Source organism: Gilvibacter sp. CC01 (genome assembly GCF_055755295.1).
The window spans coordinates 2130249-2356130 of the sequence record NZ_CM146909.1; the positions used below are offsets into that span (position 1 = coordinate 2130249).

The window sequence follows — 225882 nt, forward strand, 5'->3', positions numbered from 1 at the left end:
CGCAGTTCCAGCGCTGGGCTCGAGATAGGTTGTCAGAATCTTCATTAGGGTTGATTTTCCGGCTCCGTTGGGGCCTAAAAAACCAATGATCTCTCCTTTGGCTACTTTAAAGGATACACCGTCAAGTGCTTTTTGCGCACCGTAATTCTTGGTCAGATCTGAAACAGCTATAGACATTAATTTCTTTTGTGTAAAGCTAGGAATTATAAAAATCTCAAAAAAATTTTGCAGCATCCATCGCAATGGCTACTTTAGCACTTCAATAACTAAGAATGAACAACTTTAGTACTTTTTACAACTATTGGTTTTTTTATTTCCGAAAGGAGATCGGGAAGCCTATGTAGTTTACTAAAGTGAAACACATATAAATCCCGAGCTAGTCTCGGGATTTTTTTTTGATATGAACGAAGAGACAAAAATTGCACCACCGCATCCGATTAGTCGCCCAGATAGCAAGATCGCTATTCAAGGTGTGTTGGGTTCCAATCATCATTTGGCAGCCACACAGTGGGCAGGGCCCAATGCCAGCGTGGTAGAGTGTACCACCTTTGACGAGCTTATTGCGCGTTTGGTGGCCGATGAGGTAGATTTCGGAATCATGGCCGTAGAGAATTCCACTGCTGGTTCTATTCTGCCAAACTACGCCTTGATCGATAAGAACGACCTTCATGTTTGCGGAGAACATTATCTGAACATTAGTCATAATCTATTGGCACTACCAGGGCAACGAATTGCAGACATCAAGGAGGTGCATTCTCATTATATGGCACTACTGCAATGCAAGGATTATTTTAGTCAACATCCACATATCAAATTGGTAGAAGCTTCAGATACGGCCTTAGCTGCCAAGGAGATTTCAGAGACCAACTGCCAAGGAATAGCTGCATTGGCGCCCACTTTATCGGCCTCGCTTTATGGGCTAGAGGTGTTAGCTGCAGATGTGCAATCTATAGCTAAGAATGCAACGCGTTTTGTACTGGTTAGTAAAACGCGAGTGGAAGAACCGGGAGTGGAGATCAACAAGGCCTCTTTAAAGTTCGAATTAGATCACAAGCGCGGAAGTTTAGCGACTGCTTTAAACGTTATGAGCGATTGCAATTTGAGTCTTACTAAGATCCAATCTTTACCCATCATAGAAACGCCATGGCGCTATTCATTTTTTGTCGATGTGGTCTTTGACGAACCGGCTGACTTTCAAAAAGCTGTTGCCATGTTGGAAATAATGGCCAAACATTTTAAGGTTATCGGTACCTATAACGACAAGAAGATTAGCTTATGATCACTGCAAGTCGTTTGTCACAAACTCAAGAATACTACTTCTCTAGAAAACTTAGAGAAGTCCGCGAGCGTGTCGCTGCCGGAAGGCCGGTGATCAACCTCGGGATCGGCTCTCCGGATTTACCTCCAGCGCCAGAAGTCACTGCGGCCCTGCAAGATGCTCTTGCACACCCTAATGCGCATCAGTATCAATCTTACCAAGGGATCCCAGAATTGCGCGAAGCCATAGCCAGCTTTTACAAAGATCATTACAGGGTAAGCTTGAATCCGCAGACGGAGGTCTTACCCTTAATGGGATCAAAAGAAGGTATCATGCATATCTCAATGGCCTTTTTGAATCCAGGTGATGAGGTATTGATTCCTAATCCTGGATACCTTACCTATGCTGCAGTAGCACGTTTGGTAGAGGCAAACATTAGATCTTACGACTTAAGTGCGGCAGACCATTGGTTGCCCAATCTCAAAGCGCTAGCAAATACAGATCTGTCTAAAGTAAAGATCATGTGGGTGAACTACCCGAATATGCCCACAGGGGCAACTGCAACACGAGCATTCTTTTCCGAATTGGTCGCTTTTGCTAAGGAGCACGAAATTCTGCTTGTGAATGATAATCCTTATAGTTTTATCCTCAATGATACACCCATTTCACTTTTAGAAGTTCCGGGTGCAGCAGAAGTAGCCTTGGAACTCAATTCGTTGAGCAAGACCTTTAATATGGCCGGTTGGCGTATAGGGATGCTCTGTGGAAATGCAGATTTTATCCAGGCAGTACTTAAGGTAAAGAGCAATATGGATAGTGGGATGTTCTACGGCTTGCAAAAGGGAGCTATAGCGGCCTTGGGGATGGACAAGAGCTGGTTCGATCAGCTTAACGGAACCTACGCCAGACGCCGTGAATTGGCATGGAAGATCGCAACGGCCTTGGGCGGAGAGTTTAGTGATAGTCAGCAAGGTCTTTTTGTTTGGGTTGCCTTACCAAAAGGTACAGATGCAGAGGCCCTGGCAGACCGACTCTTAGATGAGGCCGATCTGTTTCTTACTCCAGGAACCGTATTTGGTTCTGGAGGAGCGGGTTATTTGCGGATCTCACTTTGTGTTTCACTCACAGACTTAGAAGCTGCTCACAGACGTATCACTGAAAAGAAAATAAGCGTATGAATCGGGTAGTGATAATAGGATTGGGACTTATTGGAGGTTCCTTGGCGATAGATCTAAGGCGCTTGTATCCTAAAGTATTATTGCTGGGAATGGATAACAACGCAGAACATTTAGAGCAAGCGCAGGATCTGGGCTTAGTCGACTCCGCAGCAACCCAAAACGACTTGGCCAAAGCAGATCTAGTGGTTTTGGCGATCCCTGTACATGCTACGGCAAGTACTTTGAGTACTGTGTTGGATCAGGTAGGAGATCAGACCTTGGTGATCGATATGGGTTCTACCAAAGCAGTGATCTGTGAAGCGGTAGCTAAGCATCCCAAAAGAAGAAATTATCTGGCTATGCACCCAATTGCGGGTACGGAATACTCTGGTCCTAGAGCCGCTATATCTGGCTTGTTCGACGGAAAAACAAATATAATTTGCGAGGTAGAAAAGACCAGTTTGACCTTACAAGAGAAGGGCCAAGAATTGTGTCGCCAGCTCGGTATGCGTATTCGTTATATGGACCCCAAAGCCCACGATAAACACTTGGCTTATGTATCACATTTGTCTCATGTAAGTTCATTTATGTTGGGCAAAACGGTTATGGATATAGAACAAAATCAGCGCGATATTTTTGACCTAGCTGGCAGTGGTTTTGAATCTACGGTACGTCTGGCGAAGAGTAGCCCCAATATGTGGGCACCCATTTTTTCGGTAAACCGCGAACATCTATTGGACAGCCTGAATGCTTATATAGCCAATTTGGAAGCTTTTAAGCAGTTGATAGAAAACAATGACGAGCCAGCCATGCATGAAGAAATGACAGCAATAAATAGCATCAAACATATATTAAACGGAATCAAGAAGAATTAGAAGACTATGGAAAATAAAAAAGAACTTAGGAATTGGTTAGACGCCTTTGGGCTAGACCATCCTTTAGTAATCGCGGGACCGTGTAGTGCAGAGACAGAGGACCAAGTACTCAAGATAGCCCACGAACTCAAAGACAGTGATGTGAGCGTGCTTCGAGCTGGGATCTGGAAGCCTAGAACCCGTCCGGGGAATTTTGAAGGAGTTGGCGCTTTGGGTCTTAAATGGCTTCAGAAGGCCAAAGAAGAAACAGGCTTGTTGACCACCACAGAAGTAGCGAATGCCAATCATGTGGATCTGGCCTTAAAACACGATGTAGATATACTTTGGATCGGTGCCAGAACCACAGTGTCTCCTTTCATTGTTCAAGAAATTGCAGACGCTTTAAAAGGGACAGACAAGACTGTACTTATCAAGAACCCTGTAAATCCAGATCTTTCGTTATGGTTAGGGGCTGTGGAGCGTTTTCATACTGCGGATATTGCAAATCTCGGGGTGATCCACCGCGGATTCTCAACCTACGAGAAAACCCGCTACCGCAACAACCCAGAATGGCAGATAGCTATTGATCTGCAGAACCGTTTTCCGGATCTACCGCTAATTTTAGACCCTTCGCACATTGCTGGGCGAAGAGACATCATTTTTGACCTGTGTCAAATGGCCTTAGATCTCAATTACGATGGGCTTATGGTAGAAACGCATTACGATCCGGACAACGCTTGGAGTGATGCCATACAACAGATTACACCAGACCGCTTGAAAGAGATCATGGTGGAGCTTACCATCAGAAAAGAAGAAGGACAAGAGCAGGAGTTTAAGAACAAACTCAACACCTTGCGTACGCAGATCGATGTGATTGACCACCAGCTAATAGAGACCTTAGGCAAACGTATGAAAGTTGCAGACGACATTGGTCAGCTTAAAAAGTCTAACAACGTGGCGGTACTACAAACCAAGCGTTGGAACGAGATCTTAGGTAAAATGATCTTAGAAGGCGAGCAACATCAACTCAGTGAAGAGTTTATTCTACGTGTTTTCAAGGCAATTCACCAGGAGTCTATCAATCACCAAGAGAAGATTTACAAGCAATAAAGAAAGCCCGCTAATGGCGGGCTCAATTTTATTCTTGTTTTAGGCGCTTAAAGATATATCGGGTTATAAAAATTCCCTGTCCGTCTTTGTCGCCCGAATCGCTTTCTACGGCGCTGGCAACAAAGGCGAGATCCCAGCCATCTGCTAGCATGGCGTTGATTTTTGATTCTATGACCGCATCATTGGCTGCTATGTTCTGGAATCTAATTCCTCCTAAATTGTAAAAGTTTAGAAGTTTGGTTTCTTCGAAATCCTTTACGCGGATATCACTGCGTTTGGATTTGTTCCTGCTATTGTCGTCTTCCGTTTGATTAGAGGTAAATTCCTCATAATTTCTTTCGACATTGGCAGAAATAAGTCGTGATCGACCCAGACCGTTGGGAACAATGGATTCTACACTAGTAATAACTTTTACTTCGTATTGTTGTGCCTGAATATCAGCACCAATAAAGATCAATGTAATGATTAGGAATAGTTTCTTCATATTGTAGATTTAATGTGTTGGTTAAAAGTATTACATATTCTGACAAACTCCCTATTTTTGTTGGGCAGATGAAAGGAACCGTCTATAAATCAACCGGCAGCTGGTACACCGTCAAAGATGAAACGGGACAATTTCACGAATGCCGTATTAAGGGCAAGTTTCGTATCAAAGGCATAAAAAGTACCAATCCAGTTGCGGTTGGTGATAAGGTGGAGTTCGAACTAGAAACCAACGGTGACGAAACGGTTGGGGTTATCAAGAAGATAGCAGACCGCGAGAACTACATCATTAGAAAGTCTGTGAATCTGTCCAAGCAGACACACATTATAGCCAGTAATATCGATCAGGTCTTTCTGCTGATCACTCACGACAATCCCCCGACCTTTACCATTTTTATCGATCGATTTTTGGTAACTGCGGAGGCTTACAGTATTCCTGCAATACTGGTGTTCAATAAAATGGATACTTACGATATTGAGAAGAAAGCCGAGCAGCTCTACCTTATGGATCTCTATCGAGACATTGGATATACTTGTTTGGCTACCAGTGCTAAAACAGGAAAGGGTGTGGACGAGGTAAAAGCGCTGATGGAAGGCAAAACATCAATGTTTGCGGGCCATAGTGGTGTTGGGAAATCTACCTTGGTCAACGCAGTTTCACCTAGTTTGAATTTGGCCACAGCAGCCATCTCAGACCAGCATAAACAAGGCCAGCATACTACGACCTTTGCGCAGATGTTCGATTTGGATTTCGATGCCCGTATCATCGATACCCCAGGAATCAAAGGATTCGGGATCGTAGATATGGATAAGGATGAGATTAGCGATTATTTCCCAGAGTTCTTTGCGTTGAAATCCGAATGTAAATTCAACAATTGTCTGCATTTGGAGGAGCCCAAATGCGCGGTCAAAGAAGCCCTAGAGAACGACGAGATCTCTTGGTCGCGATACAAGAGTTATGTGACCTTGCTAGACGAAGAACAGGATCAATCCTACAGAAAAGACGAATTTCAGCAGTCATGAGAGCAGTGATTCAACGCGTGAGCGAAGCTTCGGTAACCGTGGCTGGGGAAAAGATCTCTGCAATAGGTAAGGGCTTACTTATCCTTTTGGGTATAGAGGCTGCGGATGGGCAAGAAGATATTGATTGGCTTGCGGGCAAAATTGCTCGTTTACGGATCTTTGGCGACGACAGTGGAGCTATGAACCTCTCCTTACAAGATACGGGAGGAGCTGCCATAGTAGTCAGTCAGTTCACCTTACACGGAGCCACAAAAAAAGGAAATAGACCCTCTTTTATCAAAGCCGCGCATCCGAGTATAGCTGAGCCACTTTATGAGAATTTTATTGCTAAATTTGAGGAAGTACTGGGTAAAAAAGTGGGCCGTGGAAGCTTTGGAGCTATGATGGATGTTCAACTTATCAATGACGGTCCGGTTACCTTGATCATCGACACCAAAAACAAAGAATAATCCTAATTAAATAACGCTATATGTTTCAAAGAGTATCCCAAGCAGGATGGATCCTTGCATTATTTTTTATCTGCAGTATCTCCTTTGCCCAAGATTACGAATTCAAAAAAGTCTCTAAAGAAGAGTTGAGTATGAGTGTCTACGCTCAAGACACCACCGCAGATGCCGTTTATTTGCATAAATCTCGGAACACATATTACGAAGACGATGAGGTAAAGGGATGGGTTTTGTATACTGATGTACACGAACGCATCAAGATCTTGACCAAAGACGGTTTGGATTATGCCACCAGAAAGATCAACCTGTATCAAAAGGGAAAGCTCAAAGAGCGTATCGAAAGCATAAAGGCTTATACCTATAATTTAGAAGATGGTAAGATAAAGTCAGAGAAGCTGAGCAAATCTGGAATTTTTGAAAATATGGAGAACGAAAATCGCATGGAGGTAAATTTGACGATGCCAGCGGTTAAGGTAGGTTCGGTTCTAGAGATATCGTATCGTGTAGTATCTCCTTATTTTACTATTATCGACGATGTGGTTATACAAGAAGATATTCCAACGGCTCATCATTACACCAAGATCCAGATCTTGGAGTATTTTCAATTTAGCCGACTCATCAAAGGTAATTTTAATGCACAGCCCAAAGATTATACAGACACTCGTAGAATCGACTTCACCTATGAGCAAGGAGGCGGGTTAACCTCTACAACAAAAGATGGCGCGGCCATATTTAAAGAATTTATTTCAGAATACGAATACATGCATGTTCCGGCTTTGAAAGAGGAACCTTATGTTGATAATATTGACAATTATCGTTTTATGGTGGTCTATGAGCTCAGCAGTACCAAAAGTCAATCTGGAGTGGTCAAAGAGTATTCAAAGACTTGGGAGGACGTGGTGAAGACTATCTACAAATACGATGGTTTTGGAAAACAACTCGAGCGAACAAGTTTCTTTAAAGATGATCTGGCTTCAGTGCTAGAAGGTTCAAGCGGATATTTGGATCGTATGAATCGCATCTTTAATCATGTGAAATCCCATATGAATTGGAACAAGCGCTATGGGATGACTGCAGCCTCTGGAATTGCTCGAGCGTATAAGGATCAAACAGGAAACACTGGCGATATAAATCTGCTCCTTGTAGCCATGCTTAAAGAAGCAGGGCTCAATGCAGATCCTGTATTGGTGAGTACTCGTAGTCACGGGATTCCGGCTTACCCAACGCTCGATGGGTTCAACTATGTCATTGCCGCAGTAGAGATTGACGGCCAGCGCTATTTGCTAGACGCTACAGAAAAAATGACAGCGCCTAATGTCTTGCCAAGTCGTGTTCTGAATTGGAATGGAACCATGGTGATGGAAAATGGCCTTTCTATGAAGGTGGACCTCTATCCCAATACCATCAGTCAGGTGAGTACCATGCTCACGGTGAACTTGGACGACTTTGGAGATATAAACGGAAATGTCCGTTCTAATCTAACACTTTTAGAGGCTCTAGATCAGCGCCGCAGCTACGAGAATGAAAGCATATCAAAGATCGAAGAAGAACTTATGGACAATTACAACCTGGATCTGGTAAGTGAGCTCGAACTTAAGAACCTAAAGGATCCTTCTAAGCCAGTTAGTATGAGTTACGACTTTGAAAAGGAAGGTGCGGTAGAGATCATAGACGGCGATATCTATTTGAATCCGATGTTCTTTTTGGGGATGTATGAGAACCCCTTTAAGCTAGACGAGCGGAATTATCCCATCAATTTTGTGCATCCGTATCTGCACAGAAAGATCATCAATATCAATTTGCCAGAGGGCTATACGGTGACCAATGTACCAGAGGCGCTGAATATTTCTTTACCCGACGGATTGGGAGCTTATACTTTTAACATTGCGCAAGCAGATGGTAAATTGAACCTGGTCTGCTCCATGACCATGAAACAGGCCGTAGTACCTGCTTTGTACTACGAAACCTTGAAAGAATTTTACAGCCAACGTGTGGCTAAGGAAAGTGAAAAAGTAGTCATCAGTAAATCGTAGTTATGAATTTGGCACATGCTCAAAAGGCAGTGGACGACTGGATCAAGGATCACGGCGTTCGATATTTCAACGAATTGACCAATATGGCTCAACTTACGGAGGAAGTCGGTGAAGTTGCTCGTATCATTGCTCGCCGTTATGGCGAGCAGAGTGAAAAGCCTTCCGACAAAGACAACGACCTGGGCGAAGAACTCGCCGATGTAGTTTTTGTAGTGCTGTGTCTGGCCAATCAGACGGGGATAGACTTGCAAGCCGCTTTCGACAAGAAAATGGACCTTAAGACCAAACGCGATCACGACAGGCATCAACAAAATCCAAAACTAAAATAAGATGATAAAACGCATATTGTCTGACGCTAAATTCTGGAAATCCGTGGCCTCTTTAGGCTCCGCTTTTATTGTGGTCTTTGTGGTCTTGTTCTGGGGAGTGAACGGATTCAAAATGTCTTTTTGGGACGAGCGCGATCCGGTAGAGTTTGTAGGGGTGTGTATTGCCAGTGGACTGGTCTATGGCTTTTTTGTGACCTACGGAAAATTTTGGGCCAAATACAAACGCGACCAACAATGAATCTATTTCTCAGTGTTCCGGCCTTGAAGTCCGGAGAACTAAAGATCACAGGATCTAAAAGTGAATCCAATCGCTTGTTGATTCTAAAAGCGCTATATCCAGCCTTAGAGATTGCCAACCTATCTAACAGTGATGACACCAAAGTACTAGAAGCGGCTTTAAGCAGCGATTCAGACCTCATAGATATTCATCATGCAGGTACTTCCATGCGCTTTTTAACCACTTATCTGGCTATGAAGCCAGGTTTTGAAGGCGTGCTAACTGGCAGTGAGCGCATGCAACAACGACCTATAGGGGTTTTGGTGGATGCCTTACGACAACTCGGCGCAAACATTCAATACGAAAAAGAAGAAGGCTATCCGCCTTTGCGGATCAAAGGGGTTGCGCCTAAAAATAATACGGTGCGCATAGCAGCGAATATATCGAGTCAGTATCTGTCTTCCTTGTTGCTAACAGGATCTAGTTTCAAAGATGGAATTCGCTTGCAGCTAGACGGAAAACTTACGTCTATCCCATATTTAAAAATGACCTTGACGCTCTTAGAGGCCTTAGGAGCAAAGACCGAACTTAGTGAGTCTGAGGTTCGAGTTAGCCCGATAGGCCAGTTGGCAACCACCTCATTCACTGTGGAATCTGACTGGAGTTCTGCCTCTTATTTTTACAGTCTGATGGCTTTAGGTACAGCAGATCATATTAAACTCCGTAGCTACAAAGCCACAAGCTTACAAGGAGACTCCGCTCTGGTCCAATTGTTCATCCCATTGGGAGTGAGTTCGGAGTTTAATGCCGAGGAGGTGAGTCTTGTCCTAAGTAAGAAAGCAGTGGAATTACCTGAAATTTACAGTGCTGATTTAGTAGATACTCCGGATTTGGCACAAACCATAGCAGTTTGTTGTTTTGGTCTAGGGATCGGTTGTGAGCTCTCTGGATTACACACCTTAAAGATCAAAGAGACAGACCGTTTGCTTGCCTTAAAGAATGAATTGGAAAAATTTGGAGCCCAGGTTAATATCACCGATGATCATCTGAGTTTAAGCCCTTCTAATCAGATAAAGCGCAAGGTGCGTGTGGCGACCTATCAAGACCATCGCATGGCCATGGCCTTTGCGCCACTAGCGCTTAAAACAGAACTCGTTATTGAGGAGGCAGAAGTGGTTTCTAAGTCTTACCCTGAATTCTGGGACGACCTAAAGACCCTAGGTTTTTCTATTGAAAACAAAAGATAAACAGCCATTTACTTGACAACCCCTATGCCGAGGTTGTATATTTGCAACCTTTGTAATCTAAAAACCCGCTGAAGGCCTATGAAGCTCTCTAATTTTAACTTTGATCTTCCTAACGAATTACTCGCAGAATATCCTTCTGCCAACCGAGACGAATCGCGTCTAATGGTATTAGACAGAGAGAAACAGACCATTGAACATCGCATGTTCAAAGACCTTATTGAGTATTTCAATGAAGACGATGTTTTGGTGTTGAACAACACCAAAGTTTTCCCTGCTCGTTTATTTGGAAACAAAGAAAAGACAGGAGCGCGTATTGAGGTTTTCTTGCTTAGAGAACTCAATGCAGAGACGCGTTTGTGGGATGTATTGGTAGATCCTGCGCGAAAGATCCGAATTGGAAACAAGCTCTACTTCGGAGAAGACGAAAGTTTGGTTGCCGAGGTGATAGACAATACCACTTCTCGCGGGCGTACTTTGAGATTCTTATACGATGGGTCTTATGAGGAGTTCCGCATGAAGCTCAACGAATTAGGACAAACACCACTTCCGAAATACATCAAAAGAGATGTAGAGCCAGAAGATGAAGAGCGTTACCAAACAATTTACGCTAAGAACGAAGGTGCCGTTGCAGCTCCAACAGCTGGACTTCACTTTTCAAAGCACTTGATGAAACGTTTGGAGATCAAAGGTGTTAACTTCAGCGAAGTTACCTTGCATGTAGGTTTGGGTACTTTCTCTCCTGTAGAGGTAGAAGATTTGAGCAAGCACAAAATGGATTCCGAAGAGATCATTATCTCTCCAGAAGCCGCCAACATCATCAATACAGGCTTGGCCAATAAGAAACGCATTTGTGCTGTAGGTACTACTGCTATGAGAACCCTAGAGAGTTCAGTGTCTTCTAACCACACGCTAAACCCGTATGCAGGGTGGACCAATAAGTTCATTTTTCCACCTTACGATTTCAGTATTGCTAACGCAATGATCACCAATTTGCATACACCAAAATCTACGCTATTGATGATGGTTTCTGCTTTTGCTGGACACGATTTTATTAAAGAGGCTTATGCAGAAGCGGTAAAGGAAAAATACAGATTCTATTCTTACGGAGATGCTATGTTGATCTTGTAAGGGCTTTTTTATGCCATAAAGCAGGAATTTCCCAAGGGTCGATTCCAAAAAAAGATGTACATTTAGAGCTTATAACCTATTATGCGTCAGGGAAACTGCACGCAACTGACTAAAAATGCTTACATGAAAAAAATTACTTTGCTATTAGGGCTTTTAGCTCTAGGGTTTACATCTCAGGCCCAGGTGACCAATGAAGGGGAACCGCGCAGTTGGACAATGAGTGCGCGCTCGGCTGTTTCTCCAGTGGAAATGGAGGCTATCGATTTTGAAACTGTTTATGCGGAAGATGCTGCCTACAGAAAGGGAGATGGTCCTTACCGTTTTGGGATCGAGTTGGATGTAGACCTTGGATTAGACAATGCCGGTGTATGGGATGAACTTCCTAACGGTGATGGTGTTTGGAGAGTCAACATCGTTTCTGAAGGTGCTAAGACCATGAACTTCATTTTTGACAAATACGATTTACCAGCAGGAGCTAAGGTATATCTCTATAACGATGCCCGTACTGCCTTGCTTGGAGCTTACACGGACAACCTGAACAACGAAGAGAAAATGCTCGGAACTTGGATGGTTGACGGTGAGAATATTTGGATCGAATATTTTGAACCAAAAGCTGTTCGCGGTCAAGGTTCTCTAAATATCAGCAAAGTGGTACACGGTTACCGCTCTGTTCAGCAATTTACCGATGAGGTGGTTACTGCTAAAGGTCTTAACGACTCCGGATCTTGTAACCATGATGTAGATTGTACTGTAGGCGCTGATTGGGATCCACTAAAAGAAGACCTAAAAAGATCTGTTGCACTCTTTATCATTGGTGGTGGAGTATGTAGTGGAGCTTTGATCAACAATACAGCTAACGACAGAGAGCCTTATTTCTTGACAGCAAATCACTGTAATGGAGGTACTCCGGCAACTTGGTCGTTCCGCTTTAACTGGAGAAGTCCTTCTCCATCTTGTGGAACAACAACTCCAAGTACCAGTGGATCTTTTAACACTACCAGTGGTGCGGAGCGTTTGGCTATCAATTCAGAGTCCGATGTAATGCTAGTGCGTTTACTCGGTTCCTTGCCAGATTCTTGGAACCTGGTATGGGCTGGTTGGAACCGCAGTGCTACTGCAGTGCCAAATTACACCGTAGGTATTCACCACCCTTCTGGAGACATTATGAAAGTATGTCGTGATGACGAATCGCCTTTTAAAAGTGCCATTAGCTTTAACGGGAACCCATCTACAGAGATGTGGGTGATCAGTGGTTCTGGATTCGGCGGTGGTGACGGTTGGGATATTGGAGTTACCGAAGGAGGTTCTTCAGGGTCTCCATTATTTGATCAGAACGGTTTGATCGTAGGACAATTGGCCGGAGGATCTGCTGCTTGTGCAGGGACCAACGACAACGGTGGTTTCGATGTTTATGGACGTTTTGACAAGTCTTGGGACTTTGGTTCTTCACCAACCAACAGTTTAAAGCCTTGGTTAGATCCGGACGGAGACGCTGGCGATACGCTTGAGACACTTTCTACTAACGACTTCCAGTTCGAGACTAATCTGTCTATCTTCCCGAACCCAGCAAATTCATTACTGAATGTGGTTCACTTTGGAAGCAGTAGCTTGGATTACGAGCTTTACACCATCTTAGGACAAGTTGTGAAGCGCGGAAGCTTTTCGGCTGTGAATAATGAACTGAATGTTTCAGATCTGCAAAACGGTGTCTATTTCTTAAAGATCGTAGACGATGAGAACGCAGCGAGCCTAACTAAAAAGATCATTGTGCGTCACTAGGCTGACCAAAACGATATCTAAAACCCTTTCTCTTAGCAGAAAGGGTTTTTTTATGGCTAATTGTGGTAGTTTTGCAACATGGAAATCAAACGGCAAGACATACGCGCCTTGACCAAAGAGCAATTGCGAGATTTTTTTGTCGCTCAAGGCGACAAGGCCTTTCGTGGCAACCAGGTCTATGAATGGCTCTGGACCAAGGGTGCGCATGATTTTGAAGCCATGACCAATTTGTCTAAGCCAACGCGTGCCTTGTTGGAACAGCACTTTGTGATCAATCATATTGCGGTAGATCAAATTCAAAAAAGCGAAGATGGCACCTTAAAGAACGCCGTCGCCTTGCACGATGGTCTTATAGTAGAATCCGTTTTGATTCCCACCGAAACCCGAACTACTGCCTGCGTTTCTTCTCAAGTGGGTTGTAGTTTAGATTGTGCCTTTTGTGCCACTGCTCAGCTTAAGCGTATGCGTAATCTGAACCCGGATGAGATCTACGATCAAGTAATGGCGATCCACAAGGAAAGTCAGCTGTATTACAACAGGCCACTATCTAATATTGTTTTTATGGGGATGGGTGAGCCACTAATGAACTACAATAATGTGCTCGCAGCCATAGAAAAGATAACCAGTGCAGAGGGGCTGGGTATGTCTCCTAAACGCATAGTGGTCTCTACCTCCGGAGTACCTAAAATGATCAAAAAACTGGCAGACGATGGGGTGAAATTCAACCTGGCTGTTTCCTTGCACAGCGCAATACAAGAAACACGGGAGCAGATCATGCCCTTTGCCAAGCGATTTACGCTAGATGACCTGCGAGAGGCCCTCGAATACTGGTATGCGAAGACTAAACGACGTATCACCTACGAATATGTAGTTTGGAAAGACATCAACGACTCTGATGAGGCCATTGACGCCTTGGTCAAATACTGCCAATATGTGCCCTGTAAGGTCAATATTATCGAATACAATCCTATTGGAGACGATAAGTTCCAACAAGCAGAGGATGCAGTATTAGATCGTTACATTCAAAAACTAGAAGCCAAGCGCATACCTGTTACCGTGAGACGCAGCCGCGGAAAGGACATAGACGCCGCTTGCGGGCAACTGGCAAACAAGCATTAGTAAGCCCCGCTTTTCTCGTATCTTTGTAGGGTGAAGACGGTTAGTCAAATCAAATTGCCCATAGAGCTGGAAATGGAACTCTTTGAGAAGAAGTTCTCGAACTCCATGCAGTCCAAGGTTGCGCTGTTCAATCGGATTACGCATTATGTGGTGAATCGAAAGGGCAAGCAGATGCGACCCATGTTCGTTTTCCTCATCGCTAAGATGATCCAAGGCGATGATCCCTTGAGCGATAGGGTCTATCGCGGAGCAAGTGTAATTGAGCTTATCCATACCGCTACCTTAGTTCATGACGACGTGGTAGACGATTCCAACAAGAGGCGTGGTTTTTTCTCTATAAATGCACTTTGGAAAAATAAGATCGCGGTTTTAGTGGGTGATTTCATGTTGTCTAAAGGGATGTTGATGTGTATAGACAATGAAGATTTTGACTTGCTTAAGATCATCTCCAAGGCCGTGCGCGAAATGGCAGAAGGAGAACTCCTTCAGATCGACAAGGCGCGTAAATTGGATATCACCGAAGATGTCTATTACGAGATCATTCGCAAAAAGACCGCTACACTTATTGCGGCTTGCTGCGCTATGGGTGCCCAGTCGGTACGGGCTTCTAAAGAAGAAGTTCAACTGATGGAGAAATTTGGTGAGCTTATCGGGATGGCCTTCCAGATCAAGGATGATCTTTTTGATTACGGAGAGGCCAAGATCGGGAAACCGACCGGTATAGACATTAAAGAACAGAAAATGACCCTGCCGCTCATATATGCACTCAACCATGCTCCTTTAGAAAAAAAGCGCTGGCTCATCAATTCTGTCAAGAATCACAATACCGATAAAAAACGCGTTCGCGAAGTTATTGCCTATGTAAAAGAGGTCGGTGGTTTGGACTATGCCATAAAAAAAATGAAGGACTATCAAGAACAGGCTATGGAGATGATAAAGCCTTATCCAGACTCGCCTTACAAGGATTCATTGGTGCTTATGGTGGACTATGTGATCGACAGAAAAAAATAATTTTTAGACCTCAGGCAACCTTTGGTCAACTTATTGCGTCTTTATAGCGAAACCCAACAAGGTCTGCTTTAGTGAAAGTGATCACTTTACATAAGAATCTAGAACGACTTTTAGAGAAAGCCAAAGCGAACAATCGCAAGGCTCAGCAACAAATGTACGAGATGTTTGCGCCTAAGATGCTCAGTGTCTGCCGCCAATACATAAGCGACATTTCTCTGGCAGAAGAGGTCATGATAGGTGGTTTTTTTAAAGCTTTTACTGCTTTAGATTCTTATAAGGGGACCGGGAGTTTTGAAGGTTGGCTGCGCCGGATCATGGTCAGAGAGTCCATTTCATGGCTTCGTAAAGAACGCAAATTGCACTTTGAACCAGAAGAGGTCATAGATCATACCACCGATCACGCAGTTTATTTGGACAGCCCTTTAGAAGTAGAACACCTGCAGCGCATAATTGACGAGCTGCCGGAAGGATATAAAATGGTCTTTGTGATGTATGCTGTAGAAGGATATAAGCACAGTGAGATCGCCGAAGCCCTCGAGATCAGTGAAAGCACCTCAAAGAGCCAGTTGTTTAAGGCGCGCAAACTATTACAGCACCGACTAAACGCTCAAAATAAGACAAATTATGGCACCCCTTAAATTAGAAGATAACATACGCGATCAGTTCGAAAATCGTGAGATTTCCCCGAGTGCCGAGGCCTGGAAAAAACTGTCAAATCAATTGGATGAGAAGACCAGTAAAAAGAAACGAGGCTTAGGAATTTGGTGGGCCATTGCTGCAGGTATTGCTGGACTTGCCTTAATAGGATCTTTATTTTTTAGCAGTGATCCGAGTCTGCAGCAAAACGAGATCGTCATTGAAGAACCTAAACCTGAAGCACCAAATACGGAATCTGTAATTCCTGTCGTTCCGTTGGAGCAGGAGCAAGATCAGCAGCAAGAGGATATAGTTGCAGTAGAGCAGCAAAATGAAAAATCCGAAGCAATCAACAAGCCTATTGATAAAGCTCCGCAGAAAACCGATGAAAAAACTGCAATAGCTCAAGCTCCGAAGACTCAAATGCCAAAATCCGAAGCGGTGATAATTGTAACTCCTAAAGAAATAGATGACACGGCCATAAGCGCTTCAGATAGTAATGCTACGTCAACTGATTCACAAGATGCAGTGGCTGCAAAGATCGATGAAGTGGTCGGAAAGATAAAAGACATGGAGGCTGCTAATGCTCAGATCACCGAAGCCGAGATAGCAGCGCTATTAGAAGCCGCCCAAAAGGAATTGAAAGCCAAGTCGCTCATCAATATGGAGACTTTAAAAGTAGATGCCAACGCCTTGCTAATGGATGTTGAATACGATCTGGAACGCTCTTTTAGAGATAAGGTCTTTGACGCTTTGGGCGAAGGTTACAACAAGATTCGAACGGCCATGGCCACTCGCAATAATTAATTCATTCATTCATCAATCTGGAAGCTTAGCACTACCCCTGCGGTGGTAGGGGTGGGGTTTGCTTCTACTTAAATTAAAAATCATATGAGAATCATTACTTACAGTACCGCTGTTGTTATTTGGTTGCTCGCGACCGTCTCGCTATGTGCACAGGAAACAAAGGATGCGCAGGCACAGATCGATTATTTGCAAGGAAAGATAGAAGCGGTGCAAACTGAGGAAAAAGAGGCCTTAAAGGACGAGGTCATTGCAATTAACGAGCGCCTGGAAAATGGCGAGATCACAGAAGAGCAGGCTACAGAACTCAAACAGGCTGCTGCAGAGAAACGCGCTTTAAATATTGAGAATCGCATAGTGATCATTCAAAATCAGATCGATCTGCTAGAGCGCAACGGTTCTTTAAACACCACGGCAACCGATAATTTTGAGTTGGTTGTTTTTTCAAAAGGAAAACTCCTGGATTTCGATTACACGCCTAGAGAGCGTAAGTACGATCGCAGAACCACTAGCGACTTAGTTTTGGCCTTTGGATTGAACAATGCGATCACCGATGGGCAGTCCTTTGGAGATACTGATTTTAAAATTGCTGGTAGCCGCTTTTTTGAATTGGGAGTAGCCTGGAGAACCCGAGTATTTAAAAATACCAATTGGCTGCGTCTTAAATACGGATTCTCATTCCAGTTCAACGGCCTTAAATTAACCGACGATCGCTTCTTTGAAGACACGGGTAGTGAGACTGTAGTGCGTGAATTTGGCGCTAATCTGGACAAATCAAAACTCAGAAATGACTACTTAGTGTTTCCGGTTCACTTTGAATTCGGCCCTTCTAGAAAGATCGAGAAAGAAGATTATTTCCGCTATTCAACCCGCAACAAATTAAAGGTTGGTTTGGGAGGCTACGCCGGATTCCGTTTGCGCACGGTTCAGAAATTGCGTTTTGACGGTCCGGATGGGAATGAGGTAGAGCAAAAACAGACCGGAAATTTCAATACGAACAACTTTGCCTATGGCCTGAGTGGTTATATCGGTTGGACTGGGATGGCCTTGTATGTGAAGTACGATCTGAACCCAATATTTAAAGACAATCCGGTGGAGCAGCGCAACATCTCACTCGGCTTGCGATTTGACGTAGATTAACTGCGTTCTCATTTAAAAAGAAAGAGGCACCTTAGGGTGCCTTTTTTAGTGAAGTTAGTGGCTATTTTGCTATTTTTATCCTCTTAGACCTGAGTATTGATCTCCAAAAGTACCATAGACAAAGTTTTTGAAACCGCTCGCTTAGAAGAAGTGATTGGCGACTTTGTACAACTCAAGAAATCGGGTTCAAATTTTAAGGGCTTGAGTCCCTTTACTGACGAACGTACTCCGAGTTTTATGGTCTCTCCTGTAAAGCAGATCTGGAAAGACTTTTCCAGTGGGAAAGGTGGTAATGTTGTGGCCTTTTTAATGGAGCATGAACATTTCTCCTATCCGGAGGCGATAAAGTATCTGGCTAAAAAGTACGGCATTGAGGTGGAGGAGACCCAGCAGACCGACGAGCAAAAACAAATGGCCAGCGAACGCGAAAGCTTGTACTTGGTCAGTGAATTCGCTAAAGACTATTTCCATAAGACCTTGCTCCACAGCGAAGAGGGTAAGGCCATAGGCTTGACCTATTTTAAAGAACGCGGCTTTACAGATAAGACCATCAAGGACTTCGCTTTGGGTTATAATCCGAACAGTTGGGATGCTTTTACCTCAGAAGCCTTAGGAAAGGGATACAAACTCGACTATCTCGACAAAACGGGGCTGACCATTGTGCGCGAAGACAAACAATTCGATCGCTTTAAAGGGCGTGTGATGTTTCCTATTCACAGCATGAGTGGTCGTGTCTTGGGTTTCGGTGGTCGAATTTTGACCAACGACAAAAAGGCTGCTAAGTATGTTAATTCTCCCGAGAGTGAGATCTATCAGAAAAGCAAGATCCTTTACGGCTTGTATCAGGCCAAGCAAACCATAGCGAAAGAAGATCGCTGTTATTTGGTAGAAGGTTATACCGATGTGATCCAAATGCATCAAACGGGAGTGACCAATGTTGTGGCATCTTCTGGTACTGCTTTGACTCCAGATCAGATTCGACTAATTAGAAGATTAACGCCTAACATCACGGTCTTGTTTGATGGCGATGCTGCTGGATTGCGCGCGTCATTGCGTGGGATAGACCTCATTTTGGAACAGGGAATGAACGTTCGCGTTTGTACATTCCCGGAAGGGGAAGACCCGGACAGTTTTGCCAAAGCGCACTCCCAACAAGAGGTAGTTAACTTCTTAGAGGCGGAGAGTCAGGATTTCATCAACTTCAAAGCTTCGCTTTTGGCAGAAGAATCGGCCAATGATCCCGTAAAGAAGGCCAGTACTATCAGAGAAATGGTGCAGAGCATTGCCAAGATCCCTGATGTTATTCAACGCGAGGTATATCTGCAAGAATGCTCACGTATTATGCAGATGAGCGAAGAGGTGTTGTTTAACGCCTTGGCACAACTTCTCAGTAAAGAGCAGGCTGCACAGAAAAAGGCTGCCAAAAAGCCAGAACAGCCTCCTTTTGAGGTGATAGCTAACCAACAGCTACCCACGCAAAAAATAGATCCCTTGTACGAATACGAGCGGAAGATCTTAGAGATTCTGCTTTTGTATGGCAAAGAAGAGGCTGAATTTGAGGATTTGATCATGGAAATGGACGAGCAAGGTGAGATGCACCACAAACCAGAAATGCACACGGCCAAGGTTTTTGAAAAGGTGTATTTGGACCTACAAGAAGATGAGATCGAATTGGCAAATCCAGATTTCAGGTCACTGTATTATGCCTTGGTAGAACACTTGCATCAGGGAGGAGAACAAAAAATTGATAGTTTGATCCACAGTTTGGAACCTGCGCCTGCAGCCCTAGCAACAAGCATTCTAATGGACGATGAGCGCTATCAATTAGGAAACTGGGAGCGCAAGGAGATCTATGTGAAAGACAAGTCGTATACCATAGGGCAGTACGTCAGCCAGACAATTTTGAACCTAAGACGTCTATTGATCTCGCAAAAAATAGAGGAGCTCGCCAATCAGGTGAAAGAGGCCGAGGCTGTAGCAAGAAAAGAGCCCCTAGAAACCATTATAGATTACCAGGGGCTTAAAAAGGTATTGAGCAACAAGCTTGGTCGCGTACTCTAATATTATCTGAATTGGAACATTCGTGACTGGTGAATGAGATCCGCCAGATTGTCCACTTTCAATTTCTTAAGTAAGCGTGTTTTGTAAGTACTCACGGTTTTTTCGTTGATGTCTAAGGCATTAGCAATGTCTTTATTGCGCTTACCGCTAGACAGCAGATTGAGCACTTCGATCTCGCGAGAAGATAGTTTTTTATAACGGCTGATCGCACTGGATTCGCCAACGTTACGAGACGTGAAAGTCGATGTTAACTCTTCGTTCAAGAATATTCCTCCTTTTGCTACTAATTCAAGCGCATCTATAAATACTTTGGTCGATGCGGTTTTGGGAACGTAGCCTGCCGCTCCGGATTTGATAGAACGCAAGGCGTATATCTCCTCAGGATTGGTTGAATAGATCAGCACACGTACATCTGGGAACTCAGCCTTGATAGTTCGAAGCGCGGTTATACCGTTTACTTGTGGAATGTCAATTTCCATGACAAGTACATCGGGTTTTTCTTCGCGCAAGGCCTTATAAAGTTCTGTTCCATTGTGGACTTTGTCAACGATCTCGAGTGTTTCGTGCCCCTGAAGCAGACATTCAATACCCTTGCGTACTACGGGGTGGTGATCCGCTATTAATACTTTGGTCATAATTGTGAGGTTATGTTACTGTGAACATAAAGTTCCCAGTTTGTTTTTGTGTAGTAGAAATACTACAAGTTCAAAAATAGCAAAAAGGTATAGTGACGGAATTAAATTTCGTTTAACGTACAGAATTTTCGATAAAGCACGGACTTAGCGTAAATCCTGAGGGATTTCGCATACTGGAATGGGTTGCATCTTGTGCTGATTGATACGGTTTAACCGTAAATAGATACGATATACTTCTGCTTTTCGACCCTCAAAATCGCTAGGTTCTTTGCCTTGATCTTGCATGGCCATGGCCCATTCTAATTCATCATAAGATGCTCCGATCTGATCTTCGTCTGTGCGGCTATCTCCGAACAATCCATCGGTTGGAGCGGCTTTCATAATTGCCCGAGGAACTCCAATATGTGCTCCTACCGCATAGACTTCGCTTTTCATCAAATCGGCTATTGGACTGAGGTCCACACCTCCATCTCCGTATTTGGTGTAAAACCCAACTCCGAAGTCTTCTACCTTGTTGCCTGTGCCAGCTACCAAATAGCGTTTCAATCCCGCAAAATAATAAAGGGTTGTCATGCGCAGGCGCGCTCTGGTATTGGCTAGTGAAAGGTCTAATAAAGTGTCGTCTTCTACAGGCGGTGTTTGATCCTTGAAACCTTCAAATACCGGTGTTAAATCAACCCGGTGTGACGAAACATTATCAAATCGCTCTTTGAGCTGTGCAATGTGCTCTTCTGCTCGTGTTACCTGTGAAGCAGCTTGATGGATAGGCATCTCTAAACAAAGCGTAGGATAACCGGTCATGGCGCAGAGTGTAGAAGTAACTCCAGAATCTATTCCACCGCTTACCCCTACCACAAAGCCATCCAGCCCTGCATTTTCTATATAGGTCTTAAGCCATGAAACGATGTGTTCTGTTACTTTATCTACTTGCATTTTTCACTTTCTTTTAGGTTGATTTAACGTACCTTTGCTTAGCAAAATTAAGGATTTTAAAATTTATTTTTTGCCCTCGCGTTATACGAATATGAATCAAGTACTAAGTCTTAAGAAACTGCTGCCAATTCTTGTTTTGACGGCTAGTTTTAGTTTGATTTTTTCTTGTGCGAATAATCCGGAAGTCAAACCAGAGGTTTTGGCTGTTGCTGTCGATACAGATATCGTTAGATTCGATCTGGAATTTGACAAGGCTTCAGAAGCAGAGATCCCACAGCTTAAGGCTAAGTATCCGCAGTTGTTTCCGCAGCAATACCCAGACAGTTTCTGGATAGCCAAAAAACGAGATACCCTACTGCAGGCCTTGGCAAGAGAGGTTCAAAAAAGTTTTCCAGATTTTAGCGAGCAAGAGGTGCAGCTTCAGTTGTTGTTCCAGCACTTGAAATACTATTTTCCAGATTTTAAGCCACCAAGGGTCTACACGGTGATCTCTGAGGTAGATTACAAGGATCCTGTGCTTTGGGCAGCAGGAGAGATGAGTATTGGTCTGGACAATTACCTAGGGGCTACACATCCTTTTTACGAAGGGATTCCGCTATATATTTCGGCCAATATGGAGCCAAGTCAATTAATAGTTGATGTGGCAAATCTGGCTAGTCGTGCCTATGTGCCGCCCGCGAGAGATAGAAGTTTTTTGGGGCAAATGCTTTATCATGGTAAGTTGCTCTACCTGCAATCGCTGCTATTGCCTTTGGAGTCCGAGGCTGACATACTTGGGTATTCCGAGGCCCAATTCCAGTGGGCGCAAGAGAACGAGATGGACATTTGGCGCTATTTTGTAGAGCGCGAAGTACTTTATGATACAAATCCGAAGTTGTTGAACCAATTTATAAATCCAGCGCCATTTTCTAAATTCTATTTAGAGATAGATAATGAATCTCCGGGCAGAATAGGGCGTTATATGGGCTTGCAAATGGTCAAGGCTTTTATGGATAACACCGGCAGTTCTTTGTCTGAAATGCTAACTACACCTGCAGATCAATTGTATCAGCAGTCCAAATACAAACCAAAAAAATAATGGCAAATAATCATACTTCAGAGATATCGTTTAAAGTCGAATTGGACGAGAATAGAGTTCCGGAAAAATTGCGTTGGAGCGCCGCCGATGGCGGAGTTACCAATCAGGAATCCAAGGCGGCCTTGATCTCTGTTTGGGATCCCAAGGGGAAAGAAGCCTTACGCATAGATCTTTGGACCAAGGATATGCCAGTAGAGGAGATGAAGGTGTTCTTTTATCAGACCTTATTGGGAATGGCGGGAACCTACAAACGCGCAACCAACGACGATAAAATGGCCGATACCATGTTGGATTTTGTCGATTACTTCGCCGACAAAACAGGTATCAAGTAATAGCCTCAAATGGAGCGGGCATTGCATTTTGTATACAATGCAAATTCGGGTAAGCTCAATGCCCTAAAAGACAGTTTGCACAAATGGTTATCGCCAGAGACCTATAACTGTGATCTCTGTAGTTTAACGCATAACAGTTTTCAAGAAGTGGGGGCCTGGAAGACATTCAGGCAAGAAGCGAGATTGCCCATGTATTTTTATCACAAAGATGAATTTGAAAAGGCGTTTCGTTCCAAATGGCTTCCTAAATATGAGTTCCCAATTATCTTAATGGAAATCGAGCAGTCTTTAGAGGTTTTTATGACTGCGGAGGAATTAAAGGCTCTGGCCGATGCTCCTGCCCTGATAGCGAGCGTAACTGAGAAGTTGCAAGCTTACAATTGAGATTGCTGCTCAATCTCATTGTTTATAGTATCAATATAATCGAGTAACTCTTCGGCCCCTGTTCGTTTTGCACTAGAGGTAATAAAGTAGGGGGGAAGGCTTTCCCAGGTTTCCAATAAGCGCTGCAGATAAGTGTCGATATTTCGTTTTAAAGCGTTGGTTTTGAGTTTGTCTGCCTTAGTAAAGATTATTCCAAAAGGCAAAGCGTTCTCACCCAGCCATTGCATAAACTCCAAGTCAATGGGTTGTGGCTCGTGGCGACAGTCTACCAAAACAAAGCCCATGACCAATTGTTTGCGACGCTCAAAATATTGCGTAATGAACTTCTGAAAGGTCTTCTTGTCGGATTTAGAAACTCGGGCGTAGCCATAGCCAGGCAAATCGACCAGATGCCAATTCTCGTTGATCAAAAAATGATTGATGAGCTGCGTTTTACCTGGTCTTCCAGAGGTTTTGGCCAAACTTTTTCGATTGGTGAGCATGTTGATCAGCGATGACTTACCCACATTAGATCTGCCAATAAAGGCGTATTCTGGCAAATTGCTCTTAGGGCATTTGGCAACATCGCTGTTGCTCATTACAAAGGTTGCGGATTTGATATCCATTGGGCTAGATTATAGCTGTCGCTCTTGGAGCCAAGCGTGTAAGATTTCGTTGAATCGATCTGGATGTTCCATCATGGCGGCATGGCCGCATTTGTCGATCCAATAGAGGTCTGAGTCGGGGAGGAGTTCGTGGAATTCCTCTGCCACATTGGGCGGAGTCACATTGTCGTTTTTGCCCCAAATGATACAAGTTGGGTTAGGCATGTTGGGTAGGTCTTTCGCCATATTATGTCTGATGGCGCTTTTGGCGATAGCCAAGGTGCGGATCAGCTTGTTCCTGTCATTCACCGTGGCGTAGACTTCGTCTACGATCTCTTTGGTGGCTACCTTTGGGTCATAGAAGACATTCTCAGCCTTTTGCTTGATGTATTCATAATCTCCCCGCTTGGGATAGCTTTCTCCCATGGCGCTTTCATAAAGCCCAGAACTACCAGTGATTACAAGCGCCTTAATCTTTTCAGGGTACAATTTGGTACACAAAAGACCTATATGCCCTCCTAATGAATTCCCCAATAGGATAACCTGCTCGTTCCCAATGTGGTCTATAAAATCAGATACGTAAACCGCCAAGGTTTTAACATTGGTTTTAAGCAGCGGCATGGTGTAAATCGGGAGTTCCGGAATCAAGATCTTATAACCGTGTTCCGGGAAGTGCTCAGTTACTGCATCAAAGTTTGACAGACCGCCCATCAATCCGTGAAGTATGATAATAGGAGTACCTTCCCCTTTCTCGAGGTAGCTGAATTTGCCTGCTTTCTTTAATTGGTGGGCCATTCGGTTGCTGCTAGTTGACTGTCGCAAATATAGGTAATTATCGGCGAATACTTCCTTGGGTTTGTCGGGCTAAAATACAAATGTTTACGGGGGTTACAAAGCCTGTTAGCAGGTCACAATAAACATCAAAAATAAGGAGTTCAAATTATTAAAAATCAAAGGTTTATGGAGGTTTCTGCACTAGTGTGGTAAAACTTATCAACAATGTGGTAAAATGTGGTAAATTGTGGTAAAATATTGATATATTTGACCAACTAAACAAATTTTTCCGGGAAATTCCGTGCTCAATCTCATTGGAACATACGATTGTAAAGCAGACGTGAAAGGTCGCGTTATGGTGCCTGCTGGTTTGAAGAAGCAACTGTCTCCTTCGTTGGCCGATGGGTTCGTGATTAAACGCGCTGTCTTTCAGCCGTGTTTGGAGCTCTATCCAATGCGTGAGTGGAATAATCTAATGGATAAGATGAGTGGACTCAATCGTTTCAACAGAAAGAACAACGATTTTATTCGCCGTTTTACCGCAGGTGTTCGCACCGTAGAGTTGGATAGTACCGGACGATTGTTGATCCCGAAAGACCTGATGCAATTTGCAGGTCTGTCAAAAGAAATTGTAATTGCTTCGGCCATCACAATAGTTGAGATCTGGGACAAAGCCAAGTATGAAACCGCAATAGCGGATGCAGCGAATGACTTTGCCGATCTGGCCGAAGAGGTAATGGGCGATACAGCGCATGATGTTGATGGATTATCATAAACCCGTTTTACTAGAAGAGACTGTAGCAGGGCTTGACATTAAGCCGGCGGGAATTTATGTCGATGTAACTTTTGGAGGCGGTGGCCATTCGCGGGAGATTCTCAGCCGCCTGGATGAAAATGGCCGTTTGTTAGCTTTTGACCAAGATCCAGACGCTCAGGCCAACATAATAGACGATCCTCGTTTTACCCTTATTCCAGAAAATTTTAGATACCTCAAACGCTTTTTGCGTTTTCACGGGCATAAGCAGGTCGATGGCATCCTTGCAGATTTTGGTGTTTCTTCTCATCAGTTCGATCAAGCGGAGCGTGGATTTTCTACGCGATTCAATGCCGAGCTAGACATGCGAATGAATCAAAAAGAAGGCCTTTCTGCCAAAGATATAGTCAACCAGGCAACAGAGGCCGAGCTTACTCAGATATTGCGCAAGTACGGGGAATTGCGTGCGGCAGCCGGAATGGCGCGTTTGATCGTTGAGTATCGCACAAAAAAAGAGATTGTTGACACCCATACCCTAAAGGAGGTCATCAAACGATTTATTCCGCGCAACAAGGAGCACAAGGTTATGGCTCAGGTTTTTCAGGCTTTGCGCATTGCTGTCAATGACGAGCTAGCGGCTTTGGAGGAATTCTTGTTGCAGACTCAAGAAGTACTTAAACCCGGCGGTAGACTTTCGGTAATCTCTTATCATTCTCTAGAAGATCGCCTGGTGAAACGCTTTATGCGAAACGGGATGTTTGAGGGAGAGCCTGAGAAAGATGTTTTTGGTCGTTCGGATGTTCCTTTTAAGCCCATTGGGAAATTCATTGTTCCTACTGCGGAGGAAATCGAAATAAATAATAGAGCGCGTTCTGCCAAGCTCAGAATTGCAGAAAAACTTTAAGTATGAAAGATAATATCTATCACATACTTAAAGGTAAATTCTTAGTGAGTGAGGACGCCATGAAAAACTGGAAATTCATCATTTTCCTATCGTTCTTGGCTTTGATCATGATTGCGAGTTCTCACAGTGCAGACAAGAAAGTACATCGTATTGCTCAGCTTAACAACCAAGTGAAAGAACTCAAGAGTGAATATGTCGATGTGCGAATGAAGCTGGCCCAAGCCAGAATGGAGAGTCGTGTTTTGGCAGCCTTGAAGTCTCGGGGATTGGCTCCCTCAGAAACTCCTCCGACAAAAATTCAAATTAGCAGCAATGGCCGTTAACGAAAAACACATACTGAGTCGTTTGTACTTCGTTGCCGGGGCCTTGTTTGTATTTGCCCTGTTGATCACCATGCAATTGGTTAAGATCCAATTTGTAGAGGGTGATCAATATCGTGAGTTGGCTCAAGAAAATACCCTTAAGAACTTTGTGATCCCTGCCAATCGCGGTAACGTTTATGCCGACGACGGCAGCTTGCTCGCAACTTCGGTGCCTAAATACGAGATTCGTTTTGATGCAGTGACCGTGTCTAATGCGGTTTTTGAGGAGAATTTGGTGCCGCTGTCCAAAGAACTGGCCAAAATGTTGGGTAAAACCCCAGCTTACTATCAAGATCGATTGCGCAAAGCGCGTCAAAATAAGAACAGATACCTATTGATAGCACGCAATTTGGGTTATTCCGACTATGTGAAGATCAAAGGGTTTCCGATGTTCGAAAAAGGTCCATTCAAAGGTGGGATCATCGTAGATCAAAGCACTCAAAGAGAACATCCATTAGGTGAGGTAGGTCGCAGAACCATTGGTTATGAGCGCACGGACGAGAACGGTTTTATAACCAGAATTGGGCTAGAAGGCGCATACGGATCCTTTTTAAGAGGTAAGGAGGGGCGTCGCATGAAGCAGAAGATCGCCAAAGGACAATGGAAGCCTTTGAGCGATGACAACGAGATAGAGCCTCAAGATGGCTTTGACGTAGTGACCACCATCAACGTGAATATACAAGATATAGCGCATCACGCCTTGTTACGTCAGTTAGAATACTACGAAGCCGAGCACGGTTGTGTGATCGTGATGGATGTAAAGACAGGGGCAATAAAAGCTGTGTCTAACCTTGGGCGAACCTCAGACGGAAAATATTACGAAGCCTATAACTATGCTGTAGGCGAGGCGCACGAGCCAGGGTCTACTTTCAAAGTAATGGCTTTTGCAGCAGCCCTAGAAGATCAAGTGATCGATACCTCTACGGTTGTAGAGACCGGCCGAGGTGCTTATACTTTTTACGGCAGACGTATTCGCGATTCAAAAACGGGAGGATACGGAACTATTTCTGCGGCTCGGGCTTTGGAGGTGTCTTCTAACATCGGTTTGGCCAGACTTATCGATGAGAACTACAAGGATGATCCAGAAAGATTCATTAAGATCTTAGAAGGCTGGAATTTGGACAAGCCTATTGGTATTAGCATCCTAGGAGAAGGGAGTCCGGATATGCCTAAGCCCGGAAATTCCAAATGGAGCAGAAACGCCTTGCCTTCTATGGCTTATGGCTATGGTCTTACCTTGACGCCGCTTCAGACCTTGACCTTTTACAACGCCATTGCAAACGATGGGGTAATGGTAAAGCCCTATTTCATCTCCGAAGTACGCACCTGGAATCGGGCTATTGAAACCTTTGAGCCAGAAGTTATCAACCCGGCCATTTGCTCCAAAGCTACTATTTCGAAAGTACAGGCAGTTCTGGAGAATGTTGTTAAACGAGGAACCGGCGACGGTCTTTACAGCGAGTACTTCTCTATGGCAGGAAAAACAGGGACTGCCCAAACCGAATACTGGGAATCTGATTGGGAAGAGAACAAACGTTATATCTCTTCTTTTGCAGGTTACTTTCCGGCAGATGATCCGAAGTATTCTTGCATAGTGATCATTCATAAACCGAGCACTAAAAAGGGGTACTACGGAGCCGATGTTTCTGGACCGGTTTTTAAGCGCATTGCTCAGAAGATCTATACAGACGTTCCTGTAATGGATGAGGTGAAAATACTGGATGAACCCAGCCAACAAGTAGCCGGAGATTTCGAAAAATATTATGCCATGGCCCAAAAAGCGGCCAAACAAGTGCCCAACGTAAAGGGTATGGCGGGCATGGATGCAGTGGCATTATTGGAGAATATGGGCTTGGAAGTAATACTGGTCGGCAATGGAAATGTAATTCAGCAATCCATAGATAGTGGTACGAGCATCAGAGAAGGACAAAAAATAACCCTGACATTATCATGATCAAACTCAAGGATTTACTTTATAAGGTTTCTCTCGATTCAGTAGTCGGGGGGACAGATGTGGTGGTGAATACTGTCGCCTTTGATTCGCGTAAGATCGGTTTGAACGATATGTTTGTAGCCATTCGCGGAACCCAGGTAGATGGTCATGATTATATTACCAAAGCAACACATGCGGGAGCAATTGCCATAGTCTGTGAGCAGCTGCCTACGGATGTGGTCAACGGTGTCACTTACGTGGTTGTTGCGGATGCCAATGCCGCTTTGGCCCAGATCGCGGCCAACTATTACAATGAACCATCCGCAGAACTACAACTCATTGGAGTAACGGGTACCAATGGTAAAACAACGGTAGCCAGTTTGCTATATGACCTGTATCGCAAGGCGGGATATAAAGTAGGCTTGCTTTCTACGGTAGTGGTCAAAGTGGATCAGCAAGATTTTCCGGCGACTCATACCACTCCCGACCCCTTAGCGATCAATGGATATTTGCGTCAAATGGTCGATGCCGGAGTAGACTATTGCTTTATGGAAGTAAGCAGTCACGGCATCCATCAGAAACGAACCGAAGGCTTGCAATTCAAAGGTGGGATCTTTACAAACCTCACTCACGATCATCTGGATTATCACAAGAGCTTCAAGGAATATCGCGATGTGAAGAAGGCCTTTTTTGATCAGTTACCCAAAGACGCTTTCGCCTTGACCAATGTGGACGACAAGAACGGCCGCTACATGTTACAGAACTGTATCGCCAAAAAATACAGTTACGCCTTAAAATCCATTGCAGATTATAAAGCACAACTCTTGGAGCATCAATTTAGTGGCATGTTGCTCAAAATTAATAATGCAGAGCTATGGGTGAAACTCATTGGAGAGTTCAATGCGTATAACCTCTTGGCTATTTATGCTGTCGCGGATTTGTTGGGGATGGATTCCATGGAAAACCTGCAGTACATAAGCGAGTTGGAGAGCGTTTCTGGTCGATTCCAGTATTTCACCAATCAGCAGCAAGTGACGGCCATAGTTGATTACGCGCACACGCCAGATGCCTTAAAGAATGTCTTGGAAACCATTAATGCTATCAGAACCGGAAATGAGCAGCTCATTACCGTAGTAGGCTGTGGTGGCGATAGAGATGCAGACAAGCGGCCCAAAATGGGAATGATCGCTGCAGCCATGAGCACCACCGTCATCTTTACCAGTGATAACCCAAGAAGTGAAGATCCGGACGCCATTATCGAAGCCATGGAAAAAGGCGTAGAGCCACAGCATTTTAAGCGAACCCTATCGATAACAGATAGAAAACAAGCTATAAAGACAGCCACTAAAATGGCCAACGCTAACGACATCATACTCATTGCCGGAAAGGGTCATGAGGCCTATCAAGAGATCAAAGGCGAACGCTTTGATTTTGACGATTATAAGATCATCCATCAACTACTAACTAACTAAGCTCGGAGCGCTATGCTGTATTATTTGTTCGAATATTTAGAAAACACATACAACCTTCCGGGTGCAGGCCTTTTTCAGTACCTCTCCTTTAGGTCGGCCCTTTCTGTGATCACTTCGCTGATCATCGCGACCGTGTTCGGAAAGCGGATCATAAACCTGTTGCGCAAAAAGCAGATCGGGGAGACCGTTCGCGACCTTGGTCTGGCAGGGCAAAACGAAAAAGCAGGTACTCCAACTATGGGTGGAGTGATCATCATTTTGGCTACCCTGGTTCCTGTATTGCTGTTTACCAAATTGGAGAACATCTATGTGATCCTACTGATAGTGACCACGCTTTGGATGGGAACAATTGGTTTTATAGACGATTATATCAAGACCTTTAAAAAAGACAAAACCGGCCTGCCGGGTAAGTTTAAGGTCTTTGGGCAAGTGATCTTAGGGATTGCTGTTGGATGTACACTTTACTTTCATGATAATGTGACCATAAAGGAAAAGATCGCAGTCGAGACAGAGAATCAGACTACTCTGATCCGCTCGGTAGGTGAGGAGATCAAATCTACCAAGACCACTATTCCTTTTGTGCCCAATAACGAGTTTGAATATTCCGATCTGCTTACTTGGATGGGAGACGGTTACGCTAAATACACTTGGCTATTGTTCATTCCTATTGTCATTTTGATCATTACGGCTGTTTCAAACGGCGCCAACCTTACCGACGGAGTAGATGGTCTGGCAGCGGGAACCTCGGCTATCATAGTGCTAACACTGGGAATCTTTGCTTGGATCTCTGGTAACATCATTTTCTCAGATTATCTGAACATCATGTATATCCCTAGAACAGGGGAGATCGCGGTGTTTATCAGTGCCTTTGTGGGTGCGTTAATTGGATTCCTCTGGTACAATGCCTTTCCGGCCCAGGTGTTTATGGGCGACACGGGCAGTCTTACCATTGGAGGGATCATAGCGGTGATAGCAATCACCATCAGAAAAGAATGGTTAATACCAATTCTCTGTGGGATCTTCCTGATAGAGAACCTATCGGTGATCATGCAGGTGAGTTGGTTCAAGTATACCAAAAAGAAATTTGGCGAAGGCCGAAGGATCTTTAGAATGTCACCCTTACACCATCATTATCAGGTAAAGGGCATGCACGAAAGTAAAATAGTGACTCGCTTTTGGATTGTCGGGATATTCCTAGCAATACTGGCGATAGTGACCTTAAAGATCCGCTAATGAAACTGGTAGTGCTGGGAGCCGGAGAAAGCGGCATAGGTGCTGCCTTGCTTGGAAAGGCAAAGGGTTGGACGGTTTTTGTGTCCGATTTTGGACAAATAAATCTGTCGACCCAAAACGTTCTTACACAAAATGAAATCGAATGGGAGATGGGCGGTCATAACGATGCGCGTCTTCTCGAAGCCGATCTGGTTGTTAAAAGTCCGGGCATACCTGAAAAGGCAGCTCCGATACAATTGCTCAGAAAACAAGGCATTTCTGTCATCTCAGAAATTGAGTTTGCGAGTCGCTATACGGACCGAACTGTAGTGGCTATAACGGGAAGCAATGGCAAGACAACCACCACATCTTTGACGCATTTTCTGCTTAAAGAAGGAGGCTTGAATGTAGCGATGGGTGGCAATATAGGAAACAGCTTTGCTGGTCTGCTCTTAGATCAGCCAGCAAGCCATTATGTATTGGAGGTGAGTAGTTTTCAACTGGACGATATAGAGCAGTTTAAACCTCATATAGCGGTGATAACCAATATAACTCCAGATCATTTGGATCGCTACGGATACAGCTTTGAGGCTTATCGCGATGCAAAGTTCAAGATCAGTCAAAACCAGACGGAAGCTGACTATCTGATCTATGACGGAGACGATCCTAACATAGCCGCCGGAATGAAAGACCATGCCATTCGAGCAAAAAAACTGCCTTTTTCATTGGAGCGACCCCTTAAAGAAGGAGCTTATATAGACGACAAAAACATAATAATTACAATAGCAAATAACCAAATCAATATGCCAATAGCCTCATTAGGATTACAGGGACAACACAATTTAAAGAATGCTATGGCCGCGGCCACAGTGGCAACTTTGTTGGATATCCGCAAGGAGACCATCAGACAGTCCCTGACTCATTTTCAAGGTGTGGAACACCGATTGGAAAGTGTGCTTAAAATCAATAATGTTAAGTACATCAACGATTCCAAAGCCACTAACGTTAACGCGACCTACTATGCTTTAGAGAGTATGGAAACCCCGACCGTTTGGATAGTGGGAGGAGTGGATAAAGGAAACGACTACAGCGAGCTTTTGCCGCTGATCAACGAAAAAGTAAAAGCAGTGATCTGCTTGGGAATTGACAATTCTAAGCTTATAGACAGCTTTGGGAATGTTGTAGATCTTTTGGTAGAAACTGCTAGCATGCAAGATGCTGTTAATGTGGCTTATCATATAGCAGAACGCGGAGATACTGTGCTTTTGTCTCCCGCATGTGCCAGTTTTGACCTGTTTAAAAATTACGAAGACCGAGGACGTCAGTTCAAAGAAGCTGTTCGCTCGCTATAACAAAGTATGAGCGTATTTACCAACATAAAAGGTGATAGAGCCATTTGGGCAGTAGCTGCTCTCTTGGCCCTGTTCTCGTTTTTGCCTGTGTATAGCGCCAGTAGTAACCTGGCCTATCTGTATGGGGATGGGAATACCTTTAAATATTTGGTGAAGCACTTTGCCCATTTAATGCTGGGCTTCGCGATACTTTATGGGGTGCATCGTATTCCATACCGCTATTTTAGGGGCTTGTCTATTATCGCCTTACCGGTGGTATTTTTGCTATTGATAATTACCCTGGCGGAAGGTACTACCATAGAAGGCGCCAATGCGAGTCGTTGGATACGCATACCTTTTGTAGGGGTGACCTTCCAAACCTCTACCTTGGCAGCGGTGGTATTGCTTACCTATGTAGCGCGCTATCTTTCAAAAATCAAGGATGAAAAGATCAGTTTTAAGGCATCTATAGTTCCGCTATGGTTGCCCGTTTTTGTTGTGTTATTGCTGATCTTACCAGCGAATTTCTCAACAACGGCCATTATTTTTGCAATGGTCGTGCTCTTGGTGTTTCTAGGCGGATATCCGTTGCAGTATTTGGGTATCATCTTAATTGCCGGGGCCTTATTTCTCTCACTTTTTATTATGTCTGCCAAGGCTTTTCCAGACCTGTTCCCAAACAGGGTAGATACTTGGATTAGTCGTATCGATAATTTTCTAGATGACACTCCCGACAAAGAGGCCGACTATCAGATCGAGAAGTCCAAAATGGGCATCGCTACAGGAGGCTTATTTGGTGTTGGAGCCGGTCATGGGGTGCAAAAGAATTTCTTGCCGCAATCTTCTTCGGATTTCATTTATGCCGTGATTGTAGAAGAGTGGGGTCTTGTTGGTGGACTGACCATAATGCTATTGTATATGCTCTTGCTCTTCCGCCTGGTAATAGTCGCTTACAAAGCAGATTCCATATTTGGGAAATTGTTGGTTGTTGGAGTCGGCTTACCTATAGTTTTTCAGGCCTTGACCAATATGGCTGTGGCTGTCGAGCTCTTTCCGGTAACAGGTCAAACCTTGCCACTTATCAGTAGTGGAGGTACCTCTATTTGGATGACCTGCCTCGCTTTGGGAATGATCTTGAGCGTGAGCGCAAAAAGAGAAGAGATCCGTCAGCATAATTCAGAATCAGATACCGATAATCCTTTAGATATACTCAGTGAAGCCATATAAATTCATCATATCAGGAGGAGGAACCGGAGGTCATATCTATCCGGCTATAGCCATTGCCAATGCGTTAAAAGAGAAGTATCCAAATGCGGAATTCTTGTTTGTTGGCGCCAAAGATCGCATGGAGATGCAAAAAGTGCCCAAAGCCGGCTATAAGATCGTGGGCTTGTCCATCCAGGGATTACAACGCAAAGTATCCTTGCAGAATTTGAAAGTGCCCTTTAAACTCTTGGCGAGTTTGAGACGCTCCGCAGCCATCATAAAATCCTTTAAGCCCGATGTAGCCATAGGAACAGGAGGCTATGCCAGTGCACCTTTGCTTCGTGTGGCGAGTAATAAAGGTGTTCCTTGTCTCATTCAGGAGCAAAACTCACATGCAGGGATCACCAACAAATGGATCGCTCCAAAGGCCAAGACCATCTGTGTTGCCTATGCGGGTATGGAAAAGTATTTCCCCAAAGAGAAACTTGTGTTTACGGGTAACCCGGTACGTCAAGATCTTATCGATCTAAAAGTCGACAAGGCCACGGCTTTAAAACACTTTGGACTAGAGCCGGACAAACCTGTACTTCTGGTTTTAGGTGGCAGTTTGGGGGCGCGTAAGATCAACAATTTGATCCATGCGCATTTACCCTTGTTCAACACTGAGGATGTTCAGGTGATCTGGCAGTGCGGAAGCTTGTATTACGAAGAGTTTAAAACCAATAATAGCGCGAAAGTAATTGTCAAGGATTTTATCTACGCTATGGACATGGCCTATGCTGCTGCGGATATGATTGTTTCGCGAGCTGGAGCCCTGTCAGTGTCCGAACTTTGTTTGGTGGGCAAGCCGGTGATCTTTATTCCATCACCTAATGTGGCAGAAGATCATCAGAACAAGAACGCTGCGGCTATAGCTGCAGAAGAGGCTTGTATTTACCTGCAAGAGAGTGAGGCAGATTTGCACTTTGCCGATGCCTTTAAGGGTTTGCTTAGCGATGCAAACAAACAGCGGACCTTGAGTGAGAATATTAAGAAACTAGCCAAACCTCATGCTACGGATGCTATTGTGGCCGAGGTTGCCAAACTCCTGTTAGAAAAGCAATTATGAGCGGAGTTTTTAAAGACATAGCACGTGTGTATTTCATCGGTATCGGTGGTATTGGAATGAGCGCCTTGGCGCGTTATTTTAAGGCTCGTGGTTTTGCTGTGGCTGGCTATGACAAAACACAAACAACATTAACCGATGCTCTGGTCGAGCTCGGAATCAACATAACCTTCAGCGACCAACTCGATGCCATTCCAGACGGTTTTGAACTAACCGATACTCTGGTGGTTTATACCCCGGCCATCCCCCAACAGCACGAACAACTTCAATTCTTTAGTACTGGAGTGCATCAAATCCACAAACGTGCTGTGGTCTTGGGAATGATCACTAGAGCGAGTAAATCCCTTGCCGTTGCCGGAACGCACGGCAAGACTACAACTTCGGCTATTCTCGGTCATTTACTGGCCAGCTGCAATGTGCCGGTCACTGCATTCTTGGGTGGTATAGCAGAGAATTACGACTCCAACTACATTGCAATAGGCGATGAGTTTACAGTGGTAGAGGCCGATGAGTTCGATCGTTCCTTTTTGCAATTGCGACCAGATGTGGCGTGTGTGACTGCTATGGATGCCGATCATTTAGACATCTACGGTTCGGAAGAAGAATTCGAAAAGACCTTTAAGGAATTCGCTGCCTTAGTGCCGGATCCTAAACTTGTATTACATCCTAAAAAGCTCCCACTCTCTGGAACCACTGTGGGGATAGAAGATGGAGCTGACTATGAGGCTAAAAATATCCGCGTTGAGGACGGGGCTTATACCTTCGACTTAAAAACGCCTCGTGGTGAATTGAAATCGCTCCGTTTTTCATTGCCGGGGCATCACAATTTGCTCAATGCGATTACCGCTTTGGGTATGGCAATTTCAATAGGAACCCCAACCGATTGCCTGCCCAAAGCGTTATTTGAATTCAAGGGTGTTAGACGCAGATTTTCATTCGCCTACCGAAGCGAGAACAAAGTCTTGATAGACGATTATGCGCATCATCCCACAGAGATCAATGCGGTCTTTCAAGCGGTGAGTGAATTCTATCCGAATCAAAAGAAATTAGTGGTTTTTCAACCACATTTGTATAGCCGTACTCGAGATTTTCTACCGGAGTTTGCTCTGAGTTTGGCGCAGTTTGATCAAGTACTGCTTTTAGATATTTACCCGGCGAGGGAGTTGCCAATTCCTGGAGTGAATTCTGCGGTTTTGTTGGAGGCTATCGCTAACGAAAAAAAGCAGCTTGTAAGCAAAATTGACCTTCCGGACTTGATTCAAAAAAGCGACTGCGAAGTAATCTTGATCCTCGGGGCTGGAGATATCGGTGTTGAAGTAAAAAACATAACAGAGCACTTGCATGCGAACTAGATTAGTGAACATAGGGCGAATGATCTTTGTAATCGTACTGATAGCAGTAGTTTACGCGTTTTCTAATAAACGAAATTCCAATAGAAAACTACAGGCCGTGGCTGTTAGTTTTGAAGACAGAAGTAGCGCACTGATAACCGAGGCTATGGTTAATAAATTGTTAATACAAAAAGCAGACAGCATCGCAGCTGTAGATAAAGATATAATAGATTTGAATGCATTAGAAGGTCGATTAAATAGCCATCCTATGATCCGAAATGCCGATGTTTTTCTCTCTTTGGATGGTGTACTTGGAGCACGCGTTACACAAAGAAGGCCCATAGCCCGAGTGGCGTCCAATCCGTCTTATTACATTGACGAAGAAGGTACCAAAATGCCCCTATCCCGAGTTCATTCCTTACGAGTGCCTTTGGTGAGCGGTGTTTCTGAGGATAATTTAAAACCTGTTACCCATGTGTTGAACGAGATCCTTGCGGATCCTTTCATGGTGCAACATGTTGTTGCTATTGAGCAGCAACGCGACTCGACCCTGATCATGCGTGTGCGAACCTATGATTTTAAGATTTTACTGGGTAAACCGGTGAATATCAAACGGAAGTTTCAAAATTTTAAAGCGTTTTATCAGAAAACAATCAAAGATAAAACCTTGGGCAATTATCAACTGGTCAACCTCATGATGGATCACCAGGTGGTCGCCACAAAAAAGTAGTTTATGGAACAGCAAACCATTGCAGTAGGATTAGATATTGGAACCACTAAGATCGTGGCCATGATCGGGCGTACCAATGAATATGGAAAGATGGAGATCCTTGGGATAGGAAAGTCCAAGAGTTTGGGTGTACACCGCGGAGTGGTGAACAACATAACCCAAACCATTCAATCCATTCAACAAGCCGTTCAAGACGCCGAGAGTTCTTCAGGTATGAAGATTTCTGATGTGGTGGTGGGAATAGCCGGGCAGCACATCCGAAGCTTACAACACAGCGATTATATAACCCGTCCCAATAGTGATGAGGTTATAGGCGAAGATGATATAGACACGCTTTGCAATCAGGTACACAAGCTTGTTATGCTTCCGGGAGAGGAGATCATTCACGTGTTACCACAAGATTTCAAAGTTGATGGTCAGGCAGAGATCAAAGAACCTATAGGAATGTATGGTGGGCGTCTAGAGGCAAACTTCCACGTTGTGGTAGGGCAGGTTTCTTCCATAAGAAATATTGGTCGTTGCGTAAAAAGTGCAGGGCTTTCACTTGGTGGAATAACCCTAGAGCCACTGGCATCTGCCAATGCCGTGCTCAGCATGGAAGAGAAAGAAGCCGGAGTTGCCTTGATCGATATAGGAGGTGGAACTACAGACCTCGCCATCTTTAAAGACGGTATCATTCGTCATACGGCGGTGATCCCTTTTGGAGGTAATGTGATCACCGAAGACATAAAAGAAGGCTGCTCTATCATAGAAAAGCAGGCCGAGTTACTTAAGATTCGATTTGGATCGGCTTGGCCAGGAGAGAACAAGGATAACGAGATTGTTTCTATTCCTGGATTGCGAGGTCGTGAGCCCAAGGAGATCACTTTGAAGAACCTCTCAAAGATCATTCACGCTCGTGTGGTAGAGATCATAGAGCAGGTGTATTTAGAGATCAAGAACTACGGCCACGAAGAGCAGAAAAAGAAATTGATTGCAGGTATTGTACTTACTGGCGGAGGATCGCAACTCAAGCACCTAAAGCAGTTGGTAGAATACATTACCGGTATGGATACGCGTATCGGATATCCGAACGAACATCTGGCAGGAGACAGCGACAGTGAAACAACGAGTCCGCTTTATGCCACTGCTGTTGGTCTGGTGCTTAACAGCCTGGAATCACAAAACAGACACGAAGGGGTAAAAGTTGTGGCGGCAGAGGCCGAAGCAAACCAGGAACCTCAAGAAGATATAGACGAACCACAGAACGACCAGGTCCCCAAGGAGCGCAAGCGCTTTTTTGACAAGTGGGCTGAGAAGTTCAAAGATTTTTTAGACAACGCTGAATAGCAGTAATCTCACAAAAAACTAAGTATGAGCAGTACAAACGAATTCGACAACATCGCGTTTGATTTACCCAAGAATCAATCGAACGTCATTAAGGTGATTGGTGTTGGCGGTGGTGGTAGCAATGCCATCAATCACATGTTCCAACAGGGCATCAAAGGTGTAGACTTTGTGATCTGTAATACCGACGGTCAGGCCTTGGAGAACAGCCCGGTGCCGATCAAGATCCAACTTGGACTCACTCTTACAGAAGGCCTTGGTGCAGGTGCCAATCCTATCATTGGAGAGCAAAGCGCCATGGAAAGCATGCAAGAAATCCAAGCCATGCTGTCTACCAATACCAAGATGGTCTTTATTACCGCTGGTATGGGAGGTGGAACTGGAACAGGGGCGGCTCCTATTATCGCTAAAATGGCCAAGGAGATGGATATTCTTACCGTGGGTATCGTGACCATTCCTTTTCAGTTCGAAGGGAAAATGAGAAACGATCAGGCCCAGATCGGGGTGGAGAATCTACGTAAAAACGTGGACTCTCTCATTGTGATCAACAACAACAAATTGCGCGAGGTTTATGGGAACCTCGGATTTAAAGCCGGTTTTTCTAAGGCCGATGAGGTCTTAGCCACAGCTGCTCGTGGAATAGCCGAAGTAATAACCCACCACTACACTCAGAACATTGACTTGCGCGATGCCAAGACCGTTCTGGCTAACAGTGGTACTGCTATAATGGGAAGCTCTCAGGCCTCCGGAGCTAACAGAGCGCACGAAGCCATTACCAAAGCCTTGGACTCTCCATTGCTTAACGATAATAAGATCACTGGAGCTAAGAATGTGCTCTTGCTTATTGTTTCTGGGCAAGAGGAGATTACCATTGATGAGATCGGTGAGATCAGTGATTATATTCAGACCGAGGCGGGTTATTCGGCCAACATCATAATGGGGGTTGGAGAAGATCAAAGCCTAGACGGTGCTATTGCCATTACTGTGATCGCGACCGGTTTCAATGCCGAGCAACAAAATGAAATTGTAAATACTGAGACCAAGCGCATTGTTCACACGCTAGAAGAGGAGCAAGCCGCACAACAGGTTTTAGAAGATCATACCGATACCATGACTAGCGGTCCGTTGCTGAGCGAAGTGGTAGCAAAAGAGCCAGAAGCGGAGCCTATCATTAAACACAGCTTGTTTGAAGAAGAGGAAACTCCCGAATTGCCTTTTGAGGGTTATATAGAAACCACTGCTTTGTTGAAAGAAATATCAGTGGCTTACGAGGAGGTGGATATTCACCATATCGCTGAGTTTGAGCAGGTAGTGATCAACGCTATGGAGGTGCACGATTTTGAGATCGTTGAAGCCACTACCGAGGTAGTTACCCCAGAGGTGGAAGAAGACAGCCCTGCAGAAGAGCAGATGCTAATGTTTGATCTGCCTTTGTCTGAGGATGCAGAAGAGGAGCTTACCCCTGCGGCTGAGCTAGCAGATGTTCCTGTACTTAAAAAGCCTGTAGAGGAGATAGAGGTGAACGAAGCCATAGAAGTGGTTCCTGTTACGGAGTTCACTCAAGAAGGAGTGAAGCGTTATAGCCTAGACGATTATCAAGAGATGGAAACTGCTTTGACCGCAGCCAAGGCCGAGCCTGAAGTATTGGACGAGGAATTGGTGATGGAGAAGAAGGTCGTGGAGACAGCTCCAGAAGAAACTGCCGAAGCCGAAGAAGATGGCGACCCAATTAACAGTCCTATTTCTAAGCTTTTAAAGGATCGTACCGAGGAACGCAAGCGCAAACTCAAAGAATTCAACTACAAATTTAGAAACAGCGCTTCTAAGATCGACGATATCGAAAAGCAACCTGCCTATAAGCGTATGGGCATAGAATTGGAAGATGCAGATACTTCTGAGTCTGATATTTCACGAACCACCGTGAACTTGGACGACGATGACATATCGCTTAGAAATAACAACTCTTTTCTGCACGACAACGTAGATTAAAGACTTTTTTGTTTAGTGTTACATTTCCCGTTAAGCCCGACAGTGGTACGTCACTTTCGGGTTTATTTTTTTATCTTCGCACTCTAGTTTAAAGCCCATAAACAATGAGTTTACAATCCAAAGTAATGGATGCCATGAAAGTGGCTATGAAAGCAAAAGACAGCCAGGCTTTAGAGTCGTTAAGAGCGGTAAAATCGGCGATTCTTTTGGCGCAAACTGAATCTGGTGCCAAGGCAGAATTGACAGAGGCAGAAGAGCTTAAATTGCTTCAGAAGTTGGTAAAACAGCGCAAAGACAGTGCCGCTATCTTTACCGAGCAAGGAAGAGACGATCTTGCTGCACCTGAATTGGCTCAGGCAGAGATCATCTCGCAATTCTTGCCAGAACAAATGTCCGAAGAAGAGATAGGGAAGGTAGTAGACCAGATCATTGCTCAAACCGGAGCTTCTAGTATGAAAGACATGGGTAAGGTCATGGGAATGGCTAACGGCAAACTTGCTGGTAAAGCAGATGGAGGCACCATTGCCAAATTGGTCAAAGCCAAATTGTCATAAGAATAGGCCGCGTAGTTCAACTGGATAGAATATCAGATTTCGGCTCTGAGGGTTGAGGGTTCGAATCCTTCCGCGGTCACGAATGAATCAAAAAAAGGTTCATATTTAAGCGAGTTCCAAAAAAGGAGCTCGCTTCTTTTTTTGTATGAAGCGTAAAATATGTTTTTTTGATTCTCAACGCGGAGCGTTGAAGGAACTTTGCGAAGCAAAGAATCCTCGTTTACCGCGGAGCGTTGGAGGCTGCTTGCGAAGCAAGCAATCTATTGGCTCCAGACGGAGTCTGGCGCCAGCGGCGTTACCCCAGCGAGTAATCCTTTTTTATTAGTTTTATGATCTCCCCTAATATCATAATGCTTAATGAAAATCAAAATTCTACTAATTTTTCTTTTTGCTTGCGCGATTTGTTCTGGACAGACTTCAGACATGGAGTTGCCTGTGTATAATGGGGAATTTAGATCAGTATCTACACCTTATTATCCAATCTATATTCTAAAATCGGAAGAAATAATCCTTTTTAACGATACAATTTCACCCGCTGATTTGTCTAAAGCACTGTACAAAGGCATACCTAAATATGGCAGTTATTTTATGATTCCAAAAGCTCAGGTTCATTTGATTGTTGATAAGGATGTTGCTTATGAGACGGTGGATATGGTAAAGTCGCAGATTGCATCAACTGCCGCCTCCAGACTTTATTTTTATTATAGAGCTTCGGACGAGAAAAGGATAAGTTCTAGGGTAAAAGCAATTCGACATCCTAATCATTCCTCTTTTTTTAAACTTAATATCCCGGATCATATGTTAACACGATCTGATCTGCTTAAGAGAGATAGTATTAAAAATACAATTGCAAATGAACTGCCTGTTCCACCAAGACCTTATCTTCTAAATACAATAAGAACAGTAGAGCAGGCAATTTATTCTGTGCAACAGAATGCAATCGATGAGGTATTAAATGCCAAGACTTGTATCTCTCTTACGCTAAAATCAGATGGTCTTTACCTGGGGGCTGGAAACAGAATGGCATTGCTTGAAGCTGAGGCAATATTTGATCTATTTTCGAAATATGATCTTGTTCTTCTCAAATTTGATAGAGACCTTCTTTATCAAGATTACTTTAATTATTTAATTGCATTAGAAGCAATTCAAGATCGATTAAAGAAAGTCGAAATAATAGAATTGTCTAAAGAAATTACGGAAATTCATATGGACGTTGGTATTCGATTACCTTGTGATGATTAGAAAATTCCCCCGCGCCAGCCCCTGCTGCGCGGCAAGCTATGCAGGGGGAACGATTGAAGCGAAAATCCCACAGCGAATATAATGAGCGAGGAATTGCAGCGGAAAGCGCGGTGCAGTAGTGAGCGCAGCGCTACTACTGTAGGCGCTCGTAAACCTAATCAATACAATTAGTAAGCTTCTTTTTTTCGCTGTTGTTGTACATGATAAAGCATGTCTGTGATTCCGGTTCGACCCTTAGCACAACTTACCAAAGCATTCGCCTTTTTGCCTATGGTGTTTAAAGCTGATTCAAGGGGATATCCTAGCTTGTTCAACTTGTAAATGGCAGCGTTGAGTGTTGTTTTGTTATTGTGGGTCAAACAGACTTCATTAGTCTCAGGATTAACCGACACCTCTAATACTCCATGAATGCGCTCCAGTCGTTTACTAATAGTGTTTACACAACCGGAACATCTCAAATTTTGAACTTTAATGGTTGTTTTCATAACACTAAGATTAATTTGTTCAAACTTAGCGAGAACGGTACTTTCTTAAAATGATATTGGTCAGTTATGAGATGTTTATTTATGGGGGATAATTGGCAAGATGAAAGAAAGTGTTTAATTTAGGAGAAAAGAAAATTCATGAATAGAATATTGGGCATAGGCTCGCGGATCGCTCACCCGGATTATGGCAAAGGAGTAGTCACCAATGTAACTGCTAAAATGTATTGGGTCACTTTTATGGATTCTGGCCTCGAGACCATTGGGGTTGATGCTGATTTTGAGGTAATAGAAGCGGTAGACGACGAGGTGGACACTGTGAGTTTCTATGAAATTGAAAAAAGCCTAAGAGAGATTCTACAGAAGTGGAGTGATGTCACAGAGATAGTACCTCTTGGAGACAAATGGAATGGCGGAACCATAACCTTGCAACCTTCGGACCCTAATTTGGCAGCTAAAGAGATACCTGTTAAGACCTTCTTTAACAAGATCGTGATGCTGCGCGATAGGCTGCGTGTCTTGGAACAGAAGATCAATTCCAACAAGAAACTGGACGAGGAAGAAAAGATTGACATTCAGCAATACATTACGCGCTGTTATGGAAGTCTGACTACCTTCAATGTTCTGTTTAAAAATAAAAGCCAACAGTTTGTTGGTGAATCATCTAAGCGATAACTAACACAATTAATATGGAACAAATTCAAGAAATTCATGAGCCACAGGCTAAACCGCAAATGGTTGCAGATCTGACTCAGGAAGAACAAGTAGCCTTTTACAAAAAGACCTATGGGCATGTAGCAGGGGCTGTTTTGTTATTCATTGCTGTGGAGGCGATCTTTTTTCAGATCCCGGCAGTAGTGAATTTTGCCTTTTCGCTGGCCGAGGGCTGGACCTGGCTTTTGCTTTTAGGAGGCTTTATGTTTGCTACTTCTAAGGCAGAGTCTATGGCAATGGGCACCACAGATCGCAATACGCAGTATGCAGCGCTGTTCTTGTACGTAGTTGCCGAGGCTTTTATTTTTATTCCGCTTATAGGTATAGCACTCTACGTTGCTGGCGATGGCGCCGGAGAATTGCTGAATCAGGCTGCTATTATCACACTGTCGCTCTTTTCTGGGCTGACGGCTGCTGTGCTGCTTACTAAGAAAGACTTCTCTTATCTAAAGACAGGTCTCACTATAGGATTTTTTATCGCTATGGGTCTTATTATTGCGGGTACCTTGTTCGGTTTTGATCTAGGGCTTTGGTTTAGCGTTGGAATGATAGTTTTGGCTGCGGGCTCTATCTTGTATCAAACCTCTCAAATGGTTCACAAGTACAGACAAGAGCAGTATGTGGCAGCTTCACTAGGTCTATTCGGAGCCTTGATGTTGTTGTTCTGGTATGTGTTGAGCATACTATCTAGCGACTAATGGAGGCTTAAAAGATATATTTTCAAAGCAGGTTCTATACGGGCCTGCTTTTTTGTATATGTTTATCCTACTGATTGATTTAAAGTAATTTATATATCTTACGAGGCCCAAAGAATCTCCATGATACTGCAACAACCAGATGAAAATATCGCTTGGCTTGCGCCCTATGCTTACGGCATAGTTGCGTTGGGATTCCTATTGTTTCTCTTTCGTGTCTTTGAGAATTTCTATGCCGAGCATTTTGGGAGACCACTGGTGCGACAGTATTTCTCTTATCGAAAATTACCTCGAAATCAGCTGCGCATACTTGAAACGGAATTTCCCTTTTACAGAAAGCTCAATAGAAAGCACCGCCGGCAGTTTCAACATCGTGTAGCGAGCTTTATTAAGGACAAAGAGTTTATCCCTCGAGAAGATTTAGAGCTTACAGATAGAATGAAAGTCTTGATCGCTGCTGTCGGATGCATGCTTAGTTTTGGCAGAAAGAACTATACCTATAGTCTGGTCCATTTTATTCTGATCTATCCGGAAGAGTTCTTTAGCAATATCAATCAGACCTATCACAAAGGAGAGTTGAATCCTGGTGGTCGGGCTTTGGTTTTATCTTGGAAAGACTTTGAGGCTGGACTAGAGGATGGGCATGATAATATAAATTTAGGTATACACGAGTTTATGCACGCCATGCAGCTGGAGGCCAAAAGGGGAGGAGATACCGATTCCGCTCGTTTTCAAGTCCAATTTCAAAAGATACTAAAGCGCCTAACCCATCAAGAGGTGAAAGACCGATTGGACGAGACACGGTACTTTAGAGAATACGCCTTTACCAATGAGTACGAGTTCATGGCTGTGCTCTCAGAGTACTTTATGGAGTCTCCTGGCACCTTTAAGGCAAACTTTCCGGAACTCTATGACCACACCCGGATGTTGCTCAATTTTAAATTTTTAGGGTACTAATAAGAAACTTGAGCGGTAGTCGCTTTTAGGTTGCTAATAGTCGTTGCTGGATCTTCTGAACGGAACACAAAACTTCCTGCAACTAGAACGTCTGCGCCAGCCTCAACTAAAGCTGCCGCATTGTTGTCTTTAACGCCTCCGTCTATTTCTATAAGGGTTTTGGCACCTTTCTCTGCTATCAGTGCACGCAGTTCGCGCACCTTAGCGTAGGTGTTCTCTATAAAAGACTGTCCGCCAAAACCTGGGTTCACGCTCATTAGGCAAACCAGGTCAAGGTCTGCAATTATGTCCGACAATAAAGAAACAGGAGTGTGTGGGTTCATAGCAACACCGGCTTGCATGCCGGCAGCTTTGATAGCTTGTACGGTTCTGTGTAAATGCGTACAGGCCTCGTAATGTACTGTAAGCACATTGGCTCCAAGATCTGCAAAGGTTTGAATATAACGGTCAGGATCTATGATCATCAAATGGACATCTAAGGTCTTTTCGGCTTCTTGAGCAATTGCCTTTATTACAGGCATGCCAAAGGAGATATTCGGAACAAAAACACCGTCCATAACGTCTAAATGGAACCAATCGGCTTCACTTTTGTTTACCATATGGACATCGCGGTGAAGGTTTCCAAAATCCGCAGCGAGAATAGAAGGTGCAATAAGGGTGCTCATCGATGATTTATTTTGTGCAAAAATAATCAATAAATGAAGGGTCTAACCACTTCTGCTCGTTTTTTCACAGCTCCATCAAAATTATCTTCAATGAATCGCAGGTATTTCTGAAGACTAAAAATTTGATCGGAATTATCTACGATAGAAAAACCTGTTTGATAGTTTTCAAACATTCGTTCGCTTGTGGATTGATTTAGGATCTCAATGATATGGTGGTGTCGCTGATCACGCTTAATGGTCTCGTAAAGCGGCAATAGGTTTTGAGGCGGGCCCTCCATGACCTGCATGAAATTTCCATGCGAAAACAACAATACACCCGTGATAACAAGGCCGAGGTTCTTTTCAACGATACCGTCAAAAACCTCGTTCACATTGTCATTGGTAATTGTTGAAATCGCCGTACTCACATAACAGACTGTGTGTATAGGCGTTTTCATCGTGGGGGTGATTTTCTTAAAGATAGCGAATTTCCTCGAAAATTGCAATAGAAAAAGAGCACTTATTATAGATTCTCACCTATTTAAGTAGCTGTTAAACAGAAAGCTAATGCTTGTTAGTGTTTTGTTTAAGCTTTGCTTTGTGAAGCTATATTAATTATTAATCCCCTCGGGTTCTTTGCTTTTCAGAATACTGTCAATGACCTTTTTGTCTTTGGTGCTGATTTGCTTTCCTGTTTTGGAGTCGTAATAATAGTAAGTGGGCGTCGGAGTGGCTCCTTCGGTAAAATCTGGTGATTCGCCTGTTGGTTGTTTGTCTTTGGCTAGAATTTCTTCTTTGCTGGTGGCAACGCCTGTAGGGTTTTCGTTATTCTCAATGTCTTCGCGTAACTCGGTGTTTTCTTCAGAGCTTGGGCTGCTTTGCTGTTCTAATTTGTCTGCCGGTATTATTACCTCCTGGGAAACAGATGCGGGATTCGATTCAGCTTCTGGCTGAGATCCGAAATTACTGAACAATAGCAAGGCGAGTAGTCCGAGAACACCAGCAGAGCTCCACAACCAGAAGACATACTTATTGCGTTTCTTGCGCTTCAGGCTTTGAGCAACAGTATTCCAACTTGGAACATCAGTAGTCTTATGCACGCCCTCCATACGAGCTTTGATTATTTTTTCTATTGGATCTTGGGTATTCATAAGCTAAATGTTAGGCCGGTTTAGTCATTAGTTTGTTGGCTAAGCTTTTTTTTAAAAGCACTTTCGCCCGATGGAGGTTAGATTTGGAGGTGCCGATACTAATGTTGAGCTTTTCGGCTATTTCCTGATGGCTGTGATCGTCTAATACATATAAACTAAAGACCAGTCGGTATTGATCCGGAAGCTGTTGTATAGCCTCTAATAATTGATCTAGATCACAATCTTGAGCCCATTTTGGTTCGTCTTCTGCCACCGAGAACCACGAAGGATCTTCGGTAAGCTGTTCGTTCTTTTTGTTGCGGTATTTCTTTACCGCCTGATTTATGGCGATGCGTTGCATCCAACCGGCAAAGGAACCTTCTCCTTTGTATTTTTTAATGGTTTCGAACACAATTACGAAAGCATCGTGAACATTGTCTTGGGCTTCTTCTACATTGCGACAGTACTTTAACGAAGTGGTGTATAGCGCATCTCTGTACTCGAGAAATAATTTTTCCTGAGCACGAGCGTCGCCTTTTTTACAGCCACTAATAAGATCGGTCAATGCAGTAGGCATTTACTTGGTTCTTTGCTGTAATGTACAGAATTATCGCAAAGGTTGCGTGAAGGCAGGGTCAAAAAGCAAAACCCCCGCCAGTGGCAGGGGTTTCATTCATCAATCAAAAAACGAACAGTTAGTTTAACTGTTTGTTACTGTACACTGAGTTAGTCGTATTAACCCAGATAAGTTTTCAATATTTTGCTTCGCGAGGTATGTTTTAGCCTGCGAATAGCTTTTTCTTTGATCTGACGTACACGCTCTCGTGTTAGGTCAAAGGTCTCGCCGATTTCTTCTAGCGTCATAGGATGCTGATCTCCCAAGCCAAAGTACAAACGAATAACGTCTGCCTCACGAGGGGTCAGGGTTTCTAATGCGCGCTCAATTTCAGTGCGCAATGACTCGTGTAACAAAGAACGGTCAGGGTTTGGAGATTCTCCAGAACGAAGTACATCGTACAGGTTTGAATCTTCACCCTCTACCAAAGGAGCATCCATGGATACGTGACGCCCGGAGTTCTTCATAGACTCCTTTACGTCATTGATGGTCATGTCTAGCTCTTTGGCGATCTCCTCTGCACTTGGCGGACGCTCATGCGCTTGCTCCAAGAAAGCAAAGGTTTTGTTGATCTTATTGATCGAACCGATTTTGTTCAGTGGTAAACGTACAATACGAGACTGCTCTGCTAGCGCTTGCAGAATCGATTGACGGATCCACCATACGGCATATGAAATAAACTTAAAACCACGAGTCTCATCAAAACGTTGTGCGGCTTTGATCAATCCTAAGTTTCCTTCGTTGATCAAATCCGGTAATGTTAGTCCCTGGTTTTGATATTGCTTTGCTACCGATACCACGAAACGCAGGTTAGCTTTTGTTAGCTTTTCTAAAGCACGCTGATCGCCTGCTTTGATTCGCTGTGCCAACTCTACTTCTTCATCGGCGGTGATAAGGTCGACTTTTCCAATTTCTTGTAGGTACTTGTCTAAGGAAGCGGTCTCCCTGTTGGTGACCTGCTTGGTAATTTTGAGTTGTCTCATCTAATAAATCCTCTCTTCTAAACTCACGTGCTTAATTGCACGCTGTACCTAGTTATACGTAAAGATACCCAAAAATGTTACAAATGGTTTACGAATTTTTAATAATTCTTTATCCGATGTTGAAAACCAGTTACTTAGCTAATCGGTCCACTATTTTACTGCGGATAAGATTTACTAGAATTTAAAGTGCAAGCCGCTAAATATCCCGAAGAAATAAGGTCTAAAATTGTTCACCGAGGTGTTTTCAGGCGAGTTCATCTGAATCTTGAGCATAGGGTCTAAATTCAGCTGAAAATGCTTAGAAATATCGTATTTAAGCCCTAGCCCCAGATTGAGAGTATATCCTAAGTTGGTTAGGTTGCTGGATTTACCCACCGCAACACTCTGTCCTAAGTCGTTTACGGCAAATATGCGGTTGTCGTCTAAGACTATTAAACTGGCTCCTCCAATGAAGTTGGCCCCAAATCTGTTGTTGATAAAGGAGTATTGATACTCCACAGGGATCTCCAAATAGGAAATGTCCTGATCTATGGTCACAACGTCGTTGGAATTAAAAAACTCAGTCGCATTCGGATTCAGCGGAATTCCTCCTTGCTGAATTTCGGCTCCAGGATCTATTCCCGTTAGTTGGTAAATGTTCACCACATTGTCAATGATATTTACCTGAAAATTCTGGGTGTTGTAACCTAGATTTACACGATTTATTCCAAATCGAAGCGCCGAGTTGCGGTTCATTTGATTCTTGATCTGCAAGCCGTAACTCAAATTGGTTTCTCCTTCTCTCGGATTGTTCTCCAAACGCGCATCTAACATAGAACCTTTAGTCAGCGAGCCATAAGTAGTAGGTGCCACCACAGCACCGACAGACCAACGCCAATTGGTCATTTCTTCTAGGTTTATTGCCCGCTCAAAGGCACGGAATTCCTTAGATTTTTTAATCTTTTTCTTAGGTTCCTCCAATTGAACTATAGGTAGCTCCGATGCTTGCTCACCGGTCTTGATCTCATTTTGGTTCGCATAGAAAGAAGCGTCTACGCCTGTAGGTTTCGTAGTATTCTTTGGCCATGCGTAATATCCTCTTGCCGGATAAACACTTTTTGCAGTCTGTTCACTTTGCGCTTGAGTTGCAGTATTAGTAGTTGCCGTTGCAGTGTTGGTCTCCCTTTGCACATTAAGCCCGGTCGCTGCGGATGCTTTGCGCGCTGTTGGATTCATAGCATTGGCATTGCCACTAAGGGGTGCGACATTTGTTTTAGTCGGATTCTCCTTAGAAACATTTGCTTTTAGAGGAGAATCAGTTGTATTGTCATTACTGCGGTTTTGAACTCCCGAAGCCACAGTACTTTGCGTGTCTGTATTTTCAGTATTCTTAATTTGGGTAGTTGTCCTGCTATTTTTGGTATTGCCCTTGTTAACATTTTTGTTGGCGGTAACGGCTGCTTTTTCCTTGTTGCTAATACTGTTTTGTTGTGCCGCGGATTCTACAGCAGTGTCCTCTGCCTTTGTTTCAGTCGTTTCAGCCACCGATTCCGCATCCTGAGCAGCTACAGGAATACTTTGCTTATTGTCGTTATTGTTCGGACTAGTGGTGGTCACTGAAGTGTCACTTGTTTCTGTATTTTTTTGAGTTACTTCTGAGTTTTCCGGAAGAGTAGTATCAGAGGAATTGGTGAATTTCCAAATTCCAAAGGTGGTAATCCCTACGATCAGTACAGCAAGGCCAGACTTGAGCCAAAACGGCATCCCCTTGGGTTGGGTGCCTTCCGCCTCGAGTTGACTGGCAATTTGTTCCCATAGCGCCGCACTATCTGACGGACCTTGGTTCAGGCCTTCCAGACGCTGCTTAAATGCTGCTCCTATGTCTTGTTTCTTATCCATGTTTAAGATTCTTAGTCACGGTTCGGTCTGCCCTGAGGGCAAGCACCTTTTCCTTTAAAATCAACTTGGCGCGATGTAAATTCGATTTTGATGTTCCTACGGAGATTCCCAATTGGTCTGCTATTTCGTTATGGGAATACCCGTCCAGTTCGTAGAGGTTAAAAATCAGGCGATACCTACTCGGTAGCTCTTGCACCAAACCCAGAAGGGTCTTTAAGGGCAAATGCATAGCCTGCTCATCAATCGCTGTATCTTCTTCAGCCATACGCTGTTCGTCTACAGAGACCGTGTAGAGGTCTTTCTTGTAGCGGTCAATGGCGGCATTGATCACAATGCGCTTCATCCAGCCTTCAAAGCTTCCTTTGTCGGCGTACCGCTTAATGTTTTGGAAAATTCTAATGAAACTGTCTTGGAGATGATCTTCCGCTTCCGCGTGGCTCTTGCAATACTTCAAACACAAAGTGAAAAGCACGTCTTTATAACGCAGGAACAATTCACTTTGTGCTTGTCTGTTTTGCTGTTTACATAACTTTATGAGCTCATGAAGTTCCAAGTATAGGTTTCATTTTACAGGTTTATGGCCTGCCTATTGCTTAGTGAATTTATAGGTAGTGTCCTCCGGAGCAACACAGTCAGACTGCAAGTCGTTTCCGAAAGTCAAGAAGAATACCGTATCGTCACTCAAGTCATAGGTAGATGGATCTCCTAGTGGTGGTCCGAAGTAATCTGCACCAGAACCACAAGCACAGTTGCTTTCTTGCAATGGAACAATGATGTTTCCACAAACAAGGGTATATCTAAAATCGTTCGGAGTAGTACAGTAATCCGGGTAGTTCGATGTCAAGAAGAATCGCTCGGTACTGAAATCTCCAACAGATACTGTTACTATAGATCCGTCATCGAAGGTCGGTCCATCAACATAAGGAGTGATCTCTTCTATCAAATACTCGCCAACCATATACGTCTCTTCAACAGGGCAAATCACTGTTGGAGCGTATTGGAAAGGAGAATTGAAGAATCCACCAGTAATGATACCTCCGGCATTGTTTACAGAGAATACACGACCATCGGTTAGATTAAGTGCAAGACGTACATTGAAAACATCTCCTCCAAAGAGATCTCCTTCTGTAACTCCTAGAGCTCCTAGCATTTCGTCAAGAGAAACACTAACAATCCCACGAGGTAAGCCAAAAGGCCCTGGACTAAAAGCTGCGCGATCTACCGTAGCGATCTGAACTTCTGCCGCAGAAGAATCTCCGTTATCGGGGGAATTGTCTGTAAGGGCTACAAACACGTCAACGGATTGTAGCAAGTCTCCATTTTGATTGTCCTGAGCTTCTACTTCAACTTCGAACTTAGCGCCTTCCACACCGATGGGGAGTTCACCAGAGATCACGTTTATTGTTCTCAGTACGGCTCCGCTGTCTACGCCTTCCAATACCTGGTCAATGGTATTGTTGGAATCCTTTTCACAGGAAACCACGAATAATGCAACTACAGCTGAGCAAAAAAGTGCGTAAAATTTTTTCATTTTTTGTGGTGTTGTTTAGTTAATAGACTTGCTTTTTTCTAAAGGTTGCGTTAAAAATAACTTTTATTTGCCGAATAATAAAAAAAGCCGCTAAACTAGCGGCTTTTCTTAGGTTTATTAGATCAGAAATCTGTCTTAGTTGCGGTCTTTACGATCGCGACGATTGTCTCTATTTCTGTTATCACGACCTCCGCCTTTGCGGTCATCGCGTTCTCTAGGCTTGCGCTCTACATAACCTTCTGGTTTAGGCAATAAGGCTTTACGAGAAACTTTCTCTTTACGTGTACGCTTATCGATTCCGAAGTATTTCACGTCGAATACGTCTCCCATGTTCACAACATCGGTTACGTTCTCTGTGCGTTCCCAAGCCAATTCAGAAACGTGAAGCAATACTTCGTTGCCTGGAGCTTCTAGGTATTCAACAACGGCTCCGAAGTCTAAGATCTTGATCACTTTAACTTCGTAAACGCTACCTACTTCCGGTTGGAAGGTTATCGCGGCGATCTTTGCCAATACCGCATCGATTCCGGCCTGATCGGTTCCAAGGATCTCTACAATTCCTTCTTCGGTCACAGGATCTTCGTTGATGACAATAGTGGTTCCTGTTTCTTTCTGAAGTTCTTGGATCACTTTTCCACCAGGTCCAATTAGAGCTCCGATGAACTCGTTTGGAATGATCTCTGTTACCATCTTCGGGGCGTGTGGCTTCACGCTTTCGTTTGGTTGTGCGATGGTGTCTGTCAATTTGCTCAAAATGTGCAAACGTCCGTCGCGAGCTTGTTTCAAGGCGTTCACCAAGATCTCATAGCTAAGCCCTTTGATCTTGATATCCATTTGACAAGCGGTAATACCATCCGCAGTTCCCGTTACTTTGAAGTCCATATCACCTAAGTGATCCTCGTCACCAAGAATGTCACTCAAAACGGCATATTTATCACCTTCGGAGATCAATCCCATAGCAATACCAGAAACTGGCTTTTTCATAGCAACACCGGCATCCATTAAGGCCATAGTACCACTACAAACTGTCGCCATAGAAGAAGAACCGTTAGATTCCAATACTTCAGACACTACGCGTACCGTGTATGGGAAATCGTCTGGGATCATTCCTTTAAGGGCGCGTTGCGCCAAGTTTCCGTGTCCAACCTCACGGCGAGAAGTTCCGCGGATAGGGCGGGCTTCTCCAGTTGAGAAAGGAGGGAAGTTATAGTGGAGGTAGAAACGCTCTTCACCTTCGTAAGAAGGCATGTCAATAATGTTTGCATCTCTGGATGTTCCCAAGGTCACAGTTGCTAGGGCTTGAGTTTCCCCACGAGTAAAGATCGCAGAACCGTGGGTAGAAGGTAGGTAGTCTACCTCACACCAGATCGGACGAACCTCGTCGGTCTTACGTCCGTCCAAACGCAAACCTTCGTTCAAGGTAAGATCGCGAATGGCTTTCTTCTGCGCTTTAGCCACATATTTGTGGATCAATTTGCCAAGTTCTTCTTGTTCTTCTTCTGAGAAGGACGCGAAAACTTCTTCTTTGATATCACTAAACGCTTGCCCACGCTCGTGCTTGGCAGAACCTGCCTTGGCGATAGCGTAAGTCTTGTCGTAAACCATATCATGGATCTTTTGCGCTAGCGCTTCGTCCTCGTCTTCTGGTTCGTACTCGCGTACTTCTTTCTTTCCAACGGCTTCTGCCAAACGCAACTGGGCAGCACACTGAACTTTAATAGCTTCGTGAGCAGCTTTGATCGCATCTGCCATTTCCTCTTCAGAGATCTCATCCATCTCACCTTCTACCATCATCACAGAATCTGCAGAAGCTCCAACCATCATATCGATGTCAGATTCTGCCAACTGTGCGCGGGTAGGGTTGATGATGAACTTACCGTCTACACGAGCTACACGAACTTCAGAGATCGCGCATTCAAACGGGAAGTCAGAAAGCTGGATAGCCGCAGATGCGGCCAATCCGGCCATCGCATCTGGCATCACTTCGTCGTCGTGAGACATTAGTTGGATCATTACTTGAGTTTCTGCGTGGTAATCCTTTGGAAAAAGTGGACGCAATACGCGGTCTACCAAACGCATGGTAAGTACCTCGCCGTCACTTGGACGTGCTTCGCGCTTAAAGAATCCACCTGGATAACGACCGGCTGCCGCAAATTTCTCGCGGTAGTCTACCGTTAAAGGCAAAAAGTCAACATCTGCTGCGTGGTAGTTAGAAACTACGGTACACAGCATCATACATTTACCGGATTGCACCACAACGCTACCGTGCGCTTGCTTGGCGAGTTTTCCGGTTTCGATAGAGATCTCTCTACCGTCTCCAAGGTCAATGACCTCTTTATAAGTCTTTGGTATCATAAAAATGATTTGGTGCTCTTTTTACAAGAGCGGGTTAACAATGGTTTGTTGTTGTGTAGTGAAGTGGAACCATCGTCGACCTAATGAAAAGCGTCTAAGCAGCTTTTTCTATTTTGAAGTGATTTTTAGCTTTTCTACCTAAAGTTAAACTCACTTCTATCCTTTCAAATATAAGAAAGGTAATTAAAAGTAAAGAGGGGCTCCAAAAGCCCCTCCAAAAGTATACGTATTATTTACGTAGTCCTAGTTCTTTAACGATAGCACGGTATCTCATAATGTCTTTCTTCATTAGGTAGTCTAATAGAGAACGACGCTTACCTACTAGTTTCACCAAAGATCTTTCGGTGTTGTAGTCTTTGTGGTTTTTTTTGAGGTGCTCTGTCAAGTGGGTGATGCGGTAAGTGAATAGCGCGATCTGCCCTTCTGCAGAACCGGTGTCTTGTGCAGACTTCCCGTGTTTTTTAAAGATGTCTTCTTTTACTTTTGGTGTTAAATACATGCCAACATTTATTTAAATAATTTTTATGTACGTCTGTGCCCTTACGACAACAGGGCGCAAAGATAGCGCTATTTATTGATTTGTGCTGATTCCGAGGGGGTTTAATTTTTTTTGAGGTGGATTTTAAACCTTCTTTAACATTTGAGGTCATAAGAACACAAACTCAAAAAAAATAGAAAAAATGAAAACCAAATTTCACCCTTTGCGGTTACTTAGTGTACTGGCTGTAGGAGCCCTGACCTTGACCAGCTGTTCTAGTGATGATTCAGAAGTTACTAGCGAGCAAGAAGAAGTCAACGCGCAGATCAGCGTGGAGACGATCAACCAGGTAGACGAGATTGACCTTGTTGATGAAGAACTTACCAATATTACCTTAGATATCATCGCCTCCGCAGAAGCCGACGCGAACGGCTTTGCCGCCAAGGTATCTGATTTTTTGCCCCCTTGCGTTACTGTAACCACTGTGGTTACTGATACCAGCGTTGAACGTACTGTAGATTTTGGAGACGGTTGTGAACTTCCTACTGGGAATACGCTGTCTGGAAGTTATACAATCTCTCACAGCGTAGATACGGATGCCCCATCTCGTACTTTTCAAGTGCAAACCAGCGATGACTTTTTCTTTAATGATATCAGCGTGAATGGTTCAAAAACTATTGTACGCAGTATCAATGATGCCGGAAACCCCAATGCCAATAAAACGGTGAGTCTTGATGTGGTTTGGCCCGATGGTGAAAGCATGAGTTACAGTGCAAACAAGAATCGTGAGTGGATCGAGGGTGCAGGTACTGGTTTCTGGGCAGACAATGTTTTCCTTCTGAGCGGAACCGTGAACTTCACCAACCGTTTGGGCGTTTCTTACAGCAAGGAAACTATAGAGCCTTTACGTAGAGAGTGGGCCTGTAGATTCATTGTAAGCGGTGTTCTAGAGCTCAGCCGAGAAGATGCTACCGTAAGTCTTGATTTTGGAGACGGTTCTTGCGATCCTTTTGGGACTTTGACCTTACCTTCTGGGGAGGAGCAAGTGATTAGGTTGAGAAGATTTTTAGCAAACTAAGTTGCTAATTAGTTTTCAGTAGTAGTCTACTGATTGGTTTTAGGTGAAAAGAGCGCTGTTAGGCGCTCTTTTCTATTTACGGTCATCGAGTGATTTGCAGAAAGCAAATTGTATCGAGATGACAATGAGAAGTTAGCTTTCCGCTTCGCGGGTACCTCACTCAAATGTCTACCAGACATTTGATTTTGCAATGCAAAATATCGTGAGCTAAAGTTTTAGGTTTATGACGTCGCCCGATTGGGCGGCGTTCTTGTATTATTTTTTTATGCCCTTTTTCCCATTGCCGCAAAAAGGGCCAAAAAGGTCTAGCGACGCTCACTCGTCTCTAAAATCTACGCCACCCGCAGCCACAGCTGTGCGGAGTTCGCACTCGGCTTTGCCTCCTTGCTGTTCCACACAGCTATCATCCAACTACTGCTGGCTTGATTTTAACGAGACTCGCGAGGGGTCGCGTTTTTCGAATTGATCTTTGCTCATTAAAGACGCTTCGCAGAAGGAGCGGATTTTATTTTAGCTGGCTCGATTTTTTACGAGACTCGTGAGGAGTCGTGTTTTGAGTTTTAAAATAAATTACTATATTTGGTGATAATTACTATAAATAGTAAATAAGTAAAATGAAATTAATGAGAGAAATTAAAAGGGAACTCAAGGAGCGAATGATGTTTCAAAGTGAGTTGGCAGAAAAAATGAAGGGCAATACTAAGACTAGAATTAAAGATTTATCCGAAATCTTGTCAGGAAAGAGAAAGCCTAGCACTCAATTACTGGAAGAAATAGCGGAAGCATTCGGTTGTGAATGGAAGCTAGTAGAGAAAAAAGTAGTAATGAAAGATTTTTTGATTTTTGATATGCACACTCCAGATGGAGTTGGGACATATAATGTTGTAAGTTATGAAGATGGTGTTCCAGATGGTGGGCCTAATTGGTATCATCGGAATTTAGATCATATCCGAAAAAAGCTTACCGAAAAGGGTATGAAGCTAATTGAAAATGGTATATATCAGGATCCTTTAATAGTTGAGGTTTGGAGAGGAGAAGAACAGCATCAGTTGTCCGTATTATAAAGTAAGATTTTATTTATTATCTGATTAAAATGATAGAAGTGGGATATTTATAATAAAAAAGTACGAGATTCATCTCGTACTTTTTCAAGTTTGTCAAAAGGAATTCAATTCCAATCTTCATCTTTATATTTAAATGCTTTCATAATTGTATTAGGTTTAGGATCAACTTCAAGATTATACGAATATACTACATTATATTTTTATTCAGGCTTTTGAACTATATCCTTTTCAGGCTTTTGAACTATATCCTTTAAACTTTTAAAACCAAAACTTATGCCAAAACCTTGATTTGGTAGAATTAATCCCTCAATATATTCTCGGGTTAATGAATTAGCGTTGTCTATATGTAGTTGTTTAAACTCACCTGTTACACCTACATTAAAAAACTGAAGATGCATATTATCTGGAAATGAGACATGAAACTTCATTGATTTCGTAATTGCACTGGTACGAAAGAGTTTATTATTATCTTCAAAAATATTGTACTCACGAACATCTTTCATTTCAACGCTGAATCTATCATGACAAGTAATAGGAATTTTATAACTAAATACAGTTCTGAAAGGTGTCTCTTCTTTTGTACTGTGTTCTTTTTCGACTTTCTCTAGAATGTTTTCCTCTTTATTATCTTTAGTTATATTAAAATATTCTCTCTTGTTTTTGTGCTGAACACTTGATCCTGGGTCAGGCTTATCTAATGCATATCCCCCTATTAGAATTGCTTCTTTATGACCTGTTTCCATAATTACATCATAACTAATTGTTTGACTAAATTTCATTAAGCCCGATTTATTCAATTCTTTAATAGTTAAGGAAACCACATAATTGTCATAATAGTAGTTTTTCTTTTTTGGAAAGTATTCGTCAAGAATTAAGTTGTTTAGTCTTTTACTAATATCTGGGAATCGTTTCTTGTAAATTGCTCTTGAGACTTTTCTCCAAAGTTTTTCTTTGTCCGAGCGTTTTTCAATAAATTTTGAACCTAGAATTACGTCCTCAATTTCACTTTTGAAAATACCTGTGAATTGTATCGATTTTAATACAGCTGCGAATACTCCTGAGGAAGCGACAGTAAATCCAAGCTTTTCAAGAAAGTCATTAACTTCTATTTTAAAGAAGTCTAGTTTCGCTATCAGTAATAATAACGCCGAAAAAAGTAATAATAGCCAAACCATATGCTTGAATACCCAGAGCTGGAGTTTTTTGCGCCAATTATTCTCATTATTTTTTGGTTTGTCTTTTTCTATTTTTTCAGTTTCACTCATGTTGAATGCTTTTTTCATCGAATTTTAAATACAAACTCCCCACCCTCAAGCATAATTACTCAAGGTGTGGGGAGTTTTCATAAAGCTACAAAATTATAACCATAAACCCCCGCCGCTGCGCATCACTACCGAGTGCTGTTCGGTGCGAGACCGTGCAATAGCGGCAGAGCCGCGCACGGCTCAGAAAGCACGAGGGGTTTTATGAAATAAAAAGTGATTCCGCAGTGGCTAGACCTTTTGGTCACTTTTACGGCAATGGTAAAAGTGACATTAAGAAAAGTAAGACGCGGTCATGTTAATGACATCTCGATACATCCCGCCAAAGGCGGGACACTCGATGTCCGTATAGTGTAAATAAAAAAGGCACCCATCGGGTGCCTTTCTCTTAAGCTGTCTTTTCTCTCAGAGGACGATTCAGAATCAAATCCAAATAGAGATTAATATTGCGCTTTAGGTCTTTCCTATGTGAAATGAAATCTAAGAAACCGTGTTCCAATAAGAATTCCGACGATTGGAATCCTTCTGGTAGGTCTTTCCCGGTAGTGTCTCTTACCACACGTGGTCCAGCGAAACCAATTAAGGCTCCAGGCTCAGAAATGTTGATGTCACCCAACATGGCAAAAGATGCCGTTGTTCCTCCCGTAGTTGGGTCAGTACATAAAGAGATATATGGAATCTTTGCTTCTGCCAATTGCGCCAATTTTGCAGAGGTCTTGGCCAATTGCATTAGCGACAGGGCGGCTTCCATCATACGGGCCCCACCAGATTTTGAGATCATCAAGAACGGAATGTTGTTCTTAAGGCTGTAATCTGCTGCACGAGCTATTTTCTCACCCACAACGGATCCCATTGAACCTCCAATAAAACGGAAATCCATACAAGCGATCACCAAATCAGCGCCCATAGACTTTCCAACCGCCGTACGTACAGCGTCTTTAAGTCCGGTCTTCTCTTGCGCGTCTTTTAAACGATCGGTGTATTTCTTTGTGTCCTCGAAGTTTAAAGGGTCCTTGGCAACCAGATTCTTATCTAATTCCTTGAACTTGTTGTCGTCAAAAAGGATATCGAAATATTCTTTAGAACCAATGCGAACGTGATATCCGTCTTCTGGGCTCACGTAAAAGTTCTTTTCTAACTCTTCTGCATCAACGATTTTTCCAGTCGGCGATTTATACCAAAGCCCTTTAGGGACATCTTTCTTGAGTTCGGTTGGGGTTTGGATCCCCTTCTTTGTTCTTTTAAACCAAGCCATGTCTTAAAGGGTATTTACGTTGTTTAGGTCTTCGAAAGCTTTCTCCAAACGCTTGCGGAAAGTCACTTCGCCTTCGCGCAACCATTTACGTGGATCATAGTACTTTTTATTCGGTACATCAGCTCCATCTGGGTTTCCGATCTGGGTTCTCAAATAATCGATATTTCCAGTCATGTAATCGCGGATACCTTCTGTAAAGGCAAACTGCAGGTCGGTGTCGATGTTCATTTTTACTACTCCGTAGCCGATAGCCTCGCGGATCTCCTCTAAAGTAGAACCACTTCCGCCATGGAATACAAAATCAACAGGGTTGTGTCCTGTTCCAAATTTGGCTTGAACATACTCCTGAGAGTTCTTCAAGATCTTTGGGGTTAGTTTTACATTTCCAGGTTTATAAACCCCGTGTACGTTTCCAAAAGCAGCAGCAACAGTAAACTGATCACTCACTTTCATGAGTTCCTCATAAGCGTAAGCTACTTCTTCTGGCTGGGTGTATAGTTTAGAGGCATCAACATCTGAGTTGTCCACGCCGTCTTCCTCTCCACCGGTGATTCCCAATTCGATCTCTAGGGTCATACCCATTTTGGTCATGCGCTCAAGATATCTTTTAGAGATCTCAATGTTTTCTTCAATAGGCTCCTCAGAAAGATCCAGCATATGGCTGCTGTACAAAGGAGTTCCGAATTGCTTGTAGTGCGCCTCACTGGCATCTAAAAGGCCGTCTACCCAAGGCAATAGTTTTTTGGCGCAGTGGTCTGTGTGTAAGATCACTGTGGCTCCGTAAGCCTTGGCCATTTCATGTATGTGTCGCGCTCCAGCGATTCCACCGGCGATCGCCGATTTTTGATTTTCGTTGGAAAGGCCTTTTCCGGCATTGAATTGTGCCCCTCCGTTGGAGAACTGAATGATAACCGGAGCGTTAAGTGCAACGGCTGTTTCCAGTACAGTATTGATAGAGTTTGTGCCTACCACATTTACCGCTGGCATGGCAAAACCTTTTTCTTTCGCTAGTTTGTGAATTTCCTGAACTTCTCTCCCGGTGGCTACGCCCGGTTTTATCGAATGACTCATAAAGACGTTTTTCAGTATAGGTTAGGGTAGCAAAAATAACAAAAAATATACGGTATGGGCTTGGTGGCCCAAAGAATCAACGCGAACGTTTTAGCTGACGGAATTAGAACGGATAATTCACCCCAATATTAAAGACAGCATTGGCGAAGTTGTACTCCTTAAACCAACGGTCTCCGAGGTCACGCGCAGGATTGTGTGTTTTAAAGCCCGTGTCGAAACGCAATACAAAAAATCCGAAGTCATAACGAATTCCAAAACCACTAGCAACAGCCAATTCACCAAGATCGCTCAAACCTGAGAACCTAAAGGCCTCGTCTTGTTGGGAGTCTAGAACATTCCAAATGTTTCCTGCATCTACAAACAAAGCTCCTTTTAAGGCTCCCAATAAGGTAAAACGATACTCGGCATTGAAGGCGAGTTTAAAGTTGGCTTCGTTGAAATCTAGTCGGCTGCCGCTGCTTCCTGGACCGAGGTCAAAGGGACGCCATCCGCGGTTGTCGTTAGCACCTCCAGCAAAGTAGGAGCGAATAAATGGTATGCTGTTGCTATTGCCATATGGGATGGCGATACCACCAAAACCGTGAACCGCAAGCACAGCATTCTGGTTGATCTCCCAGTGGCGGATAAAATCTATCTCTCCCTTTACATATTGAGAGAATTCCACGCCCAGGGCTTTGCGGTTTCCGTCTTCTGCAACTTCGGTATTGGCCAGGTCGGTGATCAGCGAAAGGAAGTTTCCTGCAGATTCTAATTTCCATCGCCAACGGCTAAAGCTCAGATCGTAAGTGTCTTCGCGCGAATCGCGGATCCAACTTACACTGGAACTGAAGATTAGATTGTCTTCTGACAAACGATCTCTACGCTCATCCACGCTGGCTAGTTCCTCTAAATTATCTCTGGTAAATTCGAGACTGTCTGGGTTATCTCCTAAAGCATCATTGATAAACTGATTGATCTCTTCTGGAATGCCCAAATTAGGGTTCTCCGGATCGGCATAGACATAACCGCTGCTCTGTGCGATATCGTTCACTATTTCGAAAGAGCTGCGGTATACATTAAAGAAATTACTCGTGTTTAGATTGCGCACATATTGAATGTCTGCCAAACTGAGGTTCCAGGTCTTGGTAGGACTGGGTTCCCACTGATAATTAAAGGCCAGATTCAAGTTTTGTCGGTCTAGCCCAATATTGTTCTGAAATCCTACCCCTGTACTAATACGTGTCTTTGGAGACATGAATTTAGGAATGATCTTATCTGTATTCAGCGGGAAGAGAATTCGCGGAAACTGCAAGGCTGCGTTTCCACCTACATCAGAGATGTTGAAAAATCGCTGGTCTGCATCCGCAGCATCCTGAGATGAACCCAAACTGCCTCGTGCTGAGAGCTCAAGGGTTTCTGCTCCTTTAAATACGTTTCGAATGGAGAAGGTGGTCCTAAAAGCCACCCCAAATTCTTGAACGGTGGAGGTGGAGGCGTCAAAGTTGACGTCTAAATTGTATTTCTTAAGCGGGGAGAGGAGGATGTTGGCAATTAGTCCGTTGCCCTCTGGATCGTCTGGGTCCGGACTGTATTCTATGGTAGGGTAGCGGAACACATTCAAATCGCTGATCTGGTTGTAGGTCAACGAACGGTCAATATCGCGAAAAACCTTGCCAGGAGTAATGGAAATTGCATCGGTAATCGCCTTGGGTTTGTAGTCAAGGCCATCAAAACTGTAAAGTTCGAATCCTTTGTAATTAATGCTGTCTGCAAACTGCTCAGCTCGTCGTGAATAGCGATAATCAGTAACAACTCGCACCTTGTTAACGTCGTAAGACTTAAATGGTTCGGTATAGGTACTATCTGGAGTTGTGATAGTTCTGTCTGGAATGATATAGGTGATTAGTGCCTTGTGATCGGTGTTTACGGTATCTCCTTCAAAGGTTACGTATTCCGTGTCGAAATCGTAAAGCCCAGAGTTGCGAAATTGCAGGGTCAGTCGGTCTATTTCGTTCTCAAAGTTCTCGGCATTGTATTGCTCGCCTTCTTTGATGAAACTCTGATTCTTGGTTTGTTGAAATAACGAGTCCACCACTGGAGAACTTATCTGAGTCTTGATAGAATCAACTATATAAGGTTTATGGCGCAGCACTTTATAGTTCACTTTGGCGCGTTGGGTACTGTCTCCATCTATGGTGTAACTGGCCTCGGTGTTGAACCAGCCGCGTCTGCGGTAGTAGCGTTCCAAGCGCTTTCGAGATTTTTCTAGTTTTGCCTCATCTATGATCACCGGCGCTTCACCTATCTTTTTGATCCAATTGTTGATGCCGACATAAGATTGCTCTAGTTCGTAGAGCTGTTTTTCAGAAAGTCTCTTGGCCAAGCGCTCCTCGCGTTTAGGTTTCTTCGCTAACCACTCCTGAAATGTACTGTCTGGGTCCTTTTTGGCAAAATTGTAAATGTGCAGACTAAACGGTATACCTAAAACTCGAGTGTTGGGTCGCTGCGAGAGTTGCGCGTAGATATTCTGGTTTTTAATTGGCTCTCCATCTAGACTTATCTGGTTCTCTACCAGCAGGTATTTGTTGTCAGGAACCCGCTTTACCGCATTACAAGAATACAGCAGTAGTGCCGTAACAAATATTAATACTATTTTTGAGTGAAGTTGCTTCAAGCGCCCAATAGATTACTTCAAAAATAAACTATTTCCGATACAGTCCGCCTTTATTTAGCAAACTGTGAAAATAGTCGGTTTTTTATAGGTTGGATAGCTGATTGGAGCGGTATTATTTGCAGATATATGCTGAGCAAGAACACCCTCAAATACCTAACGTCATTACGTCAGAAAAAGTACCGAGACCGAGAAGAGGTCTTTATAGCAGAAGGTCCCAAACTCATTGGCGATCTTTTGGATGCAGGCTTGGAGTTACAGCAACTTTACACTACAGATGCTGCTCTTTTTCAGGATCAAGCTGCGGAGTTCATCTCCGCAGTAGAACTCAAAAAGATCAGCAATCAGAAAACGCCCAACGCTGCCTTTGCAGTTTTTGAGAAAAAAGAGCCTGTTCCATTACAAGAAAATGGACTTATTTTGGCCTTGGACGGTGTTCAAGATCCAGGAAATTTAGGGACAATAATCAGACTTTCAGATTGGTTTGGGGTGCGTCATATTGTTTGTACACACACCACTGCGGACTGTTATAATCCGAAAGTTGTGCAAGCCTCTATGGGAAGCCTGGCTCGCGTACAATTGCATTATCTGGAAGACCTACCGGCTTGGTTAGCACAGACCGATCTACCTGTTTATGGCGGTTTTATGCAAGGAGAGCATGTTTACAAAAGCGCCTTACCAACTGATGCGGTTTTAGTTATGGGCAACGAGGGACAGGGGATTTCCCAAAAGGCCGAAGCTGTTATAGATGTGAGGCTCAGTATTCCAAATTTCGGAACGGGTCAAGAAAGTCTCAATGTAGCGACAGCAACTGCTATACTGCTCAGCGAGTTCAAGCGATCTATTGAAATGTAAAATTGATAAAGATACCGCGGGTGCCCATGGAGCTTATGTTGCCTGTCCAAGGGCTATTTGGGTCATTGTCTGGAATTAGCTCGTTGTTCATGGCAAAGACTCCACGGATAGAAGGAGTGAACTTGAAATAGAACAGGTAGAAATCGATCCCAAATCCGACCTCCCAGAATTGTGCAGTGCTTTCCATTCTGAATTCACCTCCGGAGTTGTCCTGCGGATTATCACTATTGCTCGATAAGTTCCAAGCAGAAGAAACTCCGCCTACAATAAAGGGCTTAAAGTTGTTAAGTCGTTTTGTAGAAACCTTGAGCAGTAAAGGCACGTGAATGTAAGTAGACTTTACCTCGCGCAAAATGTCGCGTTCTTCTACAAAACCGGGAAAACGAATGTCGCGTTGGGTAAAGTAGAGTCCTGGCTCCAAACGCAGGTTCATGTGCTCGTTTAGGCGCATATCTCCAATAAGACCTACGTTGAATCCGCCAACACGATCGATCACGATATCCTCTGCTTGAGGTCCTTCGTATTCGATCTTAAAGTCGTATTGATTAAACCCTAAAAAGTATCCCCAGGTTAAAAATCGTTTGTCAAAGGTCTCTAAATTGGCCAGGCGTTCTTTGCTAAAAAGCTGTGCTTGTGCACTATGCGTCAAAAAAATAAAGGCCAATATGAGGATCAGTTTTCTGCTCATGCTTTGGTTGCGGTGTAAATAGTGGCTACACCAAAAGTTTGCGGTTTATTTTCAGTCTCTTTAAACCCGATTTTTGCAAAAATATTGTTGAGACGTTCTCCATAAGGGAAAGCCGCTGCGCTCTCTGACAGATATCCGTATGCGACTTTATCTTTGGAGAATAGCTTTCCAATGAGCGGCAAGATACCTTTTGAGTAGAATTTATAGCCTTGTTTGTAAGGAAATTTTTCTGGAACTGAAGTTTCCAGAACTACGAATAAGCCGCCAGGTTTTAAAACTCTCAAAATCTCGGCTAAGCCTTTTTCTAGATTTTCAAAATTGCGGATCCCAAAAGAGACCGTAATAGCATCAAAGTGATTGTCTGGGTAGGGCATGGCTTCAGAATCTGCCTTGACAAACTCCAAACGATCGGCAAAGGAAGCAGCAGCCGTTTTTTTACGCGCTACACTGAGCATGCCGTCTGATATGTCTAGGCCAGTTACTTTGGCCTTATCCATACGCTGAGCGAAAGCTATGGCCAGATCGCCAGTTCCGGTCGCTATATCCAAAACCGTTTTAGGTTTGTGGTCCACAACCAGATTCACAACTTTTTTGCGCCATTTCTGGTCTATCCCCAAAGAGATCACGCGATTTAAGCCGTCGTAGCGGTTAGAGATATTGTCAAACATCTGCTCCACTTGGGCTTTTTTGCTGAGCTCCGAATCCTTATAGGGGTTAACCGACTTGGCCATGCAATTAATTTGGGGGCAAAAATACACAAAAATGACCCAATCGCCTTGTCGCAAAGCTGTTAATCTTAAGTGCAAATCCACAGATTTTCTGTAAATTTGCCCCGTACGCTTTTCGTAGACTATGAAGATTATAGTAGCCGGTGCCGGCGAGGTTGGCTTCCATTTAGCCAAACTGCTTTCCTTTGAATCACAAGACATTACTTTGATCGATACAGACCGTACCAGTTTGCAGTATGCAGATACGCATTTGGACATCCGTGTGGTCAAAGGGGATGCAACCTCTATTTCGGTGCTTAAAGATGCCGATGTTGCCAATACCGAATTGGTGATCGGTGTAACCTCCAGCGAAACCACAAATATCACAGTTTGTGTTCTGGCCAAGCAATTGGGTGCCAAGCGCACCATTGCAAGAATCTCCAATTCTGAATTCATTGAGAATAAGGATGAGATCGGTTTTACCAGTTTAGGTATAGACGAGTTGATCTCGCCGGAATCATTAGCCGCAAATGAAATCGGTTTGCTGCTCAATCAAAGTGGGTTTAACGATACTTATGAATTTGACGATGGCGCTTTGACCATGGTGGGCTTGATTCTGTCTCGAACCTCTTCTATTGTGGGTAAGAGTGTGCGCGATCTGGCTGAGGTGAGCCAGCAGTATAGTTATGTGCCTATTGCCATCCAGCGCAGCGGAACCCAATACACCATTATCCCAAGAGGAGATACCCAATTCAGAGAAGGCGATCAGGTATATTTTGTCACCGTTAAAGAAGGTCTGGAAAGTATCTACACCATGGCTGGCAAGGTCAAGGAAGATCTTAAGAACGTTATGATCTTAGGTGGTAGTAATATTGGCTACAAGACTGCTAGAGATCTCTGCGCGAGTAAGTTTAAAGTGAAACTCATTGAGTCCGATAAGGACAAAGCCTTTGAAATTGCAGACGATGTTCCAAGTTGTTTGGTTATCAATGGCGACGGACGCAATGTTGAACTTTTGGAAGAAGAAGCGATCTCTGATATGGATGCCTTTGTGTCGGTAACAGGAAATTCAGAGACCAATATTATGAGTTGTTTGGTGGCCAAGTCCCGCGGGGTAAAGAAAACCATTGCACTGGTAGAGAACATGGATTACTTCCAACTCTCACAGTCCATAGGAATCAACACCCTGATCAACAAAAAGCTCTTAGCGGCCAATACCATTTTTAGATACATAAGAAAAGGGGAGGTTGTAGCGATCACTAAGCTCAACAATATGAACGTGGAGCTTTTGGAATTCATAGTGCACCCAGACAGTGCGGTGTGTAATAAAGTGATCCGCGAGTTGGACTTCCCAAGATCTGCTGTGATCGGCGGAATAATTCGCGATGGCGAAGGGATCATTGCCCTTGGCGATTTTGAGATCAAAGAAGGAGATCGCGTGGTGGTGTCTTGTTTGCCACAGGCCTTGGAGAAGGTAGAAAAGCTCTTCGTCTAATGATATCTTCCCTGTCTAAACTCAATTTTAAGCTCATTTTTCACTTAATGGGGCTATTGCTATTGTGCAATGGTGGCTTTATGTGGATCTCGGCTTTAGTTAGTTTTGGTTATGGCGATGGGGCCACAGAAGGCATACTCCTTGCCGGGCTTATCACAAATTTGTTGGGTGGCATGTTTATGTATGCCACGGCTAAGCATCGTAAGGAGCTCCAAAAGCGGGAGGGATATTTAATAGTGACCTTCGGCTGGCTTTTTATGTCCATTACCGGGAGTTTACCCTATGTACTCACAGATGCTATTCCTGTTTTTAGCAACGCTTTCTTTGAGACCATTAGTGGCTACACCACAACAGGAGCAACCATTTTAGAAGACATTGAGGTGATGCCAGAAGGCATTTTGCTCTGGCGCAGTATCACCCACTGGATAGGAGGTATGGGTATCATTGTGCTGGCCATTGCCATTTTACCGCTTTTAGGTATTGGAGGAATGCAGCTCTTTGCTGCGGAGGCTCCAGGACCTGGGGGAGACAAATTGCATCCGCGGATAACCGATACAGCCAAACGCCTTTGGCTTATTTACGTTGGATACACCTTGGCCGAGACTATCTTGTTGTCTGTTGCTGGGATGTCGGTGTTTGACGCGGTAAACCACTCGCTTAGTACCTTGAGTACAGGAGGATTTTCTACAAAAAATGCCAGTGTTGCTTATTGGAATGACACTCCACTGATACAGTATATTATCATAGTCTTTATGTTCTTGGCGGGTACCAACTTTGTTTTGAGCTACTTTGCTTTTAAGCGTAAATTCAGTAGGATTTTTGAGGACGATGAGTTCAAGTTTTATTTGATAGGGATCGCATCGCTAACTATAATTGCCGCTTTGATCATTTATTTTCAATCGGATATTACCTTGAGTACTGTTGCGCATCCTCAGGTGTTAGGAGAAGGAGAGTACGCTTTCAGACATGCTTTGTTTCAGGTGTTGGCGGTAGTGACCACCACTGGTTTTGTCACCGCAGATTTTACCACCTGGACTCCTTTTTTGACCCTCTTTTTCTTCGGACTCATGTTCTTGGGCGGAAGCAGCGGATCTACCTCTGGAGGTATTAAAATTGTACGCCATATCATCATGATCAAAAATGGAATCATGGAATTTAGACGTACCCTACACCCAAGCGCGATCTTGCCGGTGCGATACAATCAGAAAGCCGTGCAGCAGCCTATTGTTTTCAACATTTTGGCCTTTTTCATTTTATACATGCTTTCCTTTATCATTGGAACATTGGTGTTCTCTTGGTTGGGCTTAGATTTTAAAACAGCCTTGGGTGGGGCCGCTTCGACCTTAGGAAACGTAGGGCCTGCATTGGGTGATCTCGGTCCGGTAGAAAATTATGCTTCACTGCCTACGGCAGCGAAATGGTGGGCGTCTTTCCTAATGCTCATTGGGCGTTTGGAACTCTTTACGGTACTCATTTTATTTACGCCGTTCTTTTGGAAGAACCGATAACGGTCATCGAGTGGCGCCACGAAGTGGCGTTGTATCGAGATGACATTTAAAAAAAGTGCTACAACTTCCAGCGCGGCATGCCGTTTACCTTCGCCAAATGTCCACAGGACATTTGGTCTTTTCAAGACTTCACTTCGGCAATCTCGCTCAAACATCCACTGGATGTTTGGTTTTTTCAAAACATCGCTCGGTACTGGAAAAATCGTTAGAACACAGTCCCTGAGTGTTTTGCTGAAGGCAAAATGTATCGAAGGCCCATTTATCAGACCAGTAAGGATCTCGCATCGCGCTAATACCGCTAGCTCTCTGAGAAATCCAGCCTTATTTCGATTGTTTTTAGAGTTAACCCTCTTAGGAATTTCGCTGACTTGATTGTTCTAATAGTAAGAAAAATTATTACTATGAAAACCTATTTATTGTTATTCCTCGCTCCTTATTTTATGGCTATAATCTGCTCAGAAGAAGATCCGCCAGTGGTCTTTACTGACATGATTATTCAAAATGAATCGAGTGCTACTTTAGTTTTTGTGACTGTCGAATCCAATGAAATTGATATAGTCACCGGTGCGCAACAGTACATCTTTGGAGGCCAAGACCCTGCTGAGGCAGTTGTTCCTTCGTCCATAGAAACTATTGATTCCATTGTTCTATACACACGGGATCTGGAAGGTAATCTCATAGAAGCATACCGACAAGAGCCCATTGATGACAGTTTTTGGACTTTCAACGATGTAGGCGAATTTGATAAGCAGTACATTTTAATCCTGCGCGATGAGGATCTGAATTGATCCCGTATATCGAAATTACTTGTACTTTTGGTGGCAATAGGAACTTTAAGCCAAGATCGCTATATGTCAGACCAAATGAAACCTTGTCCGCGCTGTAAATCTCCTTATGGATATAGGTTGCGCGATGCGCTATATGCATGTCCGGAATGTAGTTTTGAATGGGATGCTGCTCAGGAAACTTCTAATGAGGAATCACAAACTCTAGATGCCAATGGGAATCTGCTGCAAGATGGTGATACCGTGATCGTCATTAAGGATCTCCCTGTCAAAGGCGCTCCTAAACCGGTTAAAAAAGGCACCAAGGTGAAGAACATTCGCTTGGTTCAGGGAGATCACGATATCGCTTGTAAAATTGACGGTTTTGGAGCGATGGGGCTTAAATCTGAGTTTGTCAAGAAAGCCTAAAGACTTCTAAATCGTTTATGAGTTGTTCAGTCTGTTTTAAGGTCGTAATTTTAAGGCTTAATTGAGGTCAACAGAACTACAAGGCTTCTTCAATAAAATATGAGCAAACAACGCATATCTGAGTATCTCTCCGCAGTAATACAAAACATGCCTGAGGATTGGTTGCAATTAACCACGCACCGTTTGGACATTTATAACGAAAGCCAGGCCAAAGTTGAGTTTTTAGAGGCTTTTGATGCCCTTTATCAAAGAGGAGATCTCACTACCGATAAACTGGCCGACTTACCCACGGCCTACGATTATATTAGACTTGGGCATCCGCTATCTTCGGTTTTGGAATGGGCAATAGCAAGGCTGCATTCGCTGATGTCATCACAGGTTATTAGTTTTTCTTCGGAGGTAGCACCAATTATGGCGGTCCTTAGAACAAATCTACTCTTGGGTAAACAGACCCGTATTCTGTACACTGAGAATTTACCCCGCTGTTTTAATGCGGAAAAGTTAACTGCTGTTTATGGGTTTAATTTTGAGCTACAAAAAGTAGAAGTCAATACAGAACTAAGTCCTTATACTGGTAGCACTATCTATGTAAGTGCTTCTCAGGGACTTTTTGACTTGAATTTGGACAAGTCAGTTGACTTTGTTGTGAATATAGATGCGCAACTTGGAAGTATCGTTGTTGTAAATCAGCAGCAATATGAGCAGTACGTTTCAGATATTCAACATTTTCGAAGAAGAGAAACCATTGCGATGACTCCTGCGGATAGTTTAACAGCCCTTAAGGAGTTAATTGGTGTTTCCGTTAATCGAAATGAGTATGCAGGTAGTGAACATAGATCCAAAGTTCTAGCAACTATCAAAGAGATAACGGGAGCTAAAACAGAAGCCTTGGTGGCTTCAAGCGGCTTATCAATGCAGTATGCAATTATGATGGGCCTTATTGACGATGCGCTTAAAACGCATCCAGACAAACAGATCAAAGTGCTGATTCCGCCCAACTGCTACGGAGGAACAAACGACCAAGCCAGGCGAGTGGCAGCTACTTTAGATCGCGTTGAAATTGTGGATCTCCCAGTCGATGCCGGAAACGATATGGTAGGTAGTATCGATTCTCTTTTGGCATATATGGCAGAATTGGATGCTGTGCCCTACATTATTGCCGAGATCCCTACTAATCCTCGCGTTGAGGTGCCAGATCTGGAAGCCCTAAGAAAATCCTTGTCGAAAGCTCGTTTCACACCAGAGGGTAAGCAGGCCGTGGCGCCAGTATTTATTTTAGACCAGACCTTTTGTCCTAACTATCCGTTTTTAGGAGCAGAAGATGTACTCGCTGAGGTAAAAGCAATTGCCTATGTGAGTGGTTCAAAGTTTCCAAGTGGTGGGCGTTGCACGGCAGGTTATGCTGTCGCCAACGATAAAGCTGCTGCTTTAATGGAGCCCATAGGGCGTCACTTAGAATTATGTGACAATAAGGCGACAGGACTTCAGTATGAGATCTTGGCAGAACAAATGCCTTCTATGCTCGATCGCATCAGTGGAGCTTATAAAAATACCCGTGCCTTTGTAGATCATATTGAGAAGGTGCTGCCTGAGGCTAAGATCAATTTTGTCTCTCAGGAATTGGCCGCTCAAGGATTTACTCCCTCGGTGTTCTCTTTGGATCTGCCAACCCAAGGCGAGACCGAAGCCGAGCGCGAAGCTTATAAAAGAGCCTTGAATCTAAAGCTGATCGATCTAATGATCAGTAAGATCCCAAAGCAGAGCAAATACTGTGTGAGTTACGGGCAATTAAAAGGTTGTTATTGGACCATTCCTGCCACCTCTACCCAGGGTACTACCAAAGAAGGCGATAAGGATTATATTGTTCGGGTCGCTGTTGCTCCGGAGTTTGATTTACAGAGGCATAAAGAGGTTTTTACTCTTTTTGTTGATGGATTAGCCTAGACGGACATCGAGTGATTTCCGCGAAGCGGAAATAGTATCGAGATGTCATTTTTGTTGGTTGGCCGCTTCGCGGGTGCCTCACTCAGAAGTCCACTGGACTTCTGATTTTGTTAGACAAAATATCGTTCACCAACTTTTCCCATTGCCGCATTGGTGAAAGACAGATGTCCAGTGAACATCTGTCTTGAAGCACCACCAAAAGGTCTAGCCCCTTCCAAGTCTGTTTTGCCGCTCGTTCGTGTGTGAATGATACGAACTCGCGCCAAACCCCTCGCAAAATCTGAGCCGCGGCCCGCTCTGCGGTCATTTCGCGGACTCGAACCGATCTTTGCTCGGTACAGACGCTTCGCTGAGAAGGGGCGGGTTTTAAATTTGTCCTTAATCATAATTAACTATTGAATGACTTGCCATATCGCCGCAAAGCGGCGAAAAATGGGACTTCCGCGTGAGCCCGTAGTAAAACCAGCTAGCAGATAATTGACATCTCGATACAAATTTTGATGATCAAAATTCACTTGATGTCCGGTACAGAACTAATTATTCTAATACATAGAATTTAAGCAACGGCTTCTTTAATTCGCCTTAAGGCCTCGCGGATATCTTGCTCCGAAGCTGCATAAGAAATACGAATACAGTTAGGGTCTCCAAAGGCCACACCAGTTACGGTAGCTACATTGGCTTCTTCTAATAAGAAGAGAGAGAAGTCCGTAGCGTTCTCAATGGTCTTTCCGTTCAAGGTCTTGCCAAAGTAAGCCGAAACGTCTGGGAATAAATAAAAAGCACCTTCTGGTTCGTTAGCCTTGAAGCCAGGAATATCATTGACCAATTCCAAGACCAATTGGCGCCGCTCTTTAAAGGCATCTATCATGTATTGGATCTTGTCTGGGTTGTTGACTAAGGCTTCTATAGTTGCACGTTGTGCAATACAGTTAGCGCCACTGGTGACCTGTCCTTGCATTTTGTTACAAGCACGGGCGATCCATTCTGGAGCACCGATATAACCAATACGCCAGCCAGTCATAGAGAAGGCTTTAGACACGCCGTTCACAACTACAGTGCGGTCGTACATATCTTCAAAACTAGCCATAGAGGTGTGCTGGCCAACAAAATTGATATGCTCGTAAATTTCGTCGCTAACTACAATGATGTCTGGATATTTTGCCAGTACATCTGCTAGCGCGCGGAGCTCTTCTTTGGAATAAACAGAGCCACTTGGGTTACAAGGGCTGCTGTAGATCATCATTCGTGTTTTTGGAGTGATCGCAGCTTCTAAAGCTTCTGGAGTTACTTTAAAATCTGTTTCTATTGTCGATGGAATAACCACAGGAACACCACCAGCCAATTTGCTGATGTCACTATAGGAAACCCAATACGGTGCAGGCAATAAGACTTCATCTCCGGGATTGAGTAATACCATGGCCAAATTAGAAAGCGATTGTTTCGCTCCCGTAGATACTACGATCTGTGCCGGATTGTAATGTAAACCGTTGTCTCGCTCGAACTTGGTAATAATGGCTTGCTTAAGCTCGCCGTAGCCATCTACTGGGGTATAGGAATGGTAGTCGTCCTTCACTGCTTGGATCGCAGCTTCTTTGACAAACTCGGGAACCGTAAAATCGGGTTCTCCTAAACTCAATCCAATAATATCTTTTCCAGCTTCTCTGAGTTCACGGGCCTTTGCCGCCATGGCCAAGGTGGCAGAGGTTGCCATTTGGTTTACTCTGTCCGATAGTCTTTGTTGCATATTAAACCGAATATGATGGTTTCATGCCCATTTCTTTTAAATGTCTAAAGTGAGCAATAAGCGCTTTACGCGTTGTTTTATATTCAAAATAAGGCAGGTTGAATTCCTGAGCCGTTTGCTTTACGATCTTCGCAATATCGTTGTAATGGATATGACTGATGTTCGGGAAGATATGATGTTCTACCTGATGGTTCAAACCTCCGGAGAACCAATTGATGATTCTGTTCTTGGTGCCAAAGTTCACTGTAGTGAACAATTGGTGAATAGCCCAAGTGTTCTTCATGTTTCCGGTCTCATCTGGTAATGGCATGTCAGTATCTTCAACTATATGCGCCAATTGGAATATGATACTCAAAATGAGTCCGGCAACATAGTGCATGATAAAGAAACCGAGAAGGATCTTCCACCAAGCAATATCCATAAAGATGATCGGCAATACGATCCAGATAGATACGTAGATCACTTTGGTGATAACCAGATTACTCCATTGTTTGAATTTTCCTGGGAATTTTCCGTAGGATAGTCCGCGAGCTAAGTAGCGCTTGGTCTGCATAAAATCCGCAGTAAGCATCCAGTTAAAAGTTAGAAGTCCGTAGAGGAAAACACTGTAGTAATGCTGAAATCTGTGGTGCTTGTGCCACTTGGCATGCTTGGAGAAGCGCAAGATGCGTCCGGCTTCCATATCTTCGTCATGCCCGTGAATATTGGTGTAGGTGTGGTGCAAGACATTGTGCTGTACCTGCCAGTTGTATACGTTTCCTGCCAAAATGTAAATGCTGCTTCCCAACAATTTGTTGACCCACTTCTTAGAAGAATAAGATCCGTGGTTAGCATCGTGCATTACATTCATACCAACCCCGGCCATGCCGATCCCCATCAGGATGGTAAATAACAATTGTGCCCAGGTGGGGAAATCCAGGGTAAGTAGTAAAAAGTATGGAGTCAGATACAGCGAGAACATGATGACAGTTTTAAGGTGTAGTTTCCAATTACCTGTACGTGCTATGTTGTTCTCTTTGAAATAGGCGTTTACACGCTTGTTAAGGGTTCTAAAGAATTTCGCTGAATCTACTCTGGAGAAGGTTACTTGATTCGTATTCAAAACTAATCGCGTTTTTCTGTTTTGTAGTAATATAACAAGTCGTAAAGATAAAAATTGTATCGTTTGCTGCGACCCTAAATGCTACAGAAATTGTAGAAAATGTAAATTTGCGCAGTAATTTCTATTATGACAGATTATAGCCTTCATTTTCCTATGCTTTCTGAGCAACAACTCAAGCAGTTAAACGCGCTGCAATCTCTTTATGAGCACTGGAACGCACAGATCAATGTGGTGTCGCGAAAAGATATCGATGAACTGCCTTTGCGTCATGTGTTGCACAGTTTGGCTATAGCAAAGGTCCAAGCCTTTAAGCCAGGGTCACGTATATTGGATGTAGGCACTGGCGGAGGATTCCCTGGAATTCCGCTCGCCATACTTTTTCCGGAGGTCGAATTCACCTTGGTAGACAGTATTCAAAAGAAGATCAAAGTGGTCAATGAGGTAGCAAAAGCCCTCGAGCTCGGAAATGTAACCGCCAAAGCCATGCGTGCAGAGCAGGTAGAAGGGCAATTCGATTTTATTGTAAGTCGCGCAGTTACGCGAATGGAACGTTTTGTTCCTTGGGTAAAGAACAAGGTGAAAAAACAATCCCACCACGAACTGCCCAATGGGATTTTATATCTAAAAGGCGGTGATCTTGCCGAAGAGCTCGCTCCCTATCCCAAAGCGACTATCCATTCAATTGCAGATTTCTATAAAGATCCTTTCTTTGAAACCAAAGCAGTTGTGCATCTACCGCTAAAAAATTAATCTGGGCTTACAATGTTAAACCGAAAATGAGATGAAATTGTTACATACGATGCTCTTTTTGCAAATCATAGCAGCGCTACGATTAATAAAAGGAAAGAAGTATGGGGCAATTTCAAACATTTTTTAGGTAATAGTGGAAGCCAAGATTAATGTTACAATATAAGCCATAAAAAAAGCCGCTTGGATAGCGGCTTTTCTTTTGTTATTTGTCTAGAATTACCCTAAGAAAGGATAACGGTAATCTGTTGGAGAAACAAAGGTCTCCTTTACCATGCGTGGAGAGATCCAGCGGTAGAGGTTGAGTTTGCTTCCTGCCTTGTCATTGGTTCCACTTCCGCGAGCACCTCCAAAGGGTTGCTGTCCTACAACAGCTCCTGTTGGTTTGTCGTTGATGTAGAAATTACCTGCGGCATTCTCCAAGATCTTGACTGCTTGATCTAATGCATAGCGATCTTCTGAGAACACGGCGCCAGTCAAGGCGTATTCTCCAGTTTCATCAACCAAGTCCAGGGTTTCTTCCCAGGCATCATCCTCATAAACAAAGATGGTCACTACCGGCCCGAACAGCTCCGTACACATGGTGGTGTATTTTGGGTTCGAGGTTACAATGACCGTTGGCTCAATAAAGTATCCTTTGGATTTGTTGTAGTTTCCTCCCACTATGATCTCCGCGTCTGTGTCTGCCTTTGCGGCGTCGATATAAGAAGCTAGTTTATTAAAAGAACCTTCGTGAATCACGGCCGTGATGAAGTTACTCATGTCTTCTGGAGATCCGATCTTAAATGACTTCACATCGGCGATCACTTCTTCTTTTACCGCTGGCCATAAGCTCTGCGGAATGTAGCAACGGCTGGCTGCACTACATTTCTGTCCTTGGAATTCAAAAGCACCACGACTTATCGCCGTGCTCACTTGTTTTGAATTGGCAGATTTGTGCGCTACAATAAAGTCTTTTCCTCCTGTCTCTCCCACTATACGTGGATAGGTCTTGTACTTAAAGATGTTCTCTCCGATCTGCTTCCACAGGCTTTTGAACACATGGGTAGATCCTGTAAAGTGCAAACCGCTAAAATCAGGGCTTTCCAATACGGTGTTGGTTATCATTACCGGGTCTCCGTAAACCACGTTGATAACGCCGTCAGGAACTCCAGCTTCTCTAAATACATCAATGATAACCTTTGCAGAGAAGATCTGGCTGTCAGAAGGCTTCCAAAGCACTACGTTCCCCATCAGCGCTGCGCTGGCAGGCAAGTTTCCGGCAATGGCCGTAAAGTTGAACGGTGTAATAGCGTAGATGAATCCTTCTAGCGGACGGTATTCCAAACGGTTCCAAGCTCCAGAAGTAGATTCGGGTTGCTCCGCATAGATCTCTGTCATAAATTGCACATTGAAACGCAAGAAGTCGATCAGTTCGCAAGCAGCATCGATCTCTGCCTGATAAATGGTCTTGGACTGTGCCAACATGGTGGCGGCGTTGATCTTGGCGCGGTAAGGTCCTGCAATAAGCTCCGCAGCTCGTAAAAAGATACCTGCACGTTGCTCCCAAGGCATTTGTGACCAAGCTTTACGGGCCTCTAGAGCACCATCAATAGCCGATTGTACATTGGCTTGAGTAGCTTTGTGGTAAGTCCCTAAGCTGTGTTGGTGTTCGTGCGGAGGAGACATGGTTGCCGTGTCACCTGTACGCACTTCCTGGCCATTGATGTACATAGGCACATCGATATTGGCATTGTATAATTCTTTATAAGCTGCAAGAACGGCTTTGCGTTCTGGTGAGCCGGGAGCGTAGTCCTTAACCGGTTCGTTAACGGCTACCGGTACTTCGTAGAATCCTTTTCCCATAATAGATCGATTACTGAATTTTTGATTTCTGCAAATTTACAAAATTCTGCCCCCTTTTCTGTGGGAAAGTCCGGGCGATTCTATTGCATAAAAATGCTAACTTAACCGCACAAAAGTACAGCTGCTGATATTATGTGTACCCTTACATTTGTTCCGCGTTCTGCTTCGGATTTTTGCCTAGTCTCCAACAGAGATGAGTCTCCTAAACGCGAGACCTTATTACCAGCTATATACAGTTTAGATGGCGTGCCTTGTGTTTACCCCAAAGATGCCCTAGCCGGCGGATCGTGGATAGGTCTTACTGCCTTGAAAAGGACTGTTTGTTTGCTCAACGGAGGTTTTGAAAGACATCCTATGGGAACTTACGGGCGCAGCCGCGGTTTATTGGTTTTAGATTTATTAAAAGCAGCCAACGCAAAAGAACTAATACAGTCCGAAGATCTAGTAGGTGTGGAGCCTTTTACCTTAGTGGTGGTAGATTGGGCCGACGAACTTTCCTTGTTAGAATGCGTCTGGGACGGCACTCAAAAACATATATCAGACTTACCCATAGCCCCTCGTATTTGGACCTCACGGCAGTTGTATACTGCGGAGGTAGCCGCAAAGCGTGAAGCTTGGTTTGCCGAATTTCTAAAAGGAAACCCTGCCGATCTGAGATCGCAATTGTATTTTCATCATACGGCCGGAGATGGAGATCCGCAGAACGATATTGTAATGAATCGAGGTTTTGTTCGAACTAAAAGCATGAGTAGCGTTGCCAAAATGGGAGCAAAGATCCAGTTCCGCTACCAGGAACTGCCAGAAGGCGCTATTACCCATCACTATTTATAGTATGAGCGAGTACAGACAAGACGGTAAACTTATAGTTATGGCCTTTCCGGACACCTTTGTCCGGATGAGCAGCGAATTGTTGTGCCGTTTTTTACCCTTGGTAGGTCTGGGAACGCGTTCCCACATCAAAGCCGGGCATGCGGCCCTGGTCTTAATAGAGAATGCCACCGGAAGAGCCCAATATTACGACTTTGGGCGCTATGTCACACCAGAAGGACACGGGCGCGTGCGCGGGGCCAATACCGATGCCGAATTGGAGATTCCGTTTTTGGCCCAGTTGGACCAGAACGCCAATTTAAAGAATGCTGAAGAACTGTTGCTATGGCTGGAAGCTCATCCGCAGAAAACCCACGGAGAAGGCCGTTTGTTGGCCTCCGTTTGCGATAAGATCGACTATAATAAAGCAAAGGCTTATATAGATCAATTGCAAGGGAGAGGCAGCATTCCTTATGGTGCCTTTGTTAAAGCGGGGAGTAATTGCTCCCGATTTGTGACAGAGACCTTATTGGCCTCGACGCAGGACCCGAAGATCATTAAACGCTTGAATCGCAATAAGAAATTCACGCCGAGTACTGTAGGTAATGTGGAGCAAGCTGCTACCGAATCCGCAGTATACCAAATACACCAAGGTAATATTGAGAAGTTCAACGGAACGGCCTTTAAAGAGAACCTAAAGAATTACTTCGATAAGAAACACAATGGCTCCGCAGTAATTGAACCGCTAGAGGCGCCGCACGAAAAAGCGCAACTGCTCACCGGGACGGGCAGTAGTGCTTGGTTCGATCTGCAAGAAGGCCCCTTACGCAAGCAATTTGTTATAAACCGCTATAACGAAATGAAGGTTCAAGATTTTTCTGGAGTCTTTACGGCTAATGCCGATCTGGATCTTAACTCCGCTTACCGATTCCACTACGATTCCCATTGTGAAAAGTGTACAGTAATTCAGAGCGATCGCCAGATTTCCTTAGCGGTACACAGCCGACTCAGCTTTTAATTTACAGCAAAGGGAGCACTTAGTTCAAAGCGCGGAATAGTAACCTGAAAAGAACGGGCGTTTGAAAAATTGACCATTTCGTAACTGCCTTGCATGGCGCCAATTGGGCCGGCCAATAAGCAGCCAGAACTGTAGGTATGTGTTTGCCCAGGTTGAATTATGGGTTTTTCGCCAATGACTCCTTCTCCATAAACCGTTTCCGGATGGTTGAGTGCGTCAAAAATGAACCATTTGCGGTGGGTGAGCTGCACCACATCTTTACTGTGGTTGCTTATGCTGACCTGGTAGGTAAACGCGAACTGCATCTTGTAATTGCGGATGTAAGCCCCTTCGTACTTGGAGCGTACCGCAACTTTAATGCCTTGTGTTATTTGTTCTACCATGGTCTTTTTAATAGGTCGCGAAGCTAATGGCAAAGGCCACAAAAGCTCCGAACGATGCTAAAATAAAGAATACCCAGTTCAGAATCAGAAATTTAACAATAGTTTTAATTCTGCCTTGCTTGTAGAAGTTACGCATGGCCTTGTAGAGATAAAACAAGAATAACAAAGTGGCAATTCCTGCTGCCAGACCAGAGTCGTATCCTGGTTTAAAGGCTTCTACAATTAGATCTACCAGCATTACTGCTCCGTAAAGCACAAAGAACATGGTCTGGGTGTGGAATAGAAAGACCATATGATCCGTATAGGTGTATTTTCTGCGGATGTAGATCAGCCAAACAAACAAAGCGAAGATCGGGATGAAGAAAAAGATCACAAAGGGCAATTGCGTAAAGAAATACTCAATGATCTTTCCGGGTTCTTTGCCCATGGTCTCCGCGTCAATAGCTTTGCGATATACCCAGCGGTGGTAGGAGTTGTCATTGTGTTTTAAACTGTCAAGGCCCACTCTGGGGTTGTTGATCCCTGTCTCTTGATTAAAGTCTGCATAGAGTTTCCCGCGCTCATACATGGCATTGAAAAAAGACAAAGTATCGTAGCCTTGCTCTGTTCTGTAGCGGTCTTTATAGGTCTTCTTGGATTTAACACTGTCTCGTTTGAACTTGCGTCGTTTAAGTAGTGAGTCCAGAGAAAGGTTTCGGTTGTCTTTGTCTTTGATTATAGAATCGAGCTCGGCTAAATTGGCCACAGGAACACCATCTACAGTTACTTTACCAATGCCTTTCTCTAATTGTTTTTCGATCAGCTCATCATTGTCAAAATTGATCTCGTCAAAATTGGCGATCAATCCCAAAAGGATAAAAAACAAAATGGAGATGCTCAAGTAAAAGCGAAACGGGTTCACATACTTCATCCGTTTGCCATTGATAAACTCCCTTGACATTACTCCGGGCTTGAACAGCAAGGTTTTTATAGAGGTACGAAACCGGGAATCGTAATTGATGATACTAGAAAAAAGCTCTTCAAAGAAATCGCCTACACTTAATTTTTTGGTGCTGTTCATCTGAGCGCAATACGAACAATACACATCGGTGAGTTGTAATGGATGCCCACAGTTCAGACATTCTGTTGCTCTGTATTTTTTGTTTTTGCGGCCTGTGTAATTGGTGGGTTTGGCGTACTGGTCTAGCAGTTCATCGGCCTCCGTTTCAAAATCCAAACGATCGTCTTCCGATTCGGGCTCGCGAACGGCAGGTAATTTATCTGTCTCGTTAGACGTGTTAGTTTGATCGTCCTTGTTCAGATCGTCCTTTGGATTCTCGTCAGATGGCTGCATACTGTAAATATAAGGAGTTAACGGAATTTTGAAACCCCTAACCAAAAGGAAAAATAAGGACTAAGCTTCTGTGGCTATTTTTAAAGCGTCTTCGTGTTTGCTCACAAAGGCTTCCATAGTAGCAAAGAAGTCTAAGATCTGCTGCTCTTGGTTACCCGCGTTTATGGTGACCAAGCGAACAAAGGTCTCGTTGGCAAAACTACCAAACCCCACCATAAGTTCGCCTTCTTCGTACAAGGCTGTACAAAGCGTTTTAGCAGGAATGTCCTTGTAATTGAAGCAAACAGAAATAGACGGTAGGTCGCTGTAGAGGGTGTAATCCTTATGGTCTCTGATATAGTTAACCGCAGTCTCGGCCAAGGCAAACTGCCTGTTCACCATGGCTTCGAGTCCTTTGGTGCCAATGGCCTTCCAAAGTGACCAGAATTTTAAGGCGTCGTTCCTACGTCCACATTGCAAGGAAGTCTTTCCTAAATTAAAGTCGTCCCCGTCTGTTTGGTACAGATATTCCGCTTCGTTAGAAAGGCTGTCTGCCAAATGTTTTTTGTGTCTGGTAACTATAATGGAGCAGGTAAGGGGAGTACCCATCATTTTATGGGCGTTTAGGTTAAAGGAATCCGCCTTGTCCAAACCATCCACTAAATGCTTGTATTTGTTGCTGAATATAACAGATCCGCAGTAAGCACCGTCAATATGTAACCACAAATCGTGCGCCTGAGCAATAGTTGTCAAAGGAGCAATTGGGTCAAATACTCCAAGCACCGTAGTTCCTGCCGTACCGTTGATAAAGAAAGGTTCTAATCCGGCAGCTTTGTCGCTAAGTATTTGTGCCGAGAGGGCCTGTGGGTCCATTTTTCCTGTAGCGTCTGTGGGGATGTTTCTCACATAGTCGCGACCAATCCCTAAAAAGGCTGCGTTTTTGGCTATGGAATAGTGTGATGCTGCGGAGGTATAAGCAACCAAGGGCTTTCTATTGCCTTTAAAGCGAGCCTTAGGATCTTTTTTGTCTCGTGCCATCAACATGGCTATCAAATTACTCATAGAGCCTCCAGAAGCTGTAGTGCCATCCGCAGTACTCGGATAACCGATCAGCGATACGATCTCTTTTATGATCGCCTTCTCAACACCTACCTGTGGGCCTGCCACTTTATAGGTATACATAGAATTGTTGAGCATCACGGCCAAGAGATCGCCCAATGTAGCTTTGGGTGTTCGCCCTCCAAAGAGTTGATTGAAGAATTTTGAGGTCGCCGTACGTGGCGTGCTGAGCACGACCTCCGTAAGGAGTTTTTCAAATTCTATTTCAGACAAGCCTTCTGGAGATAACTGCAGGTTCAGGGTATTCCACAACTCAGCTGCAGGTATAGGTTTTACAACGCCTTCGCGTTTTTCTTCTGACAATAAACGATCTGCAATTCTTCTGAATAGATCCAGTTCTTGCTGCATAAGGAGGCTTAATTATTGGTAATATTATTGGAGTTGCCCTTGCCGTAACCTACAATTCTGTCGAAACGTCCACCGGGTTCGCGATAGTACACCAGTACGGTATAGTCGTTCTCGGTTTCCCAGAAATTTCCACCAACAGTCCCTTCGTCTATATTGCCTTGGCGGTCTAAGAGGACGTATTTGTAGTTGTAAAAGCCTTGTTTGAACTTGCGAACACCTTTGTAGACATTGTCAGCTGGGTCATAGCGCATACGGGTAGTTGCGTCCAGATTGAAGTTGTTGAAGTTTCCGTATATGTGGATCTCCTTGCCGTCTAGGTCGTCAAAGTATTGCAGCCTGAAATGCATCCATATATATTCGGCCTCAAAGCCAACGCTCTGTTGTGCATTTAGTGTGCGCACCACAAAATTCCCGTTGATGTCTGGGTTAAAGGTATATGGCTGATCGGCTCTACTGGGGTTGGTAAACAAGAAGTGATTGTACAGATCGGTGACCTCAATGCGACTCACACCTACATTCGCACCGCGAAGGTCCTTGCTGTCAAAGTTCAAGTATTCATTGCCACCCCAAAACCCGGCTTCGATATCGTAGCGGTAAATAAGTTCTTGGCCAATAGTGTATTGTGGCTTCAGATCAGTTATGGCAGTTTTTAAATTGTAATTCTGTATAATCAAGGTATTGACAGTCTGCTTCGGATTGGCAATGAACTCGGCTCCAGGCTTTACAGTGAACTGCACCACCTGCTTGGTGTTGATAAAGTTGAAGTCACGAGCGCGTTTTATGTCTACAGCAACACCAACACCTTGCTCTACGATCATGAATTTTCTAGAGAATATAAGTTCTCCAGTGTCTTTGTAAATACTGATGATATAGTTGCCACTCTTGGTGAGTCTGCGTGTTTCTTGATTCGGAATGGTAAGTCTGTAATGCGCATATAACTGCAGCGAATTCAATGAATTGTCGTAGGTGCGAATACGCACATCGTCATAGCCTTCCATGAATTCGCCTTTGGCCAAGTTAGATTCCTTCCAATCGAAATCGTGATGGGTAATGCGGTAATAATAGTCCTCTTCGTCTGCATTGAGATCGTCAAAGGTCAGAAAAATGGGCTCGCCCATACGAATAATGGGCAGCTGACTTTGATTGCCTCCGGAGTTAAAAATGATCGTGCGAATATTTTCCGGCGGCGGCATCTCGTTGATCTGAGCCTGAAAAACAGAAGAGGTAAAAACTAGGGTGATAAGTAGGACGAGGTGCTTCATCAGTATGCTTTAACGGTCTAAATATAAACAATTTTTATGCCTTATTTTTTGCTGCGGAATTTCCACATTTTCTGTCTTTTTTGTATTAAATTTGCAAACCGAAAGAGAGACACAACGACTTTAGTCATCATACCAAAAATCCTATGTCAAAAGACATTCGAATCAAAAAAGGTCTGAACATTAGATTAAAAGGAGCTGCAAGCCCTGAAATTTCAGGAGCTCCCAGATCTAGAACTTTCAATATAAGACCTGCCGACTTCCATCTCATTACACCTAAAATGGTAATTAAGGAAGGGGCGAAAATCAAAGCTGGAGACGATATTTTCTACAACAAAGCCAACGAATCCATGCGTTTCGTGTCGCCTGTTAGTGGAACTTTAAAAGAAATTCGTCGCGGCGCAAAACGAGTTATCACAGACATCATCATCGAAGCTGACAAAGAAGACAGCTACCGCGATTTTGGCAAGACAGATCTGTCTAATGCAGAAGCGGTTAAAGCGCGTCTTTTAGAAGCAGGTTGCTGGCCATTCATTAAGCAGCGTCCGTACGATGTGATCGCGAATCCAGAGGTTGCTCCTAAGGCGATCTTTGTTTCTGCCTACAATACGGCACCAATGGGAGCAGATTACGATCTGATCCTTGCCGGGAAGCAAGAGCAGATCCAAGCGGCTATCGATGGTTTAAAGACCTTAACGGCAGGACCGATCCACGTTGGTGTGCCTAAGAATGGGAACTCGATATTTAACAATATCAACGGGATTACTACACACAATGTTAGCGGACCGCACCCAGCTGGGAACGTAGGAACGCTTATTGGTCGTGTTGATCCTGTCAACAAAGGAGAGACTGTTTGGACTATCCACGCCGAAGATCTTGTTATCATCGGTGAGCTTTTGGCAACAGGAAATTACAAGGCGGAACGTATCGTTGCCTTGGCCGGATCTTCTGTAAAGACTCCGAAGTACTATAAAACTAAAATAGGAGCAGAGGTTTCGACCTTTGTTTACGATTCTGGTCTTAACGAAGAGAACGTACGCGTAATCTCTGGAGATGTGCTCAGCGGAAATCAAATTTCTCCAGAAGGACACTTAGGGTACTACCACTCGGTGGTTTCGGTGATCCCAGAAGGAGATGATTACGAATTCTTTGGTTGGAACAAGCCGATCTTTAACAAGATCTCTACCACCAGAGCTTTGACCTTCTCTTGGTTGAATCCGAAGAAAGAATACGAATTGACCACCAATACCAACGGAGAACATCGCGCTTTTGTAGTGACCGGTGCCTACGAAGAGGTATTCCCACTAGATATCTATCCACTACAGTTGCTCAAGTCTTGTATGGTGCAAGACTTAGATGCCATGGAAGCTATGGGAATGTACGAAGTAGCGCCAGAAGACTTTGCGGTGACCGAATTTATTTGTGTAAGTAAGCAGCCGCATCAGAAGATTATTCGCCAGGGGCTGGATCTAATGTATAAGGAAATTGGTTAAGCTATGGGATTGAAACAAAATTTACATAAGCTCAAAGAAAAGTATCGCGGCACAAAGATGGCTCCGGCTTTCAACGCCCTGCATACTTTCTTGTATACGCCCAACGAGGTTACCCACGGAGGAACCCACGTAAAGGCGGCAGACGATTTAAAAAGAACGATGAACATCGTAATTCTGGCTTTGGTGCCTTGTTTGATCTTCGGGATCTTCAACGCCGGATACCAGCATTACGCGGCCATTGATATGGCCAAAGGACTAACCGTAGAGCCTTCGTGGTTTGGTAACTTCTTCACTTGGGACAACTTCTGGCTCGGTGCCGGTAAGGTGATTCCACTAGTAGTAGTATCCTACGGAGTAGGTCTTATTGTTGAGTTCATCTTTGCTGTTATTAAAGGACACGAGGTAGAAGAAGGTTACCTAGTAACCGGAATGCTTGTGCCACTTATCGTTCCTATTGATATTCCACTTTGGATGCTCGCTGTTGCTGTTGTGTTTGGAGTAGTTATCGGGAAAGAGGTATTTGGAGGAACCGGGATGAACATCCTAAACCCTGCCTTGACCATCCGTGCCTTTTTGTTCTTTGCTTATCCTACTTGGATGAGTGGTGACAAGGTATGGGTGCACGGAGCTGTAGAGCGCGCTGGTACTGCGGATGCGATCTCTGGAGAGACTATCTTAGGTAGCTATGCGCAGAATCAAGATGTTATTTACAGTATCTCTGATATGTTCTGGGGATTTATTCCTGGTTCTGTTGGAGAGACCTCTAAAGTATTGATCTTACTAGGAGCGTTCATCCTGATCTTTACTAAGATCGGAAGCTGGAGAATCATCGTGAGTACTTTGATCGGTGCTTTGGTAATGGGCTTGATCTTTAACGGCGTGGTAAGCGCTGGTTGGATCGATGAGACAAGTACTTTCTACGGCTTGATGAGCGTAGATTTCTGGCAACACTTATTTATAGGTAGTATTCTCTTTGGAGCGGTTTATATGGCTACGGATCCTGTATCTGCAGCGCAAACCAATAAAGGTAAATGGATCTACGGATTCCTGATCGGATTCATCTCTATCATGATCCGAGTGTTCAATCCTGCTTATCCAGAAGGAGTATTCTTAGCGATTCTATTGATGAATGTATTCGCACCAACCATTGACCACTATGTGGTTCAGGCCAATGTGAAAAGACGTCAGAAACGTTTAAAACTTAAAGCGGCATAACCATGGCTATAAACACAGAAAAAAACAGTTATACAGTAATCTTCGCTGTCGTGATGGTAGTGGTGGTTGGTTTGTTGTTGTCTGGAGTTAGTCAGCTACTTAAACCAAATATCGACGCCAACAAACGCGCGGAGAAACAAAAGAACATTCTATACGCCATGGGCGTGAACGAGAACGAAGGCGCCAATGATGTGGTCTTTGTCTCTGACGAAGTATTGCAAGAAAAGTTCGATGCCTACATCACCGAGCAATTTTATATTCAAGGTGGTGAAAAGGTTATGGATGCTGAGGCTTATCTGATCGACATCAAAAAAGAGAAGAAAAAAGCAGAAGACCCAGGCTACCAACAGAAGCTACCTATTTTTAAAGGTAACAAGGACGGGAAAGACATTTATGTAATGCCTGTTCGCGGTAAGGGACTTTGGGACGCCATCTGGGGATTTGTTGCTGTAGATGAGACCATGACTATCCAAGGGGTATTCTTTGATCACAAAGGAGAAACTCCGGGTCTAGGAGCAGAGATCAAGCAACGTTACTTTATGGACGATTTTGAAGGCGAAAGCTTTTTAGATGACGGCGAGTTCGAAGCTATCGCTGTTGCCAAAGGAAACAACGATCCTAAGAACGAAGATAAAACAGACAACGAGGTAGATGCCCTTGCGGGTGCAACCATTACCGGAGACGGTTTGGCGACCATGCTGCGCAAAGACGTGCAGAAGTATGTACCTTTCTTTAAATCACTAAAAAACTAAGCGCACTATGGGACTTTTATCTAGAAAAGATGCCAACCTGATCTTAGATCCATTAGCGGACAACAACCCGATCACCATACAAGTATTGGGAATCTGTTCTGCCTTGGCGATCACCGCGAAGCTTGTACCCTCTGTGGTAATGGCTGTATCGGTAATCTTTGTATTGGGTGTGGGTAACGTAATTATCTCTTTGATGCGAAACATAATTCCATCAAAGATTCGAATCATCGTGCAGCTTATCGTAGTGGCTACCTTGGTAATTATTGTAGACCAAGTGCTTAAGGCATTCTCTTACGAACTCAGTAAAGAGCTGTCTGTATTCATTGGACTGATCATCACCAACTGTATCATCATGGGTCGTTTTGAGGCTTTTGCCTTAGGGAACGGACCATGGAAGTCTTTTTTAGACGGAATTGGTAACGCCCTCGGGTACGGATTGATCTTGGTGATCGTAGGTTTTTTCAGAGAGCTTTTCGGATCTGGAACTTTGTTCGGGATCGAGATCTTTGGAAATCCTGTAGAAAAGAGTGGCTTGTACTCATACGGATATGAGAACAACGGGTTCATGGTATTGCCTCCTATGGCACTTATCGTGGTGGGGATCATCATCTGGGTACAACGTAGCCGAAACAAAGATCTAATCGAAGAAAACTAGGCCTTAAAGAACAGATATTATGGAACACATTGAATTATTTTTTAAGTCCATCTTTGTAGAGAACATGGTGTTCGCCTATTTCTTGGGTATGTGCTCGTATTTGGCGGTATCTAAGAAAGTGTCTACTGCTGTGGGCCTTGGAGCTGCGGTGATCTTTGTATTGACCGTAACGGTACCGATCAACTGGTTGCTAGACACCTACATCTTGCAAGAGGGTGCCTTGAGCTGGTTGGGTGAAGAGTACGCTACTTACGACTTGAGCTTTTTGAGTTTTATTCTCTTTATCGCCACCATTGCGACCATGGTACAATTGGTGGAGATCGTGGTTGAGAAATTCTCTCCATCATTATACAACTCCCTAGGGATCTTTTTGCCGCTTATCGCGGTGAACTGTGCGATCCTTGGAGGATCACTATTCATGCAGTCTCGTGAGATCGCATCTTTTGGGCTTGCATTGAACTACGGATTCAGCTCAGGAATCGGATGGTTCCTCGCTATTGTAGCCATCGCTGCAATCCGTGAGAAGATCCGTTACTCGAACGTACCGGCGCCACTTCGCGGTTTGGGAATCACTTTTATCATTACCGGACTTATGGCGATTGGTTTTATGAGCTTCGGAGGAATGTTACCAGAAGGTGATGATGCTCCTGCTACCGAGCAGACCGATACGGCTGCCGGAGACGAATTGGAAAAAGAAAAATCAGAACAAACTACCGAAGCTACTGCTGCTTTGGAAGTAATGAACCCTTAATATGTTTATACTAGAAGTAAGTTTAGGAGTAATAGGGGCCACGATCGTTGCCTTCTTAGTGCTGATCTTGTTATTGGTTGCCCTATTGTTGTTCACTAAAGAAAAACTATCGCCATCTGGTCCTGTTACCATTACGATCAATGGTGAGAAAGAAATTGAAGTTCCTTCAGGAAGCACCTTGTTGAGCACCCTGGGAAACTCCAAGATCTTTTTACCTTCTGCTTGTGGAGGTGGTGGAACCTGTATCCAATGTGAATGCCACGTTTTAGAAGGTGGTGGAGAGGCATTGCCTACAGAAACCCCACACTTTACTCGAAAAGAGCTAAAGGCCGGAGCGCGTTTGGCTTGTCAGGTGAAGGTAAAACAAGACATGAATATCACCATCCCAGAAGAGGTGTTTGGTATCAAGAAGTGGGAAGCCACTGTAGTGCGTAATTATAACGTAGCCTCTTTCATTAAAGAATTTGTAGTAGAGATCCCAGAGGATATGAACTACAAGGCTGGAGGATACATTCAGATTGAGATCCCACCTTGTGAGATCAAGTATAGCGATTTTGACATCACGGCTCACCCAGAGGAGCATGAGACTCCAGACAAATTCCAATTGGAATGGGACAAGTTTGGACTGTGGCCATTGGTGATGAAAAACACAGAAACTGTAGAGCGGGCTTACTCCATGGCCTCTTACCCTGCAGAAGGGCGTGAGATCATGCTTAATGTACGTATTGCAACTCCACCATGGGATCGCGCTAAGAACCAATGGATGAACGTAAACCCAGGTGTGGCATCTTCATACATATTCGCTCAGAAACCTGGAGACAAAGTAACCATTTCAGGACCTTACGGAGAATTCTTTATTAACCACAGTGAAGCAGAAATGCTTTACGTAGGTGGGGGAGCAGGAATGGCGCCAATGCGTTCGCATTTGTATCACTTGTTCAAGACCTTAAAGACAGGACGTAAAGTTACCTATTGGTACGGTGGGCGTTCTAAGCGTGAATTGTTCTACTTGGAGCACTTTAACGAGCTAGAGCGTGAGTTCCCGAACTTTAAGTTCTATTTGGCACTTTCAGAGCCACTTGAAGAAGACAACTGGAAGGTTAAAGAGAGCTTGGATGCTCCGGGAGATGGTTTTGTAGGTTTTGTTCACCAATGTGTAATCGATAACTATTTAAATCATCACGAAGCTCCAGAAGATATTGAATTGTATTTCTGTGGACCGCCACTTATGAACAAGGCAGTACAGAAAATGGGAGAAGATTTTGGAATCCCAGATGAGAATATTCGCTTTGACGACTTCGGTGGATAATAAGAATAAGCACAAAAAACCCTCGGCGACAACCGAGGGTTTTTTTAAACGTTCAATTCAAAATCCAAACCAGGAGCCTCGCCTGTATAGTACCTGCTGCGTACATTTTGCACTGTTCGCATCATAGGATTAAGCGGCTGCAGTATTCGCAAGGCAGTGAGTCCTGATTCTTCCAACTTAAGTTCAATATCTTTATACAAGAAGATCTGCGTGGCAATAGACAGTTGTTGGTGTTTTCTGTGTGTGTCCTTCGGTATTTCTATATCTACTGCGTCAAATTCGGCTTCTGGCCCTTGTGCGTTGATCTTTTCGTATTGTTGCATCACTGTCTGGCGGTCTAATGTAAAAAGCGTGCCGAGATCTGTGTAGAAGTCTGGTTCCGCTTCTGGATTCAATGATAATTTATGCTGATGCTGTTTATCTTGATTCACGGCGTAGAGTTTTAAAGCGATCTTTTCTGGGATCAGAACAGTGTGCTCCGACAGTTGCGGCAAGAGGTTGTAGCAAATGGCTACCTGATGTTCTTGCGCCAATCCTGCTTGCATGGTTTCGCTCAGCAAGAAATCAACGCCTTCTGGATCGGTAATTTGGTAGGTAGTAGCATCTGTAACAGCGAATTCCCGAACATAGGCCTCTGCCTCGAAATGCTTTAAAACTTGTTTTAAATGTGCAGCGCTTTCCGGATTAATCTCCAGCAGATCCAATTGTAGTTCTTCTGGACTGAATCGCGTAATGAGCGGTAATACTAAGGTAGCAAATGGGCCTGTTCCCGCGTAGATCAAACGAACGGGTCGATCCAACGTATCATTTAGCTCTTTGACAGCTTGATATACGGCACTACTGTACGCTCTAGTTCGCATAATGTCTTCTACACAGCGAATGGCCCATTCTGTGCCAACGGCACGGCCAGCATCTGTATATATATCGTTGCGGTGCTGTTCTTCTTCGAGCTTTATTGCCGTTATCTCCAACAAAAGGGATTTATAGGTTTGACACCCGTTGAAAAGCTCCTGATAATGAAGCTCTGGGTTGTAAAGGCTGTCGGCAATCTCACCGAGGATCTTTAAGGAATTCTTCATAAGGCGAAGGTAAGACATCCCGTTAAAATTGAAAACGGGTATTTATACCCTTACTCATGCAAAGTGACTCCACTAGTTTTATTAAAGAAGCATAAAACAGCTTCATTAACGGGAAATCACTTAAATCATATTATTATGGATCCATTTATAGGAGAAATCATTATGTTCGGGGGAAATTTTGCCCCCAGAGGTTGGGCTCTTTGTGAGGGACAACTATTATCGATCAGTCAAAATACCGCCTTGTTCTCGATCTTGGGAACCACTTACGGAGGTGATGGTAGAACTACCTTTGGCTTGCCAGATCTAAGAGGTCGTGCTCCTATCGGAGCCGGAAACGGCCCAGGACTCACCCCTCGTCCTTTAGGACAAAAGACAGGTGCAGAAACTACGCTTTTACAAGCGTCTAACTTGCCGCCCCACAACCATACAGCTTCTTTAAATGTTAGTGGCTCAGACGCTACCCAATCCGCAGCAACCGCAAATGTAACCATTGCTACTCCGGGAACTTTGTCGGGGAGAACCTTCACGGCAACCCAAGGATTTAATGGTGCGAGTCCAGATGTAACGCTAAATGCCAGTTCCGTGCAAACAGGAAATACCGGTGGTGGTCAGCCAGCCAACAATATGCAGCCTGTACAGGTTGTAAACTACATTATTGCGCTACAGGGAGTTTATCCTTCTAGAAATTAATAATGTAGGCTTTCATTTGACGAAAGAGTTGTTCCTCACGGGGCAACTCTTTTTTTATTCAAGACCGATTTATTTTATTAACCTTAAGCAATCACTAACCGCAATTATGAAACCAGACAATTCAAGACGCAAATTCTTGCGCAACTCAGCAGTAGCTACTGTTGGTTTTTCATTAATTGGAACAGCAACACTAGCCAACGTCAACCCAGGTTCAAATTTTCCAGGATATTCAAGTTACTCCAACGAGAAAACCGATTTCAGATCCGGATTGAAACTAGACAAGCACCTTGAGATTAAAGGCCAGATATTGGATGCAAATTCCTTAATGCCGGTGGCCAATGCCAAAGTAGAGGTTTGGTTCAAAGATGCGAATTCGAGTTGGAAACTAAAACGAGGATATTTCCATACTGACTCCAATGGCGATTACAGCTTTAAAAGTGATTGGCCAGGTGGAAAAAAGGGCGAGTTGCCCCGATTCTATTTCCGTATCTCTAAAGACGGACGCGAGAATTACGGTTTGCTCTGTGTGAATCAGAAGCAAGCCTTCGCGCATTCGAGTCACTGGGAAAAACACCAAGCTCTTGGTGCCCAAACACTTCCTACCGTTAAGAACCAACTCACCAACAACACGATAAACTTAAATTTTTCACTTTAACTAAAACCAATACAAATTATGGAACCATTTCTTGGACAAATCATGAGTGTGGGCTTCAACTTCGCGCCTGTAGTTTGGGCTCGATGCGACGGCCAACTCTTAGCCATCGGGTCTAACACAGCACTTTTCTCACTCTTAGGAACCATGTACGGCGGAGACGGTAGAACTACTTTCGCACTTCCGGATCTGAGAGGGCGTATCAATTTGCACAATGGTAATGGACCGGGCCTTTCCAACTATGTGATGGGTCAGAAAATTGGAACAGAGACGAATGTTCTTAACGTAACTCAACTGCCATCGCATTCACATACTGCGAGTTTTAATGCAAGTGCTGCAGATGCCAATGCGAGTTCGCCATTTACTGGAGCATCTTTAGCTACTCCAGGGCAACAATCTGGACGTTCTTTTGTGCCTTCTTTAGGTTTCAATTCGGCAACACCAGATCAGCCATTGAATGGATTGACAGTAGGTAATACAGGGTCAAATCTTCCTGTAAATAACATTCAGCCATTAACGGTAACCAATTGGATCATTGCCCTGCAGGGAATCTTTCCATCACGTTCTTAATAATAAGCTGTAAAACTTAATCGATCTGTAGTTTCCAAGTTGGAGTGCCTGCGGTCGAATAACAGAACTTAAAGTGTTTGTTTTCTTTCCCTATTAGTGAACGAATGCAATACGAATTGCTAATCAATGATTTTGCCTTGGGCAAAATACGTTCTTTGTAAACTTGTATTTCGGCAAAAACCGCGGCGTCTGGTGTTTCAGTGAGATCTGCTGGAATTTGAATCCATTCAGATTCGAATTCAAACGGCTGCTCAGAGCTAACATCTTTCGCAATGCTAAAAAGTTTCGTTCGCTGTGTTGTTTCATAAGAGGGACCTAAAGTCTGAAGCTCTTTATAGAGGTCAAAGTAAGGTTCCTTTCCGTAAAATGTCAACTCCCCATACACGTCAATGGTTTGAGGTATAAACAAACCAGTAGCCTTTAATTGGGGTAAGAGGTTTTGCATGACCCTGACTTGAGGCTCTCTTGTAAGGCCTTTGTCCATCGTTTCCGATACCATTATATCAAAATGCTCCTTTGGAGCTTTGTAAGTTATTGCATCCGCAGTAATATAGTCTGTGATATAATCTTGTAATTGTAGTGCTTCCACTAGACTTTTGCCGCCGGATACAACGGATCTCAGAATGCAAGTGCAAATGTGACGGCTAATCCATATCCTTCTGCTATTGACGCGGATGTATTTGTAGCCGATAATAGCACTGTAGTAGGAACACTTTATTTTTGGAACCACATTAATGGACCAAGTGCTGCTTACGATGGTTACCGCGAGTCCAATTACGATATGGGAGATATTTCTATGTATGTTGCTACTGTTGGAGGTACAGCTGCTGCCAATGGCGGAACTGCTCCAACGCAGTATATCGCTTCTGGACAGGGATTCGGATTCAAGGCTTTGGCCGCAGGAACCGTAACCTATGAGAACGATCAACGTGTGGTTGGTAACAATACAGATTACAAGTCATTTGACGCTTCTAAAGTGCGTCTGTGGTTAAACGTTAAGAACGAGACCTATAAATTGGGTAGCCAGATGTTGGTGGCCTTTATGGAAGGAGCTACTGCAGGTTTTGAGCCGCAGTTTGACGCTAAGCGTTTGGGTACTCCTGTTTCTCTATTCTCTACCTTGGCCACTGGCGAGCAATTGACAATTCAAGCTCGCGAGGCATTTGATATGGGAGCAGAGATCCAAGTAGGATTCCGTTCTCAAATAGAAGAGAACCAATTGTTCACCATTTCGTTGAATGATATTGAATTGGGAACTTTGCCTACAGAACTGAACGTATACCTAGAAGATAAGGTAACAGGAACCATTACCAACCTAAGCACGGCTAACTATAGCTTTGCTGCTGAGGCTGGAATGGACGAAGATCGTTTCGTAGTGTTCTTTGAAGAGAAAGTGCTCAACACCAATGACAATCAGTTGACCAACTTGAGTGTGGTACCTAACCCAACTACAGGCCTTGTGCGTGTAGTAGCTCCTTCGGCAACGATAGAAGCGGTTGAGGTGCGCGATATTCGCGGTAGACTGATCACAAACAAGACCTTTAGTACAACCGATAGTGTGGATCTGGATCTTACAGGTTTGGATACGGCTATCTACTTTGTGAAAGTATACACCACAGAAGGTACTATCGTAAAGCGAGTTATTAAGCAATAATTAGAATTGCCTCTAAATAGAATAAACCGGTACTAAAGTGCCGGTTTTTTTTTATGTCTGAAATTGAGTTGGTATGCGATTGGGTTGGAAGTTTGAATTGCTGAATCCGCAGGAAAAATGGTTATTTTTATAAGCGCGAATCAAAGCATCTTAGAAGCCTAAATGATAAGCAAAATGACACCACTCTCAGCACAGGAATTACATAATCTAGCCATGAATATTGTGGGCAAAGATCTGGAAGAACAAGGCTATGAATTCCTCGGGGTGAATTCAAAGCTCAAAAAAGATCCGCAGTTTGTGGCCTTAAAGAACAAAGACCTTCACTTTGTTATTGTGCGGGCCATTGCTTATCCGCAAGATGCAAAGGCTTACGATCCTGTCTTTATGCAAACCATAAAACAACATGCCGATAAATTCAACGCCAAGACCTACTACGCCGGAGTGGGACTTGGTCACGGATCAGACTATGCAAAACCTCCGGTAAAAGATGAATCATATACTATGGTCTACCATGGACTTCAAGAAATTATTTAAAACTGGTATTGTTGGACTCCTACTGCTCTCGGCGGTGGGGTGTCAAGAAACAGATCCGCAGCTACACACCCTACAGGGCGGAGCTTTCGGAACCACCTTTTCTATCAAGTATTTTCACAGCGATAAATTAGATCTTAGCGTTGGTGTAGACTCGGTGATCAATGCGGTGAATCAATCCATGAGCACCTACTGGAAAGACAGTGATATCACGCGGATCAACAAGGGTGATTCTACTCAGATCACTGATGCCATGTTCCAGGACGTTTATAAGCTCGCTCAACGTATCCACCAAGAATCCGAAGGTTATTTTGATCCGACAATAGGAGTGCTGCGCAATGCCTACGGATTTGGTGATGAGAAACCACTGGCTCGAATAGACAGTATTACTTTGGATTCATTAATGACTTATGTCGGGTTCAATAAGGTTAAACTCAACCCAGACGGAACCATTACCAAGGCGCATCCACAGATCTATTTTGATTTCAACGCTATTGCAAAGGGATACGGCATAGATAGGATAGCTAACTACATAAAGGGCCAAGGATTGACTGATTTTTTGGTCGAGCTTGGCGGTGAGGTATATGCCTCTGGCACCAATATAGAAAGGAATTCTCCGTGGATCACCGGTATAGAAGCTGTAGACTCCAATTTAGAAGTACGAGGCTTGCAAGCTAAGGTCAGTTTACAAGATTTGGCCATGGCGGCCTCTGGGAACTACCGAAAATTTAGAGTGGACCCTAACAGTGGGAAACGCTATGTTCATACTTTGAATCCGCTTACTGGCTCCGCAGAGACCAGCGATGTTACCAGTGCGACCGTGGTTGCGAAAACCTGCGCAGAAGCAGATGCCTATGCCACTACATTTATGGCCTTAGGTTTAGCGAAATCTAAAGAATTATTGAACCGTTTAAGTGGGGTAGAGGCCTATCTGACCTATGCGATTGGAGATTCCACTGCAGTCTATTATTCTCCGGGATTTAAACCTTTGCTCAGAGATTAAGCTGACGGTTTTTTGCAATAGGGGATAAGCTCTCCCCATGCCAATCTATAGGTGTCTGACATTTCTTTGCCTATGGTCTGGGTATAATCCACAGCAGTTACTTCAAAGCCTGCCTGCCGCAACTTATCAAAGTAATCACGACCATAGACGCGAACATGATCGTATTGCCCAAATATTCGGGTGCGTTCTTCTTTATCGGTTATACTTGGATCTTCAAAGGTGGACTCTCTATTGAGATCCTGTGGGATCTGAAATACTCCCCAACCACCTGGACGCAAGACGCGAAATAACTCCTGCATGGCCTGAGTGTCATCTTTAATGTGTTCTAGTACATGATTGCACAAGATCACATCAAAACTAGAATCCTCAAAAGGTAAATTACAGATATCGGCTTTTACATCGGCTACAGGAGAATTGAGATCCGTAGTAACATAATCTAAATGGGTCATCTTTTTAAAACGCTTGTAAAAGGCCTGTTCTGGAGCAAAATGTAAGAGCTTTTGCGGCTTAGTGAACAAGTCAGTCTCTTGTTTTAAAAACAACCAAAGTAAACGGTGTCTTTCTAATGACAAAGTGCTTGGAGACAGCACATTCTCTCGAGTTTTGGCATAACCGTAAGCTAAGAAGCTGCGAAAACCTCTACCATCTATAGGGTCGATATAGCGTTGCCCCCGCATGAAAAAGGCCAAAATAGGTCTTACCACATAACTCAATCGAATCAGCAGTGGTCTGGGCAAAAGGTTTAAAAAGAATTTAAAGATCGCCTTCATGGGTTATAACACCAGGGCCTCGGCTCTAAACGGTTCTTCTTCGTCACTTGTTATGCCAAGGGCCTTGTAAATATAACCAAAGGTAGATAGCAATTCAGGTTTTCCATTGACCAGGGCTACGTTGTGCTCAAAGTGCGCACTGGGTTTTCGGTCACGCGTGAGAATGGTCCAACCGTCTTTGAGTTGCTCAATGCGGTGTGTGCCTAAATTGATCATAGGTTCAATGGCCACCGTCATACCCTCGATAAACTTCTTGCCACGTCCTCTACGGCCGTAGTTAGGCATTTCTGGGTCTTCATGCATGGTTCGGCCTAAACCGTGCCCTACGAGTTCTCTAACTACACCATAGCCGTGTTGTTCACAATGCTGTTGGATGGCGTAGCCTACATCGCCCGTACGATTACCCTTTTTAAATTGTGCAATACCTAGGTAGAGTGATTCTTTGGTCACCTTTAAGAGCTGTTCAACCTCCGGAGCAATTTCGCCTACAGCAAAGGTATAAGCATGATCTCCGTAGAATCCATTTTTTATAGCCCCACAATCGATAGAGATGATATCTCCCTCCTCATAAGGAGTGTCATTGGGAATTCCATGAACTACCTGAGCGTTTGGGCTCATGCATAAGGTGTTGGGGAAGTCATATAAGCCTAAGAAACCTGGAATGGCTCCATGATCGCGAATAAAGGTCTCGGCCAGTTTGTCCAAATGCAGACTTGTTACTCCGGGTTTGACCTCGCTGGCCAGCATCCCTAAGGTTTTAGATACGATCAAAGCGCTTTCGCGCATGAGTTCAATTTCTTCGGCAGTCTTTGGAATGATCATATTATCGTTTTAAAAAGGGGAATAATGATTTGGATTTTTTGGTTTGCTGCGGAGGTTCACCTATAAGTTCTTGATAGATCAGGCCCCAATCCCACATACCGCCAATGTTCCGATCGTCTATAAAGATATCTGCATTGATCTTGCGTGACACATCGTCTGTAGCCTCTTCTTCTGGAAAGCTTTGGTTTACCGCATTGAATTCTACGCCATGCTCCTTGCAAAAGACCACCGCCTCGTCTAGGCTTTTCCCATGTCGATAAGTCCACAAGATAAGTCGGAACCCTTTGTCTTGTAGCTTTTTCATGGTATCAAAAGCAAAGAGCATGGGTTTGCCAATTCGCGGATAGGCATTTTCAACTATGGTTCCGTCAAAATCTACAGCTATTTTACGCGTTTCTTCCAATCGCTTAATGTGTTAAGATCTTACCCGTCATTGCCTGTGGTATAGAGACGCCCATAAGTGCTAAGGTCGTCGGTGCTACATCGGCCAGAATACCATTGGCAATACTGGCGGGCTGATTGGTTACCCAATAAAGCGGCACCGGATTGGTAGTATGTGCCGTGTGTGGACTACCGTCCGGATTGATCATGGTCTCACTGTTTCCGTGATCGGCAATGATCAGAATATCATAATCTTCTTTTAAAGCAGCCTCAACAATATCTGCCGCACAGCTATCAACCGTTTCACAGGCTTTCACCGCGGCTTCGAAAACCCCAGTATGTCCTACCATATCCGGGTTGGCGAAATTCAGACAAATGAAATCAGCCGTTTTGTTAGCTATCTCAGGAATGATCTTATCGCGGATCTCAAAAGCGCTCATCTCGGGCTTGAGGTCGTAAGTAGCTACTTTAGGAGAAGGGCATAAGATCCGTTTCTCTCCTTCAAAAGGTGTTTCTCGACCTCCGGAGAAAAAGAAGGTAACGTGTGGATATTTTTCCGTCTCCGCTATACGGATCTGAGTCTTGCCGGCCTTCTCTAAAACCTCGCCCAAGGTGTCGTTCAGATTCTCTTTGTCGTAGATCACCTTTACGCCTTGAAAACTATCGTCGTAATTGGTAAGGGTTACATAGTGCAGCTTTAAAGGCTTCATCTCTTGTTCCGGGAAAGCTTGTTGACTCAAGGCTTGTGTGAGTTGCCGTCCGCGATCTGTTCTGAAGTTAAAGAACAAGACCACATCTCCATCTTTTATGGTCGCTACAGGAGCCCCGTTCTTTGTCATACAGATGGGTTCTATGAATTCATCGGTAATATCGTTGTCATAGCTTTCTTGCATGCTAGCCACTATATCTGTACTCGGACTTCCTTTACCGTGCACTAAAAGATCATATGCCTTTTTGACCCGTTCCCAGCGGGTGTCCCGATCCATGGCGTAATAGCGTCCAATAACGCTGGCCAATTCTCCCGTAGATTCCTTGAGGTGTTTTTTAAGCTGAGTTAAAAAGCCCTTGCCACTTTTAGGGTCTACGTCACGACCATCAGTAAAAGCGTGTACGTATACCTTAGACAGGCCGTGGTCTTCCGCCACGTTCAAAAGTCCTTTTAAATGATTGATATGCGAGTGGACACCTCCGTCAGATACTAAGCCTAACAGATGCACAGCTCTATTTTCGTTCTTAGCGTAGTTGAATGCTTCTTGGAGCACGGGTTCTTGTGCTAGGGTGCCTTCTTTGACCGCCTTGTTGATCTTGGCCAGATCTTGATAAACTATACGTCCTGCACCCAGATTCATATGGCCTACTTCCGAGTTTCCCATTTGGCCTTCTGGTAGGCCTACGTGCATTCCATCTGTGCGTAGCTGGGCATGTGGATAGCTTGTCGCAAGGCTGTCAACAAAAGGAGTATTGGCTTGGGCAATAGCAGAGACCTTAGGGTCTTGGGTCATTCCCCAACCATCTAGAATCATCAATAAAACCTGCTTACTCATGGGCGATGTTTTGCTGCAAAATTACACCAAATCATCGACAATTAACAGGCCTTAATTAACTCCTATGCCTTGTTCTCGGTACTTTTTGATAGAAGCTCGGATTTCGTCCATGCGATTGTCCGGGTCTGGGTGGGTACTTTGAAACTCCGGAACGCGGTTAGGGCCTGCTGCGGCCTTTAATACTTCCATCACTCCGATCATTTCCTGCGGATCGTACCCGGACTGCATCATAAAGAGCACGCCCAAGTCGTCACTTTCGAGCTCGTCATCACGACCGTTGCCCAAAAGCACATTTTGACCTATTCCTGCAACCAGCCCTCCGGCATCTGCGCCGACAGAGGCTCCTTGCGAGACTGTTTGCCAGAATTCTGTTTCTGCTATGCGCTCTGCAGAATGCCTTCCTAATACATGACCGATCTCGTGCCCGAGCACTCCCGCCAATTGGTCTTCATTGTCCAGTTTTGAAAGTAGGGCGTAAGTGATAAAGATCTGTCCTCCAGGTAATGCAAAGGCATTAATGGTCTGATCGTCTGCTAAGAGGTGGAATTCATAACGGTAAGGCGTGTCGTTGGCAATACTGTTGTTTACTAGTTTCATCCCAACGCGATCTACAAAATTCTGTAGGTCTTGATTCGGAAAATCGCCGCCGTGCTGTTGTTTCATTTGAGGCATGGCCTGTAAGCCTATGGCGATCTCTTGGTCGGGTTCCATAGAGATTACCTGCTCTCTTTGGGTGTAGGGGTTGACTTCTGTATTGCTACAGCGTTTAAAATAGGCAAAAGCCACAATGGCCAAGCCAAATAGTATTCTGATCTTCCAATTACCTCTTCGCAACATGACACTTATTTTTTGTAGGCTTCAAAGTACAAAAAATAAGTGCTGGGCTTAGGGCAACAAATCCGGATTTACATCCGAAATGTTGTCTTGTAGGTATTTTTCGATAAACTGCACATTCATATGTTCTGATCCTGGGATTTCGAGGCGTTCTAGCTCCGATTTTATATCCAGTTTCAGGTAAGCTGCTAGATATTTTTGAGAAACAGGTTTATAACTGAAATGCCAAGGTTCATATTTAAAACCTTTGCGTTTTGCATTGTTCGTGTAGACTTCAAAAAAACCAAAGGATTCGGCATGGGCGTCCATCCATTCTTTGAATTTGCAAAACGGACCTTTGCCGTGAAAATGTTGTGGTTCTAGAACGCTTTTGGGTCTTGGGCTGGCCCCACCATCAATGAGGTCTATATCGGTACCCCAATGATGTCTAGATGTACCTGGAATGGTAGAATATTCAATGATCTTTTCCATAGCGGCCAGCGGAGACATGCCCGCCTTGGTGAATCTGTCGTATTTACCAGACCAAATGGCGAGTTGTCTGTCGTAAGATCTAAAGGCAGAGGCGACTTCAATCTGTATGCCGTCTGCTGCTGCTGCAGCGCTCATCTTTTCAAAAGCGCTCCAAGTTTGGTGCTCCAATTGGTAGTCGGTTCCAACCAATTGGTCGTTGGCATAGCCCATCAGGAGTGCTTTGGGAATAAGGTCTTGATCCATAGGAATTCTAAATCCGCTCAGCAAGGGTAAACCGGCAGTTGCTAAAGCAGTCGTTTTTATAAATTCAATACGTTTCATAGGCTTGGCGTTTTAGGCAATAGAGGTTGGCCAATTGACCATCATAGACTATGGGTTTTACAAAATTAAGGCCACATTTTTCTAACACGCGTATCGAACTGGCATTCTCTCGGTCCGCATGAGCATAAATGGCGGCTAGCTCAAAGTCTTCGAAACCCAAGTCGATACAGGCCTTGGCAGTTTCGGTGGCAAATCCTTGGTTCCAACGGTTGCGAAAAAATCGAAAGCCCACTTCTGTGAGCTCCTCTTCTGGGTGATATTTCAATCCGCAGAAACCAATAAAAGAATCATCTTCCTTTAAGCAGACGGCCCAACGGCCATAGCCATACCGTTCATATTGGTCGTATTGGGCAATAAAGTCTGTCGCTTCTGCGACACTCTTAAAAGGAGCGTCACCGGTGTAGCGAATTACTTCAGAATCCAAATTCAATTGATAAAAGGACTCCGCATCACTGAGGAGAAATTCCCGTAAATAGGTTCTTGGAGTTTCGCAGATCACCTTCATAGGGCTAATTTAAACAATTGCTATAAGTAACTTTGAATGGCAGTTTCGGGAGGTAGCTCCTCAGCTAATGCATGTTGCTTGAACAATCTTGCTGAATGTGGCCCTTTAAGTACGATCGATTCACCGCTAACCGCTAGCCAGCTCCCTTCGCGCAAACCTATTACCGGAATAGAATTCTGACTGTGGAATTCTTCAATACGCGTTTGGCGCGTTTCGCCCATATGGGTGCTTCCTGCGATTGGATCCAGGTAATGCGGATTAATGTTACAGGGAATCATTCCTAAGGTTTTAAAAGAAGGCGGATACACGATAGGCATGTCGTTAGTGGTCTGCATATTCACTCCGCAGATATTACTGCCAGCACTGGTTCCCAAATATGGAGTGCCACTAAACAGTTTGGCGCGTAAGGTCGCCATTTGTCCGTTTTGATGTAGCGCCTTGACCAGCACAAAGGTGTTACCACCACCTGTGAAGATAGCCTGTGCATTCTTTATGGCAAACACGGGGTCTCTAAAAGTGTGTAGCCCAACAACCGCAATGTCGAGTTGAGCAAAAAATTTCTCAGCATGTGTCGTATACTCCTCATGTGTAATACCTCCAGGCCGCGCGTAGGGTATAAAGAGTAACTCACGCACTCCAGAAAAGAATGATCTGAGTGTTGGTTTTAAGTATTCTAAATAGCCTTGACCGTGAACTGTCGAGGTGCTGGCGAGAATGAGATTTTGCAACTTTATAACGGATTTAACATAAGAATGCCTCTAATTTAAGGGATATATTAGAGTTTGTGTCGTAAATTAGAGTATGCGAAAATTCTACCTCTCTGTATGCTTTCTTTTTCTGCTAGCGCCAGTGGCTGCTCAACAGATCACCCGAGTCATGGTACAAGGTCAACTCACGGCTCCGCCTGGAGAGGATTTGGAAGGGATTAGCGTGTATAACCGATCTTCACAAAAAGGGACCATCTCTGAAATTGACGGCAGCTTTCAGCTAGAAATGGCGGCTAATGACAGAGTGCTCATTACTGCCTTGCAGTTTCAATCCTTTACCGTGATCATAGACGAAGGGGTTATTGAGAATAAAAGCCTAAAGATCTATTTGAATCCCAATTTGAATCAATTGGAAGAGGTGATCGTAAGGCCTTATGATCTAACTGGGAATGTAGAGGTGGATGTAGGACGCGTCAAGGTCTACGATTTTGACACGGCGCTTAGCTTTGATTATCAGTCCATGGAGTTTGAATACGACTTTAAAGACGATGCTCAAAGCCGCATCCGCAACGTGGTATCGGAAGAGGTTTCCAATCTGAATGTCATGCAATACGGATTCACACCGCTGGGAATCTTGGAGTTTATTGGCAAAGATCGGAAGAAGCGTAGGCAAGCCAAAGAGTTGAGCAGCATTCAATCCGAAGAAATCGTGGCCACAGTGCTGCGACAGCGATACAATGTCTATTTCTTTGAAGACTCCTACAGTATTCCGCAAACGCGTTACGACGACTTCATTTACTTTGTACAAGAGCAAGGAATTCCAGAGGGTTATTTAAAACCGGAGAACGAAATTCGTCTGCTCGGCTTTTTAAAGCAACAAAGTACTTTATACCTTGAGCGCACTGAAGATTAGAATTGCTTTATTTCTCTTGTTTAGTTTGAGTTTTCAGCTTCAGGCGCAGCAAGTCGATCTGAAAGGGCAATTGCTAAACACCGCCGATATAGAAGGGGTTCATGTATTGAATCGGACTAAAGGTATTAACACCATAACCAATGAAGCAGGGAATTTCAATATCCGTGTTAGTCTAAACGATACCCTTTATTTCTCTTCTGTCCGCTATCAACTCAAAGAGCTCATTATAGATCAGCAAATGATCAATTTACAAGCCGTTGCGGTTGTTTTAGAAGACCGTGTCACCGAGCTTGATGAGGTGTTTATAAAACCCAACTTAAGCGGGAATCTGCAACAAGATGCCCGTGATATTGAAGTGGAGACTCCAATTAACTTTAACGATGTGGGCATACCCGGGTTCATTGGGGAGCCTGAGGAAAAGATTGTTCCTATCATAACAGGAATAGGTACAATTACCACCGTAGACTTGGAGGTGCTATACAAGCATATGAGTGGGTATTACAAAAAGCTCCGCATAAAAAGAAAATGGGAGCAGCAGAACGTTGTGGTCTCCGAGATCTTGGCCATGTATTCTGCGGATTTCTTTAAGGAATCTTACCAAGTCCCTACTGATAGGGTCTATGATTTTCTCCTCTTCTGTATAGAGACCACTAGTGTTCAGCGGGACTTCGAAGTGGCGCAATACGGGCTGGTCTTGAATCATTTTAAGGAGCGATCTGTGGTCTACTTAGGTCGTTTGGAGGAATCCGAAGATTAACAAAGAATTTGTAACAAAGGATGTTATCTTTGCGTCCTATGGAGGTGTTTTTGGCGCAGTTCTTGCCCATGAATGCAAAAAGAAAACAATGCGAAGAGTTTCTATTTTTTTATTATTGCTGAGTTTGCCGCTGCTATTGGCAACCTCATCGACGCATAAATTCTATGTGAGCATCACCAAGATCGAATATGTAGCTTCCCAACAGAGTTTACAGATCATTACCAAGATCTTTATTGACGATTTTGAAGATGTACTTCAAGAGCGTTATGATTCAGATCTGATTCTAGACAGTACCAAAGACAGCCAGACCGTAGACGCCTATATAGAAAAGTATTTGCTCAAAAAAATACAGCTCAAGGCCAATGGCGCTGCAGTGACTCCGCAGTACCTCGGAAAAAAGTACGAAGTGGAGACTTTGTCTTGTTATTTAGAAGTAACTGGCATACAAGATCTTAAGAGTTTGGAGGTAACTAATGATCTGCTTTTTGAATTGTTTCCCGAGCAGCAAAATATAGTCCACATTAAAAAAGACGATAATCGTCGCAGTCTGATCTTGCTCAAAGACGAGTCTACGGACATGTTAAAATTTAATTAAACGCCAGAAAAATCAAGCCTTAAAGAGCTATTTTTAAGGCCCTTAAAAAGCAACTAATAATCACAATAATTCAAACAAAACCCGAAACTGATGAAATTCTCTAAGTTGATCGCTTTACTCTCTTTTGCACTGATCGCCGGTACGGCCTTTGGTCAGGAGCAGGAAAGTGAAGCCCGCAAAGGCGGACACATCAATAACAACAAATTCCGACAGATGTATCAGGAGTTCTCTACGCCGAACATGTTCCGTTCTGCTAGTGGTGCTCCAGGACCACAGTACTATCAGCAGCAAGCTGACTACGTGATGGACATCGAATTGGACGATAAGAACGCCAAGCTCTACGGATTTGAAACCATTACTTACACTAACAATTCTCCAGATCCATTGGATTATTTGTGGGTACAGTTAGATCAAAACGTTCGTGCTAAGGATTCCAAGTCGCCGCTTATCGAAGGCGATGGAGTTCCTCCAGCTGAGCAGCCTGGCGGATTCGCTTCTAAATTCATGGATGGCGGATTTGACGGAGGATTCAACATTGAGGCGGTGAAAGATTCTAAAGGAGCCAATCTGCCGTACATCATCCACCAAACGATGATGCGTGTAGAAATGCCTAAAACATTGAACACTGGTGAAAAATTCACCTTCAGCATCAAGTGGTGGTACAATGTAAACAACCACGTGACAGACCGTGCTCGTAGTGGGTATGAGGAGTTCGAAGACGGAAATCGCGCTTATGTAATTGCGCAGTTCTATCCGCGTATGGCCGTTTACAATGATGTAGAAGGATGGCAGAATTCACAGTTCTGGGGCCGCGATGAATTCGCGTTGCCTTTCGGAAACTTTGAAGTGAATCTGACCGTTCCTGCAGACCACATTACCGATGCAACTGGGGTTTTGACCAACCGCAAAGAAGTCTTCACCAAAGAAATGATGAAGCGTTACGAGTTGGCTAAGAAGACTTATGACAAGCCTGTGATCATTGTTTCTCAAGAAGAAGCAGAGGCGAAAGAAAATAGTTTTGCTACCGCAAAAAAGACCTGGAAGTTCAAGGCAGAGATGGTTCGTGACTTCGGATTCGCTACTTCTCGTCGTTTCATTTGGGACATGATGGCTGTTAAGATCGGCAACAAAGATGTAATGGCTGTTTCACTTTATCCAAAAGAGGGAAACCCACTTTGGGAAGAATACTCTACCATGGCCGTTGCCAGTACTTTGAAGAGTTATTCTCGTATGACCTTCGATTATCCTTACCACAAAGCGATCTCGGTTCACGCCCGTAACCAAGGGATGGAGTATCCTATGATCTGTTGGAACTACGGACGTCCAAATCCTGATGGAACGTATAGCGAGCGCACCAAATACGGAATGATCTCTGTGATCATCCACGAGGTAGGACACAACTATTTTCCAATGATCGTGAACAGTGACGAGCGTCAGTGGACTTGGATGGACGAAGGATTGAATACCTTCTTACAATACGTGGCCGAGCAAGACTTTGGCGAGTGGTATCCTGACGCCATTGCACCAAATAAGAGCTATCCATCACGTCGTGGACCTGCAAAGAACATTGTAGATTATATGAGCAGCGACCAAGACTATATTGCGCCAATTATGACCAAAGGTTTGAACACCTATCAATTTGGTGCTAATGCTTACGGAAAGCCAGCAACAGCTTTAAACATTCTTCGTGAGACCGTAATGGGACGCGAGTTGTTCGATTACGCTTTTAAAACTTACGCTAACCGTTGGATGTTCAAGCACCCAACTCCAGAAGACTTCTTCCGAACTATGGAAGACGCCTCTGCCTTTGACTTGGATTGGTTCTGGCGTTCTTGGTTCTACACCACCGACTTTGTCGATATGGGAGTAGGCGAAGTGAAGAAATTCTACGTGACCAACAAGATCAATGCAGAAGTACGCGAAATCATGGAAGCGCGCGGTTTGACAGAGAGCGATCTGCCACCATTAGTGTATTATGTAGCAGAAGACAGCGAAGATTTCGAAGAGTCTATGGTGAACACAACGCTAGAAGATATCCCATCGATCAAAGAATATATGATGGACAATATGACTCCCCAGGAGCGTGCGGCTGTTACTAAGCCAAAATACTTCTACGAAGTGACCTTTGAAAAGCCAGGAGGAATTCCTATGCCGATCATTGTAGAGTACACCTATGCCGATGGTTCTACAAAGCGCGAGACCTATCCGGCAGAGATCTGGAGAAAGAACGATGCTCAAGTAGGCAAGGTAATCGCATCTGAGCAAGAGATCACTAAGATCGTTGTAGATCCTGACGAAGAAACTGCAGATATCGATACGTCGAACAATTCATGGCCTAAGCGCAAAAAGCTTGGCGAGTTCGATCAGTTCAAAGAAGGTATCAAGGACTAAACTTTAAAAAGAGCCCCGAATATTTCGGGGCTTTTTTTTACCCCTGCCCGCAATCTTAGTTATATTTGCAACATGCAAGCATTGTTTATTTTTGGCTTTATCAGTACCCCAGAGATCATGTTCATTCTCTTTGTGGTATTGTTGGTGTTTGGTGCCGATAAGATCCCGACCATTGCCCGAGGTTTAGGGAAAGGGATGCGTCAGATCAAAGATGCCACCAACGAGATCAAAAGTGAGATCACCAAAAGTGCAGAGCAGCAAGGCATAGATACCAGTATCGTTAAAGATGTACAGGACAGCCTTCAGGAAACCAAAAAGAGCATTGAGCAGGTTAGCGGTACTATAGGCCGCGACCCACTTTCCAAATCGCGTTCTGGCGAACTGCCAGGAAACAAGCCGAGTCTGTAATTTTATTTTACTCTTGTAATGGTGAGCCCGTCGCGTATGGGTAAGAGTACCGTTTCTAGCTGCGGATGAGTCGCTAGAGTGCGGTTGTATTCTAGTAAGGCCTTGGTGTCGATATCATCGGGCTCAAGCTGCTGAACTACCTTTCCGCTCCACAAGACATTATCGCTTAGAATGATCCCTCCGGAATTCATCTTGGGCAGTATCAACTCCAAATATTTTGGATAGTTGCGTTTATCTGCATCCATAAAGACCAGATCGTACTTTAAGTCTAAGGTTGGCAATATATCTAAAGCAGCACCCAAATGTTGATGAATGCGATCTCCCGCTCCAGACAGGTCAAAGTATTTGCGTTGCAGGTCGTATAATTCCTCGTTTTGATCCAGGGTGTGGATCTCACCTTCGGGATGTAATCCTTCTAACATGCACAAGGCAGAATAGCCTGTGTAAGTGCCTAACTCCAATATCGTTTTAGGTCGAATGATCTTGGCCAGTAAGCTTAAAACTCTTCCCTGATAGTGTCCGCTTAGCATGCGCGGGTTCAAGACCTTTTGCCAAGTCTCTTTGCTGAGTTTTTGTAAAAGTTCAGGTTCTTCTTGAGAATGCGCTACGGCGTATTGGTCAATGGCTTCTGGTAAGAAATGCATGGACTGAAAAATATAAAATTAACCTCCAAGAATACGTTTTCTAAGGGCCTGCTTTGACGCCTCATCGTCTCCGTGAAGCCACTGCAGTACGTTGTCTTCCCACATAGCATCACATTCTTTTTCGGTGAGTATTTCACGCTGGCGCGCCAAGTCTAAGATCTTTCCAGGGTAAGAGGACTGCGGAGCGCTCTCCATTTCCCCTAGCGGATACGGATCGTCCAGACCTACCAATACTTGCTTAGAGCCTTGGTTCTCTATTAGGAGTTTTAGCCCACCAGTATCGTGAACCAAAGTGTCAAAAAAGATGTTTTTGTGACCTACAGATTTCCGCGGATGCACCTTGCCTTCAAAAAGGTCAGGGCGACCGTCAAAACCTTGAATGCGTCGGCCTAAATTAATTTGTGCCAATTGACCACCGTGGGCAAAACAAACCCGCATATTGGGGTATTTGTCCGCATAGCCATTGAGTGTCAAGAAATGGTAAGCATCTGCACATTGCGCCAACATCCAGATCAGGTGGAAACGCCAAGCGGTATTTTCAAGCAAGATGAATTTTTCTCCATCATACGGATGGATTTCTACTGCTAAATTGTATTTACTAGCTAGTTCAAATATAGGCTCGTTCTCTTCGTCAAAGATACAGCGCCATGTCCCGATGGTATCCATGTAGTGTGTAGGCAGACATAACAGTTGTAAGCCCAATTCTTCTACACAGCGTTCAATTTCCCACAGAGCTCCGCGCACAAAGCCAGGATGCACTACGAAACCGCAAGTGAATTTAGAAGGGTTGTCGTGCTGGATGCGCGCATTAAAATCGTTTTGAAATCGCAAGGCCTGTTTCATCTCTTCCAGACGCAAACCGTTACCGTACAATTGGGACAAGTTCAAGACCACTGCGTGATCAATCTTAAAGCGCTCCATCCAAGCCAATTTCTCATCTAAGAAGAAACTGGAATCGGTAACCGGTCGGCTCCAATTCTTTTGCAGCATGAATTTGCGATCCTTATCGACCCAAAAAATGCCTTTCTCCTTCATAAAATCTGGAATCTCTTCCGGATAAGGGAGTAAATGCGAGTGTCCGTTTATGCGTAATTTTCTCTCCACCCTTCTAAGTTACAAACTTTTGGTTCTTCCGCCGTCTACAGGCAAATTAATCCCGTTTATATAACTGGCAGCTGGGGAGGCCAGAAAAGCCACTGCATTGGCAATTTCTTCTGGTTCTGCAAAACGTCTGCTAGGCACCAGCTGTCGCATAAAGGCTGCTGCCTCTTCTTCGGTCTTTTGAAAACGCTTAGAGGCGCCTTTTACAATATCGGCCAATCGGTCTGTAGCGGTAAAACCAGGAAGTACGTTGTTTACTGTTACTCCGGATGGCCCCAATTCGTTGGCCAAGGTTTTAGCCCAATTAGCTACTGCGCCACGAATGGTGTTGCTTACACCGAGTCCGTCTATGGGTTGTTTTACAGAGGTGGAAATGATGTTGATTATTCTACCGTAACCATCTTTTTGCATTCCCGGCACCAAAGCTTGACTGAGCAACTGATTGCACACCAGATGCTGCGCAAAGGCTTGGGTAAATTCTTCTGGAGCTGCACTGTAAATAGGACCGCCTTTGGGTCCTCCAGTATTATTGATCAAGATGTGATAGTTCCTATCTTCAGGCAGTTCTGCCAAGGCCGCTTTTAAATTCTCCGGATTGCTAAAATCGGCAACCAGAAAGTCGTGTGCTTCTTCTTGGTTATCCAGAGATTGTAAAACTGCCGCGAGCTTTTCTGCGTTACGCGCAACTAAGGTCACTCGTGCTCCTAATGCGGCCAATGCTCGCGCAGAAGCTGCGCCTATTCCTGCAGATGCCCCGCAAACCAGAGCATTCTTATCACTTAAGTCTAAATTCATGTATTGGTTTTGTATTGTATGCAAATGTTTTTGGGTTCGGTAAAAAAGCGCAAAGCTTCAAAACCACCTTCGCGGCCTACACCACTGGCTTTTACACCGCCAAAAGGGGTGCGTAGATCTCGATTGAGCCAGGTGTTTACCCAAACTATTCCAGCCTCTAGGGCCTTAGACACGCGTATACTTCGGTCTATGTTGGTTGTCCAGACCGTAGCCGACAAGCCATAAGGTACATCGTTGGCTAGGGCTAGGGCTTCTTCTTCAGTTTTAAAGGGCATAATGGTCACAACCGGGCCAAAAATTTCTTCTTGCTGCAATCGGCATTGGGTCGTCCCTACTTCTATTACAGTGGGAGCGATATAATAACCATTAGGAGCATCTTCGAGCTGTAACTGTTTCCCTCCGCAGAGCAACTTCCCTTCGGATTCGGCCAAAGCCGTATAGCTTAAAATCTTCTCCATATGCTGCTTTGACACCACAGCTCCTAGGTCAATGCCAGTAGCTAGCGAGGGTCCTACCTTAAGGGCTTCGACCGCGGGAATAAAAGCTTCTTTGAACTTTTCATAAATTTCTTCTTGTACAAAGATGCGACTACCGCAAAGGCAGATCTGTCCTTGGTTGGCAAATGACGACTTTAAGGTTACTTGCAGCATCTTCTCAAAGTCGCAATCGGCAAAAATGATATTGGGATTCTTGCCACCCAATTCCAAAGACAACTTTTTGAACATTGGGGCAGCTGTCCTTGCTATAGCTGCTCCAGTAGTAGTTCCTCCTGTAAACGAAATGGCCTTTATGCCCGGATGCGCTACTATTGCCTGTCCTGCTTCTGGACCTTTTCCGTGAACAATGTTTAAAACGCCTGCCGGCAGCCCCGCTTCATTGCAATATTTTCCGAGTAAGGCTGCCGTGACCGGAGTAATCTCACTCGGTTTGGCAACCACAGTATTTCCTGCGGCCAAAGCAGGAGCGATCTTCCAACTGAAAAGGTAGAGTGGTAAGTTCCAAGGAGAGATACAACCAACCACGCCTAAAGGTTGACGCAAAGTAAAATTGATAGAATCCGAAGCAAGATTCTCATGAGCCTCAGAAGCGAATTGGGTAATGGCGTTGCCAAAGAATCTGAAGTTCGCCGATGCTCTCGGTATGTCTACTTTGGTAGCGAGCGCTAGGGGTTTCCCATTGTCCAAGGCTTCTGCCTTAGCTAGTTTGTCTAGATCTGCTGCGATTAGGTCGGCCAGTTTAATTAAAATACTGCTACGGGTCTCTATCGGGGTTTGTGACCAAGTCGGAAATGCTTTTTTTGCAGCCTGATATGCCTGCTCAACGTCTTTGGCGTTGGATGCAGGAATTTGCTGGGAATGCTCCCCCGTACTGGGAACATAATTGTCTAACCACTGGTCGTCTAGTGGGTCGCAATATTTGCCGTCGATAAAGTTTTGCAGCTTTTCCATACTATAGCGGCTTATACGCCATTGCTTTGATCTCAATTACCAAATTCGGATGCGGCAGCTGGTGTACCGCCACGGTAGTTCGAGCTGGTCCGGATTCTGAATTGAAGTACTCGCCATAAACTTCGTTATAACCAGCAAAGTCATTCATGTTCACCAAAAAACTGGTTACATCGACAACATCTTCCATAGTAGCACCTTCTGTAGCCAGATAATCTTTGATATTTTCTAAGACCGCGCGAGTTTGCTCACGTACATCCAAGTGCATGGTTCCCATTTCGTCTACCTGATGTACACCTGCAAAACTGTTGTCAGGAAGTCGAGAACTGGTTCCACTGATGAATATAAAATCGCCAACGCGTTTTACGTGTGGATAGGCTCCTCTGGGTTTAGCTTTGCCAGATACTAATCTACTCTTCATGCTTTTGTACTTTATAGAAGATCGTCCTCGTGGAGGATTTCTTCTGTGTGATTCTTAACAATTTTTAATTTCTCCTCAAGGGTGAGGTCCTCTGGAAGCAATCCGTCGTCCAACAGATTTAAGATCGCTTTGTCTTGAGCTCGTCCGCGGCGCATGGCCTCGGCATAAGGAATATCCTCGCTAAAGGTTACCAAAGAATATTTAGAAGAATAAGACTCCGGAAAATTACTTTCCAGGGCAGTTTCTACTTTTCTTTTGGCCTGAAACAATGGGTTGGCCGTATGTTCTTTCATTTCATGGAAGTTGTCCACGGCCAGATCGGCAATAGCGTCGGTGTCTTTTTTACGTCGCTGGCTGAATAAGTTAAAGGCCTGGGCCCAGTCGTCCTCGGTCTCGTCTAATATTTTATCAAATTCCACCACGTCCTCAAAGGAGGCGTTCATCCCTTGTCCGTAAAAAGGAACTATGGCATGCGCCGCGTCCCCCATCAATAAAACCCTACCATAGGCATCCCAAGGGGAACATTTTATAGTACCCAAAGGTGCTGTTGGATTCTCAAAGAATTCCTTGGCCAAATTGGGCATCAGTTCCAAGGTGTCTGGAAATTCGTTGGTGAAATATTCCATAACCTTTTCTTCGGAGGTCAGATTGTCGAAACAATAATCACTGTTGCTATAGGGTAAAAATAAAGTAACAGTGAAACTACCATCTAAATTTGGAAGTGCTATCAACATATCTTCGCCTCTAGGCCAGATGTGCAAGGCGCCTTTATCGGTTTTGTAACCGCCATTTGCAGCCGCCGGAATGGTCAATTCTTTATAGCCGTGGGTAAGCCATTGTTGAGAAAAACTAAAGAGAAAGCGTTTGTGGTTGAACATGGCCTTACGCACCACACTACCGGCTCCGTCTGTACCAATTAGTACATCAGCTTGATAACTGCGGACCTCATCTGTCTTGTAGTCTTTAAATACAGCGGAGGCTTTTTCCAAGTCTACGCTGACACATTTTTGATCAAAGATTATCTCCACTCCCTCGTGCGCTTCTGCCGCGTCGAGCAGCAGTGCATTGAGCCCTGGGCGCGAAATGGAGTTGATGTATTCTCCCTCCCGACCACTATAGGGACTCAGAAAAGTATTTCCCTTAGGGTCATGGATCATACGCCCGAACATGGGGATACACAAGGCAGTAACCTCTTTTTCCAAACCGACCAATTTCATGCCCTTCATGCCGCGATTGGAGAAGGCCAGGTTAATCGATCTCCCAGCATCTTGAGTTACTTTCCTCAGATCTGGTCTGCGTTCCATTAGCGTAACGCGATGACCGCGCTGTGCCATCCGTAGGGCCAAAAGGCTTCCACAAAGTCCGGCGCCAACTATGAGTATATGTGAATTTTTCGCTGTCATTAATACAATTTAGCTAAGGCGTTCTTCAATCGATTTATAAATTCGTAGACATCTTCAAAGCGCGTGTAGAGTGCCGCCGGAGCGACTCTGATCACATCTGGCTCGCGCCAATCACTAATAACACCTTGGTCGGTTAGCGCATCGTGTAATTTTCGGTCCGCATTCTTTACTTGTATGCTTAATTGACTGCCTCTTTGCTGCGGATCGCTCGGCGTGATGATCTGAATATTAGGATCGCCCATATCGTTAAGCAAGAATTCTAAAAAGCCGGTAAGTTGCACACTCTTTTGCCTGATCTTATCAAAACCAGCATCCGCAAATACCTGAAGCGAAGCACGGATCGCAGCCATACTCAAAATAGGAGGGTTGCTGAGCTGCCATCCTTCGGCGCCCGGCAAAACATCAAATTCTTGGCGCATATTGAATCGGGATTCCTTGTTGTGACCCCACCAGCCAGCAAAACGTTTGAGTTCCGGATTGTGTCTGTGTCTTTCGTGTACAAAGCATCCGCCTAAACTTCCCGGGCCGCTGTTCAAGTATTTGTAGCTGCACCAGACCGCAAAATCAGCTCCGCATTCGTGTAAATTGGGTTGGATATTGCCCGCTCCGTGAGCGAGATCGAATCCTACCATAGCTCCGTGCTGGTGACCGAGCCTTGTTATTTCTTTTAGTGGAAAGGCCTGACCGCTGTAGTAATTGGTGCTGCCTATCATGATCAAGGCAACTTCGTCTTTGTTGTCGTTGAGCAGTCTTTCCAGGTCTTCCATGCGACAAATGGCCTCACCTTTGGGCGGATACCATAATAGCAAGCCGTCTTTTGGGTCGATCCCATGCATTTCCAATTGACTTTCTACCGCGTATTTGTCAGAAGGGAAGGCGTCACTTTCTATGATGATCTTGTAACGGGTCTTGGTAGGTCTGTAAAAGGAAACCATCATCAAGTGTAGATTCACCGTTAGGGTGTTCATAATGACCACTTCTTCTGGTTTTGCCCCGACTATTGCGGCCATTTGATCGGTTAGAAATTCGTGATAGGGCAGCCACGGTTTTCGTGCATGAGTATGTCCTTCAACACCCAATTTGGCCCAATCGTCAAGCTCTTGTTTAATGTATTGCTCTGTAGATTTGGGCTGAAGCCCTAGGGAGTTTCCGCAGAGATAGATCATTGGATTTCCGTGTGTGTCTGTTGGCAAATGAAACTGAGATCTGAAATCGCGAATCGGATCGTTTTGGTCGCATTGCTGCGCGTATTCCAAAGTGTTTTTGTGCATATCGGTCAGGTAAGTGGCGCCTCAAACAAAAGTAAGCAATTCTGATTGTTTTTTAAGGAGCCCTTAAATACCGAGTAACCAACGGATTCAAGGCTATAGTTTCCCAATTCTTTCTTACATTTAGCCAAAATTATCCCTGTGAAAAAAATTCTACTCGTTTTACTGCTTTGCATGACTACTTTTTGGAGTGCTGACGGGCAAAGTATAGCTAGAGAATGGAATGAGGAAGTACTCAATGCCATTAGAAATGACTTCGCCAGACCTACCGTACATGCCAGAAATTTATGGCATACCTCTGCGGCCATGTACGATGTTTGGGCAGTTTTTCATCCTGAGGCGCAGACCTATTTTCTAGGTCAGACCTTGGGAGATTTCAATATTCCTTTTGACGGTTTCGAGTCTTCTGTTCCTACAGAGGAGGCCTTGGAGGAGGCCTTGAGTTTTGCCGTTTTTAGAATCATGTTGAACAGATTTTCATCTTCTCCGGGCCAAGACAATATCTTCACTAGAATATTTGGACTGATGGAGGCCAAGGGATACGATGTTGCCAACGGCAGTACAGACTATTCCTCTGGAGATCCGGCAGCTTTAGGGAATTATTTAGCCCAGCAGATCATTGAATTTGGCCTGCAAGATGGGTCTAACGAAGCCAATGATTACGCCAACCGCTTTTACCAACCGGTAAACTCGCCTTTGGATACAGACGGTTCTGGTAATCCTGACATGGAGTTTCCCAACCGCTGGCAGCCATTATTTATAGAAGGTTTTATAGACCAGAGCGGTAACGAGATTCCAGAAACTACTCCGGAGTTTTTAAGTCCAGAATGGGGTCAAGTTGCTTCTTTTGCCTTAAAAGATGAGGATCGCACCATTTATAACAGAGACGGATTTGATTACTGGGTATTTCACGACCCAACCGATCCTTCTTATATTCAAGACGGCCTGGGAATGGACGATGCCTACAAATGGGGCTTCACTTTGGTTAGCATATGGCAATCTCATCTAGATCCAACAGATGAGGTCATGATCGATATTTCTCCGGCGAGTATCGGGAACCTCAATGAATTCCCGGAGACCTTTGACGAGTACAAGGCGTTTTATGATCTTTTTAATGGAGGAGACCCGAGTCAGGGCCGTGAGATCAATCCAGTGACCGGCAATCCTTACGAACCTCAAATGGTGCCTCGCGGTGACTACGCTAGGGTTCTGGCCGAGTTCTGGGCAGACGGGCCTGATAGCGAAACACCTCCTGGACACTGGTTCACTATCATGAATTATGTGAATGACAACCCGCTTTTGGAGAAGCGTTTCAAAGGAGAAGGAGAAGAGCTTTCTGATCTGGAATGGGATATCAAGTCTTATTTTATCCTTGGGGGTGCTATGCACGATTCTGCGATCTCTGCTTGGGGTATCAAGGGTTGGTATGATTATACGCGCCCAATGACGGCAATTCGCTATATGGCAGAGCAGGGCCAGAGTACCGATCCGACTTTAGATAATTATCATCCGCACGGAATTCCTTTAGTTCCTGGTTATGTTGAAATAGTTGAGCCTGGCGATCCCTTGCAAGGTGCTTCAGGACAACATTTGGGTAAGATCAAGTTGTTTACTTGGAGAGGTCATGAGTACATCATAGACCCAGAGTTTGATACAGCAGGTGTAGGGTGGATACTGGCAGAAGAATGGTTCCCTTACCAACGTATTAGTTTTATTACCCCGCCTTTTGCGGGTTATGTATCGGGACATTCCACTTTTTCTAGAGCAGCCGCAGAAGTATTGACCATGCTTACCGGATCTGAATATTTTCCAGGTGGGATGGGCGTTTTCGAGATCCCTGCAAATGCTTTTTTGGAGTTTGAGATAGGGCCGACCGTAGACATGCAATTGCAATGGGCCACTTATCGCGACGCCTCAGACCAAACCAGTCTTTCACGTATCTGGGGAGGAATACATCCGCCTATAGACGATATTAGAGGCCGCAAGATCGGTATTGAGGTGGCAACAGATGCTTTTGCTTTGGCAGAGTCCTACTTTCACGGAACAGTGGATTCTGGTTCTCCGGCAGTAGCAGGTGACTTTATTTTTCCGAACCCTACAAGCGACTTCTTGACTGTTCAAGGAGCCACTAATGATGCTACAACAGTAGAGATTTACGATCTACAAGGCAGAAGAATATTGGTCACTCCTACGAACTTCGACGCGAACAACAGAACAACTTTAGACGTTTCTGCGCTTCGCTCGGGAGTTTACTTTGTGGTCTTAGTACGTGGCGAAGACGAAAAGCTAATGGTGCGACGCCTGCTTAAACAATAAGCTTAGTTAACCTTTATTCCGGTAAAATGTATGTTGACAGTCCCTAAACTGTCTTTATGTGTTTTGGCAAGATTCAATGGGCCGTACTTGGCGTAATCTTGCCAAGTGGTACTCATGCTTGCTTGCTCTGTATTGCTTTTTCGAAATACCCACTCTTTAATGGTGAAGTCTTTCCCGTAATAGAAATCATAAGCGTCGCCTGGAGTGTAACCACCCTCGTTTTTATAGGTAATGGTAATCACATCTAAAGTATCTCCAGAGATCGGTGCCACTTGTGCAGTTTGTTCGCTCAGTTCAGAGTAATCTGCATCCCACAATAGTTGGAATGGGGCCAACAGCCAATATTTGTCGTTTATAAAGCCTGCGTCAACTTGCGTTGTGGTGCTGTCTACTTGTTTGTGATTATAGCTAATGGTGTCCTGCGCGGACATCATGGTGACCATACCACTTTTAGGTTCCCAAATCCAGCTGCGATCAAAGTGATTTTCTCCGCGATCTACATTAAAAGTAACGGCCAGTTTTTCAACACTGTCCCAATTTTCATAGCCGTGGGCCATAGCAATCTTTTCTGCTGTAGAAAGCTCTACTACTTCAGCTTGCTGGGTATCTGTATCTTCTTTGGTTTGCTGGCAACTGCTCAATGCTAGGCAAAGACCTAAACTTATAATGATGGTTTTCATAAATGGTCGGTTGGTTGTTGTCTTTTATTAGTGGCTTTCTTCTTTGATCAGCTCTGGAAATTTCTTTTGAAATCTTTTAAGTCTCGGAATAGAGACATTCTGTATATATCGGTTATAGGGATTCAGGCGCTCGTAATCTTGATGGTAATCTTCTGCTACCCAGAATTTTTGAAAAGGTAAGACTTGAGCTGCAACTTTTTGCTCCCCCAATTGCTCGTTGAGTGCTGCGATCTTAGCATCAATGATAGCTTTTTCCTGCTCGTTCTGGTAGAATACGATAGATCGGTATTGACTACCTCTATCGGGTCCCTGTCCATTGATCTGCGTGATGTTTTGAGATCCGAAGTAAACGTCTACTAAGGTTTCAAAACTTACAACTTTAGGGTCGTAGTAAACCTCCACAGCTTCTGCATGTCCTGTGAGTCCGGTATTACTGCTTTCGTAAGTGGGGTTTTCTGTATGACCTCCAGAGTAACCATTGATCACTTCAGAGACGCCTTTTACACTTTCGTAAATGGCTTCAACACACCAAAAACAACCTGAAGCAAAATAGGCCTTATGGAGACCATTTTGTGGCTGTGTTTGTACAGGTAATTGATTTTGCTGCGCTAAGGCTTCGTCTTCTTTATTTTTTTCGTTGGATGATTGACAGGCCACACTTAAGCTGCTTAAAAGTAGACCAAGTACTAAGAGGGATTTGTGATACATAGGTTCTGTTTTTGTAAAGAGTCGGGAATGCGGTTAACTCCTTAAAGTGTCCTTTACAAATTTACGAAAAAAAGCCTCCAGAGAATTCTGAAGGCTTTGTTAATCTTTTTGTTATGAGTAGGTTAGAGTTTGTCGAAAAACTTTGCCATTTTTTCGCGTTCCTCTTCTGCCAATTGCGGATCCACTAAGATACGACCACTGTGTTCATCTGTGATGATCTTTTTACGAGATGCGATCTCCATCTGAACCTGAGGTGGAATAGTGAAGAAAGATCCTCCAGAAGCACCACGCTCAATCGGCACCACGGCAAGCCCATTCTTTGCGTTAGAACGAATACGCTTATAGGCATTCACTAAACGCTCCTCTATTTTTTGTTCAAAGGACTCTGATTCTTTCAACAAAGCCTTTTCTTCCTTTTCGGTTTCGGCTAGAATCTCATCCAATTCGTCACGCTTGTGCTTTAAGTGCTCTTCGCGCTCAGTCAATCGAGCTTTGGTCTCTTCAATAACCTCTTTCTTTTGCTCGATCTGCGCCTTGAATTCTTTGATGTGCTTTTCTGCCAATTGGATCTCTAATTCTTGGAATTCAATCTCCTTGCTCAAAGAGTTGTACTCGCGATTGTTGCGAACATTGTTCTGTTGCTCGCTGTATTTTTTGATCAGGGATTTAGACTCCTCGATGAGGTTTTTCTTGTCCTTGATGGAATCGTCGGTAAGGGCCAGGTCGGCATTTAGTTTTTCCAGACGAGTGTTCATTCCGGCAACTTCGTCTTCAAGGTCCTCTACTTCTAGTGGAAGTTCTCCACGTACGTTTCTGATCTCATCCACGCGGCTGTCAATCAATTGCAGGTCGTAAAGGGCTCTCAGTTTCTCTTCAACAGTAGCTTCTGTCTTCTTGGCCATAATTACAGATAAAAAATTGGATTGGTATTAATCTCCGATAAAAGAACTGCAAAATTAGTAATTTTTTTGCTAAGATATTGTACAATTAAATTTTTTGTGTACTGTTCGCTTTCGTAGTGTCCAATGTCTACCAAAAGCAGCTGCTCTTCTGCGCTAAAGAAGTCGTGATATTTAAAGTCTGCACTAACATAGGCATCTACGCCTGCCGCTTTCGCAGCGCTTATGCCAAAAGCGCCACTGCCTCCAAGAACGGCTATCTTCTCAATTGGTTTGCCCAGTAATTTGCTGTGTCGAATTCCCCCGCAATGCATGCGCTCTTTTAACAAGGCTAAGAATGCTGCTTCAGACAGCGGATTTTCAAAGGAGCCTATCATTCCCATACCCAACTGTTTGTCTGTATTACTAATAGGGATCAGATTGTAGGCAACTTCTTCGTAACTGTGGTTCTTTAACAAGGTTGATACAACACGAGATTCGCAATGCTGGGGTACAAGCACCTCGATGCGGGTTTCTTTTTCGTAATGGCGTTGCCCTTTGCTTCCCAAAGCCGGATTTGCAGCCTCTCCGGGTTTAAAACTACCTTCTCCTTCTAAGGTAAAGGCGCACTCACTATATTGTCCAATGGCTCCGGCGCCGGCTGCAAATAAGGCATCGAGTAGGTCCTTGCTCTCTTTTTGGGGCACATAAGTTATCAGTTTCTTTAAAGTCCCTGCTTTTGGGATAAGTACCGAGGATTTTTGTGCCCCTAGGGTTTCCAATATCTGATGATTCACACCTTCCCAATTATTGTCCAAGGCCGTGTGAATGGCGTAGATGGCAATGTCGTTCTTAATTGCCTTGAGCACCGCTCGCTGTACATAATCGGCTCCAGTGAGCTTTTTTAAGCCTTTAAATATGATAGGATGGAAGCTCACTATAAGATTGCAACCTTTATCTACGGCCTCGTCAACCACAGCTTCTAAACAGTCCAAACTCACCAATATTCCCCTGACTGTGGACGTGTTATTCCCGACCAAGAGTCCGGTATTGTCAAAGTCTTCCGCATAGCTGCGTGGAGCCCATTGTTCCAAAAGGGCGATAACCTCTTTTATTTGCATAAGGTGTATTTTACCGTAAAGATAAAAAAGTATACTTTCGTGTTATGGCCAGTTTACGCAAAATGCTCGCTCCCTTCTCCTTGCTTTACCAAGGGGTTACTGACCTTCGTAACCTGATGTACAACAAAGAGCTGCTAAAATCCGAAGCCTATGAGCTCCCGGTGATCTGTGTGGGTAACCTCACTGTAGGAGGAACTGGGAAATCACCTATGATAGAATACCTCATCCGCCTCTTGAAAGATGACTTTAAGGTTGCAGTGCTAAGCCGAGGCTACAAACGTTCTACCCAGGGTTTTCTTTATGTGGAGCCTACACATACTGCCAGCGAAGTTGGCGATGAACCTTTGCAGTTCAAAACCAAATATCCAAACATAACTGTCGCTGTTTGTGCAGATCGTCGTGAGGGAATCAGCAAGCTCAAACCTAAAGCAGAGGTTATCTTATTGGACGATGCTTTCCAACATCGTAAGGTGAAGGCGGGCTATAATATCTTATTGACCACCTTTGAAAAACCGTTTTTAGATGATATGCTCCTACCAGCCGGAGACCTGAGAGAATCAAGATCCGGAGCAAAAAGGGCAGATGCTATTGTGATCACAAAAATTCCCGGCAATGCGGCCTACGCAGCAGTTCAGGAATTGGAATTCAGGCTGCGAGAATACGCCGGCAAACCCATTTACAAAACTCGGATCGCCTATGCAGATCTAATAAAGAACAATCAAGGTTCAGAGCCTCTAGCTTATTTAAAGGACAAAGCTTTTACCCTGGTGACGGGAATTGCCAATCCGGAGCCATTGATCACCTACCTAACCCAGCAAGGCTGCCGCTTTGAACTACAGCGATATCCAGATCATCACGGGTTCACTAAAGGGCAACTGGAGCTGATAGCGCGAAAGGAATTAGTGATCACTACAGAAAAGGATTATATGCGCTTGCGCGATAAGATCGACAAGAAAGCCTTGTATTACTTACCTATACAAACAGAGTTCATAGAAAAAGAGGGGTATTTTGAATCTGAGATCTTGGATTTTGTTCACGAATATTGGAACAAGATCGTTTAAACCGGCGTTTTGTTCATAAACAGTGTACGGTGAATCTTCTCAAAGAACTCCTCCGTTTTAAATGGCTTTGGAATGATCTCGTTGAACCCGGCTCTATAGAATTCGTCCAAATTCTCGTCTATGGTAACGGCGGTCAAGGCAATAATTGGTAGTTCCTTGTTGAATTCACGGATACGCTGGGTAGCCTCAATACCACTGATACCCGGCATGTGAATGTCCATAAGTACTATGTGATAATTGTTCTTGGTTACCATTTCAATGGCTGTTTCTCCGTTATCTGCCACATCGCACTTCATCTTGTTTTTCTCCAAGATCTTTTTAGTGATCATCTGGTTGATCTTGTTGTCTTCTACCACCAAGACAGTAAGATTCTCTAAAGCCACATAGTCAATATCATAGATGATGTTATGCGGATTCTTATCTTCTTTGAACTGATCGGATATAGCAAATCTTATATCGAAATGGAACTTCGATCCTTTGCCCAATTGACTTTCCAATTGGATCTTGGAATTCATTAGTTGGAGTAGGTTCTTCACAATGGAAAGTCCAAGTCCCGTACCACCGAATTTGCGATTGATCTGCAATGATCCTTGCGAGAAGGTTTCAAAAATGCTCTTCTGTTTCTTCTTAGAAATACCCACACCATTATCTTCCACCTCAAAGTGCAGGTTTACGTGGTTTTCCGTTTCGCTGAGCTTTTGAACCCGTAGCACCACCTGCCCATTTTCTGTAAACTTGACCGAGTTTCCGATAAGGTTTATCAAGATCTGTGAGATCTTAAGTGGATCTCCTAGTAGTTTTGAAGGGATGCTTTCATCAAACTCGAGCAGTAATTTGTTGTTCTTGTCTTCTACGGATTTTTTCAAGGCGACTAACACATCATTCACACGCTTGTTAAGGTTGAATGTGGTTCGTTCTATTTCCACCTTGTTGGCTTCTAATTTGTTCAGATCTAGAATGTTGTTAATCAGCGAAAGCAAATAATCTCCGGAAATTTTCAAAGAGTTCAAATGCTCCTTTTGATGCTCCATCGGATTCTCCTCCAAAAGCAGGTGAGTGAGACCAGTTACAGCATAGAGCGGTGTTCTAAGCTCGTGGGTAATGGTAGACAAGAACTGCGCTTTGGCCAGCGAAGCCTTCTCGGCTTTTTCTTTGGCTAATTGCAATTCGCTGTTCTTCTCTTGGAGCAGATCGTTAGCCTTGGCGTGTAGATTATTGTTCTTGTACAAAGAAAGGGTGAGCAGCGAAAGAATGGTGATCAGTGCAATACTCAAGGTAGAGGTGAAATTGTTCATCTTAATGGAACTGTCCTTACGTTCCAGATTCGCTTCCAATTCGGCAATGATCTCGTCGTATTCGCCTTTGTCCAAGCGGTATTGCTTGTCTGTAGCGAGTAATTCACTACTTATATCGCTTTGCGTATCTCTTCGCTCGTGATAGGTTTGTAAGAGACCGTAAGCTGCTTCAAAATTTCCTTTTTCAACTTGCATTTGGCTATTTACCAAATAACTGTCCGTTAGGATCTGAGCGTAATTGTTTTCACGACTTATGGCAACGGCTGCTTGTAGTGCAACTTCGGCCTGTGCCGCCGATGTACTGTTAGGACTATCTGATAGTTCCAGTAAGGCCTTCGCTTTATTAAGCTGGGCTTGTGCAGTATAATAGTCTAAATCGAGTTCTTGAAAAGTTGTTAAAGAGGCTTCTAAATAGTTTACTGCAGATGTAGGGTTCTTTCGCTCTAAGGCTAAAAGTCCTTTGTTGAGCTGTATCCGCGCCATAGCGCTTTCGTCTTCGCGACTTTCATATATGGTAAAGGCTTTGTCTAGACTGTTTGTGGCCTGCGCGTAATCGCCATCTTTCATAAAGATCTGCGCCTGAACCAGATAGGCCTCGGCTATTTCTGCCGAGCTTTCTTTGTCCTTTAAGAGTTCAATTACTGCGGATACGCGTTCTGAGGCTTTATCGAATTGTCTTACGCTGTAATAGAATTTTGCTAATTCATTGTCACAAGATGCTTCGAGTTCTACATCTTTTACAGCCTCTGCCATATTGTGGGCCGTATTCAGGTCTGTAAGAACCGAGCCTAGGTCTTGGCGTATAATAGCAGCTCTGGCTTGGTTTTGCAGGCGAATTATCTCGTTAATACTATCTTGCCTTGAGGCCATAGGAGTGTCCTGCTCTTGGGCGGGGGAAGAGCATACAATAAGGAGGAACAAAGCCGTTATATATCGGATTAATTGGCTGTTCATGGACAAAATTCGGCTTAAATATAGTTATTTCTTACAAATCAAACCGATTAAGTCCGCTAAACGTTGAGAATATCCACTTTCGTTATCGTACCAACCGATGATCTTAACCATACGCCCTATTACAGAAGTCATCCCAGAATCGAAGACACAGGAATGCTTATTGCCTACAATATCAATAGAAACAATAGGGTCTTCGGTATAATCCAAAATACCCTTTAATTTACCGGCAGCGGCTTTTTTAAAAGCTGTATTGACCTCTTCAATGCTCACTTCGCGTTTTACATTGAACGTAATGTCTGTCATAGAGCCGTTTGGCACTGGTACCCGGATTCCGCATCCACCAATAACATCGGCAAGATCTGGAAATACCTTGGTCAAGGCCTTAGCAGCTCCAGTTGTGGTAGGAACTATAGATAATCCTGCTGCACGGGCTCGTCGCAGGTCACGATGTGGCTGGTCGTGTAGACTCTGATCTGATGTATAAGAATGCACCGTGGTGATATAGGCTTGTTCTACTCCGCAGAGTTGATCTATGATCTGCACCATAGGTGCGGCGTTATTGGTAGTACAAGAGGCGTTGGATATTATTTTTTCGTCTGCGTCCAATTGCTGCTGATTAACCCCGAGGATCACCATAGGGATATCATCTTCGTTCGGAGGGACACTTAAAATAACCTTTTTAGCTCCTGCGCTGAGATGCCCTTCAAGTAAACTGCGGTCCTTAAACTTTCCAGTAGCTTCCAAAACCACATCTACGTCTTGCCAATTGCAGGCTTCTGGAGTCTTAGCATTAGACAGTGGAATTGCTCGCTCACCAACTAAGATATGATCGGGAGTTGCGCTTATCGATTCCTGGAAAACACCGTGAATGCTGTCGTACTTTAAAAGGTGTGCTAAGGTTTTAGAATCTGCAAGATCGTTTATGGCCACCACTTCTATATCGTCATGTTGGTGTACAGTCTTAAAGAACGTACGACCTATACGGCCAAATCCATTAATGGCAACCTTGATCTTCGCCATAACTTAAAGCTTAAGTAAGGTGTTTCTGAGCTTTGTAAGAAGAGCGAACCAAGGCGCCACTTTCTACGTGTCTAAAGCCCATTTCTAAACCAATTTCCTCGTACTTTTTGAACTGTTCAGGAGTAATGAACTCTTTTACAGGAAGATGTTTTTTAGAAGGCTGTAGGTATTGACCAATTGTCACAATGTCTAAGCCAACCCCGCGCAAGTCTTCCATGGTTTGAAGTACCTCTGCTTCGGTTTCTCCCAGACCAAGCATGATCCCGCTTTTGGTTCTGGCAATGCCTTCTTGCTTCAAGTAGCGCAATACTTCTAAACTGCGCTCGTATTTGGCTTGGATTCTCACCTCACGCGTTAAACGTTTTACGGTTTCCATGTTGTGGGAAACAACCTCTGGTTTTACAGCTACTATACGATCGATATGTCTGGTGATTCCTTGAAAGTCCGGAATAAGTGTTTCCAGGGTGGTTTCTGGGTTCATTCTGCGGATGGCCTTCACGGTCTCTGCCCAAATGATGGACCCCATGTCTTTAAGGTCATCGCGGTCTACAGAAGTAATTACAGCGTGTTTTATATTCATCAGCTTTATGGAACGCGCTACCTTTTCAGGTTCGTCCCAAGCCACAGTTTCTGGCCGGCCTGTCTTAACTCCGCAGAAACCACAAGAGCGGGTACAAATATTACCCAAGATCATAAATGTGGCTGTTCCTTCTGTCCAGCATTCGCCCATATTCGGACAGCTACCAGAGGTACATATAGTATGTAGGTCGTATTTTTCTACCAAGCCTCGCAATTCGGTGTATTTCTTCCCTGTAGGAAGCTTTACCCGCAACCACTTGGGTTTGGCTGTTGTTCTTGTTGGTGTTGCTTCTTGAATTTCCATAACCAATTTTACAGTACAAAGTTACGAAGATTGCATTTAAAAGACTAAATCGTGAAAAGATACCAAATGCTAAAACCGATAAGGGTGATCATTCCTATCCAGGCTAGTAGGTATAAGGGTTTAGACGGTTTATGTTCTTCTGGCATATGCTTGCTGGTCACCAGACGCATATTGAGTCCGGCATAAAATGGAGCCGTTAAAAAGGAGAGGATTGTAGCTACTTGGATTAAGACTCCCATAAGACCTTCGACTGTGGTGAGCAAAACAAAGATGGTTGTAGTACCAACTACTAAGATGATCAACCAAATGAGATAGGCCTTGGGCATTTCGCGTTCACGTAGCAGTTCTGTGGTCTGGGCCATAGCTCTGGGCGATGCGTCCAAAGTTGTTAGGGTAGTGCTGAACATAGTGGTTAGGGCGGCAATTCCAATGATATAGCGTGTTCCTTCTCCTAAGTTTACGGTGTACATTTCTATCAATTGATTCGCAAAGGCTCCGCCACTGGAAGAGAATTGCGCTCCACTGCCATACATGACCAAGCCGCCAAGCAGTAAGAAACAAATTGCCAAGATAATGGTGGCGATGTATCCCACGTTGAAATCGAACCGGGATTGCTCCGCAGAAATACCAGCAGTGATCTTTTTCTTCTCTAAGGTCCACATGGAATGCCAGATCGATATGTCGAGTGGGGCAGGCATCCATCCCATAAAGGCGATCAAGAAACCTATGCCTACAGCAGTGTCTGGCATTTGTTGCGCCCAACTGACATCCGCAGTATTCTTAAATGCAAGTGCAACAGCAATTAGAGTACTTATGGTAAGACAAACTATGATGATCTTCATTAGGGTATCCAAAAATCTGTAACGGCCTAAGATCAAGATCAGAAAACAGACACCTGTAATAATGGCGCTCCAAAGCGCAGTGTCTTGACCTCCGAACAAACTGCTGGCAATTCCTGAAGTCACAATGGTAACGGCAGTCTGTATGGTGAACATAGTGGCAAGGGTAATTATAAAGTACGCCACCAATGCCGGTCGGCCCAATTTTTTGTAACCTTCTAAAAGACTTTCTCCTGTTGCCATGGCATAGCGAGGGCCAAACTCAAAGAATGGGTATTTGGCTATGTTGATAAGCAGTAGTGCCCATAAAAGACCGAGGCCAAAATCGGCTCCAGCTCTTGTAGATTGTACCAAATGGGAAACCCCAATGGCGGCTCCTGCAAACAGGAAGCCTGGGCCAAATTTGCGTATGGCTTTTGCCCATTGCATTAGCCTTCTCTTTTGGATTTGATAAGTGCAGCCAAGAGGTTTTTGGCTCGCAGGAGTTTAACCTTTACATTACTCAGAGATTCGTCCATTAGCGCTGCGATCTCATTATAGGATTTCTCTTGGAAATAGCGCAGATTGATCACCTCCTGATAATGCGGTTTGAGCTGTTTGATCATAAGCAACAATTCTGCAAGATTTTGTTCCGTGATCAGTTTGTCTTCTGCCGTTGGCGCACTATCTGGTATTTTTTTAAGTTGTTCGCTGGCTAGGTTTCTGCGGTCTATCTCTGGCTGGCTATTCTTTTTTCTGGACTTGTCAATCTGAAGGTTCTTAGAAATTGTGATAAGCCAAGTGCTAAAAGCGTATTTAGAGTCGTAAGTAGTTAATTTGTCAAAGGCCTTAGAAAAGGTCTGTATGGTATTCTCTTCTGCCTCGTATTCGTCTTTAAGGCGGTTGAGTTGAAAGCCATAAACCTGGTTCCAATAAGTGTTTAGCAAGGTGTTAAAGGCAATTTGGTCTCCTTTAAGTGCTTTTTCTATGGCTTCGGCAATCTTTTGATCGTTTATTTCCAAGTGGGTTTTGGGCTTACCAGATTGGTTATAAATATACTCAATTGCGTAAAGATGAGAAATAATTCTAAGACAGGTGCAGCAGCTATCAACGCTCCGGCCTTTAGTTTCTTTGCAGCTCCCCAATACGATATCCACTGCAATAGGCTGCGCAGACCAAAGAGTAGTAGTGCGAGTTTCCATTGGGTAAGCGCGAGCAGAACCAGTACAAGCCAAAAAGCCAAATTCGCAAGGTAGTAGAGTCCTAAACTCGCCTTAAAAAAGCTGCGATAGTGGTTTGCCGTACTTATATGTCTGCGTTTTTGCCTGAACCAATCGCCAAAACTCCTTTTGGGTTCCGATAGGGTGTAGCACTGCGGATTGATGCAATAAGTGGTGTTTTCGCTAGTGGTAGCCTCATTTACAAAAAGATCGTCGTCTCCAGACTGCAGTTGTATGTGAGAGGCAAAGCCTTTGTGTTTTTCGAATAAGATCTTGGTGTAGCCCAAATTTCGACCCACGCCCATATAGGCTTTGCCAGCGTGGGCGTATGCGAGGTATTGCAAGGCTGTAATAAAGGTTTCATAGCGGATCATGGCATTGAGCAGGCCAGCCCTTTTCTGATGTTTTCCGTAACCCAAGACCAAATGTTTCTCTGAGCTGAAGTATTTGCTGAGTTCACTCAGCCAGGTATTAGAAGCCGGGATGCAGTCTGCATCTGTAAAGATCAGTCTGGTGTGTTTGGCTTTTTTGATCCCTAAAGTCAGGGCGTACTTTTTAGAATTGTGAAAGCGTTCGTTGGCCTTCACATAAACCGGAGAGATCCTAGGGTCTCGGTCTGCAAAACGATCGATCACCGCTGCGGTCTCGTCGGTAGAAGCATCGTCTATGAGCACCAATTCAAAGTCCGGATGGTCTTGTTCTAACCAAATGGGAATGTGCTTCTCTAGATTTTCCGCCTCGTTCTTGGCGCAAACCAATAAACTTACCGGATATACTTTTTGGGTTTGTGGTTTTGGACTTTTACCAAATCCGAAGTAGATAAAAAGAAAATAGTAAAGCAGATTAATAGCCAGAACGCCCAGTGCTATGTAGGCCAATGGCGTCAATATAAATTACTTGGAAGCTTCGTTACAGTTGCCAAATTCGCTCGGCATTTTGCCGCAGAAACCACAGGCCTCGCCTTCTTTGTTCAGCATCGGGTTTTGACTGGCACAGGTTCCGGCAAATTCGCCGTCTTTCTTGGCCCAGATCTTAATGGCTATCCCCGCAAAGGCAACTAACAAAAGTCCTAAAGTGAGTAAAAGTAATTTCATTCTTACAGCTTTTTGGTGTTAAATAAGATGCACGTTTTAATTGCGACCTGATTTACAGTGCAAAAATACAATCTTTTGATATCTTTAAGTCGATGTGGACTGCAAAAAATTACGGAATACTCTTGCTGTTGTGCTCACTGTTTGCAGCTTGTAAACAAGAGGTGAAGCCTGCGCCGGCTGCTGCAGAAGTGGCAGAGTTGCAAGATACGCTGAGTTCACCTGCAATAGCTGAAAAGCTTGCTGTGCATGACGGGCTTCACTTGCGCCTTGCAGAGCGCGTTGATAAGGGTAAGGCCGAATCAACCAATTATAAAGCATTTATTGAGCAGTTGAAATATTCAAATTCGCAACATACCTTGGTAATTCCAAAAGGAGCATTGGATTCTTGCGAGAATTGTCCACCTCTGGAATGGAACGATTATTTGCTCAAACAAGCTTTAGGTACGCCACAACTTATGAAAGAGATCAATGGCTTTCGTCCCCAGTTGGGTGTAAAAAGTGTAAGCGGAAAACAGTGGATCTTTACTCGTGCAACCGATAGTCTGCTAGTCAGGGAACAATCGGGCCAGTTGTATTTATTGTGGCAAACCGACATACGAGCCTTAAACGGACTACTGCATATTCTAAAACCTATAGACAGCCTATCAAATTAACCTCTGCCTGTAAAGCGATATTGAACTTAGCCAACACTTCTTTTTGAATACGTTGGGCTAAATTCCAGATCTCTTGTCCTGTAGCCGTCCCGTGATTGACCAAGACCAAGGCTTGCTTGTCATGTACGCCGGCATCGCCGAAACGCTTTCCTTTAAACCCAGCTTGTTCTATAAGCCATCCCGCCGGAACTTTAACTGCTGTTGAGTCTACTTCGTAAAAAGGGGCGTCAGGATATGCAGCGTGAAAACTGTCGAAAGCTGTTCTAGAGATCAGAGGATTCTTAAAGAAACTTCCGCTATTGCCAATTTTTTCCGGATCGGGCAATTTGCTACTTCTGATATTGATGACCGCCTGGGCGATGCTCTTTAGACTTGGCCGCTCTTCTAGACGCTCCAGTTCCGCAGCTATGGCTCCATAAGAAGTGGAGAGCTTGTGATCTTTAAGACTGAGTTTTAAACAAACCTCAGTAATGATATATTTCCCTTTTAAGGCGTTTTTAAACACAGAATCGCGGTAGCCAAACTCGCAGTCCTTCAGCGAGAATTCTTTTGTTTTTCCGCTGGAGACCTCCATGGCGCTACAGCTCACAAACACATCTTTGAGCTCCACGCCATAGGCTCCAATATTTTGAATAGGAGCAGCGCCTATCTTACCGGGGATCAGCGCTAAATTTTCAATTCCGCCCAAGTCATTCTCTACACAATACATTACGGTTTGGTGCCAATTTTCACCAGCCTGAAACCCTAAGATCACCTCCTTGTCATTACGAGCTATTTCTCGGATCCCTTTGTTGTTGATGTAGAGAACTGTTTTGTCAAGATCGTTGCAGAGCAACATATTGCTTCCGCCGCCAAGGATAAAATAATCTTTTGGGCCATTTTGCGCTAAGAGGTCTTTGAGTTGATCTTCACTGCTTATCTCTATAAAAGCTGCAGCTTGCGCATCAATGCCAAAGGTATTGTATGTTTTTAATGAAATAGGCAATAGTTAATCCTTATAAACGGACAAAGCCGCTTTTAAAATGGCTACAGCGCGTTTGAGTTTATCTTCGTTCAACACATAGGCGATACGCACCTGATTCTTTCCAACTCCTTCAGATGAATAAAATCCTGCTGCAGGAGCAACCATTACTGTCTCGCCATTCAAGTCAAAAGATTCCAGCAGCCATTGGGCAAATTTATCGGAATCTTTTACCGGCAGTTGTGCAATACAATAAAAAGCTCCCTTGGGTTTTCCAACAACTACTCCAGGAATCTCTTGCAATCCTGCAATTAAAATGTCTCGTCTGGAACGGTATTCTGTTTTTACCTCTTCAAAATACGAATTTGGCGTATCTAAGGCAGCTTCGCTTGCTATCTGTGCAAAGGTTGGAGGGCTCAAGCGGGCCTGGGCGAACTTCATGGCCGTTTTCATTACTCCTTTGTTTTTAGAGACCAAACATCCAATACGTGCCCCGCACATACTGTAACGTTTAGAGACAGAATCTACAATAATGGCGTGCTCTTCTAAGCCAGCCTCTTGTAAGATAGAGTAATGCGGCTCATCGCCATAAGTGAATTCTCTGTAAACTTCGTCTGCAACTAAGAAGAGGTCGTGTTTTTTAACCAAGGCAGCTAACTTCTGGATCTCGGCCTTGGAGTACAGATAACCTGTTGGGTTTCCTGGGTTACAGATCAGGATCGCCTTGGTCTTTTCGGTAATGAGTTGTTCAAAGTCTTCTATTGGGGGAAGCGCAAAATTATCTTCTATTTTAGAGATCACCGGAACGATCTCAACCCCAGAGGCTGTTGCAAAACCATTGTAATTGGCGTAAAAAGGCTCTGGAATGATGATCTGGTCGCCTGCATCTGCAATGCATCCCATGGCAAAAAGTAAAGCCTCGCTTCCGCCCGTGGTCACTATGATATCATTTGCACCTACATGAATATCGTGTTTGGCGTAATAAGCTGCTATTTTTTCTCTGTACTGATCAGAACCCTCACTCCTGGAATAGGCCAATACCTCTACCTGATTATTCTTTATGGCGTCTAAGGCGACCTGAGGAGTTTTGATATCGGGTTGCCCGATGTTGAGGTGATGGATGGTTTTACCTTGCTTTATAGCAGCTTCTGCGAACGGAGCCAACTTTCTAATGGGCGATTCCGGCATGGCAAGCCCCTTCTGAGAAATTGCAGGCATAGCGAACTGTTAAATAGTTAAAATTCTACTTCGAAAAGCAAAGATAAAGTAACATTCGCTTAAGTTTTATAACTTATACTAGAAATTCGTTCTCCTTGAAAAAATTGTTGCTTATCTGCTCATTTCTAGCCTCTGGGATACACTTGGGCCAAGGAAATTTTGAGTTGCCCGAAGGGGTTGTCAGTAACAAGATCGAATTTCAGTTCTTGAGCAATTTGGTAATAGTTCCCGTAGAGTTAAACGGAGTCACTTTGGACTTTTTACTAGATACAGGTGTCAATGCTACCATTCTTTTCAGCATAGAGAATAAGGATTCTATTCAACTCAACAATACCCAACCTGTAAAATTGCGAGGCTTGGGCACCGGCAGCTCCATAGAGGCCATAAAATCTTCCAACAATACCTTTAGAATTGGAGATGCTGTAAACAGAAATCAGAGCATCTATATCGTTTTTGATGAAGATCTGAATTTCTCACCGCGACTTGGGGAGGCTGTTCACGGGATCATCGGCTATGATTTTTTTAAGAATTTTGTCGTTGAGACCAACTATGTCCGGGAGCAACTCACTTTTTATGAGCCCGAGTTTTATCAGGCTTCGCAGTGTAAAAAATGCTTTAGGTCGCCGCTGCGTTTTTACAACAATAAGCCTTATGTGGAATTGGAAGCCACTGTGGGTAAAGTTACCGACACCGTTACTGTGCTGTTAGATTCAGGCTCTGGAGATGCACTGTGGTTACTAAAAGATAAAGAACCTTGGCTCAAAGTACCTAAGAAACATTTTAGAGACTTTCTCGGTCTTGGCCTAAACGGCAATATTTTTGGAGATCGCTCGCGGATTCCAGGTGTAAAATTAGGCGATTATTTCCTTCGGGATGTAAACACGGCATTTCCCGATAAAAACGCATTTGGGAATATCAACCTGTTTAAAGCCAGAGACGGTTCTATGGGAGGTGAACTGCTCAAACGTTTTACAACCATTATCAACTATCCGGGTCGGGAGTTGATCTTAAAGAAGAACCGTTATTTCAATCAGCCTTTCTATTACAACATGAGCGGATTGACCTTACAGCATAACGGATATGAGTATGTAAAGGAGAAACTTGCCGGTACCAATAAGTCCAAATACGGTAATGATCCGAACAATGTGAAGAACGAGGTGATCATGTACGAGACGCAATAACTCTACGCGATTAAACTCGTACATAAAATTGAGGTAGCTGAGGTGCGCAAAGGTTCGCCTGCCTATGAGGCGGGAATGCGCTCCGGAGACATACTGACCCATTTGAACGGGGAACCGATTCACCGATTTAGTTTGCAAGAGCTCAACGCCCTATTTCATTCAAAAGAAGGTAAGCTGCTGCGATTTCAAGTGAATCGCAACGGCTATAATCTGCGTATTGCCTTTAAACTAAAACGAGTGCTATAAAAAAACCCCGCCATAGGCAGGGTTTTGAATATAAGAGCATTGCTTCTTAACGTGTCTTTTCCAGTACGCTTTTCTTGCTGTCTGGATCTAGGATGGTACCTTTGATCTTGATCGCCTTAACAGGCTCGTCAGCGTTTGAGTAAACCGTTATGGTCTTACGAATAGGACCAACGCGCTTGGTATCGTATTTTACTTTGATAGTTCCGGTTGCTCCAGGAGCGATAGGTGCGTCTGGTTTTTCAGGAACAGTACATCCGCAGCTAGATTTAACATCAGAGATGATCAGTGGGATGTTCCCAGTATTGGTGAATTCGAATACGCGAACGCCATCAGCGCCTTTGTTGATTTCACCGTAATCAATGGTTTCTTGTGTGAATTCAATTTTAGCAACCTTATCTTGGGCTTGCACAGCATAGCTCATTAAAGTTACTACAGCTAAAAGAATAATCTTTTTCATGTCTTTTAATTTAGATGACCAAAGTAGGCTTTTTGGGTTAGTTTTTCTGCTAAAAGCGCGCTAAGTCTGTGTTAAAATCACATTTTTTCGACCAAATGCACACCTCTAGTCTGTTTCATTTCATTTCCTATTGCTAAAGTAGCCATTATTTTCAGTTGTCCAAAAAACGTCCAAGCGCTTTTAAATCTTTTAGTATATAACTACTTTTGCTCCCTTATACAGTTCAAAAATCAGACCAAAATGGCATTAGCAGCAAAATACAGCGCTAAGGAGGTAGAGCAGAAGTGGTATAACTACTGGATGGAGCAGGGTTATTTTCATTCCGAAGTCAATGAAAAAGAGCCTTATACTATCGTAATTCCACCACCGAACGTGACTGGTGTCCTACACATGGGGCATATGCTCAATAACACCATTCAGGACGTGCTTATTCGCAAGGCGCGTTTAGAAGGTTATAATGCCTGCTGGGTTCCTGGAACCGACCATGCTTCTATTGCTACGGAGGCCAAGGTAGTTGCCAAACTCAAATCCGAAGGGATAGAAAAAAGCAGCTTAACGCGCGACGAATTCCTAAAGCACGCTTGGGATTGGACCCACAAGCATGGCGGTATCATTTTGGAACAATTGAAGCGATTAGGAGCCTCCTGCGATTGGGAGCGCACCAAGTTCACCATGGATGATGATATGTCAGAATCGGTGATCCATGTTTTTGTCGACCTGTATAACAAAGGGCTGATTTATCGCGGTTACCGCATGGTAAACTGGGATCCGCAGGCCAAGACCACCCTATCTGACGAAGAGGTGATCTATCAAGAAAAACAAGGGAAACTATACTATGTTTCATATAAGGTTGCAGGCTCAGAGGACACTTTGACCATTGCAACTACGCGTCCGGAGACCATTTTAGGAGATACGGCGATCTGTATCAATCCGAATGATGAACGTTTTACCCATTTGAAAGGTAAAAAAGCAATAGTGCCTATTTGCAACCGTGAAATCCCAATTATTGAGGATGAATACGTAGATATGGAGTTCGGTACGGGTTGTTTAAAGGTAACACCTGCCCACGATGAGAACGACAAAGTTCTAGGTGACAAGCACGGTTTGGAGCTCATTGATATTTTTAATGACGATGCTACTTTAAATTCCTTCGGATTGCATTACCAGGGGCAGGATCGATTTGCCGTTCGCAAAGCCATCACTAAAGAATTAGAAGAACTTGGCCATTTGGTAAAAACAGAAGACTACACCAATGAAGTTGGAACTTCTGAGCGTACCGGAGCCGTGATAGAACCTAAACTGAGCGATCAATGGTTCTTAAAAATGAAGGACTTAGCAGCTCCTGCTTTAGAAGCAGTGCTTAAAGAAGATGTGGCCTTGGTTCCTGGCAAGTTCATCAATACCTACAAACACTGGATGGAGAATGTTCGCGATTGGAACATTTCGCGTCAGTTGTGGTGGGGGCACCAAATTCCCGCTTACTATTACGGAGCTGGAAAACAGGACTTCGTAGTAGCAAAGACTCAGGAAGAGGCTTTGAAATTGGCGCAAGAGCAAAGCGGCAATGCTGCTTTGACCGCTGCAGATCTGCGTCAGGATGAAGATGCACTAGACACTTGGTTTTCTAGTTGGCTGTGGCCGATCTCTGTTTTCAATGGAATCTTGGAGCCCGAAAATAAAGAAATTGAATATTACTATCCGACCAATGATCTGGTAACTGCGCCAGAGATCCTATTCTTTTGGGTTGCTCGTATGATCATTGCCGGTTATGAATACCGCGATGCTAAGCCATTTAGTAATGTTTACCTAACGGGGATTGTACGCGACAAGCAGCGCAGAAAGATGAGTAAGTCGCTGGGGAATTCTCCGGATCCGATAGAACTCATTGAGAAATACGGAGCCGATGGCGTTCGCGTGGGAATGCTTTTAAGTTCTCCTGCGGGGAACGATCTGATGTTCGATGTGGAGCTTTGCGAGCAAGGAAGCAAATTCGTGAACAAGATCTGGAATGCTTACAGGCTTATCGAAGGTTGGGATGTATCCGAAGATAAAAAACAGACCGAGTCAGAGGCATTGGCCTTAAAATGGTACCGCAACCGCTTTCAGCAAGTGTTGCGCAAAGTAGAGAGTGAGTTTAAACAATACCGCATCTCTACAGCACTAATGGAAACCTACCGTTTGGTATGGGACGATTTCTGTTCTACTATGTTGGAGGCTATCAAACCACCATACGGAGAAGCTGCTTCGGCCCAGACCTATCGCGAAGCAATTACGATCTTTGAAGACAATCTGCGCATTTTGCATCCGTTCACTCCGTTTTTGACCGAGGAACTTTGGCAAGATATTGCCGAGCGTTCTCCAGACGAAGCGCTAATAGTTTCCAGCTGGCCAAAACACGAAGAATTTGATGTGGACTTCATAGCCAATTTTGATTTTGCTATGGAGGTAGTATCTGGTATACGAACCATTAGAAAGAACAATCAGATCGCCTTTAAAGAAACTGTAGATCTGGTCATTGCAGATAATGAGCAGCAAGGGCGTGTTATGGAACCCATTATTCAAAAGCTGGGTAACGTTGCCAATATTTCTCACGGCGAAGCTGTAGACGGCGCTTTGACCTTTAGAGTTAAGGCCAATGAGTACTTTGTTCCTATCAGTGGAGCTGTAGATGTAGAAGCACAGATCGCTAAGCTCACAGAAGAACTCGGCTATACCGAAGGCTTTTTAAAGAGTGTTCAGAAGAAGCTGAGCAACGAGCGCTTTGTGAACAATGCTCCGGAGCAAGTTGTTGCTGTTGAGCGCAAGAAAGAGGCGGACGCTTTGGCCAAGATAGAGACGCTAAAAGCGAGTTTAGCAGCCCTGCAATAATTTATTTTCTATAGAGTAAATAGTGATTTACGGCCTCGATGTATTTCATTTTGGCCTCGTCTGCTGTCATGTTCTTTATCTGAAACAAGGCGTTGGTCTTAAAGGCAGTGATAAGGGGTTTGGAGCCGCTGGGTAATTCTTTGTTCTTTGTGGCAACCTTGTAATAGGCGTATAGACGAAGCAGCAGATCGGCAGGGAAAGGCTGTTCGTGGTCGTTGATGGTCGCCACGGCCTGCTCAAATGCCTTATCTAATTCTTCTGAGTTCATGCGCGTGCAAGCACCGTGATTCCACCTTTTACTTTCTGATTGAGACTGACCTCAATTTTGGCGTCTAAGGGAAGAAATACATCTACCCGGGATCCGAATTTAATGAATCCGCTGTCTGCAGTTTGATCGGCACTTTCGCCTTCTTTGGCGTAGTTGACTATGCGCTTGGCTAGTGCGCCAGCGATCTGTCGGTAAAGAACATCCCCGAACTTTTCGCTTTTTACCACAACTGTAGTGCGCTCGTTCTCTTCGGATGCTTTAGGGTGCCAGGCAACTAAGTATTTACCTGGATGATATTTGCTGTAAACCACCTCGCCGCCAACAGGATAGCGTGTTACATGCACGTTTAGTGGCGACATAAACACAGAAACTTGTCTGCGCTTGCCTTGGAAATATTCGGGTTCTTCAACTTCTTCTATAACCACCACTTTGCCATCTACCGGAGAGAAAACAGCTGTCGGATTTGCTGTAAAATTGCGTTTCGGATTTCTGAAGAATTGTAAAATCAGAATCAGCAAAACCAAAAATCCACCCATAAGTGCATAACGCAACCAAGGTGTGGTCACAAATTGATCCACAGTTAAGACCGAGGCAATGCAGAGTACTAGAGTAGCTAGAATTATGGTATTTCCTTCCTTATGAAACATAACAGTTCAAAATTAAGAATATATACACAAATGGCGCAGCGTAAATAAGACTATCCATGCGGTCGTAGATACCGCCGTGTCCGGGCATGATCACGCCACTGTCTTTTACCCCAGCTTGGCGTTTCATTTTAGATTGTACCAAATCTCCTAAAGTGCCAAAAATCACAACTATAATAGCTAAGATCATCCAGTTAGTGAGCCCGTACACGCCGTAAAATATATGTGCAGCGTAACCTACCGCAAGACCACCTACAGCTCCGCCTAAAAATCCTTCTACGGTCTTTTTTGGAGAGACGCGCTCCATAAGTTTGGTTTTACCTATGGTGCGACCAACCAAATAAGCAAAGGTGTCGTTTGCCCAAAGCATACACAATACGGCTATAACAACTTTATAGTTAAAAACATCGTTGTCTAAGGGTAAGAGCGATAGCGATGCGATCCCCAAGCAGAGATACCCCACAAAGACGAACTTGCGTTGCCAATCGTTGAGCCTTGCCTCGGCCTTAAACAACCAGGGCAATAAGGCTAGATTGGCTAAAATATTGGCCGATACAATTAGCGTAGGGTCTATTACACTCGGAACGACCCAATGCAACAAACCGGCCAGCAACCCCAAGACAGGAATTCCTATCCAGACAGCAAATTTGCTCAATCTACAGAATTCTAGGCTTACAAGAACTCCAAAGACAAAAACGACAATTAAAAAGGCGATTTTGGACCAAAAGAGAGACCCCAAAAGCAGGGAAATGTAAAGCGCTCCTGAAACTGCGCGTATCAAAAGGTCCTTCATACTATAAGTCTTCCAGAAGCAACAAATATAGGTTTTTTGTGGTACTTCCGTAGCTCATGAAATCCTTTTCCTTTTGGGTTTCAAAATCCTGAATGGTGGTAATATTGGACGGGATTTTATTTTTGTTGCGATCTTTGATCTGTCTAAGGCCTTCACCTATATTATCGACCAATTGACTGGTGGTAGAAAAGATGATGAAATTGGTTGGGAGTTCCCCTAATTTCTTCTCTCTAATCTGGTTGGAAGAGATAAGTACGGAACCGTTATTTGCGATAAGTGATTCGCAGCGCGACAAGAAAAACTTGCTGCCGGAGTTGGTTCCGAATTTAAGGTTAAAGCCGTCAAACCGTTCTATTAGTTGCTGATCTATACAGAAGGCTTCCGCTTCATACCAATCGTTCTCCATAAGAATATTATCGAAGGTCTGCATCAGTTCCTCTAAATTTTCACAATACAAGAATTTACCGCCGTTTCTGCGGAAGTTATACGTGAATTTTTCGTCTATAGGAAGCTGTTTCTCCGGATAGTATTTACTATGCTGTTTGTCCAATGATGTATCCTCGGTAGTTTTGGACTTACCGGATTTAGGATTCAACAGTCTTTTGAACAGACTCATAGGTGCGTCTTGATGGGGATTTGAAACGTTTAACCTCAAAGATAAAAAAAAGTTGGAGCCTAAGACCCCAACTTTAAGAATATCTAAATGTTATTTGTGGAACTACCCTTTAGATTCTACGGGAATCGTCTCTGGCTTTGGCCACTGACGCTCTCCAAATATGAGTTCCAAATTGTCTTTAAAGATCACTTCTTTTTCCAAGAGTACATTGGCCAATTCGGTGAGCTTGTCCTTGTGCTTTTTAAGCAGGTCCACAGCGCGTTTGTATTGGGTCTCAATGATGTTAGAGATCTCCTTGTCGATCATCTCTGCTGTCTTTTCAGAATACGGTTTAGAGAAGTTGTAATCGGTTTGCCCTGAACTGTCGTAATAGGTCAGGTTTCCGATCTTGTCGTTCAAACCGTAAATGGTTACCATAGCACGTGCTTGTTTGGTCACTTTTTCCAAGTCACTTAGCGCACCAGTAGATACTTTTCCAAAGATCACTTCTTCTGCCGCACGACCACCCATAGCAGCACACATCTCGTCCAACATTTGTTCCGGACGGACAATTAGGCGTTCCTCTGGCAGATACCAAGCAGCTCCTAAAGATTGTCCTCTAGGAACAATCGTTACCTTAACTAGGGGAGCGGCGTGTTCTAACATCCAACTTACGGTGGCGTGACCGGCTTCGTGAAATGCGATTGCCTTTTTCTCTTCTGGAGTGATGATCTTATTTTTCTTTTCGAGCCCACCAACAATGCGGTCTACAGCATCTAAGAAGTCTTGTTTGCCAACTGCTTTTTTACCTTTACGGGCAGCGATTAGAGCAGCTTCGTTACAAACGTTAGCAATATCAGCTCCAGAGAAACCAGGCGTTTGCTTGGCTAAGAAATCGGTATCTAACTCTTCTAGTTTTTTAATAGGTCTTAGGTGTACCTCGAAGATCTCCTTACGCTCGCGTACATCAGGAAGATCCACATAGATCTGGCGGTCAAAACGACCCGCACGCATCAAGGCCTTGTCCAGTACATCAGCTCGGTTAGTCGCTGCAAGTACAATAACATTGGTGTTGGTTCCAAAACCGTCCATTTCTGTTAACAGCTGGTTTAGGGTATTTTCACGCTCGTCATTGGATCCGGAGAAATTACTCTTACCACGGGCACGACCAATGGCGTCGATCTCATCGATAAAGATGATAGAAGGTGATTTTTCTTTGGCCTGCTTGAACAAGTCTCGCACACGAGAAGCACCAACTCCTACGAACATCTCCACAAAGTCCGAACCAGACAAGGAGAAGAAAGGTACTTTAGCCTCTCCGGCCACTGCTTTTGCCAAAAGGGTCTTACCAGTTCCTGGAGGTCCTACCAAAAGTGCTCCTTTTGGAATTTTACCACCTAAGGAGGTGTATTTTTCAGGATGTTTTAAAAAGTCAACAATTTCTTGGATCTCTTCTTTAGCACCTTCTAAGCCGGCTACATCTTTAAAAGAAGTTTTTACTTCTGTGTTCTGATCAAAGAGTTTCGCTTTAGATTTTCCGATGTTGAAGATCTGTCCGCCAGCTCCTCCTGCTCCTCCTGCAGACATGCGTCGCATGATCAAGATCCAGATCCCAATAATAATAGCGAAAGGCAACAAGCTGATTAATATATCGCTCATTACACTCTCTTCTGTGGTCCGCTTTACTGAGGTAGGGGATTTGCCTGCTTCTTTGAGCTCGTTGTTGATCTCTACGATTCGTTCCTCAAAAAAGGTAGGGTCACCAAACTGAAATTCGTAATCCGCAGTAGTTGCAGAACTCACTCGGAAAGAATTCGTGTCGGTATTCTGGTGTTTGTCTTTGAGCTTGGCATCTGGAGTCAAATAAACTCGGGCTTTGCGCGTATTGGCCACAACGACCAATTCTTGGACATCGCCATCACGCATATAGTCTAAAAATTCCTCCTGCGTGGTTGCAGGTGGTTTAGACCAGCTGTTGCCACCCATGAACTGGATGCTCAATAATATCACTATAACGATCCCATAGATCCAGTATGGACTGAACTTGGGTTTCTTTACTTCATTATTTTTCTTTTCCTCCGCCATTTCGTGCTTTTAATAAGTAGATTCGATCTTGATGGAATGGGCATCGCCCCACAGGCCTTCGATATCGTAAAATTCTCGAATGTGTTTTTGGAAAACATGCACCACTACATGAACGTAGTCTATCAAGACCCACTCGGCATTTTCGGTTCCTTCAACATGCCAGGGCTTTTCGCGTAATTCTTTGCTAACAGATTTCTGAACGGAATTGACAATCGCATTGACCTGCGTATTAGAGGTACCGTTGCAAATAATGAAATAATCGCAGACCGTATTCTCAATTTCTCGCAAGTCCAGGATTTCTATATCCTGTCCTTTAACCTCTTCAATTCCCCGTATTATTTGAGTGATTAATTGATCTGTTCCTACTTCTTTTTTTGACATTAAATCTGTTTATTTTTGCAAAGTTATTACTTTTTTTGTTCCTTAAAGACGTCATCCATTTAAGATTAACAGAATATTTAAGTTCCTCCCTTGAAGCTAATCAAACTTAATGCCACCCTTTCTACCAATGACTATCTGAAAGCGCTTTTAAAATCTGGGCTTCCGGCGGAGCAAACCGTGGTTATGGCCAAAGATCAGACCCAGGGGAAAGGCCAACACGGAAACCGTTGGTATTCCAAAGCGGGTGAAAGCCTTACCATGAGCCTTTACCGACGTTTTGAGCAGCATCCAGAGGTCTTTGCATTTATGCCGCAAATGGTGGTGGCCCTTGCGGTAAAAAAGCAGTTGGATGCGCTGAAGATTCCCGCTGTCAGTATTAAATGGCCCAACGACATTATGTCATACAATAAAAAGCTCGGTGGCATACTTATAGAGAATATCTGGACGGCCGGAAAACCAGCTCATCGTGTTATTGGGATAGGATTGAATGTCAACAATGAACTCCCCCAGGACCTCCCGCGGGCGCACTCGCTCAAACAACTGACTGGGAAAACCTATGAGGTGGAAGAACTCGGGATGCGCATTGCCGGGCAAGTCTATCAATATTTTGATGACTTTCGCTTAGTGGACCAGCAAGATTGGTATAGGCAATACCTTGACGTACTTTACAAAAAAGACAAAGCTGCTACTTTTCGCTGCGGACCCAATCCACCTTTTACGGCCTTGGTCAAAGGAGTAACTCCAGAGGGTGAATTGGAACTACAACTAGCGGACGACTCTTTGCGGCAATTCGCAGTTAAAACAATAAAAATGGAATACTAGATCGTTTGGAGCTGATCTGTCAAAGCTTCTAAGAACGACTTGATTGGGCCTTTGATCATCATGGCCATCATGGCGTTGAATTCTCCTGCAAAGTCCAAAGTAGTTGCAGATTTGCCAGCCTCTAGCTCTTCTATATTAGCGGTAAGTGTGAAAGGCAATTTGTCACTCTTTGCACCTAGAACAACTTGATTTGGAGGGTTGATTTCCTTGAGTTCCAAGGCGATCTCTGGCATGCCTTTAAGAGCAAAAACAAAGGCGTTGTCGGCAATGAGCTCAAATTTTGCAGTATTTTCTGGCATGAGTTGCTCAAAGTTCTTCACATCGCTTAAAAAGTCACAAACTTCTTGAGCTGATTTGTCTAAGGTTACGGTCTTGCTTGTTAAATTCATAGCTTATTGCATCCAGTTGGCGGGATCTTTGCGCCACTGTTGTAAAGTTTCTAATTCGTCTTTGGTGATGTATTTGGATTTTTCGGCCTGATCCAATAAATGCTGATAGTTACTCAAAGTGTGCAGTTGTACTTGAGCCTCTTCAAAATTGCTTGTTGCCGTATCGAATCCGTAAGAAAACAAGGCGAGCATACCTTTTACCTGCGCATTCGCTTCTCGCAGCGCCTGAACGGCGTTCAAACTACTTTTTCCAGTACTGATCAGGTCTTCCACAACCACTACAGATTGATGTTCTTCTAAGATACCTTCGATTTGATTCTGACGGCCGTGCTTTTTAGGCTCTGGACGCACATAAATAAAAGGTAGATTCATATAGTCAGCAACCAACATTCCTATGCCAATTGCTCCAGTTGCAACCCCTGCAATAACATCAGGTTTGCCGTAGAGCTCTTCGATCTGCCCGGCTAAGTGTTCTCTTAAAAAATTGCGAATGTGCGGATAAGACAAGGTGATTCGATTGTCACAGTAGATGGGTGACTTCCAACCAGAAGCCCATGTAAAAGGGTTTTGTGGTTGCAATTTTATTGCATTAATTTGCAACAAAAGTTCAGCGGTTTTTTGAGCCGTTTCCTTTTTCAATATCATTTTGCAAATGTATTATAAAGTTTTTATAAATGAGATTCCGGTGATACTTTCCACGGAGAAATTCATTGGTAAAAAGTACGTCTCTATCCCTATTGAACTTGTGCGTTTTAAAAAATTGATCAAAATGATCGAAAAGGGAGAACTCACGCATGTTAACCTCTACCATGCAGAGGTTGACAAACTCGAGTACTACTTGTGTAAAAAGCTCAAAGTAGTTGAAGCCGGAGGTGGTTTGGTCTACAACGAGAATAAGGAAATTCTCTTTATTTATCGCAATAAGAAATGGGACCTGCCCAAAGGCGGATTGGAGAAAGATGAAACTCCAGAAGACGCTGCAGTTCGAGAAGTACAAGAAGAGACAGGGGCCAAAAAGCTTGAGGTGAAGAGATTCATTCAAAAGACATATCACGTCTTTAAGCGCAATGGGGAGCGCAGGCTCAAGATAACTTATTGGTACGAAATGTACACCTCGTACAACGGCAATCTAAAACCACAAACCAAAGAAGGTATCGAAAAAGCGAAATGGAAGAATTTTGCCCAAACCCAAAAGGCACTTCAAGGCAGCTATGAGAATATCAAGCTGCTATTTCCTAAGGAGTATTTAACCACCCACCCTGTAGATCGGATAGCGTAAATGCGCAGCCTCATAATAGGGTGATTGTTTGTGTATCCAATCCAACTGTGCATACCAATTCTGAGCAAAGTTCGAATCGGCCGACTTTTTGGCTTCGAATTCCGCTTTGATATCGGGGTTCTCATTTAAGAATTCCAAGGCAAGATCTTCCCAGACATAGGGCGAAAAACCTTCTTTTTGTTGCAAGATCGTATCGAAGAAATTCCAATTGAAAAAGGAGTCTACTGCCGTGGGTTCTAAAGTTTCCAGCAAGTAGCGAACAGCTTCTTGTTGCGTAGCGACTTTATAGCTACCTTTAGCTATGAGAACATCAGTTTCTATGGCTTCCACTTGGGTATTGTAATGCGGATAATGCCCTTCATACGGACGATTGTAGGTCTTGTAGTCCGCTATGCGGTAGCTGGTAACGTTTAATACAGTATCCTTATCGAATTGATCCATAATAACACCATTGGCTCTCAAACGATTAACAATAGGCCACCATCCTTTAGGGATTATATAATATTCTGGGATCTTTATAGAATCGGTCGCTTTGAAATAGTTGTAGTAAGTGACTGGTTTTTCAAAAGCTTGATCCCGATCGTACTTAAGACGATTGGCTCCGGTTATTGCACTTGGAAGGTAAGTGCCCTCATAACCTTTAAAATTAAAGGTAGAGGTCTTACTACTGTCTACGGTCCACCCAATTGGATAATCGGAACCTACGGTATAATTCTTCCAAGCATTGCGTTTGACCTGTTTGATCTGCTGTGAATTAGATTCGGCAAATTCCAATACCGATTGCATAAGCGCATAAGTACCCATAACCCGATCTTTATAAGGCTTTAGCATATGGGTCTCTACCATTAGACCAAGAGTGTTGAACAGGCTGGTATAACCTGTAGAATATCTGGGGCCGTCCAGAAATTGTGAAAAGCCCGATTCTGGTGTGCGGTTAAACACATTTACGTAGGGCGTAATATCCCAGCCTTTTGCTTGCAAGGAATCCTCTAGTGCGGGCATCATTTTTTCGTGCAAAAATGCACCAGCTTGGCCGCCCAGTTTGTTGTGTTGGGTAAAAAGATGCGTGAGTGTATACTGGTAATCGGCGCCATTGCTCACGTGGTTGTCTATAAACACATCCGGATCCAACAACTGAAACAACTTGTGAAAGGCCGTAGCGTTGCGGGTGTCGCTTTTAATAAAATCACGATTCAGGTCAAAATTTCTAGAATTACCTCTGAATCCGTATTCTTCCGGACCGTTTTGATTTGTTCGGCTGTGGGAGTTGCGATTAAGTGCACCTCCAATATTGTATACAGGAATTACCGCGACTATAAGGTTTTGAGGCACTTGGATCTTTCCTTGCGCCAAGTCTCTCATAAGCATCATACTGGCATCTATACCGTCACTTTCTCCAGGGTGGATCCCATTGTTGATCAAGACCACGGTTTGTTTGCCGTCCAAGCCTAGCTCTGAATCAAAGCTTCGATTTGGGTTGAAAGTCACTAAATGCAATGGATTACCGCTGTCTGTCCTGTCCATTTCGTATAGGGCTACAGCGGTGTAAGCCTTACTCAAGTCCTTGTAGTAAGAAATAACCGCCGAGTAATCAGGGGTTTGCAGTCCATCCGACTGCTCAAAAAGGGTTGTAAAATCGAATTCGGATTTTACATCAGATTTACACGATAATAACAGTAAAGTAAAGGAGTAGGCGAGGACTCTACACATAGTGCTAAGAAATTTCATGGCTTAAAATTATAAAAGAATAGGATTTTCACTTTGTTCTTTCAACTTTAATGTGCTACATTTACCATACAAAACTAATCTTAAAACAAATTGACATGAAGAAAATTATTCTTTTATTGGCCTGTCTAATGGTAGCAGGCGTGTCGGTTGCACAAACAAACGTAGATATGGCTAACGCTATCCAAATCGGTGCGCTTCCATACACTGATGTTGATGCCAACATACCAAATGGTACTCAAGAAGAAGGTCAAGCAGGATGTAACTTCAACGTTCCTTCGCTTGATTACAAATTTGAAGTAGTAACTGGAGGTACGGTAACTGCAACACTTTCTAACCCTGTTGGTCTTTCTGATCCAGTATTCTATTTCGCGACTACTCTTGACGAGACTGATCCAACTGGTCTAACGGTAACTGATAACCTAGGTGGTATTGGAGCTGGATGCTTTGATAACGATGCTGGTCTTGACGGTACAAGAACTGCTATTTTCAACGACGGAGATATCGTGTTCATGCTAGTAGCTAACGAGGCTATCTCTAACATCGATGTTTCAGGAGATGCTGTACTTGCCACACTATCTACTGCAGACAACAACCTAGAAGGTGTATCTGTTTATCCTAACCCTGTAAAAGACGTGCTTAACGTTACTGTTCCTGTAGGAGCTGAAGTAACTAGCGCTAAGCTTTTCGACGTATTGGGTAGAGACACTGGAGTTGTAATGGTAAATGGAGCCATCAACACTTCTGGTCTTTCTAACGGGATCTATATGTTTACTTTAGAAACTACTGAAGGAAACTACACAACTAAGATCGTTAAGCAATAAGACCTAGTCTATTGCAAAAAAAAACCCTGCCAAACGGCAGGGTTTTTTTATGTCTTTATTTTCTAACGGTGTAAGGTACTAGGTGTTGGTAATTTCCATTGTATTTCATGATCTCTCTCACTATGGAAGAAGAGATGTGGGTTACCTCCGGAGAAGCCATTAAGAAAACGGTTTCTACATCGCCGGCCATAACGCGGTTGGTCTGAGCTATGGGTTGCTCGTAATTGAAGTCCTTAGTGCTTCTCAAACCTCTTAAGATGAATTGTGCCTCAACACTTTTACAGAAGTCTACGGTAAGGGTATTGTACGTGGCAATGCTGATTCGACTTTCTTCTGCAAAGGTCTCTTCTAAAAAGCGTTTGCGCTCTTCTAAGCCAAAGGTGTACTGCTTCGCTGAATTAACTCCAATAGCCAATACGATCTCGTCAAAGAGTTGCAAACCGCGTTCTATGATGTCGCAATGTCCTAAAGTGATCGGATCAAAAGAGCCTGGAAATACTGCCTTTTTCTTCATGTTTACTAAGATACTATTTCTGCGGCAATACGTTGTGTACCAATTGTGCAAAGAGCTCTGCTAGCGGTATGCCTGCCGCCTCCGATTGCTTAGGGATGATACTGGCTTCAGACAAGCCCGGATTGGTGTTGACCTCTAAGAAATAAGGTTCGCCATCTTGAAGAATAAAATCACATCGCACCAAACCACTCATTTCTAAAAGTCCGTAGATTCTAGCGGTCTCTGCCTGAGCTTTTGCCGTTTCCTCCTCGCTTATTCGCGCTGGGGTTATCTCTTGGGATTTCCCCAAATATTTCGCTTCATAATCAAAGAAGTCATTCTCACTAACTATCTCTGTGGGCAATAATACCTGAACATCTCCATCCTGGTCGTAGGCACCTACGCTAACCTCTGTTCCTACCAAGGCAGTTTCTATTAAGATCTGATGATCCTCTTCGAAAGCCTTGTCTATTGCAGGTTGTAATTCTTCCATCTGATAGACCTTAGTCACGCCGTAGCTGCTTCCGGCACGGTTCGGCTTCACAAAACAAGGAAAACCAACGGTCTTGACAATCTCTTCTAAGGCTACCGGAGTTTGTTTGTTAAGGTAATACGATTGGGCACATTTAACTCCAAATTGCTTCAGTACGGCCAAACAATCACGCTTATTAAAGCTCAGTGCGGCTTGATAGAAATTGCAGGAGGTCTGTGGAATACCCAACAATTCAAAATAGGCTTGCATATAGCCGTCTTCTCCAGGTGTACCGTGAATTACATTGAATACAGCATCTGGCACAACTCGTTCGGAATTCACCTCAAAACTAAAATTGCCCTTATCGACCCGGTGCTTTTTATTCTTCCCGTCCAAATAATACCACTGGTTGGGCTCAATATGCACGGCAAAAACCTCAAAACCTGCATCTTGCAAGTGTTTTACCACGGTGGCTCCACTTTCCATAGAAATTGATTGTTCGCTGGAAAAGCCTCCCATAATTACGGCAACTTTAATGGGCGTCATAAGATTGTGCAGATTTTAGCGTTTGTTGTTTAAGTTTCAGCTGTGGCTGAACCAAATCGTTGAGCAGTTGTAATATCTTCTCAAATATATGTATTTTCGTCTTTTAAATTAACTATTCGTTTTAATGAGTTTCGTTAGATTCTTACTGACCAAAACATTCTTAAAACAACTTGGCTTGGCCCTTTTGGTTGCCGTTGGATTTGTCTTTGTATTGCTGTTCTATCTGCGGATGAGCACCAATCACAATCAACAGATACAGGTGCCCGATCTAGCCAAAATGACCTTAGATGAGGCAAATCTTGCACTCACAGAACTGGACTTGCGTTGGGAAGTCTTAGACACTACCAATTACAATCCAGATTATCCAAAACAGTCTGTTATTGAACAACTGCCAAAGGCAGGAAGTATGGTCAAGGAGAAACGAACCATCTATCTTACTGTAAACAGATCAGATTATCGTTCGCTGCCTATACCTAATGTAGTTGGACGAACCAGACGACAGGCCGAACCTACCTTGGTTTCTATGGGCTTTAAGATCGGAAAGGTAACTTACAGACCTTATATCGCTAAAGATGAGGTTTTGCAATTACGCCATAAGGGTGAACTCATTGAACCTGGAGCAATGTTGCAGAAGACTGCAGTTATAGATCTCGTTTTGGGCGATGGCAAAGGTAACCTGCGCATGGGTCGAGAAGCTGATTCTAGCACTGATTCTGATTCCGATGGATAAAGAGGCCTTGGAACAAGAGGAAAACGACGATCTTTACGAACACCATCGATTTGTAGCGGAAAAAGGTCAGCAACCACTTCGCGTGGATAAATTCCTGATGAACTATATCGAAAAAGCGACCCGGAATAAGATCCAAAAGGCGGCTACTGCTGGTAATATATACGTTAATGATGTTCCGGTAAAATCGAATTACAAGGTAAAACCACACGATGTGGTGACTGTGATGTTCGCCCATCCGCCGTATGAATTTCTATTGGTGCCAGAAAACATTCCGCTGGACATAGTTTACGAAGACGATGCCGTATTGGTGGTCAATAAACCGGCAGGAATGGTGGTGCATCCAGGGCACGGAAATTACAGTGGAACCCTTATCAATGCCCTGACCTATCACTTTGAGAATTTACCTAATAATAGCAGCGGTAGACCTGGTTTAGTGCATCGCATTGATAAAGATACCAGTGGTTTGTTAGTGGTTGCTAAAACCGAAGAGGCCATGACTCATTTGGCTTCGCAATTCTTCAATAAGACCACAGAAAGAACCTATACCGCTTTGGTTTGGGGCAATATGGAAGAAGATCAAGGCACTGTGGAAGGTCATATCGGCAGACATCCTAAAAATAGACTTCAAAACACGGTCTTCTTAGGCGAAGAAGCCGAGCTAAAAGGAAAGCCTGCGGTAACTCATTACAAAGTTCAGGAGCGTTTGGGCTATGTTACTTTGGTTTCCTGTACTTTAGAGACTGGTCGTACCCATCAGATCCGTGTACACATGAAACACATTGGTCACACCCTTTTCAACGACGAGCGTTACGGGGGCGAAAAGATCTTAAAAGGAACCACTTTTACCAAGTACAAACAATTTGTGGAGAACTGTTTTAAAGTGCTGCCGAGGCAAGCTTTGCATGCGGCAACGCTAGGCTTTGAGCATCCGGTTAGCGGTGAATTCATGCGTTTTCAAGCAGCCTTACCAGAGGATATGGAGAAGTGTATCGCCAAATGGCGCGACTACGCCAAGCATATGCAGTAGTATTGGTTTAGTCAATAGTGGCATTTACACACTTTAGTTTAGCCTCTTGTTCTCGCTAGGAGAGTTCCGTATTTTTGTAAAGATCTAAAAAAGAAAGCCCTGTGAAAATTGTAATATCACCAGCCAAATCACTCGATCTAGAAACAGCTTTACCAACCAAGAAGCACACACAACCTGCTTTTCAGCCAGAGGCAGAGCGCCTGAACAAATTGCTAAAAAAGAAATCCGCCAAAGGACTTTCAAAACTGATGCACATCTCGGATGCTTTGGCGAGCTTGAATTATGAGCGCAATCAGGAGTGGTCCTTGCCGTTTAATACCGACAACGCTCGGCCAGCCATGTTCACTTTTGCCGGAGACGTATATCGCGGTCTGGATGCTTTTAGTATGGATGAGTCGGCCATTGACTTTGCACAGGACCACTTGCGAATCCTTTCTGGCCTCTACGGACTTTTAAAACCTTTAGATCTAATGCAAGCCTATCGTTTGGAGATGGGGACCAAAATGCCTGTGGGAGTTAAAAAGAACCTTTACGAATTCTGGAAGGACAAGATCACTAAACAGCTCAACGAAGAATTGACAGCAGATGACATTCTAGTCAACTTGGCGAGCAATGAGTACTTTAAAGCCATAGATATCAAGAAGCTCAAGGCTCAGGTGATAACCCCGGTCTTTAAAGAGTTCAAGAACGGTCAATACAAAACCATTGGAACTTTTGCCAAACCTGCTCGTGGTATGATGAGTCGTCACTTGATAGACACTCAAGGAACCACAATAGAAGATATAAAAGCTTTCAATAAAGAAGGTTACGGTTTCTCTGAGGAGCTTTCTACCGAGACAGAATTGGTGTTTACGCGATAGGTCATGTTTGTTCACAAGCACCCTTATCCACCTTACTTTCCAGAGGGTGCTACTAAAATGATAGTAGGTACTTTACCGCCACCTCGATTCAGTACAGGTGATTTAAAACCTGGTGATGTCAACTTCTGTTATGGCAGTATAGACGGGCAGCTTTGGCCTATCTTAGATAAGCTCTTTGGACTCGGGCTTAAATTTGAAACAACTGCAGCCGCTATCGAGCAACGGCAGGTATTTCTAAAAGATCGCGGTATAGCGATTTGCGATATAGTTCACGCTGCCAAACGCGAGAAAATTGACGCTTCAGATCTGGGAATGCAACAAGTGGAACTGCGACCACTTTTGGATTATCTGGAGCAATATTCAGACATAGATACTTTGCTATTTACGGGTGGAAACAGCAAGAATGGTCCGGAATATTTTTTTAGAAGACTCGTAAAACCCAGTGGCATCAAACTTGAAATTATTAGCGACGAGGTTCCAAGGATACACCAATTTAAATGGGCTGGCAGAACTATTCGTACGGTCTCCTTAACAGCGCCTTCTGGGGCAGCTAATCGTGCCGTGGGCAGTTTGGATCTGTACAAACAGCGCAAGGCTCAAAATCCTACATACAATACGCTAGATTTTAGGGTAGATCAGTACAGACCCTTTTTTTAAGCTGGCCGTAATTCTTTTCTCGCTTATTTCTTCTTGGTCTTAAATTAATTAGACTTAAATTTAAGGGAAACAGAGCGATCTATCTAATCGCGCTTATTAATTGCTGCCTATGAAGAACTCCGCCTTAACCATATTTGTTTTTTGTTTATGCGGTCATATTTCTATGTTTGCACAAGTAGAGCACGAACTTTCCTTTACCATCAAGAACTTTGGCGTGAATGTAGAGGGTTCCTTCAGCGAATCTCAGGTGCTGGGAACCCTAGATCTGAACAATCCGCAGCAAACAAAATTAGAAGCAACCTTAGTTGTAGAGACCATAGATACGGGTAATTCAACCAGGGATGAGCACCTTAAAGAAGCGGAGTATTTCGATGCCGAAAACTTTCCCAAAATCCGTTTTCGCTCTACCGATTTGGCTGTTGTTGGCCTAAATAATTATCAGTTGTCTGGGATATTAACTATAAAAGGTTCTTCCGAAGAGGTAACCATACCGCTTGAATTATTGGCAGATGATTCTCAATTCTTAAAAGGAGAATTGTCTATTAACCGTTTAGACTTTGGAGTTGGTGGCAGAAGCCTTATCCTGTCCAAGACGGTAGTGATCAGCCTGCGATTAGAAGTTCCAAAATCGTGAGGACAACCCAAGCTGATGTACTTATAATTGGTGGTGGCTTGGCTGGCCTTTGCGCCGCAATAGACCTAGCTCAGGCAGGACATGAGGTTTTACTCTTTGAGCCTAAAGCATATCCAAGACACAAAGTATGCGGAGAATATATCTCCAATGAAGTGCTGCCCTATTTGAAATCACTGGGTTTTGATCCTTTTGAACATGGCGCTGTTGCGATCTCCAATTTTCTATGGACTCATCCTGATGGAAGATCCATTAGTACCCGCTTGCCTTTAGGTGGATTTGGACTCAGCAGGTATACTGCGGAGTTGGAACTGTTTAACTTGGCCAAGGCAGCTGGAGTTGATTTTGTAGCCGAGGCTGTAGTTGAAATAGAATCCGAACCCAGTGGGGTTGCTGCTACCACCAGTTCCGGGAAGTTATTTTACGGGCGAACTGGGATAGGGGCTTATGGTAAACGTTCTGTCTTGGATAAAAAGCTAGTCCGTGAGTTTATCGACCAGAAGGCCAATTTCATGGCTGCCAAGTGGCATGCTCAAGGGAGCTTTGATTCTTCTTTGGTGGCCTTACACAATTTTAAAGGTGGTTACTGCGGAGTTTCGCGGGTGGAAGAAGGCCTGATTAATTTCTGTTTTATTGCGACTTATGATGTTTTTAAAAAACATAAAAACTTGAATGAATTTATAAATCTGGAGCTTGCTTCAAATCCTGCTTTAAAGCAGTTGTTAGAACAAACCGAAATGCAATTTGAGCAACCGATCAGCATCGCGCAGATATCATTTAAAGATAAACCTCCCGTAGAAGAGCATTGGCTTATGTGTGGAGACACGGCCGGTCTTATTCATCCCTTAAGTGGCAATGGTATGAGTATGGCCATTCGTAGCGCTAGCCTTGCTGCATCAGAATTAAACACCTTTTTAAAAGGTAAAATTAACCGCGAATCAATGTTGGACAATTATGAGAACCACTGGAAATCTGAATTCAACAAACGTTTGCGTATGGGGCGGCTAGCTGCTAGGGTTTTTGCAAGTCCAAAAGCGAGTAGTCTTAGTTTAAAATTCTTAAAACTAATACCTGGTCTTTTACCGTTTTTCATAAGGCAGACTCACGGGAAATTAAAACCAAAACACCTCCATAATGAAGCATAGATCAAACGCAGCCGAGTGGATGGACGATTTAGAGATGGAAGGAGAACAGTTGCTATCCACTTTAAAGACCTTGGCCAAGATCAATGCGCGTCTTGGTGGCGATGCTGTGAGTTTAAAAGGCGTAAGGAAATTAATCAAGAGCAGCACGTCTAAAGCGGGGCTGCATTTAATTGACCTGGGATGTGGTGAAGGCAGTCAACTGCGCCATTTGGCTAATTATAGCAGGAGGCATAAGCTCAATTGGAAATTCACTGGGGTTGATGCCAATGCGGCCTGTATAGCCTTTGCTCAAGAACGTTCTGTAGACTATCCTGAAATTACCTATCTTAAAGCTGATGTTTTTGAGTGGAATATGCCCAAATGTGATATCGTCTTGGCAACCTTGTTCATGCACCACTTCGACGATGAACAAATAATGCTAATAATCGAGAAAGCAAATGCTGAGGTTGCTTTGGGTTGGGTGGTCAATGATCTGCATCGCAGCTCTATAGCTTATGGCTTGTTTTGGGCCTTGGGCTTGTTTATCCGTAACGAAATGATCATGCACGACGGTTTGCTGTCTATAAAAAAAGGTTTTAAAATAGAAGAATTAGAACATATGTCGAACTCCTTAAAGATGCAAAGTACCATTAGTTGGAACTGGGCGTATCGCTATTTGTGGTTATTGAGAAAATGAGTGTAAAGATTACAGCAGTTGCAAAAGCGCTACCCGAGTTTTCTCGAACCACTGACGAAATATTACCCTATGTTTCATCGTGGCTAGGAGATCGGGATGATCGCTTTAGGCGCAAGGTTTTAAAGATCTTTGAGGGTGCCGGAGTATCGCGGCGTTATTCGATCATGGATGCTCCAGAGGTTTTTCGGCAAACTTCTTTTGAAGACAAGAATAAGCTGTTTGTAAAGGCAGCCATAGATCTAGGCAAGGAATCTCTTGAAAAAGCCTTGGAAAAGGCTCAATGGAAGCCAGAGGAACTCGATATGCTCATCACAGTGAGCTGTACCGGGATCATGATCCCAAGTTTAGATGCCTATTTGATTAATGAATTGGGTTTACGCCAAGATGTACTGCGTTTGCCGGTCACAGAAATGGGCTGCGCAGCTGGTGTATCCGGAACCATTTATGCATATAATTTTCTTAAGGCGAATCCGAATAAGAAAGCGGCCGTTATTGCGGTGGAATCTCCTACAGCGACCTTTCAGCACAGCGATTATTCCATGGCCAATATGGTGAGTGCTGCCATTTTCGGTGACGGTGCTGCCTGTGTTTTGCTCTCTTCTGCTGCGGAGGCGAATGGACCTGAAATACTCGGAGAAGGCATGTATCATTTTTACAATGCGACGCACCTAATGGGCTTTGATCTCACTAATGAGGGCTTGCAGATGATACTCGATCCGGAGGTGCCCAATATGATCGCTTCTCATTTTAGCGATATTATACACCCCTTTTTAGAACAACACGGCAGCAGTATTGAAGCTGTGGAGCACTTGATCTTTCATCCGGGTGGACGTAAGATCGTGCAGACCGTAGACGAGCTCTTTGGCTCGGTCGGAAAATCAATTGCAGATACTCGAGCCGTGCTCGATCTGTACGGCAATATGTCCAGTGCAACGGTACTCTACGTATTGGAGCGATTTATGGAAAAAGATAATCCCGCAGGAACACAAGGCCTTATGTTAAGCTTTGGCCCTGGTTTTTCTGCACAACGCGTTTTATTACAATGGTAGGTCAAAGAAAATGGGCGCTTGTCCTTGGCGGATCACGCGGTCTTGGATTGGCTACGGCGAAAGAATTGGCGCGTCAGGGCTATAGTTTGTTGTTGGTACATCGCGATCCGAGAGCCTCTTTAGCTGAATTTGAAGAGGAAGTGGATAGTTTAAGATCTATAGCAATTGCAGTCCACACTTTTAACAAAGATGCCACGCGAGTAGAAAGTATTGCCGATCTAGTAAGTAGTTTTAAGGATATACTAAAGCAAGAAGAGTCCGTAGCCGTGATGATACACGCTATTGCCAAAGGACATGTAAAACCAATAACAACAGCTGCAGCATTATCGGGAGTCGATATGGCGATAACCTTAGAAGCCATGGCGAGTAGTTTACTACTTTGGACCCAACAATTACACAGCGCAGCGCTGTTTGCTTCGGATACGCGAATTATTAGCTATACCAGCGAGGGCAGTCATAAAGCTTGGAAACACTATGCTGCCGTTGGCGCTGCTAAAGCAGCTTTAGAAGCCATTACCAGAAGCATTGCTTTAGAATTTGCACCTTTTGGCATTCGAGCGAATTGTATTCAGGCTGGAGTAGTGGATACCGAATCCCTACGCCGAATTCCCAATGTAGAACAGATATTGAAGTTTGCAACTGCCAGAAGTCCTTTTAAACGTTTAACCACTCCAGAAGATGTAGCCCATGTGGCCGGCCTTTTGTGTCGCCCTGAGGCTGGATGGATCAACGGAGCCGTAATTCCTGTCGATGGGGGAGCGCATGTCCAATAATCGAGTCGTTATTTCTGGCATGGGGGTGGTGGCTCCCAACGGGATTGGTTTATCCGATTTTGAAAAGGCCTTGCGCAACGGCGTATCGGGTATCGAATTTATACCGCGTTTGGAAGCGCTTAATTTTGGTTGTCAAGTAGGGGGGATTCCACCTTTAGCTCAAGAGCATATCGATGCTTGTTTTAGCCCGCTGCAACTTAGAAATTTTAACAGCGACGGTATCATTTACGGCATGGTAGCAGCGCATGAGGCCTGGCGAAATGCCGGCCTTGAACCCGAAGCCGAATCTTTAGACCCTGATACAGGAGTCATTTTTGGTACCGGTACTTCGGGCATAGAAAAACTAAACGAATCCATAAAACTTGTCGACGCTCAGAAAGTTAGGCGTCTGGGAAGTAATGTGGTCATTCAAACCATGGCCAGCGGTGTAAGCGCATTTATTGCAGGTCATATTGCCGCAGGCAATCAGGTGAGCACAAATTCGTCTGCTTGTACTACCGGAACCGAAGCCCTGCTAATGGGTTACAGGCATATTAAAGGGGGTTATGCCAAACGCATGTTAGTGGGTGCTACTTGCGAACATGGCCCTTATCTCTGGGGAGGTTTTGATGCTATGCGAGTCACCAATTATCGGCATAACGACAAGCCGGAACAGGCTTCAAGGCCATTAAGTGAGACTGCTGGAGGCTTGGTCCCCGGCGCCGGAGCAGGAGCTTTTGTGTTAGAAAGTTTGGAGGCCGCCATAGAACGTGGAGCACCAATAATAGCAGAAGTGCTCGGCGGGCAGATCAATTCTGGAGGGCAGCGGAATGGAGGTACACTTACCGCTCCAAATCCGGAGGCGGTTAAAAGCTGCATTAAAGATAGTTTGGTCATGTCTGGCATTGAGGGAGCGCAAATAGATCTGATCAATGGGCATTTAACAGCAACGGTTAAAGACCCAGATGAGGTAGCCGCTTGGGCTGCTGCTCTTGGACGAGATAAGTCCAACTTTCCGTATTTACAAGCGACCAAGAGTCTGGTAGGCCATTGCTTGTCAGGTTCCGGAGCTGTAGAGCTTGTGGCCACAACTTTACAACTTCAAAAAGGTTTTGTGCATCCTTCGATCAATTCAGAGGACCTGCATCCGCAGATAGCAAAATGGGTTCCTCGCGAAAAGATTCCGCAGCAAGCCATCGATGAACAATTAGACACAGCTATTAAGGCTAGTTTTGGTTTTGGGGATGTAAATGCTTGTGTCGTATTGCGTCGCTATAATTCGTAACTTCAAGGCATACTATCACCGCAAATGTTTTTCTTTAATGAATGATGCTCAATTCTTCGATCGGCTAAAAGAGATCATAAGTCCTTATGTACAGAATCAAGAAGCCTTTAAAACACTAACTGCACAGACGCGATTTATAGAAGACCTGCAGATCAATTCCGCTAATTTGGTCGATGTTGTCTTAGATGTAGAAGATGCCTTCGACATAGAGATCGACAACGACTCTATGGAAAAGATGCTCACCGTTGAAAGTTCTTTGGCGGTAATCAAAGAAAAACTGGGAGCATGATCGGAAACGATGTTGTAGATCTCACTATCAGCAAATTTCAGTCTGAGCAGCGCTTTTGGCGTTATGCGAGAAAAATTTGTTCTGCTTTAGAGCAAGAACAATTTGGCGTGTTTGAACAGCAGGCCATTTCTATTTGGCGGTTTTGGAGCTTAAAGGAGGCAGCTTTCAAAGCGGCCATACGTTTAGGTTATGCTGAGGATTTTAGCCCCTTTAGCACTCTAGTCGTACTTTTAGACAATACCCAGTCGAAGATCTCCTTGGGTGATCTTGAGTTTTTAGGAATCTCAGAGTTAAATGGTGATTGTTTGTATGCCGAGGTCCGGCACTGCTCCGCAGCAATGAAAAAAGTAAATAGGAAATCTGCAGATCATTTAATGACTATTAAACACAAAGGGAGATTGCCTTATGTATCAATGGGGAGAGATACACTTTATCCTGCTAGTCTAAGTCATCACGGTAAGTATTACCGTTTAATTTATTGGTCCGCATGAAAGATTTTAAAGCCTTTGTGATTCAAAAACTACAGGTCGATAGACGACTCTTGGCAGTTTATGTGGTACTTTATTTTGCCTGGGGGATGGGAATGGATTGGTTTGGAGCCACAGTCCAGATAGCAACCTTTACCTATTGGTGGCAGGTGATCACGGTTTATTTGCTTTATATGATCCCGATTTCACTGGTCTTACGAGGCCTGCCTTTCCATATGCAATACGCTTACGGGCTTATTGCCATGGGGCTTTTAGAATTTGGCGGTTATGCCTTAGAAACTTCAATTGCTTTTCCGAACAATATCTTAGACCAGTTCTTCGGGGAACGAAACTTTGCCCTTGCCATGGCCTTGTTCTTTGCACTTTATTTCCCTTTGGGGAATTGGGCTGTAAGTAAGATATACAGTTTATTATGGCCTAATCAGGACGAATCGCCTTCATAAAATCTGCGATCCCTGCAATTCCTTTTTCGCGAAGCATCTTAATAAAAGCCGAACCAATGATGGCTCCCTTAGCCTTGCGTGTTGCGGCCTTGAGCGTATCTGCACTGCTAATACCAAATCCGACTATACACTCACTATTAAGTTCCATAGCGGCTATGCGATCAAAATAGGCAGTGGTCTGCTGGGAGAATCCACTTTGCGCTCCTGTAGTGCTAGCAGTGCTCACCATATAGATAAAACTATTGGAGGCTGCATCGATCTGACGAATACGCGCTTCTGAGGTCTGTGGTGTAATTAAGAAGACCATGTCCAAATTGTATTTGTCAAAGAGTGCCTTGTACTCCAATTCGTATTCCCGCAGCGGCAGATCTGGAATGATAAGACCATCTATGCCGAGTTCATTGCAGCGTTTGCAAAAGTCTTCCATCCCATACTGCATCATCGGGTTAAAATAACCCATGATGATAAGGGGAATAGTAACCTCTTCTCGTATACCTTCCAATTGTTCAAACAATTTGGCGGTAGTCATACCGTTTCGCAAGGCGTCTGTAGAGCTTTCTTGTATGGTAGGGCCGTCTGCTAGTGGGTCGCTAAAAGGTAGGCCGATCTCGATCATATCGGCTCCGGATTTTTCCAATTCTCGAATTATGGTAACGGTATCGTCTAACCTAGGAAACCCAGCTGTGAAATAAATGGACAATAGTTTTTTGTCTTGTTGTAAGGCCTGTTGAATTCTATTCATCGCTTAGGCTTAGAGTTTAAAGTATTCGATATAAGTATTGAGGTCTTTGTCGCCACGCCCGGAAAGATTAACCACCACAACATCATCTGCCCTGAATTTGCGCTCTTCAAATATGGCAAAGGCGTGGGAGGTTTCAATAGCTGGAATTATTCCTTCCAATTGACTCAAAAGAAGACCAGCTTCCATAGCCGCTTTGTCGGTAATAGAAATGAATTCTGCGCGCCCGCTTGCGTATAGGTGTGCATGCATGGGGCCTATACCTGGATAGTCTAAGCCAGCAGAGATGGAGTACGGCTCTGTGATCTGGCCGTCATCGGTTTGCATGAGCAAAGTCTTACTGCCGTGGATGATACCCGATTTCCCCAACTGCGAAGTTGCGGCACTTTCACCAGTATTCACACCTTTTCCTGCAGCTTCTACAGCAATGAGTCCAACCTCTGGGGTATTGAGGTATTCGTAATAAGCTCCTGCAGCATTAGAACCACCACCCACACAGGCCACCACGTAATCTGGGTTTTCACGCCCTTCTTTTTCGTGGAGTTGTGTTTTTATCTCCTGAGAGATCACGGCTTGGAACCGGGCCACCATATCCGGATACGGATGCGGTCCAACAACGCTACCAATAATATAGTGGGTGTCTACAGGATTGTTGATCCAATCTCTGATGGCTTCATTGGTCGCATCTTTAAGCGTTTTAGAACCTGATTCGGCCGGAACAACTTTGGCACCCAACATTTTCATGCGCGCCACATTGGGAGCTTGACGTTTAATGTCGATTGCACCCATATAAACGATACACTCCATACCCATTAGTGCGCAAACTGTTGCAGTTGCAACTCCGTGTTGCCCCGCTCCAGTTTCTGCTATGATGCGTTTTTTACCCAAGCGTTTGGCCATCAAGATCTGCCCAATGGTGTTGTTTACTTTATGCGCTCCGGTATGGCAAAGATCCTCGCGTTTTAAGTAGACTTTGCAGCCGTAATTTTCTGAGAATCTCTTGGCATAGTAGAGGGGAGTTGGTCTGCCTACATAGTCTTTAAGCAAGGCGTGAAACTCATCTTGGAAAACAGGGTCCGAGGCAATTTGAATATAATTTTGACGCAATTCCTCCACATTCGGGTAGAGCATCTCTGGGATAAAGGCGCCACCAAAATCTCCGTAATAACCGTGTTGGTCTACATTATAGTTCATAATTCATCAAGGTCTTTAATTCATCAATTTTTTTTAATCCGGGTTCTGATTCGAACTTGCTGTTCACATCGATCGCCATAATAGGAAGCGAAGTTTGAAGCAGTTCTTTTACCGCTGGGAGTTCTTCCAAACCAATACCGCCACTAATTACAATGGGTAGCTCACTTCGGTAAGCATTGAGTAGTTTCCAATCAAAGGTCTTGCCGTTGCCACCTGGAGCCGCTCCGCGGGTATCAAACAAGAAAGCATCTACTAGCTCATCAAACGGTTTCAGTTTTTTAAAATCAAATTTTTCTCCAACGGCAAAGACTTTCCAAAAGTCAATGTCGGTATGAGCCAGCTCGCGTAAAAGACTTATGTATTGTTGGTCTTCTTTGCCGTGTAATTGGACCACATCTAGCTCATGAGCTTCAATTTGTTGCAGCACATACCCTTTTGGGGCATCTACAAAAACTCCAACTTTTTTAATTCCCTCAGGAACTTCGACTGGGTCTGCGTTCATATACCTTGGAGACTTCTCGTAGAAGATAAAACCGATATAATCTGGTTTCAACTCCGCAAGTGCCGTTATATTTTTCGCCTCGCGCATGCCGCATACTTTAATCTTCATTGTGTTGTTCTTTTAGGACGTTTACAAATGCAGCGGCTGCTTCACCTGGATTTTCTGAACGCATAAAATGTTCTCCCATCAAAAAGCCGTTAAATCCTGCTTGGCGGAGCATAGCAACTGTTTGCGGGTCGCTCAGTCCACTTTCAGAGATCGGTGTAAACTCCTGCGGGATCTGCTGCAGCAGATCCAAACTGGTTTGCACATCTACTGTAAAGGTCTTCAAGTTCCTGTTATTGACTCCTATCAGATCTACTTCTGGGATGAGGTTGGCTTGCAACTCAGCTTCATTATGAACCTCTAACAAGACTTCCATCCCAAGGGATTTGGTCTTTTTGGCCAGCATGCGCAATCGGGCGGGCTCTAAGCAGGCCGCTATCAATAATATAACATCTGCACCGTGGGCCTTGGCCTCTGTTATTTGATACGGATCGATCACAAATTCTTTTCTGAGCAAAGGCATGTTCGCACTTGCTCTAGCTTGGCTCAGATCTTCTAAAGAACCTCCAAAGAAAGGTCCGTTGGTCAGGACAGACATTCCGCTGATCCCTGCAGCTTGATACCCTGAAGCAACCTCACTTACCTGAGCCTTAAAGTTTATCGAAGGCTTACTGGGCGAGCGTCGCTTGAACTCCGCAATTATACCTGTGGAGCTTTCGTTCAATGCTTTTTTAAGCGAAATGCAAGGTCTGTTGAAAAGTGGAGCCGACTCCCAATAGCTTTCTGGAAAGCTTTGTTTTCTGCGGATGAGATCCTGGGCTTGCTGCGCTATTATGCGTTCTAAGATATCCATACTAGGCGTTGGTTAGAGCAACTAATTGATTCAAATGTTTTTTGGCCTTACCGCTTTTTAGCGTTTCTAAGGCTTTTTCAAAACCTTGCTTTGGTGTACAGCCCTTTACGGTCGCAATAGCCATTCCTGCATTGGCAGCCACTACGTGGTTCTGCGCATCGGTGCCTTGTCCAGATAAGACAGTCTTAAAAATGCTAGCAGCCTCTTCTACGGTGTCTCCGCCAAAGATCTGATCCGCAGTAATACTACTAACACCAAAATCTTCTGGGGTTAATTGCTGCTCAAAACGGTTGCTAATTACCCGCGTAGCTCCGGTCAAGGATATTTCATCATAACCGTCTAGTGCATGTAAAATGGTATAGTTCTTTGCTGACTGCTGATACAAATAACCGTAAACACGAGCCAATTCTAAATTGAAAACTCCAACGAGTTGGTTCTTCGGAAAGGCAGGATTCACCATAGGTCCCAACATATTGAAAAAGGTCTTTACGCCTAATGCCTTGCGAATGCCACCAACATTTTTCATAGCTGGGTGAAAAAGCGGTGCGTGCAAGACACAAATATTAGCTTCGTCCAAACAGCGCTTTAAGATATCGGTATCGTTGGTAAATTTTACCCCCATATGTTCCATCACGTTGCTGCTGCCGCTAACAGATGAAACTCCGTAGTTACCGTGTTTGGTCACTTGTACTCCCGAGGCAGCGGTCACAAAGGAGGCCAAAGTAGAGATATTAAAGGTGTTCTTACCGTCGCCACCAGTACCGCAAAGATCTATGGTGTTGTAATCTTCTACAGGAACCGCAATGCAGAGCTCCAAGAGCGCATCACGAAAACCTTGAAGCTCTTCTACAGTAATGCTTCGCATCATATAGACGGTTAAAAAAGCAGCGATCTGCGCTTCGTTATATTGTCCGGCAGAGATATTGATCAAAATATCGCGGGCTTCTTCTTTACTCAATATTTCCTGATTGATCAGGCGATTCAATACAGCCTTCATCTATTCTTTGTTGTTTTGCTTTAACCAGTTTTTGATCATACTCTTTCCATGCGGAGTCAGCACAGATTCAGGATGAAATTGTACCCCTCTTAAGTCGTACTTTTTATGCCTTAAGGCCATGATCTGCCCAGACTCATCTACTGCGGTGATCTCTAGATCTTGTGGAAAATTTTCACGGGCAACTACCCAAGAGTGATAACGCCCTACTTGAAAGTTTTTGGGCAGTCCTGCAAAGAGTGGTTCGTCATCTACTAAACGCTCAACGTGCGTCCCAACCCCGTGGAATACTTGATCCAAATTGATTAGCGATCCTCCAAAAACTTCACCAATAGCCTGCTGGCCTAAACAAACGCCAAGCATGGATTTGGTAGGGGCAAAACGTTCTACTACAGCTTTGAGTAGACCGGCTTCCTCTGGTATTCCAGGCCCAGGAGACAAAACTATTTTATCAAAGGCGGCCACATCTTCCAGCTCGAACTGATCGTTCCTCCAAACGGTCACGTCGTCTACAAACTCGCGGATATAGTGTACCAAATTGTACACAAAGCTGTCGTAATTGTCGATCACTAATATCTTCATCTTATAAATTTTCTGCGAGTTCTAGAGCCTTGTTTAAAGCCCCTAATTTGTTGTATACTTCTTGTAATTCTTTCTCCGGATCGCTGTCGGTCACAATTCCAGCCCCTGCCTGATAATGCAATTGGTGGTTCTTGCTCACAAAGGATCGAATGATGATGGCGTGATTAAAGTTGCCCTTAAAGTCCATAAAGCCAATAGCGCCTCCGTAGAAACTGCGATTGATATTCTCGTACTTTTCCAATAACTGCATGGCCATATGTTTGGGCGCACCACTTAAGGTTCCCGCGGGGAAGGTATCGGCGACGATCTGCATGGTAGGGGTTTCGGGGTTTTTAGTTCCCACCACTTTACTTACCAAGTGGATCACATGCGAAAAGAACTGCACTTCTTTGTAGGTGGCTACTTGAATGTCTGTTCCGTGACGACTCAGGTCGTTTCTGGCCAAGTCTACAAGCATCACATGTTCACTGTTCTCTTTTTCATCGGCGGCCAGTTCTAAGGCCAGTGCCGCATCTTGCTCGTCATTTCCTGTACGTCTAAAAGTACCTGCAATAGGGTGGATCTCTGTCATTCCGTCTTTGACCACCAATTGCGCCTCAGGAGAACTTCCAAAGATCTTGAAGTTACCGTAGTCAAAGTAGAATAGGTAAGGAGAAGGGTTAACACTGCGCAAGGCTCGGTAAACATTAAACTCATCGCCGGTAAAACGCTGTGAGTAGCGTTTAGACGGAACTATCTGAAATACATCGCCGCGATTGCAGTGCTTTTTACACTGTTCTACCAAGGCCATAAACTCCTCATCTGTAGTGTTGGTGGTAACCGATCCGCTTTTTTGGAATGGGTATTTTTTATTCGTAGTGCTGCGGATAAGCTGTTCCAAGACGTCCAGATTATCTGGCCCATCAAAACAATGAGCGAACAAATAAGCCTGGTTATTAAAGTGATTTATTGCAATGATATTCTGGTAGACAGCATAGTAGATATCTGGAATTTCAAGATCGCCTTCTTTTTTGCTGATCTGAATATCCTCAAAATACTGCACGGCATCATAAGCGATAAAACCAAACAACCCATGATTTATGAATTTGTAGTCTTCGCTGTCCACCTCAAATTGCGCCGCAAAGGCCGCAATGGCTGTTGGAACATCGACATTTGAGGTAATGGTTTCTTGAGTTGTGCTGCCGTCAGGATAATTGCAGTGGATCTCATTATTAGCGACCTTAATGCTGGCAATTGGGTTACAACAGATATAGCTAAAACTATTGTCGTTAGCATGATAGTCGCTGCTTTCTAAAAGCAAGCTATTTGGGAACCTATCGCGCAACTGCAAATAGATAGAAACCGGCGTTAGCGTATCGGCTAAAAGCTGTTTGCTGAGTGTTTTTAAAGTAAATCTCTGCATGTCTTTAATAAAAAAAGACCTGTCGTGAGCGACAAGTCTTTGGTATGTTTAACGTATACAATCAGACGATCAGCCTCACGAGCTTGTGCTTTGAGCTGACCACCACCAAGTATTTACGTTTATTTGCTTCATTTGAGTTTCAAAGATAAATAGTCTGCTTTTAAATTCAAACCATCAGCATAAAAAAATCCCACCTTTAACAGGCGGGATTCTTCTCTTGGGAATGGATCCTATTAAAAGGATAGATTTACAGTCAAGTCAAAATCATCATAGATGGTCTTGTCTCCTAGATTGTCGAAGAAGCTTCCTGAACCGTAACGCACATCGAATTTAGAACGGTCAATAGTAACATTGGCTGTCATATTGTTTCCATCCTTAGTAATGTCAAAGGTGATCGGGTTGGTCTTTCCTTTAATAGTAAGGTCTGCGTTCACCGTGTAAGTGTTCCCGTTTCTAGCGGCGTTCTTAACACTTAAGGTCGCTGTAGGAAAGGCCTCAACACCAAAGAAGTCGTCAGACTTCAAGTGTCCTTCTAGTTTTTCTTTTCCTTGTCCTGCCTGCAGGTCGGTAACATTGATACTGGTCATGTCGATAACGAATTCTCCACCTACCATGGATTCTCCGTCCATCATGAAGTAACCGCTCGTGAGGTTGATAGTACCGTCATGCTGTCCAGTAACCTTTTTACCCACCCAAGTAATAGTACTGTCTTTTACCATAAGCTTTTCAACGTTCGAGGTGTTGAATGCGCTAAAGGCGATGGCTAGCAACAACAAAGCTGCTGTTTTTACGTGATTTCTCATTAGAGTTGTTTTTAAAATTTATGAATGTATGTTATTTAAATAGGTATTCAATTGCTCCAGTTCGCTCAGGTCTAATTGGTTGAGCATCTGCTGATTGTTGGATTCTACAATGGGGTCTAAAACACTTAAAAGTTCAAGTCCTTGTTCTGTAATAAATAATTCCACCTTTCTTCTGTTGGTGGCACATATTTGTCTTTTGACCAACCCTTTTTTAAGTAGCTTGTCTATTAGGCGAGTGGTATTGCTGTTAGGATCTACCATGCGCTCCGTTACCGTAGATAGATTGGCAGGGTTCCCACCTTGTCCGCGTAAGATCCGCAGTACATTATATTGCTGCCCACTTAAAGCGTATTGTTTCAAAATCCGATTTATCGATTCTTCCATAGCCCGAGCACGATACATGAGGTTGATCACCGTTTTGGTGTGCAACTGCATCGGCTTGGTGGCTTTTATGATAGATTCGATCTCCATGATTGTCTTAACAACTATTGTATATACAAATGTATTGTGAAGAATTGAATTCAAAATCTTTTTAACACAATTTTAATTGGGAGGCTAGTGTTAAAAGATTAATTCTACTGTTAAATGATTTTTGGTTACTGCCAATATTGAATATTTTTAATGACTTTAAATTCAGCAGTTTGAAACAGTCCTATTATATATATATCCTATTGCTTTTGGTGTTTCCCGTGTTTTTAGGGGCATGCAAAGAGGAAAAATCCGCAGTAAAACAAACCACAGAAGCTACCCAGACCACCTCCGAAGCAAAAGCAAGCCCAGGGACGGCTAAAGTGCCCGTTTATAAATTTGATGAGTTTGAACCCCTATTAAATAAAGACGACGGGAAAATATACGTAGTTAACTTTTGGGCTACTTGGTGTAAACCTTGTATTAAGGAGCTGCCTTATTTTGAAACAATCGCTGCCAAATACGCCGACCAAAACGTAGAAGTACTTTTGGTGAGCATTGACTTTCCTAAGCTTTTAGAAAAACAAGTAATACCATTTATTGAAAAGAACCAGATCAAATCTCCGGTAGTCCTGCTAGACGATACCGGCGCCAACGAATGGATCCCCAAAGTGGACGAAAGTTGGTCTGGAGCCATTCCGGCCACTGTGATCTATAAAGGAGACGAGCGCAAATTCTACGAGCAATCGTTCACCTTAGAAGAACTAGAACAAGAACTCAATACCTTTCTTTAAAATGCAAAAATTTAAGAACATCGCAGTTGTTGCTGTTTATGTCTTGGTGGCAACCATTGGGCTCAGCAGTTTCACGAATACAGCTTCAGATGGCTACACTGTTGGCGATAAAGTAAAAGACGTTCGCCTTAAGAACGTAGACGGAAAAATGGTTTCTATGGCAGACTATAAGGACGCCAAGGGATTCATAGTGATCTTTACCTGTAATACCTGCCCTTATGCAGTTGCCAGCGAGGACAGGATCATTGCGCTAGACAAGAAGCAGTTCAAAGGGAAAGGTTATCCGGTAATTGCCATAAACCCGAACGATCCTGCTGTACAACCAGACGATACTTATGAACTCATGCAGCAAAAAGCGAAGCAGAAGAATTTCACCTTCCCGTATCTCTATGATGAGAGCAGTACGGTCTATGCCCAGTTTGGGGCTAAAAAGACGCCACATGTTTACCTTTTACAAAAAGAAGGTGGCGATATGATGGTCAAATACATTGGCGCTATAGATGATAGTGTTCGCGATGCGGCTGGAGTTACCAAAACCTATTTAGCTGATGCAGTTAATGCCCTTTTGGCTGGCAAAGAAGTGCCGATTAAGGAAACGCGCGCTATTGGTTGTTCTGTAAAAGTATAAGCCATTTCACACATTAAAGATAAGCCGACTCATGAGGGTCGGCTTTTTTTGTTTAGTCTCGTGGTTACTGCCTAAGTATAAATATTGCAGTGATCCACAGCCTAGCACAAGTGGTGACAAGTCTGGCTACATGTCCTTGTCTGGGCTTGCTTAGGAGCTTTTTTGTGAAAATTCTGGTGTGAATTTTGATGGTTATACTTAACTTTGAACATACTAAAAGCTCTTAAACAAAGTTTATTAGACTATGATTGATCTTACAAGCGACGCCTGGCAAGACCAGATAGCGCAAGACCCTGAAGCCGTTATTATCGATGTGCGAACTGCGGAGGAGATAGAAGAAGGATATATTCCGGCTGCCTTGCATATGGACATTTATCAACCACAAGCTTTTATGGAAGCGGTGAGTGCTTTGGACCCTAACAAAAATTATTATGTCTATTGCCGTTCGGGCGGCCGCAGTGCTCAGGCCTGCGCCGTATTAGAATCCGTAGGGATTGCTACCACTTACAATTTATTGGGTGGTTTTTCTGAGTGGGATGGAGACGTAACCAAGTAAAAAATTAGTACCCATGAAACGCGCCTTTTTATTTTTAATCCTTGTTTTGGCTCTTGGAATAATTCAATCCTGTACCGAGACCAAGGCCGGTGAGATACAGCAGATCACTGTCGAGCAAATGAGCGAAGCTCTGAAAGACAGCAGTATTCAATTGGTTGATGTTCGTACCGGTCAGGAATTTCTGGAAGGTCATTTGAAGAACTCGCACAACATCTGTGTGACCGACGATGACTTTGCCGAAAAGGCCGCAACACTAGACAAAGACAAGCCTGTTTATGTGTATTGCAAAAAGGGTGGACGTTCTGCTAGAGCTGCTGAGATCTTAAAAGAAATGGGCTTTAAAAAAATCTATGATCTAGAAGGAGGTATTGTGCTCTGGGAAGAATCGGGTCAGGAAACCGAAAAGGAACAATCCTAAAAAAGACGATTCTAAAGATCTTAAAGCCGCTTCATTTTGAAGCGGCTTTTTTTATCTTGCGCTACATGCAGAAAGAAGCGCAATTATATACGCTGTTCAACTCTAAAGGAACCAAAGTTACCCTTAGCAACGCTGGGGCCGCTATCACTGATATTCAGTTTCTTGATAAGCACGGCCTGCTACAACACTTGGTTGCGGGCTTTGATAGGGTAGAAGATTATCTATCTACAAAGACCAAGACTTGGAATCTGTGTCTCGGGGCAAGTGTAGGTCGCGTGGCCAACAGGATCTCCGGCGGAGGGTTTCATCTAGGTGGTCAGTTCTACGCCCTGCCTCAGAACAACGACATGCATCTGCACAGCGAAAGCTGTGGCTTTCAACATCAGATCTGGACGGTAAAAGAACAAACAAATAACAAGCTAGTATTTGCTATAGCACAACAGGCCGGAAGTTGCGGATATCCGGGAACTATTAACGTTAGCGCTACTTATACCCTCAATGAGGAAAACGAATTGTCACTGGTTTATGAGGCCACTACGGATTCAACAACGGTATTGAATCTATGTAATCATGCCTATTTCAATTTGGCGGGTACAGGCAGTATTTTAGACCATCGATTGTATATCCCTTCTGAACGTTTTTTGGAAACTGACGCGCAGTTGGTGCCAACAGGAAAACTGTTAGACACTAAAACATATAACAAGGACTTTTCTGTGCAGGCTCGGGTAGGAGACAGAATTGGAGCAGGCTTGGATATGACTTATGTACTAGAAAAAAAACACCAACCCTTACGACTCTTTGCATCAGAGACTGGAATTGAAATGCAGGTGGTGAGCAATCAGCTTGCGGTACAGGTTTATACTCCACCTTCCTTTAAAGGTTTAGGGATTAGAGGTGATAACAATGCAGATTTCCCAGCCATTTGCCTCGAAATGCAAGGCTATCCGGATGCGCCAAACCGCCCGGAATTCCCATCAATAGTGGTGCAACCAGATAAGGTGTATCGCTCAGCGACCACCTATAGTTTTTCGGTAATTAAGTAAGAGAAGAGTTTAGAAACGCTCCTGGATCTCTATCATGAGTCCAAGAATAAAGCACACTACGATAGTTCCAATTACGATGCCGCCTACGCCCATTTTTTTAGTTTTTTGAGTTGGTCAAAGATAGGTAATTTCTAAATTTTTAAGAACGGTTATTGGGTGATTTTCACTGTATGTTATTTATATAATATGACAGTATTACATTTAGAAGAAGGTGGAGCCGGGGAGAGTACCTCCTTCACTTCGTTCAGTCGGTGCTCACTCCTAACCAATGTTGCCATCTCGATACAATTTTTGCTATGCAAAAATCACTCGATGACCGTATTCAAAATAAAAAGACGTGGAGCCGGGGATTGACTCAAACACTCTGTGTTTTCGTCGGGCCCCTGTTTCTGCGGTACTGCAATTACAACTGCCAATTTCTTCGAAATTGATGTCTAAAACTTTACTCCCTCAAAATCGCAAGCGTTTTGGAGTCGCTTCGTTTTAGCCAACTCGCAGTTGTGATTGATCCTGGAGCCGGGGACTGCCAAGCGTTTAAAAAACATCCGGTGGATGTTTTTAGCGAGGCATAGGCCTGCCGCGTGGGAAGTAATAGTCACTAAATTAATTCTCGATCAAAAAGTATTCTCAAAAGAAACTATGCTTGGGGAGTTCGCTCTCCCCGAGCGGAACAAAAAAAGCCACCCGAAGGTGGCTTCTTTTTGTGGAGCCGGGGAGAGTCGAACTCCCGTCCAAACAGGCAATTCAAATGCTTTCTACATATTTAGTCTTTAATTGATTGTCGGCCTGGCCCCGGTCAAAGACTACCAAGAACAGGCTTAGCTTCAATTTGAGTTTCGCTGCTTTATCAAAGCCCTAAAGCGGCTAGGTTTACTTTTACGAACGCTCTATATCGAATGCCGTAAACCAAGGCTTTCGAGAGCGTTCCTGCTTGTCTACCTAGTAGACCGAGGCATTATCCTACTATAATTCAGATTATGCAGCTAGGGCGTAGTTATTCTCGCCGTTTAAAAAGTGTGAATCATGAGATTAACGAGCTGTGGTCCAGCGCTCGATATGCTTACATTTCAATTGGTCCCGCTGTCAAAACCAGTCGGCCCCTGAAATCCCTGCGAAAGCGGGGATCTTATAATTAAAATTCCACGAATTTCAGTTTTCAATGAACGGTTGTGGCGTTCCCCGCTTTCGGCGGGTCGGGCTTTCGGCAGTCGCTCCGTGCAGTGAGTTATCACTACTTCACGGGAGCTCCAACAAAGCCTCAATCCCTAACGCACAGGCTCGCAAAGATACACGAAATACTGTATCTTTGCTCGCCTTACTAATTGAACAAAAAGTATTCCAAATGCCAGTAAAATTCGCCATAATCAAAGAACGCAAGTCTCCACCAGACAAAAGAGTGGTTTTTTCACCCCAAAAGTGTCAGGAAGTCATGCAAAGCTTTCCGGAGGCGGAGTTAGTGGCAGAATCCAGTGATATTCGCATTTTTAAGGACCAAGCTTACTCAGATGCAGGTGTTGCTGTGCAAGAAGATGTCAGCAAAGCAGATGTGATGTTGGGTGTTAAGGAGGTTCCAGTTGAGGCACTGATTCCCAATAAAAAATACTTTTTCTTTTCGCACACCATAAAGAAGCAGCCGTATAACAGAAAGCTACTCCAAGCCATTTTAGACAAAAAGATCGAGCTTTATGATCATGAGACCATTGTCAAGGCCAATGGCGCGAGACTCATCGGGTTTGGGCGCTATGCCGGATTGGTTGGAGCTTACAACGGTTTCCGTTTATTAGGAATTCGCGACGGCTTGTTCGAATTGCCTAAGGTTGAAAACTTAGCAGACTTAAAAGAGGTTAAGGCAGAATTAGACAAGATCAGCTTGCCAAATATCCGCATCATCCTAAGTGGAACGGGTAAGGTTGCTAAAGGCGCCAAAGAGATCTTAGACCATTTGCAAATCCGTGAGGTCACCGATGCCGACTATTTGTCTAAGTCTTATGACGAGCCTGTATATTGCATGATCGATGTGACCGAATACAACAAGCGCATCGATGGCGCTCCTATGGATAAATACGCCTTTTACGCTGATCCGACGGGCTACGAAAGTGACTTGATGCAATACGCCAAGGTGAGCGATATGTTTATCACAGGGCATTTTTACGGCGACGGTGCTCCTTATTTATTTACTCGTGAAGACGCGCGTCACCCAGATTTCAACATCAATCTGGTGGCAGATGTCTCTTGCGATATCGACGGGCCTATTGCTTCCACGATTCGCCCATCAACCATAGCCGATCCTTTTTACGGTTATGATCCGCAGACAGAATCCGAAGTAGATTTTAAAGCTCCAGGTGCAATCGCTGTAATGGCGGTAGATAATTTGCCTTGTGAATTGCCCAAGGATGCCTCAGAAGGGTTTGGCGATATGTTTATGGAGCACGTAATCCCGGCCTTCTTCAATGGTGACAAGAAAGGCATATTAGAACGCGCCCGAATGACAACCTCAGAAGGTACGCTTACTGAACGCTTTGCCTATTTACAAGATTACGTAGACGGAAAGGAGTGATTAGCGCTCTGTATTTATCAATCTGTAGATCAAAATTGCCGCTCTAGCCGTTAGCGCTTCTATGGTATTGAGATTCACGGTCTCTTCTGGAGTATGTGCTCCGGAGCCCATAGTGCCTAGGCCGTCCAGACAGTCTACATACTGCGCTACAAAGGAAACATCTGCAGCTCCACGTCGGCCTGGATCCCAAGCTTCAACGCCGCCTTGGCCCATGTCTATACTCACTTGATTGAGTACTTCCAATAAGGCCTTATTACCTGCAGAGGGTGGCATGGCTGGGTAAGAATCTATAAAGCTGATCTCTGCAGAGGTCATGGGTAAATTATTGGCAACAATCTCTCGCATTTTAGCACGTGCCTCATCTTTTTGTTGTTCCGTAATAAAACGTAAGCCGCCTTTTACCACGGCAGTTTGTGCAACCACATTGGATTTACCATAAGCTTCTCCTTTGGAGTTGGCTTCGTCGTATTCTACAAAGGTTCCACCTAAAATATGCCCGGGGTTAAAGGTGAGGTATTCTGGCCCCTTCACTTCATTGTAGAATTCATTTAAAATACGTGACATCTCAAAGATCGCTCCTGCACCTATCCCATCTCTAAATACGCCAGAGGAATGGGCGCGTTTTCCGCTTGTGGTAACCTTCCAGCCCGAGGCACCTCTACGGGCAATGGTCGCATTGTTGAATCCAGTAGCGGTTTCAAATCCTAAGGCTATGTCGCTGCGTTTGGCGGCATTTATAAGTTCTGCACGGCTAATACTCAAGGGTTTTCCGGTGGATTCTTCGTCACCAGTGAAGGCAGCAATGATCTGGGCATCGTCTAAAAGACCGTTGTCTTGTAATGCTTTTAGTGCGTATAAGATCACTACATTGCCTCCTTTCATGTCGTTTCCGCCAGGGGCATGAGCAATGCTATCATTGACCATTTTAAACTCTTGAAAAGGACTATCGGCCTCGAAAACCGTATCTAAGTGTCCAATGAGTAAAAGGCGCTTTCCGCTATCGCCTTTTGTTTCTGCGAAAAGATGTCCAGCGCGGTTCATCTCCGCTGGCATATCTATCCAAGTGGTTTCGAATCCGATGTCTTTAAATCCCTTGGCCATAAAATCGCCTACAGCTTTAACGCCTTCTAGATTCAAGGTTCCAGAATTAATATTAACTACTGCTTTTAGAAAATCCAGCTGTTCGGCTTTGTTGGCCGCCACGGCAACAATGATCTTTTTTTCAACTTCGGATAGCTCTTGACCATTGCCTAGAAATGGAAGCGCCAGCATTAACAGAAAGCAGTAGTATTTTTTCATTTTGTTATGGTTTTTAGTTGCCGTAAAGTTCTTTAGAAGCTTCTTCGTATTTGTCGCCTGCAGTCCAAGTAGGAGTTACAGGATCGTTCCCTATGAGGCGTCCTGCCAATACATAAGACTTGAAGAACTTTTCCATATACTCATAATCAATGTTGTCTGCCTCATCTCCAGGTCTGTGGTAGTATTTGGTCACATCGCCGTTAAAGGCCGTAAAGCCCAAACTGAAGGTAGGAGCAGGAATACCTACGCGGGCAAAATTCACATTGTCAGAGCGGTCAAACAAGCCTTGTTCTGGAGCTGGGTCATCTACTGCCGTCAAGCCAAATTGCTTGCAGGCATTTTTAATATGATCTGCTGCAGTAGTTCTGGGTAAACCAATAATTGTAGCCAAGGAGGTATCATTGTAGCCGGCGTTGTCACTGTTAAAACAGTAGACCATCTTATTCAATGGCAGTATAGGATTCTCCACATAATAGCGGCTGCCTAAAAGCCCCATTTCTTCTCCGGTAAATAAAATGAACAAGGCCGATCTTTTAGTAGGATATTTGGCTAGGTTCTCTGCCATACTCAATACAGTGGTCACCCCAACGGCATTGTCTCTAGCTCCGTTGTAAATAGTATCTCCTGTGGCATCTGGAGTACCAATGCCCACGTGGTCATAGTGCCCGGAATAAATGATGAATTCTTCTTTCAACTTCGGATCCGAGCCTTCTACCCACCCTACAACATTGTAGCTGTCTAATTTTTCGGCGGCCTTTTTGGCCATGGTAAAACTTCCTTCCGGATTCTTTTGCCAGAGTCCTGCAGCAATGGTTCCTCCCGTATCCTTTACCCAAAGAAAGGGTATGCTGTCTTCTTCGTCTTCAGAGCTCGCAAGTCCAACTCGTGGCTCGTTGAATTGGTGATCTATAAAGTCCCAGATCTGGTCGTTGGTGTCTATAAATTCTATAACGCCAATAGCTCCGTTCTTTTTGGCTAAGGCAGTTTTATCACCTATTAGACCAAAGGCTTGCTGAGCCCCGCCACCTTCTTCGTTTCCGGCTTTTACAATAACCACTTTACCTTTAACATCAACATCTTGGTAGTCGGCTTCTAGTCCAAAGCCCATATAAACCATTGTTCCGCTGTAGTCCACATTACCTTGGCTCATGGCCACAGCATTTTCCATTTTTTGCCCATTGACGGTCAATTTTATTGCTTCTGGTGGGAAATTCTTCTGCATCGGCATGGCCTGGAAGTAACTTCCTGTTGCCGGATCTGGTTTAACTCCGTAGCTGCGAAGTTGGGTAGCCAGATAGGTCGCTGCAATTTTAAGTTCGGGGGTTCCTGTTTGTCGCCCTTTTAATAAATCGTCCGCTAGAAAATAAATATGTCCTTCTATGTTGGAACGACTCACGGTCTCTTCTACTATTTGTACATCAGATTGGGCCAAAGGCGCAAGTCCGCAGAAAAGGAAAGCAATAAAGAATAGTGTTTTTTGCATGATGAATGTTTTGATTTAGTCCCCTAAAAATAGTCAATTCATTGGGGATAGAAAGCTTGCTATGGGTTTATAAGAAGGAATTATAATTTCTTTAAGCATATTTTGTTTAATAAATAGTAATTTTGTTTAAACAAAAAGTAAACCATGAAGACCTATTTAGTGATCAGTGGAACAAGTGGTATCGGCGCGGCTTTAGTAAAAATGCTGGGCGAGCAAGGCCACAGGGTCATAGCGACTTATAATTCCACAACACCGCAAGAACTAGACAATGTATCGTTTCATCAGTTAGATGTAACCGACGAGAATGCAGCTATGCCAGAACTCCCAGATGCCATAGCCGGCTTGGTGTATTGCCCAGGTGCGATTAATCTATTGCCTTTCAAGCGACTTAAGAAAGAAAATATCCAAGCAGATTTTGACCTGCAGGTTGGCGGAGCTGTTCGCGCTATTCAACACGCTTTAGAGCCGTTAAAGAATGGCAAGGGTTCTGTGGTCATGTTTTCAACGGTTGCCGTGCAGTCTGGTTTTAATTTTCATACGCAGGTGGCTATGTCTAAAGGTGCTATAGAGGGACTCACGCGTGCCTTAGCTGCAGAACTTGCCCCAACGGTGCGTGTCAATGCAATTGCGCCTTCAATTACCGATACACCTTTGGCTTCGCGCTTATTGAGTTCTGACGATAAGAAAGAAGCCAACGCCAAAAGGCATCCGCTTCAAAAGATCGGCGCTCCAGAAGATATAGCTAATGCAGCCTCTTTTTTACTAAATGACTCTTCTAGTTGGATCACCGGACAGGTGCTACAAGTAGACGGGGGAATCTCAACTTTAAAAGTGTAATCATGTTTGGATTGTTCAAAAAGAAATCGGAATTGGAAAAGCTCAGCGAAGCTTACGCTAAAGCCATGGCAGACGCACAACGCTTGTCTACCTCTAACAGAAAGGCCAGCGACGAAATGTACGCCAAGGCTGAAGAGATCAACAAGAAAATTGATGCCATTCAAAACGCAAACTAATGGGATTCTATCAGTTTAAACGCAGTCAGAAAATACCGGCCACCATTGAAGAGGTATGGGATTTTATTTCATCTCCTGCCAATTTAAAAGAGATCACACCGGATTATATGGGGTTCGACATTACCTCAGAAGATCTGCCCGAAAAGATGTATCCGGGGATGATAATCAGTTATGTCGTAAAACCCTTACTCAGTATTCCTACAACTTGGGTCACGGAGATCACTAAAGTGACCGACAAAGCCTATTTTATAGACGAGCAGCGCGTGGGGCCATATAAGCTGTGGCATCATCAACATTTCATTGAGCCGATAGAAGGTGGTGTTTTGATGCGCGATATTGTTTCGTACCAGCCTCCTTTTGGAATTCTGGGAGCTATTATGAACAGCTTGGTCATTCGCAAGAAGCTCAGAGAGATCTTTGATTATCGCGTTCAGGCTGTAAATAAACGCTTCGGAGAGTTTAAATGATGTTAGACGAAAGAGCCATAGACCGCATTATTGAGATGGCTTGGGAAGATCGCACTCCCTTTGAGGCCATTGATGCTCAGTTTGGATTGCCTGAGAAAGAGGTGATCAAACTCATGAGGCGCGAGCTGAAACGCTCTAGTTTTAATTTGTGGCGCAAGCGCGTTAACAGCGGACTTAGCCAAAAGCACCTTAAGAAACGAAACCCAGAAATAGGCCGATTTAAATGCAGTCGTCAACGACAAATAACCGGAAACAAGATCAGCAAACGCTAGACTTTCCAACCGATTTTGATGCGATTCAGAAACGGGTCGAGGCCATACGCCCTAAGCGATATGCCAAGACGCGTAACTTTATCAATGGGGATGTAACCTATTTGTCGCCCTATATTTCGCGTGGCGTTATTTCTACCAAGTACGTCTTGGACTTTCTCAAAGCAGAAGGCTACAAGAAATACGAGGTCGAAAAATTTGTGCAGGAACTGGCCTGGAGAGACTATTGGCAGACCTTGTGGAAAGATCAAGGCGATAACATCAACCAAGATTTTAAACGTCCGCAACCAGATGTAATACATCATCAAATGGTCGCCTCAGTTGACCAATCTGAAACAGGTATTGCAGCCATAGATAGCGCCATTGAGCAATTGTACAGTAGTGGATATATGCACAATCACATCCGCATGTATACCGCAGCCATTGCGTGTAATCAAGCCGGAGCGCACTGGAAGCAACCGGCTCGTTGGATGTACTATCATTTACTAGACGGCGATTGGGCGAGCAATGCCTTAAGTTGGCAGTGGGTGGCTGGTAGCAATGCTGGCAAAAAGTATATTGCCAATCAAGACAACATCAACAAATACACCTTTAGTAAACAGAAAGGCACTTTTCTGGACGTGACCTATGAGGAGCTTGCAGTACTGGAACAACCCTCTGAACTTTCAGCCATTAGCGACTGGGACCTCGAAACGCCTTTACCCAAAACAACGAAGCTTCAAATTGATGAGTCCTTGCCAACGGCGGTCTATAATTATTACAATTTGGATCCACGGTGGTTGGCAGATACTGAGATGAACAGAATAATGCTCTGGGAGCCAGAAGTTTTTGAGCAGTACCCGATAGGCCAAAAAGCTGTTAATTTTGCCATAGCACTGGGCGAGAATATTCCCAATTTGCAGCACTTTGTTGGCAGTTTTAATGCCCTTGAAGCAAACTTAGGCGCTTCAAAGATTCATTACAAGGAGCATCCTTTGAATATCGATTATCGCGGAACCGAGCACCCTCGCAATTGGATGACTAGCGTACAAGGAACCCACCGCTCTTTCTTTGCTTTTTGGAAAAAAGCGGAAAAGGAGTTGCGCTTTTGAGTCGCCCTGAAATTAATATCGTATGGTTGAAACGCGATCTGCGTTCACAGGATCACGAGCCACTTACAGCGGTCGAGGCTGCTGGAATTCCCTATCTGATCCTTTATTTGTTTGAGCCTACCTTGCTCGCTCATCCGGAATGTAGTCTAAGACACAATCAATTCATTTTTGGATCGCTTCAAGATTTAAAAAAGACCTTGGGAGTCCAAGGGCGGACCTTGAACATTTGCTACGCAGATGCCGTGGTGGTCTTTAGCGAGATCTTACAGAAATACAGAGTAAAAAAGCTCTTTAGTTATAGGGAAAGTGGAGTACAACTCAGTTGGGATCGCGATAAAGAAGTTGCTCAACTTTGCCTTGAGAATAAAATTGAATGGCTGGAATTTCAGCGGGAAGGAGTGCTTCGCGGCATTCAGAATCGCGATGGTTGGGACAAAGCGTGGTATGTCAAGATGCATTCGCCATTGATCAGCAACAGTTTTGATCCGAACTTAGCTCTGGATTGGAAACACGAATTTCAAATACCTGAGACTTTAAAACAAGCCTGGAGTGCGTATCCGGCGGCTTATCAAGCACCTGGAGAGACCATGGGGTGGAAGTACTTAAAGAGCTTTTGTGAAGAGCGAGGGCGCAATTATATGCGGCAGATCTCAAAACCTTTGGGCAGTAGGTATAGCTGCGGAAGGGTCTCTCCTTATTTAGCTTGGGGTTGTCTTTCGGTGAAGCAGGTCTATCAGTATGTAAAGAATCATCCCAACGCTAAAAATAATAAGAGGGCCTTTAATGGGTTTTTGACTCGAGTTAAGTGGCGTTCGCATTTTATACAGAAGTTTGAGGTAGAGTGTGAGTACGAGACCTTGTGTATCAATCGGGGTTACGAATACATGGAATGGCAACACAATGAAGCCTATATCAAAGCTTGGAAAAGCGGGCAGACCGGTTATCCTATGGTCGATGCAAACATGCGTTGTTTACAGGCCACTGGCTGGATAAACTTTAGAATGCGTGCCATGCTAGTTTCCTTTTTTTGTCATCATTTAGGACAAGATTGGCGCGATGGGGTCTATCATTTGGCGCAGTTGTTCATAGACTACGAGCCGGGGATCCATTATCCGCAGTTTCAAATGCAAGCTGGTACCACAGGTGTGAATACAGTTCGTATGTATAATCCGGTAAAGCAAGGTTTGGATCACGATCCGGATGGTGAGTTTATCAAACAATGGGTGCCAGAATTGCAGGAGGTTCCCACTACCCATATTCACCAACCTTGGACCTTGACCCCTATGGAACAACAATTTATGAATTTTGAGTTGGGCGAGGACTATCCGCTTCCTTTAGTAGATCTAGAAAGTTCCGGTAAAGCAGCACGCCAGCGAATTTACGGTCATAGAAAGCATCCGCAGGTACAAAAAGAAAAACAACGAATTTTAAAAACACATACCCGACGCAGCAAATGAAAACAAAGTACACACATACTGATATTACTCAAATGGATCGCATTAAACGCCTACATCTGATCAATTCCATTACTGGGGTTAAACCGGCTAATTTGATTGGTACAGTGAGTCAAGACGGTCATGAGAATTTGGCAATTTTTAGTTCTGTGGTCCACTTGGGGAGCAACCCGCCTTTTATAGGTTTTGTGCTCAGACCACATTTTGAGTTTAGACGCGATACCTACAATAATATGGAGCACAACGGTTATTACACCATTAACCATGTTCCTGCCACGCATACCAAACAAGCCCATTACACATCTGCCAAGTTCGACGAAGGAGTGAGCGAATTTGAGCGCTGCGGATTCACGCCAGAATATTTAAACGATTTTCCGGCGCCTTTTGTCAAGGAATCTCCGGTTAAGATCGGTCTTAAAAAGGTCAATGAGATCCCAATTCCACAGAATGGTACCTTATTCGTAATTGGTCAGATAGAATTGATAGAAGTCCCAGATTGGGTCGATGAGGTGAATGGAAAACTAAATCTAGAAAAACTCGAGATAGCCGGTATTTCAGGGTTGAATACCTATTACCGAATGCAAGAAGTTGGCGATTATCCTTATGCCCGAGTGGAGGAAGTTCCCCCATTTGATAAATCTGTATAAATGAAAAAACCGCTGCCGACCAAAATTTGTTCAACTTGTGGCCGACCTTTCACTTGGAGAAAAAAGTGGGAGCGTGACTGGGAGCAAGTCAAGTATTGCAGTAAACGCTGTAGCGGAAATAAAAACAAGAACTCATGAGCACGGTAAGCCTAATTTTTCCGCATCAACTCTTTAAAGATCACCCAGCCCTATCGACGGATACGGATGTGGTCCTTGTGGAATCGCCGCTGCTTTTTACCTATCAGAAATTTCACAAGCAGAAGTTGGTCTATCACAGGGCTACACTTAAGACCTATACCTCCTATTTGGATACCGAGGGCTATAATTGCACTTATGTGGAATTTCACAAAGACCACGCGCCCTTGAAAAAGCTAGTCGCATGGCTAAAGGATAATGATTACACGAAAATTTTAGTAGTAGATCCGGCGGACTTTTATCTAGACAAATGGCTGCATGAGGCCTGTGAGGCGGAAGAACTTGATCTCAAAGTATTGGACAGTCCAATGTTTCTGAATACTCGTGAGGAGCTTTCCGATTTTTTCAGAGCTGATAAAAAGAAGTTTCATCAGACCACTTTTTACAAGAGTGAGCGCAAGGCGAGGGATATATTGATCACGGGATCCGATGATCCAGAGGGTGGCAAGTGGACCTATGATACGGAGAACCGAAAAAAATATCCCAAAGGGAAAACGCCACCTAATATTCAGTTTCCGGACACTACCTCGGCCTACGAAGAGGCGCTAGATTATGTAGAAGATCACTTTGAGGATAATTATGGCCAGACCACCGATTCCCCTTTATACGCTTTGGATTTCGAGTCGGCAAAGGATTGGTTCGAACAATTCTTAGAGCAACGATTTGCCGGCTTTGGTCCGTATGAAGACGCTATAGTTAAAGAGGAGATCTATTTGCATCATTCTGTTTTGACTCCGATGTTAAATGTGGGCTTATTGACGCCTCAGTACGTTTTAGATAGGAGTCTGGAATATGCCCAAGAGAACGATATCAAGATCCAGAGTTTAGAGGGTTTTGTAAGACAGATCATGGGCTGGCGAGAGTTCATCCGAGGCATGTATATGGCCAAGGGTGTTCCTATGCGTACTACCAATTATTGGGGATTTGACAGAAAGATTCCAAGATCCTTCTATACCGGCGAGACCGGAATTCCTCCAATTGATGATACCATAAAAAAAGTGCTCAAGACGGGGTATTGCCACCACATTGAACGCCTTATGGTTTTAGGGAATTTCATGCTTTTGTGCGAATTTGACCCCAAGGAGGTTTACAAATGGTTCATGGAGTTGTTTATCGATGCCTATGATTGGGTCATGGTGCCCAATGTGTATGGCATGAGTCAGTTCGCTGACGGCGGATTCTTTGCCACCAAGCCTTATATAAGCAGTAGTAATTATATTCTTAAAATGAGCAATTACTCCAAAGGCGACTGGCAAGAGATTTGGGATGCGCTATTTTGGCATTTTATGGACAAGCAAAGAGAATTCTTTAGTTCAAACCCGCGTTTGGCTATGTTGCTAGGGACCTTTGATAAGTGGGACGCAGAAAAACGAAGTGACCTGATATCTAGGGCTCAGGAGTATTTTGAACAACTTGACAACTCCTAAATTATGGCTCTACCATAACTCAAAATAGGAAAAACCCTGTTTTAAAAAAGGGGAATTTCCTATTGTCGGGACCACGCTATTTAGAGACCTTTACTACATAGATTTTTTCAATTGGGGAGTTGATAAAATCAGGATTCTATTGAAAGGGTGAAGCGTTAAGCTCCGCCCTTTTTTTATTCCTACAAAAGCTTGAAATCAATCGCAGGACTTAGATTGTAATAAAGCGTTAATTGTTTGGCATTTTTCTTTAAGCCGTAAATATCTATGCGATATTGCCCATCCGCAGTAAGTTTTATTCGATCTACCTGCACTATTTTAGTATTGCCATCCACAGTGTAAAAAAGAGTGCGGCCTTTGGGTAAGCTTGCAAAAGTAATGCTCACCTTTCTGTTGTTCTTTTGCAGGACTCCATCCTCCGAAGCACTTAAGATCAAACGATCACTGAAGTAACTTGGGTAGTAAATTGGATTTTCAAAAAAGGTTTGCTCACTCAACGGCAGCGGTAAAAGCTGCCAGTTTGGGTCTGCGGGTAAGTGGGTGCTTATGAGTTGCTGCGGATCGGTTCCAAAATAGTAATCGTTACGCTGCGCTTTCCATCGTTCGGACAAAACGTCGGTATATCCGGCAGCCCAAGTCAGATCGAACAATTGCCAGCGGCCTTCCAAGTAGACCGCATTCCAGCTGTGATTTTTAAACGCTGTGCCACCTCCAATAACAGCCACGGTGCTCTTGGTAAACCCATTAATGGAAACGGCCTTAACACCAACCAAGTCGCAGAGACGCATAAACAAATTGCTATAGCCGTAGCAGAGGGTGTGCTTATTTTTTAATATGTCGTTTAAGCGCTGGTCTAAAGCGGCGATCTCCTTTTCTTTTTTTTCGGCTTCAGTTCGATATCGGATCCAAATGTGTTTTGGTTTTTGCTGATACAGATAATTGTAGTCGTACCTAATATTGGCTGTGATCCAACTGTAAATGGCCTCAACGCGCTGCGCATCTGTCTTAAAATCATACCCTATGCGATTGGCCAACTCCTGAACCGAAGCAAATTCAGTAGGGTAAGAGGCCATAACCTGCTGTACATGGGCAGTCTGTTGTCCGTAAGTGAACAGGCTGAAAAATAAAAAGCCAATTAATAATCGCATTCGTATCTTTATTTGTATTAAAAGTTACGAAATAAATTGAACCCAGCAGAAGCCTATATTTTAGATCAAACAGAGCCTTTTAAAAGCATTCTCTTGCATTTGGAAGCGACTATTCGACTTATGGCTCCTGAGGCAGTCCTTAAGTATAAGTATCGGATCCCGTTCTTTTATATAGATGATAAACCCTTTTGCTATCTCAACGTCACCAAGGGCTATGTGGATCTAGGGTTTTGGCATGCGGCGCATTTAAGCGTTCACTTAGAACATTTGGAGACCAAGGGCAGAAAGGTCATAAAGTCATTGCGCTACAAATCGCTTGAAGCGGTAGAGCAACAAATCTTAGAAGCGGTAATTGCCGACGCGCTCAGCGTCCGCGATCGCGGTTTTTACAGTTGATTTATCGTTTTGCGGATGGCAGTGAGGTCCGACAATAATTTTTCCAGTAAGGCAAGATCGAGCATGTTCGCACCATCACTTTTAGCATTGGCCGGGTCAAAATGCGTTTCTATAAAAAGTCCGTCTACTCCTGCTGCGATTCCGGCTCTGGCTATAGTGGCTATCATTTCCGGACGTCCACCGGTTACTCCACTGCTCTGATTGGGTTGCTGTAAGCTGTGTGTCACATCTAGTACAGTAGTAGCAAAATTTTTCATCGTTGGGATCCCTCTAAAGTCTACCACCATGTCCTGATAGCCAAACATGGTACCCCGATCGGTAACCATGACCTTGTCGTTTCCACTTTCCAAGACTTTGGTCACCGCGTGCTGCATACTCTCAGGGCTCATGAATTGTCCCTTTTTCAAGTTGACCACCTTGCCCGTTTTGGCAGCAGCCACAACCAAATCAGTTTGGCGCACCAAAAAGGCAGGAATTTGAAGTACATCTACATATGCTGCAGCCTTTGCCGCATCTTCTACCTCGTGAATATCGGTAACGGTTGGCAGATCGAATTCAGTTCCAACCTTATTGAGAATTTCTAAGGCTTTGATATCTCCAATACCCGTAAAGCTGTCCAAACGGCTGCGGTTCGCTTTTTTAAAGCTCCCTTTAAAGATGTAAGGAATCTGCAGGCGTGTGGTGATGGCTTTGACCTTTTCTGCTATAAGCATGGCCATTTCTTCCCCCTCAATGGCACAAGGGCCGGCCATTAGGAAAAAGTTATTGCTGTCGGTGTTTTTGAGCTTTGGAATACTGCTAAGGTTCATCAACTTGAATTTATTGGGCAAAGATAGGAATCTTCTTAGTCATATAGCTGCAAATCCAATAATTGCGTGTACTTTTGCACCGCCTTAAACAAAGGAGCCATGAACATCAAGAACATCGCCATTATTGCGCACGTTGACCACGGTAAGACCACCTTGGTAGACAAGATCATGTATCACTGTGAGTTGTTTCGCGAGAACCAACAGACCGGAGAGCTTATTCTAGACAATAACGATCTGGAACGCGAGCGCGGGATCACCATTACTTCTAAGAACGTAGCGGTGAATTACAAAGGGACCAAGATCAACATCATCGATACTCCAGGTCACGCCGATTTTGGTGGAGAAGTGGAGCGGGTATTGAATATGGCAGACGGTGTACTTTTGCTAGTGGATGCCTTTGAAGGTCCTATGCCGCAAACTCGTTTTGTACTGCAAAAGGCCATCTCACTTGGGTTGAAACCTTGTGTGGTGATCAATAAAGTGGACAAAGAGAACTGTACACCTGACCTGGTACACGAAGCTGTTTTTGATCTGATGTTCGAATTGGGAGCAGAAGAATGGCAGCTGGACTTCCCGACTGTTTATGGTTCGGCCAAGCAGAATTGGATGAGCGAGGATTGGCAGCAGCCAACCGACTCCATTGAGCCGCTTTTAGAAATGGTTATGGAGCACATTCCATCGCCAAAAGTAGAGGAGGGTAGCCTCCAAATGTTAGTGACCAGTTTGGACTATTCGTCTTTTACCGGACGTATCGCCATCGGACGCGTGCAACGCGGAAACATTAAAGAAGGAATGCAGGTGTCTCTGATCAAAAGAGACGGTACTCAGATAAAATCTAAGATCAAAGAAGTACACACTTTCGAAGGTCTTGGGCGTAAAAAAGTAAATGAAGTTCACGCTGGTGACATTTGTGCACTAGTTGGATTGGAAGGATTCGAGATCGGCGATACTGTTGCCGATGTAGAAGCTCCAGAAGCTCTGGCTACCATTGCCATAGACGAGCCTACCATGAGCATGCTTTTTACCATCAACGATTCTCCTTTCTTCGGAAAGGACGGAAAGTTCGTGACCTCGCGCCACATTAAAGAGCGCTTGGAGCGCGAATTGGAAAAGAATTTGGCCTTACGTGTTCAGCCAACAGACAGTGCCGATAAATTCATGGTCTTTGGCCGTGGGGTATTGCACCTTTCTGTACTTATCGAGACTATGCGTAGAGAGGGCTATGAATTGCAAATAGGACAGCCACAGGTTATTGTAAAGACCATAGACGGGGTCCAATGTGAGCCGTTTGAAGAATTGACCATCGACTTGCCAGAAACGGTAAGTGGGAAGGCTGTAGAATTGGTTACCATGCGTAAGGGTGATATCACTTCTATGGAGGCCAAAGGAGATCGTATGATCTGTACCTTCTTGATTCCGTCTCGCGGGATCATCGGACTTAGAAATCAATTACTCACCGCCACTGCAGGAGAGGCTATCATGACCCACCGTTTCTTGGAATACCAACCGCTAAAAGGAGGAATTCCAGAGCGCATCAACGGAAGTATGGTCTCAATGGAGAACGGAACAGCTATTCCTTACTCTATTGATAAACTGCAGGAACGCGGTAAATTCTTTATCGATCCGGGAGAGCAGATCTACGAAGGCCAAGTGATTGGAGAGAATTCCCGTGGCGATGACATGACCGTTAACGTGACCAAGACCAAGAAATTGACCAACGTGCGTTCTGCGGGAGCTGACGATAAGGCGCGTATTGTGCCTGCAATCAAGTTCTCTTTAGAAGAAGCTTTGGAATACATCCAAAAGGACGAATACGTTGAGGTGACTCCAAACCATTTGAGACTTCGCAAGATTTTACTCAAGGAAGTGGATCGCAAACGCGCAAAAAACAATTCCTAGATTCTGGCGTTTAAGTTGCAGTAGGTATTAGGTCAGGGCCATCAATTTTTTTACCTTCACGCTAAATTCTGCAGCAATTTGAGTACGTATCGCGTAGCCGCATATGGTCCACAGTGGGCCGAAGCTTGGAACCAGCTGATAAGCGAGGCCAAGAACGCCACCTTTTTGTTCCATCGAGATTTTATGGAATATCATGCCGATCGATTTAAAGATGCGTCTCAGTGCATTTTTAAAGGCGATACGCTTGTAGCCGTTTTTCCGGCCAACTCCAAAGACGAGAAATGGATCTCTCATGGCGGACTTTCATACGGAGGTTTGGTGGTGAGGCCAGAGGTGAAGTTTGCAGCTTATGCGGAGATGCTACTTAGCCTTTTAGAGGCTGCGGATGGGCTAGGTGTCAAAGAAGTGGTCATCAAAGCCATGCCCGATATTTACTGCAGTCAACCGTCTCAAGAGTTAGACTATTTGAGTTTTATTGCTGGCGCAAAGATCTTAAAAGTAGAATCTGCCAGTACTATTGCTTTAAATAATGCATTACCAATACAGTCAAATCGATTAGAAGGTGTCAAAAAGGCGCAAAGGATAGGCTTACATATAGCAAGGTCCAATGATTTTGAGGTTTTTTGGAATAGTATTCTTATTCCAAATCTAGAGGCGCGACACGAAGCTAAACCTGTGCATACTGCGGCAGAGATTGCGGCCCTGCAGGCTGCTTTTCCGGATCAAATTCACTTGTACTTGGTATACGATAAAGAGCGTATTGTTGGAGGAGCGGTCATTTTTGAAACTCTTACCACAGCCCATGTGCAGTATATTGCTGCTGGTCCTGATAGGCAGCAACTGGGTACGCTCGACTATTTGTTCGAGCAATTGATAAAAGAAGATTTCAGGGCCAAGGATTATTTTGACTTTGGAATCTCTACAGTGGATGGAGGCTTAGAACTCAACAGCGGCCTGCTCTATTGGAAGGAGTGTTTTGGAGCGCGCACCACTGCGAATAAGACCTACGGATTCGATCCGAAGCAAACCAATGAAATCCGATCTTTGATATGATACCCTTTTTAGACCTCAAGCGTGTAAACAGTAAGTATGAAGCGGTCTTTCAAGATAACTTCAAGGCCTTTCTCGATAGCGGTTATTATGTTTTGGGAGATAAGGTAAAAGCCTTTGAGTCGGCCTTTGCTAGCTACTGTGGTACCGATCACTGTATTGGCGTAGGCAACGGATTGGATGCGCTTCGATTGATCTTAGAAGGGTATAAACAACTCGGTAGACTAAAAGAGAATGATGAGGTTCTCATTGCATCGAACACCTATATTGCCACAGTGCTTGCGGTCTTGCAAGCCGGACTTAAACCAGTTTTGGTAGAGACCAATCCCAAAGACTACAATTTTGATATCGAAGCTCTAAAGGCGGCGATCACGCCAACCGCTAAGGTAATTATGCCGGTACATCTTTACGGACAATTGAGCCCCATGAGAGCGATTAAAGATATTGCCGAGCAGCACGGGCTTCTGATCATCGAAGATGCAGCCCAAGCCCACGGAGCCCGAACGAATTCAGGCCAGCGTGCAGGTAACTTAGGCGATGCGGCTGGATTCAGTTTTTATCCAACAAAGAACTTAGGTGCCTTAGGTGACGGCGGAGCAGTTACTACTAATGATGTTCAATTGGCGGCTGTTATTCGCAGTTTGGCTAATTACGGAACTACCAGTAAATACGTCAATGCTCTTAAGGGCTTCAACTCGCGTTTAGACGAGCTGCAAGCTGCGTTTTTACTAGAGAAGTTAAAGGATCTGGATGATATTAATAGGGCCAGACAGCAAATGGCGCAATTCTATCTGGTGCATATTAAAAACGATAAGATAAGTCTTCCGCACTACGCAGGAGGAAAAGATCACGTGTTCCATTTGTTTGTTGTTCGGGTTAAAGACCGCGACAGTTTTGTTACACACTTAGAGAAAAAGGGCATAGGTACCTTGATACATTACCCGATTCCGCCACATAAACAAGAGGCACTGGCAGAGTATAAGGCCTTGCGTTTTCCAGTATGTGAACAGCTTAACAAAGAAGTCATCAGTTTACCCTTGTTTCCTGGGCTAAGTGATGACGAACTCCTTACAATTGTAAATACCATCAATAGCTACTAGTTGAAAATCCCTGAATTCATAAGAAAGAACGCCTTACTCAAGATGACCTCACTCAATGCGGGAGTGATCGTTGTGCGTTTGGTTATTTCGCTTTTTGTACAGCGTATAATTGCTCAGCTTTTAGGACCTGGTGGTGTAGCAGCAATTGGACAGTTGCGCAATGTTATGTCCATGCTCATGTCTATCACAACCCTAGGGGTCTTTAATGGAGTGGTCAAGTATGTCGCGGAGCACAAAAACAACAAGACTGAACTCAATAAAGTTTATTCCACAGTATTCAGTTTTGCCTTTTTAGGGAGTTCTCTAGCCGCGATTGGACTGTTCTTTTGGGCGGATTATTGGAGTGAAAAAATGTTCTCCAGTTCCGAGTTCGGTTTTGTTTTTAAGTTGCTTGCCTTGATAGTTCCGGCGGTGGCCATACAAAGGGTCTTTAATGGTATAGTGAATGGTCTTTCGGCCTATAAGAAATTCGTAAAGATTGAGCTGTTCGCCTATTTACTCGCAACAGCGATTACCATTTATTGCTTGTATACTTACAACTTAGACGGTATCCTTATTGCTATTGCGATTACTCCGGTGATTCAATTACTCACGCTGGTCTATTTGTTTCACAAGATCTTGCGGGAGCATATCAAGCTGTCTCAACTTAAGTTCAGTTTTCCGTATTGGAAGGAATTACTTGCCTTTACATTGATGAGTTTCGTTTCGACGATTTTGTTGAACTATATCGAGATCGATATTAGATTGATGATAGAAAATAATATCACCGAAGCCGATGCAGGTTATTGGACAGCGATGACCAACATTTCTAAGAATTATATGGTCTTTGCCAATGCGATCTTTACCCTGTATATCATCCCAAATTTTGCAACCATTACAACGCGCAAAGAATTCACAAAAGAAGTACTCCATATATATAAAACCTTGCTACCTCTTTTTGGTGCTGGGATGTTATTGGTCTTTATCTTTAGAGACTATGTGATCAAATTGGTCTATCCGGAATTTTACGGGATGGAGCCATTATTTAAATGGCAGCTCATAGGTGACTTTATAAGGTTCGCCGCTTTGATCTTAGCCTATCAATTCTTAGCCAAAAGGCGCGTTATTCCTTTTGTGGTCACCGAATTGTTGTCACTGGGATTGTTCTACGGCTTTTCTAAGTGGTTTATTGACGACTATGGCGCAGAAGGAGTGGTCTTTGCGCATATGCTGCGCTACGGGGTTTATTTTGTCGCGGTGCTGATAATTGCCTTCACCTACTTCAAACCGCCTAAAGGAGAACCTCAAGAGGTCCAGACAGAAGTGTAACGGTCTGCGATTTTTATATGATCGTGTTCTTGTTCTACAAACTGGCGAGCAGCTTTGGCTATGCTTTTTATTTCCTGCGGATTCTCCAAGAGTCGTATCAGTTCATTTTTTAGATATTCCACCTGAGGCAGGGCATTGATAGCGATCTGCCTGTCTTTTAGCTGGTAGTGTTTTAAGAATTCTTCGGAGGCTCCGGTAAACACAACTTTCCCCTTAGCCATGGCTTCTAGGGCATTATAACCCTGATCATAACTATACACTTGATCCAATACTATATGGGCTTTGTCGTAGGCCTTGATGTACTCAGCATAGGGCAAGCTTTCTGCAGTGATGAGTTCAAAGCGGTCGGCATGGGTCTTTGCTAATTCGGCTAAGGCCTTTTCAAAATAGTCATTGCCTTTTTTGTAATAATTCTCCCGATTGATCCCGTGAAAAATAACCACTTTGTCGGCTATCTTAGGTTCAATAAAGTCTAGCTTCTCTAAATTTATTGGGTTTGGGATCAGACCTTTGTATTTAGGTACTCCAACAAGCGGTAAATGATAGTCTAGGTCAGAAGCGATATACCCATCCGCAGTATTTAAAACAAAGTGATGCAAGGCCTCAAACTCCGGTCTTAAATACTTAAGCATGGGATAAGCCTGCATGGCGTTTAACTTACCTGCTTCATAGGGTGTTAATACACTATATCTCAACCTTCCGGAATTGGCATAGGCAATACTAGGGTGATCGGTACCACAAGAGAGTACAAAGAGCTTCTGATTGTTCTCTTTGAGCCAACTGATGAGTTTGCGCTCGTGCTTAGTTTGCATACCCAAGGGACTTTCGTTTATGAGTTGCACTAGGTCGAATCCGCTCAACTGGGCTTTGTGCTTCATTAGTTCTCTGTACAGCAAAAAAGAGCTCAGATCCAAACCCAAAAGTTTGTGGGTAGCCACACGGAACTTCTTGGACAGCCCTGTTTGAAATCTCTTTTCGAGCAGTAGATCCGCAGGGAATTTTTTAAATCCATCGCCAGAAGCAATAAGCGTTACTTCATGGCCTTTGGCCTTAAGTCCTTCTTTTAAGGAGTTGTGCAATCCGCTGTATTCCCCAAGCAGGAGTATCTTCATAAATGCCCTATATTTACGCGAGGTATCTCAAAGGTAGTATAATTTTATGGGGGTCGAAACTCCAGAGCGAAAACAGAAGGTTTGTCTGGTCACCATCTCATTAGCAGGAGGTGGGGCAGAACGTTCCACAGCTGTACTTTCACAGATGCTCACTTCAAAAGGCTACCAAGTAACAACTGCCGTTGTGGTCAATGCAGTAGACTACGAATATTCCGGATCCTTATACGCCATCGGATCAGGCAAAAAGTCTTTTGGTTTTATAACCTCTTTCATGCGATTGAGGCGTTTTCGCAGCTTCTTAAAGCGTGAGCAATTCGATCTTATCATAGATAACAGATCACGTCCGGAAAATCTCAAAGAACGCATATATAGCCGCTATCTCTATAAGGGATTAAACCTTCTTTACGTAGTTCGTAGTTTTCGATTGGCTACCTATTTTCCTAACAATAAGCAAATAGCTCAAAGCATGATAGCTCGCGCCTTGGGTGTTGTGGGTGTCTCTAAAGCTATTGCAGAGGCCGTGAAAGAGCAGTATAACACCAAGAAGGTCTATCAAGTATATAATCCTGTTCCTTTAGCGAGTATTCAGGCTCAGGCCGGAACCAAAATGATGGCCGGCGACTATATCATGGCCATGGGCAGGTTGTATGACGATGTAAAGAACTACTCTTTGCTTTTAGAGGCTTATGCAGCTTCTAAGCTCCCGGCTAACGGAATACAATTGTTTCTAATGGGTGATGGCCCAGATAAGGCCAAATTACAAGACAAAGCACATACTTTGGAACTGGATAAGATGGTGCAGTTCCTACCGTTCAACCCGAATCCATATCCTTTCTTGCAAGGGGCTAAATGTTCTGTTTTGACAAGTCATTACGAAGGTTTCCCTAGAGCGGTCATAGAGTCCTTGGCTGTTGGTACCCCTGTTGTTTCTGTAGATTGTCAAAGTGGCCCTGCAGAGATCATTCAACCCAGAGAGAATGGTTTGTTGGTTCCCAATTACAATGTCGCCGCTTTAGCAGAAGCTTTAAATAATATTATATTTGACCAAGAGCTCCTCGCCAAGTGTCGCCAAAATGCAAAGGCATCTGTAGCGCATTTAGATGTAGATGTCATTGCCGATCACTGGGACAAGCTCATCCAAGAATTGCTATGAAAGTAACAGATTGCATCAGAATTAATATTCCTAAGATCTCTGACCCAGATGGCCGCGGAAACCTCTCTGTTCTAGAAAAGGATATACTCCCTTTTTCCATTAAACGGGTTTATTATCTCTATGATGTGCCCAGTGGTTCTACTCGCGGCGGACACGCCCATAAAGAACTGCAGCAATTCCTAATCGCTGTTAGCGGGAGCTTTGATGTTGTTGTAGACGACGGCAATACACGCCGCACCATTTCCTTGAACAGACCAGATGAAGGTGTCTTGATACCAACGGGAATCTGGCGAGAATTAGAGAATTTCTCCTCCGGAGCTGTTTGTCTTTCTTTAGTTTCTGATGTTTATAAGGAGTCCGACTACATTCGTGACTACGGCGAGTTCAAATCATTTGTAGGCGCTTAAGCCCAGGCCTAGTCGAGCGAAGATGCCTTTTATTTTAAAGAGCATACGCAGCGATGCGGTTCCGCGAGACAGTAAAAAGCGTTGTTTACTGTTTAGGTTTTCTAGATCTACTTCGGAGCTTAATTGTTCTGCCTCTTGAGCGTCGCCTTGCAATCGCGATTCTAAAGCCAAGGCGTAGCGATTCAGATCCAGATAGCGTTTTGCAGCAGGATTTTTAGCCTCTAACTCCTTGAATTTTTCGAACTTCAATTTATGCTGCTGCGCTACGGACTTTTGAGACAAACCTTTGCTATCGCGAACCACGCATACCGTGTGTTTAGGGTCAAAGACCACTTTGGTCTGTTGGGCAAGTCGTATCCAAAGATCAGTGTCTTCGGTTCGGGTAAGACGCTCGTCAAAACCTCCGCAGCGATCCAATAAGGAACGCTTAATAACTACCGTGGAACTATTTATAAGGGAATCGATCAAACTTGCTTCAAAAAAATCGACCAGGCTTGGCTTATTCGGCGTTGGAATAGAAAAAACGCGGCTTCTTTTTTTATTGCCTACTTGCAAATAGCTGTTGGTGGCAAACAACTCTTTGTCTGGAAATGCTTCGATGTTTTTTGCATGGGTTTGCAAATGTTCGGCATACCACAGATCGTCCGCATCTAATAAGGCAATATAGTCGTTATTGGCTTCAGCTATTCCCCGATTTCTTGCTGCGGCAACACCTTGATTTTCTTGAGAGATCAAACGCACTCTAGTATCATTGGTATAGTCCTTAATGATCGTTTTGCTATTATCGTTTGAGCCGTCATTCACCAAAATCAGCTCAAAGTCCGGATAAGATTGAGCCAATACACTTTTAATGGTCTTGCCAATAAAAGCCTCTTTGTTGTATACCGGAATTACTATCGAAAAGGCAATCACTTTTTCAGTTTTATTAAGTGATTCATCCTGTAAATGTCAAAGAGTAACAGGCTGGGTCTTTTGCCTTTTAAATTCTTTTCAATTGTTGTACTAAAGCCATTGGAAACTGCCAAGAACAGGCTGGTCAATCCAAATTTTTTCAGTTTGTTGTACAAACGCTGAATAGGTCTAAGGTTCGGTGCTATTAAACCCTTGGCCTCGAGCTGGACTGTAGTTTGAATTCCCTGTAAGGACTTCTCCAAGAACTGCTCCGAAGATTCTAAGCCCAAATGGATCACAGCATTGTCAGTGTGCTTAACGCGGGCCTTGTGGTTCTTTAGATTGTTACTAAACAGGTTGTCCATGCCGTAACCGTTGGCGGTAACTGTGTTGCAACATTCAAACATACTCTTGGTAATACACAGGTTTTGTGAGATGATGAAGTGCGGATTTTTAGATCTTTCTGATGCCGATCTGGCCTCCCGTTTCTTGCCGTATATATAGCGTAAGAGCTGTGCTTGTGGCGGAGGAGTATCTGCATAGCTGACACCTCCGAAGACCACATCGAGCTCTTCAGAAATATCGCTGATCATCTGCTTTAAGAAATCGCCATGGGCCGGGATTACATCTGCATCTAAAAACAACAACCATTTTGTTGGAGCCACTTGGGCCAGTTTGGCCCTGGTTGCTGTTCGGCCTAAATTTTCGGTATTGCTGAGGTAGTTAAAGCTGAGTTGCTCACTTAGATTTTTGTTTTGCGCTTGCATGGTTTTATAAGTAGAAGCATCATCACAAACCCAAACGCTGGCTGCTAGCTGATCCTTGTTGATCTGGCTGTGCAACTCCTGAAGCAGCGCTGTCAGGTCGGCATTATAGGTTGGAATTAAAATTGAAAGCATGTGCAACTGGTCTTCAAGGGTAAAAATACATTTTTAGCATCGATATGCCTTAAAAGCTAATTTTGTTTTACTTTTCTTTGCAGAAATCCGAAGCATGACACGTACCAAAATTGCCGATCTGATCGTAGAACGCTTAATAGAGGCCAAGGCCGATGCCACATCACAATTCCAAGCGAGCAGCACTGCTATTGGACATTTTGTGGTCGATGAGTTGCTGCCAGAGGCCCTTGCGTTGCAGATACACGAGGCATTTCCAGACAATCGTGACATGACCCTTAAAAAGAGTATCCGCGAATACAAGCACATTGCGGCTCAAATGGACCAATACAACCCCATCTTAGAAGAGGCCATTTATGCCTTTCAAGACCCGAGGGTAGTGGCTTTGGTTCATGAAATTACAGAAATAACAGGTTTGGAACCCGATGAGAATTTGTACGCCGGAGGAATATCAGCCATGGCTCAAGGCAATTTTCTTAATCCGCATCTCGATAATTCACACGACAAGGATCGCAATAAATGGCGGGTGTTGAACCTCTTGTTTTATGTAACTCCAGACTGGGAAGACCAGTACGGAGGGCATTTGGAACTCTGGCCCGATGGGGTTAAGAAACCGCAGATCACTTTACACAGCAGATTCAATCGGTTGGCAGTAATGGCAACGCATCAGAAATCGTGGCACAGCGTGAGTCCGGTGGCTCACGAGGGAACGCGACAATGTGTATCGAACTACTACTTTTCAGATACTGCTTTAACCCCAGAAGATCGCTTTCATGTGACCTCTTTTAGAGGTCGTCCGGACCAAAAACTTCGAGACTTGGTCCTTCAATTAGACGCCAAAGCCCGTATGGCCCTGCGTAAAGTGTTTAAAAAAGGTGTGCGAGAAAATCCACATGTTTACAAGAAAGACCAGTCCTAGAGTTTAGTTGCTCAAATCCGCGGCACAACTTTTGTATCTTTAGTGAGCAACAAAATTGTTCATTATGCGAATTACAAAATTAATGCTCCTGGTTGCCATGCTGGCTAGCACAGTAACCTTAGCTCAAGACGATTTGTACCTGAGTCCTGCTGCTACTAAAACAGTAGATAATTCCCTGATCATAACTCCAGAAGGTAAAGTTGGGATCGGAAAAGCGGATCCTGCGGATGCCTTGGAGGTAAATGGTCGTATACATGCCAAGTCGGTAAAAGTGGATCTTGAAGGTTGGGCAGATTTTGTTTTTGCTGCGGATTACGATCTTCCGAGTCTCACTGCCATAGAGGCTCATATTAAAAAGTATGGGCATCTCAAGGGAATTCCATCGGAGGCAGAGGCCTTGGCTGCAGGAATAGATCTGGGTGAAATGAACACTTTGCTTTTGCAAAAAGTGGAGGAACTCACCTTACATCTTATAGCAAAAGATAAGGAGATCAAGGCATTAGAAGCGCGCCTGGCTAGATTAGAAGAAGCTCTTTTAAACAAGCAATAGTATGCGGCAAGTAGTGCTTCTACTGTTTTGTTTTTGGAGTGTTTTGGTCTTTGGGCAAGAAGCCAGCTGGTCTTATATTCGCCTAAAGCCTGAGGTTCCTGTACTTTTGGACAAACTGGCTGAACAAGCGGCCCGCACGGGTAATACTGCTTTGGACTCCAAACTCAATGCGGTGCCAAATTCCATCTTAAGAAAGGCATTTCTCTATTCAAAGAATCCTGTATTAAGCCGCACCTATTTATTGATCAGTGCGTCGGAGACTTTGGCTGCGGACTTGGTAGAAGCTTTTCCGGAGATCTTTGAATTCTATGAAAATCTTAGACCAGAAGATACAAAGGTCTTCTATCCAGACGACTATGGGAGCACCAACCCACTAGGTACAACCACTACCGAAGGTTTTACCCTTGACTATTTAGACTACTTGGACGCGCCCAAGGCTTGGTATTACACCACCGGATCAAGAGATATCATTATTGGCATTTCCGACGGAAGTTTAGATACGACCAAAGTAGATTTTAAAGGCAAGAGCAAACAGCTAAGAAATTCTTCCTTGTCTAAGGGGCATGGCTATAGCATATCTGCTAATGCAGCAGCTCAGGGAAACAACGGTTTTGGAATTCCTGGGATTTGTTACGATTGTGGCATATACGGAACCAGCTATGGCCATTTTAAGACCTTGGAGCAACTGGTGGAACTGTCTTATGCGGGGGCCCATGTTATTAACTGCAGTTGGGGTTCACCTATCTATTACGAGACCGCGCAGCAGGCCATTTACGAGATCTATAACAACGGTAGTATAGTAGTTGCGGCCGCTCACAATAAAGATTGGAAGGTCACCAAAGGACAGAAGCCCTATTATCCGGCTTCTTACGATAAGGTGATCTCGGTAAGCGCTGTGATGCATCGTTATGACGACCCAGCGGACAACGTACTAATAGATGTCAAAGGAAACTACTATTCTGCCAATATCAAGAATATAGTGGGGCGTACTATGGGCTATCCCAATAATGACCTAAACGCTCAGCCTTTTGTTTGGCCGGTTTCTACAGCCAATCTGAACAAGGAGGTCGATATTCTAGCACCAAGCGTTGGGCTTTTCAGTTATTCCAAGTTCATTCTTAACGATACGATCAGTTACAGTATATCCGAGACGACTTCTGGAGCCACGCCTTTGGTTTCTGGGACTATTGGTTTAATGCTTTCGCTAAATCTCTGTCTGAGTTTTGAGGAAGTGGAGTCTATTCTCAAGGCAACTTCTACCAATATCGATGATCTTGAACCCAACAAGCGTTTTAAGGGTTACTACGGATCTGGCGCTTTGAATACCGGACGCGCCGTAACGCTTACGCATCATTTAATGAATCCAGAGGAGGTAGCAGAGATAGTCAATCAGCGCTTTGATCGTTGGGATTTTGAATTTCGCTCTTTGGCCAAAAATACCGTGCTGCGCAATCAGGTATTTACGGGAACCTCTACACTAGACCTAAAAGCCAAGCAAAGCATTGAGTTACAAGATGGGGTCTTATTGGCTCCGGATGTAGGAGGTAGTATCCTTTTAGAAATGGATCCTGACCTGGAATTTAGCTGCCCGGAGAAACTCCCCGAGAATCGGGAGATCATAATGCCAGATAAGGGGAAGGAGCCTAAGCGGTCTTTCGGAAATAAAGGGAATTAGCCTTGATTAGGCCGATGGATCTTGCGGATCTTGAACGGCTTTTGCTGCTGGGACTCAAAATAGGTCCGCATTTGCAAGTCTATGATGATCCCGGAGGTGTAGAACTGAATTCCCATCAGCACAAATAAAACACCCACAAAAACCAAAGGACGATCACCAATTTCATTGCCTATTAGTTTTTCGTAGAGCAAATATCCATTGATCAATACGCCGAGCGTAAAAAAGAGCAAACCGAGATTCCCGAACAGGTACATGGGTTTTTGCAAATAATTGCGCTGAAACAAGATCAAGATCAGATCGTTCACCACTTTTATAGTTCTGCCTAAGCCATACTTAGATTTGCCAAACTTGCGCGGCCTATGGTTTACGGCAACCTCTGTAATTCGGGCTCCGTTTAGATAGGTCAACAGACTGATAAAGCGGTGCATTTCTCCGTAAAGATTCAGCTCTTTGGCTGTTTCTGATTTAAAGACCTTTAGCGCGCAACCTTGGTCTTTGACATTGAATTTTGTCGCCTTTCTAATTATGAAGTTGGCTATTTTAGAAGGGATCTTCTTTAAGAACGAATCCTTGCGGTTTTTGCGAAAGCCAGTGATAAGGTCCCAATCTTCGGCTTCCATTTTAGCCAATAAAGAAGGGATATCCGCAGGGTCGTTCTGCATATCGCCATCCAAGGTGACAATATAATCACCACTTGCGTATTCTATACCTGCAGCCAAGGCCATAGACTGGCCGTAGTTCTTTTTCAGTTCTAAGAGATGAACCCGCTCGTGCCCCAGTTGCAGTACTTCTTGTCGAGTTGCATCGGTAGAGCAGTCGTCTATATAGATGATTTCGTAAGAGAAGTCAGCTAAGGCTTCAGAGATCTGCGCCGTTAAGGGTGCCACATTTTCTTCCTCGTTATACAAGGGGATGACCAGCGACAATTTTAAAGCGTCAGACATTGGGTTGGGTTTGGGCTGCAATATAGTATAAAACTAGAAGTTGGGCGGCTGGTACACTCTAAAGTAGGGCGTTTTTGCAACCAGCTCCCAGCGCTCTTTGATCAATACGGAAAGCTTGGCAGATTCTTCGTAATTGTTGGGGTGATCTTCAAAAGGTTCCAAAAAGACCGTCACCTTTTTATCTACCAGCATTTGATAGTGCTTTTCTATTTCCCCAGCCAAATGATGATCAAAAACCCAATCTACGCCTATAGGGTTTTTGGTGTTGGTCACATAGTGTGCTAAGGTCATACTGGGAACAACGGTAAAGTTGTCGTAAACCGCGCTCAATTCTTTAAGTTCCTTGTATTGCTCATAGGTTGTCGCATCGCTTTTTATACCTGATAAGCGTGGAAAAATTTCGCCCATATTGAAGGTGAGCTCACTGCGATTAGAATCGTTGTAAACAGTCTGATAACCTATAGAAAAGCAAGTGACAAAGGCCAACAGAACAGCAAAAGCCCAGCCTTTGCTTAATTTTATTTTAGGTGCCTTGATAAGAAGGACATAGGTAGCAATGACCGTGGCCACAGCGAAGTGAACCGGAGTCTTAAATCCGTTGCTTATAGATGCACACCAGCTAAGGCCTAATAGTAAAAGCAGCAGGCTGTATTTTTTGTCCTTAGTCCACATCAGCAGTCCAAAGAGAACTGCCATTAAAAACCACACTTGATATAACCAGTCCTTTACCGTATGATACGAATCTGGGTTCAAATAAAGGTAGATTAAATATGCCGCTATAATTAAGTGCAATACAACATAGCTTATATCCGCAGGGATCTTTTTTCTAAAATAATACAACAAGCCACCTAAAGGGATCAACCACAAGGCTTGACTTATAAAAGCTAGCGCGTAATTCTTAAATCCGGCATTAAAAAGGGAACTGCCGCTCGTAAAACTAAAGGTTTGGGCGTAGAATGCCTCCCAAGCGCCTTGACTGTATAGTAGCCCTGCAAAACACAAAGCGTAAAAAAGTCCGAAGGCGATCAAGATCAGCAGTTTTTTAAAATCTTTTTGCAAGGCCAAATAACCTGCGATCATTAGCGGAAAGAAATAAAACGATTGTTTACTCAGCACGCTTAAGGCGATAAAGAATGCCGCCAGCGCAATGGTATACCAACGCTGATATTTTAAGAGTAGAAATAAGCCGATAACACCAAAGAACACGCCGTCTATGGTGTTCCACGGCATGGGTGGGTAATTGTGAATGGTCACTACTGCAGCCAGAGTGGCCAAAAAGTAACGCTCCTCTGCTTTTAACTGCAACCAAAGATCCGATACGAGTCTTACCGCCAAATAGGAGAAACTAAAAACTTGCACAAAATAAAAGCCGCGATTCAGTACATAAGCGTAGTCTTCTGTTAAATAGAGAAAAAGCGAATGAAAGTAAGGCGGTAGTGCTGGCTTGATATAGTAGAAATCCAAATGTGGAAAATAACCGTTGTACATCGACCAAGAAATACCAAAGATGGAGCCCATGTCGCCGTTCTCAAGACCATAGGGCGTGTAAAAGATCAGGTAGCCTAAGAGGCAGGTCCAAAAAGCGAGTTTAAAAGGGTTTTTGAGCCAAGAAATTAGCTGCTCTTGGGCAATTGTGGTCATGTTATACGGTCTTTTGTACCACCTCGAAGATCTGTTGCTCGTCGCACTTGAGGGTTTTAGAAGGGTATTTCAAAATCAAGGCGTAATCGTGGGTGGCCATTAAGATGGTATTCCCGTTCTTGTTGATCTCTTGCAATACTTCCATGACCTCTACAGAGGTTTGCGGGTCTAGGTTTCCGGTAGGTTCGTCTGCCAAAATGATCTCTGGCTCGTTGAGTAAGGCCCGCGCTATCGCAATGCGTTGTTGTTCCCCTCCGGAGAGCTCATACGGATACTTAAAGGCCTTGGTTTCCATGCCTACTTTAGAGAGCACTGCTTCTATGCGCTGATCCATTTTAGGTTTCTCCTTCCAACCTGTCGCCTTAAGGACAAACAGTAAATTCTCTTTTACCGTTCTGTCATTTAGCAGTTTGAAGTCTTGAAAAACCACGCCTAATTTTCTGCGTAAGAACGGAATGTCCTTTTCCTTTAGGGTACTTAGATCATAGTCTGCTACAAAACCTTCCCCTTGTTTTAGCGGGAGATCTCCGTAAAGAGTTTTCATAAAACTACTTTTTCCGGAGCCCGTTTTACCAATCAGGTAAACAAATTCCCCCTTGTTCACAGTAAGATCCACATCTTTTAAAATGAGATTCTGATTCTGAAAAATAGCAGCTTTAGAAAGTTTTACAACGGCTTCTGACATAAAAAAGTTAGGATTTTAGCGTCTGTTACGAAAATACTCTTTTTGTGCTAAGGTCTTTGCCAGGCGACTTAGTTTTTTGTAACAAAGTCACCAACAAGGCGTTTGTTAGTAAACAACGCTCGAATTGCAATAATGTTTATAACCCCTTTATAATTTCGCGCAGATCGAGACGTTATTAGGATAAGTATCACGCTATCTTTATCGGCGTTTTAACCCAAAATCATGAACAGATACCTCACCGTATTTTTCCTATTCTTTATGCTGAGTTTAGGCAGCTTTGCGCAGCAATCTGCAGTTTACACCAGTGACGATGTTACCTTTAAAAAAGCCGTAGCGCTCTATAATGCAGGTCAGTATTTGGCTGCTCAACCGCTATTTCAACGCATTGGTCGCGAGGCCGAAGATGAGGGCCTTAAAGGCGAATGCGCCTATTTTGCGGCTAACTGTGCGGTACGTCTTAACCAGCAAGGTGCAGATGCTATGATGGAGGCCTTTGTGGCCGATTACCCAACAAGTGTCCGCAGAAATTCGGCCTATATAGATGTGGCCGAATTTTATTTTGAGAACGGCAAATATTCTTATGCTCGCAAGTGGTACGACAAGGTAGACGATAGCCGTCTGAACCGCGCCGACCTGGAACGTTTCTATTTCAACAACGGATACGCCTATTTTAAAAGTAAGAACTGGGAGGAGGCCAAGACCTATCTCAATCGTGTTGCTGATTCTAAGAACTACGGTTCTCAGGCTAAATATTATTTGGGTTTCATCGCCTATGAGAATGATTCCTATGAGGAGGCCAACGATTATTTTGATCAAGTAGGAGACAACCCGGCTTATAACGAAGAGCTGTCCTACTATCAGGCCGATATGAATTTTAAGCTAGGAAATTTTCAAAAAGCTATAGACCTTGGCTTGGAGCAGTACGACTCCGCAGCAGCAAGAGAACGCTCCGAACTCGCCAAGATCATTGGTGAGAGTTATTTCAACCTTGAAAAATATGCAGAAGCCATTCCGTATCTAAAGGAATTCAAAGGTCGCAGAGGCAAATGGAACAATACCGATTATTACCAATTGGGCTACGCTTATTACAAGCAAGAACAATATGCCGAGGCAATTGCAGAGTTCAATAAAATAGTAGACGGGCGCAATTCGGTTGCGCAGAACGCTTTTTACCATTTGGCTGAATCTTATCTAAAACTGGATAAGAAGCAGGAAGCCTTGAATGCTTTTAAGAATGCTTCGGAGATGGATTTTTCTGCGGAGATAAGACAGGATGCTTGGCTCAACTATGCCAAGCTGAGTTACGAGATCGGGAATCCCTACACCAGTGTGCCGCAAGTATTGGCCAGTTATATGGACGCCTATCCGGAGTCTGAAGCCAATGCAGAATTGCAGGCCTTACTGATCGACTCGTATATCACCTCTAAGAATTACGAAGAGGCCTTGAATTTACTGGAGCGTGAAAATGACGCAGCCAGCAAAGCGGCCTATCAGAAAGTGGCTTTTTATCGCGCCGTGGAATTGATCTTGGACAGTGAGTATGCACGCGCCGAAGAATATTTAGATAAATCTTTGATCCACAAATTAGATCCTAGCTTTACCGCTAGGGCCACCTATTGGAAGGCGCAATGTGACTACGAACTCAGCAATTATGCAGAAGCGCTTGTTGGTTATAGACAATTTGCGCAACTCAGCGGAAGTTCCAATACTCCGGAATGGCTGGATTTTAAATATCACAAGGCCTATGTGCATTTCAAACTCAAAGAGTACAATGAGGCCATTACTGATTTTACGAGTTTTTCTGTGACTTCTTCAAACCTCGACCTAAAGAATGATGCCCTTTTGCGTTTGGGAGATAGTTATTTTGTGACCAGTAAATACTGGCCGGCTATGGAACACTACAATATGGCCATAGAAGGCGGGGTGCCGTCTACAGATTATGCTGAGTTTCAAAAGGCGATATCCTACGGTTTTGTAGATAGAAATCCACAGAAAATAGAAGGCTTAAAGAACTTTGCCAGTAAATATCCACGCTCTGCCTACAAAGACGATGCACTTTATGAATTGGGGAATACCTATGTGAGCATAGACAATATTCCGGAGGCCATGCGCACTTATGATCAGTTGGTACAACAAGTTCCGCAAAGCAGTTATGTGCCACGAGCTATGCTTAAAAAGGCACTCTTATTAGACAACGATAACAGATCCGATGAGGCATTAAGCATATTTAGAGATGTTGTGGCTAATTATCCCGGAACCCCAGAAGCTTTGCAAGCGGTGTCTTCTGCCAAGTTGATCTATATTGATCAGGGACGTGTAGACGAATACGGCGCCTGGGTTTCTTCTTTGGATTTTGTAGAGGTGGCCGATTCGGAACTGGACGATGCTACCTACAAAGCTGCCGAGCAGTCTTTCTTGGCAAATAATAAACGCCAAGCAATTAGTAGATTCAAAAAATACGTTGAAGACTTCCCCAACGGACGCCACGCCTTGCAGGCCAATTTTTATTTAGGGCAGTTGTATTACGGGGAACAAGCTTATGCGGAGACCATTCCTCATTATACCTATGTGGTAGAACAGCCACGCAGTGAGTATACGGAGCAAGCGCTTTCAAGATTATCTCAAGTGTATTTGGAGCAGCAAGACTACGCTCAGGCGATAGGACTTTTAGAAGAGTTGGAACAAGTGGCGGATTTTCCGGAGAACATCATCTTTGCCCAGTCCAATATTATGAAGTCCAGTTATGAACTAAAGCGCTACGAGCAGGCTGTGACCTATGCCGATAAAGTTTTGGCCAACCCCAAGATAGATACCAAGGTAAAAAGTGATGCTCAGATCATCATTGCTCGCGCTGCATGGCAGACCGGCGATATGGCCAAGGCAAAAGCAGCCTACAACGAAGTGAACAAAATCGCTTCTGGTGCCTTGAAAGCAGAATCCTTGTACTATAAAGCCTACTTCCAAAATACAGACGGGGAGTATGCTGATTCTAATGCCACAGTACAAATCCTGGCAAAAGATTACTCCGGCTATAAAGAGCTCGGCGCTAAAGGCTTGGTGGTCATGGCCAAGAATTTCTTTGCCTTAGATGACGCTTACCAGGCAACCTACATACTGGAAAGTGTAATTAGCAATTTTGCTGACTTTCCGGAAGTTGTTACCGAGGCAGAACAGGAGTTAGCAACCATCAAAGCCGCTCAGGCCAAAACGAACGCTTCGGTAGAGACCGGAGGTAGCAATTAATTCATCATCAATCTTATTCGAATGACTTTATATAACAGACTGATTGCGCTCAGCATGCTATTATTGCTAGGGAGTTTTTCTTCCTTTGCACAAGACGATGAAGACCAAACATTAGATACGGAAGTGGTCAATGTGGTGCGGCCCTATACGCCGAGTTTGTCAGATGCATTTAAGATAAAACAAACCCCAGAGATCAACGATTCTATAACCAGTCAAAAGCAAGACGTAACCTACGGGATCTATTCTGTACCAGTAGCTTCTACTTTTACGCCAGCCAAAGGAACTGCCGTTGGCGTAGAAAAAGCAGAACGCGCGCCGCTTTATGATAATTATGCGACCTTAGGCTTGGGTAGTTACACGACTGCTTTGGCAGAGTTCTATTCGAGTTGGCAACTGAGCCGTACTGATAACTTTGGCCTTTTCTTGCAGCACAATTCGGCACAGGGAGATATAGAAGATATTCCCTTAGATGCCAGTTTTCTGGATACCGATCTGGCTTTGTCCTATACCTCTTTTCAACGCGATCTGGGGTACGACATTAATTTAGATGTTACGCATCAGCTCTACAATTGGTACGGAGTCAATCCAACTGTATCACTCCCGCAAGAGCTAATTGAAAGTATTGACCCAACACAAACCTATTTCAGTGCTTTTTTAAGCGGTGGATTGACCTTAGAAGATTCTTATTTCAAGTCCGGCCGTGGGAGCATTGGTTTCTTGTCAGATAAATTTGGTTCTAACGAGATCCGCGCGACTCTGAATCCACAAATAGAATTACCCATCACAGACTATCGCTTTCTGGTTGATGTAGACCTGGACTTTGTTTCGGGCAGTTTTGAACGCAGTTATTTTGACGATATGCCAATAGATTATGGGTTCCTTAACCTTGGTCTAAGCCCAGCTCTAGAGATCTTAACTGACGATCTAACACTATACCTCGGAGCTGCCGTGTATATGGGACAGGATATTGAAAACAGTGATACGGATCTGTTCGTGTATCCGCGGGTTAGAGCTTCTTATCGTTTGTTGGACGATACCGTTATTGCCTACGGAGGAATAGAGGGAGATTTGAATCAGAATTCCTATTACGACCTAAAAGAAGAGAATCCATTTGTGTCTCCTACGCTTACGATAGCCCCAACCGATCAGGTTTACGATGCCTACTTAGGCCTTAAAGGGAAGTTTGGTGGGAACCTGAGTTATAACTTCCGCGGAGGTTACTCCAACGAAAACAATAAGCCATTATTCTTGGCTAATCCGTATAAAGGTGCAGGCCAAGGATTTGAAGGTTACGAATTTGGCAACTCTTTTCAGGTGGTCTATGACAATGTACAGACCTTGAATTTCTTTGGAGAGCTTAAGATCGCTTTAACCGAGCAAGCCACTTTTGGTGTGAGTGGAAACTACTACGGTTACGACGGAGAGCTTACCGGCAGCAACCCTTGGAATTTACCAGAGTTTACCGCTGCAGCCAGTGTAGATGTTCAATTCTCAGAAAAATTATTTGCTGGAGCGAGCCTTTTCTTTGTAGGGGAACGCCAAGACGTTTTTTCTGATACCTTCACCACAACCTTACCCGTTGTAGTGACCTTAGACAATTATTTCGACGCCAACCTCTACGCGACCTATCGCATCAATGAGCGGGTTTCAATCTTTGCGCGTGGGAATAATCTAGTGGGAACCAACTACCAGAAGTGGTTCAACTTTCCGGTGCAAGGTTTGCAGCTCTTAGCGGGAGCTACTTATAAATTCAATTGGTAGTACTGCGGAGGTGATCTTGGGAACTTGCAGTAGATTTCGCGCCTATTGTTGTATTTTTATAAAAAAATCCAACCATGCGAATTTTATCCTTGCTGCTATTTTGCAGCTTGTTCTCTTGTAAGACTGCAACAGAGAAGATCCCTGCGGAGCTTATCGTTACCAATGCCAATATCTACACAGTAGATGCTCAGTTCAGAACCGCCAATGCTTTTGCCGTAGGTGAAGGAGGAGTGATCTTAGGTGTCGGTTCGGACTACGATATCACGGCAGAATACGAAAGTGAAAATGTCTACAATGCACAAGGAAAAACCATCGTACCAGGGCTTATAGATGCACATGCGCACTTGCTGAATTTAGGGGTTGGCATGCAAGAAGTAGACTTGGTTGGCACAACAAGTGCCGAGGATGTTATTGCAAGGGTGAAGGCCTTTCAAGCGCAAAACCAAAGCGAATTCATTAGCGGTCGTGGTTGGGATCAGAACGACTGGGAGGTCAAAGAGTTTCCAACCAAGGAGCAATTAGATGCAGCCTTTCCAAATACCCCAGTGGCCTTGCGCAGAATAGACGGTCACGCCTTATGGGTGAACTCCAAAGCATTAGCAATGGCTGGAGTAACGGCTAGCACTAAATTGCCAGGTGGTGAGGTCATCTTAAAAAACGGAGCTCCAAGCGGAATCCTAGTTGATGCACCTATGCGATTAGTAGATGCCGTACGCCCTGCAAAAGATGTTGCCTATTACGTAAAAGCCCTGACCGATGCAGAATCGAATTGTCTTTCCTACGGGCTAACTACAGTAAACGATGCTGGTCTAGACAGAGCCGCAATTGAACTTATAGATTCCTTGCAGCAAACCGGTACTATGAAACTGCGCTTGTATGCCATGGTGTCTAATGCTCCAGAAAATCTAGATCACTTTTTAAATAAAGGAATTCTAAAGACCGATAGACTCAATGTGCGTTCTGTAAAAGTTTATGGCGACGGGGCCCTGGGATCCAGAGGCGCCGCCTTACGCGCTGCTTATAGCGACCAAGATGGGCATTACGGAGCCATGATCACCACAGAAGAAGATCTTCTGGCTCTGGCTAAGCGCATTAACGCGGCCGGATATCAAATGAACACCCACGCTATTGGCGACTCTGCAAACATAGCCGTTTTACGCGCTTATTCGGAGGTGCTTAAAGATCAAACAGACGCCCGTTGGAAGGTGGAGCATGCCCAAGTTATCAGTGTGGCAGATTTCGATTATTTCTCTAAGAATATTATTCCTTCGGTACAACCCACCCACGCTACCAGCGATATGTACTGGGCAGAACAACGTGTTGGGCCAGACCGCATTAAAGGGGCCTATTCTTTTAAGACCTTATTAGACAAAGCAGGCTTGGTTGCTCTAGGTACCGATTTCCCGGTGGAGCAAGTGAATCCTATACTAACCTTTTACGCCGCTGTAGCACGCCAAGATCTGGAAGGATACCCAGAAGGTGGTTTCTTACCTGAACAAAAACTCAGCAGAGAAGAAGCGCTTAAAGGAATGACCATTTGGGCTGCCTATTCCAACTTTGAAGAAGAAGAAAAAGGCAGTATAGAAGTTGGCAAATTGGCCGACTTTACGGTCCTGTCCGCAGATATCATGACAGTAGCCGAATCAGAAATTCCCGAGATCACTGCGGTTCGCACCTATATAAACGGGGAGCTCGTTTACGAGCAAAAATAAAATGACCTAGAGTCCGCCATTGGCCTGTAGATCTGCAATACAAAGCGGATCTAAAGGAGTAATGGCGTTGTAGTTCTTCATTTTGAAAATACCACCTTGAATTTCGGTTTGGAAGAACATTAAGCAGTCTTCTACTACACAGTGGTGGGTGTTGAAAGGATCTTCGTGATCTGAAGTCAGGGGTGTTCCAAGATCAACCAAGCCGAGTAGGTGTCCAAATTCATGATTAAGCGTAGTGCTTTCTAAGGCAACACGACCAGGTTCTCCAGCTTCATCACTGAACTCACGAATGGTCTCTTCGTAGATTACCAAGGAAGTATTTCTGTAAGCTGTACCCAGGGTTTTACTGAACTGGGTGTCATTTATATTGGCTCCACCAGTAAAGAAAATGAATACCCCCAGGGTAGTGCCCTGATTGTAGACCGTACGAACTTGGTCTTCTATCTCGGCTATCTCCGCAGTACTAAAAGGTTGCATGCCGATAGGGGCAATGGATCTTTGGGTAAAAGTGATTCCTCCAGGTTTATTGAGTCGCTCTTCTAAAAAGATGCGCAGATTGTCTACGGTTTCGGCACGTGGATTAAAATTCTCTACAAAGACCAGCTCTACATTAATAGCGTCAAAATTGGTGCTCCCTAAAAGATCGGCAGCAGAATCCCCAACACTCAAAAGGTTGGCTGCGTTGGGATTGGGTTCTTCAGTATCATCGCCTCCCGAGGAATCGTCACTTTTACAGGACGAAAGGATAAAAAAGGTCAACAAGAGTAGATAGGGGAGATATCGTAATATTTTCATCGATTTAATATTTTTCTTTGTACGGTCAATTAATCAAATAAAAAATATTTGCATCGATCAACCGCGTTGCTTTCGCACAAAAAATTTAATTTAAACTAAACTCACTTTAGCAATTAGTTTTGTTTGTGCTCATTTCATAGCGTGATTGTGTACTTTGCACAAAATTAAAGCATTTTTTTATTCTTATGAGAGCTCTCTTTCTATTAACGCTACTTTCATTGTTTTGTTTTTCTGCGGATGCCCAAACAGATGCTGTGCAGCAGCAGACCATCAATTATCTTAAAATAAACGGAACCCAAACCCAGTACGAAGCCGCTTTTGACCAAATGGTCGGACTGATAAAAACACAATTCGAAGGTTCTGGGGTGCCTGAATCGCAGTGGGAAAAATTAGAGGCCAAAAAATCCGATGCTGTATCGGGTATAGTGAATATGCTAGCTTCTGTATACCGTAGTTATTTCGAAGAAACCGATATTCAAAACCTATATACACATTACAGCAGTTCCCCAGAGCAGCAGCGAACCAATCAAAGCACATTTATAAATTCTGCCACTGGTCAGAAACTGATCGCCGTACAACAAAGCCTTATTCAGAATATTTCTGCTGCATCAGAATCTTGGAGTCGGGATCTGTATATGGATACCATTAATGAGTTGAAGGCACTGGGTTATACTCCTAAACAGCAGTAAGTCTGGCGAGATAATCGAAGTTCTCTCCTTCTTCTATAAGTTCAAAATGTAAACCCGCCAATTGGGCTAAGATCCCAAAGGTCTCTGGGTCTAGATACAGCCAATAATAAGGTTCAGATTGTTGCCCTTTGTAATGCAACACACATTCCAACTCCCCGTAATATTTTAAGTACTCGGGCACGTCCAAATTTCCAGCTTCATCGTAGTCATACATATATTGCAGGTCACTTGAGTCTACGAGGATTTGTCCCTGCGGAGCCAAGAGCGATCTGAGATGTTCCAAGGCTTTTTTAGTCTGATCCAAACGTCCAAAAAGCCCAGTGCCGTTCATTAGAAGTAATAAGGTGTCAAACTTTTCATGTTCTAGCTCGTAGATAGATTCACAGCGCGTTTGCGCTACACCGCGAGCTTTAGTTACTTCAATATTATCTGCACTAAGGTCTAAGGCGGTTACATTATGACCTTGCTTTTGGAGGTATAGGCTATGCGAGCCTGCTCCGCAACCAACGTCTAAAATTTTACCGCGGGCCAATTCCAAGGCCTTTTGTTCAATAAAAGGCATGTCTTCAAAGTCACGGAACAAATGTTTTAGCGGCAGGACATCCTTTTCGCTAATGGAGGTTTCGTTCCAGAGGTCTTCTGTATCTTTACCCGCAAAGTGGTCTTTTATGGCCTGGCCCATGAGATCGGTAACACGCATCCGTAGAAACTATGAATAAGCAGCTCGAACAGCTGGCAGAAAAAGCCAAAGTTAACCATAAAGCGAACAAGAAGTTCTTTGCCAAGCTCAAAAAGCGTCCGCCAAAGAATATGGATGCCCTGATGGTAGAACTGCACGAGGACGAATTTACGCGAACCGACTGTTTGGAATGCGCCAACTGCTGCAAGACCACGGGTCCTTTGTTTACTGATAAGGACATTGACCGTTTGGCCAAGCTTTTTAAAATGAAGCAGCAGCAATTCATTGAAACCTATTTGCGGATCGATGAAGAGAATGACTATGTTCTGCAGACGGTGCCCTGTCCTTTTCTAGGTGCCGATAATTATTGTTCGGTCTACGATCATCGCCCAAAGGCTTGTCGTGAATTTCCGCATACGGACCGCAAGAAGTTTCAGCAAATCTCCAACCTGACCTTAAAGAATGTGGCCATCTGTCCAGCCGCCTACAACATTGTTGAGGAAATGAAAAAACGCTTGCCCAATTACTCTTCGTAAAGTAGGTATTTAGCACGGGTCTTTTTAAATACTTCTATTTCGGCTTGCCAGCTTGCACGGATCTCTTCGGCGCTTAAGCCTTGCTCAATCTGCTTTTGTAACAGAGGTGTGCCAGCATGGGTAGTGAAATTGGCGGTATTGAAGAACTTGTCTTTTTTGGTGTGATCACGATAGGCTTGTACTATCCATTGTAGATCTACTTTGCTTAAATAAGGCTGCTGCCCTAAGAACAAACCATTGCATTCGGTGTCTTGATGTTTGGGATATTTAGATCCAAAGTTGGGTTGAGGTGTATACTGATAAGTGTATTTTTCTTTGGGTAAAAAGGGTGAGCCCAGGAGCTGGAATTGATAGTCGGTACCACGGCCAGCATTGAGGTTGCTTCCCTCTAGAAGGCCCAAACTTGGGTAAAGGTTAACGGCAGTATAGTTAGGCAAATTGGGTGAGGGCCGTACGGGCAACCAATATTTAGAGCGGTGGTTGTAATCTGCGTTTTTAATCACGGTTAAATCTGCTTTAATGCCGTCTTTTAACCAACCTTCGCCATTGACCATTAAGGCATATTCGCCTATGGTCATTCCATAAACAAGCGGTACGGTATGCATACCTAGAAAGCCTGTATGCTCTTTAAGCATGGTAGGGCCGTCAACATAATGTCCGTTAGGATTGGGTCGGTCCAAAACAATTATCGGAATGCCCGCTTCTGCAGCGGCTTCCATAACCAAACTCATGGTGGAGATGTAGGTGTAAAAACGTACGCCTACGTCCTGTATGTCGAAGACTATTATATCCACATCTGTTAGTTGCTCCGGAGTCGGTTTTCTGTGTTTGCCATGTAATGACAACAAGGCTAAGCCTGTTTTTGTGTCTAGGCCGTCTTTAACGGCCTCGCCTGCATCGGCGCGACCTCTAAAGCCGTGTTCCGGCGCGAATACTTTTACAATATTGATGTCTCTTGCAAGTAAGCTGTCTACAAGATGTGTATAGCTGTTTTTTGTGGCCGATATTATACTGGTCTGATTGGCAACAACCGCTACACGCTTGCCTTGTAGTAATGGAAAATATTCTTCTGTTTGATTTGCTGCAGGAACCGGTGTGATTTGTGCTTTCGGATTTTGATCTGGAAGACTTTCATCAGCTTCTTGCGATTTGGATCCGCAGGAACACATAACAATCAGAAGGAATAAAAACGTATTTTTGAGACTTAGAACAGTCATAGATCTGGAGTGAATTTCGAATATTTTATAGCCCGCCGCATTGCGCGTTCCAAGGATCATAAAAGTAGCGTATCGGGTCCAATTATAAAAATAGCCATAGCGGCTATTGCCATTGGCACCATAGTGATGCTTATTGCCATTGCTACGGGGATTGGACTGCAACGCAAGATCAAAGAAAAGGTTTCTGCTTTTCACGGCGATATCATCATCTCCAATTATGATACCAACTTTTCTTTTGATTCTCAGATCCCCATCAGCATAAACCAAGAATTCTATCCGGAGTTTAATCTGGTCCCAGGGATAAAGCATATACAGGTCACCGCTTTAAAAGGTGGGATAATCCGCACCGAAGAGACCTTTGAAGGTGTAGTTGTTAAAGGAGTAAATGCCGATTACGACTTCTCGCATTTTGAGGAGTACCTCACAGCAGGCCGATTGCCAGACTATAGCGGGAACTTAAACGCGGAGATCCTCATTTCTGAATATTTAGCCAAACGACTAAATTTAAAGTTGGGAGATAAGGTTGCGACCTATTTTGTCAATAACGATAGCGAACGCCCAACTAGAACACGGGGTTTTGATCTGGTGGGTATATACAACAGCGGGTTCCAAGAGTTTGACCAGCAATTCTTGGTGGCCGATATTCGTCACATTCAGCGCTTGAACAAATGGGAGCCAGATCAGATAGGCAGTTTTGAGCTTTTTGTGGCCGATTTTGACAAGCTCGCTGAGACCAGTGCAGCAGTTTATGAGAATATCGATTCGGAACTCAACGCCATCAGCATAAGGGAGAAATACCTCTCTATTTTTGAGTGGTTGGATCTGTTCGATTTTAATATCTACCTCATTATTGGGATCATGATCGTTATTGCCGGGATCAATATGATAACGGCCTTGTGGGTGCTTATTTTAGAACGCACCCAAATGATAGGGACCTTAAAGGCTCTAGGTAGCTCAGACTGGAGTATACAAAAGGTCTTTTTGTACAATGCGGGTTATATTATTTTGCGCGGTTTGTTTTGGGGAAATCTGATAGGGCTCGGCCTCATATTTATCCAGGCGCAGTTTGGGCTGTTTGAGTATCCTGACCCAGAGGTATACTATATGAAAGAAGCTCCAGTATACCTGAACGCCTTTTATGTTTTGGCCTTGAATGCTGGGACATTAGCTCTTTGTCTTCTGATGCTGTGGGGCGCTAGTTTTACGGTCTCGAGAATTGATCCTATCAAGGCGATCCGCTTCGAATAAATCCGCAGCAATTAAAGAATAGCTATCTAAGGAAAGACCGAGGGGTTTTGTACCTTTGCCAGGTCTTAAAAACACAAATGGAATACGCAGAAAATATATTAGGCACTATAGGAAATACTCCTTTGGTAAAGATCAATCACTTGGCTAAGGATCTACCTTGCTTGGTGTTGGCAAAATACGAAACATTCAACCCTGGGAATTCGGTAAAAGACCGCATGGCCCTAAAGATGGTAGAAGACGCTGAGGCCGATGGGCGCTTGCAACCAGGAGGTACCATCATTGAAGGAACTTCCGGAAATACTGGAATGGGCTTGGCCCTTGCTGCGGTGGTAAAAGGCTACAAAAGCATCTTTGTTACTACAGATAAGCAGTCCAAAGAAAAAGTAGATGTGTTAAAAGCCATGGGGGCAGAAGTGATTGTATGTCCTACAGATGTGGCTCCAGACGATCCACGGTCTTATTATTCGGTTTCTAAACGCCTAGGAGAAGAAACTCCAAACAGTTGGTATGTGAATCAGTACGACAATCCGAGTAATGCTGTAGCACATTACGAAAGTACCGGGCCGGAGATCTGGAAGCAGACAGACGGTAAGGTAACCCACTTTGTTGTTGGCGTTGGAACAGGGGGGACTATTTCTGGAGTTGGGAAATATTTGAAAGAGCAGAATCCTAATATTAAAGTTTGGGGAATTGATACCTACGGAAGCGTGTTTAAAAAATACCACGAGACCGGAATCTTTGACGAAAAGGAGATCTACCCATATGTTACCGAGGGGATAGGCGAAGACATTTTACCAGAAAACGTCGATTTTAGCATCATAGATGGCTTTACCAAAGTAACCGATAAGGATGCTGCCATCTATACCCAATTATTGGCTAAAACAGAAGGGATGTTCTTAGGAAACTCTGCAGGAGCAGCTATGAAAGGCCTGCTGCAACTCAAAGAACACTTTAATGAAGACGATGTGGTGGTGGTACTATTTCACGATCACGGCAGTCGTTATGTGGGTAAAATGTTCAACGACGATTGGATGCGAAAAATGGGTTATATCGAATAGATTTACCCTTGAAAACCTTAAAAACCCTCGATGAAAATCGGGGGTTTTCTTATCTTGCACTAAAGGCCAACGGCTATGAATTGGGTTTACGATTTAAGGCATTATCTAGAACGACGAGGGTTTTATGTGTCCTCTCGCTTGGCCGAACGCTTGGGCATGCGCGCCAAAAGTGTTCGCCTGTTTTTTATTTACGTGAGCTTTGCCACTTTGGGAGCAGGATTTGCAATTTATCTCACCTTGGCTTTTTGGCTTAAACTAAAAGACTTAATTTACACCAAACGAACTTCTGTTTTTGACCTCTAGTAGGTTTTGCAGTTGTGCCAACCCAATACTTTATGCCTAAAGTTACCCTGCTCACACGATATTTTAGATCTAAGATCAACATTGCCCTAGGCTTGTTGCTTCTAGTTTTTATTGTGGGAGTATTGGGGTTTAAGCTCTATGCAGACTACAGTTGGATCGATGCGGTCTATATGACCATCATTACAATTACCACTGTTGGCTTTCAAGAGGTGGAGCCGCTAGGACCTAGCGAAAAGATATTTACCTCTGTATTGATCATATCCAGTATCTTTATTGTGGGATATGCCATTACGGTGATCTCCGAGTATTTGCTCGGTAAAAGCAATATTGGAAACCTTACCCAGAAAAGAGTGAAGAAGCAAATTGAATCTTTAAACGGACATGTCATTGTTTGTGGTTATGGACGAAACGGGCGTCAAGCCGTGCAAAAACTACGCGCCTACAACAAACCTTTTGTTGTGGTAGAAATAGACGAAGAGATCGTTTCTCGAGCTGTTCTTGACGATGATATACTAATGGTGCTTGGAAATGCGGATGAGGACGAAGTGCTTTATCAGGCAGGTATAGATAGGGCTTCGACCGTGATCTGTGCCTTACCTAGTGATGCCGACAATCTATTCATAGTTTTGTCTGCCAGACAGATCAATCCGAAGCTGCGGATCATTAGCCGCGCCACAGAGGAGACCAGTTATAACAAACTTAAATTGGCTGGTGCGGATAATGTTATCATGCCAGACAAGATCGGTGGAGAGCATATGGCTTCTTTGGTAGTAGTGCCAGACTTGCTCGAATTTCTAAACAATCTCACAGTTTCTGGAGAAGAGGATAGCATAAATGTAGAGCAGGTTTCGTTTGAAAACATTTGTCCAGACGGTAAAGAAATGGCCATTCGAGATCTGGATCTGCGTAAGCGAACTGGCTGTTCTATAATCGGGTATAAATCTCCTAACGGTGAGTACGTTGTGAATCCGGAACCAGAAATGATCCTTAAAAAAGAGTCCAAACTGATTCTCATTGGCAGACCACCGCAAATCGAGCGTTTAAAGGAAGTTTACAAGGTTTAACAGCCCACTTTTTAACGGCCAAAAATTTGAATTCGCAGTTTTTTTTAGCATCTTGTGAGCCTGAAAAACGCAAACTAAATCAATTACTATGTACAAAAGAGTACTTCTGTTAGCATTCGCTTTATTATCACCTATATTTTCTTTTGCTCAAGACGCCCAAGAAGTCGGCCTTGATGATAAGATAAACGATGCGGTTATGCCCGCTGCCGTTTGGTGGGAGAATCTTGTTCTAACCACGGTTCCCTTAGGCGAATACAATGTTCCTGTAGTAGTAATTCTATTGGTTTTAGGAGCGACATTCTTTACAGTTTATTTCAAGGTGCCAAGCATCCGAAGATTTCCGTTGGCCATTAATACGGTGCGCGGGAAATACGACGACATTGAAGGTGCAGACGGACACGGAGTTGAAAAATCGGACGTAAATATTGTAGATGGAGATTTGCCAGATACCATTCGTGACGAAAGTCAAGAAGGAGAGGTTTCTCACTTTCAGGCTTTGGCCACTGCTGTTTCTGGTACCGTTGGTTTAGGAAACATTGCTGGGGTTGCTGTAGCGATCGCGTTGGGTGGTCCTGGAGCAACTTTCTGGATGATCGTTTGTGGTCTTATTGGTATGGCCACCAAATTTGTGGAATGTACCTTGGGTGTTAAGTATCGTGATGTTGGTCCTGATGGAACTGTTTACGGTGGTCCGATGTACTATTTGTCTAAAGGACTTAAGGAGCAGAACATGGGCGGTCTTGGGAAAGTGCTTGCCGGATTATTCGCCATTCTTTGTGTCGGAGCTTCCTTTGGAGGAGGAAACGCATTCCAGTCTAACCAGGCCACAGTGCAGCTTTCCTCACTTATGGGATTAGAAGGTGGTGCTACCGGATTCATCATTGGAGTTATTCTTGCAGTTCTAGTAGGAATTGTAATTATTGGAGGTATCAAGCGTATCGCTAAGATCACAGAGAAGATTGTTCCATTTATGGCGGGTATCTATGTGCTAGCAGCCTTGATCATCATCTTTGCCAATATCTCTTATATCGGAGATGCTTTTGGACTGATCTTTAAAGGAGCCTTCACGCCTATGGCTGGTTTAGGTGGTTTTATCGGAGTGCTTATTGTTGGATTCCAACGCGCGGCTTTCTCTAACGAGGCTGGAGCAGGGTCCGCAGCAATCGCTCACTCCGCAGTAAAAACAAAATATCCGGCTAGTGAGGGTGTAGTTGCCCTTTTGGAGCCATTCATTGATACGGTAGTAATTTGTACTATGACTGCCTTGGTGATCATCTTCTTTAATATTGATGGAACCAATTTGCAAAGTGTATTTGAATACGGAGCAGTAGAAGGTTCTAACGTGATCTTAAACGGAACCGGAGAGCAGCTCGGAGGAGTGGACTTGACCTCCCGTGCATTCGACTCGGTTATCCCAGGCTTCTCCTATGTATTGACGATCGCGATTGTTTTGTTCGCCTTCTCGACCATGATCTCTTGGTCTTACTACGGTCTACAGTCTTGGAAATATCTGTTCGGTAAAGGAAAAACTGCCGACCTTATCTATAAAATCATGTTCCTATTGTTCGTGGTGATTGGTGCTGCTGCCACTTTGGATGCGGTGATCAAATTCTCCGATGCGATGATCCTTGCCTTGGTGTTCCCGAACATGATAGGACTATTCTTCCTGTTCCCTAAGGTGCGAGAGGAAATGAAGAAATACCTGGCGGCCATTAAAGGACTTAAATCGTCCAACTAGACGACCAGACTAACTTTTTTAATAATACCCCTATGCAAAACGATTTGACATGGGGGTATTTTTTTTACTCAAAAAACAACTGTTATTCTACAAGCGCGACCAGCTAAGTGTTGCCTTATTCTTAATTGCATTTACAGGTCTTTTATGGCTGATTCACGGTGGTGAAAGACCAGAGCATATACCAGTTGATCTCAATGCATCCGTGTCTCAGAAAGAGCGAGCCTCATTGGATTCCTTAAAGCTGGACAAGGCCAAGCCGAGACGCTATAAATTCAACCCTAATTTTCTGAGTCCGTACAATGCTTATCTGTGGGGTATTAGCGATAGTGCTTTGACTGCTTTAGAAAGTTTTCGCGCTCAAGACAAGTGGTTGCGATCTGCTGCGGATTTTCAGCGAGTCACTGGAGTCTCAGATTCCTTGCTGGCCGAAATGAAAAGCTATTTTAGATTCCCTGCATGGACGCAGCAAAGTCGGACCAACACCTTCCTGGATCGCCCTGAAAAAGTTAAAGAGCTGAACGCTGCGAGCCAAGAGGAGTTAGAGGCAGTTTACGGGATAGGGCCAGTTTTGGCAGGGCGTATTCTCCGTTTTAAGCAGCGCTATGGTCCATATTCCGACAGTTTGCAATTGCGGCTGATCTATGGACTAAAACCTGAAGTGCGGGCAGAACTACTTAAACATTTCACCATTGCCACTAAGGACACCATTAGTAAGATCGATTTCAATACAGCAGCTGCTTCTGACTTGGCAACTTTGCCTGGGATTAATTTCGAATTGGCTAAGGAGTTGGTGATATTCAGACGGTTACGAGATGGTATTTCTGCCCCAGAAGACTTGCTTATGTTAGAGGGTATTACTGCGGATTGGTTAGCGGGAATTGCCGTATATTTGCAATTCGAATAATAGCCCTATTCGCCTTTTTTTTAATGAAGAACTCAAACGTTTGAGTTCAGTAAAAACGAAAGCATTCTGCAACCTATGAATACTACTTATTTTACCGAAGAACACGATCTTTTCAGAGCCAGTTTGCGCGACTTCTTGCAAAAAGAAGTGGTGCCGCATATTGAAGACTGGGAAGCCAGTGGTACCATTGATCCGGAGATCTGGACAAAAATGGGTGAGATGGGATTCTTTGGGATTGCATATCCGGAAGCCTATGGCGGTATGGGCTTGGATTTCTTCTATACGGTGATCTTTCTAGAGGAGTTACAGCGCGTGCAATCCGGTGGGTTTGCGGCTGCAATGTGGGCGCATGCCTATTTGGCAATGACCCACTTGAACGCAGAAGGCAATGAAGAACAAAGGCAACATTACTTGGCCAAGAGTATTAGCGGCGAAATGATAGGTTGTCTTTGTGTGACAGAGCCCTTTGGAGGTTCTGATGTATCTGGAATGCGATCTACAGCTGTAAAGCAAGGCGATCACTATATTCTTAATGGTTCCAAAACCTTTATCACCAACGGTGTCTACAGCGACTATTTGGTGGTAGCAGCTAAAACGGATCCCTCTTTGGGCAACAAGGGTATTAGTTTATTCATTGTAGATAGAAGCATGGAGGGTGTTGCAGCGACCAAACTTGACAAATTGGGTTGGCGTGCAAGCGATACAGGAGAGATATCCTTTACCGATGTAAAAGTTCCTGTGAGCAATATGTTGGGAGAAGAGAACAAAGGATTCCAATACATCATGCAGCATTTTGCTAGTGAGCGTCTTATTATGGGGATCAATGCCCACGCGCGCTCGGAATGGGCCTTGGAGTACACCATTCAATACATGAAAGACCGCAAGGCCTTTGGGAAGTCCATTTCTGAATTCCAGGCATTGCGTCATAAGATCGCACAGTTAGCCTCCGAAGTAGAAGTTTGCAAAACCTTTAACTATACCGTTGCAAAACGATTGGGAGACGGGGAGTATGTGGTTAAAGAGGCCAGCATGTCTAAACTGATCTCTACAAAAATTGCAGACGAAGTTGCCTATGACTGCCTGCAGATGCTAGGGGGTTACGGCTATATGGAAGAATATCCTATGGCGCGATTGCTGCGCGATAGTAGGCTAGGACCTATCGGAGGAGGTACTTCCGAGATCTTACGCGAGATCATCGCAAAAATGGTGATTGACGGGAAAGTCTACAAGCCTGCCACATAATTAGTCGATTTGTGTAACTTTGAGCATGAATGAATCTCCCTGTAAAACAATGGGAGATTTAAACCTACATGCATGCAGCTCAATCTATTTAAAAAATTACTCTTTGCAGGTGTTTTCTTAGCCTGCGGATTCACTTACGGACAACAAGAGAAAATACTCAACGGAAAGATCGTAGACTTCGCCACTTTTATGCCTATTGAAAGCGCTAGTGTCTATGTTCAGGATTCCTATATCGGAACCGTGAGTAATATCGACGGAAAATTCTCTTTGGTAGTGCCGCCCAAACATGTCAACGACACTCTTGTTATTTCTTCTATCGGTTTTAAGAGTTTTAAAACTGCCATTGCAGATTACGACCCTTCACAAGACATTTTCTTAGAAGAAGACATTGCATCTTTGGATGAGGTTCTTGTGGTTGCCGACCCGAGACCCACAACGGGAAATGATATTGTGATAAGAGCCTTGGAGCGTTTGCCACGGAACTTACCAGACAGCTCTTATATTCAAAAAGGATTTTTGCGTCATAAAGAGCGCAATCAGATAGAATACAAATGGCTTATAGAGAGCGCTATCTCGCTATACGATTCCAGCTACGCTAAAGGGGGTTCGGATTATTTGAAAGTGAATGTGGATGAGAATCGCAAGAGCTATGACCTGCGAGATGTTGACAGCTTATTTACCTATTATTCTTATTTGCGCGACGCCAAAGGCATGCGTATCAAGGCCGATAACCTCAGAAGAGATACTATTGCAACTGCATCTTTGGTGGAGGCTATCAAATGGAACGACAACCGCGTTAATGGTTTGGGCAACCTTTTTAAAGGTAAGCTCAATATGGTTCGCAATGCCGGCGATAGGTTTGCGATCTTGGGCGATAAGATGTTAGAACGACATCAATTTACTCTTGATACTGTTTTGGTGGATGATGGCCGTAAGGTCTACAAGATCCGTATTGAGAAAGGTGCAGACTACGTCGGACTCAATACTCCTGGGATCTACAATGAAGGGTTCGAACCTAAAGGTTGGATCTATATCGACTGGAAGACCTACGCGATTAAACGAATCGAATACGAGCTCATCGCGGCATCTGATGCTCAACGCAGACGTTCTAAAAGTTTGTTTGGCACTACGCTGAATCACAAATTAGTGATCACTTACAAGGAGTTCGAAGACAAATGGTATCCGAACTACATCTATTACGAGACTCCTAAACTGGTCAATATTGGAAATCGCAGTTCGGATCAGCAAGAAAAAACTGCTGAACAGATCAAAAGAGAGCGCGAGGAGCAATTCTACTATACGGTTCAAGAGATCGTCTTTACTGAGATAATTCGCGACAATGAGGTCATAACCGATGCGCTGAGCCAAGATTGGACCGATGATATCTTTATTCCAAGACCTTATAACAAGGAGTTTTGGAAAAGCTACAACGTACTGCTAGAAAGTGAGGAGGAAGAAAAACTAATTCGCGATCTGAGTACAAGAGCTTCTTTGTTCAAAGAATAATTTTCTCAAGAAGTTGCAGATATAAAAATTAACTTTCTATCTTTGCATCCGCAAAAGAAAGGAGGTGATGACACTATGTTAATTATACCAGTTAAAGACGGAGAAAATATCGACAGAGCGCTAAAGCGTTTCAAACGTAAGTTTGACAGAACAGGAACTATGCGTGCACTACGTTCACGTCAGCAGTTTACTAAACCTTCTGTAAAGCGCAGAGCGCAGATCCAAAAAGCGCAATACATCCAACATCTTAGAGATCAGGAAGAGATCTAGGTCGTTAGGACAACAGTATAAACAATCCGCTGGAAAGTGTAACTTTACACGACCAGCGGATTTTTTTATGGCCCTAACCGAATTCATTGCGTATCTGAACCTGGAGAAGAATTATTCTCATCACACACTAGCGGCATACTCAAGAGATCTAGAGGCCTTCGGTGTATTTATTGAGTCGGAATACGGGCAAAGTGAGTTGGCGTCGGTGAACTATGCGCAGATCCGTTCTTGGATCGTTTCTCTGGTAGATCAGCAAATAAGCAATCGGTCTATCAATAGAAAAGTAGCCTCTCTAAAAGCCTATTACAAATTCCTTTTAAAGATTGGCGCCATATCGGCTTCTCCTTTGGCGCAGCACAAAGCCCTCAAGACTCCGAAGAAATTACAAGTCCCTTTTTCGCAAACCGAGATAGAACAGACTTTGGTCGAGTTAGAAGCCCAAGGCGGATTCGAACCCGTTCGCGATAGGTTAGTAGTTAGCCTTTTTTACGCTACAGGCATGCGTCGTGCTGAACTGATCAATTTAAAGCTGTCTGATGTAGACTTTGGTCAGGCTTCTATAAAAGTGTTAGGCAAGCGTAATAAAGAACGCATAGTGCCACTTTTGCCTTCGTTGCTAGTAGAACTCCGCAGCTATATAGATCATGAAAGAGCGGAGCTGTTAAACGGCGCAGAGACCCCTTGGTTGTTTGTTACCGCTAAGGGAGCTAAAATGTACGAAAGGCTTGTTTACCGAATTATTAATTCGTATTTTAGTAAGACGTCCTCAAAGGTTAAGAAAAGCCCACATATTTTGCGGCATTCCTTTGCAACGCACTTGCTCAATGAAGGTGCGGACCTCAATGCGGTCAAAGAGCTTTTAGGTCATGCGAGTTTGGCTTCCACTCAGGTGTACACCCACAATAGTGTAGCAGAACTTAAAAAGATTCACAGCAAGGCGCATCCGAGGAACAAATCGTAGAGGGCGATCTTTTGTCTAACTTAAATTACCCGCGTATGAAAGTTAATGTGCAGACTCCAAATTTTGATGCGGACATCAAACTAATTGAATTCATTAAGAAACGTTTGTCGAAGTTAGAAACATTCTACGACCGTATTATTTTTGCCGATGTTTTTCTGAAAGTGCAAAACACTAGTCAAAAAGAGAACAAAATCGTTGAAGTTCTTTTGAGTATTCCTGGCGATGATGTTATTGTAAAAAAGGAGTGTAGGAAGTTCGAAGAGGGTGTGGATGAGTGCGCTCATTCCTTAGAACGCCAACTCAAAAAACGAAAGCAAAAACAACGTGCCCATCTTTAGGCTAATTTTTTGCAAAAAGTTTTTTAAAAAAGAAATTTATTATACATTTGCAGTCCGTTAGAAATAGCGGACTTTTTTTTGATCAAAAAGGAAGTTTAAAAGCGCCGATGTAGCTCAGCTGGCTAGAGCAGCTGATTTGTAATCAGCAGGTCGTGGGTTCGAGTCCCTCCATCGGCTCTTAAGTTCTTTAAAATCGATGTTTTAGAGCTATCGGGGAGATACTCAAGCGGCCAACGAGGACAGACTGTAAATCTGTTGGTTTTTACCTTCGCAGGTTCGAATCCTGCTCTCCCCACTTTATTTTTTAAAGGTCGGCGTCAAAAGCTTGCTTTTGTAAGCCGACGAAAAAAAATAAAGATGGTTCACCACCGAGGATCAGCGAGCGACAGCGAGCTAATCCGAATGGTGAAACATGAAAGTGTTTCTTGAGGAATTTAAAGAGGCGTCAGCTGAGTAATCCGAATGGTGAAACATAAAAGTGTTTCTTGAGGAATTTAACGAGGCGTCAGCTGATTAATCCGAATGGTGAAACATGAAAGTGTTTCAGAAGGATAATGCGAGCGTCAGCCGAGTATTCGAAAGGTAAAAGTAAAGGTGATTTTTGCTCTTCGATAAAACCTCTTTTCGCTTGTTTTATTTCTGGCAAATTTTCATTAATTTTGCAGCACTAAAATTTCGACGTACTGGATAACCAATCTTGCACAGCAAGAAAAAACGCGGGAGTAGCTCAGTTGGTAGAGCGTCAGCCTTCCAAGCTGAATGTCGCCGGTTCGAACCCGGTCTCCCGCTCAAAAGTAAAGCCGAAATCGCATCTTCTCAAGAGGGTGCGATTTTTGCTGTACTTATCGGTTTAGTATTAAATCGAGAAGTACGAAGCGGGTCTTTGACGGCCCAACCCGCAATCGCCGATGTAGCTCAGGGGTAGAGCGTTTCCTTGGTAAGGAAGAGGTCACGGGTTCAATTCCCGTCATTGGCTCTAGGTAGCTATAAGCTGCTTCTTTGAATTAACCACCAAGCGCACGTAAGTATCTTGTGTTTTGAACGGTCTGGATTCAAAAGAGATTTAAAATTTGAACACTAATATAATTAAGATTAAAAATTAATAAACATGGCAAAGGAAACTTTCGATCGTTCCAAACCGCACTTGAATATCGGTACTATTGGACACGTTGACCACGGGAAAACTACCCTTACTGCCGCTATTACAACTGTACTAGCCAACGCAGGATTGTCTGAGTTGCGTTCTTTCGACTCTATCGATAACGCTCCAGAAGAAAAAGAAAGAGGTATTACAATTAACACCTCTCACGTAGAGTATCAGACGGCTAACCGTCACTACGCACACGTTGACTGTCCAGGTCACGCCGACTACGTTAAGAACATGGTAACTGGTGCTGCACAGATGGACGGTGCTATTCTTGTAGTTGCTGCTACAGATGGTCCTATGCCACAAACTCGCGAGCACATCCTTCTAGGACGTCAGGTAGGTATTCCACGTATCGTTGTATTCATGAACAAAGTGGATATGGTAGACGATGAGGAGCTACTTGAGCTAGTAGAGATGGAGATTCGTGACCTATTGAGCTTCTACGAGTATGACGGTGACAATGGTCCTGTTATCGCTGGTTCTGCTCTTGGTGCACTTAACGGTGAGCAAAAGTGGGTTGACACTGTAATGGAGCTTATGGATGCTGTTGATTCTTGGATTGAGCTTCCTCAGCGTGACGTTGATAAGCCATTCTTGATGCCTATCGAGGATGTATTCTCTATTACTGGTCGTGGTACTGTTGCCACTGGTCGTATTGAGACTGGAGTTGCCAACACTGGTGACGCTGTAGACATCATCGGAATGGGAGCTGAGAAATTGACTTCTACTATTACTGGTGTTGAGATGTTCCGTAAGATCCTTGATCGCGGAGAAGCTGGAGATAACGTAGGTATCCTTCTACGTGGTATTGAAAAGACTGAGATCAAAAGAGGTATGGTAATCTGTAAGCCAGGTTCTGTAACTCCTCACGCTAAATTCAAAGCCGAGGTTTATATCCTTAAGAAAGAAGAAGGTGGACGTCACACTCCATTCCACAACAACTACCGTCCACAGTTCTACGTACGTACAACTGACGTAACTGGAAACATTGTACTTCCTGATGGTGTTGAGATGGTAATGCCAGGTGATAACCTTACCATTACTGTAGATTTGATTCAACCTATCGCACTTAACGTTGGATTGCGTTTCGCTATCCGTGAAGGTGGTAGAACAGTTGGAGCTGGTCAGGTTACTGAAATTCTAGAGTAACACAGTAGATAAACATAATAAGTCAAAGGTGTCCCGTTTTCGCGGTACACCTTGACTTTTATCTACGGGTTTAGCTCAGTTGGTAGAGCACTGGTCTCCAAAACCAGGTGTCGGGAGTTCGAGTCTCTCAACCCGTGCAAAACACAAGAACAATGATAGATTATATTAAAGAGTCGTACAACGAGCTTAGAAATCACGTGACTTGGACACCGTTGTCTGAGGCTCAACGACTTACTGTTATTGTTGCGGTATTTTCTGTTGTACTGGCTTTGGCCACATGGGGAGTAGACACAGTTTTCTCCGGAGTGATCGAGCAATACTTTAAACTAATCAAGGGATAAACGCTGCAGAATGACAGAAACAAAGAATACTAAGAAGTGGTATGTTGTTCGTTCGGTTAGCGGACAAGAGAACAAGATCAAGAACTACATCGAGAGCGAAGTAGCCCGCTTGAATCTGCAAGATTATATCGAGCAAGTTCTGGTTCCGACCGAGAAGGTTATTCAGATCCGCAACGGAAAAAAAATAAGTAAAGAACGTGTGTACTTTCCGGGGTATATCATAATCAATGCGAACCTCGCAGGAGAGATACCACACATTATAAAATCTATTAACGGTGTTATCGGTTTCTTAGGTGAGACCAAAGGGGGAGACCCTGTGCCGTTAAGACAGTCCGAAGTGAACAGAATGTTAGGTAAGGTAGACGAATTGGCTATCGAAGATGAAAACCTGAACATTCCTTTTGTAGTAGGAGAGACTGTAAAAGTTATCGATGGTCCTTTCAACGGCTTCAACGGAACCGTAGAGAAGATCAATGAAGAAAAACGCAAGCTAGAAGTGATGGTGAAGATCTTCGGACGTAAGACGCCACTTGAACTCAGCTATATGCAAGTAGAAAAAATTTAGTAAAAGACTGTTACGCGAATAAACTGATTCTTCCAGAGCTTCCAACAGTGAAGAATCGACCTAAAATGTAAACAATGGCAAAAGAAGTAGATAAAGTCGTAAAGTTACAGGTTCGAGGTGGAGCGGCTAACCCGTCACCGCCAGTAGGACCAGCTTTAGGTGCCGCAGGTGTTAACATCATGGAGTTCTGCAAGCAATTCAACGGTAGAACTCAAGATAAGCAGGGTAAAGTATTGCCTGTTGTGATTACGGTTTATAAGGACAAATCTTTCGAGTTTGTAATTAAGACCCCTCCAGCAGCTGTACAGATCCTTGAGGCAGCCAAAGTCAAAAAAGGCTCTGGTGAACCACACGTGCGAAAAGTAGCCACAATTTCCTGGGATCAGGTGAAAACTATTGCAGAAGACAAAATGCCGGATTTGAACGCATTTACAATCGAGTCTGCCATGAAAATGGTAGCTGGTACTGCAAGATCCATGGGAGTTAAAATTAAAGGGACAGCCCCTTTTTAATGATTTAAAGAAAACAGGATCATGGCAAAATTGACCAAAAAGCAAAAGGAAGCTCGCGGAAAGGTAGACGCTAACAAGGACTACAGCTTGACCGAAGCTTCTGCTTTAATAAAAGAGATCACCAACGTGAACTTTGACGCCTCTGTAGATCTTGCAGTTCGTTTGAATGTTGACCCACGTAAAGCTAACCAAATGGTTCGCGGCGTAGTGACACTTCCACACGGTACTGGTAAAGATGTAAAAGTATTGGCCTTGGTAACTCCAGATAAGGAGGCCGAAGCTACTGCTGCAGGAGCTGATTTCGTTGGATTAGACGAGTACCTCGATAAGATTAAAGGAGGATGGACAGACGTTGACGTAATTGTAACCATGCCAAGCGTAATGGGTAAGTTAGGACCACTAGGACGTATTCTAGGACCTCGTGGACTTATGCCAAACCCAAAGACTGGTACGGTAACAATGGACGTTGCTAAAGCGGTGCAAGACGTAAAAGGCGGTAAGATCGACTTTAAAGTAGATAAGACCGGTATCGTTCACGCTGCGATCGGAAAATCGTCATTTGACGCAGAAAAGATCGCTGGAAACGCCCGCGAATTAATAACCACATTAGTAAAGTTAAAGCCTCAAGCGGCCAAAGGTGTATACATCAAGAGCATTTATATGTCCAGTACTATGAGTCCTGGAGTGAGTGTAGACACCAAGAGATTTGCTGAGTAGTAAAACCCAAAGACAATGACAAGAGAAGAAAAATCACAAGTTATTCAGGATTTGACTGCACAGCTAGCTGAGAACTCTGTAGTTTATTTGGCAGATATCTCAGGATTGGACGCAGGTACAACTAGCAACCTAAGACGTGCATGCTTTAAAGCTGGCGTTAAGTTGTCAGTGGTTAAGAACACCTTGCTTGAAAAAGCAATGGAGAGCAGTGACAAAGACTTTGGAGATCTAGCAGGCGTGCTTAAAGGCAACACCTCATTAATGATCTCTGAAACCGGAAACGCTCCCGCTAAGGTGATCAAGGAGTTCCGTAAGAAAACGGATCGTCCTATTCTTAAAGGTGCTTTCATCGAAGAGGCCATCTTTATTGGCGATGACCAATTGGATACTCTAGTTGAAATCAAGTCTAAAGAAGAGCTTGTCGGCGACATCATCGGATTGTTGCAATCGCCTGCTAAGAATGTTATCTCTGCTCTTAAATCGAGTGGTGGTACCATCGCGGGAATTGTTAAGACACTTTCTGAGCGCGAAGGATAAGCACAAAACGAAAAATCAAACACTTAGAATACAATTTTATTAAAACGATAGAAAATGGCAGATTTAAAAGAATTCGCAGAACAATTAGTTAACCTTACTGTAAAAGAGGTAAACGAGTTAGCTGACATCCTTAAAGAAGAGTACGGTATTGAGCCGGCTGCTGCAGCTGTAGCTGTTGCTGCTGGTGGTGGTGCTGCTGGTGGAGACGCCGCTGAGGAAAAGTCAGAATTCGACGTAATCCTTAAAGCCGCTGGAGGTTCTAAACTAGCTGTAGTAAAACTAGTTAAAGAATTGACAGGTGCTGGTCTTAAAGACGCTAAGGAACTAGTTGATAACGCTCCTTCTCCAATTAAAGAAGGTGTAGCTAAAGACGAAGCTGAAGCACTAAAAGCTCAGTTAGAAGAAGCTGGCGCTGAGGTTGAGCTTAAGTAAGCTCCCGGCAGTTAGCCAACCCTAAGGTTTAGGCCTTCCCGAATGCGGGATGGGCCTAAACCATTTTGCGTATATAATGGTGTGTTCCACCTCCAATGCGCTACCGTAGTTTTTTGTTAATTAAAATTCCGTTCGTAGATGTCCGCAACGAAAACTGAAAGATTGAATTTCTCTTCTGTGCAAAACAAGCCGGATTATCCAGATTTTCTGGACATTCAGGTAAAATCTTTCCAAGATTTTTTCCAGTTAGAGACCAAGTCAGAAGAACGAGGAAACGAAGGTTTGTACAACACCTTCATGGAGAACTTTCCAATTACAGATACCCGCAATCAATTTGTACTGGAATTTTTAGATTACTTCGTTGATCCGCCACGCTACTCGATTTTAGAGTGTATTGAGCGCGGATTGACCTACAGCGTTCCGCTAAAGGCCCGCTTAAAATTATATTGTACCGATCCGGAGCACGAAGATTTTGAAACTATCGTGCAAGACGTATACCTGGGAACTATCCCGTATATGACGCCGTCTGGAACTTTTTGTATCAATGGTGCAGAGCGTGTAGTTGTTTCTCAGCTTCACCGTTCGCCAGGGGTGTTCTTCGGACAGTCCTTCCACGCCAATGGTACTAAATTGTACTCGGCTCGTGTGATCCCATTCAAGGGATCATGGATCGAATTCGCGACCGATATCAACAGCGTGATGTACGCTTATATCGATCGTAAGAAAAAATTACCAGTAACTACACTTTTCCGCGCCATCGGTTTTGAGCGCGATAAAGATATCTTAGAGATCTTTGACCTTGCCGAAGAGGTAAAGGCAACCAAGACTGGTCTTAAGAAATACATGGATCGCAAGCTGGCGGCTCGTGTACTGAAGACTTGGCATGAAGATTTCGTAGATGAAGATACTGGAGAGGTTGTATCTATTGAGAGAAACGAGATCGTCCTAGATCGTGATACTATCCTTGAAAAAGAACATATTGACGTAATTCTTGAGTCCGGAAGTAAGACCATCTTACTTCA

General features: G+C 44.0%; 232 protein-coding genes, 6 tRNA genes and 1 other RNA gene (2 of these 239 running past the window's edge). 144 read left to right on the forward strand and 95 right to left on the reverse strand.

All coding sequences use genetic code 11. From position 1 onward, the window contains the following. Positions 1-177 carry the 5' end (the start) of a gliding motility-associated ABC transporter ATP-binding subunit GldA gene (gene gldA, locus AC0J2F_RS09995; protein ID WP_473007529.1) on the reverse strand. The gene continues 726 nt to the left of window position 1, outside the view, so only the first 177 of its 903 coding nucleotides appear in the window; it begins with the start codon at positions 175-177; its stop codon lies beyond the left edge, outside the window. Between the two features lie 223 nt (positions 178-400). Between gldA and AC0J2F_RS10000 the strand changes: the two genes are divergently transcribed. The 4 genes from AC0J2F_RS10000 to AC0J2F_RS10015 are packed head-to-tail and all read left to right on the forward strand — an operon-like array spanning position 401 to position 4379. After that, positions 401-1279, forward strand: coding sequence for a prephenate dehydratase (locus AC0J2F_RS10000; protein WP_473007530.1), 879 nt, complete (start codon positions 401-403; stop codon positions 1277-1279). Next, entirely contained in the window at positions 1276-2436 is a 1161-nt protein-coding gene (locus AC0J2F_RS10005; RefSeq protein WP_473007531.1) for a pyridoxal phosphate-dependent aminotransferase, read from the forward strand. Before AC0J2F_RS10000 ends, AC0J2F_RS10005 begins: the two co-directional genes overlap by 4 nt. Then, positions 2433-3290 carry a prephenate dehydrogenase gene (locus AC0J2F_RS10010; protein ID WP_473007532.1) on the forward strand — a complete coding sequence of 286 codons (858 nt, stop codon included), beginning with the start codon at positions 2433-2435 and terminating at the stop codon, positions 3288-3290. Before AC0J2F_RS10005 ends, AC0J2F_RS10010 begins: the two co-directional genes overlap by 4 nt. Before the next feature lie 6 nt (positions 3291-3296). After that, the gene (locus tag AC0J2F_RS10015; RefSeq protein WP_473007533.1) at positions 3297-4379 is read left to right on the forward strand and encodes a chorismate mutase; all 1083 of its coding nucleotides are present in this window, start codon (positions 3297-3299) and stop codon (positions 4377-4379) included. Between the two features lie 28 nt (positions 4380-4407). Here AC0J2F_RS10015 and AC0J2F_RS10020 read toward each other — a convergent pair whose 3' ends face one another. Further along, on the reverse strand, positions 4408-4863 hold the full coding sequence (locus AC0J2F_RS10020; protein WP_473007534.1) for a hypothetical protein: 456 nt from the start codon (positions 4861-4863) through the stop codon (positions 4408-4410). Positions 4864-4931: 68 nt separating this feature from the next. Between AC0J2F_RS10020 and rsgA the strand changes: the two genes are divergently transcribed. From rsgA to dnaG, 14 genes are all read left to right on the forward strand, one after another. Then, positions 4932-5885 (forward strand): ribosome small subunit-dependent GTPase A, encoded by a 954-nt coding sequence (rsgA, locus tag AC0J2F_RS10025; RefSeq protein ID WP_473007535.1) that lies wholly within the window; start codon positions 4932-4934, stop codon positions 5883-5885. Then, entirely contained in the window at positions 5882-6334 is a 453-nt protein-coding gene (gene dtd, locus AC0J2F_RS10030; RefSeq protein ID WP_473007536.1) for a D-aminoacyl-tRNA deacylase, read from the forward strand. The genes rsgA and dtd overlap by 4 nt, the downstream gene beginning before the upstream one ends. Before the next feature lie 20 nt (positions 6335-6354). Continuing rightward, a complete protein-coding gene (locus AC0J2F_RS10035; protein WP_473007537.1) occupies positions 6355-8364 on the forward strand; it encodes a DUF3857 domain-containing protein in 2010 nt (669 codons plus the stop codon). A gap of 2 nt (positions 8365-8366) precedes the next feature. Further along, on the forward strand, positions 8367-8693 hold the full coding sequence (locus AC0J2F_RS10040; protein WP_374957375.1) for a nucleotide pyrophosphohydrolase: 327 nt from the start codon (positions 8367-8369) through the stop codon (positions 8691-8693). 1 nt (position 8694) lies between these two features. Next, complete coding sequence (locus AC0J2F_RS10045; protein ID WP_473007538.1) at positions 8695-8931, forward strand: hypothetical protein; 237 nt, start codon at positions 8695-8697, stop codon at positions 8929-8931. Continuing rightward, entirely contained in the window at positions 8928-10157 is a 1230-nt protein-coding gene (locus AC0J2F_RS10050) for a 3-phosphoshikimate 1-carboxyvinyltransferase (protein WP_374959136.1), read from the forward strand. Before AC0J2F_RS10045 ends, AC0J2F_RS10050 begins: the two co-directional genes overlap by 4 nt. A gap of 78 nt (positions 10158-10235) precedes the next feature. Continuing rightward, complete coding sequence (gene queA, locus AC0J2F_RS10055) at positions 10236-11285, forward strand: tRNA preQ1(34) S-adenosylmethionine ribosyltransferase-isomerase QueA (RefSeq protein ID WP_473007539.1); 1050 nt, start codon at positions 10236-10238, stop codon at positions 11283-11285. A 123-nt stretch (positions 11286-11408) separates the two neighbouring features. Continuing rightward, positions 11409-13064 carry a T9SS type A sorting domain-containing protein gene (locus AC0J2F_RS10060; protein WP_473007540.1) on the forward strand — a complete coding sequence of 552 codons (1656 nt, stop codon included), beginning with the start codon at positions 11409-11411 and terminating at the stop codon, positions 13062-13064. Between the two features lie 78 nt (positions 13065-13142). Beyond that, the gene (gene rlmN / locus AC0J2F_RS10065; protein ID WP_473007541.1) at positions 13143-14183 is read left to right on the forward strand and encodes a dual-specificity RNA methyltransferase RlmN; all 1041 of its coding nucleotides are present in this window, start codon (positions 13143-13145) and stop codon (positions 14181-14183) included. A 30-nt stretch (positions 14184-14213) separates the two neighbouring features. Continuing rightward, positions 14214-15194: a polyprenyl synthetase family protein gene (locus AC0J2F_RS10070; protein WP_473007542.1), complete on the forward strand. Its 981-nt coding sequence runs from the start codon at positions 14214-14216 to the stop codon at positions 15192-15194. Between the two features lie 71 nt (positions 15195-15265). Then, positions 15266-15832, forward strand: a complete 567-nt coding sequence (locus AC0J2F_RS10075) for an RNA polymerase sigma factor (protein ID WP_473007543.1) — start codon at positions 15266-15268, stop codon at positions 15830-15832. After that, on the forward strand, positions 15819-16637 hold the full coding sequence (locus AC0J2F_RS10080; RefSeq protein ID WP_473007544.1) for a hypothetical protein: 819 nt from the start codon (positions 15819-15821) through the stop codon (positions 16635-16637). The genes AC0J2F_RS10075 and AC0J2F_RS10080 overlap by 14 nt, the downstream gene beginning before the upstream one ends. Positions 16638-16721: 84 nt before the next feature. Further along, positions 16722-17774, forward strand: coding sequence for a coiled-coil domain-containing protein (locus AC0J2F_RS10085; RefSeq protein WP_473007545.1), 1053 nt, complete (start codon positions 16722-16724; stop codon positions 17772-17774). 96 nt (positions 17775-17870) lie between these two features. Continuing rightward, positions 17871-19835 carry a DNA primase gene (gene dnaG / locus AC0J2F_RS10090; protein ID WP_473007546.1) on the forward strand — a complete coding sequence of 655 codons (1965 nt, stop codon included), beginning with the start codon at positions 17871-17873 and terminating at the stop codon, positions 19833-19835. A 2-nt stretch (positions 19836-19837) separates the two neighbouring features. Here the strand turns inward: dnaG and AC0J2F_RS10095 are convergent, their stop codons facing one another. Together AC0J2F_RS10095 and nadE are read right to left on the reverse strand one after the other, a co-directional pair. Then, a complete protein-coding gene (locus tag AC0J2F_RS10095; protein WP_374957385.1) occupies positions 19838-20470 on the reverse strand; it encodes a response regulator in 633 nt (210 codons plus the stop codon). Between the two features lie 144 nt (positions 20471-20614). Beyond that, on the reverse strand, positions 20615-21403 hold the full coding sequence (gene nadE / locus AC0J2F_RS10100) for an NAD(+) synthase (protein ID WP_473007547.1): 789 nt from the start codon (positions 21401-21403) through the stop codon (positions 20615-20617). A gap of 91 nt (positions 21404-21494) precedes the next feature. Here nadE and gldB point away from each other — a divergent pair, with 91 nt between their 5' ends. Genes gldB through AC0J2F_RS10115 form a run of 3 tightly spaced genes read left to right on the forward strand, consistent with a single transcriptional unit; the run spans position 21495 to position 23197 of the window. Further along, positions 21495-22481 (forward strand): gliding motility lipoprotein GldB, encoded by a 987-nt coding sequence (gldB, locus tag AC0J2F_RS10105; protein WP_473007548.1) that lies wholly within the window; start codon positions 21495-21497, stop codon positions 22479-22481. Continuing rightward, the gene (gldC, locus tag AC0J2F_RS10110; protein WP_473007549.1) at positions 22481-22813 is read left to right on the forward strand and encodes a gliding motility protein GldC; all 333 of its coding nucleotides are present in this window, start codon (positions 22481-22483) and stop codon (positions 22811-22813) included. Before gldB ends, gldC begins: the two co-directional genes overlap by 1 nt. Before the next feature lie 9 nt (positions 22814-22822). Then, complete coding sequence (locus AC0J2F_RS10115; RefSeq protein WP_473007550.1) at positions 22823-23197, forward strand: GTPase; 375 nt, start codon at positions 22823-22825, stop codon at positions 23195-23197. Here AC0J2F_RS10115 and yihA read toward each other — a convergent pair. Together yihA and AC0J2F_RS10125 are read right to left on the reverse strand one after the other, a co-directional pair. Next, positions 23188-23802, reverse strand: coding sequence for a ribosome biogenesis GTP-binding protein YihA/YsxC (gene yihA / locus AC0J2F_RS10120; RefSeq protein ID WP_473007551.1), 615 nt, complete (start codon positions 23800-23802; stop codon positions 23188-23190). The two genes, AC0J2F_RS10115 and yihA, sit on opposite strands and share 10 nt — an antisense overlap. Positions 23803-23811: 9 nt before the next feature. Then, a complete protein-coding gene (locus tag AC0J2F_RS10125; RefSeq protein WP_473007552.1) occupies positions 23812-24576 on the reverse strand; it encodes an alpha/beta fold hydrolase in 765 nt (254 codons plus the stop codon). Positions 24577-24856: 280 nt separating this feature from the next. On the opposite strand from AC0J2F_RS10125, the gene mraZ reads away from it, so the two are divergent. The 16 genes from mraZ (at position 24857) to AC0J2F_RS10205 (ending at position 42006) form a co-directional block, all read left to right on the forward strand. Next, complete coding sequence (mraZ, locus tag AC0J2F_RS10130) at positions 24857-25330, forward strand: division/cell wall cluster transcriptional repressor MraZ (protein ID WP_374959129.1); 474 nt, start codon at positions 24857-24859, stop codon at positions 25328-25330. Continuing rightward, positions 25317-26213, forward strand: a complete 897-nt coding sequence (gene rsmH / locus AC0J2F_RS10135; protein ID WP_473007553.1) for a 16S rRNA (cytosine(1402)-N(4))-methyltransferase RsmH — start codon at positions 25317-25319, stop codon at positions 26211-26213. The genes mraZ and rsmH overlap by 14 nt, the downstream gene beginning before the upstream one ends. A gap of 2 nt (positions 26214-26215) precedes the next feature. After that, positions 26216-26536: an FtsL-like putative cell division protein gene (locus AC0J2F_RS10140; RefSeq protein WP_087523281.1), complete on the forward strand. Its 321-nt coding sequence runs from the start codon at positions 26216-26218 to the stop codon at positions 26534-26536. Beyond that, positions 26526-28529 (forward strand): penicillin-binding protein, encoded by a 2004-nt coding sequence (locus AC0J2F_RS10145; RefSeq protein ID WP_473007554.1) that lies wholly within the window; start codon positions 26526-26528, stop codon positions 28527-28529. Before AC0J2F_RS10140 ends, AC0J2F_RS10145 begins: the two co-directional genes overlap by 11 nt. Then, positions 28526-29980: a UDP-N-acetylmuramoyl-L-alanyl-D-glutamate--2,6-diaminopimelate ligase gene (locus tag AC0J2F_RS10150; RefSeq protein ID WP_473007555.1), complete on the forward strand. Its 1455-nt coding sequence runs from the start codon at positions 28526-28528 to the stop codon at positions 29978-29980. The genes AC0J2F_RS10145 and AC0J2F_RS10150 overlap by 4 nt, the downstream gene beginning before the upstream one ends. 12 nt (positions 29981-29992) lie before the next feature. Next, positions 29993-31213 carry a phospho-N-acetylmuramoyl-pentapeptide-transferase gene (gene mraY, locus AC0J2F_RS10155; protein WP_473007556.1) on the forward strand — a complete coding sequence of 407 codons (1221 nt, stop codon included), beginning with the start codon at positions 29993-29995 and terminating at the stop codon, positions 31211-31213. Further along, complete coding sequence (gene murD, locus AC0J2F_RS10160) at positions 31213-32544, forward strand: UDP-N-acetylmuramoyl-L-alanine--D-glutamate ligase (RefSeq protein WP_473007557.1); 1332 nt, start codon at positions 31213-31215, stop codon at positions 32542-32544. Before mraY ends, murD begins: the two co-directional genes overlap by 1 nt. 6 nt (positions 32545-32550) lie before the next feature. After that, entirely contained in the window at positions 32551-33750 is a 1200-nt protein-coding gene (locus AC0J2F_RS10165) for an FtsW/RodA/SpoVE family cell cycle protein (protein WP_374959125.1), read from the forward strand. Then, a complete protein-coding gene (gene murG / locus AC0J2F_RS10170; protein ID WP_473007558.1) occupies positions 33737-34837 on the forward strand; it encodes an undecaprenyldiphospho-muramoylpentapeptide beta-N-acetylglucosaminyltransferase in 1101 nt (366 codons plus the stop codon). The genes AC0J2F_RS10165 and murG overlap by 14 nt, the downstream gene beginning before the upstream one ends. Next, a complete protein-coding gene (gene murC, locus AC0J2F_RS10175; RefSeq protein WP_473007559.1) occupies positions 34834-36186 on the forward strand; it encodes a UDP-N-acetylmuramate--L-alanine ligase in 1353 nt (450 codons plus the stop codon). The genes murG and murC overlap by 4 nt, the downstream gene beginning before the upstream one ends. Further along, the gene (locus tag AC0J2F_RS10180; protein WP_157663412.1) at positions 36176-36895 is read left to right on the forward strand and encodes a cell division protein FtsQ/DivIB; all 720 of its coding nucleotides are present in this window, start codon (positions 36176-36178) and stop codon (positions 36893-36895) included. Before murC ends, AC0J2F_RS10180 begins: the two co-directional genes overlap by 11 nt. A 3-nt stretch (positions 36896-36898) precedes the next feature. Further along, entirely contained in the window at positions 36899-38224 is a 1326-nt protein-coding gene (gene ftsA / locus AC0J2F_RS10185; RefSeq protein WP_087523272.1) for a cell division protein FtsA, read from the forward strand. Between the two features lie 24 nt (positions 38225-38248). After that, a complete protein-coding gene (gene ftsZ, locus AC0J2F_RS10190) occupies positions 38249-40210 on the forward strand; it encodes a cell division protein FtsZ (protein ID WP_473007560.1) in 1962 nt (653 codons plus the stop codon). A gap of 104 nt (positions 40211-40314) precedes the next feature. After that, the gene (locus AC0J2F_RS10195; RefSeq protein ID WP_473007561.1) at positions 40315-40764 is read left to right on the forward strand and encodes a GatB/YqeY domain-containing protein; all 450 of its coding nucleotides are present in this window, start codon (positions 40315-40317) and stop codon (positions 40762-40764) included. Positions 40765-40769: 5 nt separating this feature from the next. Continuing rightward, positions 40770-40843, forward strand: a tRNA-Arg gene (locus tag AC0J2F_RS10200). A 278-nt stretch (positions 40844-41121) separates the two neighbouring features. After that, the gene (locus tag AC0J2F_RS10205; protein ID WP_473007562.1) at positions 41122-42006 is read left to right on the forward strand and encodes a hypothetical protein; all 885 of its coding nucleotides are present in this window, start codon (positions 41122-41124) and stop codon (positions 42004-42006) included. A 167-nt stretch (positions 42007-42173) separates the two neighbouring features. Here AC0J2F_RS10205 and AC0J2F_RS10210 read toward each other — a convergent pair whose 3' ends face one another. Beyond that, positions 42174-42491 (reverse strand): heavy-metal-associated domain-containing protein, encoded by a 318-nt coding sequence (locus tag AC0J2F_RS10210; protein ID WP_374957399.1) that lies wholly within the window; start codon positions 42489-42491, stop codon positions 42174-42176. A 138-nt stretch (positions 42492-42629) separates the two neighbouring features. Here AC0J2F_RS10210 and AC0J2F_RS10215 point away from each other — a divergent pair, with 138 nt between their 5' ends. From AC0J2F_RS10215 to AC0J2F_RS10225, 3 genes are all read left to right on the forward strand, one after another. Then, positions 42630-43163 carry a hypothetical protein gene (locus AC0J2F_RS10215; RefSeq protein WP_374957400.1) on the forward strand — a complete coding sequence of 178 codons (534 nt, stop codon included), beginning with the start codon at positions 42630-42632 and terminating at the stop codon, positions 43161-43163. Positions 43164-43177: 14 nt separating this feature from the next. Further along, complete coding sequence (locus AC0J2F_RS10220; RefSeq protein ID WP_087523266.1) at positions 43178-43900, forward strand: Bax inhibitor-1/YccA family protein; 723 nt, start codon at positions 43178-43180, stop codon at positions 43898-43900. Positions 43901-44020: 120 nt separating this feature from the next. Next, complete coding sequence (locus tag AC0J2F_RS10225; protein WP_473007563.1) at positions 44021-44854, forward strand: zinc-dependent peptidase; 834 nt, start codon at positions 44021-44023, stop codon at positions 44852-44854. Here AC0J2F_RS10225 and rpe read toward each other — a convergent pair. From rpe to rpsO, 10 genes are all read right to left on the reverse strand, one after another. After that, positions 44851-45519 (reverse strand): ribulose-phosphate 3-epimerase, encoded by a 669-nt coding sequence (gene rpe / locus AC0J2F_RS10230; RefSeq protein WP_473007564.1) that lies wholly within the window; start codon positions 45517-45519, stop codon positions 44851-44853. The two genes, AC0J2F_RS10225 and rpe, sit on opposite strands and share 4 nt — an antisense overlap. Positions 45520-45545: 26 nt before the next feature. After that, positions 45546-45956 (reverse strand): BLUF domain-containing protein, encoded by a 411-nt coding sequence (locus tag AC0J2F_RS10235; RefSeq protein WP_473007565.1) that lies wholly within the window; start codon positions 45954-45956, stop codon positions 45546-45548. Positions 45957-46109: 153 nt separating this feature from the next. After that, positions 46110-46649, reverse strand: coding sequence for a hypothetical protein (locus AC0J2F_RS10240; RefSeq protein ID WP_473007566.1), 540 nt, complete (start codon positions 46647-46649; stop codon positions 46110-46112). Between the two features lie 10 nt (positions 46650-46659). Next, positions 46660-47205, reverse strand: a complete 546-nt coding sequence (locus tag AC0J2F_RS10245) for an RNA polymerase sigma factor (RefSeq protein ID WP_473007567.1) — start codon at positions 47203-47205, stop codon at positions 46660-46662. 158 nt (positions 47206-47363) lie between these two features. Further along, entirely contained in the window at positions 47364-48227 is an 864-nt protein-coding gene (locus AC0J2F_RS10250; protein ID WP_034261238.1) for a sigma-70 family RNA polymerase sigma factor, read from the reverse strand. Between the two features lie 174 nt (positions 48228-48401). Next, entirely contained in the window at positions 48402-50105 is a 1704-nt protein-coding gene (locus tag AC0J2F_RS10255; RefSeq protein ID WP_473007568.1) for an outer membrane beta-barrel protein, read from the reverse strand. After that, the gene (locus AC0J2F_RS10260; protein WP_473007569.1) at positions 50098-50658 is read right to left on the reverse strand and encodes an RNA polymerase sigma factor; all 561 of its coding nucleotides are present in this window, start codon (positions 50656-50658) and stop codon (positions 50098-50100) included. Before AC0J2F_RS10260 ends, AC0J2F_RS10255 begins: the two co-directional genes overlap by 8 nt. A 33-nt stretch (positions 50659-50691) precedes the next feature. Next, positions 50692-51636: a hypothetical protein gene (locus tag AC0J2F_RS10265; protein ID WP_473007570.1), complete on the reverse strand. Its 945-nt coding sequence runs from the start codon at positions 51634-51636 to the stop codon at positions 50692-50694. 135 nt (positions 51637-51771) lie between these two features. After that, positions 51772-53991, reverse strand: a complete 2220-nt coding sequence (locus AC0J2F_RS10270; protein WP_473007571.1) for a polyribonucleotide nucleotidyltransferase — start codon at positions 53989-53991, stop codon at positions 51772-51774. Between the two features lie 229 nt (positions 53992-54220). Then, positions 54221-54490 carry a 30S ribosomal protein S15 gene (rpsO, locus tag AC0J2F_RS10275; protein ID WP_087523256.1) on the reverse strand — a complete coding sequence of 90 codons (270 nt, stop codon included), beginning with the start codon at positions 54488-54490 and terminating at the stop codon, positions 54221-54223. A 181-nt stretch (positions 54491-54671) separates the two neighbouring features. On the opposite strand from rpsO, the gene AC0J2F_RS10280 reads away from it, so the two are divergent. Continuing rightward, on the forward strand, positions 54672-55547 hold the full coding sequence (locus tag AC0J2F_RS10280) for a hypothetical protein (RefSeq protein ID WP_473007572.1): 876 nt from the start codon (positions 54672-54674) through the stop codon (positions 55545-55547). 623 nt (positions 55548-56170) lie between these two features. Continuing rightward, positions 56171-56611, forward strand: coding sequence for a helix-turn-helix domain-containing protein (locus AC0J2F_RS10285; RefSeq protein ID WP_473007573.1), 441 nt, complete (start codon positions 56171-56173; stop codon positions 56609-56611). A gap of 200 nt (positions 56612-56811) precedes the next feature. Here the strand turns inward: AC0J2F_RS10285 and AC0J2F_RS10290 are convergent, their stop codons facing one another. From AC0J2F_RS10290 to tamL, 4 genes are all read right to left on the reverse strand, one after another. Then, positions 56812-57876, reverse strand: a complete 1065-nt coding sequence (locus AC0J2F_RS10290) for a hypothetical protein (protein ID WP_473007574.1) — start codon at positions 57874-57876, stop codon at positions 56812-56814. A 385-nt stretch (positions 57877-58261) separates the two neighbouring features. Beyond that, a complete protein-coding gene (gene accD / locus AC0J2F_RS10295; RefSeq protein WP_473007575.1) occupies positions 58262-59128 on the reverse strand; it encodes an acetyl-CoA carboxylase, carboxyltransferase subunit beta in 867 nt (288 codons plus the stop codon). A gap of 3 nt (positions 59129-59131) precedes the next feature. Then, positions 59132-60199, reverse strand: a complete 1068-nt coding sequence (gene fbaA, locus AC0J2F_RS10300) for a class II fructose-bisphosphate aldolase (RefSeq protein ID WP_473007576.1) — start codon at positions 60197-60199, stop codon at positions 59132-59134. Positions 60200-60302: 103 nt separating this feature from the next. Next, positions 60303-62852, reverse strand: a complete 2550-nt coding sequence (tamL, locus tag AC0J2F_RS10305; RefSeq protein ID WP_473007577.1) for a translocation and assembly module lipoprotein TamL — start codon at positions 62850-62852, stop codon at positions 60303-60305. A 126-nt stretch (positions 62853-62978) separates the two neighbouring features. On the opposite strand from tamL, the gene AC0J2F_RS10310 reads away from it, so the two are divergent. Continuing rightward, on the forward strand, positions 62979-63704 hold the full coding sequence (locus tag AC0J2F_RS10310) for a TrmH family RNA methyltransferase (protein ID WP_374960054.1): 726 nt from the start codon (positions 62979-62981) through the stop codon (positions 63702-63704). Here AC0J2F_RS10310 and porT read toward each other — a convergent pair. Together porT and ubiE are read right to left on the reverse strand one after the other, a co-directional pair. Beyond that, positions 63691-64392, reverse strand: a complete 702-nt coding sequence (gene porT / locus AC0J2F_RS10315) for a type IX secretion/gliding motility protein PorT/SprT (protein WP_473007578.1) — start codon at positions 64390-64392, stop codon at positions 63691-63693. The two genes, AC0J2F_RS10310 and porT, sit on opposite strands and share 14 nt — an antisense overlap. Continuing rightward, on the reverse strand, positions 64389-65123 hold the full coding sequence (gene ubiE / locus AC0J2F_RS10320) for a bifunctional demethylmenaquinone methyltransferase/2-methoxy-6-polyprenyl-1,4-benzoquinol methylase UbiE (protein ID WP_473007579.1): 735 nt from the start codon (positions 65121-65123) through the stop codon (positions 64389-64391). Before ubiE ends, porT begins: the two co-directional genes overlap by 4 nt. 121 nt (positions 65124-65244) lie before the next feature. On the opposite strand from ubiE, the gene trkA reads away from it, so the two are divergent. From trkA to AC0J2F_RS10345, 5 genes are all read left to right on the forward strand, one after another. Further along, positions 65245-66594: a Trk system potassium transporter TrkA gene (trkA, locus tag AC0J2F_RS10325; protein WP_473007580.1), complete on the forward strand. Its 1350-nt coding sequence runs from the start codon at positions 65245-65247 to the stop codon at positions 66592-66594. After that, positions 66594-68102 (forward strand): TrkH family potassium uptake protein, encoded by a 1509-nt coding sequence (locus tag AC0J2F_RS10330; RefSeq protein WP_473007581.1) that lies wholly within the window; start codon positions 66594-66596, stop codon positions 68100-68102. Before trkA ends, AC0J2F_RS10330 begins: the two co-directional genes overlap by 1 nt. Before the next feature lie 401 nt (positions 68103-68503). After that, the gene (locus AC0J2F_RS10335; RefSeq protein ID WP_374958695.1) at positions 68504-68890 is read left to right on the forward strand and encodes a hypothetical protein; all 387 of its coding nucleotides are present in this window, start codon (positions 68504-68506) and stop codon (positions 68888-68890) included. Between the two features lie 63 nt (positions 68891-68953). After that, the gene (locus tag AC0J2F_RS10340; RefSeq protein WP_374958697.1) at positions 68954-69295 is read left to right on the forward strand and encodes a zinc ribbon domain-containing protein YjdM; all 342 of its coding nucleotides are present in this window, start codon (positions 68954-68956) and stop codon (positions 69293-69295) included. Positions 69296-69394: 99 nt separating this feature from the next. After that, the gene (locus AC0J2F_RS10345; protein WP_374958696.1) at positions 69395-71239 is read left to right on the forward strand and encodes a cystathionine beta-synthase; all 1845 of its coding nucleotides are present in this window, start codon (positions 69395-69397) and stop codon (positions 71237-71239) included. A gap of 556 nt (positions 71240-71795) precedes the next feature. Here the strand turns inward: AC0J2F_RS10345 and AC0J2F_RS10350 are convergent. Together AC0J2F_RS10350 and AC0J2F_RS10355 are read right to left on the reverse strand one after the other, a co-directional pair. Then, positions 71796-72983: a pyridoxal phosphate-dependent aminotransferase gene (locus tag AC0J2F_RS10350; RefSeq protein ID WP_473007582.1), complete on the reverse strand. Its 1188-nt coding sequence runs from the start codon at positions 72981-72983 to the stop codon at positions 71796-71798. Between the two features lies 1 nt (position 72984). Further along, a complete protein-coding gene (locus tag AC0J2F_RS10355) occupies positions 72985-74085 on the reverse strand; it encodes a fatty acid desaturase family protein (RefSeq protein ID WP_473007583.1) in 1101 nt (366 codons plus the stop codon). Positions 74086-74211: 126 nt separating this feature from the next. Between AC0J2F_RS10355 and rsmG the strand changes: the two genes are divergently transcribed. After that, positions 74212-74835 carry a 16S rRNA (guanine(527)-N(7))-methyltransferase RsmG gene (gene rsmG, locus AC0J2F_RS10360; RefSeq protein WP_473007584.1) on the forward strand — a complete coding sequence of 208 codons (624 nt, stop codon included), beginning with the start codon at positions 74212-74214 and terminating at the stop codon, positions 74833-74835. A gap of 216 nt (positions 74836-75051) precedes the next feature. Here the strand turns inward: rsmG and pruA are convergent, their stop codons facing one another. Beyond that, positions 75052-76677, reverse strand: coding sequence for an L-glutamate gamma-semialdehyde dehydrogenase (pruA, locus tag AC0J2F_RS10365; RefSeq protein ID WP_473007585.1), 1626 nt, complete (start codon positions 76675-76677; stop codon positions 75052-75054). A gap of 132 nt (positions 76678-76809) precedes the next feature. On the opposite strand from pruA, the gene AC0J2F_RS10370 reads away from it, so the two are divergent. Continuing rightward, positions 76810-77508, forward strand: coding sequence for an NRDE family protein (locus AC0J2F_RS10370; RefSeq protein WP_473007586.1), 699 nt, complete (start codon positions 76810-76812; stop codon positions 77506-77508). A gap of 1 nt (position 77509) precedes the next feature. Further along, complete coding sequence (locus AC0J2F_RS10375) at positions 77510-78502, forward strand: DUF6695 family protein (RefSeq protein WP_473007587.1); 993 nt, start codon at positions 77510-77512, stop codon at positions 78500-78502. Here AC0J2F_RS10375 and apaG read toward each other — a convergent pair. The 4 genes from apaG to AC0J2F_RS10395 are packed head-to-tail and all read right to left on the reverse strand — an operon-like array spanning position 78499 to position 82926. Further along, positions 78499-78885, reverse strand: a complete 387-nt coding sequence (gene apaG, locus AC0J2F_RS10380; RefSeq protein WP_473007588.1) for a Co2+/Mg2+ efflux protein ApaG — start codon at positions 78883-78885, stop codon at positions 78499-78501. The genes AC0J2F_RS10375 and apaG overlap by 4 nt on opposite strands. Positions 78886-78892: 7 nt before the next feature. Continuing rightward, a complete protein-coding gene (locus AC0J2F_RS10385; protein WP_473007589.1) occupies positions 78893-80218 on the reverse strand; it encodes a DUF3667 domain-containing protein in 1326 nt (441 codons plus the stop codon). Between the two features lie 60 nt (positions 80219-80278). Continuing rightward, the gene (locus AC0J2F_RS10390) at positions 80279-81664 is read right to left on the reverse strand and encodes a pyridoxal phosphate-dependent decarboxylase family protein (RefSeq protein WP_473007590.1); all 1386 of its coding nucleotides are present in this window, start codon (positions 81662-81664) and stop codon (positions 80279-80281) included. An 8-nt stretch (positions 81665-81672) separates the two neighbouring features. Next, a complete protein-coding gene (locus tag AC0J2F_RS10395) occupies positions 81673-82926 on the reverse strand; it encodes a type IX secretion system plug protein (protein WP_473007591.1) in 1254 nt (417 codons plus the stop codon). A gap of 143 nt (positions 82927-83069) precedes the next feature. Here AC0J2F_RS10395 and AC0J2F_RS10400 point away from each other — a divergent pair, with 143 nt between their 5' ends. Genes AC0J2F_RS10400 through nqrF form a run of 6 tightly spaced genes read left to right on the forward strand, consistent with a single transcriptional unit; the run spans position 83070 to position 89098 of the window. Next, on the forward strand, positions 83070-84416 hold the full coding sequence (locus AC0J2F_RS10400) for a Na(+)-translocating NADH-quinone reductase subunit A (RefSeq protein WP_473007592.1): 1347 nt from the start codon (positions 83070-83072) through the stop codon (positions 84414-84416). Between the two features lie 3 nt (positions 84417-84419). Next, a complete protein-coding gene (locus tag AC0J2F_RS10405) occupies positions 84420-85631 on the forward strand; it encodes an NADH:ubiquinone reductase (Na(+)-transporting) subunit B (RefSeq protein ID WP_473007593.1) in 1212 nt (403 codons plus the stop codon). Between the two features lie 2 nt (positions 85632-85633). After that, positions 85634-86383, forward strand: a complete 750-nt coding sequence (locus AC0J2F_RS10410; RefSeq protein ID WP_473007594.1) for a Na(+)-translocating NADH-quinone reductase subunit C — start codon at positions 85634-85636, stop codon at positions 86381-86383. A gap of 7 nt (positions 86384-86390) precedes the next feature. Continuing rightward, positions 86391-87038, forward strand: a complete 648-nt coding sequence (locus AC0J2F_RS10415; RefSeq protein ID WP_473007595.1) for an NADH:ubiquinone reductase (Na(+)-transporting) subunit D — start codon at positions 86391-86393, stop codon at positions 87036-87038. Between the two features lie 19 nt (positions 87039-87057). Next, entirely contained in the window at positions 87058-87789 is a 732-nt protein-coding gene (gene nqrE / locus AC0J2F_RS10420) for an NADH:ubiquinone reductase (Na(+)-transporting) subunit E (protein WP_374958539.1), read from the forward strand. A 1-nt stretch (position 87790) separates the two neighbouring features. Further along, positions 87791-89098, forward strand: a complete 1308-nt coding sequence (nqrF, locus tag AC0J2F_RS10425; protein ID WP_374958538.1) for an NADH:ubiquinone reductase (Na(+)-transporting) subunit F — start codon at positions 87791-87793, stop codon at positions 89096-89098. Positions 89099-89142: 44 nt separating this feature from the next. Here nqrF and AC0J2F_RS10430 read toward each other — a convergent pair whose 3' ends face one another. Then, complete coding sequence (locus AC0J2F_RS10430) at positions 89143-90177, reverse strand: SAM-dependent methyltransferase (RefSeq protein WP_473007596.1); 1035 nt, start codon at positions 90175-90177, stop codon at positions 89143-89145. A gap of 135 nt (positions 90178-90312) precedes the next feature. Here AC0J2F_RS10430 and AC0J2F_RS10435 point away from each other — a divergent pair, with 135 nt between their 5' ends. The 3 genes from AC0J2F_RS10435 (at position 90313) to AC0J2F_RS10445 (ending at position 92089) form a co-directional block, all read left to right on the forward strand. Then, positions 90313-90867 carry a phage tail protein gene (locus AC0J2F_RS10435; RefSeq protein ID WP_374958536.1) on the forward strand — a complete coding sequence of 185 codons (555 nt, stop codon included), beginning with the start codon at positions 90313-90315 and terminating at the stop codon, positions 90865-90867. 106 nt (positions 90868-90973) lie between these two features. Next, positions 90974-91522: a hypothetical protein gene (locus AC0J2F_RS10440; protein ID WP_374958535.1), complete on the forward strand. Its 549-nt coding sequence runs from the start codon at positions 90974-90976 to the stop codon at positions 91520-91522. Between the two features lie 18 nt (positions 91523-91540). Further along, a complete protein-coding gene (locus tag AC0J2F_RS10445) occupies positions 91541-92089 on the forward strand; it encodes a phage tail protein (protein ID WP_473007597.1) in 549 nt (182 codons plus the stop codon). Positions 92090-92105: 16 nt separating this feature from the next. Here the strand turns inward: AC0J2F_RS10445 and AC0J2F_RS10450 are convergent, their stop codons facing one another. Then, positions 92106-92678 (reverse strand): hypothetical protein, encoded by a 573-nt coding sequence (locus AC0J2F_RS10450; protein ID WP_473007598.1) that lies wholly within the window; start codon positions 92676-92678, stop codon positions 92106-92108. Positions 92679-92726: 48 nt separating this feature from the next. Between AC0J2F_RS10450 and AC0J2F_RS10455 the strand changes: the two genes are divergently transcribed. The 3 genes from AC0J2F_RS10455 (at position 92727) to AC0J2F_RS10465 (ending at position 95277) form a co-directional block, all read left to right on the forward strand. Beyond that, positions 92727-93743, forward strand: a complete 1017-nt coding sequence (locus AC0J2F_RS10455; protein ID WP_473007599.1) for a T9SS type A sorting domain-containing protein — start codon at positions 92727-92729, stop codon at positions 93741-93743. A 174-nt stretch (positions 93744-93917) separates the two neighbouring features. After that, positions 93918-94277 carry a Na(+)-translocating NADH-quinone reductase subunit F gene (locus AC0J2F_RS10460; RefSeq protein ID WP_087523216.1) on the forward strand — a complete coding sequence of 120 codons (360 nt, stop codon included), beginning with the start codon at positions 93918-93920 and terminating at the stop codon, positions 94275-94277. Continuing rightward, complete coding sequence (locus tag AC0J2F_RS10465; RefSeq protein ID WP_473007600.1) at positions 94231-95277, forward strand: FAD:protein FMN transferase; 1047 nt, start codon at positions 94231-94233, stop codon at positions 95275-95277. Before AC0J2F_RS10460 ends, AC0J2F_RS10465 begins: the two co-directional genes overlap by 47 nt. On the opposite strand, the gene AC0J2F_RS10470 is transcribed toward AC0J2F_RS10465, so the two are convergent. The 8 genes from AC0J2F_RS10470 to pepE are packed head-to-tail and all read right to left on the reverse strand — an operon-like array spanning position 95274 to position 101653. Further along, positions 95274-96047 carry a class I SAM-dependent methyltransferase gene (locus tag AC0J2F_RS10470; RefSeq protein ID WP_473007601.1) on the reverse strand — a complete coding sequence of 258 codons (774 nt, stop codon included), beginning with the start codon at positions 96045-96047 and terminating at the stop codon, positions 95274-95276. The genes AC0J2F_RS10465 and AC0J2F_RS10470 overlap by 4 nt on opposite strands. A gap of 3 nt (positions 96048-96050) precedes the next feature. Further along, on the reverse strand, positions 96051-96869 hold the full coding sequence (gene map, locus AC0J2F_RS10475; RefSeq protein ID WP_473007602.1) for a type I methionyl aminopeptidase: 819 nt from the start codon (positions 96867-96869) through the stop codon (positions 96051-96053). Between the two features lies 1 nt (position 96870). After that, entirely contained in the window at positions 96871-97272 is a 402-nt protein-coding gene (locus tag AC0J2F_RS10480) for a BT0820 family HAD-type phosphatase (RefSeq protein WP_473007603.1), read from the reverse strand. 4 nt (positions 97273-97276) lie between these two features. Continuing rightward, complete coding sequence (gene gpmI, locus AC0J2F_RS10485) at positions 97277-98794, reverse strand: 2,3-bisphosphoglycerate-independent phosphoglycerate mutase (protein ID WP_473007604.1); 1518 nt, start codon at positions 98792-98794, stop codon at positions 97277-97279. A gap of 51 nt (positions 98795-98845) precedes the next feature. Beyond that, positions 98846-99628 (reverse strand): M48 family metalloprotease, encoded by a 783-nt coding sequence (locus AC0J2F_RS10490; protein ID WP_473009386.1) that lies wholly within the window; start codon positions 99626-99628, stop codon positions 98846-98848. A gap of 51 nt (positions 99629-99679) precedes the next feature. Then, complete coding sequence (locus tag AC0J2F_RS10495; protein WP_473007605.1) at positions 99680-100420, reverse strand: M15 family metallopeptidase; 741 nt, start codon at positions 100418-100420, stop codon at positions 99680-99682. Beyond that, positions 100407-100925: a GNAT family N-acetyltransferase gene (locus tag AC0J2F_RS10500; protein WP_473007606.1), complete on the reverse strand. Its 519-nt coding sequence runs from the start codon at positions 100923-100925 to the stop codon at positions 100407-100409. The genes AC0J2F_RS10495 and AC0J2F_RS10500 overlap by 14 nt, the downstream gene beginning before the upstream one ends. Before the next feature lie 20 nt (positions 100926-100945). Continuing rightward, a complete protein-coding gene (pepE, locus tag AC0J2F_RS10505; protein ID WP_473007607.1) occupies positions 100946-101653 on the reverse strand; it encodes a dipeptidase PepE in 708 nt (235 codons plus the stop codon). A gap of 73 nt (positions 101654-101726) precedes the next feature. On the opposite strand from pepE, the gene AC0J2F_RS10510 reads away from it, so the two are divergent. The 5 genes from AC0J2F_RS10510 (at position 101727) to AC0J2F_RS10530 (ending at position 106696) form a co-directional block, all read left to right on the forward strand. After that, positions 101727-102545, forward strand: a complete 819-nt coding sequence (locus AC0J2F_RS10510) for a carboxypeptidase-like regulatory domain-containing protein (RefSeq protein WP_473007608.1) — start codon at positions 101727-101729, stop codon at positions 102543-102545. After that, positions 102526-103302, forward strand: coding sequence for a hypothetical protein (locus AC0J2F_RS10515; protein WP_157663410.1), 777 nt, complete (start codon positions 102526-102528; stop codon positions 103300-103302). Before AC0J2F_RS10510 ends, AC0J2F_RS10515 begins: the two co-directional genes overlap by 20 nt. An 88-nt stretch (positions 103303-103390) precedes the next feature. Further along, complete coding sequence (locus tag AC0J2F_RS10520; protein ID WP_087523205.1) at positions 103391-103897, forward strand: DUF6702 family protein; 507 nt, start codon at positions 103391-103393, stop codon at positions 103895-103897. Between the two features lie 90 nt (positions 103898-103987). Beyond that, positions 103988-106288 (forward strand): M1 family metallopeptidase, encoded by a 2301-nt coding sequence (locus AC0J2F_RS10525; protein WP_374957421.1) that lies wholly within the window; start codon positions 103988-103990, stop codon positions 106286-106288. Positions 106289-106360: 72 nt separating this feature from the next. Further along, entirely contained in the window at positions 106361-106696 is a 336-nt protein-coding gene (locus AC0J2F_RS10530; protein WP_087523203.1) for a Sec-independent protein translocase subunit TatA/TatB, read from the forward strand. 2 nt (positions 106697-106698) lie between these two features. On the opposite strand, the gene AC0J2F_RS10535 is transcribed toward AC0J2F_RS10530, so the two are convergent. The 7 genes from AC0J2F_RS10535 to kynU are packed head-to-tail and all read right to left on the reverse strand — an operon-like array spanning position 106699 to position 113776. After that, positions 106699-107340, reverse strand: coding sequence for an O-methyltransferase (locus tag AC0J2F_RS10535; RefSeq protein WP_473007610.1), 642 nt, complete (start codon positions 107338-107340; stop codon positions 106699-106701). Positions 107341-107358: 18 nt separating this feature from the next. Next, positions 107359-108444 (reverse strand): amidohydrolase family protein, encoded by a 1086-nt coding sequence (locus tag AC0J2F_RS10540; protein ID WP_473007611.1) that lies wholly within the window; start codon positions 108442-108444, stop codon positions 107359-107361. A gap of 9 nt (positions 108445-108453) precedes the next feature. Beyond that, positions 108454-109236, reverse strand: coding sequence for an SDR family oxidoreductase (locus tag AC0J2F_RS10545; protein WP_473007612.1), 783 nt, complete (start codon positions 109234-109236; stop codon positions 108454-108456). Further along, the gene (locus AC0J2F_RS10550) at positions 109233-110684 is read right to left on the reverse strand and encodes an aldehyde dehydrogenase (protein WP_473007613.1); all 1452 of its coding nucleotides are present in this window, start codon (positions 110682-110684) and stop codon (positions 109233-109235) included. The genes AC0J2F_RS10545 and AC0J2F_RS10550 overlap by 4 nt, the downstream gene beginning before the upstream one ends. Before the next feature lies 1 nt (position 110685). After that, positions 110686-111102 (reverse strand): RidA family protein, encoded by a 417-nt coding sequence (locus tag AC0J2F_RS10555; protein ID WP_473007614.1) that lies wholly within the window; start codon positions 111100-111102, stop codon positions 110686-110688. Positions 111103-111113: 11 nt separating this feature from the next. Further along, entirely contained in the window at positions 111114-112505 is a 1392-nt protein-coding gene (locus AC0J2F_RS10560) for an FAD-dependent oxidoreductase (protein WP_473007615.1), read from the reverse strand. Beyond that, positions 112505-113776: a kynureninase gene (kynU, locus tag AC0J2F_RS10565; RefSeq protein ID WP_087523195.1), complete on the reverse strand. Its 1272-nt coding sequence runs from the start codon at positions 113774-113776 to the stop codon at positions 112505-112507. The genes AC0J2F_RS10560 and kynU overlap by 1 nt, the downstream gene beginning before the upstream one ends. A gap of 138 nt (positions 113777-113914) precedes the next feature. On the opposite strand from kynU, the gene AC0J2F_RS10570 reads away from it, so the two are divergent. Further along, positions 113915-116089, forward strand: coding sequence for a T9SS type A sorting domain-containing protein (locus AC0J2F_RS10570; protein WP_157663409.1), 2175 nt, complete (start codon positions 113915-113917; stop codon positions 116087-116089). A 2-nt stretch (positions 116090-116091) separates the two neighbouring features. Here the strand turns inward: AC0J2F_RS10570 and AC0J2F_RS10575 are convergent, their stop codons facing one another. The 4 genes from AC0J2F_RS10575 to AC0J2F_RS10590 all read right to left on the reverse strand — a co-directional run bounded on the left by AC0J2F_RS10575 (position 116092) and on the right by AC0J2F_RS10590 (position 119476). Continuing rightward, positions 116092-116769 (reverse strand): hypothetical protein, encoded by a 678-nt coding sequence (locus AC0J2F_RS10575; RefSeq protein ID WP_473007616.1) that lies wholly within the window; start codon positions 116767-116769, stop codon positions 116092-116094. A gap of 27 nt (positions 116770-116796) precedes the next feature. After that, positions 116797-117477, reverse strand: a complete 681-nt coding sequence (msrA, locus tag AC0J2F_RS10580; RefSeq protein ID WP_374960315.1) for a peptide-methionine (S)-S-oxide reductase MsrA — start codon at positions 117475-117477, stop codon at positions 116797-116799. Positions 117478-117599: 122 nt separating this feature from the next. Continuing rightward, positions 117600-118379: a zinc ribbon domain-containing protein gene (locus tag AC0J2F_RS10585; RefSeq protein ID WP_473007617.1), complete on the reverse strand. Its 780-nt coding sequence runs from the start codon at positions 118377-118379 to the stop codon at positions 117600-117602. Positions 118380-118381: 2 nt separating this feature from the next. Beyond that, positions 118382-119476, reverse strand: coding sequence for a Nif3-like dinuclear metal center hexameric protein (locus AC0J2F_RS10590; RefSeq protein WP_473007618.1), 1095 nt, complete (start codon positions 119474-119476; stop codon positions 118382-118384). 44 nt (positions 119477-119520) lie between these two features. Between AC0J2F_RS10590 and lpxK the strand changes: the two genes are divergently transcribed. Beyond that, positions 119521-120537: a tetraacyldisaccharide 4'-kinase gene (gene lpxK, locus AC0J2F_RS10595; RefSeq protein WP_473007619.1), complete on the forward strand. Its 1017-nt coding sequence runs from the start codon at positions 119521-119523 to the stop codon at positions 120535-120537. Here the strand turns inward: lpxK and AC0J2F_RS10600 are convergent. The 7 genes from AC0J2F_RS10600 to AC0J2F_RS10630 are packed head-to-tail and all read right to left on the reverse strand — an operon-like array spanning position 120534 to position 127821. Further along, positions 120534-122786 carry a hybrid sensor histidine kinase/response regulator gene (locus tag AC0J2F_RS10600; protein WP_473007620.1) on the reverse strand — a complete coding sequence of 751 codons (2253 nt, stop codon included), beginning with the start codon at positions 122784-122786 and terminating at the stop codon, positions 120534-120536. The genes lpxK and AC0J2F_RS10600 overlap by 4 nt on opposite strands. Before the next feature lie 24 nt (positions 122787-122810). Then, on the reverse strand, positions 122811-123806 hold the full coding sequence (gene gap, locus AC0J2F_RS10605) for a type I glyceraldehyde-3-phosphate dehydrogenase (RefSeq protein ID WP_473007621.1): 996 nt from the start codon (positions 123804-123806) through the stop codon (positions 122811-122813). Positions 123807-123816: 10 nt separating this feature from the next. After that, entirely contained in the window at positions 123817-124689 is an 873-nt protein-coding gene (gene lipA / locus AC0J2F_RS10610; RefSeq protein ID WP_473007622.1) for a lipoyl synthase, read from the reverse strand. 44 nt (positions 124690-124733) lie between these two features. Next, positions 124734-125957 carry an Nramp family divalent metal transporter gene (locus AC0J2F_RS10615; protein ID WP_473007623.1) on the reverse strand — a complete coding sequence of 408 codons (1224 nt, stop codon included), beginning with the start codon at positions 125955-125957 and terminating at the stop codon, positions 124734-124736. Next, entirely contained in the window at positions 125957-126529 is a 573-nt protein-coding gene (locus AC0J2F_RS10620; protein WP_473007624.1) for an RNA polymerase sigma factor, read from the reverse strand. The genes AC0J2F_RS10615 and AC0J2F_RS10620 overlap by 1 nt, the downstream gene beginning before the upstream one ends. Beyond that, positions 126520-127605 carry a glycosyltransferase gene (locus tag AC0J2F_RS10625; protein WP_473007625.1) on the reverse strand — a complete coding sequence of 362 codons (1086 nt, stop codon included), beginning with the start codon at positions 127603-127605 and terminating at the stop codon, positions 126520-126522. The genes AC0J2F_RS10620 and AC0J2F_RS10625 overlap by 10 nt, the downstream gene beginning before the upstream one ends. Positions 127606-127620: 15 nt before the next feature. Further along, positions 127621-127821, reverse strand: a complete 201-nt coding sequence (locus tag AC0J2F_RS10630; RefSeq protein WP_087523184.1) for a membrane or secreted protein — start codon at positions 127819-127821, stop codon at positions 127621-127623. 92 nt (positions 127822-127913) lie between these two features. On the opposite strand from AC0J2F_RS10630, the gene AC0J2F_RS10635 reads away from it, so the two are divergent. Next, positions 127914-128474 carry a hypothetical protein gene (locus AC0J2F_RS10635; RefSeq protein ID WP_473007626.1) on the forward strand — a complete coding sequence of 187 codons (561 nt, stop codon included), beginning with the start codon at positions 127914-127916 and terminating at the stop codon, positions 128472-128474. Here the strand turns inward: AC0J2F_RS10635 and murB are convergent. Together murB and AC0J2F_RS10645 are read right to left on the reverse strand one after the other, a co-directional pair. Continuing rightward, positions 128452-129459 (reverse strand): UDP-N-acetylmuramate dehydrogenase, encoded by a 1008-nt coding sequence (gene murB, locus AC0J2F_RS10640; RefSeq protein ID WP_473007627.1) that lies wholly within the window; start codon positions 129457-129459, stop codon positions 128452-128454. The two genes, AC0J2F_RS10635 and murB, sit on opposite strands and share 23 nt — an antisense overlap. Before the next feature lie 3 nt (positions 129460-129462). Next, positions 129463-130653: a pyridoxal phosphate-dependent aminotransferase gene (locus AC0J2F_RS10645; RefSeq protein WP_473007628.1), complete on the reverse strand. Its 1191-nt coding sequence runs from the start codon at positions 130651-130653 to the stop codon at positions 129463-129465. A gap of 95 nt (positions 130654-130748) precedes the next feature. Here AC0J2F_RS10645 and AC0J2F_RS10650 point away from each other — a divergent pair, with 95 nt between their 5' ends. After that, positions 130749-131834: a retropepsin-like aspartic protease gene (locus AC0J2F_RS10650; RefSeq protein ID WP_473007629.1), complete on the forward strand. Its 1086-nt coding sequence runs from the start codon at positions 130749-130751 to the stop codon at positions 131832-131834. Between the two features lie 27 nt (positions 131835-131861). Beyond that, complete coding sequence (locus AC0J2F_RS10655) at positions 131862-132080, forward strand: PDZ domain-containing protein (RefSeq protein ID WP_473009387.1); 219 nt, start codon at positions 131862-131864, stop codon at positions 132078-132080. A 46-nt stretch (positions 132081-132126) separates the two neighbouring features. On the opposite strand, the gene AC0J2F_RS10660 is transcribed toward AC0J2F_RS10655, so the two are convergent. Continuing rightward, entirely contained in the window at positions 132127-132537 is a 411-nt protein-coding gene (locus AC0J2F_RS10660; protein ID WP_473007630.1) for a DUF1573 domain-containing protein, read from the reverse strand. 240 nt (positions 132538-132777) lie between these two features. Between AC0J2F_RS10660 and AC0J2F_RS10665 the strand changes: the two genes are divergently transcribed. Then, positions 132778-135405 carry a valine--tRNA ligase gene (locus tag AC0J2F_RS10665; protein WP_473007631.1) on the forward strand — a complete coding sequence of 876 codons (2628 nt, stop codon included), beginning with the start codon at positions 132778-132780 and terminating at the stop codon, positions 135403-135405. A gap of 1 nt (position 135406) precedes the next feature. Here AC0J2F_RS10665 and AC0J2F_RS10670 read toward each other — a convergent pair whose 3' ends face one another. The 6 genes from AC0J2F_RS10670 to rsfS all read right to left on the reverse strand — a co-directional run bounded on the left by AC0J2F_RS10670 (position 135407) and on the right by rsfS (position 140171). Continuing rightward, positions 135407-135673, reverse strand: coding sequence for an acyl-CoA-binding protein (locus AC0J2F_RS10670; protein WP_473007632.1), 267 nt, complete (start codon positions 135671-135673; stop codon positions 135407-135409). After that, the gene (locus AC0J2F_RS10675) at positions 135670-136320 is read right to left on the reverse strand and encodes a phosphatidylserine decarboxylase family protein (RefSeq protein WP_473007633.1); all 651 of its coding nucleotides are present in this window, start codon (positions 136318-136320) and stop codon (positions 135670-135672) included. Before AC0J2F_RS10675 ends, AC0J2F_RS10670 begins: the two co-directional genes overlap by 4 nt. Then, on the reverse strand, positions 136310-137110 hold the full coding sequence (locus AC0J2F_RS10680; RefSeq protein WP_473007634.1) for a phosphatidate cytidylyltransferase: 801 nt from the start codon (positions 137108-137110) through the stop codon (positions 136310-136312). The genes AC0J2F_RS10675 and AC0J2F_RS10680 overlap by 11 nt, the downstream gene beginning before the upstream one ends. Before the next feature lies 1 nt (position 137111). Continuing rightward, complete coding sequence (locus AC0J2F_RS10685) at positions 137112-137726, reverse strand: LUD domain-containing protein (RefSeq protein WP_473007635.1); 615 nt, start codon at positions 137724-137726, stop codon at positions 137112-137114. 102 nt (positions 137727-137828) lie between these two features. Further along, a complete protein-coding gene (gene ftsH, locus AC0J2F_RS10690; RefSeq protein ID WP_473007636.1) occupies positions 137829-139790 on the reverse strand; it encodes an ATP-dependent zinc metalloprotease FtsH in 1962 nt (653 codons plus the stop codon). A gap of 9 nt (positions 139791-139799) precedes the next feature. Beyond that, positions 139800-140171, reverse strand: coding sequence for a ribosome silencing factor (rsfS, locus tag AC0J2F_RS10695; RefSeq protein WP_087523172.1), 372 nt, complete (start codon positions 140169-140171; stop codon positions 139800-139802). A 90-nt stretch (positions 140172-140261) separates the two neighbouring features. Between rsfS and AC0J2F_RS10700 the strand changes: the two genes are divergently transcribed. Then, complete coding sequence (locus AC0J2F_RS10700) at positions 140262-140993, forward strand: biotin--[acetyl-CoA-carboxylase] ligase (protein WP_473007637.1); 732 nt, start codon at positions 140262-140264, stop codon at positions 140991-140993. Here AC0J2F_RS10700 and AC0J2F_RS10705 read toward each other — a convergent pair. Together AC0J2F_RS10705 and pyrE are read right to left on the reverse strand one after the other, a co-directional pair. Continuing rightward, positions 140990-141382 (reverse strand): SRPBCC family protein, encoded by a 393-nt coding sequence (locus tag AC0J2F_RS10705; protein WP_374960324.1) that lies wholly within the window; start codon positions 141380-141382, stop codon positions 140990-140992. The two genes, AC0J2F_RS10700 and AC0J2F_RS10705, sit on opposite strands and share 4 nt — an antisense overlap. Positions 141383-141385: 3 nt before the next feature. After that, on the reverse strand, positions 141386-142027 hold the full coding sequence (gene pyrE, locus AC0J2F_RS10710; RefSeq protein WP_374959210.1) for an orotate phosphoribosyltransferase: 642 nt from the start codon (positions 142025-142027) through the stop codon (positions 141386-141388). 7 nt (positions 142028-142034) lie between these two features. Between pyrE and AC0J2F_RS10715 the strand changes: the two genes are divergently transcribed. Further along, positions 142035-142661, forward strand: a complete 627-nt coding sequence (locus tag AC0J2F_RS10715; RefSeq protein ID WP_473007638.1) for an NUDIX hydrolase — start codon at positions 142035-142037, stop codon at positions 142659-142661. On the opposite strand, the gene AC0J2F_RS10720 is transcribed toward AC0J2F_RS10715, so the two are convergent. After that, positions 142629-144371 carry a M14 family metallopeptidase gene (locus tag AC0J2F_RS10720; protein WP_473007639.1) on the reverse strand — a complete coding sequence of 581 codons (1743 nt, stop codon included), beginning with the start codon at positions 144369-144371 and terminating at the stop codon, positions 142629-142631. The two genes, AC0J2F_RS10715 and AC0J2F_RS10720, sit on opposite strands and share 33 nt — an antisense overlap. A 113-nt stretch (positions 144372-144484) precedes the next feature. Between AC0J2F_RS10720 and AC0J2F_RS10725 the strand changes: the two genes are divergently transcribed. Further along, positions 144485-145210, forward strand: a complete 726-nt coding sequence (locus AC0J2F_RS10725; protein ID WP_473007640.1) for a T9SS type A sorting domain-containing protein — start codon at positions 144485-144487, stop codon at positions 145208-145210. Positions 145211-145265: 55 nt separating this feature from the next. On the opposite strand, the gene coaD is transcribed toward AC0J2F_RS10725, so the two are convergent. Together coaD and AC0J2F_RS10735 are read right to left on the reverse strand one after the other, a co-directional pair. Continuing rightward, complete coding sequence (gene coaD / locus AC0J2F_RS10730; RefSeq protein WP_374957445.1) at positions 145266-145724, reverse strand: pantetheine-phosphate adenylyltransferase; 459 nt, start codon at positions 145722-145724, stop codon at positions 145266-145268. Between the two features lie 13 nt (positions 145725-145737). After that, complete coding sequence (locus AC0J2F_RS10735; RefSeq protein ID WP_473007641.1) at positions 145738-146721, reverse strand: D-alanine--D-alanine ligase; 984 nt, start codon at positions 146719-146721, stop codon at positions 145738-145740. 124 nt (positions 146722-146845) lie between these two features. Between AC0J2F_RS10735 and AC0J2F_RS10740 the strand changes: the two genes are divergently transcribed. From AC0J2F_RS10740 to AC0J2F_RS10800, 13 genes are all read left to right on the forward strand, one after another. After that, entirely contained in the window at positions 146846-147451 is a 606-nt protein-coding gene (locus AC0J2F_RS10740; protein ID WP_473007642.1) for a PASTA domain-containing protein, read from the forward strand. Further along, on the forward strand, positions 147444-148478 hold the full coding sequence (locus tag AC0J2F_RS10745) for an RluA family pseudouridine synthase (RefSeq protein WP_473009388.1): 1035 nt from the start codon (positions 147444-147446) through the stop codon (positions 148476-148478). Before AC0J2F_RS10740 ends, AC0J2F_RS10745 begins: the two co-directional genes overlap by 8 nt. A 101-nt stretch (positions 148479-148579) precedes the next feature. Then, positions 148580-149338: a peroxide stress protein YaaA gene (yaaA, locus tag AC0J2F_RS10750; RefSeq protein WP_473007643.1), complete on the forward strand. Its 759-nt coding sequence runs from the start codon at positions 148580-148582 to the stop codon at positions 149336-149338. A gap of 3 nt (positions 149339-149341) precedes the next feature. After that, entirely contained in the window at positions 149342-149995 is a 654-nt protein-coding gene (locus AC0J2F_RS10755) for a uracil-DNA glycosylase family protein (protein ID WP_473007644.1), read from the forward strand. 163 nt (positions 149996-150158) lie between these two features. Then, positions 150159-150629 (forward strand): YceI family protein, encoded by a 471-nt coding sequence (locus AC0J2F_RS10760; RefSeq protein WP_473007645.1) that lies wholly within the window; start codon positions 150159-150161, stop codon positions 150627-150629. Next, positions 150626-151771 carry an NAD(P)/FAD-dependent oxidoreductase gene (locus tag AC0J2F_RS10765; RefSeq protein ID WP_473007646.1) on the forward strand — a complete coding sequence of 382 codons (1146 nt, stop codon included), beginning with the start codon at positions 150626-150628 and terminating at the stop codon, positions 151769-151771. Before AC0J2F_RS10760 ends, AC0J2F_RS10765 begins: the two co-directional genes overlap by 4 nt. Beyond that, positions 151761-152447, forward strand: a complete 687-nt coding sequence (locus tag AC0J2F_RS10770) for a methyltransferase domain-containing protein (RefSeq protein ID WP_473007647.1) — start codon at positions 151761-151763, stop codon at positions 152445-152447. The genes AC0J2F_RS10765 and AC0J2F_RS10770 overlap by 11 nt, the downstream gene beginning before the upstream one ends. Then, the gene (locus AC0J2F_RS10775) at positions 152444-153496 is read left to right on the forward strand and encodes a type III polyketide synthase (protein ID WP_473007648.1); all 1053 of its coding nucleotides are present in this window, start codon (positions 152444-152446) and stop codon (positions 153494-153496) included. Before AC0J2F_RS10770 ends, AC0J2F_RS10775 begins: the two co-directional genes overlap by 4 nt. Further along, entirely contained in the window at positions 153490-154269 is a 780-nt protein-coding gene (locus tag AC0J2F_RS10780; RefSeq protein ID WP_473007649.1) for an SDR family oxidoreductase, read from the forward strand. The genes AC0J2F_RS10775 and AC0J2F_RS10780 overlap by 7 nt, the downstream gene beginning before the upstream one ends. Further along, positions 154247-155533, forward strand: coding sequence for a beta-ketoacyl-[acyl-carrier-protein] synthase family protein (locus tag AC0J2F_RS10785; protein ID WP_473007650.1), 1287 nt, complete (start codon positions 154247-154249; stop codon positions 155531-155533). The genes AC0J2F_RS10780 and AC0J2F_RS10785 overlap by 23 nt, the downstream gene beginning before the upstream one ends. Before the next feature lie 37 nt (positions 155534-155570). After that, positions 155571-155822: an acyl carrier protein gene (locus AC0J2F_RS10790; RefSeq protein WP_473007651.1), complete on the forward strand. Its 252-nt coding sequence runs from the start codon at positions 155571-155573 to the stop codon at positions 155820-155822. Next, a complete protein-coding gene (locus AC0J2F_RS10795) occupies positions 155819-156313 on the forward strand; it encodes a 4'-phosphopantetheinyl transferase family protein (protein ID WP_473007652.1) in 495 nt (164 codons plus the stop codon). The genes AC0J2F_RS10790 and AC0J2F_RS10795 overlap by 4 nt, the downstream gene beginning before the upstream one ends. Then, the gene (locus tag AC0J2F_RS10800; protein ID WP_473007653.1) at positions 156310-156753 is read left to right on the forward strand and encodes a hypothetical protein; all 444 of its coding nucleotides are present in this window, start codon (positions 156310-156312) and stop codon (positions 156751-156753) included. Before AC0J2F_RS10795 ends, AC0J2F_RS10800 begins: the two co-directional genes overlap by 4 nt. On the opposite strand, the gene trpA is transcribed toward AC0J2F_RS10800, so the two are convergent. The 9 genes from trpA to AC0J2F_RS10845 all read right to left on the reverse strand — a co-directional run bounded on the left by trpA (position 156728) and on the right by AC0J2F_RS10845 (position 164338). Continuing rightward, complete coding sequence (gene trpA, locus AC0J2F_RS10805; protein WP_473007654.1) at positions 156728-157495, reverse strand: tryptophan synthase subunit alpha; 768 nt, start codon at positions 157493-157495, stop codon at positions 156728-156730. The genes AC0J2F_RS10800 and trpA overlap by 26 nt on opposite strands. A gap of 9 nt (positions 157496-157504) precedes the next feature. After that, positions 157505-158686, reverse strand: coding sequence for a tryptophan synthase subunit beta (trpB, locus tag AC0J2F_RS10810; protein ID WP_473007655.1), 1182 nt, complete (start codon positions 158684-158686; stop codon positions 157505-157507). Continuing rightward, a complete protein-coding gene (locus AC0J2F_RS10815) occupies positions 158676-159296 on the reverse strand; it encodes a phosphoribosylanthranilate isomerase (protein ID WP_473007656.1) in 621 nt (206 codons plus the stop codon). Before AC0J2F_RS10815 ends, trpB begins: the two co-directional genes overlap by 11 nt. Then, on the reverse strand, positions 159286-160086 hold the full coding sequence (gene trpC / locus AC0J2F_RS10820) for an indole-3-glycerol phosphate synthase TrpC (RefSeq protein WP_473007657.1): 801 nt from the start codon (positions 160084-160086) through the stop codon (positions 159286-159288). Before trpC ends, AC0J2F_RS10815 begins: the two co-directional genes overlap by 11 nt. 1 nt (position 160087) lies before the next feature. Beyond that, a complete protein-coding gene (gene trpD / locus AC0J2F_RS10825) occupies positions 160088-161083 on the reverse strand; it encodes an anthranilate phosphoribosyltransferase (RefSeq protein ID WP_473007658.1) in 996 nt (331 codons plus the stop codon). Further along, positions 161084-161662, reverse strand: coding sequence for an anthranilate synthase component II (locus AC0J2F_RS10830; protein ID WP_473007659.1), 579 nt, complete (start codon positions 161660-161662; stop codon positions 161084-161086). Between the two features lies 1 nt (position 161663). Further along, the gene (locus AC0J2F_RS10835; RefSeq protein ID WP_473007660.1) at positions 161664-163064 is read right to left on the reverse strand and encodes an anthranilate synthase component I family protein; all 1401 of its coding nucleotides are present in this window, start codon (positions 163062-163064) and stop codon (positions 161664-161666) included. Positions 163065-163297: 233 nt separating this feature from the next. Further along, positions 163298-163867: a YceI family protein gene (locus AC0J2F_RS10840; protein WP_473007661.1), complete on the reverse strand. Its 570-nt coding sequence runs from the start codon at positions 163865-163867 to the stop codon at positions 163298-163300. A gap of 18 nt (positions 163868-163885) precedes the next feature. Then, complete coding sequence (locus AC0J2F_RS10845; RefSeq protein ID WP_473007662.1) at positions 163886-164338, reverse strand: MarR family winged helix-turn-helix transcriptional regulator; 453 nt, start codon at positions 164336-164338, stop codon at positions 163886-163888. Between the two features lie 170 nt (positions 164339-164508). On the opposite strand from AC0J2F_RS10845, the gene AC0J2F_RS10850 reads away from it, so the two are divergent. The 5 genes from AC0J2F_RS10850 (at position 164509) to AC0J2F_RS10870 (ending at position 167714) form a co-directional block, all read left to right on the forward strand. Then, positions 164509-165069 carry a TlpA disulfide reductase family protein gene (locus tag AC0J2F_RS10850; protein ID WP_473007663.1) on the forward strand — a complete coding sequence of 187 codons (561 nt, stop codon included), beginning with the start codon at positions 164509-164511 and terminating at the stop codon, positions 165067-165069. 1 nt (position 165070) lies between these two features. Next, on the forward strand, positions 165071-165697 hold the full coding sequence (locus AC0J2F_RS10855) for a thioredoxin family protein (protein WP_473007664.1): 627 nt from the start codon (positions 165071-165073) through the stop codon (positions 165695-165697). A gap of 244 nt (positions 165698-165941) precedes the next feature. Next, a complete protein-coding gene (locus AC0J2F_RS10860) occupies positions 165942-166253 on the forward strand; it encodes a rhodanese-like domain-containing protein (RefSeq protein ID WP_473007665.1) in 312 nt (103 codons plus the stop codon). 13 nt (positions 166254-166266) lie between these two features. Next, positions 166267-166671, forward strand: coding sequence for a rhodanese-like domain-containing protein (locus AC0J2F_RS10865; RefSeq protein ID WP_473007666.1), 405 nt, complete (start codon positions 166267-166269; stop codon positions 166669-166671). Between the two features lie 65 nt (positions 166672-166736). After that, complete coding sequence (locus AC0J2F_RS10870) at positions 166737-167714, forward strand: aldose epimerase family protein (RefSeq protein ID WP_473007667.1); 978 nt, start codon at positions 166737-166739, stop codon at positions 167712-167714. Positions 167715-168415: 701 nt separating this feature from the next. On the opposite strand, the gene ssrA is transcribed toward AC0J2F_RS10870, so the two are convergent. Continuing rightward, positions 168416-168815, reverse strand: a transfer-messenger RNA (tmRNA) gene (gene ssrA / locus AC0J2F_RS10875). A gap of 241 nt (positions 168816-169056) precedes the next feature. On the opposite strand from ssrA, the gene AC0J2F_RS10880 reads away from it, so the two are divergent. Continuing rightward, complete coding sequence (locus tag AC0J2F_RS10880; protein ID WP_473007668.1) at positions 169057-170271, forward strand: NAD(P)-dependent oxidoreductase; 1215 nt, start codon at positions 169057-169059, stop codon at positions 170269-170271. Here AC0J2F_RS10880 and AC0J2F_RS10885 read toward each other — a convergent pair whose 3' ends face one another. Both AC0J2F_RS10885 and AC0J2F_RS10890 read right to left on the reverse strand, forming a co-directional pair. Next, on the reverse strand, positions 170272-171570 hold the full coding sequence (locus AC0J2F_RS10885) for a M20/M25/M40 family metallo-hydrolase (RefSeq protein WP_473007669.1): 1299 nt from the start codon (positions 171568-171570) through the stop codon (positions 170272-170274). It abuts the gene before it with no gap. Between the two features lie 13 nt (positions 171571-171583). Next, entirely contained in the window at positions 171584-173053 is a 1470-nt protein-coding gene (locus tag AC0J2F_RS10890; RefSeq protein WP_473007670.1) for a M28 family peptidase, read from the reverse strand. Positions 173054-173197: 144 nt separating this feature from the next. On the opposite strand from AC0J2F_RS10890, the gene AC0J2F_RS10895 reads away from it, so the two are divergent. From AC0J2F_RS10895 to AC0J2F_RS10935, 9 genes are read left to right on the forward strand one after another with little or no spacing between them, the layout of a single operon-like run. Next, positions 173198-173890: an SDR family NAD(P)-dependent oxidoreductase gene (locus tag AC0J2F_RS10895; protein WP_473007671.1), complete on the forward strand. Its 693-nt coding sequence runs from the start codon at positions 173198-173200 to the stop codon at positions 173888-173890. 2 nt (positions 173891-173892) lie between these two features. Next, positions 173893-174066, forward strand: a complete 174-nt coding sequence (locus tag AC0J2F_RS10900) for a Lacal_2735 family protein (protein WP_291187963.1) — start codon at positions 173893-173895, stop codon at positions 174064-174066. Next, positions 174066-174533: an SRPBCC family protein gene (locus AC0J2F_RS10905; RefSeq protein ID WP_473007672.1), complete on the forward strand. Its 468-nt coding sequence runs from the start codon at positions 174066-174068 to the stop codon at positions 174531-174533. Before AC0J2F_RS10900 ends, AC0J2F_RS10905 begins: the two co-directional genes overlap by 1 nt. After that, a complete protein-coding gene (locus tag AC0J2F_RS10910) occupies positions 174530-174805 on the forward strand; it encodes a TIGR03643 family protein (protein WP_473007673.1) in 276 nt (91 codons plus the stop codon). The genes AC0J2F_RS10905 and AC0J2F_RS10910 overlap by 4 nt, the downstream gene beginning before the upstream one ends. Further along, positions 174757-175893: an FAD-binding domain-containing protein gene (locus AC0J2F_RS10915; protein ID WP_473007674.1), complete on the forward strand. Its 1137-nt coding sequence runs from the start codon at positions 174757-174759 to the stop codon at positions 175891-175893. Before AC0J2F_RS10910 ends, AC0J2F_RS10915 begins: the two co-directional genes overlap by 49 nt. A gap of 26 nt (positions 175894-175919) precedes the next feature. Beyond that, a complete protein-coding gene (locus AC0J2F_RS10920) occupies positions 175920-177350 on the forward strand; it encodes a cryptochrome/deoxyribodipyrimidine photo-lyase family protein (RefSeq protein WP_473007675.1) in 1431 nt (476 codons plus the stop codon). Then, positions 177347-177994 carry a flavin reductase family protein gene (locus AC0J2F_RS10925; protein ID WP_473007676.1) on the forward strand — a complete coding sequence of 216 codons (648 nt, stop codon included), beginning with the start codon at positions 177347-177349 and terminating at the stop codon, positions 177992-177994. The genes AC0J2F_RS10920 and AC0J2F_RS10925 overlap by 4 nt, the downstream gene beginning before the upstream one ends. Then, entirely contained in the window at positions 177995-178132 is a 138-nt protein-coding gene (locus AC0J2F_RS10930; protein WP_473007677.1) for a DUF2256 domain-containing protein, read from the forward strand. After that, positions 178129-179616 carry a cryptochrome/photolyase family protein gene (locus tag AC0J2F_RS10935; RefSeq protein WP_473007678.1) on the forward strand — a complete coding sequence of 496 codons (1488 nt, stop codon included), beginning with the start codon at positions 178129-178131 and terminating at the stop codon, positions 179614-179616. Before AC0J2F_RS10930 ends, AC0J2F_RS10935 begins: the two co-directional genes overlap by 4 nt. A gap of 179 nt (positions 179617-179795) precedes the next feature. On the opposite strand, the gene AC0J2F_RS10940 is transcribed toward AC0J2F_RS10935, so the two are convergent. Further along, on the reverse strand, positions 179796-180761 hold the full coding sequence (locus AC0J2F_RS10940) for a transglutaminase domain-containing protein (protein WP_473007679.1): 966 nt from the start codon (positions 180759-180761) through the stop codon (positions 179796-179798). Positions 180762-180797: 36 nt separating this feature from the next. Here AC0J2F_RS10940 and AC0J2F_RS10945 point away from each other — a divergent pair, with 36 nt between their 5' ends. Beyond that, positions 180798-181157: a DUF1801 domain-containing protein gene (locus tag AC0J2F_RS10945; RefSeq protein WP_473007680.1), complete on the forward strand. Its 360-nt coding sequence runs from the start codon at positions 180798-180800 to the stop codon at positions 181155-181157. Here the strand turns inward: AC0J2F_RS10945 and kdsA are convergent. Continuing rightward, on the reverse strand, positions 181148-181966 hold the full coding sequence (gene kdsA / locus AC0J2F_RS10950; protein ID WP_473007681.1) for a 3-deoxy-8-phosphooctulonate synthase: 819 nt from the start codon (positions 181964-181966) through the stop codon (positions 181148-181150). The two genes, AC0J2F_RS10945 and kdsA, sit on opposite strands and share 10 nt — an antisense overlap. Before the next feature lie 99 nt (positions 181967-182065). On the opposite strand from kdsA, the gene typA reads away from it, so the two are divergent. The 4 genes from typA to AC0J2F_RS10970 all read left to right on the forward strand — a co-directional run bounded on the left by typA (position 182066) and on the right by AC0J2F_RS10970 (position 187323). Further along, positions 182066-183865, forward strand: a complete 1800-nt coding sequence (gene typA, locus AC0J2F_RS10955; protein WP_473007682.1) for a translational GTPase TypA — start codon at positions 182066-182068, stop codon at positions 183863-183865. Between the two features lie 78 nt (positions 183866-183943). After that, positions 183944-184918: a GNAT family N-acetyltransferase gene (locus AC0J2F_RS10960; protein WP_473007683.1), complete on the forward strand. Its 975-nt coding sequence runs from the start codon at positions 183944-183946 to the stop codon at positions 184916-184918. Beyond that, entirely contained in the window at positions 184915-186015 is a 1101-nt protein-coding gene (locus AC0J2F_RS10965) for a DegT/DnrJ/EryC1/StrS family aminotransferase (protein ID WP_374960290.1), read from the forward strand. Before AC0J2F_RS10960 ends, AC0J2F_RS10965 begins: the two co-directional genes overlap by 4 nt. Further along, positions 186016-187323, forward strand: a complete 1308-nt coding sequence (locus AC0J2F_RS10970; RefSeq protein ID WP_473007684.1) for an O-antigen translocase — start codon at positions 186016-186018, stop codon at positions 187321-187323. Here AC0J2F_RS10970 and AC0J2F_RS10975 read toward each other — a convergent pair. Then, positions 187299-188435: a glycosyltransferase family protein gene (locus tag AC0J2F_RS10975; RefSeq protein ID WP_473007685.1), complete on the reverse strand. Its 1137-nt coding sequence runs from the start codon at positions 188433-188435 to the stop codon at positions 187299-187301. The two genes, AC0J2F_RS10970 and AC0J2F_RS10975, sit on opposite strands and share 25 nt — an antisense overlap. A gap of 46 nt (positions 188436-188481) precedes the next feature. Between AC0J2F_RS10975 and AC0J2F_RS10980 the strand changes: the two genes are divergently transcribed. After that, the gene (locus AC0J2F_RS10980; RefSeq protein ID WP_473007686.1) at positions 188482-189588 is read left to right on the forward strand and encodes a glycosyltransferase; all 1107 of its coding nucleotides are present in this window, start codon (positions 188482-188484) and stop codon (positions 189586-189588) included. Next, positions 189585-189995 carry a sugar 3,4-ketoisomerase gene (locus AC0J2F_RS10985; protein WP_473007687.1) on the forward strand — a complete coding sequence of 137 codons (411 nt, stop codon included), beginning with the start codon at positions 189585-189587 and terminating at the stop codon, positions 189993-189995. Before AC0J2F_RS10980 ends, AC0J2F_RS10985 begins: the two co-directional genes overlap by 4 nt. On the opposite strand, the gene AC0J2F_RS10990 is transcribed toward AC0J2F_RS10985, so the two are convergent. Next, the gene (locus AC0J2F_RS10990) at positions 189978-190907 is read right to left on the reverse strand and encodes a glycosyltransferase family 2 protein (protein ID WP_473007688.1); all 930 of its coding nucleotides are present in this window, start codon (positions 190905-190907) and stop codon (positions 189978-189980) included. The two genes, AC0J2F_RS10985 and AC0J2F_RS10990, sit on opposite strands and share 18 nt — an antisense overlap. After that, positions 190904-191785 carry a glycosyltransferase family 2 protein gene (locus AC0J2F_RS10995; protein WP_473007689.1) on the reverse strand — a complete coding sequence of 294 codons (882 nt, stop codon included), beginning with the start codon at positions 191783-191785 and terminating at the stop codon, positions 190904-190906. Before AC0J2F_RS10995 ends, AC0J2F_RS10990 begins: the two co-directional genes overlap by 4 nt. 94 nt (positions 191786-191879) lie before the next feature. Here AC0J2F_RS10995 and AC0J2F_RS11000 point away from each other — a divergent pair, with 94 nt between their 5' ends. The 3 genes from AC0J2F_RS11000 to AC0J2F_RS11010 all read left to right on the forward strand — a co-directional run bounded on the left by AC0J2F_RS11000 (position 191880) and on the right by AC0J2F_RS11010 (position 194926). Next, positions 191880-192701: a 2OG-Fe(II) oxygenase gene (locus AC0J2F_RS11000; RefSeq protein WP_473007690.1), complete on the forward strand. Its 822-nt coding sequence runs from the start codon at positions 191880-191882 to the stop codon at positions 192699-192701. A gap of 64 nt (positions 192702-192765) precedes the next feature. Continuing rightward, positions 192766-193251 carry a hypothetical protein gene (locus tag AC0J2F_RS11005; RefSeq protein WP_473007691.1) on the forward strand — a complete coding sequence of 162 codons (486 nt, stop codon included), beginning with the start codon at positions 192766-192768 and terminating at the stop codon, positions 193249-193251. 1 nt (position 193252) lies between these two features. Further along, entirely contained in the window at positions 193253-194926 is a 1674-nt protein-coding gene (locus AC0J2F_RS11010; RefSeq protein WP_473007692.1) for a S8 family peptidase, read from the forward strand. Here the strand turns inward: AC0J2F_RS11010 and AC0J2F_RS11015 are convergent. The 3 genes from AC0J2F_RS11015 to AC0J2F_RS11025 are packed head-to-tail and all read right to left on the reverse strand — an operon-like array spanning position 194923 to position 198196. Continuing rightward, on the reverse strand, positions 194923-195870 hold the full coding sequence (locus AC0J2F_RS11015) for a glycosyltransferase family 2 protein (RefSeq protein ID WP_473007693.1): 948 nt from the start codon (positions 195868-195870) through the stop codon (positions 194923-194925). The genes AC0J2F_RS11010 and AC0J2F_RS11015 overlap by 4 nt on opposite strands. 33 nt (positions 195871-195903) lie before the next feature. Then, on the reverse strand, positions 195904-197511 hold the full coding sequence (locus tag AC0J2F_RS11020) for a hypothetical protein (RefSeq protein ID WP_473007694.1): 1608 nt from the start codon (positions 197509-197511) through the stop codon (positions 195904-195906). A gap of 1 nt (position 197512) precedes the next feature. Then, entirely contained in the window at positions 197513-198196 is a 684-nt protein-coding gene (locus AC0J2F_RS11025; protein WP_087523103.1) for a cell division ATP-binding protein FtsE, read from the reverse strand. 222 nt (positions 198197-198418) lie between these two features. Here AC0J2F_RS11025 and AC0J2F_RS11030 point away from each other — a divergent pair, with 222 nt between their 5' ends. The 3 genes from AC0J2F_RS11030 to AC0J2F_RS11040 all read left to right on the forward strand — a co-directional run bounded on the left by AC0J2F_RS11030 (position 198419) and on the right by AC0J2F_RS11040 (position 204912). Continuing rightward, on the forward strand, positions 198419-201439 hold the full coding sequence (locus tag AC0J2F_RS11030) for a tetratricopeptide repeat protein (protein WP_473007695.1): 3021 nt from the start codon (positions 198419-198421) through the stop codon (positions 201437-201439). A gap of 21 nt (positions 201440-201460) precedes the next feature. Further along, positions 201461-203200 (forward strand): TonB-dependent receptor, encoded by a 1740-nt coding sequence (locus AC0J2F_RS11035; RefSeq protein ID WP_473007696.1) that lies wholly within the window; start codon positions 201461-201463, stop codon positions 203198-203200. A 74-nt stretch (positions 203201-203274) separates the two neighbouring features. Then, the gene (locus AC0J2F_RS11040; protein ID WP_473007697.1) at positions 203275-204912 is read left to right on the forward strand and encodes an amidohydrolase; all 1638 of its coding nucleotides are present in this window, start codon (positions 203275-203277) and stop codon (positions 204910-204912) included. A gap of 6 nt (positions 204913-204918) precedes the next feature. Here the strand turns inward: AC0J2F_RS11040 and AC0J2F_RS11045 are convergent, their stop codons facing one another. Then, complete coding sequence (locus tag AC0J2F_RS11045; RefSeq protein ID WP_473007698.1) at positions 204919-205707, reverse strand: membrane metalloprotease; 789 nt, start codon at positions 205705-205707, stop codon at positions 204919-204921. A gap of 185 nt (positions 205708-205892) precedes the next feature. Between AC0J2F_RS11045 and AC0J2F_RS11050 the strand changes: the two genes are divergently transcribed. Next, complete coding sequence (locus tag AC0J2F_RS11050) at positions 205893-206396, forward strand: DUF2059 domain-containing protein (protein ID WP_473007699.1); 504 nt, start codon at positions 205893-205895, stop codon at positions 206394-206396. Here AC0J2F_RS11050 and AC0J2F_RS11055 read toward each other — a convergent pair. Beyond that, the gene (locus tag AC0J2F_RS11055) at positions 206383-207096 is read right to left on the reverse strand and encodes a class I SAM-dependent methyltransferase (RefSeq protein ID WP_473007700.1); all 714 of its coding nucleotides are present in this window, start codon (positions 207094-207096) and stop codon (positions 206383-206385) included. The genes AC0J2F_RS11050 and AC0J2F_RS11055 overlap by 14 nt on opposite strands. Positions 207097-207107: 11 nt before the next feature. On the opposite strand from AC0J2F_RS11055, the gene AC0J2F_RS11060 reads away from it, so the two are divergent. After that, the gene (locus AC0J2F_RS11060) at positions 207108-207611 is read left to right on the forward strand and encodes a YkgJ family cysteine cluster protein (protein WP_473007701.1); all 504 of its coding nucleotides are present in this window, start codon (positions 207108-207110) and stop codon (positions 207609-207611) included. Here the strand turns inward: AC0J2F_RS11060 and AC0J2F_RS11065 are convergent. Next, positions 207599-208828, reverse strand: coding sequence for an exo-beta-N-acetylmuramidase NamZ family protein (locus AC0J2F_RS11065; protein WP_473007702.1), 1230 nt, complete (start codon positions 208826-208828; stop codon positions 207599-207601). The two genes, AC0J2F_RS11060 and AC0J2F_RS11065, sit on opposite strands and share 13 nt — an antisense overlap. 9 nt (positions 208829-208837) lie before the next feature. On the opposite strand from AC0J2F_RS11065, the gene AC0J2F_RS11070 reads away from it, so the two are divergent. The 24 genes from AC0J2F_RS11070 to rpoB form a co-directional block, all read left to right on the forward strand. Further along, on the forward strand, positions 208838-210076 hold the full coding sequence (locus AC0J2F_RS11070) for an ABC transporter permease (protein ID WP_087523094.1): 1239 nt from the start codon (positions 208838-208840) through the stop codon (positions 210074-210076). A 77-nt stretch (positions 210077-210153) separates the two neighbouring features. Beyond that, positions 210154-211134 carry a PLP-dependent cysteine synthase family protein gene (locus tag AC0J2F_RS11075; protein ID WP_087523093.1) on the forward strand — a complete coding sequence of 327 codons (981 nt, stop codon included), beginning with the start codon at positions 210154-210156 and terminating at the stop codon, positions 211132-211134. A 75-nt stretch (positions 211135-211209) separates the two neighbouring features. Next, complete coding sequence (locus AC0J2F_RS11080) at positions 211210-211437, forward strand: PspC family transcriptional regulator (protein ID WP_087523092.1); 228 nt, start codon at positions 211210-211212, stop codon at positions 211435-211437. Positions 211438-211469: 32 nt separating this feature from the next. Beyond that, entirely contained in the window at positions 211470-212501 is a 1032-nt protein-coding gene (locus AC0J2F_RS11085; protein ID WP_473007703.1) for a potassium channel family protein, read from the forward strand. An 88-nt stretch (positions 212502-212589) separates the two neighbouring features. Next, the gene (locus AC0J2F_RS11090) at positions 212590-214239 is read left to right on the forward strand and encodes an alanine/glycine:cation symporter family protein (RefSeq protein ID WP_473007704.1); all 1650 of its coding nucleotides are present in this window, start codon (positions 212590-212592) and stop codon (positions 214237-214239) included. Positions 214240-214288: 49 nt separating this feature from the next. Then, positions 214289-215143: a ComEA family DNA-binding protein gene (locus AC0J2F_RS11095; RefSeq protein WP_473007705.1), complete on the forward strand. Its 855-nt coding sequence runs from the start codon at positions 214289-214291 to the stop codon at positions 215141-215143. Between the two features lie 75 nt (positions 215144-215218). Next, a complete protein-coding gene (locus AC0J2F_RS11100; protein WP_374959495.1) occupies positions 215219-216385 on the forward strand; it encodes an acyl-CoA dehydrogenase family protein in 1167 nt (388 codons plus the stop codon). Between the two features lie 72 nt (positions 216386-216457). Next, positions 216458-217891, forward strand: coding sequence for a carboxypeptidase-like regulatory domain-containing protein (locus AC0J2F_RS11105; protein ID WP_473007707.1), 1434 nt, complete (start codon positions 216458-216460; stop codon positions 217889-217891). A gap of 75 nt (positions 217892-217966) precedes the next feature. Then, complete coding sequence (gene rpsU / locus AC0J2F_RS11110) at positions 217967-218161, forward strand: 30S ribosomal protein S21 (protein WP_087523086.1); 195 nt, start codon at positions 217967-217969, stop codon at positions 218159-218161. Between the two features lie 67 nt (positions 218162-218228). Further along, positions 218229-219122, forward strand: coding sequence for a tyrosine-type recombinase/integrase (locus tag AC0J2F_RS11115; RefSeq protein WP_473007708.1), 894 nt, complete (start codon positions 218229-218231; stop codon positions 219120-219122). A 35-nt stretch (positions 219123-219157) separates the two neighbouring features. Further along, positions 219158-219460, forward strand: coding sequence for a ribosome hibernation-promoting factor, HPF/YfiA family (hpf, locus tag AC0J2F_RS11120; protein WP_087523084.1), 303 nt, complete (start codon positions 219158-219160; stop codon positions 219458-219460). A 103-nt stretch (positions 219461-219563) separates the two neighbouring features. Beyond that, positions 219564-219637: transfer RNA gene (locus tag AC0J2F_RS11125), tRNA-Thr, on the forward strand. A gap of 35 nt (positions 219638-219672) precedes the next feature. Next, positions 219673-219755, forward strand: a tRNA-Tyr gene (locus tag AC0J2F_RS11130). A 421-nt stretch (positions 219756-220176) separates the two neighbouring features. Further along, a tRNA-Gly gene (locus tag AC0J2F_RS11135) sits at positions 220177-220249 on the forward strand. A 115-nt stretch (positions 220250-220364) separates the two neighbouring features. Then, a tRNA-Thr gene (locus AC0J2F_RS11140) sits at positions 220365-220436 on the forward strand. 132 nt (positions 220437-220568) lie between these two features. Beyond that, complete coding sequence (gene tuf / locus AC0J2F_RS11145; RefSeq protein ID WP_473007710.1) at positions 220569-221756, forward strand: elongation factor Tu; 1188 nt, start codon at positions 220569-220571, stop codon at positions 221754-221756. Between the two features lie 64 nt (positions 221757-221820). Then, positions 221821-221893, forward strand: a tRNA-Trp gene (locus AC0J2F_RS11150). Positions 221894-221908: 15 nt separating this feature from the next. After that, complete coding sequence (secE, locus tag AC0J2F_RS11155; protein ID WP_473007711.1) at positions 221909-222097, forward strand: preprotein translocase subunit SecE; 189 nt, start codon at positions 221909-221911, stop codon at positions 222095-222097. Between the two features lie 10 nt (positions 222098-222107). Continuing rightward, positions 222108-222662, forward strand: coding sequence for a transcription termination/antitermination protein NusG (gene nusG, locus AC0J2F_RS11160; protein WP_473007712.1), 555 nt, complete (start codon positions 222108-222110; stop codon positions 222660-222662). A 74-nt stretch (positions 222663-222736) separates the two neighbouring features. After that, positions 222737-223174, forward strand: coding sequence for a 50S ribosomal protein L11 (gene rplK, locus AC0J2F_RS11165; protein WP_087523080.1), 438 nt, complete (start codon positions 222737-222739; stop codon positions 223172-223174). Between the two features lie 21 nt (positions 223175-223195). Next, positions 223196-223891, forward strand: a complete 696-nt coding sequence (gene rplA, locus AC0J2F_RS11170) for a 50S ribosomal protein L1 (protein ID WP_087523079.1) — start codon at positions 223196-223198, stop codon at positions 223889-223891. Between the two features lie 15 nt (positions 223892-223906). Then, the gene (rplJ, locus tag AC0J2F_RS11175; protein ID WP_473007713.1) at positions 223907-224428 is read left to right on the forward strand and encodes a 50S ribosomal protein L10; all 522 of its coding nucleotides are present in this window, start codon (positions 223907-223909) and stop codon (positions 224426-224428) included. Positions 224429-224482: 54 nt separating this feature from the next. Then, complete coding sequence (gene rplL, locus AC0J2F_RS11180) at positions 224483-224860, forward strand: 50S ribosomal protein L7/L12 (RefSeq protein WP_087523077.1); 378 nt, start codon at positions 224483-224485, stop codon at positions 224858-224860. A gap of 138 nt (positions 224861-224998) precedes the next feature. Continuing rightward, positions 224999-225882, forward strand: the beginning of a protein-coding gene (rpoB, locus tag AC0J2F_RS11185; RefSeq protein ID WP_473007714.1) for a DNA-directed RNA polymerase subunit beta. The gene runs 2929 nt beyond the window's last position; only the first 884 of its 3813 coding nucleotides appear in the window; the start codon lies at positions 224999-225001; its stop codon lies beyond the right edge, outside the window.

Excerpts from the sequence above, each read along its gene's own strand:
- AC0J2F_RS10240 (WP_473007566.1), bottom strand. The coding sequence starts at position 46,649 with ATGAATACCCAAGATCCAATAGAAAAAATAATCAAAGCTCGTATGGAG.
- AC0J2F_RS10245 (WP_473007567.1), bottom strand. The coding sequence starts at position 47,205 with ATGCCTACTGCATTGACCGATCTTATTAGTGGCTGTAAAAAAGGCGAC.
- AC0J2F_RS10080 (WP_473007544.1), top strand. The coding sequence starts at position 15,819 with ATGGCACCCCTTAAATTAGAAGATAACATACGCGATCAGTTCGAAAAT.
- AC0J2F_RS10415 (WP_473007595.1), top strand. The coding sequence starts at position 86,391 with ATGGGACTTTTATCTAGAAAAGATGCCAACCTGATCTTAGATCCATTA.
- nqrF (WP_374958538.1), top strand. The coding sequence starts at position 87,791 with ATGTTTATACTAGAAGTAAGTTTAGGAGTAATAGGGGCCACGATCGTT.
- AC0J2F_RS10770 (WP_473007647.1), top strand. The coding sequence starts at position 151,761 with ATGAAGCATAGATCAAACGCAGCCGAGTGGATGGACGATTTAGAGATG.
- AC0J2F_RS10095 (WP_374957385.1), bottom strand. The coding sequence starts at position 20,470 with ATGACCAAAGTATTAATAGCGGATCACCACCCCGTAGTACGCAAGGGT.
- AC0J2F_RS11010 (WP_473007692.1), top strand. The coding sequence starts at position 193,253 with ATGCGGCAAGTAGTGCTTCTACTGTTTTGTTTTTGGAGTGTTTTGGTC.
- trpD (WP_473007658.1), bottom strand. The coding sequence starts at position 161,083 with ATGAAGGCTGTATTGAATCGCCTGATCAATCAGGAAATATTGAGTAAA.
- rsmG (WP_473007584.1), top strand. The coding sequence starts at position 74,212 with ATGACAGATTATAGCCTTCATTTTCCTATGCTTTCTGAGCAACAACTC.
- AC0J2F_RS10635 (WP_473007626.1), top strand. The coding sequence starts at position 127,914 with ATGTGGACTGCAAAAAATTACGGAATACTCTTGCTGTTGTGCTCACTG.
- AC0J2F_RS11065 (WP_473007702.1), bottom strand. The coding sequence starts at position 208,828 with ATGACTGTTCTAAGTCTCAAAAATACGTTTTTATTCCTTCTGATTGTT.
- AC0J2F_RS10940 (WP_473007679.1), bottom strand. The coding sequence starts at position 180,761 with ATGCGATTATTAATTGGCTTTTTATTTTTCAGCCTGTTCACTTACGGA.
- AC0J2F_RS11050 (WP_473007699.1), top strand. The coding sequence starts at position 205,893 with ATGAGAGCTCTCTTTCTATTAACGCTACTTTCATTGTTTTGTTTTTCT.
- map (WP_473007602.1), bottom strand. The coding sequence starts at position 96,869 with ATGATCATTCCAAAGACTGCCGAAGAAATTGAACTCATGCGCGAAAGC.
- AC0J2F_RS10050 (WP_374959136.1), top strand. The coding sequence starts at position 8,928 with ATGAATCTATTTCTCAGTGTTCCGGCCTTGAAGTCCGGAGAACTAAAG.
- AC0J2F_RS10560 (WP_473007615.1), bottom strand. The coding sequence starts at position 112,505 with ATGACAGCGAAAAATTCACATATACTCATAGTTGGCGCCGGACTTTGT.
- murD (WP_473007557.1), top strand. The coding sequence starts at position 31,213 with ATGAAACTGGTAGTGCTGGGAGCCGGAGAAAGCGGCATAGGTGCTGCC.
- AC0J2F_RS10440 (WP_374958535.1), top strand. The coding sequence starts at position 90,974 with ATGAAACCAGACAATTCAAGACGCAAATTCTTGCGCAACTCAGCAGTA.
- secE (WP_473007711.1), top strand. The coding sequence starts at position 221,909 with ATGATAGATTATATTAAAGAGTCGTACAACGAGCTTAGAAATCACGTG.
- gap (WP_473007621.1), bottom strand. The coding sequence starts at position 123,806 with ATGGCGAAGATCAAGGTTGCCATTAATGGATTTGGCCGTATAGGTCGT.
- rsfS (WP_087523172.1), bottom strand. The coding sequence starts at position 140,171 with ATGTCAAAAAAAGAAGTAGGAACAGATCAATTAATCACTCAAATAATA.
- AC0J2F_RS10715 (WP_473007638.1), top strand. The coding sequence starts at position 142,035 with ATGTATTATAAAGTTTTTATAAATGAGATTCCGGTGATACTTTCCACG.
- rplK (WP_087523080.1), top strand. The coding sequence starts at position 222,737 with ATGGCAAAAGAAGTAGATAAAGTCGTAAAGTTACAGGTTCGAGGTGGA.
- AC0J2F_RS10600 (WP_473007620.1), bottom strand. The coding sequence starts at position 122,786 with ATGAACAGCCAATTAATCCGATATATAACGGCTTTGTTCCTCCTTATT.
- AC0J2F_RS10675 (WP_473007633.1), bottom strand. The coding sequence starts at position 136,320 with ATGTTTCATAAGGAAGGAAATACCATAATTCTAGCTACTCTAGTACTC.
- AC0J2F_RS11095 (WP_473007705.1), top strand. The coding sequence starts at position 214,289 with ATGGGGGTATTTTTTTTACTCAAAAAACAACTGTTATTCTACAAGCGC.
- AC0J2F_RS10870 (WP_473007667.1), top strand. The coding sequence starts at position 166,737 with ATGCAGAAAGAAGCGCAATTATATACGCTGTTCAACTCTAAAGGAACC.
- trpC (WP_473007657.1), bottom strand. The coding sequence starts at position 160,086 with ATGGATATCTTAGAACGCATAATAGCGCAGCAAGCCCAGGATCTCATC.
- AC0J2F_RS11075 (WP_087523093.1), top strand. The coding sequence starts at position 210,154 with ATGGAATACGCAGAAAATATATTAGGCACTATAGGAAATACTCCTTTG.
- AC0J2F_RS10800 (WP_473007653.1), top strand. The coding sequence starts at position 156,310 with ATGAAAGATTTTAAAGCCTTTGTGATTCAAAAACTACAGGTCGATAGA.
- AC0J2F_RS10680 (WP_473007634.1), bottom strand. The coding sequence starts at position 137,110 with ATGAAGGACCTTTTGATACGCGCAGTTTCAGGAGCGCTTTACATTTCC.
- AC0J2F_RS10010 (WP_473007532.1), top strand. The coding sequence starts at position 2,433 with ATGAATCGGGTAGTGATAATAGGATTGGGACTTATTGGAGGTTCCTTG.
- AC0J2F_RS10975 (WP_473007685.1), bottom strand. The coding sequence starts at position 188,435 with ATGAAGATACTCCTGCTTGGGGAATACAGCGGATTGCACAACTCCTTA.
- AC0J2F_RS10015 (WP_473007533.1), top strand. The coding sequence starts at position 3,297 with ATGGAAAATAAAAAAGAACTTAGGAATTGGTTAGACGCCTTTGGGCTA.
- trpB (WP_473007655.1), bottom strand. The coding sequence starts at position 158,686 with ATGAACTATAATGTAGACCAACACGGTTATTACGGAGATTTTGGTGGC.
- AC0J2F_RS11085 (WP_473007703.1), top strand. The coding sequence starts at position 211,470 with ATGCCTAAAGTTACCCTGCTCACACGATATTTTAGATCTAAGATCAAC.
- AC0J2F_RS10225 (WP_473007563.1), top strand. The coding sequence starts at position 44,021 with ATGATACTGCAACAACCAGATGAAAATATCGCTTGGCTTGCGCCCTAT.
- AC0J2F_RS10390 (WP_473007590.1), bottom strand. The coding sequence starts at position 81,664 with ATGCAGCAAGAACTGGATCTATTCAGAAGAATTGCAGATCGTTTATTG.
- AC0J2F_RS10060 (WP_473007540.1), top strand. The coding sequence starts at position 11,409 with ATGAAAAAAATTACTTTGCTATTAGGGCTTTTAGCTCTAGGGTTTACA.
- AC0J2F_RS10835 (WP_473007660.1), bottom strand. The coding sequence starts at position 163,064 with ATGCAGAGATTTACTTTAAAAACACTCAGCAAACAGCTTTTAGCCGAT.
- AC0J2F_RS10350 (WP_473007582.1), bottom strand. The coding sequence starts at position 72,983 with ATGCAACAAAGACTATCGGACAGAGTAAACCAAATGGCAACCTCTGCC.
- AC0J2F_RS10915 (WP_473007674.1), top strand. The coding sequence starts at position 174,757 with ATGCAGTCGTCAACGACAAATAACCGGAAACAAGATCAGCAAACGCTA.
- accD (WP_473007575.1), bottom strand. The coding sequence starts at position 59,128 with ATGGCTTGGTTTAAAAGAACAAAGAAGGGGATCCAAACCCCAACCGAA.
- AC0J2F_RS10265 (WP_473007570.1), bottom strand. The coding sequence starts at position 51,636 with ATGAAAAAATTTTACGCACTTTTTTGCTCAGCTGTAGTTGCATTATTC.
- AC0J2F_RS11045 (WP_473007698.1), bottom strand. The coding sequence starts at position 205,707 with ATGAAAATATTACGATATCTCCCCTATCTACTCTTGTTGACCTTTTTT.
- AC0J2F_RS10830 (WP_473007659.1), bottom strand. The coding sequence starts at position 161,662 with ATGAAGATATTAGTGATCGACAATTACGACAGCTTTGTGTACAATTTG.
- AC0J2F_RS10785 (WP_473007650.1), top strand. The coding sequence starts at position 154,247 with ATGGGGGAGCGCATGTCCAATAATCGAGTCGTTATTTCTGGCATGGGG.
- AC0J2F_RS10460 (WP_087523216.1), top strand. The coding sequence starts at position 93,918 with ATGACACCACTCTCAGCACAGGAATTACATAATCTAGCCATGAATATT.
- AC0J2F_RS10235 (WP_473007565.1), bottom strand. The coding sequence starts at position 45,956 with ATGAAAACGCCTATACACACAGTCTGTTATGTGAGTACGGCGATTTCA.
- nadE (WP_473007547.1), bottom strand. The coding sequence starts at position 21,403 with ATGCAAGTAGATAAAGTAACAGAACACATCGTTTCATGGCTTAAGACC.
- AC0J2F_RS10115 (WP_473007550.1), top strand. The coding sequence starts at position 22,823 with ATGGAGCGGGCATTGCATTTTGTATACAATGCAAATTCGGGTAAGCTC.
- AC0J2F_RS10395 (WP_473007591.1), bottom strand. The coding sequence starts at position 82,926 with ATGAAGCACCTCGTCCTACTTATCACCCTAGTTTTTACCTCTTCTGTT.
- AC0J2F_RS10845 (WP_473007662.1), bottom strand. The coding sequence starts at position 164,338 with ATGGAGATCGAATCTATCATAAAAGCCACCAAGCCGATGCAGTTGCAC.
- AC0J2F_RS11080 (WP_087523092.1), top strand. The coding sequence starts at position 211,210 with ATGAATTGGGTTTACGATTTAAGGCATTATCTAGAACGACGAGGGTTT.
- apaG (WP_473007588.1), bottom strand. The coding sequence starts at position 78,885 with ATGGTAGAACAAATAACACAAGGCATTAAAGTTGCGGTACGCTCCAAG.
- AC0J2F_RS10900 (WP_291187963.1), top strand. The coding sequence starts at position 173,893 with ATGTTTGGATTGTTCAAAAAGAAATCGGAATTGGAAAAGCTCAGCGAA.
- AC0J2F_RS10045 (WP_473007538.1), top strand. The coding sequence starts at position 8,695 with ATGATAAAACGCATATTGTCTGACGCTAAATTCTGGAAATCCGTGGCC.
- AC0J2F_RS10255 (WP_473007568.1), bottom strand. The coding sequence starts at position 50,105 with ATGGATAAGAAACAAGACATAGGAGCAGCATTTAAGCAGCGTCTGGAA.
- AC0J2F_RS10630 (WP_087523184.1), bottom strand. The coding sequence starts at position 127,821 with ATGAAATTACTTTTACTCACTTTAGGACTTTTGTTAGTTGCCTTTGCG.
- AC0J2F_RS10500 (WP_473007606.1), bottom strand. The coding sequence starts at position 100,925 with ATGAAGGTGATCTGCGAAACTCCAAGAACCTATTTACGGGAATTTCTC.
- murC (WP_473007559.1), top strand. The coding sequence starts at position 34,834 with ATGAGCGGAGTTTTTAAAGACATAGCACGTGTGTATTTCATCGGTATC.
- AC0J2F_RS10555 (WP_473007614.1), bottom strand. The coding sequence starts at position 111,102 with ATGAAGAGTAGATTAGTATCTGGCAAAGCTAAACCCAGAGGAGCCTAT.
- AC0J2F_RS10125 (WP_473007552.1), bottom strand. The coding sequence starts at position 24,576 with ATGGCCCACCAATTAAAGAAAGCAGGCAAATTCAGCTACCTCGAGAAA.
- ubiE (WP_473007579.1), bottom strand. The coding sequence starts at position 65,123 with ATGGCCAAGTCGGTTAACCCCTATAAGGATTCGGAGCTCAGCAAAAAA.
- AC0J2F_RS10935 (WP_473007678.1), top strand. The coding sequence starts at position 178,129 with ATGAGCACGGTAAGCCTAATTTTTCCGCATCAACTCTTTAAAGATCAC.
- AC0J2F_RS10645 (WP_473007628.1), bottom strand. The coding sequence starts at position 130,653 with ATGCCTGCAATTTCTCAGAAGGGGCTTGCCATGCCGGAATCGCCCATT.
- AC0J2F_RS11040 (WP_473007697.1), top strand. The coding sequence starts at position 203,275 with ATGCGAATTTTATCCTTGCTGCTATTTTGCAGCTTGTTCTCTTGTAAG.
- AC0J2F_RS10865 (WP_473007666.1), top strand. The coding sequence starts at position 166,267 with ATGAAACGCGCCTTTTTATTTTTAATCCTTGTTTTGGCTCTTGGAATA.
- queA (WP_473007539.1), top strand. The coding sequence starts at position 10,236 with ATGAAGCTCTCTAATTTTAACTTTGATCTTCCTAACGAATTACTCGCA.
- AC0J2F_RS10005 (WP_473007531.1), top strand. The coding sequence starts at position 1,276 with ATGATCACTGCAAGTCGTTTGTCACAAACTCAAGAATACTACTTCTCT.
- AC0J2F_RS10815 (WP_473007656.1), bottom strand. The coding sequence starts at position 159,296 with ATGAAGATTAAAGTATGCGGCATGCGCGAGGCGAAAAATATAACGGCA.
- AC0J2F_RS11100 (WP_374959495.1), top strand. The coding sequence starts at position 215,219 with ATGAATACTACTTATTTTACCGAAGAACACGATCTTTTCAGAGCCAGT.
- AC0J2F_RS10965 (WP_374960290.1), top strand. The coding sequence starts at position 184,915 with ATGATACCCTTTTTAGACCTCAAGCGTGTAAACAGTAAGTATGAAGCG.
- AC0J2F_RS10290 (WP_473007574.1), bottom strand. The coding sequence starts at position 57,876 with ATGAGTGAAACTGAAAAAATAGAAAAAGACAAACCAAAAAATAATGAG.
- AC0J2F_RS10370 (WP_473007586.1), top strand. The coding sequence starts at position 76,810 with ATGTGTACCCTTACATTTGTTCCGCGTTCTGCTTCGGATTTTTGCCTA.
- AC0J2F_RS10615 (WP_473007623.1), bottom strand. The coding sequence starts at position 125,957 with ATGCAATGGGCAAAAGCCATACGCAAATTTGGCCCAGGCTTCCTGTTT.
- gldC (WP_473007549.1), top strand. The coding sequence starts at position 22,481 with ATGGCAAATAATCATACTTCAGAGATATCGTTTAAAGTCGAATTGGAC.
- kdsA (WP_473007681.1), bottom strand. The coding sequence starts at position 181,966 with ATGAACCTTAGCAGTATTCCAAAGCTCAAAAACACCGACAGCAATAAC.
- fbaA (WP_473007576.1), bottom strand. The coding sequence starts at position 60,199 with ATGAGTCATTCGATAAAACCGGGCGTAGCCACCGGGAGAGAAGTTCAG.
- AC0J2F_RS10340 (WP_374958697.1), top strand. The coding sequence starts at position 68,954 with ATGTCAGACCAAATGAAACCTTGTCCGCGCTGTAAATCTCCTTATGGA.
- lipA (WP_473007622.1), bottom strand. The coding sequence starts at position 124,689 with ATGGAAATTCAAGAAGCAACACCAACAAGAACAACAGCCAAACCCAAG.
- AC0J2F_RS10665 (WP_473007631.1), top strand. The coding sequence starts at position 132,778 with ATGGCATTAGCAGCAAAATACAGCGCTAAGGAGGTAGAGCAGAAGTGG.
- AC0J2F_RS10725 (WP_473007640.1), top strand. The coding sequence starts at position 144,485 with ATGAAGAAAATTATTCTTTTATTGGCCTGTCTAATGGTAGCAGGCGTG.
- AC0J2F_RS10140 (WP_087523281.1), top strand. The coding sequence starts at position 26,216 with ATGAAAGATAATATCTATCACATACTTAAAGGTAAATTCTTAGTGAGT.
- nqrE (WP_374958539.1), top strand. The coding sequence starts at position 87,058 with ATGGAACACATTGAATTATTTTTTAAGTCCATCTTTGTAGAGAACATG.
- AC0J2F_RS10000 (WP_473007530.1), top strand. The coding sequence starts at position 401 with ATGAACGAAGAGACAAAAATTGCACCACCGCATCCGATTAGTCGCCCA.
- AC0J2F_RS11090 (WP_473007704.1), top strand. The coding sequence starts at position 212,590 with ATGTACAAAAGAGTACTTCTGTTAGCATTCGCTTTATTATCACCTATA.
- msrA (WP_374960315.1), bottom strand. The coding sequence starts at position 117,477 with ATGTATCACAAATCCCTCTTAGTACTTGGTCTACTTTTAAGCAGCTTA.
- AC0J2F_RS10495 (WP_473007605.1), bottom strand. The coding sequence starts at position 100,420 with ATGAAACGTATTGAATTTATAAAAACGACTGCTTTAGCAACTGCCGGT.
- AC0J2F_RS10465 (WP_473007600.1), top strand. The coding sequence starts at position 94,231 with ATGAATCATATACTATGGTCTACCATGGACTTCAAGAAATTATTTAAA.
- nusG (WP_473007712.1), top strand. The coding sequence starts at position 222,108 with ATGACAGAAACAAAGAATACTAAGAAGTGGTATGTTGTTCGTTCGGTT.
- AC0J2F_RS10855 (WP_473007664.1), top strand. The coding sequence starts at position 165,071 with ATGCAAAAATTTAAGAACATCGCAGTTGTTGCTGTTTATGTCTTGGTG.
- tuf (WP_473007710.1), top strand. The coding sequence starts at position 220,569 with ATGGCAAAGGAAACTTTCGATCGTTCCAAACCGCACTTGAATATCGGT.
- AC0J2F_RS10285 (WP_473007573.1), top strand. The coding sequence starts at position 56,171 with ATGAGAGAAATTAAAAGGGAACTCAAGGAGCGAATGATGTTTCAAAGT.
- AC0J2F_RS10545 (WP_473007612.1), bottom strand. The coding sequence starts at position 109,236 with ATGAATTTAGACTTAAGTGATAAGAATGCTCTGGTTTGCGGGGCATCT.
- AC0J2F_RS10210 (WP_374957399.1), bottom strand. The coding sequence starts at position 42,491 with ATGAAAACAACCATTAAAGTTCAAAATTTGAGATGTTCCGGTTGTGTA.
- AC0J2F_RS11035 (WP_473007696.1), top strand. The coding sequence starts at position 201,461 with ATGACTTTATATAACAGACTGATTGCGCTCAGCATGCTATTATTGCTA.
- AC0J2F_RS10215 (WP_374957400.1), top strand. The coding sequence starts at position 42,630 with ATGAATAGAATATTGGGCATAGGCTCGCGGATCGCTCACCCGGATTAT.
- AC0J2F_RS10400 (WP_473007592.1), top strand. The coding sequence starts at position 83,070 with ATGTCAAAAGACATTCGAATCAAAAAAGGTCTGAACATTAGATTAAAA.
- AC0J2F_RS10205 (WP_473007562.1), top strand. The coding sequence starts at position 41,122 with ATGAAAATCAAAATTCTACTAATTTTTCTTTTTGCTTGCGCGATTTGT.
- AC0J2F_RS10330 (WP_473007581.1), top strand. The coding sequence starts at position 66,594 with ATGATATCTTCCCTGTCTAAACTCAATTTTAAGCTCATTTTTCACTTA.
- AC0J2F_RS10220 (WP_087523266.1), top strand. The coding sequence starts at position 43,178 with ATGGAACAAATTCAAGAAATTCATGAGCCACAGGCTAAACCGCAAATG.
- AC0J2F_RS10280 (WP_473007572.1), top strand. The coding sequence starts at position 54,672 with ATGAAAACCAAATTTCACCCTTTGCGGTTACTTAGTGTACTGGCTGTA.
- AC0J2F_RS11105 (WP_473007707.1), top strand. The coding sequence starts at position 216,458 with ATGCAGCTCAATCTATTTAAAAAATTACTCTTTGCAGGTGTTTTCTTA.
- rplA (WP_087523079.1), top strand. The coding sequence starts at position 223,196 with ATGGCAAAATTGACCAAAAAGCAAAAGGAAGCTCGCGGAAAGGTAGAC.
- dtd (WP_473007536.1), top strand. The coding sequence starts at position 5,882 with ATGAGAGCAGTGATTCAACGCGTGAGCGAAGCTTCGGTAACCGTGGCT.
- coaD (WP_374957445.1), bottom strand. The coding sequence starts at position 145,724 with ATGAAGAAAAAGGCAGTATTTCCAGGCTCTTTTGATCCGATCACTTTA.
- AC0J2F_RS11025 (WP_087523103.1), bottom strand. The coding sequence starts at position 198,196 with ATGTCAGAAGCCGTTGTAAAACTTTCTAAAGCTGCTATTTTTCAGAAT.
- ftsZ (WP_473007560.1), top strand. The coding sequence starts at position 38,249 with ATGAGCAGTACAAACGAATTCGACAACATCGCGTTTGATTTACCCAAG.
- AC0J2F_RS10410 (WP_473007594.1), top strand. The coding sequence starts at position 85,634 with ATGGCTATAAACACAGAAAAAAACAGTTATACAGTAATCTTCGCTGTC.
- AC0J2F_RS10790 (WP_473007651.1), top strand. The coding sequence starts at position 155,571 with ATGAATGATGCTCAATTCTTCGATCGGCTAAAAGAGATCATAAGTCCT.
- AC0J2F_RS10795 (WP_473007652.1), top strand. The coding sequence starts at position 155,819 with ATGATCGGAAACGATGTTGTAGATCTCACTATCAGCAAATTTCAGTCT.
- AC0J2F_RS10670 (WP_473007632.1), bottom strand. The coding sequence starts at position 135,673 with ATGAACTCAGAAGAATTAGATAAGGCATTTGAGCAGGCCGTGGCGACC.
- AC0J2F_RS11115 (WP_473007708.1), top strand. The coding sequence starts at position 218,229 with ATGGCCCTAACCGAATTCATTGCGTATCTGAACCTGGAGAAGAATTAT.
- mraY (WP_473007556.1), top strand. The coding sequence starts at position 29,993 with ATGCTGTATTATTTGTTCGAATATTTAGAAAACACATACAACCTTCCG.
- trkA (WP_473007580.1), top strand. The coding sequence starts at position 65,245 with ATGAAGATTATAGTAGCCGGTGCCGGCGAGGTTGGCTTCCATTTAGCC.
- AC0J2F_RS10685 (WP_473007635.1), bottom strand. The coding sequence starts at position 137,726 with ATGAGTCTGTTCAAAAGACTGTTGAATCCTAAATCCGGTAAGTCCAAA.
- rpsO (WP_087523256.1), bottom strand. The coding sequence starts at position 54,490 with ATGTATTTAACACCAAAAGTAAAAGAAGACATCTTTAAAAAACACGGG.
- rsgA (WP_473007535.1), top strand. The coding sequence starts at position 4,932 with ATGAAAGGAACCGTCTATAAATCAACCGGCAGCTGGTACACCGTCAAA.
- AC0J2F_RS10040 (WP_374957375.1), top strand. The coding sequence starts at position 8,367 with ATGAATTTGGCACATGCTCAAAAGGCAGTGGACGACTGGATCAAGGAT.
- kynU (WP_087523195.1), bottom strand. The coding sequence starts at position 113,776 with ATGCACAAAAACACTTTGGAATACGCGCAGCAATGCGACCAAAACGAT.
- AC0J2F_RS10660 (WP_473007630.1), bottom strand. The coding sequence starts at position 132,537 with ATGAAAAAGATTATTCTTTTAGCTGTAGTAACTTTAATGAGCTATGCT.
- AC0J2F_RS10575 (WP_473007616.1), bottom strand. The coding sequence starts at position 116,769 with ATGAAAACCATCATTATAAGTTTAGGTCTTTGCCTAGCATTGAGCAGT.
- AC0J2F_RS10740 (WP_473007642.1), top strand. The coding sequence starts at position 146,846 with ATGAGTTTCGTTAGATTCTTACTGACCAAAACATTCTTAAAACAACTT.
- rsmH (WP_473007553.1), top strand. The coding sequence starts at position 25,317 with ATGGATTATCATAAACCCGTTTTACTAGAAGAGACTGTAGCAGGGCTT.
- yihA (WP_473007551.1), bottom strand. The coding sequence starts at position 23,802 with ATGGATATCAAATCCGCAACCTTTGTAATGAGCAACAGCGATGTTGCC.
- AC0J2F_RS10430 (WP_473007596.1), bottom strand. The coding sequence starts at position 90,177 with ATGAAGAATTCCTTAAAGATCCTCGGTGAGATTGCCGACAGCCTTTAC.
- AC0J2F_RS11005 (WP_473007691.1), top strand. The coding sequence starts at position 192,766 with ATGCGAATTACAAAATTAATGCTCCTGGTTGCCATGCTGGCTAGCACA.
- rlmN (WP_473007541.1), top strand. The coding sequence starts at position 13,143 with ATGGAAATCAAACGGCAAGACATACGCGCCTTGACCAAAGAGCAATTG.
- AC0J2F_RS10165 (WP_374959125.1), top strand. The coding sequence starts at position 32,551 with ATGAGCGTATTTACCAACATAAAAGGTGATAGAGCCATTTGGGCAGTA.
- AC0J2F_RS10995 (WP_473007689.1), bottom strand. The coding sequence starts at position 191,785 with ATGCTTTCAATTTTAATTCCAACCTATAATGCCGACCTGACAGCGCTG.
- rpe (WP_473007564.1), bottom strand. The coding sequence starts at position 45,519 with ATGAGCACCCTTATTGCACCTTCTATTCTCGCTGCGGATTTTGGAAAC.
- AC0J2F_RS11000 (WP_473007690.1), top strand. The coding sequence starts at position 191,880 with ATGACACGTACCAAAATTGCCGATCTGATCGTAGAACGCTTAATAGAG.
- AC0J2F_RS10530 (WP_087523203.1), top strand. The coding sequence starts at position 106,361 with ATGCAAGCATTGTTTATTTTTGGCTTTATCAGTACCCCAGAGATCATG.
- AC0J2F_RS10150 (WP_473007555.1), top strand. The coding sequence starts at position 28,526 with ATGATCAAACTCAAGGATTTACTTTATAAGGTTTCTCTCGATTCAGTA.
- AC0J2F_RS10035 (WP_473007537.1), top strand. The coding sequence starts at position 6,355 with ATGTTTCAAAGAGTATCCCAAGCAGGATGGATCCTTGCATTATTTTTT.
- typA (WP_473007682.1), top strand. The coding sequence starts at position 182,066 with ATGAACATCAAGAACATCGCCATTATTGCGCACGTTGACCACGGTAAG.
- AC0J2F_RS10760 (WP_473007645.1), top strand. The coding sequence starts at position 150,159 with ATGTTTGCACAAGTAGAGCACGAACTTTCCTTTACCATCAAGAACTTT.
- AC0J2F_RS10775 (WP_473007648.1), top strand. The coding sequence starts at position 152,444 with ATGAGTGTAAAGATTACAGCAGTTGCAAAAGCGCTACCCGAGTTTTCT.
- AC0J2F_RS10860 (WP_473007665.1), top strand. The coding sequence starts at position 165,942 with ATGATTGATCTTACAAGCGACGCCTGGCAAGACCAGATAGCGCAAGAC.
- AC0J2F_RS11020 (WP_473007694.1), bottom strand. The coding sequence starts at position 197,511 with ATGACCACAATTGCCCAAGAGCAGCTAATTTCTTGGCTCAAAAACCCT.
- AC0J2F_RS10445 (WP_473007597.1), top strand. The coding sequence starts at position 91,541 with ATGGAACCATTTCTTGGACAAATCATGAGTGTGGGCTTCAACTTCGCG.
- rplL (WP_087523077.1), top strand. The coding sequence starts at position 224,483 with ATGGCAGATTTAAAAGAATTCGCAGAACAATTAGTTAACCTTACTGTA.
- AC0J2F_RS10735 (WP_473007641.1), bottom strand. The coding sequence starts at position 146,721 with ATGACGCCCATTAAAGTTGCCGTAATTATGGGAGGCTTTTCCAGCGAA.
- AC0J2F_RS10345 (WP_374958696.1), top strand. The coding sequence starts at position 69,395 with ATGAGCAAACAACGCATATCTGAGTATCTCTCCGCAGTAATACAAAAC.
- hpf (WP_087523084.1), top strand. The coding sequence starts at position 219,158 with ATGAAAGTTAATGTGCAGACTCCAAATTTTGATGCGGACATCAAACTA.
- AC0J2F_RS10720 (WP_473007639.1), bottom strand. The coding sequence starts at position 144,371 with ATGTGTAGAGTCCTCGCCTACTCCTTTACTTTACTGTTATTATCGTGT.
- AC0J2F_RS11055 (WP_473007700.1), bottom strand. The coding sequence starts at position 207,096 with ATGCGTGTTACCGATCTCATGGGCCAGGCCATAAAAGACCACTTTGCG.
- ftsH (WP_473007636.1), bottom strand. The coding sequence starts at position 139,790 with ATGGCGGAGGAAAAGAAAAATAATGAAGTAAAGAAACCCAAGTTCAGT.
- lpxK (WP_473007619.1), top strand. The coding sequence starts at position 119,521 with ATGGCCAGTTTACGCAAAATGCTCGCTCCCTTCTCCTTGCTTTACCAA.
- AC0J2F_RS10925 (WP_473007676.1), top strand. The coding sequence starts at position 177,347 with ATGAAAACAAAGTACACACATACTGATATTACTCAAATGGATCGCATT.
- AC0J2F_RS10980 (WP_473007686.1), top strand. The coding sequence starts at position 188,482 with ATGGGGGTCGAAACTCCAGAGCGAAAACAGAAGGTTTGTCTGGTCACC.
- AC0J2F_RS10930 (WP_473007677.1), top strand. The coding sequence starts at position 177,995 with ATGAAAAAACCGCTGCCGACCAAAATTTGTTCAACTTGTGGCCGACCT.
- AC0J2F_RS10270 (WP_473007571.1), bottom strand. The coding sequence starts at position 53,991 with ATGATACCAAAGACTTATAAAGAGGTCATTGACCTTGGAGACGGTAGA.
- AC0J2F_RS10435 (WP_374958536.1), top strand. The coding sequence starts at position 90,313 with ATGGATCCATTTATAGGAGAAATCATTATGTTCGGGGGAAATTTTGCC.
- AC0J2F_RS10985 (WP_473007687.1), top strand. The coding sequence starts at position 189,585 with ATGAAAGTAACAGATTGCATCAGAATTAATATTCCTAAGATCTCTGAC.
- AC0J2F_RS10910 (WP_473007673.1), top strand. The coding sequence starts at position 174,530 with ATGATGTTAGACGAAAGAGCCATAGACCGCATTATTGAGATGGCTTGG.
- gpmI (WP_473007604.1), bottom strand. The coding sequence starts at position 98,794 with ATGAGTAAGCAGGTTTTATTGATGATTCTAGATGGTTGGGGAATGACC.
- AC0J2F_RS10895 (WP_473007671.1), top strand. The coding sequence starts at position 173,198 with ATGAAGACCTATTTAGTGATCAGTGGAACAAGTGGTATCGGCGCGGCT.
- AC0J2F_RS10780 (WP_473007649.1), top strand. The coding sequence starts at position 153,490 with ATGGTAGGTCAAAGAAAATGGGCGCTTGTCCTTGGCGGATCACGCGGT.
- AC0J2F_RS10550 (WP_473007613.1), bottom strand. The coding sequence starts at position 110,684 with ATGGAAAAGCTGCAAAACTTTATCGACGGCAAATATTGCGACCCACTA.
- ftsA (WP_087523272.1), top strand. The coding sequence starts at position 36,899 with ATGGAACAGCAAACCATTGCAGTAGGATTAGATATTGGAACCACTAAG.
- AC0J2F_RS10585 (WP_473007617.1), bottom strand. The coding sequence starts at position 118,379 with ATGGCCAAGAAGACAGAAGCTACTGTTGAAGAGAAACTGAGAGCCCTT.
- AC0J2F_RS11060 (WP_473007701.1), top strand. The coding sequence starts at position 207,108 with ATGAATAAGCAGCTCGAACAGCTGGCAGAAAAAGCCAAAGTTAACCAT.
- AC0J2F_RS10180 (WP_157663412.1), top strand. The coding sequence starts at position 36,176 with ATGCGAACTAGATTAGTGAACATAGGGCGAATGATCTTTGTAATCGTA.
- rplJ (WP_473007713.1), top strand. The coding sequence starts at position 223,907 with ATGACAAGAGAAGAAAAATCACAAGTTATTCAGGATTTGACTGCACAG.
- AC0J2F_RS10705 (WP_374960324.1), bottom strand. The coding sequence starts at position 141,382 with ATGAATTTAACAAGCAAGACCGTAACCTTAGACAAATCAGCTCAAGAA.
- AC0J2F_RS10020 (WP_473007534.1), bottom strand. The coding sequence starts at position 4,863 with ATGAAGAAACTATTCCTAATCATTACATTGATCTTTATTGGTGCTGAT.
- AC0J2F_RS10840 (WP_473007661.1), bottom strand. The coding sequence starts at position 163,867 with ATGAGAAATCACGTAAAAACAGCAGCTTTGTTGTTGCTAGCCATCGCC.
- AC0J2F_RS10590 (WP_473007618.1), bottom strand. The coding sequence starts at position 119,476 with ATGCAAATAAAAGAGGTTATCGCCCTTTTGGAACAATGGGCTCCACGC.
- AC0J2F_RS10520 (WP_087523205.1), top strand. The coding sequence starts at position 103,391 with ATGCGAAGAGTTTCTATTTTTTTATTATTGCTGAGTTTGCCGCTGCTA.
- AC0J2F_RS10085 (WP_473007545.1), top strand. The coding sequence starts at position 16,722 with ATGAGAATCATTACTTACAGTACCGCTGTTGTTATTTGGTTGCTCGCG.
- AC0J2F_RS10745 (WP_473009388.1), top strand. The coding sequence starts at position 147,444 with ATGGATAAAGAGGCCTTGGAACAAGAGGAAAACGACGATCTTTACGAA.
- AC0J2F_RS11015 (WP_473007693.1), bottom strand. The coding sequence starts at position 195,870 with ATGTCTGACGCTTTAAAATTGTCGCTGGTCATCCCCTTGTATAACGAG.
- AC0J2F_RS10905 (WP_473007672.1), top strand. The coding sequence starts at position 174,066 with ATGGGATTCTATCAGTTTAAACGCAGTCAGAAAATACCGGCCACCATT.
- AC0J2F_RS10385 (WP_473007589.1), bottom strand. The coding sequence starts at position 80,218 with ATGCAGCCATCTGACGAGAATCCAAAGGACGATCTGAACAAGGACGAT.
- gldB (WP_473007548.1), top strand. The coding sequence starts at position 21,495 with ATGAATCAAGTACTAAGTCTTAAGAAACTGCTGCCAATTCTTGTTTTG.
- AC0J2F_RS10335 (WP_374958695.1), top strand. The coding sequence starts at position 68,504 with ATGAAAACCTATTTATTGTTATTCCTCGCTCCTTATTTTATGGCTATA.
- AC0J2F_RS11030 (WP_473007695.1), top strand. The coding sequence starts at position 198,419 with ATGAACAGATACCTCACCGTATTTTTCCTATTCTTTATGCTGAGTTTA.
- pruA (WP_473007585.1), bottom strand. The coding sequence starts at position 76,677 with ATGGGAAAAGGATTCTACGAAGTACCGGTAGCCGTTAACGAACCGGTT.
- porT (WP_473007578.1), bottom strand. The coding sequence starts at position 64,392 with ATGAGCAGAAAACTGATCCTCATATTGGCCTTTATTTTTTTGACGCAT.
- AC0J2F_RS10250 (WP_034261238.1), bottom strand. The coding sequence starts at position 48,227 with ATGAGACAACTCAAAATTACCAAGCAGGTCACCAACAGGGAGACCGCT.
- AC0J2F_RS10755 (WP_473007644.1), top strand. The coding sequence starts at position 149,342 with ATGTTTGTTCACAAGCACCCTTATCCACCTTACTTTCCAGAGGGTGCT.
- AC0J2F_RS10310 (WP_374960054.1), top strand. The coding sequence starts at position 62,979 with ATGCTGAGCAAGAACACCCTCAAATACCTAACGTCATTACGTCAGAAA.
- AC0J2F_RS10145 (WP_473007554.1), top strand. The coding sequence starts at position 26,526 with ATGGCCGTTAACGAAAAACACATACTGAGTCGTTTGTACTTCGTTGCC.
- AC0J2F_RS10525 (WP_374957421.1), top strand. The coding sequence starts at position 103,988 with ATGAAATTCTCTAAGTTGATCGCTTTACTCTCTTTTGCACTGATCGCC.
- AC0J2F_RS10375 (WP_473007587.1), top strand. The coding sequence starts at position 77,510 with ATGAGCGAGTACAGACAAGACGGTAAACTTATAGTTATGGCCTTTCCG.
- AC0J2F_RS10470 (WP_473007601.1), bottom strand. The coding sequence starts at position 96,047 with ATGAAGGCGATCTTTAAATTCTTTTTAAACCTTTTGCCCAGACCACTG.
- AC0J2F_RS10195 (WP_473007561.1), top strand. The coding sequence starts at position 40,315 with ATGAGTTTACAATCCAAAGTAATGGATGCCATGAAAGTGGCTATGAAA.
- AC0J2F_RS10880 (WP_473007668.1), top strand. The coding sequence starts at position 169,057 with ATGCCAGTAAAATTCGCCATAATCAAAGAACGCAAGTCTCCACCAGAC.
- AC0J2F_RS10510 (WP_473007608.1), top strand. The coding sequence starts at position 101,727 with ATGCGAAAATTCTACCTCTCTGTATGCTTTCTTTTTCTGCTAGCGCCA.
- trpA (WP_473007654.1), bottom strand. The coding sequence starts at position 157,495 with ATGAATAGAATTCAACAGGCCTTACAACAAGACAAAAAACTATTGTCC.
- AC0J2F_RS10535 (WP_473007610.1), bottom strand. The coding sequence starts at position 107,340 with ATGCATTTCTTACCAGAAGCCATTGACCAATACGCCGTAGCGCATTCT.
- AC0J2F_RS10405 (WP_473007593.1), top strand. The coding sequence starts at position 84,420 with ATGGGATTGAAACAAAATTTACATAAGCTCAAAGAAAAGTATCGCGGC.
- AC0J2F_RS10885 (WP_473007669.1), bottom strand. The coding sequence starts at position 171,570 with ATGAAAAAATACTACTGCTTTCTGTTAATGCTGGCGCTTCCATTTCTA.
- pyrE (WP_374959210.1), bottom strand. The coding sequence starts at position 142,027 with ATGATATTGAAAAAGGAAACGGCTCAAAAAACCGCTGAACTTTTGTTG.
- rpsU (WP_087523086.1), top strand. The coding sequence starts at position 217,967 with ATGTTAATTATACCAGTTAAAGACGGAGAAAATATCGACAGAGCGCTA.
- AC0J2F_RS10890 (WP_473007670.1), bottom strand. The coding sequence starts at position 173,053 with ATGCAAAAAACACTATTCTTTATTGCTTTCCTTTTCTGCGGACTTGCG.